This is a genomic window from Streptomyces sindenensis (genome assembly GCF_014649035.1).
In the GTDB taxonomy this organism is placed as follows: domain Bacteria; phylum Actinomycetota; class Actinomycetes; order Streptomycetales; family Streptomycetaceae; genus Streptomyces; species Streptomyces sindenensis.
This window is the reverse complement of the sequence record NZ_BMSG01000004.1, coordinates 57282-284536: the sequence shown is the minus strand read 5'-3', so window position 1 is coordinate 284536 and position 227255 is coordinate 57282. Positions and strand designations below refer to the sequence as shown.

193 protein-coding genes and 7 pseudogenes (2 of these 200 cut by a window edge) are annotated in these 227255 nt (G+C 72.3%); 74 read left to right on the top strand and 126 right to left on the bottom strand.

From position 1 onward, the window contains the following. The 3 genes from IE145_RS08055 to IE145_RS08045 all read right to left on the bottom strand — a co-directional run. On the bottom strand, window positions 1-176 hold the start of the coding sequence (locus IE145_RS08055; RefSeq protein ID WP_189520189.1) for a DUF6630 family protein. 364 nt of this gene lie to the left of the window's left edge; the window shows 176 of its 540 coding nt (coding positions 1-176); its start codon is at window positions 174-176; its stop codon lies off the left edge, out of view. 124 nt (window positions 177-300) lie between these two features. Further along, a complete protein-coding gene (locus IE145_RS08050) occupies window positions 301-483 on the bottom strand; it encodes a hypothetical protein (RefSeq protein ID WP_164200649.1) in 183 nt (60 codons plus the stop codon). Between the two features lie 2 nt (window positions 484-485). Then, on the bottom strand, window positions 486-1190 hold the full coding sequence (locus IE145_RS08045; protein ID WP_189520188.1) for an alpha/beta fold hydrolase: 705 nt from the start codon (window positions 1188-1190) through the stop codon (window positions 486-488). 273 nt (window positions 1191-1463) lie between these two features. Between IE145_RS08045 and IE145_RS08040 the strand changes: the two genes are divergently transcribed. The 3 genes from IE145_RS08040 (at window position 1464) to IE145_RS08030 (ending at window position 5581) form a co-directional block, all read left to right on the top strand. Then, entirely contained in the window at window positions 1464-3503 is a 2040-nt protein-coding gene (locus IE145_RS08040) for an ATP-binding protein (RefSeq protein ID WP_189520240.1), read from the top strand. 42 nt (window positions 3504-3545) lie between these two features. Beyond that, entirely contained in the window at window positions 3546-4049 is a 504-nt protein-coding gene (locus tag IE145_RS08035) for a GNAT family N-acetyltransferase (protein ID WP_189520187.1), read from the top strand. A gap of 218 nt (window positions 4050-4267) precedes the next feature. Continuing rightward, entirely contained in the window at window positions 4268-5581 is a 1314-nt protein-coding gene (locus tag IE145_RS08030) for a serine hydrolase domain-containing protein (protein WP_373296575.1), read from the top strand. A 72-nt stretch (window positions 5582-5653) separates the two neighbouring features. On the opposite strand, the gene IE145_RS08025 is transcribed toward IE145_RS08030, so the two are convergent. Further along, the gene (locus IE145_RS08025) at window positions 5654-6442 is read right to left on the bottom strand and encodes a PepSY domain-containing protein (protein WP_189520186.1); all 789 of its coding nucleotides are present in this window, start codon (window positions 6440-6442) and stop codon (window positions 5654-5656) included. 199 nt (window positions 6443-6641) lie between these two features. On the opposite strand from IE145_RS08025, the gene IE145_RS08020 reads away from it, so the two are divergent. The 6 genes from IE145_RS08020 (at window position 6642) to IE145_RS07995 (ending at window position 11819) form a co-directional block, all read left to right on the top strand. Beyond that, window positions 6642-6890, top strand: coding sequence for a DUF6296 family protein (locus IE145_RS08020; RefSeq protein ID WP_189520238.1), 249 nt, complete (start codon window positions 6642-6644; stop codon window positions 6888-6890). 227 nt (window positions 6891-7117) lie between these two features. Beyond that, entirely contained in the window at window positions 7118-7879 is a 762-nt protein-coding gene (locus IE145_RS08015; protein WP_189520237.1) for a DeoR/GlpR family DNA-binding transcription regulator, read from the top strand. Then, a complete protein-coding gene (gene pfkB / locus IE145_RS08010) occupies window positions 7876-8823 on the top strand; it encodes a 1-phosphofructokinase (RefSeq protein WP_189520185.1) in 948 nt (315 codons plus the stop codon). Before IE145_RS08015 ends, pfkB begins: the two co-directional genes overlap by 4 nt. Before the next feature lie 121 nt (window positions 8824-8944). Further along, the gene (locus IE145_RS08005; RefSeq protein WP_189520184.1) at window positions 8945-11032 is read left to right on the top strand and encodes a PTS fructose transporter subunit IIABC; all 2088 of its coding nucleotides are present in this window, start codon (window positions 8945-8947) and stop codon (window positions 11030-11032) included. A gap of 51 nt (window positions 11033-11083) precedes the next feature. After that, on the top strand, window positions 11084-11356 hold the full coding sequence (locus IE145_RS08000) for an HPr family phosphocarrier protein (RefSeq protein ID WP_189520183.1): 273 nt from the start codon (window positions 11084-11086) through the stop codon (window positions 11354-11356). A gap of 28 nt (window positions 11357-11384) precedes the next feature. Continuing rightward, complete coding sequence (locus IE145_RS07995) at window positions 11385-11819, top strand: protein-tyrosine phosphatase family protein (protein ID WP_189520182.1); 435 nt, start codon at window positions 11385-11387, stop codon at window positions 11817-11819. Between the two features lie 19 nt (window positions 11820-11838). Here IE145_RS07995 and lepB read toward each other — a convergent pair whose 3' ends face one another. The 9 genes from lepB to IE145_RS07950 all read right to left on the bottom strand — a co-directional run bounded on the left by lepB (window position 11839) and on the right by IE145_RS07950 (window position 18111). Then, on the bottom strand, window positions 11839-12540 hold the full coding sequence (gene lepB / locus IE145_RS07990; RefSeq protein ID WP_189520181.1) for a signal peptidase I: 702 nt from the start codon (window positions 12538-12540) through the stop codon (window positions 11839-11841). A gap of 95 nt (window positions 12541-12635) precedes the next feature. Next, window positions 12636-12926 carry a hypothetical protein gene (locus IE145_RS07985; protein ID WP_189520180.1) on the bottom strand — a complete coding sequence of 97 codons (291 nt, stop codon included), beginning with the start codon at window positions 12924-12926 and terminating at the stop codon, window positions 12636-12638. 113 nt (window positions 12927-13039) lie between these two features. Beyond that, complete coding sequence (locus tag IE145_RS07980) at window positions 13040-13549, bottom strand: mycothiol transferase (protein ID WP_189520179.1); 510 nt, start codon at window positions 13547-13549, stop codon at window positions 13040-13042. Between the two features lie 189 nt (window positions 13550-13738). Continuing rightward, on the bottom strand, window positions 13739-13972 hold the full coding sequence (locus tag IE145_RS07975; RefSeq protein WP_189520178.1) for a hypothetical protein: 234 nt from the start codon (window positions 13970-13972) through the stop codon (window positions 13739-13741). Window positions 13973-13978: 6 nt separating this feature from the next. Further along, on the bottom strand, window positions 13979-14653 hold the full coding sequence (locus tag IE145_RS07970) for a TNT domain-containing protein (protein WP_189520177.1): 675 nt from the start codon (window positions 14651-14653) through the stop codon (window positions 13979-13981). 185 nt (window positions 14654-14838) lie between these two features. Then, window positions 14839-15354 (bottom strand): lytic polysaccharide monooxygenase auxiliary activity family 9 protein, encoded by a 516-nt coding sequence (locus IE145_RS07965; RefSeq protein ID WP_189520176.1) that lies wholly within the window; start codon window positions 15352-15354, stop codon window positions 14839-14841. A 261-nt stretch (window positions 15355-15615) separates the two neighbouring features. Beyond that, the gene (locus tag IE145_RS07960; RefSeq protein ID WP_189520175.1) at window positions 15616-16320 is read right to left on the bottom strand and encodes a DUF4230 domain-containing protein; all 705 of its coding nucleotides are present in this window, start codon (window positions 16318-16320) and stop codon (window positions 15616-15618) included. 124 nt (window positions 16321-16444) lie between these two features. Further along, a complete protein-coding gene (locus IE145_RS07955) occupies window positions 16445-17545 on the bottom strand; it encodes a winged helix DNA-binding domain-containing protein (protein WP_189520174.1) in 1101 nt (366 codons plus the stop codon). Beyond that, a complete protein-coding gene (locus IE145_RS07950; RefSeq protein WP_189520173.1) occupies window positions 17542-18111 on the bottom strand; it encodes a DinB family protein in 570 nt (189 codons plus the stop codon). The genes IE145_RS07955 and IE145_RS07950 overlap by 4 nt, the downstream gene beginning before the upstream one ends. A gap of 98 nt (window positions 18112-18209) precedes the next feature. On the opposite strand from IE145_RS07950, the gene IE145_RS07945 reads away from it, so the two are divergent. Further along, window positions 18210-19229 (top strand): helix-turn-helix transcriptional regulator, encoded by a 1020-nt coding sequence (locus IE145_RS07945; RefSeq protein ID WP_189520172.1) that lies wholly within the window; start codon window positions 18210-18212, stop codon window positions 19227-19229. Here IE145_RS07945 and IE145_RS07940 read toward each other — a convergent pair. Together IE145_RS07940 and IE145_RS07935 are read right to left on the bottom strand one after the other, a co-directional pair. Continuing rightward, complete coding sequence (locus tag IE145_RS07940) at window positions 19226-20017, bottom strand: DUF4389 domain-containing protein (RefSeq protein ID WP_189520171.1); 792 nt, start codon at window positions 20015-20017, stop codon at window positions 19226-19228. The genes IE145_RS07945 and IE145_RS07940 overlap by 4 nt on opposite strands. 112 nt (window positions 20018-20129) lie before the next feature. Beyond that, window positions 20130-20966, bottom strand: coding sequence for a VanZ family protein (locus IE145_RS07935; protein WP_189520170.1), 837 nt, complete (start codon window positions 20964-20966; stop codon window positions 20130-20132). Window positions 20967-21063: 97 nt separating this feature from the next. On the opposite strand from IE145_RS07935, the gene IE145_RS07930 reads away from it, so the two are divergent. Continuing rightward, complete coding sequence (locus IE145_RS07930; protein ID WP_189520169.1) at window positions 21064-21564, top strand: tetratricopeptide repeat protein; 501 nt, start codon at window positions 21064-21066, stop codon at window positions 21562-21564. Between the two features lie 191 nt (window positions 21565-21755). Next, window positions 21756-22415, top strand: coding sequence for a YoaK family protein (locus IE145_RS07925; protein WP_229825418.1), 660 nt, complete (start codon window positions 21756-21758; stop codon window positions 22413-22415). Window positions 22416-22624: 209 nt separating this feature from the next. Here IE145_RS07925 and IE145_RS07920 read toward each other — a convergent pair whose 3' ends face one another. Both IE145_RS07920 and rpmG read right to left on the bottom strand, forming a co-directional pair. Next, the gene (locus IE145_RS07920; protein ID WP_189520167.1) at window positions 22625-22900 is read right to left on the bottom strand and encodes a type B 50S ribosomal protein L31; all 276 of its coding nucleotides are present in this window, start codon (window positions 22898-22900) and stop codon (window positions 22625-22627) included. 65 nt (window positions 22901-22965) lie between these two features. Continuing rightward, window positions 22966-23130 (bottom strand): 50S ribosomal protein L33, encoded by a 165-nt coding sequence (gene rpmG, locus IE145_RS07915; protein WP_189520166.1) that lies wholly within the window; start codon window positions 23128-23130, stop codon window positions 22966-22968. 357 nt (window positions 23131-23487) lie between these two features. Between rpmG and IE145_RS07910 the strand changes: the two genes are divergently transcribed. Continuing rightward, window positions 23488-24918: a PP2C family protein-serine/threonine phosphatase gene (locus tag IE145_RS07910; RefSeq protein ID WP_189520165.1), complete on the top strand. Its 1431-nt coding sequence runs from the start codon at window positions 23488-23490 to the stop codon at window positions 24916-24918. An 85-nt stretch (window positions 24919-25003) separates the two neighbouring features. Here IE145_RS07910 and IE145_RS07905 read toward each other — a convergent pair whose 3' ends face one another. Beyond that, window positions 25004-26491: a DNA-binding protein NsdB gene (locus tag IE145_RS07905; RefSeq protein ID WP_189520164.1), complete on the bottom strand. Its 1488-nt coding sequence runs from the start codon at window positions 26489-26491 to the stop codon at window positions 25004-25006. Window positions 26492-26722: 231 nt separating this feature from the next. Between IE145_RS07905 and IE145_RS07900 the strand changes: the two genes are divergently transcribed. The 3 genes from IE145_RS07900 (at window position 26723) to IE145_RS07890 (ending at window position 31364) form a co-directional block, all read left to right on the top strand. Beyond that, the gene (locus tag IE145_RS07900) at window positions 26723-27859 is read left to right on the top strand and encodes an aminoglycoside phosphotransferase family protein (protein WP_118905031.1); all 1137 of its coding nucleotides are present in this window, start codon (window positions 26723-26725) and stop codon (window positions 27857-27859) included. A 476-nt stretch (window positions 27860-28335) separates the two neighbouring features. Beyond that, window positions 28336-29001 carry a transglycosylase SLT domain-containing protein gene (locus IE145_RS07895; protein ID WP_189520163.1) on the top strand — a complete coding sequence of 222 codons (666 nt, stop codon included), beginning with the start codon at window positions 28336-28338 and terminating at the stop codon, window positions 28999-29001. 149 nt (window positions 29002-29150) lie between these two features. Further along, complete coding sequence (locus IE145_RS07890) at window positions 29151-31364, top strand: terpene synthase family protein (RefSeq protein WP_189520162.1); 2214 nt, start codon at window positions 29151-29153, stop codon at window positions 31362-31364. Window positions 31365-31537: 173 nt separating this feature from the next. Here IE145_RS07890 and IE145_RS07885 read toward each other — a convergent pair whose 3' ends face one another. The 5 genes from IE145_RS07885 to IE145_RS07865 form a co-directional block, all read right to left on the bottom strand. Continuing rightward, window positions 31538-32038, bottom strand: a complete 501-nt coding sequence (locus IE145_RS07885; protein ID WP_003971159.1) for a hypothetical protein — start codon at window positions 32036-32038, stop codon at window positions 31538-31540. A 101-nt stretch (window positions 32039-32139) separates the two neighbouring features. Then, a complete protein-coding gene (locus IE145_RS07880; RefSeq protein WP_189520161.1) occupies window positions 32140-33306 on the bottom strand; it encodes a thiolase family protein in 1167 nt (388 codons plus the stop codon). Further along, on the bottom strand, window positions 33299-34351 hold the full coding sequence (locus tag IE145_RS07875) for a thiolase family protein (protein WP_189520160.1): 1053 nt from the start codon (window positions 34349-34351) through the stop codon (window positions 33299-33301). Before IE145_RS07875 ends, IE145_RS07880 begins: the two co-directional genes overlap by 8 nt. After that, on the bottom strand, window positions 34352-35299 hold the full coding sequence (locus IE145_RS07870; RefSeq protein WP_189520159.1) for a Zn-ribbon domain-containing OB-fold protein: 948 nt from the start codon (window positions 35297-35299) through the stop codon (window positions 34352-34354). Between the two features lie 15 nt (window positions 35300-35314). Continuing rightward, window positions 35315-36115 (bottom strand): crotonase/enoyl-CoA hydratase family protein, encoded by an 801-nt coding sequence (locus IE145_RS07865; protein WP_189520158.1) that lies wholly within the window; start codon window positions 36113-36115, stop codon window positions 35315-35317. 167 nt (window positions 36116-36282) lie between these two features. On the opposite strand from IE145_RS07865, the gene IE145_RS07860 reads away from it, so the two are divergent. Beyond that, window positions 36283-37914, top strand: coding sequence for an acyl-CoA synthetase (locus IE145_RS07860; protein ID WP_189520157.1), 1632 nt, complete (start codon window positions 36283-36285; stop codon window positions 37912-37914). 117 nt (window positions 37915-38031) lie between these two features. Here IE145_RS07860 and IE145_RS07855 read toward each other — a convergent pair whose 3' ends face one another. Then, on the bottom strand, window positions 38032-39555 hold the full coding sequence (locus tag IE145_RS07855) for an alpha/beta fold hydrolase (RefSeq protein WP_189520156.1): 1524 nt from the start codon (window positions 39553-39555) through the stop codon (window positions 38032-38034). A gap of 170 nt (window positions 39556-39725) precedes the next feature. Between IE145_RS07855 and paaK the strand changes: the two genes are divergently transcribed. Next, the gene (gene paaK, locus IE145_RS07850) at window positions 39726-41027 is read left to right on the top strand and encodes a phenylacetate--CoA ligase PaaK (RefSeq protein WP_189520155.1); all 1302 of its coding nucleotides are present in this window, start codon (window positions 39726-39728) and stop codon (window positions 41025-41027) included. A 196-nt stretch (window positions 41028-41223) separates the two neighbouring features. Here paaK and IE145_RS07845 read toward each other — a convergent pair whose 3' ends face one another. Continuing rightward, a complete protein-coding gene (locus IE145_RS07845) occupies window positions 41224-42729 on the bottom strand; it encodes an acyl-CoA synthetase (RefSeq protein WP_189520154.1) in 1506 nt (501 codons plus the stop codon). Window positions 42730-42883: 154 nt separating this feature from the next. On the opposite strand from IE145_RS07845, the gene IE145_RS07840 reads away from it, so the two are divergent. After that, window positions 42884-45298, top strand: coding sequence for an acylase (locus tag IE145_RS07840; RefSeq protein ID WP_189520153.1), 2415 nt, complete (start codon window positions 42884-42886; stop codon window positions 45296-45298). 59 nt (window positions 45299-45357) lie between these two features. Here the strand turns inward: IE145_RS07840 and IE145_RS07835 are convergent, their stop codons facing one another. Beyond that, window positions 45358-46908 (bottom strand): acyl-CoA synthetase, encoded by a 1551-nt coding sequence (locus IE145_RS07835; RefSeq protein WP_189520152.1) that lies wholly within the window; start codon window positions 46906-46908, stop codon window positions 45358-45360. After that, complete coding sequence (locus IE145_RS07830) at window positions 46905-48014, bottom strand: NAD(P)H-dependent flavin oxidoreductase (RefSeq protein WP_189520151.1); 1110 nt, start codon at window positions 48012-48014, stop codon at window positions 46905-46907. Before IE145_RS07830 ends, IE145_RS07835 begins: the two co-directional genes overlap by 4 nt. A gap of 224 nt (window positions 48015-48238) precedes the next feature. Between IE145_RS07830 and IE145_RS07825 the strand changes: the two genes are divergently transcribed. Beyond that, window positions 48239-50125, top strand: coding sequence for a serine hydrolase domain-containing protein (locus tag IE145_RS07825; RefSeq protein WP_189520150.1), 1887 nt, complete (start codon window positions 48239-48241; stop codon window positions 50123-50125). Window positions 50126-50355: 230 nt separating this feature from the next. After that, window positions 50356-51522, top strand: a complete 1167-nt coding sequence (locus tag IE145_RS07820; protein WP_189520149.1) for an SGNH/GDSL hydrolase family protein — start codon at window positions 50356-50358, stop codon at window positions 51520-51522. A gap of 67 nt (window positions 51523-51589) precedes the next feature. Here the strand turns inward: IE145_RS07820 and IE145_RS07815 are convergent, their stop codons facing one another. Continuing rightward, complete coding sequence (locus IE145_RS07815; protein WP_229825404.1) at window positions 51590-53209, bottom strand: phytoene desaturase family protein; 1620 nt, start codon at window positions 53207-53209, stop codon at window positions 51590-51592. A 65-nt stretch (window positions 53210-53274) separates the two neighbouring features. Next, complete coding sequence (locus IE145_RS07810) at window positions 53275-55452, bottom strand: serine/threonine-protein kinase (RefSeq protein ID WP_189520148.1); 2178 nt, start codon at window positions 55450-55452, stop codon at window positions 53275-53277. A gap of 223 nt (window positions 55453-55675) precedes the next feature. Here IE145_RS07810 and IE145_RS34095 point away from each other — a divergent pair. Then, window positions 55676-55851, top strand: a pseudogene (locus IE145_RS34095) (response regulator); the annotation flags it as partial. A 177-nt stretch (window positions 55852-56028) separates the two neighbouring features. Here IE145_RS34095 and IE145_RS07805 read toward each other — a convergent pair. Continuing rightward, window positions 56029-56706, bottom strand: coding sequence for a helix-turn-helix domain-containing protein (locus IE145_RS07805; protein ID WP_189520147.1), 678 nt, complete (start codon window positions 56704-56706; stop codon window positions 56029-56031). Window positions 56707-56830: 124 nt separating this feature from the next. On the opposite strand from IE145_RS07805, the gene IE145_RS07800 reads away from it, so the two are divergent. After that, complete coding sequence (locus IE145_RS07800) at window positions 56831-57955, top strand: hypothetical protein (RefSeq protein ID WP_189520146.1); 1125 nt, start codon at window positions 56831-56833, stop codon at window positions 57953-57955. 34 nt (window positions 57956-57989) lie between these two features. Here the strand turns inward: IE145_RS07800 and IE145_RS07795 are convergent, their stop codons facing one another. The 3 genes from IE145_RS07795 to IE145_RS07785 form a co-directional block, all read right to left on the bottom strand. Then, the gene (locus IE145_RS07795) at window positions 57990-59168 is read right to left on the bottom strand and encodes an acyl-CoA dehydrogenase family protein (protein ID WP_189520145.1); all 1179 of its coding nucleotides are present in this window, start codon (window positions 59166-59168) and stop codon (window positions 57990-57992) included. 101 nt (window positions 59169-59269) lie between these two features. Then, window positions 59270-60424 carry a methyltransferase gene (locus IE145_RS07790; RefSeq protein WP_189520144.1) on the bottom strand — a complete coding sequence of 385 codons (1155 nt, stop codon included), beginning with the start codon at window positions 60422-60424 and terminating at the stop codon, window positions 59270-59272. Between the two features lie 136 nt (window positions 60425-60560). After that, entirely contained in the window at window positions 60561-60773 is a 213-nt protein-coding gene (locus IE145_RS07785) for a hypothetical protein (RefSeq protein ID WP_032788903.1), read from the bottom strand. A gap of 159 nt (window positions 60774-60932) precedes the next feature. Here IE145_RS07785 and IE145_RS07780 point away from each other — a divergent pair, with 159 nt between their 5' ends. Both IE145_RS07780 and IE145_RS07775 read left to right on the top strand, forming a co-directional pair. Continuing rightward, window positions 60933-61484 carry a GH25 family lysozyme gene (locus IE145_RS07780; protein WP_189520143.1) on the top strand — a complete coding sequence of 184 codons (552 nt, stop codon included), beginning with the start codon at window positions 60933-60935 and terminating at the stop codon, window positions 61482-61484. Between the two features lie 209 nt (window positions 61485-61693). Then, window positions 61694-62509 carry an endonuclease I family protein gene (locus IE145_RS07775; protein WP_189520142.1) on the top strand — a complete coding sequence of 272 codons (816 nt, stop codon included), beginning with the start codon at window positions 61694-61696 and terminating at the stop codon, window positions 62507-62509. Window positions 62510-62516: 7 nt separating this feature from the next. On the opposite strand, the gene glsA is transcribed toward IE145_RS07775, so the two are convergent. The 3 genes from glsA to IE145_RS07760 are packed head-to-tail and all read right to left on the bottom strand — an operon-like array spanning window position 62517 to window position 64964. After that, the gene (glsA, locus tag IE145_RS07770; RefSeq protein WP_189520141.1) at window positions 62517-63866 is read right to left on the bottom strand and encodes a glutaminase A; all 1350 of its coding nucleotides are present in this window, start codon (window positions 63864-63866) and stop codon (window positions 62517-62519) included. A 13-nt stretch (window positions 63867-63879) separates the two neighbouring features. Further along, window positions 63880-64434 carry a hypothetical protein gene (locus IE145_RS07765; RefSeq protein WP_189520140.1) on the bottom strand — a complete coding sequence of 185 codons (555 nt, stop codon included), beginning with the start codon at window positions 64432-64434 and terminating at the stop codon, window positions 63880-63882. A 35-nt stretch (window positions 64435-64469) separates the two neighbouring features. Further along, window positions 64470-64964 (bottom strand): DUF1269 domain-containing protein, encoded by a 495-nt coding sequence (locus IE145_RS07760; RefSeq protein WP_189520139.1) that lies wholly within the window; start codon window positions 64962-64964, stop codon window positions 64470-64472. Window positions 64965-65095: 131 nt separating this feature from the next. Between IE145_RS07760 and IE145_RS07755 the strand changes: the two genes are divergently transcribed. After that, window positions 65096-66211: a baeRF3 domain-containing protein gene (locus IE145_RS07755; RefSeq protein ID WP_189520138.1), complete on the top strand. Its 1116-nt coding sequence runs from the start codon at window positions 65096-65098 to the stop codon at window positions 66209-66211. 28 nt (window positions 66212-66239) lie between these two features. On the opposite strand, the gene IE145_RS07750 is transcribed toward IE145_RS07755, so the two are convergent. From IE145_RS07750 to IE145_RS07715, 8 genes are all read right to left on the bottom strand, one after another. Next, window positions 66240-67199 carry a D-2-hydroxyacid dehydrogenase family protein gene (locus tag IE145_RS07750; RefSeq protein ID WP_189520137.1) on the bottom strand — a complete coding sequence of 320 codons (960 nt, stop codon included), beginning with the start codon at window positions 67197-67199 and terminating at the stop codon, window positions 66240-66242. A gap of 86 nt (window positions 67200-67285) precedes the next feature. Continuing rightward, window positions 67286-69664 (bottom strand): phosphoketolase family protein, encoded by a 2379-nt coding sequence (locus tag IE145_RS07745; RefSeq protein WP_189520136.1) that lies wholly within the window; start codon window positions 69662-69664, stop codon window positions 67286-67288. Between the two features lie 50 nt (window positions 69665-69714). Beyond that, entirely contained in the window at window positions 69715-71127 is a 1413-nt protein-coding gene (locus IE145_RS07740) for an NADP-dependent succinic semialdehyde dehydrogenase (RefSeq protein ID WP_189520135.1), read from the bottom strand. Window positions 71128-71289: 162 nt separating this feature from the next. Continuing rightward, window positions 71290-71745 carry an ATP-binding protein gene (locus tag IE145_RS07735; protein ID WP_189520134.1) on the bottom strand — a complete coding sequence of 152 codons (456 nt, stop codon included), beginning with the start codon at window positions 71743-71745 and terminating at the stop codon, window positions 71290-71292. Window positions 71746-71927: 182 nt separating this feature from the next. Then, window positions 71928-74027 carry a xanthine dehydrogenase family protein molybdopterin-binding subunit gene (locus tag IE145_RS07730; RefSeq protein WP_189520133.1) on the bottom strand — a complete coding sequence of 700 codons (2100 nt, stop codon included), beginning with the start codon at window positions 74025-74027 and terminating at the stop codon, window positions 71928-71930. A 57-nt stretch (window positions 74028-74084) separates the two neighbouring features. After that, window positions 74085-75086, bottom strand: coding sequence for an FAD binding domain-containing protein (locus IE145_RS07725; protein ID WP_189520132.1), 1002 nt, complete (start codon window positions 75084-75086; stop codon window positions 74085-74087). Beyond that, a complete protein-coding gene (locus IE145_RS07720) occupies window positions 75083-75643 on the bottom strand; it encodes a 2Fe-2S iron-sulfur cluster-binding protein (RefSeq protein ID WP_189520131.1) in 561 nt (186 codons plus the stop codon). Before IE145_RS07720 ends, IE145_RS07725 begins: the two co-directional genes overlap by 4 nt. A 120-nt stretch (window positions 75644-75763) precedes the next feature. Next, entirely contained in the window at window positions 75764-76153 is a 390-nt protein-coding gene (locus IE145_RS07715; protein ID WP_189520130.1) for a hypothetical protein, read from the bottom strand. Window positions 76154-76307: 154 nt separating this feature from the next. Between IE145_RS07715 and IE145_RS07710 the strand changes: the two genes are divergently transcribed. The 3 genes from IE145_RS07710 to IE145_RS07700 all read left to right on the top strand — a co-directional run bounded on the left by IE145_RS07710 (window position 76308) and on the right by IE145_RS07700 (window position 78548). After that, window positions 76308-76649, top strand: coding sequence for a DUF6479 family protein (locus IE145_RS07710; RefSeq protein WP_069735101.1), 342 nt, complete (start codon window positions 76308-76310; stop codon window positions 76647-76649). Window positions 76650-76711: 62 nt separating this feature from the next. After that, on the top strand, window positions 76712-77626 hold the full coding sequence (locus IE145_RS07705) for a cation diffusion facilitator family transporter (protein ID WP_189520129.1): 915 nt from the start codon (window positions 76712-76714) through the stop codon (window positions 77624-77626). Window positions 77627-77735: 109 nt separating this feature from the next. Continuing rightward, window positions 77736-78548, top strand: a complete 813-nt coding sequence (locus IE145_RS07700; protein WP_189520128.1) for a VOC family protein — start codon at window positions 77736-77738, stop codon at window positions 78546-78548. Between the two features lie 4 nt (window positions 78549-78552). Here the strand turns inward: IE145_RS07700 and IE145_RS07695 are convergent, their stop codons facing one another. Further along, window positions 78553-79092 (bottom strand): DUF6328 family protein, encoded by a 540-nt coding sequence (locus tag IE145_RS07695; protein WP_189520127.1) that lies wholly within the window; start codon window positions 79090-79092, stop codon window positions 78553-78555. A gap of 211 nt (window positions 79093-79303) precedes the next feature. Here IE145_RS07695 and IE145_RS07690 point away from each other — a divergent pair, with 211 nt between their 5' ends. Then, window positions 79304-79684, top strand: coding sequence for a VOC family protein (locus IE145_RS07690; RefSeq protein ID WP_189520126.1), 381 nt, complete (start codon window positions 79304-79306; stop codon window positions 79682-79684). Here IE145_RS07690 and IE145_RS07685 read toward each other — a convergent pair. Further along, the gene (locus IE145_RS07685; protein WP_189520125.1) at window positions 79662-80180 is read right to left on the bottom strand and encodes a GNAT family N-acetyltransferase; all 519 of its coding nucleotides are present in this window, start codon (window positions 80178-80180) and stop codon (window positions 79662-79664) included. The two genes, IE145_RS07690 and IE145_RS07685, sit on opposite strands and share 23 nt — an antisense overlap. Before the next feature lie 182 nt (window positions 80181-80362). Between IE145_RS07685 and IE145_RS07680 the strand changes: the two genes are divergently transcribed. Both IE145_RS07680 and IE145_RS07675 read left to right on the top strand, forming a co-directional pair. Further along, window positions 80363-80941: a hypothetical protein gene (locus tag IE145_RS07680; RefSeq protein ID WP_189520124.1), complete on the top strand. Its 579-nt coding sequence runs from the start codon at window positions 80363-80365 to the stop codon at window positions 80939-80941. Continuing rightward, on the top strand, window positions 80938-81462 hold the full coding sequence (locus IE145_RS07675; RefSeq protein WP_189520123.1) for a hypothetical protein: 525 nt from the start codon (window positions 80938-80940) through the stop codon (window positions 81460-81462). Before IE145_RS07680 ends, IE145_RS07675 begins: the two co-directional genes overlap by 4 nt. Before the next feature lie 108 nt (window positions 81463-81570). Here the strand turns inward: IE145_RS07675 and IE145_RS07670 are convergent, their stop codons facing one another. Together IE145_RS07670 and IE145_RS07665 are read right to left on the bottom strand one after the other, a co-directional pair. Then, the gene (locus tag IE145_RS07670) at window positions 81571-82368 is read right to left on the bottom strand and encodes a tyrosine-protein phosphatase (protein ID WP_189520122.1); all 798 of its coding nucleotides are present in this window, start codon (window positions 82366-82368) and stop codon (window positions 81571-81573) included. A 66-nt stretch (window positions 82369-82434) separates the two neighbouring features. Further along, window positions 82435-82953, bottom strand: coding sequence for a DUF6325 family protein (locus IE145_RS07665; RefSeq protein WP_189520121.1), 519 nt, complete (start codon window positions 82951-82953; stop codon window positions 82435-82437). A gap of 266 nt (window positions 82954-83219) precedes the next feature. Here IE145_RS07665 and IE145_RS07660 point away from each other — a divergent pair, with 266 nt between their 5' ends. From IE145_RS07660 to IE145_RS07645, 5 genes and pseudogenes are all read left to right on the top strand, one after another. Then, window positions 83220-85082: a methylmalonyl-CoA mutase family protein gene (locus IE145_RS07660; RefSeq protein ID WP_189520120.1), complete on the top strand. Its 1863-nt coding sequence runs from the start codon at window positions 83220-83222 to the stop codon at window positions 85080-85082. Next, window positions 85082-87322, top strand: coding sequence for a methylmalonyl-CoA mutase (gene scpA / locus IE145_RS07655; protein ID WP_189520119.1), 2241 nt, complete (start codon window positions 85082-85084; stop codon window positions 87320-87322). Before IE145_RS07660 ends, scpA begins: the two co-directional genes overlap by 1 nt. 12 nt (window positions 87323-87334) lie before the next feature. Further along, complete coding sequence (gene meaB / locus IE145_RS07650) at window positions 87335-88339, top strand: methylmalonyl Co-A mutase-associated GTPase MeaB (RefSeq protein ID WP_189520118.1); 1005 nt, start codon at window positions 87335-87337, stop codon at window positions 88337-88339. After that, window positions 88336-88578 (top strand): annotated as a pseudogene (locus IE145_RS33345) (AMP-binding protein); the annotation flags it as partial. The gene meaB and the pseudogene IE145_RS33345, both read left to right, overlap by 4 nt. A gap of 1 nt (window position 88579) precedes the next feature. Continuing rightward, window positions 88580-88687, top strand: a pseudogene (locus IE145_RS07645) (isochorismatase family protein); the annotation flags it as partial. A 98-nt stretch (window positions 88688-88785) separates the two neighbouring features. On the opposite strand, the gene pgm reads toward IE145_RS07645, so the two are convergent. Together pgm and IE145_RS07635 are read right to left on the bottom strand one after the other, a co-directional pair. Continuing rightward, window positions 88786-90441 carry a phosphoglucomutase (alpha-D-glucose-1,6-bisphosphate-dependent) gene (pgm, locus tag IE145_RS07640; protein WP_189520117.1) on the bottom strand — a complete coding sequence of 552 codons (1656 nt, stop codon included), beginning with the start codon at window positions 90439-90441 and terminating at the stop codon, window positions 88786-88788. A 214-nt stretch (window positions 90442-90655) separates the two neighbouring features. Beyond that, entirely contained in the window at window positions 90656-91723 is a 1068-nt protein-coding gene (locus IE145_RS07635; RefSeq protein WP_189520116.1) for a chitinase, read from the bottom strand. A 208-nt stretch (window positions 91724-91931) separates the two neighbouring features. On the opposite strand from IE145_RS07635, the pseudogene IE145_RS33340 reads away from it, so the two are divergent. Then, a pseudogene (locus tag IE145_RS33340) lies at window positions 91932-92111 on the top strand (ECF transporter S component); the annotation flags it as partial. A gap of 189 nt (window positions 92112-92300) precedes the next feature. Here the strand turns inward: IE145_RS33340 and IE145_RS07630 are convergent. Beyond that, window positions 92301-92744: a hypothetical protein gene (locus IE145_RS07630; protein ID WP_189520115.1), complete on the bottom strand. Its 444-nt coding sequence runs from the start codon at window positions 92742-92744 to the stop codon at window positions 92301-92303. A 282-nt stretch (window positions 92745-93026) separates the two neighbouring features. Between IE145_RS07630 and IE145_RS07625 the strand changes: the two genes are divergently transcribed. Then, window positions 93027-93989 carry a DUF3048 domain-containing protein gene (locus tag IE145_RS07625; protein ID WP_189520114.1) on the top strand — a complete coding sequence of 321 codons (963 nt, stop codon included), beginning with the start codon at window positions 93027-93029 and terminating at the stop codon, window positions 93987-93989. A gap of 67 nt (window positions 93990-94056) precedes the next feature. On the opposite strand, the gene IE145_RS07620 is transcribed toward IE145_RS07625, so the two are convergent. Next, on the bottom strand, window positions 94057-95790 hold the full coding sequence (locus tag IE145_RS07620; protein WP_189520113.1) for a discoidin domain-containing protein: 1734 nt from the start codon (window positions 95788-95790) through the stop codon (window positions 94057-94059). A 344-nt stretch (window positions 95791-96134) separates the two neighbouring features. Here IE145_RS07620 and IE145_RS07615 point away from each other — a divergent pair, with 344 nt between their 5' ends. Beyond that, window positions 96135-98327, top strand: a complete 2193-nt coding sequence (locus tag IE145_RS07615) for a discoidin domain-containing protein (RefSeq protein ID WP_189520111.1) — start codon at window positions 96135-96137, stop codon at window positions 98325-98327. A 262-nt stretch (window positions 98328-98589) separates the two neighbouring features. On the opposite strand, the gene eno is transcribed toward IE145_RS07615, so the two are convergent. Beyond that, window positions 98590-99891 (bottom strand): phosphopyruvate hydratase, encoded by a 1302-nt coding sequence (eno, locus tag IE145_RS07610; RefSeq protein ID WP_189520109.1) that lies wholly within the window; start codon window positions 99889-99891, stop codon window positions 98590-98592. Window positions 99892-100090: 199 nt separating this feature from the next. On the opposite strand from eno, the gene IE145_RS07605 reads away from it, so the two are divergent. Beyond that, window positions 100091-100513, top strand: coding sequence for a MarR family winged helix-turn-helix transcriptional regulator (locus IE145_RS07605; protein WP_069735121.1), 423 nt, complete (start codon window positions 100091-100093; stop codon window positions 100511-100513). A gap of 123 nt (window positions 100514-100636) precedes the next feature. Then, the gene (locus IE145_RS07600) at window positions 100637-101728 is read left to right on the top strand and encodes an alpha/beta hydrolase-fold protein (protein ID WP_189520107.1); all 1092 of its coding nucleotides are present in this window, start codon (window positions 100637-100639) and stop codon (window positions 101726-101728) included. 119 nt (window positions 101729-101847) lie between these two features. On the opposite strand, the gene IE145_RS07595 is transcribed toward IE145_RS07600, so the two are convergent. The 8 genes from IE145_RS07595 to IE145_RS07560 form a co-directional block, all read right to left on the bottom strand. After that, entirely contained in the window at window positions 101848-103548 is a 1701-nt protein-coding gene (locus IE145_RS07595) for an ABC transporter ATP-binding protein (protein WP_189520105.1), read from the bottom strand. Window positions 103549-103553: 5 nt separating this feature from the next. After that, a complete protein-coding gene (locus IE145_RS07590; RefSeq protein WP_189520103.1) occupies window positions 103554-114533 on the bottom strand; it encodes a non-ribosomal peptide synthetase in 10980 nt (3659 codons plus the stop codon). A gap of 57 nt (window positions 114534-114590) precedes the next feature. Continuing rightward, a complete protein-coding gene (locus IE145_RS07585; RefSeq protein ID WP_189520100.1) occupies window positions 114591-116378 on the bottom strand; it encodes an ABC transporter ATP-binding protein in 1788 nt (595 codons plus the stop codon). A gap of 46 nt (window positions 116379-116424) precedes the next feature. Next, window positions 116425-117477, bottom strand: coding sequence for an iron-siderophore ABC transporter substrate-binding protein (locus IE145_RS07580; protein WP_189520099.1), 1053 nt, complete (start codon window positions 117475-117477; stop codon window positions 116425-116427). Window positions 117478-117639: 162 nt separating this feature from the next. Further along, entirely contained in the window at window positions 117640-118494 is an 855-nt protein-coding gene (locus IE145_RS07575; RefSeq protein WP_189520097.1) for an ABC transporter ATP-binding protein, read from the bottom strand. A gap of 37 nt (window positions 118495-118531) precedes the next feature. After that, window positions 118532-119629: a FecCD family ABC transporter permease gene (locus tag IE145_RS07570; RefSeq protein WP_229825402.1), complete on the bottom strand. Its 1098-nt coding sequence runs from the start codon at window positions 119627-119629 to the stop codon at window positions 118532-118534. A 17-nt stretch (window positions 119630-119646) separates the two neighbouring features. Continuing rightward, window positions 119647-120705, bottom strand: a complete 1059-nt coding sequence (locus IE145_RS07565; protein WP_189520093.1) for a FecCD family ABC transporter permease — start codon at window positions 120703-120705, stop codon at window positions 119647-119649. A gap of 89 nt (window positions 120706-120794) precedes the next feature. Next, window positions 120795-122171, bottom strand: a complete 1377-nt coding sequence (locus IE145_RS07560; RefSeq protein WP_189520091.1) for a lysine N(6)-hydroxylase/L-ornithine N(5)-oxygenase family protein — start codon at window positions 122169-122171, stop codon at window positions 120795-120797. 383 nt (window positions 122172-122554) lie between these two features. Here IE145_RS07560 and IE145_RS07555 point away from each other — a divergent pair, with 383 nt between their 5' ends. Further along, window positions 122555-123673 carry an NAD-dependent epimerase/dehydratase family protein gene (locus IE145_RS07555; RefSeq protein WP_189520089.1) on the top strand — a complete coding sequence of 373 codons (1119 nt, stop codon included), beginning with the start codon at window positions 122555-122557 and terminating at the stop codon, window positions 123671-123673. Here the strand turns inward: IE145_RS07555 and IE145_RS07550 are convergent. Together IE145_RS07550 and IE145_RS07545 are read right to left on the bottom strand one after the other, a co-directional pair. Further along, window positions 123654-124760: a sensor histidine kinase gene (locus IE145_RS07550; protein ID WP_189520087.1), complete on the bottom strand. Its 1107-nt coding sequence runs from the start codon at window positions 124758-124760 to the stop codon at window positions 123654-123656. The two genes, IE145_RS07555 and IE145_RS07550, sit on opposite strands and share 20 nt — an antisense overlap. Further along, complete coding sequence (locus IE145_RS07545; RefSeq protein ID WP_189520085.1) at window positions 124757-125557, bottom strand: response regulator transcription factor; 801 nt, start codon at window positions 125555-125557, stop codon at window positions 124757-124759. The genes IE145_RS07550 and IE145_RS07545 overlap by 4 nt, the downstream gene beginning before the upstream one ends. A gap of 123 nt (window positions 125558-125680) precedes the next feature. On the opposite strand from IE145_RS07545, the gene IE145_RS07540 reads away from it, so the two are divergent. The 3 genes from IE145_RS07540 to IE145_RS07530 are packed head-to-tail and all read left to right on the top strand — an operon-like array spanning window position 125681 to window position 127937. Further along, the gene (locus tag IE145_RS07540; protein WP_189520083.1) at window positions 125681-126442 is read left to right on the top strand and encodes a glycosyltransferase family 2 protein; all 762 of its coding nucleotides are present in this window, start codon (window positions 125681-125683) and stop codon (window positions 126440-126442) included. A 14-nt stretch (window positions 126443-126456) separates the two neighbouring features. After that, window positions 126457-127101, top strand: coding sequence for a TIGR04282 family arsenosugar biosynthesis glycosyltransferase (locus IE145_RS07535; protein WP_373296576.1), 645 nt, complete (start codon window positions 126457-126459; stop codon window positions 127099-127101). Continuing rightward, window positions 127098-127937 (top strand): class I SAM-dependent methyltransferase, encoded by an 840-nt coding sequence (locus tag IE145_RS07530; protein ID WP_189520079.1) that lies wholly within the window; start codon window positions 127098-127100, stop codon window positions 127935-127937. The genes IE145_RS07535 and IE145_RS07530 overlap by 4 nt, the downstream gene beginning before the upstream one ends. 394 nt (window positions 127938-128331) lie before the next feature. On the opposite strand, the gene IE145_RS07525 is transcribed toward IE145_RS07530, so the two are convergent. Beyond that, on the bottom strand, window positions 128332-129603 hold the full coding sequence (locus IE145_RS07525) for a molybdopterin-dependent oxidoreductase (RefSeq protein WP_189520077.1): 1272 nt from the start codon (window positions 129601-129603) through the stop codon (window positions 128332-128334). 259 nt (window positions 129604-129862) lie between these two features. Between IE145_RS07525 and IE145_RS07520 the strand changes: the two genes are divergently transcribed. After that, the gene (locus tag IE145_RS07520) at window positions 129863-131302 is read left to right on the top strand and encodes a hypothetical protein (protein WP_189520075.1); all 1440 of its coding nucleotides are present in this window, start codon (window positions 129863-129865) and stop codon (window positions 131300-131302) included. 24 nt (window positions 131303-131326) lie between these two features. Here IE145_RS07520 and IE145_RS07515 read toward each other — a convergent pair whose 3' ends face one another. Both IE145_RS07515 and IE145_RS07510 read right to left on the bottom strand, forming a co-directional pair. Continuing rightward, a complete protein-coding gene (locus IE145_RS07515; protein WP_189520072.1) occupies window positions 131327-132988 on the bottom strand; it encodes an ABC transporter permease in 1662 nt (553 codons plus the stop codon). After that, window positions 132985-133914, bottom strand: coding sequence for an ABC transporter ATP-binding protein (locus tag IE145_RS07510; protein ID WP_189520070.1), 930 nt, complete (start codon window positions 133912-133914; stop codon window positions 132985-132987). Before IE145_RS07510 ends, IE145_RS07515 begins: the two co-directional genes overlap by 4 nt. Window positions 133915-134037: 123 nt before the next feature. Here IE145_RS07510 and IE145_RS07505 point away from each other — a divergent pair, with 123 nt between their 5' ends. Further along, window positions 134038-134547 carry a GbsR/MarR family transcriptional regulator gene (locus IE145_RS07505; RefSeq protein WP_189520068.1) on the top strand — a complete coding sequence of 170 codons (510 nt, stop codon included), beginning with the start codon at window positions 134038-134040 and terminating at the stop codon, window positions 134545-134547. Window positions 134548-134607: 60 nt separating this feature from the next. Here the strand turns inward: IE145_RS07505 and IE145_RS07500 are convergent, their stop codons facing one another. The 13 genes from IE145_RS07500 to IE145_RS07440 form a co-directional block, all read right to left on the bottom strand. Further along, window positions 134608-135591 (bottom strand): DNA polymerase Y family protein, encoded by a 984-nt coding sequence (locus tag IE145_RS07500; RefSeq protein WP_189520066.1) that lies wholly within the window; start codon window positions 135589-135591, stop codon window positions 134608-134610. A gap of 5 nt (window positions 135592-135596) precedes the next feature. Beyond that, window positions 135597-139097 carry a DNA polymerase III subunit alpha gene (gene dnaE / locus IE145_RS07495; RefSeq protein ID WP_189520064.1) on the bottom strand — a complete coding sequence of 1167 codons (3501 nt, stop codon included), beginning with the start codon at window positions 139095-139097 and terminating at the stop codon, window positions 135597-135599. A 236-nt stretch (window positions 139098-139333) separates the two neighbouring features. Beyond that, window positions 139334-139834, bottom strand: coding sequence for a hypothetical protein (locus IE145_RS07490; protein ID WP_189520063.1), 501 nt, complete (start codon window positions 139832-139834; stop codon window positions 139334-139336). Between the two features lie 49 nt (window positions 139835-139883). Next, window positions 139884-140294 (bottom strand): gas vesicle protein K, encoded by a 411-nt coding sequence (locus tag IE145_RS07485; RefSeq protein WP_189520061.1) that lies wholly within the window; start codon window positions 140292-140294, stop codon window positions 139884-139886. Window positions 140295-140350: 56 nt separating this feature from the next. After that, window positions 140351-140563, bottom strand: coding sequence for a gas vesicle protein (locus IE145_RS07480; RefSeq protein ID WP_030586915.1), 213 nt, complete (start codon window positions 140561-140563; stop codon window positions 140351-140353). Continuing rightward, window positions 140560-141408 (bottom strand): GvpL/GvpF family gas vesicle protein, encoded by an 849-nt coding sequence (locus IE145_RS07475; RefSeq protein WP_189520059.1) that lies wholly within the window; start codon window positions 141406-141408, stop codon window positions 140560-140562. Before IE145_RS07475 ends, IE145_RS07480 begins: the two co-directional genes overlap by 4 nt. Then, on the bottom strand, window positions 141405-141860 hold the full coding sequence (locus IE145_RS07470) for a gas vesicle protein (RefSeq protein WP_373296574.1): 456 nt from the start codon (window positions 141858-141860) through the stop codon (window positions 141405-141407). Before IE145_RS07470 ends, IE145_RS07475 begins: the two co-directional genes overlap by 4 nt. Before the next feature lie 53 nt (window positions 141861-141913). After that, complete coding sequence (locus tag IE145_RS07465; protein ID WP_189520057.1) at window positions 141914-143104, bottom strand: SRPBCC family protein; 1191 nt, start codon at window positions 143102-143104, stop codon at window positions 141914-141916. Further along, window positions 143097-143666 carry a hypothetical protein gene (locus tag IE145_RS07460; RefSeq protein ID WP_189520055.1) on the bottom strand — a complete coding sequence of 190 codons (570 nt, stop codon included), beginning with the start codon at window positions 143664-143666 and terminating at the stop codon, window positions 143097-143099. Before IE145_RS07460 ends, IE145_RS07465 begins: the two co-directional genes overlap by 8 nt. Window positions 143667-143717: 51 nt before the next feature. Further along, the gene (locus tag IE145_RS07455; RefSeq protein WP_069735143.1) at window positions 143718-143975 is read right to left on the bottom strand and encodes a gas vesicle protein GvpG; all 258 of its coding nucleotides are present in this window, start codon (window positions 143973-143975) and stop codon (window positions 143718-143720) included. 53 nt (window positions 143976-144028) lie between these two features. Then, window positions 144029-144739, bottom strand: a complete 711-nt coding sequence (locus IE145_RS07450) for a GvpL/GvpF family gas vesicle protein (protein ID WP_189520053.1) — start codon at window positions 144737-144739, stop codon at window positions 144029-144031. 2 nt (window positions 144740-144741) lie between these two features. After that, on the bottom strand, window positions 144742-145176 hold the full coding sequence (locus IE145_RS07445; RefSeq protein WP_189520051.1) for a gas vesicle structural protein GvpA: 435 nt from the start codon (window positions 145174-145176) through the stop codon (window positions 144742-144744). 114 nt (window positions 145177-145290) lie between these two features. Then, entirely contained in the window at window positions 145291-145590 is a 300-nt protein-coding gene (locus IE145_RS07440; RefSeq protein WP_189520049.1) for a gas vesicle protein GvpO, read from the bottom strand. 187 nt (window positions 145591-145777) lie between these two features. Here IE145_RS07440 and IE145_RS07435 point away from each other — a divergent pair, with 187 nt between their 5' ends. Then, on the top strand, window positions 145778-146068 hold the full coding sequence (locus IE145_RS07435; RefSeq protein ID WP_189520047.1) for a GlsB/YeaQ/YmgE family stress response membrane protein: 291 nt from the start codon (window positions 145778-145780) through the stop codon (window positions 146066-146068). A gap of 26 nt (window positions 146069-146094) precedes the next feature. Here the strand turns inward: IE145_RS07435 and IE145_RS07430 are convergent, their stop codons facing one another. Next, a complete protein-coding gene (locus IE145_RS07430; protein WP_189520045.1) occupies window positions 146095-147204 on the bottom strand; it encodes a YihY/virulence factor BrkB family protein in 1110 nt (369 codons plus the stop codon). Window positions 147205-147397: 193 nt separating this feature from the next. Here IE145_RS07430 and IE145_RS07425 point away from each other — a divergent pair, with 193 nt between their 5' ends. Together IE145_RS07425 and IE145_RS07420 are read left to right on the top strand one after the other, a co-directional pair. After that, window positions 147398-147880, top strand: a complete 483-nt coding sequence (locus IE145_RS07425) for an Asp23/Gls24 family envelope stress response protein (protein WP_189520043.1) — start codon at window positions 147398-147400, stop codon at window positions 147878-147880. 36 nt (window positions 147881-147916) lie between these two features. Then, window positions 147917-148852 carry an SDR family oxidoreductase gene (locus tag IE145_RS07420; protein WP_189520041.1) on the top strand — a complete coding sequence of 312 codons (936 nt, stop codon included), beginning with the start codon at window positions 147917-147919 and terminating at the stop codon, window positions 148850-148852. Window positions 148853-148899: 47 nt separating this feature from the next. Here IE145_RS07420 and IE145_RS07415 read toward each other — a convergent pair whose 3' ends face one another. The 4 genes from IE145_RS07415 to IE145_RS07400 all read right to left on the bottom strand — a co-directional run bounded on the left by IE145_RS07415 (window position 148900) and on the right by IE145_RS07400 (window position 153380). After that, window positions 148900-150546 carry a phytoene desaturase family protein gene (locus IE145_RS07415; RefSeq protein ID WP_189520039.1) on the bottom strand — a complete coding sequence of 549 codons (1647 nt, stop codon included), beginning with the start codon at window positions 150544-150546 and terminating at the stop codon, window positions 148900-148902. Between the two features lie 97 nt (window positions 150547-150643). Further along, complete coding sequence (locus tag IE145_RS07410) at window positions 150644-151108, bottom strand: SRPBCC family protein (protein ID WP_189520037.1); 465 nt, start codon at window positions 151106-151108, stop codon at window positions 150644-150646. A 58-nt stretch (window positions 151109-151166) separates the two neighbouring features. Then, window positions 151167-152141, bottom strand: coding sequence for a TIGR03557 family F420-dependent LLM class oxidoreductase (locus IE145_RS07405; protein WP_189520035.1), 975 nt, complete (start codon window positions 152139-152141; stop codon window positions 151167-151169). A gap of 282 nt (window positions 152142-152423) precedes the next feature. After that, window positions 152424-153380: an IS481 family transposase gene (locus tag IE145_RS07400; RefSeq protein WP_189520033.1), complete on the bottom strand. Its 957-nt coding sequence runs from the start codon at window positions 153378-153380 to the stop codon at window positions 152424-152426. 114 nt (window positions 153381-153494) lie between these two features. Between IE145_RS07400 and IE145_RS07395 the strand changes: the two genes are divergently transcribed. Together IE145_RS07395 and IE145_RS07390 are read left to right on the top strand one after the other, a co-directional pair. Then, the gene (locus IE145_RS07395) at window positions 153495-154232 is read left to right on the top strand and encodes a VOC family protein (RefSeq protein WP_189520031.1); all 738 of its coding nucleotides are present in this window, start codon (window positions 153495-153497) and stop codon (window positions 154230-154232) included. A gap of 226 nt (window positions 154233-154458) precedes the next feature. Continuing rightward, window positions 154459-154839 carry a DUF4267 domain-containing protein gene (locus IE145_RS07390; RefSeq protein ID WP_229825400.1) on the top strand — a complete coding sequence of 127 codons (381 nt, stop codon included), beginning with the start codon at window positions 154459-154461 and terminating at the stop codon, window positions 154837-154839. A gap of 226 nt (window positions 154840-155065) precedes the next feature. On the opposite strand, the gene IE145_RS07385 is transcribed toward IE145_RS07390, so the two are convergent. Beyond that, window positions 155066-155221: a DUF6131 family protein gene (locus IE145_RS07385; RefSeq protein WP_189520029.1), complete on the bottom strand. Its 156-nt coding sequence runs from the start codon at window positions 155219-155221 to the stop codon at window positions 155066-155068. 198 nt (window positions 155222-155419) lie between these two features. Here IE145_RS07385 and IE145_RS07380 point away from each other — a divergent pair, with 198 nt between their 5' ends. Next, window positions 155420-156409 (top strand): SDR family NAD(P)-dependent oxidoreductase, encoded by a 990-nt coding sequence (locus tag IE145_RS07380; RefSeq protein ID WP_189520027.1) that lies wholly within the window; start codon window positions 155420-155422, stop codon window positions 156407-156409. A gap of 401 nt (window positions 156410-156810) precedes the next feature. Here IE145_RS07380 and IE145_RS07375 read toward each other — a convergent pair whose 3' ends face one another. The 6 genes from IE145_RS07375 to IE145_RS07350 all read right to left on the bottom strand — a co-directional run bounded on the left by IE145_RS07375 (window position 156811) and on the right by IE145_RS07350 (window position 164046). Beyond that, window positions 156811-158376 (bottom strand): FAD-dependent oxidoreductase, encoded by a 1566-nt coding sequence (locus IE145_RS07375; protein ID WP_189520025.1) that lies wholly within the window; start codon window positions 158374-158376, stop codon window positions 156811-156813. Between the two features lie 532 nt (window positions 158377-158908). After that, on the bottom strand, window positions 158909-159718 hold the full coding sequence (locus IE145_RS07370; RefSeq protein ID WP_189520023.1) for an SDR family oxidoreductase: 810 nt from the start codon (window positions 159716-159718) through the stop codon (window positions 158909-158911). Window positions 159719-159793: 75 nt separating this feature from the next. Further along, entirely contained in the window at window positions 159794-160906 is a 1113-nt protein-coding gene (locus IE145_RS07365) for an FUSC family protein (RefSeq protein ID WP_189520021.1), read from the bottom strand. Between the two features lie 455 nt (window positions 160907-161361). Next, window positions 161362-162498 (bottom strand): amidinotransferase, encoded by a 1137-nt coding sequence (locus tag IE145_RS07360; RefSeq protein WP_229825399.1) that lies wholly within the window; start codon window positions 162496-162498, stop codon window positions 161362-161364. A gap of 221 nt (window positions 162499-162719) precedes the next feature. Further along, window positions 162720-163367: a class F sortase gene (locus tag IE145_RS07355; RefSeq protein ID WP_189520019.1), complete on the bottom strand. Its 648-nt coding sequence runs from the start codon at window positions 163365-163367 to the stop codon at window positions 162720-162722. Between the two features lie 52 nt (window positions 163368-163419). Beyond that, on the bottom strand, window positions 163420-164046 hold the full coding sequence (locus IE145_RS07350) for a hypothetical protein (protein ID WP_189520017.1): 627 nt from the start codon (window positions 164044-164046) through the stop codon (window positions 163420-163422). Between the two features lie 403 nt (window positions 164047-164449). On the opposite strand from IE145_RS07350, the gene IE145_RS33725 reads away from it, so the two are divergent. Next, on the top strand, window positions 164450-164584 hold the full coding sequence (locus IE145_RS33725; protein ID WP_268246807.1) for a hypothetical protein: 135 nt from the start codon (window positions 164450-164452) through the stop codon (window positions 164582-164584). A 645-nt stretch (window positions 164585-165229) separates the two neighbouring features. On the opposite strand, the gene IE145_RS07345 is transcribed toward IE145_RS33725, so the two are convergent. Then, window positions 165230-165847, bottom strand: a complete 618-nt coding sequence (locus tag IE145_RS07345; protein WP_229825398.1) for an ABATE domain-containing protein — start codon at window positions 165845-165847, stop codon at window positions 165230-165232. A gap of 86 nt (window positions 165848-165933) precedes the next feature. On the opposite strand from IE145_RS07345, the gene IE145_RS07340 reads away from it, so the two are divergent. Next, on the top strand, window positions 165934-166725 hold the full coding sequence (locus IE145_RS07340) for an MBL fold metallo-hydrolase (protein WP_189520008.1): 792 nt from the start codon (window positions 165934-165936) through the stop codon (window positions 166723-166725). 390 nt (window positions 166726-167115) lie between these two features. Here the strand turns inward: IE145_RS07340 and IE145_RS07335 are convergent, their stop codons facing one another. From IE145_RS07335 to IE145_RS07320, 4 genes are all read right to left on the bottom strand, one after another. After that, the gene (locus tag IE145_RS07335) at window positions 167116-167625 is read right to left on the bottom strand and encodes an SRPBCC family protein (protein ID WP_189520006.1); all 510 of its coding nucleotides are present in this window, start codon (window positions 167623-167625) and stop codon (window positions 167116-167118) included. Beyond that, entirely contained in the window at window positions 167622-167999 is a 378-nt protein-coding gene (locus IE145_RS07330; RefSeq protein ID WP_189520004.1) for an ArsR/SmtB family transcription factor, read from the bottom strand. The genes IE145_RS07335 and IE145_RS07330 overlap by 4 nt, the downstream gene beginning before the upstream one ends. 321 nt (window positions 168000-168320) lie before the next feature. Then, the gene (locus IE145_RS07325; RefSeq protein WP_189520001.1) at window positions 168321-169886 is read right to left on the bottom strand and encodes a serine/threonine-protein kinase; all 1566 of its coding nucleotides are present in this window, start codon (window positions 169884-169886) and stop codon (window positions 168321-168323) included. A gap of 77 nt (window positions 169887-169963) precedes the next feature. Further along, window positions 169964-170923 carry a zinc metalloprotease gene (locus IE145_RS07320; RefSeq protein WP_189519999.1) on the bottom strand — a complete coding sequence of 320 codons (960 nt, stop codon included), beginning with the start codon at window positions 170921-170923 and terminating at the stop codon, window positions 169964-169966. Between the two features lie 468 nt (window positions 170924-171391). On the opposite strand from IE145_RS07320, the gene IE145_RS07315 reads away from it, so the two are divergent. Then, a complete protein-coding gene (locus tag IE145_RS07315) occupies window positions 171392-171856 on the top strand; it encodes a hypothetical protein (RefSeq protein WP_229825396.1) in 465 nt (154 codons plus the stop codon). Here IE145_RS07315 and IE145_RS34090 read toward each other — a convergent pair. Both IE145_RS34090 and IE145_RS07305 read right to left on the bottom strand, forming a co-directional pair. Beyond that, a pseudogene (locus tag IE145_RS34090) lies at window positions 171856-172011 on the bottom strand (IS5/IS1182 family transposase); the annotation flags it as partial. The gene IE145_RS07315 and the pseudogene IE145_RS34090 overlap by 1 nt on opposite strands. A gap of 397 nt (window positions 172012-172408) precedes the next feature. Further along, window positions 172409-172912: a lamin tail domain-containing protein gene (locus tag IE145_RS07305; protein ID WP_189519997.1), complete on the bottom strand. Its 504-nt coding sequence runs from the start codon at window positions 172910-172912 to the stop codon at window positions 172409-172411. A gap of 674 nt (window positions 172913-173586) precedes the next feature. On the opposite strand from IE145_RS07305, the gene dhaK reads away from it, so the two are divergent. The 4 genes from dhaK to IE145_RS07285 all read left to right on the top strand — a co-directional run bounded on the left by dhaK (window position 173587) and on the right by IE145_RS07285 (window position 176228). Beyond that, window positions 173587-174579 (top strand): dihydroxyacetone kinase subunit DhaK, encoded by a 993-nt coding sequence (dhaK, locus tag IE145_RS07300; RefSeq protein ID WP_189519995.1) that lies wholly within the window; start codon window positions 173587-173589, stop codon window positions 174577-174579. Between the two features lie 43 nt (window positions 174580-174622). Continuing rightward, window positions 174623-175234, top strand: coding sequence for a dihydroxyacetone kinase subunit DhaL (dhaL, locus tag IE145_RS07295; protein WP_189519993.1), 612 nt, complete (start codon window positions 174623-174625; stop codon window positions 175232-175234). Continuing rightward, window positions 175231-175641: a PTS-dependent dihydroxyacetone kinase phosphotransferase subunit DhaM gene (locus IE145_RS07290; protein WP_189519991.1), complete on the top strand. Its 411-nt coding sequence runs from the start codon at window positions 175231-175233 to the stop codon at window positions 175639-175641. The genes dhaL and IE145_RS07290 overlap by 4 nt, the downstream gene beginning before the upstream one ends. Before the next feature lie 77 nt (window positions 175642-175718). Then, complete coding sequence (locus tag IE145_RS07285; protein ID WP_189519990.1) at window positions 175719-176228, top strand: NUDIX hydrolase; 510 nt, start codon at window positions 175719-175721, stop codon at window positions 176226-176228. Here the strand turns inward: IE145_RS07285 and abc-f are convergent. From abc-f to IE145_RS07265, 4 genes are all read right to left on the bottom strand, one after another. Further along, window positions 176192-177925 (bottom strand): ribosomal protection-like ABC-F family protein, encoded by a 1734-nt coding sequence (gene abc-f / locus IE145_RS07280; protein ID WP_189519987.1) that lies wholly within the window; start codon window positions 177923-177925, stop codon window positions 176192-176194. The genes IE145_RS07285 and abc-f overlap by 37 nt on opposite strands. Before the next feature lie 365 nt (window positions 177926-178290). Then, entirely contained in the window at window positions 178291-179331 is a 1041-nt protein-coding gene (locus tag IE145_RS07275; protein WP_189519985.1) for an NAD(P)-dependent alcohol dehydrogenase, read from the bottom strand. A 234-nt stretch (window positions 179332-179565) separates the two neighbouring features. Continuing rightward, on the bottom strand, window positions 179566-180735 hold the full coding sequence (locus tag IE145_RS07270) for a PP2C family protein-serine/threonine phosphatase (RefSeq protein ID WP_189519983.1): 1170 nt from the start codon (window positions 180733-180735) through the stop codon (window positions 179566-179568). 188 nt (window positions 180736-180923) lie between these two features. Next, entirely contained in the window at window positions 180924-181667 is a 744-nt protein-coding gene (locus IE145_RS07265) for a GNAT family N-acetyltransferase (protein ID WP_189519981.1), read from the bottom strand. Window positions 181668-182239: 572 nt separating this feature from the next. Here IE145_RS07265 and IE145_RS07260 point away from each other — a divergent pair. The 5 genes from IE145_RS07260 (at window position 182240) to IE145_RS07240 (ending at window position 186762) form a co-directional block, all read left to right on the top strand. Continuing rightward, window positions 182240-183112 carry an RNA polymerase sigma factor SigF gene (locus tag IE145_RS07260; RefSeq protein WP_189519979.1) on the top strand — a complete coding sequence of 291 codons (873 nt, stop codon included), beginning with the start codon at window positions 182240-182242 and terminating at the stop codon, window positions 183110-183112. 139 nt (window positions 183113-183251) lie between these two features. Further along, a complete protein-coding gene (locus tag IE145_RS07255) occupies window positions 183252-184133 on the top strand; it encodes a TetR/AcrR family transcriptional regulator (protein WP_189519977.1) in 882 nt (293 codons plus the stop codon). A gap of 62 nt (window positions 184134-184195) precedes the next feature. After that, window positions 184196-185089 carry a beta-keto acid cleavage family enzyme gene (locus IE145_RS07250; RefSeq protein WP_179887487.1) on the top strand — a complete coding sequence of 298 codons (894 nt, stop codon included), beginning with the start codon at window positions 184196-184198 and terminating at the stop codon, window positions 185087-185089. 54 nt (window positions 185090-185143) lie between these two features. Further along, complete coding sequence (locus IE145_RS07245; protein WP_189519975.1) at window positions 185144-186151, top strand: 3-hydroxyacyl-CoA dehydrogenase NAD-binding domain-containing protein; 1008 nt, start codon at window positions 185144-185146, stop codon at window positions 186149-186151. Between the two features lie 110 nt (window positions 186152-186261). Then, entirely contained in the window at window positions 186262-186762 is a 501-nt protein-coding gene (locus IE145_RS07240) for a thioesterase family protein (RefSeq protein WP_189520231.1), read from the top strand. Window positions 186763-186914: 152 nt separating this feature from the next. Here IE145_RS07240 and IE145_RS07235 read toward each other — a convergent pair whose 3' ends face one another. After that, window positions 186915-187577, bottom strand: a complete 663-nt coding sequence (locus tag IE145_RS07235; RefSeq protein ID WP_229825392.1) for an adenosylcobinamide amidohydrolase — start codon at window positions 187575-187577, stop codon at window positions 186915-186917. 380 nt (window positions 187578-187957) lie between these two features. Here IE145_RS07235 and IE145_RS07230 point away from each other — a divergent pair, with 380 nt between their 5' ends. After that, window positions 187958-189004 (top strand): PRC and DUF2382 domain-containing protein, encoded by a 1047-nt coding sequence (locus IE145_RS07230; RefSeq protein WP_189519973.1) that lies wholly within the window; start codon window positions 187958-187960, stop codon window positions 189002-189004. A gap of 304 nt (window positions 189005-189308) precedes the next feature. Here the strand turns inward: IE145_RS07230 and IE145_RS07225 are convergent, their stop codons facing one another. The 9 genes from IE145_RS07225 to IE145_RS07185 form a co-directional block, all read right to left on the bottom strand. Beyond that, window positions 189309-190538 carry a beta-ketoacyl-[acyl-carrier-protein] synthase family protein gene (locus IE145_RS07225; protein ID WP_189519971.1) on the bottom strand — a complete coding sequence of 410 codons (1230 nt, stop codon included), beginning with the start codon at window positions 190536-190538 and terminating at the stop codon, window positions 189309-189311. Continuing rightward, entirely contained in the window at window positions 190535-190810 is a 276-nt protein-coding gene (locus tag IE145_RS07220) for an acyl carrier protein (protein ID WP_069735184.1), read from the bottom strand. Before IE145_RS07220 ends, IE145_RS07225 begins: the two co-directional genes overlap by 4 nt. Window positions 190811-190905: 95 nt before the next feature. Then, complete coding sequence (locus tag IE145_RS07215; protein WP_189519969.1) at window positions 190906-192936, bottom strand: acyl-CoA dehydrogenase family protein; 2031 nt, start codon at window positions 192934-192936, stop codon at window positions 190906-190908. Window positions 192937-192991: 55 nt separating this feature from the next. Next, window positions 192992-194248 carry a beta-ketoacyl-[acyl-carrier-protein] synthase family protein gene (locus IE145_RS07210; RefSeq protein WP_189519967.1) on the bottom strand — a complete coding sequence of 419 codons (1257 nt, stop codon included), beginning with the start codon at window positions 194246-194248 and terminating at the stop codon, window positions 192992-192994. Beyond that, window positions 194232-195266, bottom strand: coding sequence for a beta-ketoacyl-ACP synthase 3 (locus tag IE145_RS07205; RefSeq protein ID WP_189519965.1), 1035 nt, complete (start codon window positions 195264-195266; stop codon window positions 194232-194234). Before IE145_RS07205 ends, IE145_RS07210 begins: the two co-directional genes overlap by 17 nt. A gap of 199 nt (window positions 195267-195465) precedes the next feature. Then, window positions 195466-196398, bottom strand: coding sequence for a carbohydrate kinase family protein (locus IE145_RS07200; RefSeq protein ID WP_189519963.1), 933 nt, complete (start codon window positions 196396-196398; stop codon window positions 195466-195468). Then, entirely contained in the window at window positions 196382-197812 is a 1431-nt protein-coding gene (locus tag IE145_RS07195) for an MFS transporter (RefSeq protein WP_189519961.1), read from the bottom strand. Before IE145_RS07195 ends, IE145_RS07200 begins: the two co-directional genes overlap by 17 nt. Continuing rightward, the gene (locus IE145_RS07190) at window positions 197809-198435 is read right to left on the bottom strand and encodes a helix-turn-helix domain-containing protein (protein ID WP_189519959.1); all 627 of its coding nucleotides are present in this window, start codon (window positions 198433-198435) and stop codon (window positions 197809-197811) included. Before IE145_RS07190 ends, IE145_RS07195 begins: the two co-directional genes overlap by 4 nt. An 88-nt stretch (window positions 198436-198523) precedes the next feature. Continuing rightward, window positions 198524-199099, bottom strand: coding sequence for a PadR family transcriptional regulator (locus IE145_RS07185; RefSeq protein ID WP_189519957.1), 576 nt, complete (start codon window positions 199097-199099; stop codon window positions 198524-198526). A gap of 140 nt (window positions 199100-199239) precedes the next feature. On the opposite strand from IE145_RS07185, the gene IE145_RS07180 reads away from it, so the two are divergent. Next, complete coding sequence (locus IE145_RS07180) at window positions 199240-199665, top strand: nuclear transport factor 2 family protein (protein ID WP_189519955.1); 426 nt, start codon at window positions 199240-199242, stop codon at window positions 199663-199665. Between the two features lie 37 nt (window positions 199666-199702). Here the strand turns inward: IE145_RS07180 and IE145_RS07175 are convergent, their stop codons facing one another. Next, complete coding sequence (locus IE145_RS07175; protein ID WP_189519953.1) at window positions 199703-200575, bottom strand: ABC transporter substrate-binding protein; 873 nt, start codon at window positions 200573-200575, stop codon at window positions 199703-199705. A 224-nt stretch (window positions 200576-200799) separates the two neighbouring features. On the opposite strand from IE145_RS07175, the gene IE145_RS07170 reads away from it, so the two are divergent. Further along, window positions 200800-201648: a M12 family metallo-peptidase gene (locus IE145_RS07170; RefSeq protein ID WP_189519951.1), complete on the top strand. Its 849-nt coding sequence runs from the start codon at window positions 200800-200802 to the stop codon at window positions 201646-201648. Between the two features lie 31 nt (window positions 201649-201679). Here IE145_RS07170 and IE145_RS07165 read toward each other — a convergent pair whose 3' ends face one another. From IE145_RS07165 to IE145_RS07135, 7 genes are all read right to left on the bottom strand, one after another. Continuing rightward, window positions 201680-202594 (bottom strand): YihY/virulence factor BrkB family protein, encoded by a 915-nt coding sequence (locus IE145_RS07165; protein WP_189519949.1) that lies wholly within the window; start codon window positions 202592-202594, stop codon window positions 201680-201682. 138 nt (window positions 202595-202732) lie between these two features. Next, the gene (locus IE145_RS07160) at window positions 202733-203050 is read right to left on the bottom strand and encodes a cupin domain-containing protein (protein WP_189519946.1); all 318 of its coding nucleotides are present in this window, start codon (window positions 203048-203050) and stop codon (window positions 202733-202735) included. A gap of 79 nt (window positions 203051-203129) precedes the next feature. After that, window positions 203130-204137 (bottom strand): LacI family DNA-binding transcriptional regulator, encoded by a 1008-nt coding sequence (locus IE145_RS07155; protein WP_189519944.1) that lies wholly within the window; start codon window positions 204135-204137, stop codon window positions 203130-203132. A 138-nt stretch (window positions 204138-204275) separates the two neighbouring features. Next, on the bottom strand, window positions 204276-208565 hold the full coding sequence (locus IE145_RS07150) for a discoidin domain-containing protein (RefSeq protein WP_189519942.1): 4290 nt from the start codon (window positions 208563-208565) through the stop codon (window positions 204276-204278). A gap of 215 nt (window positions 208566-208780) precedes the next feature. Further along, window positions 208781-209971: a S8 family peptidase gene (locus IE145_RS07145; RefSeq protein WP_189519940.1), complete on the bottom strand. Its 1191-nt coding sequence runs from the start codon at window positions 209969-209971 to the stop codon at window positions 208781-208783. Between the two features lie 99 nt (window positions 209972-210070). After that, entirely contained in the window at window positions 210071-211204 is a 1134-nt protein-coding gene (locus IE145_RS07140; protein ID WP_268246810.1) for a type III polyketide synthase, read from the bottom strand. Between the two features lie 39 nt (window positions 211205-211243). Then, on the bottom strand, window positions 211244-212479 hold the full coding sequence (locus IE145_RS07135) for a cytochrome P450 (protein ID WP_189519936.1): 1236 nt from the start codon (window positions 212477-212479) through the stop codon (window positions 211244-211246). A gap of 324 nt (window positions 212480-212803) precedes the next feature. On the opposite strand from IE145_RS07135, the gene IE145_RS07130 reads away from it, so the two are divergent. After that, the gene (locus IE145_RS07130) at window positions 212804-213949 is read left to right on the top strand and encodes a Dyp-type peroxidase (RefSeq protein ID WP_189520230.1); all 1146 of its coding nucleotides are present in this window, start codon (window positions 212804-212806) and stop codon (window positions 213947-213949) included. Window positions 213950-214249: 300 nt separating this feature from the next. Here the strand turns inward: IE145_RS07130 and IE145_RS07125 are convergent, their stop codons facing one another. Further along, the gene (locus tag IE145_RS07125) at window positions 214250-214666 is read right to left on the bottom strand and encodes an acyl-CoA thioesterase (RefSeq protein WP_189519934.1); all 417 of its coding nucleotides are present in this window, start codon (window positions 214664-214666) and stop codon (window positions 214250-214252) included. A 197-nt stretch (window positions 214667-214863) separates the two neighbouring features. Between IE145_RS07125 and IE145_RS07120 the strand changes: the two genes are divergently transcribed. After that, entirely contained in the window at window positions 214864-217893 is a 3030-nt protein-coding gene (locus tag IE145_RS07120; protein WP_189519932.1) for a carbohydrate binding domain-containing protein, read from the top strand. Between the two features lie 302 nt (window positions 217894-218195). Here the strand turns inward: IE145_RS07120 and IE145_RS07115 are convergent, their stop codons facing one another. The 5 genes and pseudogenes from IE145_RS07115 to IE145_RS07095 all read right to left on the bottom strand — a co-directional run. Further along, window positions 218196-219257 carry an aldose epimerase family protein gene (locus IE145_RS07115; protein WP_189519930.1) on the bottom strand — a complete coding sequence of 354 codons (1062 nt, stop codon included), beginning with the start codon at window positions 219255-219257 and terminating at the stop codon, window positions 218196-218198. Between the two features lie 44 nt (window positions 219258-219301). Continuing rightward, window positions 219302-220333 (bottom strand): LacI family DNA-binding transcriptional regulator, encoded by a 1032-nt coding sequence (locus IE145_RS07110; protein ID WP_189519928.1) that lies wholly within the window; start codon window positions 220331-220333, stop codon window positions 219302-219304. A gap of 46 nt (window positions 220334-220379) precedes the next feature. After that, window positions 220380-220734: pseudogene (locus IE145_RS07105) on the bottom strand (ABC transporter permease); the annotation flags it as partial. Window positions 220735-221434: 700 nt separating this feature from the next. After that, entirely contained in the window at window positions 221435-223063 is a 1629-nt protein-coding gene (locus tag IE145_RS07100; protein ID WP_229825415.1) for an alpha/beta hydrolase, read from the bottom strand. 276 nt (window positions 223064-223339) lie between these two features. Then, window positions 223340-223720, bottom strand: a pseudogene (locus IE145_RS07095) (LamG domain-containing protein); the annotation flags it as partial. Between the two features lie 161 nt (window positions 223721-223881). On the opposite strand from IE145_RS07095, the gene IE145_RS07090 reads away from it, so the two are divergent. The 3 genes from IE145_RS07090 to IE145_RS33330 form a co-directional block, all read left to right on the top strand. After that, complete coding sequence (locus IE145_RS07090) at window positions 223882-224298, top strand: ATP-binding protein (RefSeq protein ID WP_189519927.1); 417 nt, start codon at window positions 223882-223884, stop codon at window positions 224296-224298. Between the two features lie 88 nt (window positions 224299-224386). Next, window positions 224387-226750: an FHA domain-containing protein gene (locus IE145_RS07085; RefSeq protein ID WP_189519925.1), complete on the top strand. Its 2364-nt coding sequence runs from the start codon at window positions 224387-224389 to the stop codon at window positions 226748-226750. Window positions 226751-226759: 9 nt separating this feature from the next. After that, window positions 226760-227255, top strand: partial view of a hypothetical protein gene (locus IE145_RS33330; protein ID WP_229825390.1) — the 5' portion only. Its footprint extends 482 nt past the window's final position; the window shows 496 of its 978 coding nt (coding positions 1-496); it begins with the start codon at window positions 226760-226762; the stop codon falls past the right edge of the window.

Sequence of the window (227255 nt, the reverse complement as noted above, 5' to 3'; positions counted from 1 at the left end):
ACCGGCTCGTCGATGCCCCGGCCGTCCAGCCGGTCCGCGAAAGCGTTCACGTAGTCCTCCGGGCTGTCGTGGGCGCGGAGCACCTCCTCGGCCACGTCGGGGTGCGCCGGGGCGAGCAGGGAGGCGATCCCGGCCAGGGCGGCGCGGATCGGGTCGGTGTCGTGCGGGTCGGGCATGGCGGGGTCTCCTCCGCGGCCGGGGGGCCGCCGGGTCGTCGGCAGTGCGGCCACCCTGCCGTCGGCAAGCCGGTCGGGGTGGCGTCGATTCCGGCCGGGGTGCCGGCGGGCGGCCGGTCGTGGCTCAGCCGCGGCGGCGCCGGGCCTCGGGCAGGGGGCGGTGCCCCTCGGTCCACTCGTTGACCCAGCCGCAGCCCGAGCAGGCGTACCGCCCGTCGAGGCCCGCGATCAGGGTGCCGCACCGCGCGCAACCGATGTAAGTGATCTCCGGGTGCTCCGTGGCCGCCTCGTCCGGTGAGCTCGGCATCGTCACCCGTCCGTTTCCGCCGCGTCGAGCAGGATCCGGGCGAGCTCGCGCGGCTGCGAGAACATCGGCCAGTGGCCGGTGTCCATCGTGACCAGCCGCCAGCGCTCGCTCGTCAGCAGCTCGGCCACCTCGGGGCTCGGCTCGGGCCAGTCGAGCAGGCACTTGACGTACGTCGTGGGCAGCAGCCCCAGCGGGCGTGCCAGGACGGCGGGCTCGGTGAGGGTGGCGCCGGGGTGGGGTGTCGCGCCGTCGAGGAAACGGGCGATCTGCTCGTCGGTGAGGCCCTGGCCCGCGCAGTCGGCGGCGGTCGGCGGCGGCCAGAAGCCCTCGTTGGCGGCGATCGCCGCCTCCACCCCGGCCCGGCCGTCCGGCCAGCCGGAGACGAACGGCTCCCCGTCCGCCGGGACGTTGGAGTCGACGAAGACCGCGCGGGCCAGCCGGTCGCCGATCCGCTCGGCCGCCTGACCGACGGGGATACCCGCGTAGCTGTGACCGACGAGCACCACATCGCGCAGGCCAAGCCGCTCGACCTCGTCGACGATGTCCTGGACGTGCGTCCCCGGTCCTGCGGCCACCCCCCGCTTGTCGGCGAGCCCCGAAAGGGTCAGCGGGTGGACTGCGTGACCGGCCGCGCGCAGGTCGGGCGCCACGTCGCGCCACGCCCACGAACCGAGCCAAGCCCCTGCCACGAGTACGAAGTGCGTCATACCAGCAACGTAGCGCAGGGGTCCGACAGCACCTCTCCGCACATGTGTCCGTACGTGTATCCGTCCGCGTGACGGGCCCAGCGCCCGGGGCCCGGCGGGCCGTCCCCGCGCCCGAGGCACTGCTGAGGCACTGCCACGACCGCTTCCATGATCACCTCCCGCCTTTCGAACGACGCCGCTCACCGATCGAACGGGATGCATTGTCGGCCGTTTCTGACTGCTTTTCGCTATGAACGGAGGCGGTGGGCCCGGGCGAGGCAGGATGTCCCCGTGATGGGCAACCTTCCCGTCGTGACGACCAGTTTCGTGGGCCGCACCAGCGAACTGGTCAGCATCGAACGGGCACTTCGAGATCATCGACTGGTCACGCTGACCGGCAGCGGCGGGGTCGGCAAGAGCCGGCTGGCCCTGCGCACCGCCGAGCGTGCCCGGGACCGGTACGCCGACGGCGTCTGGTGGGCCGATCTGTCCCATCTCCACGACGACCAGTTGCTCGCCACGACGGTGTGCGACGGCGTCGGTCTCCTGGACCACAGCCCGCGCCGGCCGGTGGCGGCCCTCGGTGAATGGCTGTCCGGAAAGAGTCTGCTGCTCGTTCTCGACTGCTGCGAGCGGATCGTCGGCCCCTGCGGCCGGCTCGTCACCGAACTGCTCGCCGCGGCCCCGGGGCTGACGGTCCTGGCCACCAGCCGGAAGCCGCTGGGTTCGGCGGGTGAGTCGTGCGTCGAGGTGCCTCCGCTGTCCGCGGGCGAGGACGGCGGCGAGGCCGTCCGGCTCTTCCACGAGCGCGCGGCCGCCGTCGCCCCGGGCCGCTCGCTCGACGATCCAGCGAGCGCGGCCGCCGTCGCCGAGATCTGCCGCCGCCTCGACGGCATACCGCTCGCCGTCGAACTGGCCTGTGCCCAGCTCCGCGAGAGCAGCGCGCAGGAGATCACCGTGCGGCTGGCCTCCCGGACGGAGGACCTCACCGACGACACCGTCTGGCCGCGCCGCCACCGGGCCCTGCGCACCACCATCGGGTGGAGCCACGAGCTCTGCGCCCCGCTGGAGCGGCTGCTGTGGGCGCGGCTCTCCGTCTTCCGCGGCGTCATCGCGGTCCCGGACGCGGAGGCGGTGTGCGCGGGCGGGCCGCTGGACGCCGAGGCCGTCGCGCCCGCGCTGGAACGGCTGGCCGACCAGTCCGTGCTCCGGCGGACCGGGGACGGCTACCGGATGCTGGACACCCTGCGCGAGTACGGGGCGATGTGGCTGGCCGAGCTGTCGGAGGACGCGCTCCTCGCCGACCGGCACGCCCGGCACTTCGCCCATGTCGCCGTCCAGGCGTACGCGGGCTGGCTCGGTTCCTCGCAGGTCCTCTGGTACCACCGGATCGCCGACACCCACGCGGACCTGTGCGCGGCGCTGGACCATCTGCTGGCCGAGGACCCGGAGATGGCGATGGAGATGGCCGGGTGCGCCGGCCTCTTCTGGAGCTGCTGCGGATATCTGCACCAGGCCCGTTCGTACCTGGAACGGGTGCTCGGCCTGCCGCTCTCCGCCGGTCCGCACCGCACCCGGGCGCTCTGGGCCCTGGGGATCACCCTGACCCTCCAGGGCGACCACGAGGCGGCTCGCCGTGTCGGTGAGGAGTGCGAGCAGGCGGCCCGCCGCGACCGGGACGCGGAGGCGGTGCTCCTCGCGGCCCACTCCGTGAGCTTCACGTATCTGATGATGGGCCGGCCGCACACCGCGTACTCCGTCAGCGACCGCGCGCTGGCGGACCATCCGGGCGATCCGGCCGACGCGCCCTCGCAACTGCGCTGCCGGGTGATACGCCTGTTCGCCCTCTCGGCGCTCGGCCGGCTCGACGAGGCGTACGAGGAGGCCATGCGGCTCCAGCGGATCAGCCTGCGGTTCGGCGAACACTGGACACGGGCGTACGCCGATCATCAACTCGCCCTCATCCACCTGCTCCAGGGCCGTCCCCGTCATGCGGAGAGCCACGCGCGCGCGATGCTGGCGAGCAAGCACGAGCTCCACGACAGCCTCGGCATAGCGCTCGGCCTCGATCTGCTCGCCGGAGCCATCGCCGCCCAGGGGAACGGGGTGGCCGCGGCCCGCGCCTCCGGTACGGGGCAGGCCTACTGGCGCATGATCGGCCACCCGCACCGGGGCACCCCGGAGCTCGGGGCGATCCGCGAGCAGTGGGAACTGAGGGCCCGGCAGGCCGCGGGCGACTCGGCGTACGAGCGGGCCTACCGGCACGCGTCGGCCGACGACGCCGAACGCGGCCTGGCCCTCGCGCTGGAGCGCGGGAACCCCGGCCAGGGCTGATCGTCCGGGCGCCTGCGGGGAGCGTGGGCTTAGCATCCGGGTATGACGTCGATCAGCCGACTCCGTCCCGACCATGCCGCGGCTCTGCTCGCCTTCGAGCGGGAGAACCGGACCTACTTCGCCGCCTCCATCACCGACCGGGGCGACGACTATTTCGCCGAGTTCGCCGAACGCCATCGGGTCCTGCTCGCCGAGCAGGACGCGGGGCTGCACCACTTCCACCTCATCGAGGACGCCGACGGCGGCGTCCTCGGCCGGATCAACCTCGTCGAGGTGCGGGACGGTTCGGCCGAGCTGGGCTACCGGATAGCGGAGAAGGCCGCGGGGCAGGGGCTGGCCACCTGGGCGGTCCAGCAGATCTGTGTGCTGGCGGTCGAGGAGTACGGACTGACCTCCCTGCGTGCCGAGACGACGCTGGACAACACGGGCTCCCGCGCGGTGCTGGCGCGTACGGGGTTCGAGCCGCTGGAGGACGTCATGTTCGGCGACCGCCCCGGGCGGCGGTACGTCCTGGACCTGAGCGGGGGCGCTCCTCCCACCCCCTGACCGCCGCGCCCGGGAGAGCTGGCAAGGAGCGGTGAGAGGCCCCCGGGGGAAGAGCGGCGGGTGCCGGGCGCGCGGCCCGGCGCTGACGGTGTGGCCGTGGCTGTGGACGTGGTCGTGACCGTGGCTGTGGTCGACGTCGTGGTCGACGTCGTGGTCGTGGTCGTGGTCGTGGTCGCCCGGATGGTCCACCTCGGGGGCAAGCGCCGTCCGGCCGCCCGATGCTGGGGCTCGCGGGAGTGGGCCGTACATCGGCCGCCCGCCCTTCGCCCACCGCCTCAGGAGGCCCCGTGCCCGTACGTTTCCATCCGGACGCCCCGCTCCCCCGCCCTCGCCCCCGGCGGCGCAGATCCGTCGTCGCCGCCCTTGCCGTCGCCTCGCTCGCCGGGCTGATGAGCGGCCCGGCCCACGCGGGCGGTGACAACGGCCCGGACGGGGGCGGCAGCCCGCGCGGACCGGCCGACCCCGCGTTGCGGCGCGGGCTCCAGGCGCTCGTCGACACCCCGGGCGGGCCGCCCGGCGCCATCGCCGTCCTCACCGTCGACGGCCGGAGTGAGGTGTACCGGGCGGATACGTCGCAGCTCGGCACCGGACGTCCGCCCCGGACCACCGACCACATGCGGATCGCGAGCACCGCGAAGGCCTTCAGCGGCTCGGTCGCCCTGCAGCTGACCGAACGGGGTGCGCTCGGCCTCGACGACACCATCGGCCGGCGGCTGCCGGAGCTGCCCGCCGCCTGGCACCGGGTGACGCTCCGCCAGCTCCTGAACCACACCAGCGGGCTCCCCGACTACACCGAGGATCCGGTGTTCATCGCCGAGCTGACGGCCGATCCCCGCAGGCGCTTCGACTCCCGCCGACTGCTGGACTACGTCGCCGGGGACCCGCTGCGGTTCCGGCCGGGGTCCGCGTACCGCTACTCCAACTCCGACAACATCGCCGTGGCGCTGATGGCCGAGGCGGTGACGGGCCGTCGGTACGAGAAGCTCCTCGCCGAACTCGTCCACCGGCCGCTCGGTCTGCGCGACACCAGCCTCCCGCAGGGCTACCGGCTGCCCACGCCCTATCTGCACGGCTACGCGGTGGACCGGCCGGGAGCGCCGGAGGACGTCAGCACGGTGCTCAGCGCCTCGGGTGTGTGGGCGTCGGGCGGTATCGTCTCCACGCCCCGGGACCTGGGGGCCTTCATCCGCGGCTACGCCGGCGGGCTGGGTCTCGGCCCGGCAGTGCGCAGGCAGCAGCTGTCGTTCGTGGCGGGCAGCTCCGAACCCGCCGGTCCCGGGCGCAACGGGGCCGGTCTCGCCGTCTTCTCCTACGCGACGCGCTGCGGCACCGTGTACGGCCATACCGGCAACTTCCCCGGCTACACCCAGCTCGCCGCGGCGACCAAGGACGGCAAGCGGTCCCTGACCGTCTCCCTCACCTCCCAGGTGAACAGTGCGACGAACCCGCGGCTGCTGGCCACGCTCCGCGAGCTCCAGGAGGACTTCGTCTGCCGGCTGCTCAAGGGCCGGACGCCGGGCGGCGCGTACTAGAAGCGACGCGTACAGAAGAAGGGGTACGCCGGATGTTCGGCGTACCCCTTCGTGGGCCGGGCGGGAAGGCGGTCAGTCCTCGTCCGTCTCCTCGCGGACGATGGTGTCGTTCTTGGCGTCCACGTCGAAGGTGGTCTTCTTCCAGTCGGAACCGACTACGTCGACCTGCCAGATGGCGCCGTTGCCGTCGTTGTCCTCGAGGCTGACGGAGGTGACCGTCCCCTTCTTCTTCTCGGTGGCGACCTTGGCCGCCTGCTGCGGCGTCTGGGTGGCCTGGGCGAGCCGGTCGGCTGTCTGCTTCTTGTCGTCCGCGTCCTGGTCCGTGTCGACACGGGCCTCGATCACCTTGCCGTCGACCGCGTTGATGCGGACGGTGTGGATCGTGCCGTCCTTCTCCGCGACCTCCGCGGCCCAGACCGGGCCGTCGGCGCCGGGGCTCGCGCTCGGGCTGCCGGTTCCGGTGGGGCTGGGGGAGCCCGTCGGGCTGGGCGATCCCGTGGGGCTGCCGGTCGCGGTCGGGCTGGGGCTCTGGTTGTCGTCGTCGTCCACACCCTCCAGGTCGAGGTCGACGAGCTTGCCCCCGGCGACCTCGCCGGTGGCGGTGGTGGCCGCGTCGTCGAAGGTGACCTTCGTGGCGTCGAGCACCTTCTTGCGCTCCTGCTGGTCCTCGGTCAGCTTGGCGGAGGCCGAAGGCGATGTCGTCTGCTTCTGCGGGACGACCTTCGCCGCCTCGGAGGTGGCCGCGCTGCTCGCGCTGTCCGAGCTCTGACCGCATCCGGTCATCAGGAGGGCCGTGGCCGCGGCCAGCGAGAGGGCACCGACCGCCTGGAGAGTGCGGGAACGGGAGGAGGCACTGTTCATTCGTCGAGGCTGATGTCTCATGCTCGCATGCCTAGCCCTCCAGGACTTCCGTCATGTTGTCCTACCGGTCGGAGTCACCCGATCGACCGGGCGGCTCCGCCCGTTGGCCGTCGCTCCCCGGGCGGTCCACGCCGGGGTGCGAAACAATGGCGGCAGGGCCGTATTCTCCGCGCACGGCTGGGAGAACGTGATGAATCAGATGGTGCACACCGAGCGTTACGAGCTGATCTTCCAGATGTCCGGCGCCGCGGACGACGTGGTCTCCGTCCGGCTGACCGACCGGCTGGGGGCCGGCGGGTTCCCGGTGTACGAGGACGAGACGGGGATCGTCCGCGCCGAGATCAGCGACCGGGGCGAGGTCCGCATGCTCGCCAGCGGCGGCCACCAGGTCCCCGGTGCTCCCCTGCTGGCCCGCCCCCTGAGCGAGGGCGCGCCCGGCACACGCTGACCGGACCCGGCGGGCGGGGCGCACCGGTGCACGGTGCGCCCCGCCCGTTCGCGTGCCCACTCCCCCGCCAGGAGGCGGCCTCGCCCGTTCGCGTGCCCACTCCCCGCCAGGAGGCGGCCTCGTCCGTTCATGCCCACGCGTCGCCCGAATGTGTTTACATTCCCGCACCCTGACCGTAATCTGAGCGCGAAACCACAGGCTCAGGCATGAAACGGAAACAAAACCACATGTACGCACCGGAGCGTCAGCAGGAGATCCTTCGCCTCGCCCAGGAGAGCGGCCGGGTCGACGTGCTGTCCCTGGCCGAGGAGTTCCAGGTGACGGCCGAGACCGTCCGGCGGGACCTCAAGGCCCTGGACCGGGCGGGGCTGCTGCGCCGGGTGCACGGTGGGGCCATCCCGGTGGGCCGGCTGGACTTCGAGCCTGACCTCGCCGAGCGCGACGCCCTCTCCGCCGACGAGAAGGACCGCATCGCGCGGGCCGCCGTCGCCGAACTGCCCGCCGACGGCAACGTGATCGTCGACGCCGGGACCACCACCGCGCGGCTCGCCGCCGCCGTGCCGGTCGACGCGGCGCTGACCGTCGTGACGCACGCACTGCCGGTGGCCGCCCGGCTCGCCGACCATCCGGGCATCGCGCTGCATCTGGTGGGCGGCCGGGTCCGGCACCGTACGCGCGCGGCGGTCGACGCCTGGGCACTGAGTTCGTACGCCGAGATCAACGCCGACGTGGTCTTCCTCGCCACCAACGGCTTCTGCCCCGACCGCGGTCTGACCACGCCCGACCTCTCCGAGGCCGCGGTGAAGCGGGCCGTGATCAAGGCGGCCCGCCGGGTCGTCCTCCTCGCCGACTCCGGCAAGTTCGGGCAGGAGCACTTCGCCCGCTTCGGCGACCTCGCCGATGTGGACCTGCTCATCACCGACACGGGCCTCAGCCCCGACGACGCCCGCTCCATCGAGAGCCGGGGCACGGAAGTAGTACGCGCATGATCCTCACCGTCACCCCCAACCCCAGCCTGGACCGCACCTACGAGCTGCCCGGTCTGACCCGTGGCACCGTCCTGCGCGCCACGGCGGACCGCGTGGACCCGGGCGGCAAGGGCGTCAACGTCTCCCGCGCGGTCGCGGCGGCCGGGCACCGCACCGTCGCCGTCGCCCCGCTGGGCGGCCCGGAGGGTGCCCTGCTCGCCCGGCTCCTCGGCGACCTGGGCATCGAGGCGGCCGGGGTGCCGATCGCCGGGAACACCCGGATCAACATCACCCTCGTCGAACCCGACGGCACTCTGACCAAGATCAACGCGGCGGGCCCGGAACTGAGTCCCGCCGAGGCGGAGGACGTCCTGCGAGCGGTCCGGGTCCGCTCGTCCGCCGCCGACTGGATCGCCTGCTGCGGGAGCCTGCCGCGCGGACTGCCGCCGCGGTGGTACGCGGAGCTGGTCGAGCGGAGTCACCGGGCCGGGGCCCGGATCGCGCTGGACACCTCGGGTGCTGCCCTCACCGCCGCGCTCGCCGAAGGGCCCGATGTGATCAAGCCCAACGCCCAGGAGCTGGCCGAGGCCGTGGGCCGCCCGCTGGCCACGGTGGGCGACGCGCTGAAGGCCGCCGAGGAGCTGCGCCAGCGCGGCGCCCGGTCGGTGCTGGCGAGTCTGGGCGCGGACGGACAGCTGCTGGTCGAGGAGTCGGGCGCGTACTTCGCGACCGCCCCGGTGGCGGCCGTACGCAGCAATGTCGGCGCCGGGGACGCCTCGCTGGCCGGCTTCCTCACGGCGGGCGGGCGGGGCCCGGAAGCGCTCGCCTCGGCCGTCGCCCACGGGGCCGCCGCCGTGCAGCTGGCCGGGAGCCTCATGCCCACCCCGGCCGACCTCGACCTGCCGTCGGTCGCGACGACCTCCGACGTACCGCTGGACCGCGCGCTGAGCGAGCCGGCCCCATGACCCCCGCACCACCCGCCACCACCACGATCCCCGCACCTCCCGTACGGACCCCACCCGTACGCGAGCTCCGCCCCGTCCCCCCGACCCGCCGCCCCGGCGGTCCCGAGCAAGGAGCACCGCGTTGAGCGAGCTGATCACCGCGGAACTGGTCGACCTCGATCTGTCCGCCGCAACGAAGGACGCCGCCGCGAGGTCACTCGCCGAGCGGATGGTGGCCGCGCACCGCGTCACCGATCTCGACGGCTTTCTGGCCGACGTCGCCGCCCGCGAGGCGCAGATGCCGACCGGCCTCGACGGCGGCATCGGCATCCCGCACTGCCGCAGCCGGCATGTGAACGCCCCGACGCTCGCCTTCGGGCGCAGCGCAGCGGGCATCGACTTCGGTGCGGCCGACGGTCCCGCCGACCTGATCTTCCTCATCGCCGCCCCGGCCGGGGCGGACGACGACCACCTCACCATCCTGTCGGGGCTGGCCCGCAGGCTGATGGACCCGGAGTTCACCGCAGCGCTGCGCGCCGGAACGGACCCGGCGGCGGTAGCCGCGCTGATCCGGGGCGAGGAGCCGGCGGAGCGACCCGCCGTCGACGAGGAGCAGGCAGAGGACGAGGAGCAGGCGGAGTACCCGGGGGCCGGGACCGGGTCCGAGGCCGGGCCCGGGCCCGGGTCCGGGTCCGGGTCCGAGGATGCCGGAGCGGCTGGGAGCGTCCCCTTCCGGATCGTCGCCGTCACCTCCTGCCCGACCGGCATCGCCCACACCTACATGGCCGCCGAGTCCCTGGCGGCGGCGGGCCGCGCCGAGGGCGTCGAGGTGACGGTGGAGACCCAGGGCTCGGGCGGATTCAAGAAGCTGGACCCCGCCGTCATCAGCGCGGCGGACGCCGTGATCTGGGCGCATGACGTGGAGGTCCGGGAAAAGGCGCGTTTCCGCGGCAGGCCCCTGGTCGACGTCGGGGTGAAAGCGGGCATCAACCGGCCCGCCGAACTCATCGCCGAGGCCCGGCGCAAGGCGGCACGCGGGGAGATCGCCGCCGTGTCCGAGACCAACGGCGGCAAGGACTCCGGCGACGGCGGGGCGGACCGGTCCGACGCGCCCCACGCGCACTTCGGCGTCCGGCTCCGTACGTATCTGATGTCCGGCGTCAGTTACATGGTTCCGTTCGTCGCCGCGGGCGGTCTGCTCATCGCCCTGTCGTTCGCCATCGGCGGCTACGAGACAGCGAGCGCCAAGTCGGTCGCCGACCACTTCGTGTGGGGCGAGGCGGACAGCTGGGCGGCGCTCCTCAACCAGACCGGTTCGGCGGCCTTCGCGTTCCTGGTGCCGGTGCTCGCCGGGTACATCGCGTACGGGATGGCGGACCGGCCCGCGCTGGTGCCGGGCTTCGTCGGCGGGTCCATCGCGCTGACGGTGAACGCCGGGTTCCTCGGCGGTCTGGTCGCCGGTCTGCTGGCCGGGGCGGTGGTGATGGCGATCCAACGGGTCCCGGTCCACGCGACGTTGCGCGGCATCATGCCGGTGCTGGTGATCCCGTTGATCGCGTCGGCGGTCGTGGGCTTCCTGATGTTCATCGTGGTCGGCAAGCCGGTCGCCTCGCTGCAGAACGCCCTGACGGACCGGCTGAACGGCCTGTCGGGCTCCAACGCCGTGATCCTCGGCGTGGTCCTCGGACTGATGATGTGCTTCGACATGGGCGGCCCGCTGAACAAGGTGGCGTATGCCTTCGCGGTCGGTGGCCTGGCCGATCCGACCGACGGCAGCCTGAAGGTGATGGCCGCGGTCATGGCTGCCGGGATGGTCCCGCCGCTGGCGATGGCGCTCGCCACCACCGTACGCAGGAAGCTGTTCACGAAGACCGAGCGGGAGAACGGCCGGGCGGCCTGGGTGCTGGGCGCCTCGTTCATCACCGAGGGCGCGATCCCCTTCGCCGCCGCCGACCCGCTGCGGGTCATCCCGTCGGTGATGGCGGGCGGCGCGGTCACCGGCGCGCTGTCGATGGCCTTCGGTGCGACGCTGCGGGCTCCGCACGGCGGCGTCTTCGTCGTCCCGCTGATCGGTCAGCCGCTCCTCTACCTGCTCGCCGTCGCCGCCGGAACGCTGGTGGCGACCGCGCTCGTCGTCCTGCTCAAGGGCGCCCGCCGGGCGGCACCGGACACGGCCGGGGAGGCGGGAGCCGCGGGCTCCGGCGACTCCCGGGTCCCGGTCGCCGCCTGAACACCTCACCGCCCCGCACGCCTTCCGCAACCCCTCTCCCAGGAGTGATCCATGTATCAGCAGACCGTCGTCATAGGTTCCAGCAGCGGGCTTCATGCCCGTCCGGCGTCGCTGTTCGTCAAGGCCGCCGCCCGTCAGCCGGTCAAGGTGACGATCGCCCGTGAGGGCCGCGACCCGGTCGACGCCCGCAGCATGCTCGCTGTGCTGGCCCTGGCGGCGCCGTACGGGGAGGCCGTGGTCCTCAGTGCCGAGGGCGACGGTGCGCGGGCGGCGGTCGAGGAGCTGGCGGAGCTGCTGGCGCAGGATCTCGACTCCGCCGCCTGACCGGCAGGACGCCCCGTAGCTTGGGGGCGTGACCGGACACTGGAACGCCGCCGACCCCGCCGTCCTCGCCCTGCCATCCGGGCGGCTGGTGCGGGGCCGGGGACTGCGCAAGCCGCTGCCCCCGGGCCCCGAACCGGAGTTCGCCGTGTACCTGCTGGGCCGCACCCCGCCCTCGGTCCGCTGGGAGTCGCGGTGGCTGCGGTGGCCCGACTTCCGGCTCCCGGCGAACCGGGAGGAGGCGCGGGTCCTTCTCCGGGAGGTGTGGGAGCGGGCGGCCGACGAGCGGGTCGAAGTGGCGTGCGACGGCGGGATGGGCCGGACCGGGACGGCGCTGGCCGTTCTGGCCGTCCTGGACGGGGTGCCCGCCGCGGAGGCGGTGGCGTTCGTCCGCGCCGGCTACCACCCGCGGGCGGTGGAAACGCCCTGGCAGCGCCGGTACGTACGGGACTTCGCGCCACGCTGAGCAGCGGAGCAGCCGGGTGTCAGGGCCTGTCGGGCACGTTCTTGAACGTGTCGGGCACCGGCAGGGTGGCCCAGCGGCCGATCGGCCAGGCGACGACGACGGCCCGGCCGACGACCTCGTCGACCGGGACCATTCCCTTGTTGGGGTCGTCCTGGTGGTAGCGGGAGTCGGCGGATTCCTGGCGGTGGTCCCCCATGACCCAGACCTTGCCCTCGGGGACGGTGACCTTGAACCGGCCGCCCTCGTCGTTGCTGCACGGAGTGTTGCCGGGGAAGACGTACGGCTCGTCCAGGGCGGTGCCGTTGACCTTCACCGGCCCGTCGCCCGCGCACTCCACGGTGTCGCCGCCGACGCCGATGACCCGCTTGATGAGGTCCTTCTCCTCGGCGGAGGGCATGACACCGATGAAACTCAGCACCTTCTGCACGGTGTTGGGCTCGTCCACGGGCATGCCCGCGAGCCAGTCGGCGGGGTCGTGGAAGACGATCACCTCACCGCGCTCCGGCTCCGAGCCGAACCAGGGCGTCAGCTTGTCGACCAGCACCCGGTCGCCCCGCTGGAGGGTGTTCTGCATCGAGTCCGAGGGGATGGAGAAGGCCTGCACCAGAAACGTCTTGATGAGCAGGGCCAGCACCAGGGCCATGACGATCAGGAGCGGCAGCTCCACCCAGAACGGCCGCTTCTTGCGCGTACTCGACCGCCGCGCTCCCGCACGCCCCATGTCACCGCTCCTCGCCCCGTGAACCGCCTGTGCCCGTCCCTCGGGGGACGGGTCCGGTGATCCACTCTATGGGGCGCGGAGCGCGATGACTGTCGCTATGCGGGTTCCGCACCGACCGACGGGACTCTCGCGCCCTCTCCGGCGCGCACGGCTTCGACGACGCTCTGGTGGAACGTACGGCTCTCCTCCTCGGAGGGGCAGGGCACCGGGCTGCCCACGAGGGTGAACCAGTCGGAGGAGCCGCTGTACTGCACGGCCACCGACGCCTGTCCGTCGAACCACGTCGTGTGGACGGTGACGTCGCCGCTGAGGATGCCCGCTTCTTCGGTGCGCACTCCGCCGGAGCCCGTGTAGACCCCGCTGGTCGTCCAGGATGCCCAGCCCATGATGGTCACCTTTCGGACGCTGACACTGCCTGTCCGGCCGATTTCTTCCGAGTATGGCACCGCCGGTGGGACTGTGCACGGGTGTGTGCGGGCCGGCCGCCCGGGGTCTTCCGTCAGGCCCTCTCCAGCACTCCGCGGACGAACGCGGCCTGCCCCGCGTGCTGGAGGTCCTCGGCGACGACGCTGATCAGCCGGACACCCAGAGTCACCGGGGGCGACCACCCCTCGTCGACGATCCGGTCGAGGCCGTGGCCCTCCAGTCCCGCGACGAAGTCGAGGGTCCGCTCCTGTACGGCGTCGAAGTAGCCGAGGAGGGGTTCGGTGGAGTCCACACGTACGGCCGCGACCTCGTCGGCGCTGTGCCCGTAGCCGGTGTCCGTGGCGTCGAGGGGGAGCCCGAAGCGGTCGGCCCAGCCTTCGGTGAGCCAGATCTGCGCCGTGCCGGAGGCGTCCGCGATGTGGTCGTCCTGGACGCGGGTGAGATGCCAGACGAGCCAGGAGATGGAGTTGGCTCCCTCGTCGAGGCGGGCGTTGAGGTCGTCGGGCGCGAGCCCCTCGACGGCCGCGTGGACGGCCTCCCCGACCCGGTCGAACGCTTCGGCCAGCAATCCTGCGGTGTTCATCCGCCCACTGTCGCTCACCGGGCGCCGGGGGTCCGGGGTGCGACACACCGCCGTACGGTCGGGTCATGGTCCGGAGCCGCGCGCAGGACGTCGATCAGTATCTCGCCGAGGCCCCCGAGGCGGGGTTCCGCGAGGTGATGGCGTACGGCACGCCCTGCTGATAAGGGCGCGGAAGGTCCGGCGGACCTTTCAGACGAGCAGGCTCAGCAGGTGGGCGCAGGCGGTGGCCTCGTCCGGGTGGCGGGCGATGACCTCGTACGTTCCGCGCTCGAACGCCCCGGTCTCCCAGCCGCCGTCCCCGCTCCGCCGGACGAGGAGGAAGTCCGGTGGGGTGGGGACGGGCTCGTGGACGCCCTCGATCCGGTAGTAGCCGCCGGGGATCCGTGCCTCGACGAGTGCGGCGTGCAGGGCCCGGCGGTCCATACCGGGTTACGCGCCCGCGGGTGTCAGGTAGGCGTTGTCCAGCAGCCACTTCACATTGAGCCGCTGCCCCTCGCCCGGGTCGAGGAACACGGCGTCGAGCTTGATCTGCCGGCCGCCGCCGGGCTGCTCGAACCACGGGGCGATGGAGCCCTGCCAGACCCAGAAGGGCTTGGCGACCTTGTAGACGCGGTAGTCGCACGGGGTGTCCGCGTCGCGGGTGTTGAGGTTCTGCGGCGGCAGGGCGCGCTCGGCGTAGGCGTCCCCGGCGGGGGCGAGGTAGCCGCCGTACTCCGAGCCGAAGCGGTCCAGGCGCTGGCCGGTGCGGAGCTTGACGGGCTCCTTGTCGATCTCGCCGTTCACCTCGGCGAAGCCGTCGTTGGGCGGGTACTTCCAGCTGCCGGTGTCCGCGGGGCCTTCCCAGTACTTCTTCAGGAAGTCCTGCGGGGTGAGGTCTCCGGTGCGCTGGTAGCCGTTGAGGAGCGGGCCGACCGGGGCGAGCCGCTTGTTCGGCAGCCACTTGGGGCCGAGGCGGGGGTCGCCGCGGAACTCCCCGGTGCACTGTTCGTGGCGTTCGGCGGTGGGAGCGGGCCTCTCGGGCCCGGGTGCGGCGCTCGCCGTCGGGGCGGTGATCAGTCCGGCGGTGATGCCGAGCGCGGCGAGTACGGTACGCATACGGTTCATTCAGGAGTCCCCTTGAGCACTGATGATCCATCAGGACAGCTGACGTAGGGTAACCGCTCGACTACGGTGACGTATCGCACCATGCCGTTTTCCGGCCAGGTGGACAGCACCGCGCCCCGGTCGCGGCGGTGCGCGTCCGGGGCGTGGTGGCCGGCCGGGTGTGCGCCCCCGGCCGGGTGGGGCCGCTAGCCGACGTTGACGTCGATGCAGGCGTAGAAGGCGTTGGCGGTGTCCGCGATGTTCCAGACGGCCAGGACCTTCTGCCGACCGGTCTTGTTGCCGAAGTCGACCTGGTGGGTCACGGTGGCGTCGGGCTGCGCGCCGCCGTCGTCGAATTCGGCGATCTTCTCGCCGCCCACGAAGTACTGCCAGGTGCTGGTCGAGTGGCGTGCGGTGAGCTTCCACTCGAACTGCTGGGAACGGTTCACCGGAGTGACGGCCCACCCCTTGGAGTCGTCGTCCAGCTCGGCGAAGCCGCTGTTGCCGCCGCTGCAGCTGGTGAGCCCCTTGGGGCCCTCGACGCTCTGCGGTTCGTACTTGATCGCGCCGCAGCTGACCGTCCCGGCGGCGCACTGGGCCTGCCGGCTCGGCGGGTTGGAGATGTAGCCGTGGGCACTGGCGGAGCTTGCCGGGAGGCTGAGGGCGAGGACGGGGGCGAGCACGGCGCCGACGGCGAGTGCGGTCTTCCTTTTCGCGTGCATGCTTCTCCTTCACATGAGGCCGCACCGCGCGGTGGCGGACCGTGGGGGGTCCGGCTTCGGTGGCAAGGCCTCGCGAGTGTGGGGCCAAGAGGCGCGAAGGGCTGCAAGTCCCTTGCCGGACAAGCCTGATGACAGGTGACCGGAAAGGCCTTGCACTTGGACTAGACCATACCCAGCGACGCGTTCACGTCAAGAGTGTCCGGTGGGCGCTCCGCCCCCGCGGCCGCGCGCGGTGCGCGCGCGGCCGCCCGGGTGACACGGTCACTCCTGGTCGTCTCCGTAGCGGACCGTGACGCGTTCGAAGCCGAGGGAGCCGAGCAGCCCCTTGAGCATGTCGGCGGTGTTCTTCTCCGCCCGGGCCGTCAGTTCGCTCTCCTTCGCCGCCTCCGAGATGTGCTGGGCGGCGAGCTTGTTGACCGCCTGCTCGCTGCCGGGGTTGTCGGAGAAGAGGTCGCCGAGACGGTCGAGGAGACCACGCTGCTTGGACACCGCGTAGGAGCGGTCGGGGTCGAGGGCCGGTTTGCCCAGCACGGCCCGGGGCAGGCGCAGTTCGGCCACGGTGCGGTCCTCGTTGACCACGACGCCGCCCTCGGTGACCTGGCCCAGGTCGACGGAGGCGTCGACCGTGCCCGCCCCGACGAACAGGGTGCGGGTGCCGCGCAGCGCGTCGGGAACGAACTTCGCGTCCTTCTCCAGGTCGACGACGACCTGGAAGTTGCCCGAGGCGGCCTCGTACGAGCTCATGTCCTGGATGGACTTGAGCACGGCGGGGCCCGACCGGTCGCGGGTCTCCTCGCCGAAGAAGTCGCCGAGCCCCGGCAACAGGCTGAGCCGGCCGCCGGCGAACAGCAGGACCAGCACGGCCGCGACCGCGCCGAGGACTTTCAGCCATCCCCGCGAGGGGCGGGCGGTGCGCTGTCGGTCGCCGTGCGGCGCGGGCTCTGTGGTTACGTCGCTGGACGTCATGGTACGAGTGTGACCGCATCCGGTGCTTTCAGTCGGCCTCCTGCCGCCACTCGCTCGAACTCCCGCACAAAGTAGGCCTGTTCCGGTACCCACGGGCAGACGCCCGGACGCCTCCCAGGGGCGTTCAGCGCGGTGACGCCGCCACCCGTACGCGGTCGCTGTCACCGTCGGAGAGGAACGCCGCGAGCTCCCGCCCCTGGTCGGCGACGGCGGTCCGGTCGGCCCGGGAGAGGGTGCGCAGGGGGTCCACGGTGACGACGCCTTCGGTGACGGTCCACGTGGCGGCGACGCGGCCGTCGACCAGCACGACCCGCTCCCCCGCGACCGAGAGGCCGCGATGGGCGTCGTCGATGATCCGGCCGCGGTCCTGGTAGCCGAGGATCGCGTTGTCGAAGGCGGGCAGGAACCGTACCGGGGCGGGGGTGTCCGGGTCCGGGCGCGGCGCGTCGGGCAGGTCGAGCAGCTCCCGTCCCCGCTCGTCGCGGAAGCGGACCAGTTCGTCGCGTACGGCGGCCACGGCACCGGGTAGCCCGGCCAGGCCGGACCAGGCGCGCAGGTCGGCCGTGGCGGCGGGCCCGTACGCGGCCAGATAGCGCCTCACCAGTGCCTGGCCGACCGGGTCGGTGCCCTCGGGGGCGGGCGGATCGACCGGGCGGCCCAGCCAGGAGGACAGCGCGACGTTGCGCACCCCGCCCTTGGCGCGCCACAGCCCCCGGGGCGGCGCCTGCGCCATCGGGACGAGGCCCGCGACCACCATCTCGCCCAGGGGGCGCGGCCCGGGGCCGGGCCATCGCCCGGCGAGCGCCCGCACGATCTCGGCCGCGGTGCGGGGCTCGCCGTCGGACGTCAGTTCCCGGGCGTCCGCCGCGAGTTCTTCGAGGTCGGTCCCCGTGAGCTCGTCGCGGTAGACGCCGAGGACCCGTTGGCGCAGCATCGCGTCGTGGCGGGCCCGCCAGGCGAGGACGTCGTCGGCGGTGACGAGGTGGACCGTGCGGCGCATCAGATGGGTGCGCACCACGCTCCGCCGGGTCAGCAGGTCCGAGAGGACGGCCGGGTCGAAGGCGGCCAGCCGGGACCAGAGTCCGATGAAGGGTTCCTGCGGTTCCTGCGCCTGGAGGCCGCAGAGGTGGGCCACCGCGTCCACGACGGGCAGGCCGGCCCGCTCCAGCAGCAACTGGCGCGCGAGGGTCGCGCGGTTGAGCGCCCGGTGGTCGAGGACCGTCACGTCGCCTTCCGCCCGTCGAGCGTCTCGCGCAGGATGTCCGCGTGCCCGGCGTGCTGGGAGGTCTCGGCGATGACGTGGGCCAGCACCCGCCGGACGCTCCACGCGCCGCCGGGTTCGTTCCAGGGCGCCTCGGGGAGCGGGTGCGAGGCCGAGAGGTCGGTGACCGTGAGGATGATCTTCTCGGTGCGGGCGGCGACCTGCTCGTACGCCTGGAGGATGCCGGCCACCGTCTCCCCGGGCAGCATCCGGAACTCGTTCTCCCGGTCGGTCATCCACTGCGGGAACTCGCGTGCGGTCCCGGCCATGACGTCGTCCCAGGTGACACCGTGGGGCAGGTCGAACGACATCGCCGAGGGGCCCTCCGTCGCGAAGTTCAGCCAGCCCTCCTCCACGGCCGTGACGTGCTTGACGAGGCCGCCCAGGCACAGCGCGCTGACCGTCGGAGTCTGGCCGGCCTGCTCGTCGGTGAGGTCGCGCACCGAGGCGGTCAGGGCGGCCCGCGCCTCGGCGAGGGCGGCCAGCAGGTCGGTGCGCTCGGCGTCGCGGGACACGGAGGGTGTGGTCATGGTGATCGGTCCTTCCGGGGTTCCTGTCGTGCGGTACGGATCGACCTTCTCAGGGGAAGCGGTCAGCTTGTGTCCTCTTCTCCACCCATACTCGTGTCATGCCGAAGACTTCCGCCCGACTGCTGGCACTGCTCTCCCTGCTCCAGGCGCGCCGCGACTGGCCGGGGCAGCTGCTGGCCGAGCGGCTGGAGGTCAGCCCGCGCACGGTGCGGCGTGATGTCGACCGGCTGCGGGAGCTGGGCTACCCCATCGCGGCGTTCAAGGGGCCCGACGGTGGATACCGGCTGGACGCGGGTGCGCGGTTGCCGCCGTTGCTGTTCGACGACGACCAGGCCGTCGCCCTGGCCGTCGCGCTGCGGACCGCCACCGCGACCGGTGCCGGGATCGGGGAGGCCGCGGCCCGCGCGCTCACCACGGTCCGGCAGGTCATGCCCGCCCGGCTGCGCCATCGCGTCGACGCCCTGAACGTCACCGCCGTCGAACGGACGGGAGGCCCGCCGCGGCCCCAGGCCGATCCCCGGGTCCTCCTCGCGCTGAGCGACGCGGTGCGCGCCCAGGAGGTACTGCGTTTCGACCACTCCCCCGCCCACGCCCCGACGACCGCCGCCGACCCGCCGCCCGCGGTGCGACGGGTGGAGCCGCACCGTCTGGTCACCTGGGGCGGGCGCTGGTATCTCGTCGCCTGGGACCTGGACCGCGAGGACTGGCGCACCTTCCGCGCGGACCGGATCACGCCGCGCACACCCACGGGCCCCCGGTTCACCGCCCGCGAGGTGCCCGGGGGCGATGTGGCCGCGTTCGTGGCCGCCCGGTTCCAGGGCTCCGGCGGCCCCGGCGCGTGGCCCTGCCGCGGCGAGGTGATCCTCGACGCTCCGGCCTCCGCGGTGGCGGGCCACATCCGCGACGGAATCGTCGAGGAGCACGGGCCCGACCGCTGCCGGGTGGTCCTGGGGGCCTGGTCGTGGCCCGGCCTGGCCGCCGGGCTCGGCAGGTTCGACGTGGACATCGAGGTGGTGGGGCCCGACGAGCTCAGGGACGCCTTCGCCGATCTGGCCCGCCGCTTCGCCGCCGCGGCGGGCCAGGGGCACGGCGGATTCCCGGAGCCCGGCGCCCCTTAGATCCTGTCGGTGAGCCGGGTGTCGGTCGTGTCGTCGGTCGTCGAGGCGGTCAGGGACGAGGTGATGTGTCCGGCGAGGCCGAGCACCAGGAAGAGGACCACGAGCCACTTGGCGGCGCTGCTCAGGATCAGCGGGCGCGTCGCCGACCGCGCCTGCTCCGGGGGAACGGCGAGGTCGTCGTCGCCGAACAGCGCCTTGGGGTAGGCGGGGGTGAGCATCATGACGTACGCGGAGAAGCGCATCCGGTAGCGCAGGGTGGCCGCCGTCGCCTCGAACAGCGGCCGGGGCATCCGGCCGAGGCAGAGCGTGATCAGCCACCAGACGAAGGCCAGCGCCCACCACCCGTAGACGGCGAGGCTCTGCACGATCGCGGCCGGGATCATCAGGAAGACGCGGAAGAGCACCGCCAGCCGGTTGAGCGGGGTGGGCCGCACCTCGATCTGCACCGGGTAGTCGGCCGGCGGGGTGAGGGCGAACGGCGGGTAGCGGTCGATGAGCAGCATGTCGCTCGCCGAGACGCGCATGTCGTAGCCGAGGACGCCGGCCAGGAAGCGGAAGACGGGGTCGGGCAGCCGCCCCAGCACCAGGGCCGCGAACCATCCCACGACGACGGTGAAGAACGCCGCGATGTGCAGGAAGAACAGCACGATGAAGTGCGGGAGCAGCAGCAGGAGTCGCAGGAGGACGGTCAGCCGCCGCTGGCGCGCCGGTTCGACGATGTCCAGGACGGGCCGGAACTCGTCGGAGTCCGCCTCCTTGCGGCCCGGGCTCCACTGGCCTTCGGCCATGTCGCTCCTCCTCGGCAGGGGATCCGTGCGGCATCCGCGCGCAGGACGTGTCCCCACCGTGCGTTCGGGCCGGGCCGCCCGCAAACGGCCCGGCCCGAACGGGTGCCCCGGCTCAGCGCCTGCGGAGGCGGTCGAGGAGGGGGCGGGGGGCCCTGGCGCCGACGGACTTCGTGCCGGTGCCCTTCGTACCGGTGCCCTTCGTACCGGTGCCCTTCGTACCGGTGCCCTTCGTACCGGTGCCCTTCGTACCGGTGCCCTTCGTACCGGTGCCCTTCGTACCGGTGCCCTTCGTACCGGTGGTCTTCTTGGCGGTGGCCCTGGTGCCTGTGCCCTTCGTACCGGTGGTCTTCTCGGCGGCCCCGGTGCCCGTGCGCTTGGCGCCTGTGCCTTTGGCACCCGTCCGCTTCGGCCTGGGTGCGGGCTCGGGCTTGGGGTCGATCCGCGGTTCCGATGAGCCGGGGACCTCGGCGTACGTGTAATAGCGGTGGCTGATCCGGCGGCCGAGCACGAAGTACCCCAGCAGTGCACCCGTCGTGTTGAGGATGACGTCGTCGATGTCGAAGGCGCGCCCCTGGACCAGGGCTCCCTGGATCAGCTCGACGACGGCCATCGCGACGGCCGTCAGCAGCGTGGTCCGGATCATCCGCAGGCGCCGTGGCACGAAGAACGGCAGCAGGAGTCCGAACGGCACGCCGAGCAGCAGGTTTCCGCCCGCCTGCTTGCACGCGGCGAGGAAGGTGTAGTCCTCGGCGTACTGGCGCAGCGAGCGCCCGGGGCGGAGGTTGGCGGTGACGATGTCCTCGGAGGCCGGCGAGGGGGTCAGCGTCACCTTGGCCAGCAGTACGGAGAACGCCACCAGTCCCAGCAGCACCACCGTCAGGACCGCTCCGCGCACCAGTACCCGTACCCATGTCCTCTGGCGTGCGGGGGGATTCGCCTCTGCTGTCATGGCCGACGGATGCCCCCGCCCGGCCGGAACACACCCGAGCGGGGCGGCGGAGCGACATCTAGTCCGGCCGTCCGCTACCGCCTGCGACGATGTGCGCATGAGCGCAGAGAAGAAGAAGGACCTGCTTGACGAGGCCGACCGGTTGCGTGAGGGGGGCCGGCCCGAGGAGGCGCGCGAACGGCTGCTCGCCCTGACGGCCGAGTATCCGGACGACGCCGAGGTGGCCTACCGGACGGCGTGGATCCACGACGTGCTGGGCCTGGAGTCGGAGGCGGTGCCGTACTACGAGCGCGCTCTGGCCAACCCTGAGCTCCCGGCGGAGGACCGGCGCGGGGCGCTGCTGGGGCTGGGCAGTACGTATCGGGTCCTCGGCCGCTACGGGCAGGGGGTGGAGACGCTGCGCCGGGGTGTGGAGGAGTTCTCGGACGACGGTGCGATGCGGGCGTTCCTGGCGATGGCGCTGTTCAACACCGGCGAGCACGACGAGGCGATGCGGCTGTTGCTGGAGCTGACGGCCGCGACCAGCCAGGACCCGTACGTCCAGCAGTACCGGCGGGCGATCGAGCACTACGCCAAGGACCTCCACGAGACCGTGTGACCCGTGTGGCGGACGGGGCGGTGGTGCGCGGCGCGCCGCGCGGCGGGCGCAGCTCCGGTCGGGGCGCGGCACGTGCCGAGAATGCTCGGGTGCCCTCCGCTCCCCCGGCGCTTCCGCCGTCCCCGCCTTCCGGCTCCTCCTCCTGCGGCGCGTCCCGGACCGGTGACGCGCCGCGGGGCGGCGAGGCGGCGCTGCTACTGCTGTCCGCGGCTTCCGGGGCGGCGGACGCGTTCGTCTTCCTGTGCGTGGGGCAGGTCTTCGCCGGGGTGATGACCGGGAACCTGGTGCTGCTCGGGGCTTCGGCCGCCGGTGCGGGCGAGGACGGTGTGGCGCTGAAGGTCGTCGTCGCCCTGGGGACGTACTTCTGCGGGGTGGCGGCGGGCGCGCTGATGTCCGGGCGGCGGGGTTGCCGGGTCCCGGCGCTGCTGGGGGCGGAGGTGATCCTGCTGGGGGCGGCCGCCGTGCTGTGGGGGCTGGAGCTGGTCACGTCGTACGGGGAACGGCTCGGGCTGCTGTCGCTGGTGGCGGTGGCGATGGGCGTCCAGGGGCGGGTCCGGGTGACGCCGACGAACTACTTCACCGGGACGCTGACCTCGCTCGCCGGTCGTGTGGCGTTGCGCGAACTGCGGCGCGGGGACGGCTGGGTGCTGGGGCGGCTGGCCGCGGTGGTGGCGGGGGCGGCGGTCGCGGCGCTGGCCGAGCGGTGGTGGAGCCCCGGGGCCGCGCTGGGGGCGGTGGTGGCGGCTGCCGGTGCGCTGGCTCTGGAGACGGTTCGGGGGCGGGGCGGCCGCTTGCGGCCGGACAGGAGGAAGCCCCGGCCGGATCGGGGGAATCCAGCCGGGGCGGCTTGAGTGCGGGCGTGAAGGGCGGTCGCCTCTCGGCGGGGTGCTCCATGGGGCTTCGGCGGTGCCGATCGTCCCCATGGGCTACAGGTGAGGCCCGGGGACACTGTCCCCCTCACACCCACGTATAGATGAACGATAAACCATCCCGGGGTGTTCCCGGGAACCCGCCCCCGCAGATGTGATCCACGGCACGGAATTCCCGGCTCTTCCCCTGGTCAGGCCGCGTTCGGCCGGCCCCCGGGCGCCTCGCCGGTGCCGTAGCGGCGCCGGAACCGCTCGACACGGCCCGCCGTGTCGAGCACCCGGGTGCCACCGGTGTAGAACGGGTGGCTCGCCGACGAGGTCTCCACGTCGATGACGGGGTAGGTGTTGCCGTCCTCCCACACCACGTGCTCGCCGGAGTCGGCGGTCGAACGGGTCAGGAAGGCGACGTCGGCCGCGCGGTCACGGAAGACCACGGGGCGGGAGACGGGGTGGATACGGGACTTCATCGATGCGTTCCTTCCTCACCGCGCGCGGCGGTGGCGTACAGAGTGTTCGGACCATCTCCGCGCGGTCAGCGGACCTCGCGGAACAGGACGTGGCGACCGACGGCCGAGTCGAACTTGCGGAGCTCCAGCCGGTCGGGGTCGTTGCGGCGGTTCTTGCGTGTCGCATAGCTGCGACCCGTTCCGGCGGTGGACCGGAGAGTGACGACGGGCCTGGACTCACTGCGCGCCACGGGCGCCTCCTTCGCTGCCTCCGACGACCCCCAGTCCCCCTGTCGGGAATGGGATTCGTTTTCGTTCTGATGGGGTAACGCGGGTCGATCGCGCGGCATTCCCGCCCGCTCCCCACCCTTCACCTGGCACCCGAGCGCCACTCCCGCACCATCGGCCCCCCCTGGGGAGTCCGGTCAACTCGCCCCAAACGCAAGCCTGTTCGGACGGGCACCGCCTCGGACAGCCGCTGGCATATGCCAGAAGCAACTACGCATCGAGTGTTGCCAAATCCCTTACGACCCGCCGCGGCCTGTGCGACAGTCGGTAGCGGTCCCCCCTTCGGAACCGGCTAGGCCGCGCCTGCAACGGAGTACGAGATGCCGTCCCCCCTCTTCGCGGACCGCCCCGCACCACAGCTTCCCGCGCACGACGCCGTCGACGACCTGATCCACCGGACGCGCCGGCTGCGCGGAGATGTGGACGCCGTGCGGCGGGACGCCGTCATGTCCGACGAGGACGACCCGCAGCTGCGCTGGCAGCGCGCCCTGTGCGAGCTGGCCGTGCACCACCTGGACACCCTCGGCGAGCATCTGGGCCAGCTCAGGGCGGGTCTGCCGGGCCCGCGCGCCGAGGGCTCCGCCTCCGGGGACGAGGAGACGCCGAAGGGCCCGAAGGCCGGTTCCCTGCTGAGCCGGGTGGGCAGCGCCGAGTGGAACCTCCTCACCGACGAGTCCAGCTGGTCCGAGGAGCTGTACGAGATCTTCGGCAGGCCGCTCGACTCCGCCCCCCTCTCCCTGGACGACCTGCCGTCCGTGCTGCTGCCCGAGGACCAGCCGGTGCTGACCGCCATGGTGACGGGCTGCCTGGTCGACGGCCGGCCGATGGACGGCGAGTTCCGCATCCTGCGGCCCGACGGCGACACGCGCACACTGCACATGACGGGCGAGCCGGTCCTCGACGCCGAGGGCTGCACGGCCTCCATGTGGGCGGTCCTGCGGGACGTCAGCGAGCTGCGCCGCAGCGAACAGGCCGTGACCAGGAGCCGCGCGTCGGTCCAGCGCGAGGAGCACATCGAGCGCGCCGAGCACCGCATGGCCGTCGAGCTCCAGGAGACCGTCCTGCCCCCGTGGCGCGGATCACTGCGCCTCCCGCCGCAGGGCCCCGGCGCCCTGGACATCGCGGCGCACTACCTCCCCTCCGCGTCGAGCGGGCTCATCGGCGGGGACTGGTACGACGCGATGGAGCTGCCGGACGGACGCACCCTCCTCACCGTCGGCGACCTCACCGGGCACGGGATCCCCGCCACCTCGGCGATGGCGATGCTGCTGGGTGCGCTGCGGGGCATGGCCGTCGCCGGCATCGAGCCGGGCGCGCTGATGGGACACCTCAACCAGGTGCTGGAGACGTCGATACAGCCCGCGCTGGGCAGTGCCCTGTGCTGCCGTTTCGACCCCGGAACCTCCGTTCTCTCCTGGGCGCAGGCCGGTCATCCCGCGCCGCTGCTCTTCCGCGGCGGTTCGGGGCGGCCGCTGCCTCCGCCGGACGGGATACTGCTGGGTGCCGCGCCGCAGGCCGTGTTCGAGCAGGACGAGGTACGGCTGTTCCCCGGCGACGTGCTCGTTCTGCACACCGACGGGCTGACCCGACGCGGCGACCGGGGTGCGGGCCCGGAAGCACTGCTCGCCCTCGCCCCTCGGTTCGCAGAGGCCCGTACGGCACAGGAGTGCGTCCGGGGCGTCGTCGAGGAGTTCGGCGGGACCGAGCGCCTGGACGACGCGTGCGTACTGGTCGCCCGTATCGGGGCGTGAGGGAACGCGGACGGATCAGGGCATGCCGCGGAAGCGCGGACGCGTCAGGGCGTGAAGGAGCGCGGAGCGGCGCGGTGGGGGCGGTTCAGATCTGGGTGCCCCTGGCCTTCTTCTGGCTCGGCAGCGACAGTTCGATCTCCTCGCGCAGATCCTGGATGCCCGCGTATCCGGCGAACTGACCGGTGAGCCGGTACATCTCACGGAGCCGGTCCCAGGTGCGGTGCGAGGAGGTCTCCCCCATCGACACCAGTGCGAGCCGGGCGTAGCGGTCGGCCTGTTCCGGGTCGTTGGCGATGAAGCAGGCCGAGGCGAGCGAGATGTAGTCGAAGATCTTCGACCGCTGGCGCCCGTTGACCCGCATCTCCAGCGCCTGCTTGGCGTGGCGTTGGGCGATGATCGCCGCCCCCGGGTCGTGCTCGGCGAGCGTACGGAAGGCGAGCGCCTGCATACCGTGCATATCGGCCTCGTCGAACATCTGCATCCAACTGGGCGGCGGGACGTCGCTCTTGTCCGAGACGAAGAGCTCCTCGGCCTCGCCGAGGGTGCGCCGCATGGCCTGACCGCGTCCCATGGACGCCTGTGCCCAGGCCTCGATGGTGCGCAGCATCGCCTGCGTACGGGGCAGGGTCTCGTCGCCGGAGCCGGATTTGGCGAGCTTCATCAGGTCGAGTGCGTCGTCGGGGCGGCCCAGGTGCACCATCTGGCGTGCCGCCCGGGAGAGTGCCTCGCCGGCGCGTGGCCGGTCGCCGCCCTCGCGGGCCGCGTGGGCGGCGATGACGAAGTACTTCTGGGCGGTGGGTTCGAGGCCGACGTCGTGGGACATCCAGCCCGCCAGAACGGCGAGGTTGGCGGCGACGCCCCACAGGCGGCGCTGGAGATGGTCGGGGTGGCGGTAGGCGAGCATGCCGCCCACCTCGTTGAGCTGGCCCACGACCGCCTTGCGCTGGAGTCCGCCGCCCCGGGACGCGTCCCAGGCACGGAAGACCTCCACCGAGTGCTCCAGGGCCTCGATCTCGTCGGAGCCGACCGGTGCGGCCTCGTACCGGTCGAAGCCGGCGGGGTCGGCGTGCAGGGGGTCGTTGGCCCGTGGCGCGTCGGCCGCCGGAGCAGGGTCGCTGTGCAGCCAGTCGTACATGGGGCCGGCGATGGTTGAGCCGGCGGCGAGCGCGGCGCCCGCACCCACCAAGCCGCGTCGGTTGAGCATGAGGTCCATTCCCGTGAATTCGGTGAGGACCGCTGCCGTCCGTTCGGGCGCCCACGGCAGTTGATCGGGATTGTTCTCCGTCCCGGAGTCACGCCGTTTCCCCACACGCCCGCGTCGGCCGAACCCGAGGTCCTCGATGGTCACGACACGGCCGAGCCGCTCGGTGAACAGAGCTGCCAGCACTTCGGGCACGGGATCACGGGGGGACTCCCCCATGTCGATCCAGCGCCTGACACGCGAGGTGTCGGTGGCCAGCTGCGGGTGGCCCATGGCCGCCGCCTGCCGGTTCACCATTCTCGCGAGTTCGCCCTTGGACCAGCCGGCCAGGCCGAACAGGTCGCTGAGACGGGTGTTGGGTTCTCCGGTCACTTCAAGCCCCCAGGTTCTCGGCTGACTTGACACTAACCCCCTGTCAGATGCGCTGTGACTATTCGCCAGGGTTCGCCAGGGTCCGCCAGATGGTCTGCCACCCGTGACCCGTTGTCAGGTAGGAGTGCGCCACCCCGCCCGGCAGCCCTAGGTACTCCCCAGGGTGCCGAACGGCCGTCGGCCGGGTTGGCGCACGTACCTTGTCGGCGCACGAAGGGATCTGTCTCGCCCATGTACACAGCATCGTCCTCCGTGTCCGCCCCGCCCCGTCCGCTCCGCCCGATGGGCGCGGGCGGCGGGCCCTATCTCGCTCCTCACGCCGGTGCGCCGGTGCAGGGTCCGGGCCGGGCCCGACGGGCCGCGGGACCGGGCGCCGGACCGCTCAGCGGAAGGATCGACCTGTCCGGGCCGCAGGGCGCGCAGGTGCGGATGGCCATCGCCTCCGTGCAGCGCATCTGCCCCGAGTTCAACCCGGTCCAGGTGCTGCGCCGCAGCGGACGTTCGGTCCTGATCGTGGGAACGACCGGGCGGGCGACGGCCGTGGCGAAGTGTTTACTGGACCACTCGCCAGCGTGGACCGAGCGGTTCCGGCACGAAATAGCGGCGTACCGCGCGTTCGTCCGGCATCGGCCCCCGGTTCGGGTGCCCCGGCTGATCGCGGCGGACCCGGAGAACTGCACGCTGGTGATCGAGCGGATGCCCGGACGGGTCGCCGCTCTCACCCGGCACCCGGCGGAGGCGCCGCCGCGGGCCGACATCCGCGCCGCTCTGGGCGCGATCGCCCGGGTGAACGCCTGGCGGCCGCCGCCCGGACTGTTCGAGGCGCCGCTCGACTACGCCTCGCGGATCGCCCGCTACCACGAGCTCGGTCTGTTCACCGACCGTGACCTCGGTGACCTGCAGAAGCTGCTGCACGGCCTGGCCCACGCGGGCGGGCGGCAGGGCATGGGGCAGTTCTGCCACGGGGACGCCCTGCTCTCCAACATCCTGCTGTCGCCGACCGGACCGGTGCTCGTCGACTGGGAGCACGCCGGCTGGTACCTCCCTGGGTACGACCTGGCGACGCTGTGGGCGGTGCTGGGGGACGCCCCGGTGGCCCGCCGCCAGATCAGCCAGCTGGCCCAGGCCAGGGGCCCGGCCGCGCGGGACGCGTTCCTGGTGAACCTGATGCTCGTGCTGACCCGCGAGATCCGCAACTACGAGACGGCGGTGCAGCGCACCATGCGGGAAGCGCCCTCGGTGGGTGCGGGGGCGGACCGCCCCGGTGCGCTCTCCTCCGGTGAGGAGCAGCGGCTGCTGCTGCGGAGGCTGCACGACGACTGCGCGATGGCGCGGAGGGCTGTGCGGGCGGCGGTCGGCACCCGCTGAGGCGGGACGACGCCGAACCGGACACCAGGGCGGGGCAGGGGCCCGCCCATGAAAGACCACAGTGACCAGACCACTGTGAAGAAGAAGCGCGCTGCGGGACCGGTGCCGACACACCGGTCCCGCGGCGCGCTGTTCTGCGTTCGGTGACCGTGTGCTGACCCTGTGCCGTTCCGGGGTCCCTCGCGGGTGAGGCCCGCCACGAGACCCACGTCACCTACGACGCCCGGTAGTAGGCCCGAGCCCTCCCGTCCGGCGTAACGAACCGCCCAAATGGCTCATAAATTGGCATCTCACGATGAAGCGTAGTAAAGGCGGTCATTGCTTCCTATGTCGGTGCCCGCTAACCATGGATCCCGGCAGGCACCGAGTTCGAGTCCGCGTCGATCGCCCACCGGCGACCGCGGCCCGGACGGTCCGGTACCCGCCGACGCGGCGCGAAGGCCGCGAAGCCCGTCCCCCATAGGAAGAGCTCACGCATGCCCCGCATCTCCACCCTGCGCATCACCCGCTCGCACAAGATCGCCACCGCCGTGCTCGTCGCGGCCGGTTCCGTCACCGCCATAACGGCCACCGGCGGTCCGAGCGAAGCGCAGACCACCGCGACCCGGTCCTCCGTCTCCGTGGAGCCGGTCGCCGCCGCGGGCATCCCCACAGCGAAGGACGCGGCCGAGAAGGCCGCGAAGGAGAAGGCCGCCAAGGAAGCCGCGGCGAAGAAGGCCGCCGCCAAGGCGACCGCGAAGAAGGCCGCCGAGAAGGAGCGCTCCGAGAAGCAGGCCGCCAACCGGTCCACCGAGCGCAAGGCCGTCACGCCGAAGAAGTACGCGAACAACCTCGACGGCTGGATCCGCGAGTCGCTCGACATCATGAAGAAGAAGAACATCCCCGGCTCCTACGAGGGGCTGCACCGCAACATCATGCGCGAGTCCAGCGGCAACCCGAACGCCGTCAACGACTGGGACATCAACGCGCGGAACGGGATCCCTTCCAAGGGGCTCCTCCAGGTGATCCAGCCCACCTTCGACGCGTACCACGTCAAGGGCACCCCGAAGAACCTCACCGACCCGGTCGCCAACATCACCGCCGCCGCCAACTACGCCGCGGACCGGTACGGCTCGATCGACAACGTCGACTCCGCCTACTGAGCCGGCCTGCCGAGCCGACACCCCCGACACGCCGATGATGTGACTAATGGCCATCGTGCGTGCCCCGGATGGCCGAAGGGTAGTGCTGCGCGGACACCACCGGTCCGCGCGATTCCCCGCGCGGAGGCTTCTGGAAAGGCCTGACGCACATGGCACAGCCCTTCTCACTGCCGGACTTCTATGTTCCGTATCCGGCCCGGCTCAACCCCCATGTGGAAGCGGCGCGCTCGCACACCCGGGAGTGGGCCCGTTCCATGGGGATGCTGGAGGGATCCGGCGTCTGGGAGGAGAAGGACCTGGAGGCGCACGACTACGCCCTCCTGTGCGCCTACACCCATCCCGACTGCTCGGCGGAGGCGCTCAGCCTCGTCACCGACTGGTACGTGTGGGTCTTCTTCTTCGACGACCACTTCCTGGAACTGTTCAAGCGCACCCCCGACCGGGCGGGCGGCAAGCGGTATCTGGACCGGCTGCCCGCCTTCATGCCGATGGAGCGCGGAGCCGCGACACCCGAGCCCGAGAACCCCGTCGAGGCGGGGCTCGCCGATCTGTGGGCCCGGACGGTGCCCGCGATGACGGACGACTGGCGGGCCCGGTTCGCGGAGTCGACGGAGAACCTCCTCAACGAGTCCCTGTGGGAGCTCGCCAACATCCACGAGGGCCGCATCGCCAACCCGGTGGAGTACATCGAGATGCGCCGCAAGGTGGGCGGCGCGCCCTGGTCCGCGGGCCTGGTCGAGTACGCGGCGAGCGCGGAGGTTCCGGCGTCGGTCGCCGGGTCCCGGCCGCTGCGGGTGCTGCGGGACGCCTTCTCCGACGCCGTACACCTGCGTAACGATCTCTTCTCCTACCAGCGTGAGGTGGAGGACGAGGGGGAGAACAGCAACGGCGTGCTGGTGCTGGAGAAGTTCCTGGGCTGCTCCACGCAGGAGGCGGCCGAGGCCGTCAACGATCTGCTGACCTCACGGCTCCAGCAGTTCGAGAACACCGCCCTCACCGAACTCGGCCCCCTCTGTGCCGAGAACGCCCTCGACCCGGCGCAGACCGCGGCCGTGCTGGCGTACGCCAAGGGGCTCCAGGACTGGCAGTCCGGCGGCCACGAATGGCACATGCGCTCCAGCCGCTACATGAACGGCGGAGGCGCCGGCGAGGCCGTGGCCGGCTGGGGCATGTCCGCGGCTTCCATCAGGTTCACCCTCCGCTCGGAGACCGCGCGGGCCCGCAGCCACAGCCATGTGCCGTACCAGCACGTGGGCCCCTCGCTGCTGCCCGACTTCGACCTGCCCTTCACGACCACGCTGAGCCCCCATCTGGAGGGGGCCAGGGGCCGGCTCGTCGAGTGGGCGCGGCGGATGGGCATCCTGGAGGCCCAGCCGGGGGTGCCGGGTTCGCACATCTGGGACGAGGTGCGGATCCGCGCGATCGACCTGCCCCTCTGCGCCGCCGGCATCCACCCGGACGCGAGCCCGGACGAGCTGGACCTCTCCTCGGGCTGGCTGGCCTGGGGGACGTACGGGGACGACTGGTTCCCGGTGGTGCACGGCCGGACCCGGGATCTGGCCGGTGCGCGGCTGGCGAACGACCGGCTGTCGCTGTTCATGCCGCTGGCCGACGAGGGGACGCCGGAGCCGGTGAACGCGCTGGAGCGGAGCCTGGGCGACCTGTGGCGCAGGACCGCCGGCCCGATGGACGCGGACGCGCGGCGCACTTTCCGCACCGCGATCGAGACGATGACCGAGAGCTGGCTGTGGGAGCTGGCGAACCAGGCGCAGAACCGCATCCCCGATCCGGTGGACTACGTGGAGATGCGGCGGGCGACGTTCGGTTCGGACCTGACGATGAGCCTGTGCCGGCTCGGCCATGGCCGGAAGGTTCCGGAGGAGGTCTACCGCAGTGGTCCGATGCGTTCCCTGGAGAACGCGGCGGCGGACTACGCGTGCCTGATGAACGACCTGTTCTCGTACCAGAAGGAGATCGAGTACGAGGGTGAGGTGCACAACGGCGCCCTGGTCGTGCAGAACTTCTTCGGCGTCGACTATCCGACGGGCGTGGCCATCGTGCACGACCTGATGAACTCGCGGCTGCGGCAGTTCCGGCATGTGGCCGAGGTGGAGCTCCCGGTGCTGTACGACGACTTCGGCCTGGACGCCGAGGCGCGGGAGATCCTGGCGGGCTATGTGCGGGAGCTGGAGCACTGGCTGGCGGGGATCCTGATCTGGCACCGGGGCTGCCGCCGCTACCGCGAGGAGGACCTGCGGAGCGGTCACGCCGCACCCTGGCATCTCGGCGGGCCCACGGGGCTCGGTACGTCGGCGGCGCAGGTGACCCGGATGCTGGCCGGGGCGGCGGGCGGCCGGGGCTAGCGGCCCGGGTCTTACGGTTGTGCGGATCAGGGCCCGCCGTGGCATTCCCATGGCGGGCCGGGCCGCACCTCCGGGCTCTTCGCCGGGTGCCCGCCGGGCGTCGCACGGACGGAGAAGGCCGCCCGAACGGATTCGGACGGCCTTGCGACCGGACGGTCTTGCGAAGGGACGTTTCAGCCTTGCTGGAACAGCTCCGCGGGCAGCGGCTTGAGCAGGGTGTAGAGGTCGTCGGTGATCGGCCGGTCCCAGCTGGCGATGGTCACGAGGACGCCGTCGCTGCGGTCGAACTGGACGCAGGCGATCCGGCTCTCGGAGAGCTTGACGCGGCGGACGATCAGCAGGTTGTCGCCCTGCATGACGGGGACGTCCTCGGAGCTGACGACCTCGATCGGCTCGTCGTTCTCCAGGGCGAGGAGCAGTTGGGCCACCTCGAAGGGGACCTGGCCCTCCTCGGTCTCGCGGGCGGGCGAGCCTTCCGGCAGATTGCCGATGATCATCGCCGGGCCCCGTCCGCCGTACAGGTCGTAGCGGAGGAAGACGCCCTGGCAGCTGCCGTCGGGGGCGGGGAGCAGACCGGCGCCGAGGTTGCCGGGCCAGTCCCCGGGGTCCATGGCCAGGACGTCGAAGTCCGGGCCCGCGGGTGTTGCGGCGCTACGGCGGCGGAGGAAGGACATGCCTGCCATGTTACGTGTCCCGGCTCACGGTGCGGAGCCGGGCCCGGGCCGCGCGGGGCCGGGCCCGCCGCGTCTTCCGGGCCGGGCCGGGGCTCGGCTTCTCAGCCGGGCGGGGGCTCCGCCCCCACCAGCCACATGGCGAAGAACTGGGACCCTCCGCCGTAGGCGTGGCCGAGCGCCCGGGTGGCCCCGTCGATCTGGTGCTCGCCTGCCCTCCCCCGGACCTGGAGGGCCGCCTCGGCGAAGCGGATCATGCCGGAGGCGCCGATGGGGTTGGCGGACAGCACGCCGCCCGAGGGGTTGACGGGAAGGTCGCCGTCGAGTTCGGTGACGCCCGCCTCGGTGAGTTTCCAGCCCTCGCCCTCGTCGGCGAAGCCGAGGTTCTCCAGCCACATCGGCTCGTACCAGGAGAACGGGACGTACATCTCGACGGCATCGATCTCACGGCGCGGGTCGGTGATGCGGGCCTGCCGGTAGACGTCGGCGGCGCAGTCCTTCCCGGCCCGCGGGGAGACGAAGTCCTTGCCCGCGAAGAGGGTCGGTTCGCTGCGCATCGCCCCGCCGTGGACCCAGGCGGGCGGGTGCGGGGAGCGGGCCGCGCCGTCCCGGCCGGTGAGGATCATGGCGCAGGCCCCGTCGGAGGAGGGGCAGGTCTCGGAGTAGCGGACCGGGTCCCAGAGCATGGGCGAGGACTGGACCTTCTCCAGGGTGAGGTCGTGGTCGTGGATGTGGGCGTAGGGGTTCTTCAGCGCGTTGCGGCGGTCCTTGTAGGCCACGAGCGAGCCGACCGTGCCGGGTGCTCCGGTGCGCCGCATGTACGCGCGCACGTGCGGGGCGAAGAAGCCGCCCGCACCGGCCAGCAGCGGCTGCTGGAAGGGGACGGGCAGGGAGAGCCCCCACATGGCGTTGGACTCGGACTGCTTCTCGAAGGCGAGGGTGAGGACGGTGCGGTGGACGCGGGCGGCGACGAGGTTCGCGGCGACCAGGGCCGTCGATCCGCCGACGGAGCCCGCCGTGTGGACGCGGAGCATGGGCTTGCCGACGGCGCCGAGCGCGTCGGCGAGGTAGAGCTCCGGCATCATGACGCCCTCGAAGAAGTCGGGCGCCTTGCCGATGACGACGGCGTCGATGCCGGCCCAGTCCAGCCCGGCGTCCTCCAGGGCGCGGACCGCCGCCTCGCGGACGAGTCCGGCGATGGAGACGTCGTGCCGGGCGGCGACGTGTTTGGTCTGGCCGATGCCGACGACGGCGACGGGCTCCTTACTCATGAGCGCTCTCCCCTTCCAGGACGGCGACCAGGTTCTGTTGCAGGCAGGGCCCGGAGGTGGCGTGGGCGAGCGCCCGGTCGGACTCGCCGCGGTGGATGCGGGCGGCGGCCTCGCCGAGCCGGATCAGCCCGGCGGCCATGATCGGGTTGGCGGCGAGCGCGCCGCCGGAGGGGTTGACACGGACCTCGTCGCCGAGGCCGAGCGCCTTGCGCAGGACGACTTCCTGCGAGGTGAACGGGGCGTGCAGCTCGGCGGTGTCGACGGGCCGTTCGAAGGCTCCGGCGTGTTCGGCGGCGAGCCGGGCGGAGGGGCTGTCGGTCAGGTCGCGCACGCCGAGGCTGTGGGCTTCGATCCGGTGGTCGATGCCCCGGATCCAGGCGGGCCGTTCGCACAGGGCGCGGGCGGTGTCCCCGGCGGCGAGGACCACGGCGGCGGCCCCGTCGCCGATGGGCGGGCAGTCGCCGGTGCGCAGCGGGTGCACGAGGTGGTCGCCCGCCGGGACGTCTCCGGTGAGCTGGGCGTACGGGTTGTCGACGGCGGCGGTGCGGCTGCGGGCGCCGATCTCGGCGAGGGTTCCTTCGTCGGTTTCGCCGGAGTCGATGAGGGCCTGGGCCTGGAGGGCGGCGAGGGCGACGGAGTCGGGCCAGAGGGGGGCGAGGTAGTAGGGGTCGAGCTGACGGGTGAGGACGTCGCGGACCCGGCCGGGCGAGGATTTGCCGTAGGCGTAGACGAGCGCGGTGTCCGCCTCGCCGGTCCGGATCTTCACCCAGGCCTCGTAGAGCGCCCAGGCCCCGTCCATCTCGACGTGGGACTCGGAGATGGGCGGGTGGGCGCCGACGCCGTCGAGCGCCATGGTGAAGGAGAAGGCCCGTCCGGCGAGGTAGTCGGCGGAGCCGGAGCAGGTGAACCCGATCGCGTTGGCCCTGAGGCCGGTCGCGCCCAGGACCTCGTGGAGGACGGGCATCACCAGGTCGAGCTCGGAGAGTTCGTCGGTGCGCCGCCGGTGCGCGCTCTGGGCGAAGGCGACGATGGCCACGTCCCGCATCTACACCAGCTCCTTGTACGTGTCGTAGTCGGCGTCGGGCTCGCCGGTGGGCCGGTAGTGGTCGACATGGCGGGCGCCCTCGGTCCAGACGGGCTCGACGCGCAGGCCCATGCGGACCTGGTCGTAGGGGAGGCCGGCGATGCGTCCGTGCAGGGCGAGGTCCGCGCCGTCGAGGGCGATGTGGGCGTATACGTACGGGACTTCGATGTCGAGATTCTTCGCTTTGATGTTGACGACGCAGAAGGTGGTGACCGTGCCGCGCGGTCCGACCTCGACCTGTTCGGCGGTGGCGACCCCGCAGGTGGGGCAGGCCCCGCGCGGCGGTACGTAGACCTTGCGGCAGGCGGGGCAGCGTTCGCCGACGGTGCGGCGTTCCTCCAGGGCCTTGATGTAGGCGCTCTGGGCGCGGCCGGGCGTGTGGACGTAGTCGAGGCGGGCCGGGGCGGCGATGCCGGTGACGGGGTCGGCGAACTCGCCTGTGCACGGTGCGGGTTCGGTGGGTCCGGGCTCGCCGTCGTACGGTTCGAAGCAGGCGATGTCGGTGATGGCGCCGGTGCGGGTCGCGGCCCAGCGGATACGGACGCGCATCCCGGTGCGGACGGCGTCGGGTCCGGGTGCGTCGAGTGCGTGCAGGAGTGCGGTGCCGGCCCCGTCGAGGCGGACGAGCACCCAGGCGAACGGGGTGTCCAGCGGCTGGTCCCGGCGCGGGGTCGGGTTCCAGGCCCAGGTGGTGACGGTGCCGGTGGGCGCGACCTCGACGAGGTCGCGGAGTTCGCCCGCGGTGACCGGGTCGTATTCGACGGGCGGCACGAGGACCGTGCCGGCGTCCGTGCGGACGCCGAGGACGGTGCGTTCGCGCAGTCCGGTGAGAAAGGCGCTCTGAACGGGGCCGAGGGATCGGGTGAAGGGGAACTCGACCACCAGCGGGGCGCTGAGGACGTCGGGCATGGCTCTCTCCTGGGGTCAGGCGCGCCGGTAGACGGGCGGGCGCTTCTCGGCGAAGGCGCGGGCGCCCTCCTTGGCGTCCTCGGTGGCGAACACGGGCCAGCCGCGCTTGAGTTCGGCGGCCAGCGCCTCGCTCTCGGTCAGCTCTGCGCCCTCGTAGACCGATGCCTTGACCGCCTCGACGGCGAGCGGCCCGCAGGCGTTGACCCGTTCGGCGACGGCGAGGGCCTCCTCCAGCGCGGTGCCGTCGGGCACGACCCTGCCGATGAGCCCGATGGCGGCGGCCTCGTCGGCGGTGTACGGGCGGCCGGTGAGGAGCATTTCGAGGGCGTGGGTGCGGGGGATCTGGCGGGGCAGCCGGGCGGTGGAGCCGCCGATCGGGAAGAGGCCCCGGCGGACCTCGAAGAGCCCGAAGGTGGCGCCCGCCCCGGCGATTCGGATATCCGTTCCCTGGAGGATCTCGGTGCCGCCGGCGACACAGGGGCCCTCCACGGCGGCGATCACCGGTGTGCGGGGGCGGTGGTGGCGCAGCATCGCCTTCCAGTGCAGATCCGGGTCGGCGGCCATGCGTTCGCGGTACTCCTCCCCCGCCATGCCGTCGCCCGCGAGCGCCTTGAGGTCCATGCCGGAGCAGAACGCGCCGCCCGCGCCGGTGAGGACGACGGAGCGGACCGTGTCGTCCGCGTCGGCCGCGAGCCAGCCGTCGTACAGGCCGACGAGCATCGGCAGCGAGAGAGCGTTCCTGGCCTGTGGTCTGTTCAGGGTGAGCACCAGCGTGGCGCCTTCGCGCCGCACGGCGAGGTGTTCCGTACCGCCCATGACGGACTCCTGTTCTCCGGATCTGGAACAGGTTGCAGGAGGAGGGGGCGCAGTTCAATAGTTTTCTGACAGCTCGTCAGATTGGTGCGGCGCCGCCCCTTCCCACTTGTGCCGACCGGCGCTCTAATGACGCCCGAGTCGCCAGTCATCCGGGGTCAGGAGGAACGGTGGAGTACAACCTTGCCGACCTGTTCGAGTCGGTCGTCGACGCGGTGCCCGGCCGCGAGGCGCTCCTGTACGTCGACCATCCCGGTACGGGCGCGGAGCGCCGGCTCACGTACGCGGAGCTGGACACCGCCGCCAACCGCATCGCCCACCACCTGATCGACGCCGGGATCCGGCCGGGCGAGCATCTGGGGCTGCACCTCTACAACGGGGTGGAGTACCTCCAGACGGTCCTGGGAGCGCTCAAGGCGCGGATCGTGCCGGTGAATGTCAATTACCGTTACGTCGAGGAGGAGTTGGTCTACCTCTACCGGGATGCCGATCTGGCGGCGCTGGTCTTCGACGGCGAGTTCGACGAGCGGGTGGCGGCGGCCGCCCCGCGCGCCCCGGGCCTGCGCCACCTGGTCCGGGTGGGGCCCGCTGCCACCACGGCCGCCCCCGGGCCGGTGGCCGTGCCCTTCACCGAGGCGGAGGCGTCCGGCTCCCCGGAGCGCGGATTCGCACCGCGCTCGGCCGACGACCAGTTCATCATCTACACGGGCGGCACGACCGGGATGCCCAAGGGGGTGATGTGGCGTCAGGAGGACCTGTTCTTCTCGGGCCTGGGGGGCGGAGCACCGACCGGCGAGCCGGTGAAGACCCCGCAGGAGCTGGCGGAACGGGTCGCGGCGGGCGGCGACGGCATCACCTTCTTCCCCACCCCGCCGCTGATGCACGGGACCTCCACCCTGACCGCCTTCATCGCTTTCAACTTCGGCCAACGCGTGGTCGTGCAACGCAAGTTCGTGCCGGAGGAGGTGCTGCGGACGATCGAGAGGGAGAAAGTCACGAGCGTGTCGCTGGTCGGCGACGCGATGCTGCGTCCGCTGATCGACTGCTTGAAGGGGCCGCTGCGCGGGACGGACTGTTCGTCGCTGTTCTCCGTCTCCAGCTCCGGGGCGATCATGTCGGACTCGGTACGCGCGGAGTTCCAGGCGCTCGTCCCGACGGCGCTGCTGCTGAACAACTTCGGCTCCTCCGAGTCCGGCTTCAACGGCACGGCCACCGCGGACTCGGGTCCCGAGAAGGGCTTCCGGGTCCAGGTCAACGCCCGTACGGCGGTGGTCGATCCGGTGACGTACGAGCCGGTGGCCCCCGGCGAGCCGGGCCGCATCGCCCAGCGCGGACATGTGCCGCTCGGCTACTACAACGACCCGGCCAAGACCGCCGACACCTTCTTCCGCCGGGGCGATGAGCGCTGGGTGCTGCTGGGCGACATGGCGACCGTGGACAAGGACGGCATCGTCACGGTGCTGGGGCGGGGCTCGCAGTGCATCAACACCGGTGGGGAGAAGGTGTATCCGGAGGAGGTCGAGCAGGCGCTCAAGTCGCATGCGGATGTGTACGACGCCCTCGTCGCGGGCGTCCCCGACGAGCGCTGGGGCAACCGGGTCGCCGCCGTGGTCCAACTGCGCGAGGGAGCTGACCCGTTGACCCTCCAGGCGGTCCAGTCCCACTGCCGGACCCGGCTGGCCGGCTACAAGATCCCCCGCGCGCTGGTGCTCGCCGACCGGATCCAGCGCTCGCCGAGCGGCAAGGCGGACTACCGGTGGGCGAAGGCGGTGGCGGCGGCCGGGACGAAGCGGGGCGACTGAGGCGGCCCGTGCGGAACGGTCCAGCGGCGGTGGACGGCGGGCGGCGCGACCCGGCGCGGGCCGCGACCCGACCACCGTGCCCGGCCGGCCCCGGCCCCGCCGAGGCGGCGCCGACGGTCAGCCCAGGCCGAACGACCGGAGCGCGGCGAGGAATTCCTCCGGCCGGTCCTCGTGGATGAGGTGTCCGGCGTCGATGGTGACCAGTTCGGCGTCCGGTATCGCGCGGACCATCTGCGCGAGCTGTTCCTGGTCGATGTGGCTGCCGGGCCCGCCACCGATGACGAGGGTGGGGACGGTGATCTCCGCGAAGCGGTCCCGGACGGCCGGGTCGGGGTTGTTCAGCTGGGCGTCGATGTCGGGAACGACGGGCCAGTCGAAGTCGAGGTCGCCGTCGGGGCGGACGGAGGGCGGCCGGGGCGGGTCGAGCGGGAGGAGGGGCGGCGCGTCCTCGATGATCAGCCGTCCGATCAGGCCCGGTTCCCGCTGGGCCAGCAGGTAGGCGGCGACCCCGCCCATGGAGTGCCCGACGACGGTCGCCCCGGCGAGGTTGCGGGCTTCCAGGAAGGCGTGCAGGTCGTCGCGGAACATCTCGAAGGAGTAGCGGCCGGGCCAGTCGCTCAGGCCGTGGCCGCGGAAGTCGGGGGCGTACACGCGGTGATCGGCGGCCAGGTCCCGCGCGATCCGGGACCAGGTCCCGCCGGAGCCCGCCCGGCCGTGCAGGAGGACGACGGGCGGGGCGTCGGGGGCGCCCCACACCCGGCAGGAGAGCCGGACCCCGCCCGCCTGGACGCTCAGGATCTCCGGGTCGAGGAAGGCCTCGACCGTACGGGCGAAGGCCCCCGGATCGTCCAGCCACGGGAAGTGCCCCGCGCCGCGCTGGACGACGAACTCGGCGCCCGGGAAGAGCGCGGCGAGCTCCGCGGCCCGGTCCGGGCCGGGGTGGCCGTCGTACTCCCCGGCGAGGACGAGGACCGGCACGGTCACCTCGCGCAGGGCGGCGGCGGTGGCGGCGGGGTCGAAGGCCCCTTCCTCCGGGTAGCGCCCGCGGGCTTCCACGTTGGTCTGGCCGGCGGATGCCTCGGCGTGGGCGCGTGCCGCCTCGTCCCAGCGGCCGTAGGTGAGGGGCCGGACGGCGGGCCACAGCTCGGCGAACGGCCCTCCGGCGAGCAGTGCCTCCTGGGCGGCCCGTGCCTCGGGGTACCAGGGCTCGTCGCGCCGCAGTTCGGCGGCCTCGCGCAGATCGTCGTCGGTCACTTCGATGCCGACGGCGCGGGTGCCGGGGGTGACGAGGGTCAGGGTGCGCAGCCGTTCCGGGTGGCGGGCGGCGTACAGGAGGGCGAGGTCGGCTCCGGCGGAGTGCGCCAGCAGGTCGACGCGCTCCAGGCCCAGGTGTTCGCGCAGGGCTTCCACGTCGTCGACGAGGCGGTCGCAGCGGTACGTCGAGGGGTCCTCGGGCACACCGGACGCGCCGGTGCCGCGCAGGTCCAGCAGGACGAGCCGGCGGCGCGCGGCGAGCCCTCCGAGGTCCCCGAGATACGCGCTCGCCCGCATCGGCCCGCCGGGCAGACAGATCAGCGGCTCGCCCTCCCCCACCGGGTGCCAGGCGAGCGGGGTCGTGTCGTACGCGGAGAAGATCGGCATACGCCCCATCCAAACAGGAAGCCGCGGGCAGGCACAGCGGACTTCGCGGGGAGCTGATCCCCAGCGATGCGTGCGCCCCTCTTGCCAGCGCCCCCGGCCTCCTGAATTACTGCTCCCAGGAAGATCGACCGAATGATCGGTCGCCCGCTCCGGGAGAGGTGAGGGTCCTTATGACGGCGATGCTGGACGCGGCGGAACGGCTCGGCCGGGGCGAGCTGGAGGCCCTGCAACTGGAGCGGCTGCGGACCACTCTGCGTCACGCGTACGACAACGTTCCCTTCTACCGGAACGCCTTCGACCGCGGAGGGCTGAAGCCCGAGGACTGCCGGACGCTCGCCGATCTGGCCCGTTTCCCGTTCACCGCGAAGACGGATCTGCGGGACAACTACCCCTTCGGGATGTTCGCCGTGCCAGAACACGAGGTGCGTAGGATCCACGCCTCCAGCGGCACGACGGGGCGGCCGACAGTCGTCGGGTACACCGAACGGGATCTGGACACCTGGGCGGACGTGGTGGCCCGGTCGATCCGGGCCGCGGGCGGCCGCCCCGGCCACAAGGTCCATGTGGCGTACGGTTACGGGCTGTTCACCGGTGGACTCGGGGCGCACTACGGGGCGGAGCGGCTCGGCTGCACAGTGATCCCGGCCTCCGGGGGGATGACCGCGCGCCAGGTGCGGCTGATCCAGGACTTCCGGCCCGAGATCATCATGATCACGCCGTCGTACATGCTGACGCTGCTGGACGAGTTCGAGCGGCAGGGCGTCGATCCGCGTTCGACGTCCCTGAAGGTGGGGATCTTCGGCGCGGAGCCGTGGACCGAGGGGATGCGCCGGGAGATCGAGGAAAGGTTCGCGATCGACGCGGTGGACATCTACGGGCTCTCGGAGGTGATGGGCCCGGGGGTGGCGCAGGAGTGCGTGGAGACGAAGGACGGGCTGCACATCTGGGAGGACCACTTCTATCCGGAGGTCGTGGACCCGTTCACCGGTGAGGTGCTTCCCGACGGTGAGGAGGGGGAGCTGGTCTTCACCTCGCTGACCAAGGAGGCGATGCCGGTGATCCGTTACCGGACCCGGGACCTGACGCGGCTGCTGCCGGGGACGGCGCGGACGTTCCGGCGGATGGAGAAGGTCACCGGCCGCAGCGACGACCTGGTGATCCTGCGCGGGGTGAACCTCTTCCCCACGCAGATCGAGGAGATCGTGCTCGGGACGCCGGGCGTCGCCCCGCACTTCCAGCTGCGGCTGACCCGGGAGGGGCGGCTGGACGCGCTGACGGTCCTCGCGGAGGCGCGGGCGGACGCGACGGCCGACGAGCGGGAGAAGGCGGCGCGGGGCATCGCGGCGGCGGTGAAGGACGGCGTCGGGGTGTCGGTGAACGTCGAGGTCGTGGATCCGGAGACGCTGGAGCGTTCGGTGGGCAAGATCCGGCGGATCGTCGACCTGCGGGAGAAGGAGTCCGGCACGGGGTGAACAGCGGCACCGACCGGGGCTGTTCACCTCGCCGCAACACCCGTTCCCACGATGCTTCCCCGAGGCCGGGGTGCGCTCCTCGCGCGGCGCGCGGCACGCCCGAGGAGGCGTTCGGCGCGCCGCGCGAGGAGCGCACCCAGCGGTTTCCGCGGCGGACCGTGGCGGCGGGGCGGCGGGGCGGCTGTAAGGGGCCGGATCAGGTCAGTTCGTCCCGCAGTTGCCGCTTGAGGATCTTTCCGCTGGCGTTGCGCGGCAGTCGGTCGACGAACACCACCCGCTTAGGTGCTTTGAAGGCGGTGAGCCTCTCGCGGGCGTGGGCGATGAGGTCCTCCTCGTCCACGGCCGCGTCGGGGCGCCGGACGACGACGGCGGTGACGGCCTCGATCCAGTGGTCGTCGGGGAGGCCGACGACTGCGGTCTCGGCGACGGCGGGGTGGGTGTAGAGCGCGTCCTCGACCTGGCGGGAGGCGACGAGCACGCCACCGGAGTTGATGACGTCCTTGACCCGGTCGACGACGGTGAGGAAGCCCTCGGCGTCACGGACGGCGAGGTCGCCGGAGCGGAACCAGCCGTCGCGGAACGCCTCTGCGGTCTCCTCGGGCTTCTCCCAGTAGCCGGTGCACAGCTGGGGCGACCGGTAGACGACCTCGCCGGGGGTTCCGTCGGGGACGTCCTCGCCCTTCTCGTCGACGACGCGGGCCTCCACGAAGAGGACCGGCCGGCCGCAGGAGTCCATGCGGCCCTCGTGCTCGTCGGGGCCCAGCACGGTGGCCAGCGGGCCGATCTCGCTCTGTCCGAAGCAGTTGTAGAACGCCAGGCGGGGCAGCCGTTCGCGCAGTCGCTCCAGGACGGGGACGGGCATGATCGAGGCCCCGTAGAAGGCCTTTCGCAGTCCGCCGAGGTCGCGGGTGGCGAAGTCCGGGTGGTTGGCGAGGCCGATCCAGACGGTGGGTGGCGCGAACAGGCTGTCGGCCAGGCCCTGTTCGACGAGGTCGAAGATCGAGGCGGCGTCCGGCGCGTCCAGGATCGTATTCTCCGCGCCCACCGCCAGATAGGGCAGCAGGAACACGTGCATCTGGGCCGAGTGGTAGAGCGGCAGGGAGTGCACGGGCCGGTCGGCGGCGGCGAGATCGAGCGCGGTGATCGCGCTGACGTACTCGTGGACCAGGGCCCCGTGCGTCATCATCGCGCCCTTGGGCAGGGCGGTGGTGCCGGAGGTGTACAGCAGCTGCACCAGGTCGTCGGAGGCGGGCGGGCGCCCCGGGGTGAAGGGCCGTTCCGTCCCCAGGGCGTCGAGCAGCGAACCGGGAGCGTCACGCAGCGCGCGTACGGTACGGCCGGCGGGAAGCCGCCCGGCGAGGTCCGGGTCGGTCAGCACGAGACAGGAGCCGGACTGGTCGAGGAGGTAGGCCAGGTCGTCACCGGTGAGGTTCTGATTGACCGGTACGTGGACGAGGCCGGCCCGGGCGCAGGCGAGGAAGCCGATCAGGTAGGCGTCCGAGTTGTGCGCGTAGGCGGCCACCCGGTCGCCGGGGGCGAGTCCGTGCTCCTCGGTGAGGACGGCGGCGGCCGTGGAGACGGCGGCGTCCAGGGAGCGGTAGGTCCAGGACCGGCCGGCGTACCGCACGGCGGTCCGTTCGGGGGTGCGCCGGGCGCTGCGGGTGAGGACACCGTCGACTGTGCTGATGCGTACACCTGTCATGGCGTGATCCTGTGCGGGCCGGGTCCCGGGGGTCAAGAGGCCGGATACCGACCAGACGGTTGACAGTTGCCGGGGCTCCCTGGCTGAGTGGCGCCTGGCTGTCCGGACGGTCCGGTCAACCGCCTGTGCCACCCGCACCGTTGGGAGGAACACCTTGAGATTGCGAAACCGTCTGAGACTGCTCGGGGTTGCCGGTCTCGCCCTGTTCACCGTGTCGGCGTCGCTGCCGCCGGCCACCGCCTCCGGGGCGGGGCGGGAGCGGCACCCGTCCGGCGGCGGGCTCTCCGCCGTCATCCGGTACACGGAGTACGGCATTCCGCACATCGTGGCCAAGGACTACGCGCGGCTCGGATTCGGCACCGGCTGGGCGCAGGCCGCCGACCAGGTGTGCACGCTGGCGGACGGCTTCCTCACGGTGCGCGGAGAGCGGTCGAGGTTCTTCGGGCCGGACGCGGCCACGGACTTCTCGCTGTCCTCGGCGGCGACGAACCTCTCCAGCGATCTGTACTTCCGGGGCGTCCGGGACAGCGGCACGGTGGAGAAGCTGTTGGAGGCGCCCGCGCCGGCCGGCCCGAGCCGGGACGTGAAGGAGACGATGCGCGGGTTCGCCGCCGGGTACAACGCCTGGATCGCGCAGAACCGGATCACCGATCCGGCCTGCCGGGGCGCCTCCTGGGTACGCCCGGTGACGGCGCTGGACGTGGCGGCGCGCGGATACGCGCTGGCGGTGCTCGGCGGCCAGGGGCGCGGGATCGACGGCATCACGGCCGCGCAGCCGCCGACCGTCGCTCCCCCGGCGGCCGGGGTCACCCCCGAGGAGGCGGCGTCGGCGGCCGAGCGGCTGCTGTCGGCGCAGAACGCGGACATGGGGTCCAACGCGGTGGCGTTCGACGGCTCCACCACGGTGAACGGGCGCGGGCTGCTGCTCGGCAACCCGCACTACCCGTGGCAGGGCGGACGCCGCTTCTGGCAGTCGCAGCAGACGATCCCCGGAGAGCTGAACGTGTCGGGCGCGTCGCTGCTGGGCGCGACGACGATCTCGATCGGGCACAACGCGGATGTGGCGTGGAGCCATACGGTGGCCACCGGGGTGACGCTGAATCTCCATCAGCTCACCCTCGACCCGGCCGATCCGACCGTCTACCTGGTGGACGGCAAGCGGGAACGGATGACGAAACGGACGGTGAGCGTCCCGGTCAAGGGCGCGGCCGATGTGACCCGCACCCAGTGGTGGACCCGCTACGGGCCGGTCGTCACGTCGATGGGGGCGGCGCTGCCGTTGCCGTGGACGGCGACGACGGCGTACGCGCTGAACGACCCCAACGCGACGAATCTGCGGATGGCCGACACGGGGCTGGGCTTCAGCAAGGCCCACAGCACGAAGGACGTCGAACGGTCGCTGCACCGGCATCAGGGCATGCCGTGGGTGAATACGATCGCGGCGGACCGGGCGGGGAACTCGTTCTTCGCCCAGTCGCAGGTGCTGCCGAGGATCACGGACGACCTGGCGGAGCGCTGCTCGACCCCGCTGGGCCGGGCCACCTACCCCGCCTCCGGCCTCGCGGTGCTCGACGGTTCGCGGAAGGACTGCGCCCTGGGCCGTGACCGGGACGCGGTGCAGCCGGGGATCTTCGGCCCGAGCCGGATGCCGGTGCTGAAGAACCAGCCGTACGTGGAGAACTCGAACGACAGTGCGTGGCTGACCAACGCGGACCGGCCGCTCACCGGGTACGAGCGGGTCTTCGGCACGATCGCGACGCCGCGGTCGATGCGGACGCGCGGCGCGATCGAGGACGTCGCGTCGATGGCGGACAAGGGCCGGCTCAGGGTCGCGGACCTTCAGCGGCAGCAGTTCGCCAACCGGGCGCCGGCCGGGGAGCTGGCCGCAGCGGAGGTGGCGAAGTGGTGCGCCGCGCTGCCGGGCGGTACGGCGGTGGGCACGGGTGGTGTGCCCGTCGACGTGTCGGCCGCCTGCACGGTGCTGCGGCGCTGGGACCGGAGCGTGGACAGCGACAGCCGGGGCGCGCTGCTCTTCGACCGCTTCTGGCGGAAGACGTCGGCGGTACCGGCGGCCGAGCTGTGGAGGACGCCGTTCGACCCGGCCGATCCGGTGCGCACCCCGCGCGACCTGGACACCGGGGCGCCCGGCGTGGGCAGGGCCCTGGCGGACGCGGTGACGGAGCTGCGGGCGGCGGGCATCGCGCTGGACGCGCCGCTGGGCAAGCACCAGTTCGTCGTGCGCAACGGCAAGCGGCTCCCGATCGGCGGCGGGACGGAGTCGCTGGGTATCTGGAACAAGACCGAGCCGGTGTGGAACGCGGCGGGCGGCGGCTATACGGAGGTGTCGTCGGGCTCCAGCTACATCCAGGCGGTCGGCTGGGACGACAGCCGCTGCCCGGTGGCGCGGACGCTGCTGACGTACTCCCAGTCGGAGAATCCGAAGTCCCCGCACTTCAGCGACCAGACCCGGCTGTACGCGGGTGAGCGCTGGGTGACGTCCCGGTTCTGCGAGAAGGACATCGCACGCTCGCCGGCCCTGCGGGTGGTTCGGGTGCACGAGCGGCGGTAGCGCACGTCCGGGAGGGGGCGCACGCCGCCCGCGCGCCCCCCTCCCGGAACCCGCTCCGGCTACAGCGGTCTGCCGAAGCCCTCCCAGTACGGTTCGCGCAGTCGCCGTTTGTAGAGCTTGCCGTTGGGGTCCCGGGGCATGGCGGTGATGAAGTCGAGGGAGCGGGGCCGTTTGTACCCGGCGAGCCGGGTCTCGCAGTGGGCGAGGATCTCGGCGGCGAGGGCGTCCGACGGTGCGTGGCCCTCGGCCGGCTCCACGACCGCCTTGACCTCCTCGCCCCGGTCGGCGTGCGGAATGCCGAAGGCGGCGGCGTCCGCGACGGCGGGGTGGGTGAGCAGAGCGGACTCGATCTCGGCGGGGTAGATGTTGACGCCCCCGGCGATGATCATGTCGATCTTGCGGTCGCGGAGGAAGAGATAGCCGTCCGCGTCCAGGACGCCGAGGTCGCCGACGGTGAAGAAGTCGCCGATGCGGTTCTTGCGGGTCTTGGTCTCGTCCTTGTGGTAGCTGAAGCCGCCGGTGCTCATCCTCATGTAGACGGTGCCCAGTTCGCCCGCCGGGAGCCGGTTGCCGTCGTCGTCGAACACGGCCAGCTCGCTGATCGGCCAGGCCTTTCCGACGGTCCCGGGCTTCTTCAGCCAGTCCTCGGCGGTGGCGAACGCGCCGCCGCCCTCGCTGGCCGCGTAGTACTCCTCGACGCAGCTGCCCCACCACTCGATCATGGCGCGTTTGACGTGGTCGGGGCAGGGGGCGGCCCCGTGGATGGCGTGCCGCATCGAGGAGACGTCGTAGCGGGTCCTCACCTCCTCGGGCAGGGCGAGCAGCCGGTGGAACTGGGTGGGGACCATATGGGTGTGGGTGCACCGGTGCGCGTCGATGAGGCGGAGCATCTCCTCGGGGGCCCAGCCGTCCATCAGGACCAGCGGGTGGCCGATGTGCAGGGCGGCGCCCGCGAACTGGAGCACGGCGGTGTGGTAGAGCGGCGAGCAGACGAGGTGGACGTTGTCGTCGAATGGCCGGATGCCGAAGATGCCGAGGAACCCGCCGAGGTAGGTCTCCTCGGGGCGTCTGCCGGGCAGGGGGCGGCGGATGCCGCGCGGGCGGCCGGTGGTGCCCGAGGTGTAGTTCATGACCCAGCCCAGGGTGCGGCCCTCGGGCGGGTCGGCGGGGTGGCCGTCGAGGAGGTCGGCGTACGGGCGGCTGCCGGGGACCGTGCCGACGCCGTAGCGGTGGCTCGTCGGCAGCCCGGCCTCGTCGGCGGCGGCCGTCGCGGCGGCCGCGAAGCGTTCGTGGGCGATCAGGACGCGGGCGCCCGAGTCGGCGACGATCCAGGCGATCTCGGGGCCGACGAGGTGGTGGTTGACGGGGACGAGGTAGAAGCCGGCCTGCGAGGCGGCGAGGTAGGCGGTGAGGAGTTCGACGCCGTTGGGCAGGACGACCGCGAACGCGTCGCCCTCGCGCAGGCCCGCCGCCCGTAACCCGTGGACCATGCGGTTGGCGTCGGCGTGCAGCCGGCCCGCGCTCCACTCCTCGCCGTCGGGGGCGATCAGGACGGTGCGGTCGGGGTCGGCGGCGGCCTGGGCCCAGAAGCCGCCCGGCGGCTGGTTCACGTGGCGCTCCTTCCGGCGATGCGGTTGATACGGGTGACGGCCCGTTCGAAGCCGCGGGTGAGGTCGTCGACGACGGCCCGGACGGTGCGTTCGCTGGTCATGCGGCCGACGATCTGCCCGACGGGGGTGCCGAGCAGTTCGCCGACCTCGTACTTCTGGATCCGGGAGACGGCGTCGGCGACCAGCAGCCCCTGGAGCGGCATGGGCAGGGTGCCGGGCCCTGCCGGGTCGTCCCAGGCGTCCGTCCACGCGGTACGGAGCTGGCGTGCGGGCTTGCCCGTCAGGGCGCGGGAGCGGACGGTGTCGCCGGAGCCGGCGGCGAGCAGTTTGGCGGTCAGGGCCTCGGAGTGCAGGTCGGCCTCCTCGGTGGTGAGCCAGAGGGAGCCGAGCCAGACGCCCTGGGCGCCGAGGGCGAGTCCGGCGGCGGCCTGTTCGCCGCTGCCGATGCCTCCGGCGGCGAGCACGGGCAGCGGGGCGACGGCCTCGACGACTTCGGGGACCAGCACCATGGAGCCGATCTCGCCGGTGTGGCCGCCCGCCTCGTACCCCTGGGCGACGACGACGTCGATGCCCGCCTCCGCGTGGCGCCGGGCGTGCCGGGCGCTGCCGGCCAGGGCGGCGACGAGCACGCCGTGGCCGTGGGCGCGGGCGATGACGTCGGCGGGCGGGGAGCCGAGGGCGTTGGCGAGGAGTCTGATCGGGTAGTCGAAGGCCACGTCGAGCTGGCTCCGGGCGACCTCCTCCATCCAGCCGGTGATGCGCCAGCCGGACGCCTCCCCCTCGGCCAGTTCGGGCACACCGTGGCGGGCCAGGAGTTCCTGGACGAATCCGCGGTGCTCGTCGGGGATCATCGCCTCGACGTCCGCCTCGGTGACGCCCTCGACCTTCTTGGCGGGCATGACGACGTCGAGGCCGTAGGGCTTGCCGTCGGCATGCCGGTGCAGGCGGTCGAGGTCGCGTGCGAGGTCGTCGGGGGCGGTGTAGCGGACGGCTCCGAGCACGCCGAAGCCACCGGCTCTGGTGATGGCCGCGGCGACTTCGGGGAACGGCGTGAAGCCGAAGATGGCGTGCTCGATCCCCAGTCGGCGGCTCAGTTCCGTCTCCATGGGCGGCAGGATGCCGCAGCGGCGCACCCGAGGGAAGAGCTTTTCTGATGCAGTGTCAGATTCTTTGCGGACCTGGACCCGTCCGGAATCGGGGAGGTGACAGTAATCTCTGCGGCGGCAGGAATTTTCACTGACCGGCGAGATTTCGGAAGTTACTTTCGCGTGGGCTCCGGCGTACGGGCACGGCCCGGTGACCGGACGTCAGGCGCGGGAAGGAGTTGCGGATGACCGGGGACACACAGGGGTACGGGCGGACCTCCGAGAACACCCCACGCACCGCCCGGAGCGGCATCGCCCGGCGGCGGCTGGGCGGCGGGATACTGGCGCTGGGCGGGGCGCTCGCGCTGACGCCGATCCCCCTCGCGGGCGCGGCCGCCCGCAGCGATTCCGGCACGGGCGTGCCGGGCAGTGCGGCGGACACGGGAGCGGGCATGGAGGCAGGGGCGCACCGGCCCACACTGCGGCGCGGCAGCGCGGCCCGCGCCGGGCTGCTCCAGGAGCCGCTGGACCAGCTCGTCCGGGACGCCGAGGCCTACCTCGCCGACTCCCCCGAGCACCCCTGGTACGCGGGCGCGGTGCTGCTCGCCGGGCGGGGCGGCACCGTGGCGCTGCACCGGCCGATCGGCAAGGCGGTGCGCTACGCGGCGTACGACGAGAAGACCGACACCGGGGTGGAGTTCCCGGCGGACCAGCAGATCGCGATGGCCGAGGACACCGTCTTCGACCTCGCCTCGATCTCCAAACTCTTCACCTCGCTCCTGGCGGTCCAGCAGATCGAACGCGGCGGGCTGGAGCTGGAAGCGGCGGTCGCGTCATATCTTCCGGACTTCGCGGGCGGCGGCAAGCAGGACATCACGGTCCGTCAACTACTCACTCACACCTCGGGTTTCCGCCCATGGATCCCGCTGTACAAGGAGCCGACCCGGGAGGGCAAGCTCCGCATGCTGTGGGACGAGGTCCCGGCGAGCACCCCGGGCAGCGCCTACCTGTACTCCGACCTCAACCTGATCTCGCTGCAACTGATCCTGGAACGGATCACCGGCCGCACCCTGGACGTCCTGCTCCGCGAGGAGATCACCGCCCCGCTCGGGATGCACCGCACCCGCTACAACCCGCCCGCGTCCTGGAAGCCGAAGATCGCGGCGACCGAGGACGCCCGGCTGCCCTGGTCCGGTCTGGAGCGCGGCCTCGTCTGGGGCGAGGTGCACGACGAGAACGCCTTCGGCTTCGGCGGGGTGGCGGGCCACGCCGGGGTGTTCTCCTGCGCCTGGGATCTCGCGGTGCTCGCCCGGACGCTGCTCAACGGCGGGGTGTACGGCCGCTCCCGCATCCTGTCCGAGGAGTCGGTGGACCTGCTGTTCACCGACTTCAACACCGCGTTCCCGGGAGATGAGCACGGCCTCGGCTTCGAGCTCTACCAGCACTGGTACATGGGCGCGATGGCGACCCCGCGCAGCGCGGGGCACACCGGATTCACCGGGACCAGCCTGGTGCTCGACCCGACGACCGACACCTTCCTCATCGTGCTGGGCAACTCGGTTCATCCGGTGCGGAGTTGGCGTTCGGGCAGCGCGCCCCGGGTGGCGGCCGCCAACCAGCTCGCCCGGGCCGTTCCGGTGCGGCCCGAGCGGGGGCGCACAGCCTGGTTCTCCGGGACGGCGAGCGCCTCCACGGCCACACTCACGCTGCCCGCCCTGCGCCTGGGCTCCGCACGGGCCCGGCTGGAGTGCGCGCTGTGGTGGGACACCGAACCGGCCTCCGACGGTCTCTTCCTGGAGGCGTCGGCGGGCGGGGAGGACTGGCAGCCGGTGCCGTTCACCACCGTGCGCCCGGGGCCCGGCCACCGCCCGGACCCGCTGCCGCACCCGGCCGGCTCGGTGACCGGCTTCTCGGGGCGGGTGTGGCACCACCTGGAGGCGGACCTGTCGGCCTGGCGCGGCACGGGCCTCCGGCTGCGGTGGCGGTATGCCACGGACCGGCTGTACGTGGGGCGCGGCGCGTACGTGGACGCCCTGCGCGTACGGGACGGGCGCCGCACGGTCTTCGACTCCGAGCGGCCCCGGGACGCGGGGCGGATCGAAGCGGCGGGCTGGGTGCTGTCGGCCGACTGAGCGGCGGGGCGGGGCGCCGTGCGCGGTGCGGCGGCGCCCCGCCCGAGGCCCCCGCCACAATGGCGTCGCGTCCGGTGCGTGCCGACGTCACCATCGGTTCATCCGAGGACCGTTGGATGTCACGAGGCGCATGCAAGCCGCTCGGCCCACCCACTCCCCGTGGTCGATTCCAGGAGGCACCCCATGAGCAGCGTTCGGCACCCCGCCCCCTCCTCCCCGGTGCTCTCCCGGTGACCGGCCAGGTCCCCGCGCCGGCCAGACGAAGTCTGCTGTACGCGGCGGCGACCGGGGTCGCGGCGGCCTTCACCGCCGCGCCGCACGCGTCGGCCGCCCCGAACACCGCGCCCGGCCTCCCCCGGGCGGGCACGCCCTGGACCACTTCCTGGGCCACCGCGCAGACCGCGCCCACCGCGGACGATCCGCTCGCGTCGGCCGGGCTCACGGACGGGCTCTGCACGACGCGGCTGCGGCTCTCGGCGGGCGGGCAGGTCCGCCTGCGGTACGCGCACGCGTTCGGCACCGCGCAGGTGCTGGTGGGTCCGGTGACCGCCGGGGGGCGGCCGGTCACCTTCGGCGGGCGGGCCCGGGCGTGGCTGGCGGCGGGCGCCTCCCTCACCAGCGACCCGGTGGCGGGACTCCGGGTGGCGGACGGCTCCCTGCTGACCGTCGAGACGCGACTCCCGGGCCCCACCGGCCCCTTGTCCTTCCACCGCAACACGCATGCCTGGCACACCGTCGACGGGGTCCGGACCCGGTCCGTGTTCCTCCTGACCGGGGTGGAGACGACCGGGGCGCGCGGCCCGGTCCTCGCCGTGCTGGGCGACTCCATCGCGGAGGGCTCCGGCACGCCCGACGACGCGGACCTCCGCTGGCCCGACCAGCTGGCCCGCAGACTGTCCGGCTCCGCCGTCGCCAACCTCGGCATCAGCGGCAACCGGCTGCTGCTCGACAGCGACCGCTTCGGGCCGAGCGCCCAGGCCCGCTTCGACCGGGACGTACTGTCGCTGCCGGGGCTGCGGACGGTCCTGGTGCACCTGGGCGTCAACGACCTCCACCATCTGCCGGTCGAGCGCGACCCGGCCCGGATGGTGGCCGGGTACCGCCAACTCGCCCTGCGCGCCCGGTCCGCCGGGCTGCGGGTGGTGGGCGCCACCATCACCCCGTTCGAGGGCTGGACGCGCTGGACCCCGGAGGCGGACGCGGTGCGCCGGGAGGTCAACGAGGCCCTGCGCACCGGGCGGGTCTTCGACGCCGTCGCCGACTTCGACGCGGCGCTGCGCGACCCGGACCGCCCCTCCCGGCTGCTGCCCGCGTACGACAGCGGCGACGGACTGCACCCGGGCACCGAGGGCCACACGGCGATCGCCGCCGCCGTGGACCCCCGGCACCTGCGTTAGATCCTGCCGTCACCCTGCCGTCAGCCGTGCGACGGCAGGGTGGCGACAGGGCCTGGGGGGGTGCCCTTCACTCCCCGAGGGCGGCCATCGCCGCGTTGTGGCCGGGGACCCCGCTGACCCCGCCGCCGCGCACCGCGCCCGCCCCGCAGAGCAGCACATTGGCGTGCGCGGTCTCCACTCCCCAGCGCCCGGTGCCCTCGTCCGCGTACGGGAAGGAGAGGTCGCGGTGGAAGATGTGGCCGCCGGGCAGCCGCAGATCGCGCTCCAGGTCGAGCGGGGTCTTGGCCTCGATGCACGGTTCGCCGTCGGCGTCGAGGGCGAGGCAGTCGGTGATCGGCTCCGCCAGGTGTGCGTCCAGTTCGGCGAGGGTCGCCTTGAGGAGGGCGGCGCGGGCGGCGTCGTTGTCGGCGGCGAACAGCCGGGCCGGGGCGTGCAGGCCGAAGAGGGTGAGGGTCTGGTAGCCGCGCGCGGCGAGTTCGGGGCCGAGGATCGTGGGATCGGTCAGCGAGTGGCAGTAGATCTCGGAGGGCGGGGCGGTGGGCAGCCGGCCGGCCGCCGCGTCCCGGTAGGCGTCGGCGAGCTGCCCGTACCCCTCGGCGATGTGGAACGTGCCCGCGAAGGCCCGGCGGGGGTCGACGGACCGGTCGCGGAGCCGCGGCAACCGGGTGAGCAGCATGTTCACCTTGAGCTGGGCGCCCTCGGCCGGCGGGAGCGGGGCGTCGCCGAGCAGGCCGGCGAGGGCCTGCGGGGAGGCGTTGACGAGGACGCGGCCCGCGGCGACGACGTGCTCGCCGTCCGGGGTGCGGACGGTGACCTCGGCGGCGTTCCCGTCGGTCTCGATTCGGGTCGCCTCGTGCCGCACGCGGATCTCGGCGCCCGCCGCCCGGGCGGCCCCGGCCAGGGCGTCGGTGAGTGCGCCCATGCCGCCGACGGGGACGTCCCAGTCGCCGGTCCCGCCGCCGATCACGTGGTAGAGGAAGCACCTGTTCTGGAGGAGCGAGGCGTCATGGGCGTCGGCGAAGGTGCCGATCAGGGCGTCGGTGAGGACGACGCCGCGCACCAGGTCGTCGGTGAAGCTCTCCTCGACGGCCACGCCGAGCGGTTCCTCGAAGAGCATCCGCCAGGCGTCCGCGTCGTCGATCCGCTCGCGCAGCGCGTCGCGGCCGGGCAGCGGTTCGGTCAGCGTGGGGAAGACGCGCTCGGCGACCCGTTGCGTCATCCCGTAGAAGCGCTGCCAGGCCGCGTACTCGCGTTCGCCGCCGGTGAGCGCGGCGAACGACTCCCGGGTGCCCTCGCCCGCGACGAGCAGCCCGGTGGGGCGGCCGTCGCGCACGGCGGGGGTGTAGGAGGACACGGTCCGCTTGCGCACCGCGAAGTCGAGGCCGAGGTCGCGGACGATCTTGTCGGGCAGCAGGGAGACCAGGTACGAGTAGCGCGAGAGCCGGGCATCGACCCCGGCGAAGGGGCGGGTCGAGATCGCCGCTCCCCCGGTGGTGCCGAGCCGTTCCAGGACGAGGACGGACTGTCCGGCGCGCGCGAGGTAGGCGGCGGCGACCAGGCCGTTGTGGCCCCCGCCGACGATCACGGCGTCGTAGCGGTCCCGGGCCGGCGCGCCGGGCCCGGAGGCCTGCTGGGGTCCGGGCTGACCTGCGGATGTTCGGAGTGCGGGGCTCTGAGGTGCGGGCATGCACCTTCGTAACACGCCGCCCGCCGGCCGCACCAGAGGCGGCGGTGGACGGCTCCGGACACGGTCTAAGCCTGGGCGAGCCGCTCCAGGCAGTGCGCCTCGTCGTCGCGGGCCGCGAGCGTCTGGGGGTGGTCGGCGCCCAGGGTCCGGGTGCGCGCCTCGGCGACCTGGCGGTACGCCACGAGGGCCTCGCTCCACCGGCCGAGCCAGCCGAGCCCGGCGGCGACCTCCCGGCGGCTGATGACCGTGTCGGGGTGGTCGGGGCCCAGGGCGCGTTCCCGGAGTGCGCAGACGTCGCGCGCCTCCGCGAGCGCCTCCTCCCAGCGGCCCAGCCGCCCCAGGTTGACCCCGAGGCCGTGGCGGGCGCGCAGTGTCTCGGGGTCGGCCGCTCCTGCGGTCCGGGTGCGGTCGGCGACCAGGGAGCGGTACAGCTCCAGGGCCTCCGTGTCGCGGCCGAGCCGACCGAGGCTGATGCCGGCCTCGTAGCGGGCGGCGAAGGTGTCGGGGTGGTCGGCGCCGAGGACGTCGGTGCGGGCCCGGGCGACGTCCTGGTAGGTGGCCAGGGCCTCCGTCCAGCGGCCCAGCCTGCCCAGGGTGTACGCCACTTCGTAGCGGGTGGCGAGGGTGTCGGGGTGCGTCGGGCCGAGCACGCGGGCGCGGGCGTCGGCGACCTCCCGGGTCAGCCGCCAGGATTCCTCGGGACGGCCCAGCCGGCAGAGGGTGAAGGCCAGGTTGTGACGGCAGCGCAGGGTGTCGGGGTGGTCGGGGCCCATGACGCGTTCGCGGACGGCGAGGACCCTCTCGTACAGCTGATGGGCCTCGGCGTGCCGGCCGAGGCGGCCCAGGGCGTGGGCGGTCGCCTGGCGGGCGGCGAGCGTCTGCGGATGCTCGGTGCCCAAAGCGCGTTCGCGGCCGTCGGCCACCCGGGTGAACTCGCGCAGCGCCTCCTCCGCCCGGCCCGTACGGCTGAGGGTGAGGCCGATCTCGTAGTGGCTGGCGAGGGTGTCGAGGTGGTCCGGGCCGAGGACGCGACCGCGCTGGGCGGCGACCTCGCGGTGCACCTCCCCCGCCTCCTCCCAGCGGCCCAGGCGGCCGAGGTCGATGCCCGCGCTGTGGCGGCCCTCGAGACCGGCGAGGAGGTCCGGGGCGGGTGGCCCGGCCGAGACGGAGACGAAGGAGCCGGTGTGCGGGGCGGTGGCCCGCGCGGTGGTCCACTGCCCTGTCAGACCGGCGGCCGGGTCGGGCCGTTCGGGGTGCGGGCCGATCGCCCCGGTCGCCCGGTGACCGGCGGTCATCGACCGGGTCCAGGCGGGCAGCGCACTTTCGCGCGGGGCCGGCGGCAGCCCGGCGGCGGAGTACGCGAGGGGGCCCGGTCCGAGCGCGGGCTGTTCGCCGGTCCGGCCGAGGACGATGCGGCGGCGCAGGTCGCCCGCGTCCACGGGCCGCTCCTCCGGGGCCTTGGCGAGCAGGTCGAGGACCACGCGGTCGAAAAAGCCGGGCAGTTCGGCGCGGTGGGTGCGCAGCGGCTCCGGCGGGGTGTCGCGGTGTCCGACGAGCACGGCCCAGGCGTCCTCCTGGTCGAACGGCGGTACACCGGTGGCGATTTCGTACAGGACGCAGCCCAGCGAGTAGAGGTCGCTGCGGTGGTCGACCTCCTCGCCGCTGATCTGCTCCGGCGACATGTAGTGCGGGGTGCCCATGGCGAGGCCGGTGGTGGTGAGCCGTGAGGTCATGCTGATGTCGTGGCCGAGGCGCGCTATGCCGAAGTCGCAGATCTTCACCGTGCCGTCGGTCAGCCGCATGATGTTGGCGGGCTTGAGGTCGCGGTGGACGATGCCCTGCCGGTGGGTGTACCCGAGGGCGTCGGCGACCTGTTCCGCGATGTCGACGACATGCTCGACCGGCAGCGGATGCTGCTCGTTCTCCTCCAGCAGCTGGCTCAGGTTCTGCCCGTCGAGCAGTTCCATGACGAGGTAGAGCACGCCCTCGTACTCACCGAAGTCGTGGACGACGGTGACGCCCCGGTGCTGGAGGGAGGCGGCCACCCGGGCCTCGCGCCGGAAGCGTTCGCGCAGGACACGGGTGAACGCCTGGTCGTGCTGGGGCCCCATGGGCTTGAGGCATTTCACGGCGACCTGACGGCCCAGCGACTCGTCGAGGGCGCGCCACACCTCGCCCATACCGCCGCGTCCGATCAGTTCGAGCAGCCGGTAGCGGCTCTGGATCAGCCTGGTGTCCGCCATCTGCCGTTTCCCGCCCCCGTTGTTCCCTGTTCCCCGTGTTCCCGACTGCTGGTGCTGTCGCCCTCCCCGGCTCGTCCAGTATGGCTGCCGGTCCGCGGAGTGTGTACGCGGCGGGGCGGTTACCGGTTCCCCGGCGGTCCACCGCCTGCGCGCCCCGGCGCTCCTGGGACAAGGGCCGCGAGGGCGGTCGGGAGACCGGCGCCGACGCCGGGGAGCGCAGTAGGGCGAGGCGTCGACGGCCGCCCAGGCACTGGCCCGTGGTCCGGCGCTGGAGCCGGACGGGACGGTGCCGGGCATCAGGCCGGCCGACGGGACGGCAGCACCGTGTGCCGGGAGTCGCGCTCCCGGATGCCCGAGCTGGCTTGCCTGATCCTCACCTCGTGCGACGGCCCGGAGGCTCGGTCTGTCGGAGAAGGCCGTGAAGAACAGGCCGGGGTGGTGTCGGCCGACCGCGTCCGCCGCTTCGGCCAGCAGGTCGCCCCCCTCACGGACCGGCTGGATGGTGTCCGCCCGGACGTGGGGGGGGAGCGAGCGAGTGACGCCGGGGGCCCCGCGGATCGAAGGTGCCCCGCGCCTTCAGCCGGCCTCGCCCGGGGCGTCCGGGACGACGATCTTGCGCCCGGTGATCCGCCGGGGCGCGAGCACCATGACGTGTTCGCGCTCGGGACCGGCCCACGGGGTCGAGTACGCAGCCTCCCTGTGCTGCCGCGCGGCCTCCTCGTCGGTGACGGCGTGCACGGTTCCCACGAGCAGGACGCTCCAGCCCTTGCTGAAGGCGTCGTCGATGTGGTCGGCCTCGAAGGCGATCTCGGTGTCGTCGGCGGTGGCCAGCGGAGAGTCCTCCGCCGTGCTGAACACCACCTCGCCGTCGCTCACCTGGTAGTTCACCGGCAGGACGACCGGCCCGTCCGCGAGGGCCAGGGCCACCCGCCCCACCCCGTGGTCGCCCAGCAGCGTCCAGCACATCTCTTCGTCGAGTTCAGCCATTCGGGCGCGTCGGGCGCCCCGGCCCGCGCCGCGCGGCAGATCGACCGCTCCCCCCGTCAGCTCCTGCACCGTGGTCTCCAGCGCGTCGGCCAGCCGGAGCAGGAAGCCGACACCCGGGGTGGCGGACTGCTCCTCCACGTACTCGATGTAGCCGGGCGCTGCGCCCGCCCGCAGTGCTACGTCCTGCCGGGACAGACCGAGCTGCATACGGCGTGCCACGATGCGCCGGCCCAGGTCGCCGCCGGCCGGATGCGGTGCTGAAGGCATCGCGGGGCTCCTTCACTGTCGACGTACGGCCCCCTCTCGGCTCACGCTAACCAGGACGGGGGGCGGGCGCAGCGCGGAAGCCCGTCGTACTCTTCCCCGAGTTCGCCTGCTCAGGGAGATTCGCTTGTCCGTCCACGCTCGGCTCCGTACCACCGTTCCCGCCCTCCTGCCCCCGTCCCAGGCCGGTCCCCCCGAGATCACGGGGCCGCCGGGGCGCAGGCTGCTCGTCCAGCGGAGCGACGACGAGATCGTGGCCCAGCCCCTGGACGACACCTTCGCTCCCCGCGCCGGGGCGTGCGTCCGGTTCCCCGCGCCGTGGCCGCGCCGCCGAGGCACGTCGGAGGTGGCGCCGGACGCGACCCTGGCGGTCTTCGCCGGGGTCCACGCCGTGCGCGCGGTGGCCCCGTCGGGGGCGACGCTCTGGGAGGTACGCCACGGGTGCTGGAACGGCGGCTGCGAGGAGTTCCACGACAGGTACGACGCCTATGCGGACCGGCGGGACCATCGGTACCCCGAGAGCGGTTCGGTCGGCTTCTCGGCGGACGGCAGCCTCGTCTGGGCGCATGTACGCGGACCGTTGCCCGCAGGTGAGCTGAGCCCTGACACGGTGGACGAGTGGCTGGTCATCGACGCCGGGGACGGTCGCGTGCTCGCGCGGGCCGACGCCGAGGCCGCGTCGGCCGGCAGCGTCCACCTGCCCCATCCGACCGATCCCCGCCAGATGGGGCTGAGCATCGGCGAGGGCCAGGACGGGGCGCCGCTGCGATGGGGCCGGTGGGACGGAAGGGGACTGACCGTGGGCTGCCTGGAGGGCGATCTCTGCCTCCTGAGCCTGAGCCCGTCGGGCGACCTGCTCATGACCGTCTCGCACGATCAGGACTCCCTGGCCGTACGGGACTCCCGTGGCGTCGTCGTGGGGGCGCTGGACTGGAATGCCGACGCGGCGATACCCCGGCACCCGGAGGCCCCCGCCGAAACCGACGAGGACGAGATGCCCGTCTTCTGGGACTGGGCCGGCGGCTTCGTCGACGGGACGACCCTGATCGCCTCGACCACCGAGAGCGACGAGGACTGCGGGCAGTACCGGCACTGGCTGGTCGACACCACGGAGGCACACGGCTTCGTGGCGGTCGACTACCCCTCACCGGTCTCCTGCGAGCCGACCGCGCTGGGCGGCGGTTTCTGGTCGACGTTGTCTCCGTCCCGTGACGCCGTCCACGTCTGGAGCCCCGACGAGCCGGAAGGCTGAACCCGCCGTGCCGGCGAGGCCGTGTGACGGGCCGTCACCGCCGGACGCGCGGCATCCCCAGCCCGATCCACGAGATGATCTCGCGCTGGATCTCGTTGTTGCCGCCGCCGAAGGTGAAGATCACGGCCGAGCGGTAGCCGCGTTCCAGTTCGCCGTGGAGCACCGCGCCGGCCGAGCCCTCCTTCAGGGCGCCCGCGGAGCCGGCGATCTCCATCAGCCAGGCGTACGCGTCCCGGCGGGCCTCGGAGCCGTAGACCTTGACCGCCGAGGCGTCCTGCGGGGTGAGGGTGCCGTCCTGGAGGGCGGCGACCATCTGCCAGTTGAGGAGTTTCATCGCGTCGAGGCGGGCGTGGGTGCGGGCGAGCAGGGCGCGCACCCAGCCGAGGTCGATGACCCGGCGGCCGTCGGCGAGCTTGGTGTCGGCGGCCCAGCGCTGGACGTCGTGCAGGGCGCGGACCGCCATCGTGCCGTGGGCGGCGAGGGTGACGCGTTCGTGGTTGAGCTGGTTGGTGATGAGCCGCCAGCCCTTGTTCTCCTCGCCCACGCGGCGCGAGACGGGGACCCGGATGTCCTCGTAGTAGCTGGCGGTCGTGTCGTGCGAGGCGAGGGTGTTGATCAGGGTGCAGGAGTAGCCGGGGTCGCTCGTGGGGACGAGGAGCATGGTGATGCCCTTGTGCGGCGGGGCGTCGGGGTCGGTGCGCACGGCGAGCCAGACCCAGTCGGCGGTGTCGCCGTTGGTGGTCCAGATCTTCTGGCCGTTGACGACGTAGGTGTCGCCCTCGCGGACCGCGCGGGTCTTGAGGGCGGCGAGGTCGGTGCCCGCGTCCGGTTCGCTGTAGCCGATCGCGAAGTCGATCTCCCCCGCCAGGATTCCGGGGAGGAAGTGTGCCTTCTGCTCGTCGGTGCCGTACTGCATGATCGTCGGGCCGACGGTGTTCAGCGCCATCAAGGGCAGCGGTACGCCGGCCTGGGCGGCCTCGTCGAAGAAGATGAACTGTTCCATCGGGGTCAGCCCCCGGCCGCCGTACTCCTTCGGCCAGCCGACCCCCAGCCAGCCGTCGGCGCCGAGCCTGCGGACCGTGTCGCGGTAGAAGCGCTTCCGGGCGGCGGGCTCCGCGTAGCGCGCGTAGGCGTTGTCGGGCACCAGGGCCGCGAAGTACGTACGCAGTTCGGTACGCAACCGCTGCTGCTCAGGCGTGTATTCGAGGTGCACGGCCCCTCCAGAGTCTCGCGTCGGCGTCGTCCGTGTGCGGCGGCGCACACAGTAGAACCTGTTGCAAGAATCTGGAAGGGCCAGGGGCGCGGGGTTCGTCGTCAGCGCTTGACGGCGCGCAGGACGACGAACTTCGGATCGCCGGCGACCGTGGTGCAGTTGCCGAAGATCCGGCGCAGGTGGGTGTGGTACGAGAGGTGCCGGTTGCCGACGACCCACAGCTCGCCGCCCTGCCGCAGGGCGGTCCGCGCGTCGGTGAACATCGCGCGGGCCGTGGCGTCGGTGGTCGCCAGGTGGGAGTGGAACGGCGGGTTGTTCAGCACCAGGTCGACGCTGCCCGGATCGAGGTCGGCGAGTCCGTCGCCGACCAGGAAGTCGGCGTTCGCGCCGTCCGGTGCTCCGGCCCGGAAGGTCTCCTCGGCGGAGGCGACCGCCCCGTAGGACTCGTCGACGAAGGTGACGTGCGCCTGGGGGTTGGCGACGGCGGCGGAGAGTCCGAGGACGCCGTTGCCGCAGCCCAGGTCGACGACGCGGACGGCCCCACCGCGGGTGGGCAGGTGCTTCAGGAAGAAGCGGGTGCCGATGTCGAGGCGGTCGGCGCAGAAGATCCCGGCGTGGTTGACGGCGGTCAGGCCCGAGACCGGGCCCACGTCGGCGGGCAGCTCGTAGCGGCAGGGCCACGGGCTCGGCGTACGGGGCAGCTCGGGGTCGGGGGTGCAGAAGATCAGCCGCGCCTTGCGGACGGCGAGGGAGGTGCGGGTCGGGCCGATGATCCGCTCGAAGAGCTTCAGCGTGGAGGTGTGGATCTCCTTGACCATGCCGGTGCCGATGATCACGGTGCCGGCGTGGACGGCGGGGGCGAGCCGGTGGAGCTGGTCCTCCAGGAACGCCAGGGACTTGGGCACCCGGACGATGAGGACGTCGATCCGGTCCGGCGGGGTGTCGCGCGAGGACAGCAGCCGTACCGCGTCCTGGTCGATGCCGTTGCGGGCCAGGTTGGCGAGGGTGGCACGCCGGGCCAGGTAGGAGTCGCTGATCTGGACGGGCCGGTGCTCGGCCAGCGCGGTGGCGAGGGCTCCCCAGCGGTCCCCCACGACGGCGACCGTCCCCGAGAGGTCGACCGGCCCCGTCTCGGGGTCCGTCAGCTGCTGGAGCAGGTATGCGTCGGCGGCGTCCCACGCCCGGAAGGGGTCGCGCGGGTGCTCGGGGAAGCGGGCGAGTTCGAACGTGCCCTGGGGGATCGTCAAGCGGTTCATAGGTGACTCAGGCTAGCCGAGGGGCCGGGGGCGCCCCACACGCTCCCCGGCCCCTCGGCCGCGTTCACCTCGGTGTACGGAGCGGGGTACGGCTCCGGGCACCCGCCCGCCGGGGCCCCAGCGGGCCCGGGAGGTGTCAGGGCAGTTGTTTGTCGATGGCCGACCGCCCCTCGGCGGCCAGCTTGCGCCGGGCCCACTCCAGGGTTTCCGGAGTCAGGTCCCGCCCGGAGGCCAGCACCAGGTCCTCCGGGCTCGGCCGGTCGCTCGCGCCCGTGTGCAGGAGCCGGTCGGGCGTGACGCCCCCCGGCCCGGCCAGGGCCTCGGATACGGATTCGGACTCTTCGCTCATGCCGCCTCCTCGTCCTTGCGGCAATTCTCACCCTCCGGCGACCCGGCCGCATCCGATGCGCGCCGCCCCGTGACCCGGGAGGGTGAATCAGCCCATGGCGGGACCGGGGAGTGGGCAGGACTCGGAGGTCGTTGCCCCACATTCCCGAGGCGGGTGCCCATGCTCCACGGTGTCGACGTCAGCGCCTATCAGCCCTCCTACGACACGGACGGTCTCGACTTCGTCCTCATCAAGTCCACCGAAGGCCGCTCCTACGTCAATCCACGTCTGGACGCGCAGGTGAAACGGGCCAGGGACGCCGAGTGCGTCGTCGGCTTCTACCACTTCCTCTGGCCGGGGAACATGGCGGACCAGGTCGACTACTTCCTCAGCAAGACCCCCGAGAAGGCGGGCGATCTGCTCGCGGTCGACTGGGAACAGACCGGCGGCGGGACGCGGGCGAGCGACGCGGAGAAGGACCGGTTCATCCGCGCGGTGAAGAAGGAGCGGCCCGGTCACCGGGTCCTGCTGTACTGCAACCGTTCGTTCTGGCTCAACCACGACACCACGGGCTACGCGGGCGACGGGCTGTGGATCGCCGACTACGTCGCCGCGGGCAAGCCCCGTATCGAGGCGGACTGGCGCATCCACCAGTACACCGACGATCCGCTCGACAGGAACGTGGCCGACTTCCCCTCGGCCCGGGCCCTGCGCGACTGGGCGGCCGGATAGCACCGAGCCGTCGCCTCTCGCGGACGGCCGTCCGCGAGAGGCGACGACAGATCGACTCTTGACCTGCACATGATATGTGCGGAGTGTTCACACCTGGGTCACGGTGCGTGTGGAAGGCTCCCGGCTGACCACCCACCGAACGGCCGCCGCGCGAGCGCCTCCACCCAGGGTCCCGCCGCGGCGCCCGCGTTCCGGAGAGGACACCCCACATGTCCCGTCGCCACTCGTTCTACGCGCGTCCACTACTGGCCGCGGTGGCCACCGTCACCGTGCTCGCCGGCACCGCCGCCGCGGCCCCCTCGGACTCCTCCCCCGGCCGGTACACCACCGCCGCCGCCCTCGACGACACCTACTATCAGGACGCCCTCGGCAAGACCGGCGCCGAGCTCAAGGCCGCCCTGCACACGATCATCAGCGACCAGACCAAGCTCTCCTACAGCCAGGTGTGGGACGCCCTCAAGGCGACCGACGAGGATCCCGCCAACTCCTCCAACGTCGTCCTGCTGTACACCGGGCGCTCCCAGTCCAAGAACGACAACGGTGGCAACTCGGGCCAGTGGAACCGGGAGCACGTCTGGGCCAAGTCGCACGGCGACTTCGGTACGGCGACGGGCCCGGGCACCGACGTCCACCACCTGCGCCCCACGGACGTCCAGGTCAACTCCATTCGCGGCAACAAGGACTTCGACAACGGTGGCGGCGAACTCGGCTCCGCGCCCGGCAACTTCACCGACAGCGATTCCTTCGAGCCGCGCGACCAGGTCAAGGGCGACGTCGCCCGGATGATCCTCTACATGGCCGTGCGCTACGAGGGCAACGACTCCTTCGCCGACCTCGAACCCAACGACCAGGTGAACAACGGGTCCGCGCCGAAGATGGGCAAACTGTCCGTTCTGAAGGCGTGGAGCCAGGAGGACCCGCCCGACACCTTCGAGAAGCGCCGCAACGACGTCATATTCGAGCGGTTCCAGCACAACCGGAACCCGTTCATCGACCACCCCGAGTGGGTCGACGCCATCTGGTAGACCCCGCTCAGTCCTCCCCGGCCAGGGCCTGCGCGCAGCCTTCGACGGCATCCTCACGGGTGGCGTAGCGCGGCAGGTCCTGGCCGGCCCCTTCCCTGAGGACGTCGGGCGGCCCCAGCAGACCGCGCGGGTCGACGACGGCCGCGCGCCGCCCGTCGGACAGGAGCCGCGCGAGTCCGGTGTGCAGCATGGCCAGGGCCACGGAGTCGACGGCGGTGACGTCGTGCAGGTCGAGCACCACGGAGCCGCCGTTCGGCCCCGACTCGTCCAGGGCGTACAGCACGCGTTCGGCGGCCGTGAAGTCGATGGACCCCTGGGCGACGACGACGCCGACCTGTTCGTGGAGGGCCCGTTCGTGCTCGGCCAAGGGCGCCGACGGCAGATCGTCCGCGGTCGTGACGAGGGTGACGGTGGAGCCCGGCAGCGCGGGGTTGAGCATGAGGTGGAGCCCGTAGCGCCGCGACATCGTCTCCAGCGCGGCATGGCCGCGTACCGAGCCGCCGGTGGCGTCCAGCGGCGGGCTGTACGTGGCGACCCCGAAGCGGGCGGGCCCCACCGCGATGAGACCGCCGGACACGCCGCTCTTGGCGGGCAGCCCGACGCGCAGCAGCCAGTCGCCGGAGCCGTCGTACATGCCGCAGGTCGCCATGACGGCAAGGACCCGGGCGGCGACCTCGGCGGAGACGACCTGCTCGCCGGTGACCGGGTTGACGCCGCCGTAGGCGAGCGTCGCGGCCATCGTGGCCAGGTCGATGGTGGTGACGCGGATGGCGCACTGGCGGAAGTAGCGGTCGACGGCGAGGACCGGGTCGACGGGCATGGTGCCGGTGGAACGGATCAGGTAGGCCAGCGCCCGGTTGCGGTCTCCGGTCACCGACTCGGAGCTGAACACCTCTTCGTCGACGTCCAGTTCCCGGCCGGCGAACCGGCCGAGGCAGCTCAGGATCCGGTCGAAGGCGGGCTCGTCGGGGGTGTCGGGGATCAGGGCGGTGGTGACGATCGCACCGGCGTTGACCATGGCGTTGGCGGGCCGCCCGGTGTCGGGTTCGAGGCTGATGGCGTTGAACGCCTCGCCGCTCGGCTCGGGGCCCACCCAGCGGCTCACCTCGTCGAGGCCGAGCAGGGAGAGCGCGAGGGCGTAGATGAACGGTTTGGAGACGGACTGGAGGGTGAAAGGGATGTCGGCCTCGCCCGCACTGTAGCGGTGTCCGTCCATGCTGACCAGCGCGAGACCGAAGGCGTCCGGATCGGCGAGGGCCAGCTGGGGGATGTAGTCGGCCGGCTTCCCGTCCCGTACGCCGATGAACCGGGCGCGCAGGTTCTCCAGCGAGTCGGTCACCGCGTCGGCGGCGCTCATGACGCGCGCCCCCTCAGCCGCGCTCGGTCTGAGCGACCCGGGGGAAGGTCTTCACCCCGGCGGCCTTGCGGCTGTTGGCCTGGGCGTCGACCGTACGGTCCGGCGGCGCGTCCTCGATGCCGACGACGACGGTGTCCAGGACCTTGTCCTCGGCGTCGACGAACTCCACCTTCACGGCGTAGAACGCGGCCTCGTCGGTGGGGTTGGTGACCCGGACCCGCGCGCTGCGGACCTCCTCGGAGCCGCTGAGCGGCAGCCCGGTGACCGAGACGTCGGCGATGGCGTTGCCCCGGCCCTCCACCTCGTCGAGGCGTTTCGTCGCCTCCTGCCGTACGCGTTCGGACTCGGCGGACACCGAGGCGGCGAAGCTCTCCTGGGTGCGCGGGCTCGGGGACTCGCTCGGCGACTCCTCCGGTTCGGGCGTGAGGGTGTGGACGCCCCGGTCGATGCCTTCGCTGGTGGTGTCGGAGTCGCAGGCCGCCGTACCGGCGAAAAGCAGGGCCGCGACCGCGACGGGGGCCAGGGCGCGCGCGGCGCGGGCCCGGCGGGCGGGGGGATTCACATTCACGGACGGTCCAATCCAGGTGTGGGGGTGCGCGGGGGTCAGGCCGGGTCATCGCCGAAGATGTCGCGGAGCTTCGCCTCGCGCTCGGTGTCGAGATTGCTGTGGAGGAGTTCCGCGCCGTCACCGGGCAGTCGCGCGCCGATCCGCTGGGGCACCTCGTTCATGGTCAGCAGGAACAGCGCCGAGGTTCCGGGGGTCACCTTCTCCTTGACCTCGGCGATGAAGTCGTCGTCGATGCCGACGTCCGCGAGCTTCCCGCCCAGCGCCCCGGCGGCCGCTCCGATGGCCGCACCCAGCAGCGGCATGAGGAAGATCAGCCCGAAGAGCATGCCCCAGAAGGTGCCGCTGAGGGCTGCGGCGCCGACGAGGTTGTTCAGCTGTCTGGTGCGCGGCTTGGCCCGCTCGGCGGGCCAGCTCACCACGGCCGCGTCGAGGATCTTGATCAGCCCTTCCCTCTGAAGGGCTTTCAGGGCCTCCTCGACGCTCTCCGCGCCGTCGGCCGTCCGGAACTTCCACACCGTGAGGGTGGACATCGCGCGCCCTCCTGCACTCCCGCTCCCGCACCTCCGTGCAATAACTCGCCCATATTAGGATCAAAAGGTATGAATTGACTCGTCGAAGCATCCGCTTCATACGGGAGCGGGTCGAGCCCTGGGAGGGAACGATGGATACGGACGCCCTGACCGCCGACCTGTTGCGGGAGCTGCGGGCGACCCGGCCCTATCCGGCGCTGTCCCTGACCATGCCGACCCACCGCAAGGCCCCGGACAACGCCCAGGACCCGGTCCGGCTGCGGAACCTGGTGACGGAGGCCGGGCACCGGCTGGACGCCGATCCGGAGGTCAGCCGCGAGGTCGCGGCCGCCCTGCGGGCCCAGTTGGAGCGGGCTGCGGAGGAGGTGGACCCGCGCGGGGCGCTGGACTCCCTGGTGCTCCTGGTCACCACGGACGACTACCGGATCTGGCAGCTGCCGCGCACCGCACCCGAACGGGTGGTGCTCAGCGACACGTTCCTCACGCGCAACCTCGTCGCGGCCAAGGCGCAGACACGGCCGTTCCGGGCGCTGACCGTCGCCGCCGACCACGCCACGCTGTGGATCGGGACCGGCGACGGCGTCCGGCCGGAGCGGACCGGCGGCTTCCCGCTGACCGCGCCGAAGGAGCCGCCGAACCCGCAGCGCGAGGAGCGGATCGGGGACACTCCGAGCACGTTCACCGACGAGGAGACCCGGAACTTCTTCCGCGATGTCGACGAGAAGCTGCGCGCGGTGCTCGCCGACGATCCGCGTCCGCTGTACCTGATGGGTCTGGCCCCCGCTCTCGCCCTGCTGGACGAGGTCGGGGAGAGCTCGCGGTCCGCGGTCGGCCGGGTCGCCAAGGGGGCGCCGGCCGATCTGCCGCCCGCCGAGGTCCTCCGGGAGCTGCGCCCCGCCCTGGAGGAGGGGGCGCACCAGGCGGCGGCCGAGGTGGAGACCCGGCTCGACAACGCCCGCAGCGCCCACGCCTTCGCCGGCGGGCTCGACGAGGTGTGGGCCGCCGTACGGGAGGGCCGGGCGGGTCTGGTCGCGGTCGAGGAACACTTCCAGGCGACCGTCCGGGTGGCCGACGAGCATCTGGAGCCGGTGCCCGAGGGGACGGCTCAGAGCGCGGACGGCGCGGTCCGCGAGGACATCGTGGACGAACTGGTCGAAGCGGCGCTGGACAGCGGCGCCGACGTCGTGTTCGTCGAGGACGACTCGCTGGCGGAGCACGGCCGGATCGCGGCGGCCCTGCGCTACTGAACGGCCCCCGGGCGGGGTCGGTCCGCCGTCAGCTCAGACGGCGGACCGGCGCTCCGTCGAGGAACGCCCTGATGTCCTCCACCGCGTGGCCGTAGTACGTCTCGTAGTTGGCGCGTGACACATAGCCCAGGTGCGGTGTGGCCAGCAGGCGCGGGGCCGTCCGCACCGGGTCGCCGGCCGGCAGCGGCTCGACGTCGAACACGTCGGTGGCGGCCCCGGCGATCTCGCCGTCGCGCAGGGCGGCGAGCAGGGCGTCCGTGTCGACGATGGCCGCCCGGGAGGTGTTGATCAGATACGCGGTCGGGCGCATCAGGGCGAGTTCGGCCGCACCGATCAGCCCCCGGGTCCGCTCGCCGAGCGCCAGGTGCACGGAGACGAAGTCGCTCTCGGCCAGCAGCTCTTCCTTGGAGGCGGCCAGGGTCACCCCGGCCTCGTCGGTGCGTTCCTTCGTGAGGTTCCGGCTCCAGGCGACCACGTCCATCCCGAAGGCCAGTCCCACCTGCGCCACCCGGGCGCCGATCTTCCCGAGCCCCAGCAGACCGAGCGTCCGCCCGTGCAGATCGGCCCCGAGGGTGGACTGCCAGGGCCCGCCCGTGCGCAGGGCCGTCGCCTCGGGAACGATGCCGCGCGCCAGGCCCAGCAGCAGGGCCCAGGTGAGCTCGACGGGCGGGGTGGAGGAGCTGGCGGTGCCGCAGACTTCGACGCCGTGCCGCCGCGCGGCGTCGAAGTCGATGACGGAGTTGCGCATGCCGGAGGCGACGAGCAGCCGCAGCCGGGGCAGCCGGGCGAACAGCTCCGCCGGGAAGGGCACCCGCTCGCGCAGGGTGACCACGATGTCGAAGCCTTCGAGGGCGGCGGCCGCCTCGTCCACGGTCGCGAGGTGCTCGGTGAACGTCACGATCTCGACGTCGTCGGTGACGGGCGACCAGTCGACGACAGTGGTGGCCACGGACTGGAAGTCCTCGATGACGGCACAGCGCAGTTTCATGGCAGCCTCTCTCCGGCCGGGCAGGGTCGCCGTCCATGATCGCTCACCGCATCGGCCGGGCCGCACGGGCCCGGTGAACGGACCGGTCAGCCGCCCCACTTCCAGTCGACGACCTCCGGCAGATCCCTGCCGTGCTCGCGGATCCAGTCGTGGTGGCGGCTGCGGATGTCCGCCATCTGCTGGCGAACCGCGACGGCGCGGACGCCAAGGCCGGGGACCCGGTCGATGACGTCCATGACCAGCCGGTAGCGGTCGAGGTCGTTGCGGACGACCATGTCGAACGGTGTGGTCGTGGTGCCTTCCTCCTTGTAGCCGCGCACATGGAGGTTGGCGTGGCCGGTGCGGCGGTAGGCGAGCCGGTGGATCAGCCACGGATAGCCGTGGTAGGCGAAGATCACCGGCTTGTCGCGGGTGAACAGGGCGTCGAACTCGGAGTCCGGCATGCCGTGCGGGTGCTCCGACTCGGGCATCAGCCGGGCGATGTCGACGACGTTGACCACGCGCACGGCCAGCTCCGGCAGGTGGCGGCGGATCAGGTCGGCGGCGGCCAGGATCTCCTGGGTGGGTACGTCCCCGGCGCAGCCGAGGACCACGTCGGGTTCCCGGCCGCCGTCCTCGGTCCCGGCCCACTCCCAGACCCCGGCCCCGCGCGCGCAGTGGGCGCGGGCCTCGTCCAGGGTGAGCCAGTCGAAGGTCGGCTGCTTCCCGGCGACGACGACGTTGACGTAGTCCCGGCTGCGCAGCGCGTGGTCGGCGACCGAGAGCAGGGTGTTGGCGTCGGGCGGGAGGTAGACGCGGACGACCTCGGGGCTCTTGTTGAGGATGTGGTCGACGAAGCCGGGGTCCTGGTGGGAGAAGCCGTTGTGGTCCTGGCGCCAGACGTGCGAGGTCAGCAGGTAGTTGAGCGAGGCGATGGGCCGCCGCCAGGGCAGCCGGCGCGAGGTGCGCAGCCACTTGATGTGCTGGTTGACCATGGAGTCGACGATGTGGGCGAACGCCTCGTAACTGGAGAAGAGTCCGTGCCGCCCGGTGAGGAGATAGCCCTCCAGCCAGCCCTGGCAGAGGTGTTCGGAGAGCACCTCCATCACCCGGCCGTCGTGGGCGAGGTGTTCGTCCGTGGCGAGGGTCCCGGCCTGCCAGGCCTTGCCGGTGGCCCGGTAGAGGGCGTCCAGCCGGTTCGACGCGGTCTCGTCGGGGCCGACCACCCGGAAGTCCCTGCGGTCGGCGGTGGCGGCCATGACGCTTTCCAGGAGGCCACCGAGCACCTTGGTCGGCTCGTGGAGGGAGGTGCCGGGCTTGTCGACCCGTACGGCGTGGTCCGCGAGGTCGGGCAGCGGCAGCGCGCGCAGGAGCAGCCCCCCGTTGGCGTACGGGGTGGAGCCGAGGCGGGCCTCCCCCTCGGGCACACAGGCGAGAACCTGTTCGGTGGGGCGGCCGTCGCTGTCGAAGAGTTCGGCGGGCCGGTAGGAGCGCAGCCAGTCCTCCAACTGCCGCAGATGCTCGGGGTTGTCCCGGACGCCGGAGAGCGGGACCTGGTGGGAGCGCCAGGTGTTCTCCACGGGCAGCCCGTCGACCTCGTCGGGCCCGGTCCAGCCCTTGGGGGTCCGCAGCACGATCATGGGCCAGCGGGGGCGTTCGGTGACGCCGTCCTCGCGGGCCGCCCGCTGGTGGGCGGCGATGCGGTCGAGTGCGGTGTCCATGGCCGCGGCCAGGGCCCGGTGGACGGCGGCCGGGTCGTCGCCGCCGACGAACAGCGGGTCGTGGCCGTAGCCGCGCAGCAGTTGGTCCAGTTCCTCCTCGGGGACGCGGGCCAGGACCGTCGGGTTGGCGATCTTGTAGCCGTTGAGGTGGAGGACGGGCAGGACGGCCCCGTCGTGGACCGGGTCGAGGAACTTGTCGGCGTGCCAGGACGCGGCGAGCGGCCCCGTCTCGGCCTCCCCGTCGCCGACCACGCAGGCGACGAGGAGATCCGGGTGGTCGAAGGCGGCCCCGTAGGCGTGGCTGAGGGCGTAGCCGAGTTCGCCGCCCTCGTGGATGGAGCCGGGGGTCTCGGGCGCGACATGGCTGGGCACGCCTCCCGGGAACGAGAACTGCTTGAACAGCGCGCCCATGCCCTCGGCGTCCCGCCCGACGTCGGGGTAGGTGTCGGAGTAGCTGCCCTCCAGCCAGGCGTTGGCGAGGACGGCGGGTCCGCCGTGGCCGGGCCCCCAGACGCACAGGGCGCTCAGGTCCCGGGCCTTGATCACCCGGTTGAGGTGGGTGTGGACGAGGTTGAGCCCCGGCGAGGTGCCCCAGTGTCCGAGAAGCCGGGGCTTGATGTCCTCGGGGACGAGCGGCCGGGTCGGGAGGGGGTTGGCCAGCAGATAGATCTGGCCGACGGCGAGGTAGTTGGCCGCGCGCCAGTGCGCGTCGAGCGCGGCGAGTTCGTCGTCGGTGAGGGCGGCGGGGGTACGGGTGTCGCTCACGGAGCGGGTCTCCTCGTCGGGTGACGGCACACGGGCGATGGGCAGGCGCCTCAGGAAGCCTCGGGCCCGTACCAGAGCGTGGTGGCGTTGCAGAACTCGCGGATGCCGTGTCCGGCCAGCTCACGGCCGTAACCGGAGCGCTTGATCCCGCCGAAGGGCAGGGCGGGGTGCGAGGCGGTCATGCCGTTGAAGAAGACGCCGCCGGCCTCCAGATCGCGGGCGCAGCGCTCCTGTTCGCCCTGGTCGCGGGTCCAGACGTTGGAGCTGAGGCCGAAGGGGGTGTCGTTGGCCAGGTGGATCGCCTCGTCGAGGTCGGCCACCCGGTAGAGGGTGGCGACCGGGCCGAAGGTCTCCTCGCGGTGGATGCGCATGGCGGTGGTGATGCCGGCGAGCACGGTGGGCTCGTAGAACCAGCCGTTCTCCAGGCCGCCGCCGAGCTTGTCGGGGCGGCGGCCGCCGCACAGCGCCTCCGCCCCGCGTTCGACGGCGTCGTCGACGAGTTCCTCCAGGTCGGTGCGGCCCTGTTCGGTGGAGAGCGGCCCGATGTCGGTGGCTTCCTCCAGCGGGTCGCCGACGGTCAGGGCGCGCATGCCGGCGGTGAAGCGTTCGGCGAACGCGTCGTACACGTCGGCGTGGACGATGAAGCGCTTGGCGGCGATGCAGGACTGGCCGTTGTTCTGGACGCGTGCGGTGACGGCGGTGGCGGCGGCCTTCTCCACGTCCGCCGAGGGCAGGACGAGGTAGGGGTCGCTGCCGCCGAGTTCCAGCACGGTCTTCTTGACCTCGTCACCGGCGGTGGCGGCGACCGAGCGCCCGGCCGGTTCGCTGCCGGTGAGCGTGGCGGCGGCGACCCGCGGGTCGCGCAGGACGTCCTCGACCGCGCCCGAGCCGATCAGCAGCGTACGGAAGCAGCCCGCCGGGAATCCGGCCCGGTGGAAGAGGTCCTCCAGGTAGAGGGCGGTCTGCGGGACGTTCGAGGCGTGCTTGAGGAGCCCGACGTTGCCCGCCATCAGGGCGGGGGCGGCGAAGCGCACCACCTGCCAGAGCGGGAAGTTCCACGGCATCACGGCGAGGACCACCCCGAGCGGGCGGTAGCGGACCAGCGCGCGGGAGGCGCCGGAGTCCGTCACGTCGGCGGGGTCCGGATGTTCGTCGGCGAGGAGCCCTTCGGCACGGTCGGCGTACCAGCGCATCGCCTTCGCGCACTTGGCGGCTTCGGCGCGGGCCGCGGTGACGGGCTTGCCCATCTCCAGGGTCATCGTGCGGGCGATGGTCTCGCGGTCCTCGTCGAGGAGGTCGGCGGCCCGGTTCAGCCAGGCCGCGCGCTGGGGGAAGGGGGTGGTGCGGTACTGGCGGAAGGTCTCCGCGGCGGCGGTGATCCGGCGTTCGGTCTCCTCCTCGCCGAGGGCGTCGAATGACCTGATCAGTTCGCCGTTCGCGGGGTTGACCGTCGCGATGGGCATGGCAGTGGCCTCCTTGCATCGGTAGTCCGACCGTGCCGCGCCGCACCGGTCCGCGCAACGCGGCCCTCCCCTCCCCCGCACGTACCCGGCCGACGCGGATCATGCGTGCCCGGGGGGCACGATCCGCGTCGGCCGGGGTGCGGGCCGCCCTGCTCGGGACGGTCACACGAGCGCCGCCGGGATGTCGCGGGCGGTGCGGACGCCGGGCAGTGGGGCGTACGGGAGGAGTCCCGCGGCCTTCGGCGCCTCGGCGTAGCGGGTGAACCAGACCACTTTGCCGTCCGTGGTCCGGCAGGTGCCCCAGCTGTCGCTGAGGGCCATGACCCGGCTCAGCCCGCCGCCGGCCGGCAGGAGCCGGGGCATCCGGGCGCTGTTGTCGGCGACGGACACGGTCACGTGCCGTCCGGTCCAGCGGAGTTCGAGGACGCAGGTGTTGCCGTCGCCGACATGCCGGTGGACGTTGGTCAGGAGTTCGTCCAGGGCCCGGCAGACCGGCCGGACGTGCAGATCGAGACTCCAGTGACGGAGGTGTGCGGCGACGATCCGCCGCAGCTGGGAAACGCGCTCTGCCGACACCTGCAGTTCGACCGCATAGCACCGGTCGAGTGGAACGGTCATCGTCGAGGCTCCTCACCACGAGGCCCACGCGCTTCACCCCGTCGTACTTCACCCCGTCGTACGAACGACCCCCGAACACGAAGCGTGAGCACTTATCACTTCTGGGTCACTCCTCAGGGTGAGGCCGGTACGCCGGACGCGCAACAGCTGGGCCGTCCGTGCTGGTGGGGGCGGGTGCCCGGTCACAGCAGGTAGGGCAGCACGGTGTCCGGGGTGAGGGGCAGTTCGCGCAGCCGGGCGCCGGTGGCGTGGCGGACCGCGTTGCCGATGGCGGCGGCGGTGCCGACGATCCCGATCTCGCCGATGCCCTTGCTGCCCATGGGGTTGAGGTGGCGGTCGTCCTCCTCGATCCAGTGGGCCTGGATGTCGGCGGTGTCGGCGCAGACGGGCACGTGGTAGGAGGCGAGGTCCTTGGCGGTGAAGTCGCCGAAGACCGGGTCGATGCCGCAGCCCTCGGTGAGGGCCATGCCGATGCCCATCACCATGCCGCCGGTGAACTGGGAGCGGGCGGTGCGCGCGTTGAGGATCCGTCCGGCGGCGTACACCCCGAGGAGCCTGCGGACGCGCACCTCGCCGGTGACGGCGTCGACGGCCGTCTCGGCGAAGTGGGCGCCGAAGGCGTGCCGGGCGTACGGGGACTCCTCGGCGGTCTCCTGCTCGGTGTCGGCGGTGGTGGTGATCCCCTCGGCGGGCAGCGGCCCGGAGTGTGCGGCGAGGCGGACGGCGAGGTCCGCGGCGGCCTTGTGCACGGCCCAGCCCCAGGAGGCGGTGCCGGAGGAGCCGCCGGCCAGCGGGGCGGTGGGCAGTTCGGTGGAGCCGATACCGACGTGGACGGCCGCGGGGTCGGTGCCGAGCGCGTCGGCGGCGATCTGGGCCAGGACGGTGCGGGCCCCGGTGCCGATGTCGGTGGCGTTGACCCGGATGGTCAGGGAGCCGTCCGGCGCGGCGTGGGCGCTCGCGGTGGACCGGGAGACGAGGACGGGGTACGTCGCGGAGGCCACGCCCGTACCGATGAGCCAGCGGCCTTCCTGCCGGGCGGCGGGGCGGGGGTCGCGGTCGTGCCAGCCGAACCGCGCCGCGCCGTCGCGCAGGCAGGCGGCGAGGCCGCGGCTGCTGAAGGGGCGGCCGCTGTCCGGTTCGGTCGCGGGTTCGTTGCGCAGCCGCAGTTCCACGGGGTCGAGGCCGAGCGCGGAGGCCAGTTCGTCCATGGCGGACTCCAGGGCGTACATCCCCGAGGCCTCCCCCGGGGCGCGCATCCAGGAGGGGCTGGGCACGTCGAGGGCGACCACCCGGTGCCCGGTGCGGCTGTTCGGCGAGGCGTACATGACGCGGGCGGGCACGGCGGCCTGCTCGACGAACTCCTTCACCGTGGAGGTCTGGGTGACCACCTCGTGGCTGACGGCGGTGAGCACGCCGTCGAAGTCCGCGCCGAGCCGGACCCGCTGGATCGTGGGGGCCCGGTGTCCGACGACCTCGGCGAGCTGGGCCCGGGGAAAGGCGAGTTTGACGGGGTGTCCGGTGTACTGGGCGGCCATGGCGGCCAGGACCCCCTGGGGGCGGGTGGTGCCCTTCGAACCGAAGCCGCCGCCGACGTGCTCGGAGACCACGGTGATCCGTTCCGGGTCAAGGCCGAACGCCTGGGCGAGACTGCCGCGCACCTTGTCGGATCCCTGGCTGGAGTCGTGGACGGTGAGGTGCCCTTCGGCCCATACGGCGGTGGCGGCGTGCGGTTCCATGGGGTGGTTGTGCAGCGCGTCCATCCGGTACGTCGCGTCGACCTGGACGGGCGAGCCGGCCAGGGCGCGTTCCACGTCGCCCCGGCTCCGGACGGCGGGGAACCCGCCGTTGGCCTCCTCGGGCGTGTAGAGGCCGGGGTGGTCCTCGGTGAGGGTGACGTCGTGCGGATCGCGTTCGTACTCGATGTGGAGTTCCCCGGCTCCGGTACGGGCGGCCTCCGGGGAATCCGCGATCACGAGGGCGACCGGCATGCCGTGGTGCGGGACCCGGTCGTCCTGGAGCACGGCGAGGATCGGGTCGTCGGGCTCCTGGAGCCGGGGCGCGTTGTCGTGGGTGAGGACGCAGTGGACGCCGGGCACGGCGAGGGCGTCGACGGCCCGTACGGCGGTGACGCGTCCGGCCGCGATCGTGGCCGGAACGGTCCAGGCGTACAGACAGCCGGCGTGTGCGCGGTCGGCCGCGTAGCGGGCGGTGCCGGTGACCTTGTCCCGGGCCTCTCGGCGGACGACGGGCGCACCGGGGAACTGCGGGGCTTGCGTGGTCATGGCGGGGATCCTCGGGGGTCGGTGGTGCGGGGGAGCGGGCTCGTCCGGGACCCGGGATCAGCCGGCCCTGCTCGGCTGCCGCTCGGTGAGTTCGCCGAGTACGTCCAGGGCGAGGCGGCGGGCGAGATCCACCTTGAACGCGTTGTCGCGCAGCGGCCGCGCCTCGGCCAGTTCGGCGATCAGGGCGTGCTGGAAGGCGGCGGGGGTGGCCGGGGCGCCGCGCAGTTCGGCCTCGGCCCTGCGGGCCCGCCACGGCCGGTGGGCGACACCGCCGAACGCGAGCGTGGCGTGTTCCACGCGGCCCGCCGCCACCCGGAGCGTCGCGGCGACGGAGACCAGCGCGAAGGCGAAGCTCGCCCGGTCGCGGGCCTTGCGGTAGCGGGAGGCCGCCCCGGGCACCGGCGGCGGGAGCACCACCTCGGTGATCAGTTCGCCGGGCCTGATCACGGTGTCCTGGTCGGGGTTCTCGCCCGGCAGGCGGTGGAATTCGGTGAGCGGCACGGCCCGCTCGCCCTCGGGCCCGATGAGGCGCACGGTCGCGTCCAGCGCGGCGAGCGCCACGGCCATGTCGGAGGGGTTGGTGGCCACGCACTCCGGGGAGTGCCCGAGGATCGCCAGATCCCGATGGGTTCCCTCGCGCGCGGGGCAGCCGGAGCCGGGGAGCCGTTTGTTGCAGGGCTTGGAGACGTCCTGGAAGTAGCGGCACCGGGTGCGCTGGAGCAGGTTGCCGCCGGTGGTGGCCGCGTTGCGGAGCTGGCCGGAGGCCCCGGCCAGCAGCGCCTGGGACAGGGCCGGGTAGTCCTCCGTCACGTCCGGGTGGGCGGCGAGGTCGCTGTTGCGCACGGTGGCGCCGATGCTCAGGCCGCCTTCCGCCGTCCGGGTCACCCGGTGCAGGGGCAGGCCCGAGACGTCGACGAGGAACCGGGGCGTCTCCACGCCGAGCTTCATCAGGTCCACCAGATTGGTGCCGCCGCCCAGGAAGCGGGCGCCGGGACCGGCCGCGCAGAGCCGGACGGCCTCGTCGGTGGAGGCGGGGCGCGCATAGCCGAACGGTTTCACTCGATCACGTCCTCGATGGCTTCGACGATCCGGGGGTAGGCCCCGCACCGGCACAGGTTGCCGCTCATGCGTTCCCGGATCTCGTCGGCGTCGAGCGCGACCGGCCCACTCGTGTCATCCGGCTCGGTGACGTGTGAGGGGTGCCCGTCGGCGGCCTCCCGGAGCATGCCCACGGCGGAGCAGATCTGGCCCGGCGTGCAGAAGCCGCACTGGAGGGCGTCCCGCTCGACGAACGCCCGCTGCACCGGGTGCAGGCTCTCGCCGTCGGCGAGCCCTTCCACCGTGGTGATCGTGGCGCCGTCCTGGGTGACGGCGAGCAGCAGGCAGCTGTTGACCCGCCTCCCGTCGACGAGGACCGTGCAGGCTCCGCACTGGCCGTGGTCGCAGCCCTTCTTGGCTCCGGTGAGGCCGAAGCTCTCGCGGAGCGTCTCCAGGACCGTGGCGCGGTGGTCGACGGTCAGCGTCGTCTCCTCGCCGTTGACGAACAGGGTCACGGGTGAGTGTTCGTCGACGACCGGTTCCGGTTCGAGGTCCGCTCCGAGAGCGAGGGAATCCATGCGCGCGCCTTTCGCTTCGCCGCGGGGCTGGTCCCGCCGCGGTCGGTGTCCGGTCGTTCGCCGGGGGTGTGCGTTTCCGGTTGTCCGCCGGAAGAGTTCCGGGGGGCGTCGTCCGGCCGGTCAGCGGCTCTGGAGCCGCAGCCGGACCTCCTGCTCCTGGTCCCCGGCGGCCGTGCCGACGACGCTCACCGCGAACGCCCCGGTGAGGTGGGTGCGCAGCCGGTCGACAGCCCAGTAGCCGCCCTGGGCGTCCACCGTGACCGGTGCGGTGAGGTGGGCGGGGGTGGCGTCGGCCTTCGGCTCGGACACGTCGACGGTGGTGACCCAGACGGTCGGGCGGGGGCCGGAGGCCTCCTCGGGGGTCTCCCCCATCGGGTGGTCGGAGGCGAAACCGGCGGCGAGCACGTCGAACACGGTCCGGGCGTCCTCCGTGTCGCAGCGGCTGAGCGAGACCACCACCTCCCGGCCCGCCGGATGGTCCTCGCCGCTCTGTTCGGGGGTGCTGTTCACCGTGGTTCCTTCCGGAGGGTCTGAACTTCCTGAGGGCGGGCAGGAGGGCTGTCCTGGCTCGCGGTCTTGAAACGCGTTTCCCCTGAGATACCCATAAAACATGAATTGCTGTGAATAGCTGACTGATGCCCCTCTCCCGGGGTATGCGAATGACATGGATGTTCTGAAGGCAGTCAATGCGGTCGATGCGCCCGCCGAGGTCACGCTCGCGGACGGGACAGGGGCCCTCGGGGTCTTCCTGGGCGTCGTGGCGCTGGCCGTCGTGGCTCTGCTGATCGGCGGCTTCCTCCTCAGCAAGCGCAAGCACGACGCCGAGCCGCCGCCGCCCCAGCCCCATGAGCAGCCGCCGAAGCCCGAGCGGCGTACGCACATCGAGCAGACCGACCCGCATTCCTCCGACCGCTTCCCCGAGGACGGCCACGCCCTGTCGCCGTACGAGCTCAAGGACCACGGCAACGGCCCGCTGCCGCCCGACGAGGAGCAGCCCCGCGGCTGACCCGCCCGTCCCCCGGGGGCGTCACGTCGGCCCCCTCTGTCCAGGAGGTCCAGGAGGTTGTGATGGCCGGCGCGGCCGCCGACCGACGTACGCGTCTGACGGTCCTGGTCGCGCTCGCGGCCAACCTCGTGATCGCGGCGGCCAAGACCGTGGGCGGACTGGCCTCCGGCTCCCCCGCCCTGCTGTCGGAGGCCGCCCACTCGGTCGCCGACAGCCTCAACGAGGTCTTCCTCCTCGCCGCGCTCCGGCTCAGCCGCCGTCCCGCCGACGCCCGTCATCCGTTCGGATACGGCAAGGAGCGCTTCTTCTGGGCGCTGCTGGCCGCTGTCGGGATCTTCGTGACGGGCGGTTGTTTCTCGTTCTACCAAGGGCTCTCCGCGCTGCGCCGGGACGAGCAGGAGTCGCCCGAGGGCTACACGGCGGGGCTGATCGTCCTCGGCGTCGCCTTCGTCGCCGAGGCCACCTCCCTCGCGCGGGCGCTGCACCAGGCGCGCGGCGAGAAGCGCGGCTCGCTGGACCCGGCGCTGCGCACCGTCATCGCGGAGGACAGCACGGCGGTGCTCGGTGTGACCCTGGCGATGGCGGGCATGGGCCTGCATCTGGCCACCGGCAGCGTGGTGTGGGAGGCGGCGGCCTCGCTGGGGATCGGGCTGCTCCTCGTGTACGTGGCCTTCCGGCTCGGACGGGACGCCCGCGACCAGCTGATCGGCGAGGCCGTCGATCCGGAGCTGCGCCGCGATCTCGTGGGCTTCCTGATGCGCCAGAGCGAGATCGACAACGTCGCCGAGCTGCTCACGATGCGCCTCGGCATGGACTCGGTCCTGGTGGCCGCCCGCATCGACCTCGCCCCCGGCATCGACAGCGAGCGCGTCGAGGAGGTCTCGATGCGCATCAGGGAGGCGATGGCCGACCGGTGGCCGCAGGCCGACCAGGTCTTCCTCGACGTCACGAACGCCCCGCCGCGCGCCGGGCTGTGACCGGGGCCGACGCGCGGCCCGCGTTGCGGGACCGGGCGGGCCGGTCAAGGCTGGTTGCTGGACCGCAGCGGCGGGGCAGGACGCCGCTCCCCGACGAAGGCAGTGGACCATGACCGGAAGCGATCCCCGTACGGCCTCCCCGGCAGCGCCCCTGACGGGGCCGGCCGCACCGTGCTGGGTCACCCTCATGACGCGGCACCGGGAGACCGCCGAGCGGTTCTACTCCCAGGTTCTCGGCTGGTCGTTCCGCCCCGGGCGGCTCGGGTCCGACTTCTCGGTCGCCTACCGCGGTCAGGTCCCGGTGGCCGGCCTCTTCGCCGTCTCCTCGGCCTTCCAGGTCGCGGTGGCCTGGACGCCGTACTTCTCGGTCGAGGACGCGAACGTGGCCGCCGCCCGGATCCGCGAGCGCAGCGGGACCGTGGCGGTGGGCCCGCTGACGCTCGGCAAGGGGCGCGGGGTGCTGGCCTCGGACCGGGACGGGGCGGCCTTCGGCCTGTGGGAGCGCACCGAACCCTCCACCTCGCCGCCGGCCCCCGCCGACCACGCGCACTCCTGGCTGCGGCTGCGGACCCGGAACGCCTTCGACGCGGCGATCTTCTACGGCGAGGTACTCGACTGGGCGAGCGGGCGGCCCGGGGGCTGCGATGTCGCGTACGAGGGCGAGGAGGTCATCGTGCGGTGCGAGGGCCATCCGCTGGCCCGGATCAGCTCCGGGGCCGTGGAGGCCGCGGCCGACCCGCTGGTGCGCCCGCACTGGCAGGTCCAGTTCCCCGTGACGGACCTCGCGGAGACGGTCTCGGCGGCCGAGCGGCACGGCGGCACCCTCGTCGAGGACCGCACCGGTTTCGAGGGCACCGAGGTCACACTGCGCGATCCGGACGGCGCGCTGTTCGCGGTCACGGATGTGCGCAGCCCCGCCTGACAGCCTATGCCTCGCGCCCCCGGTCTCCCCTGCCGTCCCCGCCGTCCGTATCGGTCTCGCGCGGGCCGGAGCGGCCCTTGGCGATGGCCCACAGCGGGAAGACGAACCAGCAGGCCAGGAACCACAGGGCCATCCCGCCGACCAGCCACAGGGCCGTCTCGTTGTGCAGGGCCACGCGCAGGATCAGCAGGAGCGCCGAGCACATGGTGCAGAAGAGGAGCACCAGGCCGAGGACGGTCATCCGCGAGGCCCAGATCACCGTCTCGGGCTTCATCCGGCGGCCGGTGAGCAGCCGGTGGTACGCGACGGGGCCGATGAGCGCCGCGGCGGTCGCGCAGCCCACCATCACCGTCACCACGTAGATGTTCCGGTCGGTGACCCCCAGGTCCTCGAACCGTGACTGGAAGACCACCGCGAGCAGGAAGCCGAACAGGATCTGCACCCCGGTCTGCGCGACGCGCAGTTCCTGGAGGAGTTCGGACCACTGCCGGTCCGCTCGCTCCTCCTGGGTCTCCTCCCGGCCTCTGCCGTTGGTCTCCGACATCGGTGTTCTCCTCATCTCGACACGACCGCGACGTCTGCGCACACGTTCGACGCGGGACTACAGGTGCCCCGGCGGCGCGGGGCCAATCCCCCAACACCCTCGACCCGGGCGGGGTGGCGCGTCTAAGATCGCCACACGGCATCGCGCGTCGGTCACCGGTCGGGTGAGGCGTGGAGGTAGCCCGTGAGATGCCCGTTGGAGGCATTCCACCATGTCAGTCGAGTTGAACCACACCATCGTTCACTGCAGGAACAACCGCGAGTCCGCCGAATTCTTCGCGGATCTGCTGGACCTGACGGTCGGCGAGGAGTGGGGTCCGTTCATTCCGGTCGTTCTCGCGAACAGCGTCACGCTGGATTTCGCGACGATTCCCGCCGCTTCGATCACCCCGCAGCACTACGCCTTCCTCATTTCGGAGGCGGAGTTCGACTCCGCGTTCGCGAAGATTCAGGCGCGGGGAATCGAGTTCTACGCCGATCCCCACAAGAAGCACCCCGGCGAGATCAACCGCAATGACGGCGGGCGGGGCGTTTATTTCCCCGATCCCGGCGGTCATTGGCTGGAGCTGATCACTCGCCCGTACGGCGGCTGACCAGAACCGGGAGCAGGAGTTCGGGCCGGTCCCACATCACCGCCGGCGGATTGGCCCGGACCGTGCCGACGTGTTCGGCGCCGATGCTCCGGTAGAAGCCCTCGGCGGGCGGGTGGGCGACGATCCGGACGCCCGTCAGCCCGGCGCTCCGGGCCTCCTCGCACAGATGGGCGGCGAGCAGCCGGCCGATGCCGAGCCCCTGCGCGGCGTCGGCGACGAACATCAGGTCCAGTTCGGGCGGGTCGAGGAGCAGCGCGTAGAAGCCGAGGATCTGGCCCGTTGTGTCGTCCACGGCGACGAAGACCCGGTGCGCCTCGATGTAGTCGGGTCCGACCCGGTAGCCCGCGACCATCGGGGCGTACGGGCCCTCGTAGGCGCGTGACGTGCGGACCAGCCGGGTCAGCCGGTCGGCGTCGCGCGCCACGGCCCGGCGGATCACCACGTCGGCACGGCGTGGGGTGCGCCCGCTCCGCCGTCGTGAGTTGCCCCGTTCCATAGGACGATTATCCGGCACCGCGCGGCGTCTTCCTCACGGTGGGCCGCCTCGAACGGGGATCGGGGGGTACACGAACTCCTGCACACCGTCCGGCGATTGCCGTCGGGCCCGGACCGAAAGGGGTTGACCACTGTGCGACAGCAGAGCTACGTACCGGCCGATGAACGTTGGGGGCGGTAGCCGTGACGACAGCGATCATCATCATCGCCGTGGTCGCCGTGGCGGCCATCGCCGCGTTCTTCCTGCTCCGTGGGCGTCTCACCGGCGGCCGGGGGCTGCGCGGCCGCTTCGGGCCGGAGTACGACCGGGTGGTCGCCCGGCACGGCGGCGACACCGAGGCGGCCGAGCGGGAGCTCGGTGACCGGGTGAAGCGCCACGGGGCGATCGAGGAGCGCCCGCTGACCGAGGAGGCCCGTGCGCGCTACGCCGCCCGCTGGGCGGGCGCCCAGGAACTGTTCGTCGAGTCGCCGGAGCGCTCGCTCGCCGAGGCCGACGGGCTGCTGGCCGAGCTGTCGCGCGAGCGCGGCTTCCCGGACGGCGACGACTTCGAGGACCGTACGGACGCGATCTCCGTCCACCACGCCGCGCACGTCGACGGCTACCGCCGGGTGCACGGCGCGCGACGCGGCGACGCGGGCACCGAGGAGATGCGTGAGGCCCTCATCGAGGCCCGCAAGCTCTTCGACGCCCTGCTCGCCGGCGGCGGAACGGGGCGTGAGCACGGCAACCGGCATCTGGTGAAGGGACGTGGCACATCATGACGCGGACACCGGACGACAGGACGAGCCCGCCCGCCGCCTCCCGGCTGCCGGAGGGCGCCGGCCCCATCGACACGGGTACCCCCTTCCGCCGCCCGGGCGCGCCCGCCCCGGCCCCGAGGACGGTCACGGGCAAGGAGACGGCCCCGGTCGCGCCTGACCCGGTCGCGCCTGACCCGGTCGCGCCTCATCCGGTCGCGCCTCATCCGGTCGCATCCGCCCCGGGCGAGGGCGGTCCGCATCCCGGGAGGCCGCTGTTCGCCCCCGCGGAGCGGGATGCCTTCGCCGCCCGGATCCAGCAGGCGGTGACCGGGTTCGTGGAGGACCCGCACCGGGCGGTGCGGGACGCCGACGCCACCTTCGAGGAGGTCGTCGCCGACCTCGGCACAGCCCTGGCGGAACGCGGGCGGCGCCTGCGGTCCGGAAAGGACGGGAGCGGTGCGGACTCGGGGGCGGACACGGAGGAACTGCGGATCGCCCTTCAGCACTACCGCGACCTGACGGAGCGCCTCGTACGCCTCTGACAGAGCCTTCGCACCACCGTTGCACCATCGGGTGAGGGGGCCGGTCCGGCCGAGGGATTCTCGGCCGGACCGGCCCCCTCACCCGTGGCGACGCCTCGGTCGTCCGCCTCAGCCGCGGATCACCAGCCCTTCACGCAGCCGGTCCATGACGGCGTCGGGCACGCGCAGGCCGTTGCGGACGTAGCCGTCGAGGCCGCCCCACCGCTCGTCCATGGCGTCGAACGCCACGTCGAGATAGCGCGGGCGGACCTCGATGATCGCCGCGGCGACGGCGGGGTCGCCGCCGCCGTCCAGGAACTTCGTCACCTGCGGGGCGAAGGCGGCCCGCAGGGCGGGGTTGACCGCGAGGAAGTCGGCGCGCACCGTCGCACGGGGCGCTCCCAGGATCATGAGCAGGACGGCCGCCGCCCAGCCGGTACGGTCCTTGCCCGCCGTGCAGTGGAAGAGCAGAGGGCGGGCGGCGGGGTCGGCCGCCGTCTCCAGGAAGGCCCGGTGGGCGGCCGCGGCTCCCGGCGAGAGGACCGCCTTGCGGTAGGTCTCGGCGAAGAGCTCCTCGGCCCGGCCGCCCCCGAGGGTCCGCTCGGCCTCGACCGGGTCGGCGAGCAGGGAGCGCAGCCGGGCGGGCGCCACGCCCGGGTGGTCGCCCAGCACGTCGGCGACGAAGAGCCGGGCCCGGTCCGGCAGCCGGTCCGGGGCCCACTGGCGCTCGTCGGCGGTGCGCAGGTCCACGACGGTGCGGATGCCGAGCGCGGCCACCGCGCGGTCGCGTGCCGGGTCGAGTTCGCTCAGTTGCCCCGAGCGGAACAGGACGCCCTGCCGCACCCGGCGGTCACGCCCGAGGGCGATGCCTCCCAGGTCGCGCAGATTGACGACGGTGGCGGCCGGAACGGTCCGGGCGGTCTGCACGATGCACTGCCTCTTTCCCCGATGAATTCCAGGAATTCCCCATGACCAGGATCAACGCCGTGTGCGTCAGTCGGACAGAAGCCTGGTCTTCTGTTCCACGAACTCGGCGTCCGTGAGGATCTCGCGCTTCCACAGTCCGGTGAGCCGCTCCAGCCGGTCGATGATGTCGTCGCCCGCGGCCTCGTCCGTCTCCGCCGCGCGGGTCCCGAGGCGTTCGTGCGCCACGAACGCGCCACCCGCCTCGCGGGCCGTCCTGGCGAGTTCCGTGGTCCACAGGTCCTCCCGGACGACGAGGGCGACGACATCGCCCGCCGGTACGCCCCGGTCGAGCCGGTCGAGGTCCTCCGCGCTCAGCACCGCCGCCGCCCCGCCCTCGGCCGTATCGGCGGGAATCACCCCCTCGGGGTCCAGTTCCCGCAGGTCCACGGGGGCCGGTGCGCCGCTCCCGGTCCGCCGGACGAAAGCCAGGTCACCGGCGCGTACGGCGCCGGACGACACGGCTTCGGCGAGAGCGGGGGCGACCGTCCCGGAGAAGCGGCTGCCGGGGAAGGCGATGACGAGGTGTTCCACAGGTCCGACGGCCACGGTCGCGTCCTCTCCGTGTCCCGGCGGCCGCGGGGGCACCGGGGTGGATACGGCATTCCAGGGATGGCATAAGAAATCAGGAAACTTCGCACATAATATGCATCAATGCCCTGATTCATCCGATGTCGAGAATCGCCGTGTTGCCCTCGTCCGTCTGCCGATCCGGTTACGCGACCGTATGTAAAGGATCAAGTACATGCCTGAGAGGGCAAGGTCACAGCACGTGCCCCTGCTGCTCCTTCGGCGCACTGGCCTAGCATCTGAGCATGACGGTCCAGCCTGCTGACGGGCTCTCTCCAACCGCCGCGTTCCCCGACCCTTCCCATGACCAGTGGCAGAGCCTCGTCGAAGGCGTACTGCGCAAGTCGGGCAAGGAAGTCGCGGGCTCGGCCGCCGAGGAAGCGCTGTCCACCACACTGGAGGACGGGCTCACCACCCGCCCCCTCTACACCGCGAGCGACGAGTCGCCGGCCACCGGCTTCCCCGGCTTCGCCCCCTTCACCCGGGGCAGCAGGCCCGAGGGGAACGCGGCGGGCGGCTGGGACGTGCGCCAGCGCCATGCCCTCACCGACCCGGCCCGGCTCAACGAGGCACTGCTCGGCGATCTGGAGAACGGGGTCACCTCACTCTGGCTCACGGTGGGCGGCCCGGCGGGCGTCCCCGTCGACGGGCTCGCGCGGGCGCTGGAGGGTGTGTACCTCGATCTCGCGCCCCTCGCGCTCGACGCCCCGGCCGACCTGGACGCCGCCGCCACGGAGTTGCTGCGCCTGTACGAGGAGCGCGGCGTCGCCGGGAGCGAGGCGCGCGGCACGCTGGGCGCCGACCCGCTCGGCCATGAGGCCCGGACGGGCGTGGAGGCGGACTTCGCCCCCGCCGTGCGCTGGGCACAGCGGTGCGACGCGGAGTACCCGGGGCTGCGGGCGATCTCCGTGGACGGGTTGCCGTACCACGAGGCGGGCGGTTCGGCCGGCGAGGAGCTGGGGCTCTCCCTGGCCACCGGCGTCGCCTGTCTGCGGGCCCTGACCGCTGCCGGGATGAGCGTGGAGGCGGCCTGCGGGCAGCTGGAGTTCCGGTACGCGGCCACCGCCGACCAGTTCCTGACCATCGCCAAGCTGCGCGCGGCGCGCCGACTGTGGGCGCGGGTCGCCGAGGCCTCGGGCGCTCCCGCCGCCGGGGCGCAGCGGCAGCACGCCGTCACCTCGCCGGTGATGATGACGCGCCGCGACCCCTGGGTGAACATGCTGCGCACCACGCTCGCCACGCTGGGCGCGGGGGTGGGCGGCGCGGACTCCGTGACCGTGCTGCCGTTCGATCACGCGCTGGGCCTGCCGGACGTGTTCGCGCGCCGGATCGCCCGTAACACCTCGACGATCCTGATGGAGGAGTCGCATCTGGCGCGGGTCATCGACCCGGCGGGCGGCTCCTGGTACGTGGAGCGGCTCACCGACGAACTGGCCGTGGCCGCCTGGGCCTTCTTCCAGGAGATCGAGCGGGCGGGTGGCCTGCCCGCCGCCCTGCGCTCGGGAATGGTCGCGGAGCGGCTGGCCGCCACCTGGGCGGCGCGGAGCGCGAAGCTGGCGCGTCGCAAGGAGCCGATCACCGGGGTCAGCGAGTTCCCGATGCCCGGTGAGCGCCCGGTGGAGCGCGAGCCCGCCCCCGACGCGTACGCCGGTGCTCCGGGCGGTCTGCCCCGGGTCCGGCGGGACGAGGCGTTCGAGGCGCTGCGCGCCCGGTCGGACGCGCACCTCGCGGCGACGGGAAGCCGCCCGAAGGTGTTCGTCGCGGCGCTCGGCCCGGCCGCCGCGCACACGGCCCGGGTCTCCTTCGCCGTCAACCTCTTCGGGGCGGGTGGCATCGAGGCGGTGCACGATCCGGTCTCGGTGGACGCGGACACGGCCGCCGGTGCGCTGGCCGCCTCCGGGGCGTCGGTCGCGGTGCTCTGCTCGTCGGACGCGCTCTACGCCGAGCAGGCGGAGCAGGTGGCCGGGGCGCTGAAGTCGGCCGGCGCCTCGCGGGTGTTCCTGGCGGGGCGCCCCGGCGAGTACGCCGATGTCGACGCCTATGTCTTCGCGGGCTGCGACGCGGTCGCCGTTCTCACCTCCGTTCTCGATCGCATGGGAGTGGCGTGATGCCGACCTCGCCCACGGACCGTAACTCCTCCGTTCCCGACTTCTCCGACGTGCCGCTCACGCCTCCCGCGTCCGCCGGCTCGCCCGCTTCCGCCGTTTCGGCCGGGGAGTGGCAGGCGGCGGTGACCAAGGCGGCCGACGGCGCCGAGGCCCCGCTCTGGGAGACGCCCGAGGGGATCACGGTCAAGCCGCTCTACACCGGTGAGGACCTGGAGGGCCTAGACGCGCTGCACAGCTACCCGGGCATCGCCCCGTATCTGCGCGGCCCCTACCCGACGATGTACGTCAACCAGCCCTGGACGATCCGGCAGTACGCCGGTTTCTCCACGGCCGAGGAGTCCAACGCCTTCTACCGGCGCAACCTCGCGGCCGGGCAGAAGGGTCTGTCGGTCGCCTTCGACCTGCCGACCCACCGCGGCTACGACAGCGACCACCCGCGCGTGACCGGTGACGTCGGTATGGCCGGTGTGGCCATCGACTCGATCTACGACATGCGCCAGTTGTTCGACGGTATTCCGCTGGACCGGATGTCCGTGTCGATGACGATGAACGGCGCGGTGCTTCCCGTACTGGCGCTGTACATCGTGGCCGCCGAGGAGCAGGGCGTACCGCCCGAGAAGTTGGCCGGGACCATTCAGAACGACATTCTGAAGGAGTTCATGGTCCGCAACACCTATATCTATCCGCCGTCGCCCTCGATGCGGATCATCTCCGACATCTTCGCGTTCACCTCGCAGAAGATGCCGCGCTACAACTCCATCTCGATCTCCGGCTATCACATCCAGGAGGCCGGGGCGACGGCCGATCTGGAGCTGGCGTACACGCTCGCCGACGGTGTGGAGTATCTGCGCGCCGGGCAGGAAGCGGGCCTGGACGTCGACGCGTTCGCGCCGCGTCTGTCGTTCTTCTGGGCGATCGGGATGAACTTCTTCATGGAGGTCGCCAAGCTGCGGGCGGCCCGGCTCCTGTGGGCGCGCCTGGTCAAGCAGTTCGACCCGAAGAACCCCAAGTCGCTTTCCCTGCGCACGCATTCGCAGACCTCGGGCTGGTCGCTCACCGCGCAGGACGTGTTCAACAACGTGACGCGTACGTGTGTGGAGGCGATGGCCGCGACGCAGGGCCACACCCAGTCGCTGCACACCAACGCGCTGGACGAGGCGCTGGCGCTGCCCACCGACTTCTCGGCGCGGATCGCCCGCAACACCCAGCTCCTGCTCCAGCAGGAGTCGGGCACCTGCCGGGTCATCGACCCGTGGGGCGGCAGCGCGTACGTGGAGAAGCTGACGCGGGACCTCGCGGACCGGGCCTGGCAGCACATCGAGGAGGTCGAGGCCGCCGGCGGGATGGCGAAGGCCATCGACGCGGGCATCCCGAAGCTCCGCGTGGAGGAAGCCGCGGCGCGCACGCAGGCGCGGATCGACTCCGGGCGGCAGCCGGTGATCGGCGTGAACAAGTACCGGGTGGAGACCGACGAGCAGATCGACGTGCTCAAGGTCGACAACTCCTCGGTGCGCACCCAGCAGATCGAGAAGCTGCGCCGGCTGCGCGAGGAGCGCGACGAGGCGAGGTGCCAGGAGGCGCTGCGGGCGCTGACGGCGGCCGCCGAGCGCGACCCGGGCCCGGGCCTGGAGGGCAACCTGCTGGCGCTGGCGGTCGACGCGGCGCGCGCGATGGCCACGGTCGGGGAGATCTCGGACGCGCTGGAGAAGGTGTACGGCAGGCACGCGGGGCAGATCCGTACGATCTCCGGTGTGTACCGCAAAGAGGCAGGAGAGTCCCCTTCCGTGGACCGGACCCGTGCGCTGGTCGACGCGTTCGAGGAGGCGGAGGGCCGCCGGCCGCGCATCCTGGTCGCCAAGATGGGCCAGGACGGCCACGACCGGGGCCAGAAGGTGATCGCCACGGCCTTCGCCGACCTGGGCTTCGACGTGGACGTCGGCCCGCTGTTCCAGACGCCGGGCGAGGTGGCGCGGCAGGCCGTCGAGGCCGACGTGCACATCGTGGGCGTCTCCTCGCTGGCGGCGGGTCATCTGACGCTGGTGCCCGCGCTGCGCGAGGAGCTGGCCGCCGAGGGCCGCGAGGACATCATGATCGTGGTGGGCGGTGTCATTCCGCCGCAGGACATCGAGGCCCTGCACGAGGCGGGCGCCGCCTCGGTCTTCCCGCCGGGGACGGTGATCCCGGACGCGGCCCACGACCTGGTGACGCGGCTCGGCGCCGCGCTCGGCCACGAGCTGTGAGCCGCTGACCGGATGGCTGCGAAGATCGACATCGACGCTTATGTGCAGGGAGTGCTCGACGGGAAGCGGGCGTTCGTGGCGCGCGCGATCACGCTCGTCGAGTCGACGAAGGCCGAACACCGGGTGCTGGCACAGCAGTTGCTGAGCCGACTGCTGCCGCACGCGGGGGCGGCCCGGCGGATCGGGATCAGCGGGGTGCCGGGCGTGGGCAAGTCCACGTTCATCGACGCGCTCGGCACGATGCTCACCGGGCTCGGCCACCGGGTGGCGGTGCTGGCGGTCGACCCGTCCTCCAGCCGTACCGGCGGTTCCATCCTGGGCGACAAGACCCGGATGGAGCGGCTCGCGGTGGACCCGGCCGCCTTCGTCCGCCCCTCCCCCACGGCGGGCACGCTGGGCGGGGTGGCCAAGGCGACCCGGGAGTCCATCGTGGTGATGGAGGCGGCGGGGTACGACGTGGTGCTGGTGGAGACGGTGGGCGTCGGGCAGTCGGAGACGGCGGTGGCCAACATGGTCGACACGTTTCTCCTGCTGACCCTGGCCCGTACCGGCGACCAGTTGCAGGGCATCAAGAAGGGCGTCCTGGAGCTGGCCGACGCCATCGCGGTGAACAAGGCCGACGGCCCGCACGAACGTGACGCCCGCTCGGCGGCCCGCGAACTGGCGGGCGCGCTGCGGCTGATGCATCCGGCGGACGCGGCCTGGACTCCCCCGGTGCTCACGTGCAGCGCGCGCGAGTCGACCGGGCTCGACACGCTGTGGGACCGCCTGGAGCAGCACCGTACGGTCCTGGAGTCCACCGGGCGGCTGGCGGCCAAGCGCCGTGACCAGCAGGTGGACTGGACCTGGGCCATGGTCCGGGACGAGCTGCTGGACAGCCTGTACGGCCACCCGGCGGTGCGCGAGCTCGCACCGGAGCTCGAACAGCGGGTCCGGGAGGGGACGTTGACGGCGACGCTGGCCGCCGAGGAGATCCTCGGCGCGTTCCGGGGCGGCGGGTCGGGCACGTCCGCCTGAAGGCGTCCGCCACCTGGCCCGCCGAGTTCGCCGAGAGGTAACGGGCGGCGGGCCGGTGGCGCGGGGGGACCTCGGCAAGATGCCGCGGCAGCGCGCCGAGGAACATCCGGACCGGGTCGCGGTCGTCGACCCGGTGGCGGGCAGCCGGTGGACGTACGCCGATCTCGACCCGCCGCCGACCGGCCGGCGGCGGGCTTCCTCTCCTGGGCATCGTCAAGGCCGACAAGGTGGTGGTGCGTCCACATCGGCGTGCTGATGACCGCGTGCGACGCCTGGAGCCGGGACATCCAGGCGTTCGTGGTGGCCGACGCGGTGGCGGACTTCTCGGCCGAGGATCATGCGACGGCGCAAGATCCGGCGTACGCCCGCCCACGCGGCCTTCCTGCGCCAGGTGCGGCCGACGGGGCCGGGCGCCCGAGTCCCGCCCCCCGCCTCCGGTCGACCACTCAGGTCGATTCCTGGGAGCCGCCCAGCGCTTCGGTGACCAGTGCCCGGGCCTCCTCCTGGACCTGGGCGAGGTGGCCGGGGCCGTGGAAGCTCTCCGCGTACACCTTGTAGACGTCCTCGGTGCCCGAGGGGCGGGCGGCGAACCAGGCGCTGTCGGTGCAGACCTTGAGGCCGCCGATCGGGGCTCCGTTGCCGGGGGCCTCGGTGAGGACCGCGGTGACGGGTTCCCCGGCCAGGGTGTCGGCCTTGACCTGCTGCGGGGAGAGCTTCGCCAGGACGGCCTTCTCCTCGCGGGTGGCGGGGGCGTCGATACGGGCGTACGCCGGGTCGCCGAACCGGTCGGTGAGGCGGGCGTAGTGCTCGGAGGGGGAGGCGCCGGTGACAGCGGTGATCTCGGAGGCGAGGAGGGCCAGCAGGATGCCGTCCTTGTCCGTGGTCCAGACCCGGCCGTCGCGGCGCAGGAAGGAGGCCCCGGCGGACTCCTCGCCGCCGAAGCCGAGGCTGCCGTCGTAGAGGCCGTCGACGAACCACTTGAAGCCGACCGGGACCTCCACCAGGGTCCGGCCGAGGTCGTGGGCGACCCGGTCGATCATGGACGAGGAGACCAGGGTCTTGCCGATGCCGGTCCCGGCGGCCCACGCGTCGCGGTGGGTGCCGAGGTAGTCGATGGCGACGGCGAGGTAGTGGTTGGGGTTCATCAGCCCGCCGTCGGGGGTGACGATGCCGTGCCGGTCGGCGTCCGCGTCGTTGCCGGTGGCGATGGCGTACGCGTCGCGCCGCTCGATGAGCGAGGCCATGGCGTGCGGCGACGAGCAGTCCATGCGGATCTTGCCGTCCCAGTCCAGCGTCATGAACCGCCAGGTGGGATCGGCGAGGGGGTTGACGACGGTGAGGTCGATCCCGTGGCGTTCGGCGATCCGCCCCCAGTAAGCCACGGACGCGCCGCCGAGCGGGTCGGCCCCGATGCGGATGCCCGCGTCCCGTACGGCGTCGAGGTCGAGGACGGACGGCAGGTCGTCGACGTACGCGGTCAAAAAGTCGTACCGACGGGTGGTGTCGGCCGCCAGGGCACGGGCGTACGGGATCCGGCGGACCTCCCCGAGTCCGGCCTCGATGAGGGTGTTCGCCCGGTCCTGGATCCAGGAGGTGGCGTCGGAGGCCGCCGGTCCCCCGTTCGGCGGGTTGTACTTGAAGCCGCCGTCGGCGGGCGGGTTGTGCGACGGGGTGACCACGATGCCGTCGGCCAGGTGCTCGGTGCGCCCCTGGTTGTAGGTGAGGATGGCGTGCGAGACGGCGGGGGTGGGCGTGTAGCCGTCCTCGCTGTCGATGAGGACGGTGGCCCCGTTGGCGGCGAGCACCTCCAGGGCGGTGACCCGGGCGGGTTCGGAGAGCGCGTGGGTGTCCGCGCCGAGGAACAGGGGCCCGTCGGTGCCCTGGCGGGCGCGGTAGTCGCAGATCGCCTGGGTGGTGGCGGCGATGTGGTCCTCGTTGAACGCGGCGGCGAACGCGGAACCCCGGTGGCCGGAGGTGCCGAAGGCGACGCGCTGGGCGGGGTCGGCCGGGTCGGGGTGGAGGGCGTAGTAGGCCGTCACCAGCCGTGCCACGTCGACCAGGTCTGCGGACTGTGCCGGGTGACCGGCCCGTTCGTGCACCATCGGGGCTCCTCGTACGTCTGCGTCGTCGGCCGGCCCGCGGGGAGACGGGCCCGTCGCACCGGGAAACGATCACCCCGGTCCGTACCCGATTCTGCTCTCTCGACCGCCCCGGCGTGCGACCGGTTCACGCCTTCCTCGTGTCGCCCCCGGCCGGAACGGTGCCGCGCCCCCGGTCATCGGCGGACCGGGGGCGCGGAGAACGCGTGGGCAGGGGTCAACGGCCCTGGAGGGCCTTCACGTTGTCGCCGAAGGTCCAGCCCTTGGAGCCGTCCCAGTTCAGCGACCAGGTCATCAGCCCCTTGAGTGAACCGTTGTAGTGGTTCCAGGCCTGCGCGACGAGTCCGGTTGACATGTGGCCGCCGCCGGCGCCCGGCTGGGCGGGCAGGCCCGGGACCTGCTTGTCGTAGGGCACCTTGATCGTGGTGCCCTGGATGACGAGTCCGTTGTTCAGGCAGTCGGTCTGGGCGGTGAAGCCCGCGACGGTGCCGGCGGAGTAGGAGTCGCCGGCGCAGCCGTACATGCTGCCGTTGTAGTACTGCATGTTCAGCCACCACAGGCGGCCGTTGTCGGCGTACTTCTTGATGACCGGGAGGTACGCGCCCCAGATCGATCCGTAGACGACACTGCCGCCGGTGACGTACGCCGTCTCGGGGGCCATGGTGAGGCCGAAGTTCGACGGCATGGCGGCGAGGACGCCGTCGATGATGCGTATGAGGTTGGACTGCGAGGGCGACAGCTGGTTGATGTTGCCGCTGCCGACGAGCCCGGTCTCGATGTCGATGTCGATGCCGTCGAAGTTGTACTTCTTCAGGATCGGGACGATCGTCTCGACGAACCTGTCGGCCACCGCGCTGGAACTGAGGTCGATCCCGGCCGTGGCTCCGCCGATCGACATGAGGAGGGTCAGGCCGGAAGCCTTGGCCTGGCACATCTCGGCGGGGGTGGCGACTTTGACGGTGCGGTCCATGCCGTCCTCCCAGAGGACGGTGCCGTCGGAGCGGATGACGGGGAAGGCCGCGTTGACGACGTTGTAGCCGTGCCGGGTGATGCGGGAGTCGGTGATCGGGATCCAGCCGAGCGGCGGGTGCACGCCGTTGGCCGCACCGTCCCAGTTCTCCCAGTACCCCTGGAGCACCTTGCCGGTGGGCTTCGACTGGACCGCGCAGGTCTCGGCGGCGGTCCCGGTCCTCTCCGCGGCCTTCGGCGGTGCGGCCGCGACCAGCATCGGCGCGACGAGCGCCGCGGCCAGGCCGAGGCCCAGCAGTCGTGATGTACGCCCCATGATCCGGTTGTCCTTCCTGCCCGGGTCCGCCGCCGCCGTGCGAAAGGTTCGCCCGACCCGCCCTATGTCGTGACCCCGTCAAAACGTAGAATGGTCCAGACCTTCGGTCAAGAGGTCTGGACCAGATGGCCCGTCAGGAGCCCTCCACCGGGTGCCTCCCGACCGACACCGTGGCGGGGTGGGCGGCGGCGCAGTCGACCGCTTTGGGCAGCGCTACCCGGCGTTCGGCGTGGCGATGCCCCTCGACCGGGACACCGGACGGGCCGTCACGGACTTCGTCCGCGTGAGGACGGCGGGTCCCGCCGTCCTCACGACGTTCCGCCGCGCCGCACGCAAGGCGCTCTGCCGGGCGCTGGTGCGGTTCGCGGGGCGGGGGTCGGGGGCTGACGTGCCCACCGCACGGTCAGGGGCGGGATCTCGTCGGGCGCGATCCACTCCCCCACGGGCTCGGCCGGCTGCACGTGGAAGGTGGTGCCGCCGTGGATCGCGGCCGCCTGCACGAGCGGGCCGTGGCTCGTGCCCGAGACGTCGTTGCGCGACTCGGTGTGCCGGGGGCCGTCGCCGGGACTCGGGCTCGTCACGCGGTGCCCGGACCCCGCCGGGGCGTGGAGGATACGCCGTCGTTGACCCACTGCGCCATGATCACCGGGGCGTTGTAGTGACCGCCGCTGATCGTGTTGTGGTTGATCGCCACGGTGGGACCGGCGGCCTGCTGGGGCGCCAGGTCGTCGAGGATGGCGCGCAGCTCCTGCTCGGCCTCGGGGTTGTCGCGCAGAGCCCGCCGGATCCTGATCCGCCACTCGGCCGCGACATCCCGGGCCCCGTCCTCGTCGCCGTCCCGGTGGGCGGCGATCAGCGCCTCGCGGGACTCCTCCAGCTCGGCGTCGATCACGTCGTCCCTCTCGCCCCGGCCCAGGAACCGGGCCAGCCGCCCGCGCGCCTGTGTCCAGGCCTCCGTCGCCATCAGCCCCACGAACGTCGTCGCACCCGATGCCGCCAGTGCCGTCAACTCGGCTTCCACCGATCCCCCTCCGCCTCGCCTGTTCACCTCGTGCGGGTATGCGAACCCGTCACTGGTGCAACCGTAGAGAGCGAAGAGCGCCTTCGGAAGGCGCATCGGGGGCGCGGCGCAGAGCAGTTCCAGCCATGTCAGAACCGCCCGTGTCAGGGCCGTCCGGGTCCGGCGCGGCCTCCCGCGCGAGCACGGGCGCACCCGACCCGTGATGGTGGATGATGGACGAGGGGCCGCGACACGGCGATGTTCCGCCGAACCGCCGGCCGGCGCCCCGGAAGGGCGGCCGCCATGTCCGCAGCCGGAGTGACGCGCGGAGTGAGGAACCGGGTCGCGGCGCTGTTCGCCGTGCTGGTGCTGGCCGTGACCTCCGCGTGCACGGGCGGGGACGGTTCGTCGCCCTCCTCCACGAGCCCGTCCCCCCGTACCGGCGGAGCCACCCACGTACTCGCCGTGAAGATCGACAACGTGGCGCCCGCACGCCCCCACACCGGGCTGGAGGAGGCCGACATCGTCTACGTCGAGCAGGTGGAGGCGGGGCTCAGCCGGATTCTCGCCGTGTACTCCTCCGACCTGCCGCCGGTCATCGGCCCGGTGCGCAGCGCGCGGGAGACCGATCTGGAGCTGCTGCGGCAGTTCGACCGGCCGACGCTCGCCTTCTCGGGGGCGCAGGGCCGGCTGCTGCCGGTCATCGAGCGCGCACCGGTCGATGCCGTACCGCCCTCGAAGGCGCCCGGGGCGTACTTCCGGGGTCCGGACCGGCCCGCGCCGCACAACCTGTATCTGCGGCCCGAGCGGATCCCGTTCACGGCCTCCGGGGTGGATGCGGTGGCGGAGCTCGGGCTCCGGGTCGGTGCGGCGCCGCCCGGTGGGGAGCCGGAGGACAGCCGCACGGTCCGCTATCCGTCCGCGTCGGTGACGTTCGCCTGGTCAGCCGAGGGCGGGCGGTGGCTCGTCTCGCTGGACGGCGCCCCTGCCCGGACGGCTGAGGGCGAACGGGTCGGGGCCGGTACGGTCGTCGTCCAGGACGTGGACGTACGGGAGTCGGATTTCCGCGACCGGTCGGGGAACAACACGCCGTTCACCGAGACCGTGGGGTCGGGGGACGCGGTCGTCCTGCGGGACGGCCGGGCGTACGAGGCGCGGTGGGCCCGGAGCTCCGCGGATGCGGACACGGTGTTCAGCACCCCCGACGGGCGGCGCGTCGACCTCGCCGAGGGACCGCTGTGGATCCTGTACACGCCGCGCGGCTGAAGCACGTGAGAGGGCGTCCGGACGGTCGGAGAACCGCACCGTCCGGACGCCGGGGCCCGCGGGGTTCCTACTGCCAGACCTTGACGTAGTCGATGCTCATCTTCTGCGGGAAGCGGGTGGTGGCGTCGGGCGGGCCCGGCCAGTCGCCGCCGACCGCGTTGTTGAGGATGAGGAAGAAGTCGTGGTCGAACACCCAGGGTCCGCGGGTGCTCTCCAGCTCCTCCCTGTCCACCGTGTGCGTGACGTTGCCGTCGACCCGGAACGTCATGCCCTCGCTGTTCCAGTCCACCGCGAAGGTGTGGAAGTCGTCGGCGAAGTTCGCGCCGCCCGGCAGGGAGTACGGGGCTCCGTAGCCGGCCGCACCGTTGTACGCGGGTGCGTGCAGGGTGGAGTACGTGGTGTTCGGCTCCTTGCCGACGTGCTCCATGATGTCGATCTCACCGGTGTACGGCCACGGGCGCCCCTGGTCGAAGTAGTCCGCGCCCAGCATCCAGAACGCGGGCCAGAGCCCCTGCGTGCCGGAGACCTTGATGCGGGCCTCGACCCGGCCGTAGGTGAACTGGAACTTTCCGTAGGTGTTGAGCCGCGCCGAGGTGTACTGGCACGTGGTGCTGCCGCTCAGCGGGTCGGGCGGGCAGGCCGAACCGGGGGTCTCCTCGCGGCGGGCCTCCAGGACGAGGCTGCCGTTGCCGTCCTGCGCGGCGTTCTTGTTGTTCGTGTAGTACTCCAGCTCGTTGTTGGGACCGGTGCCCGTCTCCGGAACCCACTTGGCCGGGTCGGGCGCCGTTCCGGCGGGGCCGTTGAACTCGTCGCTGAACACCAGCCGGTCGTACGTGGGATCGGCGGGCAGCGGCGGTGCGGGGACCGGGGCCCCGCCGGTGCCCCAGACCTGGAACTCCCAGAGCGAGTAACCGTACTCACCGCTGCGCTGGGTGGCGTACAGGCGTACGTGCCGGCCGGTGCCGCTGACGTTCAGCGTCTCCTTGAAGCCGGTGCCGGTGGTGGTCTCGTGGATCACCGTCCAGTCGGTCCCGTTGTCGGAGACCTCGATGCGGTAGGCCCTGGCGTACGCCGGGTCCCACTGGAGGACCACCCGGTCGATCTCCGCGCGAGCGCCGAGATCGACGGCGATCCAGCCCGGGTCGGTCCAGCCGCCCTCGGGGCTGGTGGCCCAGCGGCTGGCGGGGTCGCGGTCGAACGCCTTCTCCGGGGAGCACTCCCAGCAGGTGCCGTCGTGCTGGGAGGTTGAGGCGGAACCGGTCTTGCCGTAGGAGAGGAGGACGTCGTCGCCGGGGGCGGTGCCGCCCGTGGTGGTGTAGATCTGGAACTCGTGGAGGGAGTAGCCCCAGGGGGTGGCGCGCTCCGTGCCGTGCATCCGGACGTAGCGGCCGGTCCCGGAGACCGTCAGGGTCTCGACGCCTCCGGGGCCGGTGGTGGTGGAGTGGATGGTCCGCCAGTCGGTCCCGTTGTCCGAGACCTCCAGGCGGTACCCCTTCGCGTACGCGGCCTCCCAGTTGAGGACGACCTGTCCGATCGACGTGCTCGCGCCGAGGTCGACCCGGATCCACTCGTCGTCGGTGAAGGCGCTGGACCAGCGGGTGGAGGTGTCGCCGTCGACGGCGGACGGGGCCGTGAAGAGGGCTTCCGTGCTGGAGGCGGTGGCCGGCTTTCCCTGGGAGACGAGACGGGCCGCGGCGGCCGCACGTTCCGGGGCGAGGGCCACCGAGAGGGTGAACAGGAGGGCCACGGCGGCCATGACCGCCAGGGCACCGCGCAACCGTGGTGTTCCACGGGCTTCCATGCGAACTCCTTGCTCTGTGAGGGGATGAAGCCGAGAGAGCGCTCCCCTGAACGGGGAGCGTGGCCGCAGCAGAGTGAACCGTCAAGAGTTCTGGCCGAGTTGATTCCAGGCGCGCCGGAGATGACGCCCGGCCAGGCGCACTGATGGCCGGTCAACCGCCGCCGAGCATTCAGGAGATGAAGCATCTGCCCCACCGGAGGAGCCGGGCGCCAACTCTGTGCACAACTCTTGACGTGACGGAAACACGGGAGAATCATTCGGCACCGAGAGAGCGCTCTCTCCCTGGGGAGCATGCGCCCGCAGCCGAACCGCCCTCGCCCACCTGACGTCTCAGGAGATCAAACATGTCCGTTGCCTTCGTCAGACCCTCGCGGCCTCCCGAGGCCGCATCGCGTCGACGGCGCACGCCGGCCCTCGTGGTCATCACCACCCTGGTCGCGACGCTGCTCGCGGCCGTGCAGGCGGCTCCGGCACAGGCCGCTCCGGTCCTGCTCTCCCAGGGCAGCGCGGTGACCGCCTCCAGCCAGGAGAACGGTGGCACCGCGGCGGGCAACGCCGTCGACGGGGACGGCGGTACCCGCTGGTCCAGCGCGTTCGCCGACCCCCAGTGGCTCCGGATCGACCTCGGTTCCCCGGCCGCTCTGAGCCGGGTCGAACTCGCCTGGGAGACCGCGCACGCCAAGAGCTACCGCATCGAGCTCTCGACCGACGGGAACGACTGGACGACCGCCTACAGCACCACCACGTCGGCGGGCGGCAACGAGACTCTGAACATCTCCGGGGACGCCCGTTACGTGCGGCTGACCGGCACCGAGCGTGCGACCGGATACGGCTACTCGCTCTGGGAGTTCAAGGTCTTCGGTACGCGGGACGGCGGCGGCGGTCCGGAGATTCCGGGCGGTGGCGACCTCGGTCCGAACGTCCATGTCTTCGACCCGTCGACGCCCGACATCCAGGGCAAGGTCGACGAGATCTTCAAGAAGCAGGAGTCCGCGCAGTTCGGCCTGGACCGCCACGCGCTGATGTTCAAGCCGGGCACGTACGACAACATCAAGGCGCAGATCGGCTTCTACACCCAGATCGCGGGTCTCGGCCTCAACCCGGACGACACCACGTTCAACGGTGATGTGACGGTCGACGCGGGCTGGTTCGACGGCAACGCGACGCAGAACTTCTGGCGTTCGGCGGAGAACCTGACCCTGAACCCGGTCTCCGGCACCAACCGCTGGGCGGTCTCCCAGGCGGCGCCGTTCCGCCGGATGCACGTCAAGGGAGGGCTCAACCTCGCGCCCGACGGCTACGGCTGGGCCAGCGGCGGCTACATCGCCGACTCCAAGATCGACGGCACGGTCGGCCCCTACTCCCAGCAGCAGTGGTACACCCGCGACAGCTCCGTCGGCGGCTGGACCAACGCCGTGTGGAACATGACGTTCTCCGGCGTCCAGGGCGCACCGGCGGCGAGCTACCCGACCCCGCCGTACACGACGCTCGACACCACTCCGATCTCGCGCGAGAAGCCGTTCCTCTACCTCGACGGCAACGACTACAAGGTCTTCGTCCCCGCGAAGCGCGTCAACGCGCGCGGTGTCTCGTGGGACGGCGGGACCCAGCCGGGCGAGTCGATCCCGCTGGAGCGCTTCTACGTCGTCAAGCAGGGCGCCACGGCCGCGACGATCAACGCCGCGCTGGCGCAGGGCCTCAACCTGCTGTTCACGCCCGGGGTTTACCACATCGACCGGACCATTGAAGTGAACCGGGCGAACACCGTCGTCCTCGGCCTCGGTCTGGCCACGATCATCCCGGACAACGGGGTGACCGCGATGAAGGTCGCCGATGTCGACGGGGTGAAGCTGGCGGGCTTCCTCATCGACGCGGGCCCCGTCAACTCCGAGACGCTGCTGGAGGTGGGGCCGCAGGGCGCGTCCGCCGACCACGCGGCGAACCCGACCTCGCTCCAGGACGTGTTCGTGCGGATCGGCGGGGCCGGTCCCGGCAAGGCGACCACCAGCATCGTCGTCAACAGCGACGACACGATCATCGACCACACCTGGGTGTGGCGCGCCGACCACGGTGAGGGCTGGGGCTGGGAGACCAACCGGGCCGACTACGGGGTCCGGGTGAACGGTGACGACGTCCTGGCGACCGGGCTGTTCGTGGAGCACTTCAACAAGTACGACGTGGAGTGGTACGGCGAGCGCGGCCGCACGATCTTCTTCCAGAACGAGAAGGCGTACGACGCCCCGAACCAGGAGGCGATCCAGAACGGCGACACGAAGGGCTACGCCGCCTACCGGGTCGACGATTCGGTCGAGCAGCACGAGGGCTGGGGCATGGGCAGCTACTGCTACTACAACGTCGACCCGACCATCGTGCAGCAACACGGCTTCAAGGCCCCGGTGAAGCCCGGCGTGAAGTTCCACAACCTGCTGGTCGTCTCGCTCGGGGGCAACGGCCAGTACCAGCACGTCATCAACAACGTCGGCTCGCCGACATCGGGAACGTCGACGATCCCGTCGACCGTCACCAACTTCCCCTAGGTCCTGTCGTCGGACTGCCGTCGTCACCCGTAGGGCGTCGCACGGCAGACGGCAGTTTGACGACAGGACCCGGGAGCGGGCCTGACAGGCCCGGACCCGGTGACCCGGGAGCGGTGGGCCGGTCCGGTGTCCGGCGGCCCGGACCGGCCCGCCGCGAACGGAGGGCGGCCTCCGGTGGACGTCACCGTCCGCCGGGGGCCGCCCGTCTGGCGTGGTCGGCCGGGCGGCACCCGGTGGTGCGCCCGGCCGGCCCGGGGACCCGTCAGGAACGGGACAGCAGCGCCCCGCCCGCGTACTGCGCGGAAGCGCCCAGCTCCTCCTCGATCCGGATCAGCTGGTTGTACTTGGCCGTGCGGTCGGAGCGGGACAGCGAGCCCGTCTTGATCTGGCCGCAGCCCGTCGCCACCGCCAGATCCGCGATGGTGGTGTCCTCCGTCTCGCCGGAGCGGTGGGACATCACGGCGCTCCAGCCCGCACGCCGGGCGGTGGCGACCGTGGCGAGCGCCTCGGTCAGGGTGCCGATCTGGTTGACCTTGACCAGGACCGAGTTGCCGACGCCGGTACGGATGCCCTCACGAACCTGCGCCTCGTCGGTGCAGAAGACGTCGTCGCCGGTGAGCTGGCAGCGGTGGCCGACGCGGGCGGTCAGCTCGCGCCAGCCGTCCAGGTCGTCCTCGGCCATCGGGTCCTCGATGGAGACGATCGGGTAGGCGTCGATCAGCTTGGCCAGGTAGTCCGCCTGTTCGGAGGGGGTACGGCGGACGCCCTCGCCCGTGTAGACGTACGCGCCGTCGCGGAAGAACTCCGACGACGCCGGGTCCATGATGAGGCCGATGTCCTCGCCGGGACGGTACCCGGTGCGTTCGACGGCGCTCAGGACGAAGTCGAGGGCCTCCTCGGCGGTGCGCAGCGCGGGGGCGAACCCGCCCTCGTCGCCGACGCCGGTGGCGTGACCGGCGGCGAGCAGGTCGCGGCGCAGGGTGTGGAAGATCTCCGAGCCCATCCTGACGGCTTCCGCGAAGGTCTTCGCCCCCACCGGCGCGATCATGAACTCCTGGAAGTCCAGCGGATTGTCGGCGTGGGCCCCGCCGTTGATGATGTTCATCATCGGCAGCGGCAGCAGACGGGCGTCGGCGCCACCGAGGTAGCGGTAGAGCGGCTGGCGGTGGGCCGCCGCGGCGGCCTTCGCGGCGGCGAGCGAAACCCCGAGGACGGCGTTCGCACCGAGCCGGGACTTGCCGGGTGTGCCGTCGAGCGCGACGAGCGCGGCGTCCAGGCCCGCCTGGTCGTCCGCGTCACGGCCCACGACGGCGTCCGCGATCTCCCCGTTGACGTGGCCGACCGCACGGTCGACCCCCTTGCCGTGCCACTGCCCCGCGTCCCCGTCGCGCAGTTCCACGGCTTCCCGGGCACCGGTGGAGGCACCGGAGGGGACGGCCGCGCGCCCGAGGGATCCGTCGGCGAGGCGGACGTCGACCTCGACGGTGGGATTGCCCCGGCTGTCGATGATCCGGCGGGCGGTGACGGACTGGATGGCGGTGGGCTCAGCTGTCGTGCGGGACATGCGAGGTCCTTCCGTAGTCACATGTCGCGGCACTGGTGCGACAGCGCCGGCGCGAGCCGCGACACAAAAAACTCTACAGCAATGCTGTTCAGATTGGCTGTTTAGCTTGGCTGTGCAGTTGTGCTGTCGAGTTTCACCGGACGCCTTCCGGGCCGACCACCTGGGCGGACGTGCCCGCGACCGCGGGTTAAAGTGCCCTATGCCCACCCCGGAACCCGCCACCGTCGCCGCCGACCTGCGCACCGCCATGGGCAAACTCGCGCGGCGGGTGAAGCAGGAGGACCGGATTCCGCACGGCCAGGTCGCGGTACTGGGTGTCCTCGACCGGGACGGGGCGATGACCACCAGCGACCTGGCCGCGGACCAGCGTGTACGGCCCCAGTCGATGGCCCGCGCGGTCGGCCTGCTGATGGAGCAGGGCCTCGTGGTCCGCCGGGCGCACCCGACGGACGGCCGCAAGTCGCTCGTCGACCTCTCCGAGGTGGGCCGGGCGGCGCTGAAGGCGGAGCGCGACCGGCGCGCGGACTGGCTGGCCCGGGCCATCGATCTCGAACTCAGCGCGGAGGAGCAGCGGCAGCTCGCGCACACCGTGGCCCTGATGGAGCGGCTCGCCGCGTACTGAGTCCGCCGCATTCCGCGTCAGATCCCCAACAGCGGTCCAGCGGCCTTGGGTTAGGCTCGCCTTACACAGGTGGAGCCCACCCTCGGCCTGCCCCTGCCCCTGCCTTCTCACAAGGAGACGTTCATGCCTCCCGTGGACGCCGAGAGCCCCTTCGCCGCCTTCGGTCTGCCGGGCCGCCCCGGCACCGACGCGTTCTGGGCGGCAGCGCGCACACCCGCCTCGGTGCCCGCCGAGGACGGCTGGCGGACCCTCTTCCTGTGGCGCGGCTCCGAGACCGTCCTCGACTTCGAGAGCTGGTCGCCGCCCGTGCCGCTGCGGCGCTGGGAGGACACCGACTGCTGGTACGCGGAGGTGTCCATGCCCGAGCGGCTGCGGGTGACCTACCGCGTCCTGGTGGCGGGCGAGGCCCATGCCGATCCGTTCAATCCGGTCGGTGCGGGGGCCGACCGTTCCGTCGCCGCGACGCCGGACGCCCCGCCCCAGCCGCACTGGCCCGCCCTCGGCCCGGACGATGTGCCGCCCCTCCCCCGGACCCGGATCCGCTGGAACAGCGAACGGCTCGGCGGGCGGCGTACCGTGCGGGTCCACCCGGTGGGCGGGGGCGGTCCGGTGGTGCTGCTGCTCGACGGGGACGACTGGCTGTTTCTGCACCCGGCCGCGACCGCCTTCGACGCGGCTTTCGAGGCGGGCGACCTGCCTCCGGTGACCCTGGTGTTCCTGCCGGCCAAGGACCGGGAGGCCGACTTCCTCTGCCGCCCGGAGCTGTGGGAGGCGGTCCGGGACGAGCTGCTGCCGCTGGTGGGCGACTGCGGTGTGCCGGCCGAGCCGGACCGGCTGGTGGTGGCCGGGCAGAGCCTGGGCGGGCTGAGCGCGCTGTACGCGGCACTGGAGTTCCCCGAGCTGGTCTCGCGGGTCGCCTGCCAGTCGGGGTCCTTCTGGTGGGCGCCCGGAGCCGTGGACCTGACGGATCCGCTGGGCGGGGCCCTCGGCGGCGCCGTCGCCGAGCGGCTGCGCCGGGGGGCCGACCTGTCGCGGCTGCGGTGCGCGTTCGACGTCGGCGAGCACGAGACGCGGATGCTGCCGCACTGCGAGCTGACCGAGACGCTGACCGAACAGGCAGGTGCGACCGTGCGGGTCTCGCGGTCCGCCTCGGACCACGACCGGGCGGGCTGGCGCCACGCCCTGCTCAGGGATGTCGCCTGGGCCCTGGGCTGAACCACGGGCAGGGACGGGCGGTGGCCGAGGCCCCGCCCTCACCCGTGGCTCAGCCCTACCGGCGGCCCCGCCCCCGCCCGTGGCTCAGCCCTACCGATGGCCCCGCCCCCGCCCATGGCTCACCGGGCCACCGCCAGGCAGTACGCCTCGTCCCCGGCGAGAAGGTTGCGGTGGGTGTCCTCAGCGGTGATGACGCCCCCGTCCAGGACGAGCACCCGGTCCGCCGCGTCCAGGAGCGCCGGACTGCTGGTCAGCACGAGCGTGGTGCGGCCCCGGCGCAGCTTGGCGACATTGCGCGCGATGAGCTGTTCGGTGACCGCGTCCACGGCCGTCGTGGGGTCGTGCAGGACGAGGATCTCGGTGTCGGCGGCCAACGCGCGTGCCAGGGAGAGCCGTTGGCGCTGACCGCCCGAGAGGTTCGCCCCCCGGTCGCGTACCACGTGGTCGAGCCCCTCGCGGTGGAGGGCGACGACGTCGGTGAGCATGGACGCCTCGACGGCCTCCGCGATCTCCCGCCCGCTGCCCGACGGGTCGATGTTCGTCCGGAGGGTGCCGGCGAAGATCTCCCCGTCGTACGGGTTCACCAGCAGGTGTTCGCGGACCGCCTCGACCGAAAGGCCGCCGATCTCCCGGCCGCCGACCCGGACCACTCCCCCGTACGCCTGCGGGGCGACGTTCACCGCGAGGACGGCGGCGAGCTCGGCCGCCGCACGCGGCTGGTAGGCGGCGATCGCCACGAACTCCCCCGCCGCGACGGTGAACTTGACCCCTTGGAGCGTGCCGTGGTGCACGCCGTCGACCTCCAGGGCCCCGCCCGGCTCGGGGCGTTCGGGCCCCGGCGTCGTCACCGGGGGCGCGTTCAGGACGAGGGCCATGCGCTCGGCCGAGGCGCGGGCCATCATCACGTACTTGGGCATCTCCGAGAACATCTTCAGCGGTTCCATGATGAACTGCGCGAGCCCCACGGCCATGACGAGTTCGCCGATGGTGATCCGGCCCTCGAACGCGAGCCAGCCGGCGGTCAGCGAGACGGCCGTGGCGAGGGCCGCGTTGAGCGCCAGCGCGGTGCCGGCGTAGGTGCCGTTCACCCGGGCGACGGTGATCGCCTGGCGTTTCGCGTCCGTGCTGACCTTGCGGTAGGCCCCGAAGGCGGCGTGGTTGCCGCCGAAGCCGTGCAGTGGGCGCAGCCCGATGATCAAGTCGGCGACCTTGGCGCCCGCCCGGGCCACCCGGGCCTGCTGTTCCTGCGTACTGGCCCCGATCCGCTTGGACATCACGGCGAGGACCGACAGGATCGCGGCGGTCCCCGCCATCACCAGCAGGCCGAGACGGAGGTCGGCGAGGCTCAGCGCGACAGCCGCGACCACGATGGCGACCAGGGAACTGATCAGCAGCGGCACCACCTCGATGATGTCGGCGGTCTGGTCGGCGTCCTCGGTGGCGATGGTCAGGATCTCGCCGGACTTGAGGTCCACGTCCCTGGCGACCGGCTGGAGTCCGCAGGCGGCCACCCGTACCCGCCAGCGGTGCGCCTCGGTCGTGTTGGCCTTCTGCAGCACGCGCATGCCGAACCGCCACGACAGGGACACCGTCGTGATGATCACGGCCAGCGAGCCGATCGAGACGCCGAGGGAGCCGAGGCTGCGGTCCTGCATCGTGTGCTCGACGATGAGGCCGAGCGCGATGGGGAACGCGGTCTCCGCCGCCTGGTACAGGCCCATCAGGACGGTGCCCGCGATCATGGCGCCGACGTTGCGGCGCAGTGCCGTCCGCAGGATCGCGGCCCCCGGGCGGGGCCGCGCGGTCTCAGGAGTCTTCATCAGGGTCAGGAGTTCTCGTCGAGGTGGTGGGCGATCGCTTCGGGGGTGCGCAGGGTGAACAGATCGCGGACGGTGATGACAGGACCGTACTCGCGGCGGAGCAGTCCGATCAGCCGCACCGCCAGCATGGAGTGCCCGCCGAGGGCCACGAAGTCGCTGACCGCGCTGACCTCGTCGTCGTCGAGGTCGAGTGCCTCGGCGTAGAACTCGCAGACGACACGCTCCGTCCCGGTCTCCGGGCCGCGCTCCCCCGCCGTGGTCAGGGCCCCCAGCGGCCTTGCCTCCGGCAGCGCCTTGGTGTCGGCCTTCCCGTTCACGGTGAGCGGGATGGCGTCGACCCGGGCGTAGTGCGTCGGGCGCAGGAAGTCCGGCAGCCCGGCGCCCACCTCGTGCGCGACCTGTGCGAGGTCGGCGGTGCCGGTGAGGACGAGATAGGCGGCCAGCCGGTACGCGCCGTCGACCCCCGGGTCGGGCTGGGCGACGGCGGCGACGAAGCGCACCGCCGGGTGTGCGGCGAACACCGCTTCGACCTCGCCGAGTTCGACCCGGTGGCCGCGGATCTTGACCTGCTGGTCGGTGCGGCCGAGGTAGGCGATGTTCCCGTCGGGCCGGCGGATCACCAGGTCCCCGGTGCGGTACATGCGCTCCCCGGGTGCGCCGAACGGGCAGGCGACGAAGCGGTGCGCGGTCTGGGCGCTGCGGCCCAGGTAGCCGCGGGCGATGCCGATGCCGGACACGTACAGCTCGCCGGGGACGCCGTCGGGCAGCGGTCGCAGCCAGGGGTCCAGGACGTACACCTCGGTGTTGTCGATGGCGACGCCGACGACCGGGTCCTGGCACTCGAAGGTGCCGACGCCGAGGGTGTTGATGGTGTACTCGGTGGGCCCGTAGAGGTTGTAGCCGACGGTGCCCTCGGTCTCGGCGAGGCGCTGCCACAGCGTCGGGGTGACGGCCTCGCCGCCCAGCAGAACGAGTGCGGGGCGCCGTTCGGGGTCCTCCAGCAGCCCTTCGGCCACCAACTGCTGGGCGTAGGTGGGCGTCACGTTGACGACGTCGATCCCGTGCCGCAGGCAGTAGTCGACGAGACGAGGTGCGTCGCGGCGCAACTCCTCGTCGCAGATGTGGACTTCGTGGCCGTCGGCGAGCCACAGCAGCTCCTCCCACGACATGTCGAAGGCGAACGACACGGTGTGCGCGATGCGGAAGGTGCGGTGGCCGTGCTCGGCGAGGACCGGCTCGAAGATGCGGCGCTGATGGTTGATCAGCATGTTCGTCAGACCCGCGTATTCGGTCACCACGCCCTTGGGCTTCCCGGTCGATCCTGAGGTGTAGATGGTGTACGCGGGGTGGCGCAGCCGGTCCGGGTCGTCCGGCGCGAACGTCGTGTACGGCTCGGCCTCCGGCAACGGGCGGTCCAGTTCGATGAGTTCGCCGGAGAGCCGGGGTGACACCGCGCTCACGGTGAGGATCACCTCGGGCCGGGCGTCCTCGACGATCGCGGCGATCCGCTCGTCGGGGTGGTCCAGCTCCAGCGGTACGTACGCGGCCCCGACCCGCAACACCGCGAACAGGGCGGCGATCCAGTCGAGGGAGCGCGGGATCGCCAGGCCGACCGTCGTCTCGGGCCCGATGCCCCGCGCGGCCAGGACGCCCGCCACGGCACGGCTGCGCTCCTGGAGTTCGGCGAAGGTCAGGGTCGCGCCGCCGGAGACGAGGGCGGTCCGGTCCGGGGCGCGGTCGGCCGCCAGGTCGAAGCGGTCGACGACGGTGTCGGTGCCGACCTCGGTGCGCGCGGCGGGTACGGGGTCCGGGCCGAGTCCGGGCAGCGCGCCCACCGGGCCGTCGGTGGCCCCGGCCAGGTCCTCCAGGACGCGCAGGTAGTCGTCGAGGAGGCGGCGGGCGTCGTGGGCGTCGCCGTGGCGGTGCTCCAGCTTGACCGTGAGCCGGTCGCCGGGCGTCACGACCCAGGTGTAGGGGTAGTGGGTGGAGTCGTCGGCCTGGACCTCGGTGATGCCGTGGCGGGCGTTCATCTCGGCGAACGCGTCCAGGTCCAGGAAGTTCTGGAGCACGAACAGGTTGTCGAACAGGGTGTCGTGCCCGGCGGCCCGCTGGATCTCGCCGAGGCCGAGGTGCTCGTGGTCCATCGCCGCGACGCGCGCCGCCTGGACGGAGGACAGGTAGGCGTCGACCGAGTCCTCGGGCCTGGCCCGCGTCCAGAGGGGGACGGTGTTGAGGAGTACGCCGACGATGTCGCCGTGCCCTTCGCCCTCGCGTCCCGAGACGGTGACGCCGAACACGGCGTCGCTGCGGCCGGTACGGGCTCCGAGGAGAAGGCCGAAGGCCCCGGTCAGCACCGAGTTGAGCGTGACGCCCCGGGCGCGGGCCGCCTCGCGCAACGATGTGGACAACGCGGCGGAGAGGGTGTGCACGAGCGGTTGCGGCAGCGCGTCGGCCAGGTCCGGGGCCGGTCCGGCGAGGAGCGTCGGCCCCGGCAGACCTGCCAGGTGCTCCGCCCAGAAGCGCTCCGCCACGGCCGGGTCCTTGGCGGCCAGCTCCCGGGCGTACTCCTCGAAGCCGGGTACGGCGGGCGTCGCGTCCCACGGTTCGCCGGCGACGACGGCCTCGTACGCCTCGAACAGGTCGCGCAGCAGGATCTCGCGGGACCAGCCGTCCCAGAGCAGCAGGTGGTAGCTGAGCAGCAGGCCGTCGTGGCCGCCGGGCAGCCGGACCACGGTCATCCGGACGAGCGGCGGCTCCGCCGGGTCGAAGCCCTGTTCGCGGTCCCGGGTGCGCAGCGCCGCCACCTCGGCGTCGTTGGCCAGGTCCAGTGTGCGGACGGGGACGCGGCGGCCCGCCTTCAGGACCTGGACCGGGTTTCCGTCCGGGTCGGTGGTGAAGCCCGCTCCGACGACGGGGTGGCGGCCGATGACGTACGCCATCGCCTCGGCCAGCGCGTCGGGGTCCAGGCGGCGGTCGAAGGCGAACCAGCTCTGGGCGACATAGTGCCCGGCCGTGCCCCCCGCTCCGGTGCCCGCCGTCTCCGCGCCTGTACCCGGGTCCGCGCCCGCCAGCTGGGCCTGGAAGTACAGGCCGCGCTGGAGCGGGGTGACGGGCGCGGTGCGCTCGGCCGTCGCGGACGCCTCCGCGATCCGTTCCAGAGCCGTCAGCCAGTGGTCGGTGATCGCGTCGGGGACGGCGTCGGCGAGGGTGAAGGCGGCGTGGAGGGAGCCGGTGGTCTCGTCGGTCCAGGCGTTGACCTCGACCGCGTAGGGGCTGTCGCCCCGGTCGGCGCCGGTGATGCGCAGGGCCTCGGATTCGCCGCCCCGGCCCAGGTAGTTGAACAGCACCTGCGGCCGGGCGGTCAGCAGCGGGGCCGTCTGCGGGTTGAGGTAGCGGAGCCGGCCATAGGCCATGTGCCCGTCCTCGTCCGGCTGGCGTTCGTCGAGTTCGCGGGCCGCGGCGACGGGGTCGGTGTGGGCGCTCAGGCGTACGGGGGCGATGGAGGTGAACCAGCCGACGGTGCGGGAGTAGTCGTGGTCGTCCCGGGCCGGAACGCGGCCGTGCCGCTCCAGGTCCAGGGCGAGGTCGGTGGGCTCGGTCTGGATCCGGGTCAGCGCGGTGCGCAGGGCACCGCAGAGCAGCTCGGTGAGGCCGAGGCCGAGCGCGCCGGGCGCGTCGCGGGTCACCCGGTAGCTCAGGCCGGGCGGCAGGACGACGGTGGTCTCGCGGGCGCCTCGGACCGTGGGCACGAGTGCCGGGGCCCCCAGGGTGGTGAGCCAGTGGCCGAGGCCGTCGGTCTCCTCGGCGGACCGCAGGGCCAGCGCCTCGGCGTACGCGGCGTAGGAGGTGGTCGGCGGCAGGGCGGGGCGGTCGCTCAGGGCGGTGGTCAGGTCGTCGAGGAGGACGAGCCAGGACACCGCGTCCACGGCGATGTGGTGGACGGTGACGACCAGGGTGCGGCTTGCCGGGAGCCAGGAGAACGCGATGACGTCCCCGGTGGAGGGGTCGAGCCGCCCGGCCGCCTCGTTGGCGGCGGCGGTCGCGTCGGCGGTGTGCTCGGTGACGACGGAGGCCGCGCGGGCGGGTTCGGTGCGCAGGGACCAGACGCCGTGCTCGATGTGGAGGCGCAGCCTCAGGGCCGGGTGTACGGCCACCACGGCGTCGGCGGCGCGCCGGATGTCCGCGGGGCCGGTGGCGGCGGGGACGGTGACAGCCCTGGCTTGCGCGAACCGGGTGAGCGAGCCGCCGAGTTCGCGCTGGCGCAGGATGATCGGAGTGAGGGGCAGGGGGCCGTCCTCGCGGTGGGAGGGTGTCGACGGCTCGGGGGCCGGGGCGCGCGTCGCGAGGTGGCCCGCGAGGGCGCGCGGCGTCTTGAACAGGAACACGTCCCGGGGTGCGATCGGCAGGCCGAGTGCCCGGGCGCGGTTGATCACGGCGATGGCGACGATGCTGTCGCCTCCCGCGCCGAAGAAGTCGGTGTCGGCGTCGACGGTGGCGCCGGGCAGGGTCTCGGCGAAGATGCCGGTCAGTGCAGCAACCGCGGAGTCACCGGTGCGTGCGGAGTCGTCCGGGCGCCGCGAGGTCGCGTGCGGGGTGTCGTCCTGCTGTGCCGCCCGCTCGGTCAGCGCCTTGCGGTCCAGCTTGCCGTTGACGGTCAGCGGCAGTGCGTCGATCGTCAGGATCCGGCCCGGCACCATGTGCGCGGGGAGCTTGGCGGCGAGCAGGGCGGAGAGGTCGGCGGGCGGCTTCCCGACGACATGGGCGACGAGGTGGTCGCCGCGCTCCGCCACGGTGACGGCCACGTCGACGACACCGGCCACCTCCCGTGCCACGCGCTCGACTTCGCCCAGTTCGATACGGAAGCCCTTCACCTGCACCTGGTCGTCGGCGCGGCCCGCGAACTCCAGCTCGCCGTCGAGCGTCCGGCGGGCGAGGTCGCCCGTGTGGTACATCCGGGAGCCGTCGGCGGCGAACGGGTTCGCCACGAAGCGCGCTGCGGTGAGCTCGGGACGGCCCAGATAGCCGAGGGACACCTGGTCGCCCGCGACGTAGATCGCGCCCACCCGGCCCGGCGGCACCGGCCGCAGCCGGTCGTCGAGCAGATGGACGGTCAGGCCCGGGATCGGCCCGCCGATGGGGCTGGTGTCGCCGTCGCGGCCGAAGTCCTCGTCCGTCAGCACCCGGTGGGTCACATGGACGGTGGTCTCGGTGATGCCGTACATGTTGACCAGCTCGGGCGCACGGGTGCCGTGCCGCTCGACCCAGCCGCGCAGCCGCCCGAGGTCGAGTGCCTCGCCGCCGAAGACGATGCGGCGCAGCGCCGTGACCGGTTCGCCGGCGTGCAGGTCGGCCTCGATGAACTGGTGGAAGGCGGACGGGGTCTGGTTGAGCACGGTCACGCGGCGTTCGCGGACGAGCCGGTGGAAGTCGACCGGTGAGCGGGTCAAGGCGTACTCGGGGACGAGCAGTTCGCCTCCGTGGACCAGGGCGCCCCACAGCTCCCAGACGGCGAAGTCGAAAGAGAAGGAGTGGAACTGGACCCAGACGTCGTCGGGCCCGAAGTCCATGTCCGGCCGGGTGTTGGCGAGAAGGGTCGCCACCGCGGAGTGCGGGACGACGACGCCCTTGGGCCGTCCGGTCGAACCCGAGGTGTAGATGACGTACACCGGGTCCCCCGGGCGGACGTCGGGCGCGGCGGGTCCGGCGGCCCGCGGAAGGTCCTCGCCCTGGACGAGCACGCGGGCCGCCACTGCGGCCTTCTCCAGCAGCCGGGTGAACCGGCCCCGCTGTTCCCGGTCCACGAGGACGACCTGCGGGGCGGCGTCGGCGAGGATGTACTCCAGCCGCTCGTCCGGATAGGCCAGGTCCAGCGGTACGTACGCGCCTCCGGCGGTGACGACGGCGACCAGGGCGACGACCTGTTCCAGGGAGCGGGGGACGGCGACGGCGACCCGTAGTCCGGGGCGGACCCCGGCCGCGCGCAGGGCGGATGCCAACGCCTCTTTCTCCGAGGCCAGTTCGCCGTAGGAGAGGGAGCGGGTGGTGCCGTCCAGTGCGCACTGGGTGACGGCGGTGGCCGCCGGGTCGCGACGCGCGGCGGCGTCGAACAACTCGCCCAGGGTGGCCGGGGCCTCCCGCACCGGAGCCCCGTCCGGCGCGGGGAGCAACGCGTCGACCGGTGCGTCCGGGCGGTCGAGCAGTTCGGTGAGGGTCCGGGTGAACGTGGCGAGGATCGCCTCGGCGCTCGCAGCGCGCAGGAGTTCGCCGTCGTAGATCAGGTTGAAGCGCGGCCGGCCGTCCTGTGCGCGCTCGACGACGAGCGTCAACGGGTAGTGCGGTGCGCCCTCGTTGACGATGCCGGTGATGACGAGGGTGTCGTCGGGTCCGCGCAGGGCGGCCACATCGGTGGCGACGTCGAAGACGACGAGGGTGTCGAAGAGGGTGCCCGTGCCGCTCTGCCGGCCGGTCCGGGCCAGTGAGACGTGCTGGTGCGGCAGGACCGCTCCCTGGTGCCGCTTCACGGCGTCCAGCAGGTCGTACGCCGTGTCGGTTGCGGTCCAACGGGCGCGCACGGGGATGGTGTTGATGAAGAGACCCACCATGTCGCGGATGCCGGGGACGTCGGCGTCGCGTCCGGAGACGGTGGAGCCGAAGACGACGTCCCTGCTGTGCAGCAGCCCGCCCAGGGTCGCCGCCCACGCGCTGTGCACGGCCACGCTCAGGGAGACCCCGGCGGTGCGGGCGGCCACGTCGACGTCCTCGGCGGGCTCCGCCGTGACGTCGGCGAACCGCCCGGAGGGGATGTGGCCCTCGGCGACCAGGGAGGGGCCGGGCAGTCCGGCGAGCTCCTCGCGCCACACCCGGTCGCTCTCGTCCTGGTCGCGCGCGGCGAGCCACTCCACGTAGTCGCGGTAGCCGCCGAGCGCGTACACCGAACCCGGTGCGTGGTACTCGGCCAGCAGGGTGCGCAGCATCGGCGGCACCGACCAGCCGTCCGCGATGATGTGGTGCACGGTCTGGACGAGGACCCGGCGGCCCGTGGCGGCGGGGATCAGCGTGTAGCGCATCAGGGGCCCGGTGGCGAGGTCGAACCCGGCCCGGCGGTCCCGCTCGGCGAGTTCGCGGATCTCCTCGTCGGTGCGGCCGGGGCCGTCCAGGGTGGTGAAGGGCGCACTCCTGCCGTTCTCGACGACGGAGACGACCCGGCCGTCCGCGAGGGCCGTGAAGCGGGCGGCCAGGTTGGGGTAGAGGGTGAGCAGCCGGGTGGCCGCCGCCGCCAGCCGGTCGGCGTCCACGTCGCCGTCCAGCGTCATCACCTGCTGCTCGACATAGCTGCCCGTGGCGTCGTCGTCGAAGACGGAGTGGAAGTAGAGGCCCTCCTGAAGCGGGGTCAGCGGCAGGATGTCGCGCAGCGCCGGGCCGTCCAGCGCGTCCACGTCGGCCTGCGTCAGCGACACGAGCGGGAAGTCGCTGGGCGTGTGGCCACCGTCCTCGATCGCGGCGAGTGCGGTGAGGGCCGAGCGGAAGTGGTCGCCGAGAGTGGTGATGTCGTCCTCGGTGAACACGCCTTCCGGCCAGGAGATGGTGGTGACCAGCTCATACGCGCCGCTCGCGTCGGGTTCGGCGATCGCGTTGAACTCCAGGGCGCGCGGCAGCCGCATGCGGGGATCACGCCTCTCGCCCAACTGCCCGGTGGTCCCCGCGAGCTGCCATTCGCCCGGGCCGCCCGCGTCGAAGCGGCCCAGGTAGTTGAAGAGCACCTGGGGTGCGGGGGCGCCGGCCGGTCCGTCGCCGGTCAGGTAGCGCAGGGCCCCGTAGGAGAGGCCGCCTGCCGGTACGCGGGCGAGGTCTTCCTTGACCGCCTTGAGAGCGGCCACGAGGTAGTCGGGCGCGGTGAGGTCGCTCGCCGTTCCGGGGTCCACGGTGACCGGGAAGAGAGTGGTGAACCAGCCGACGGTGCGCGACAGTTCGGGTTCGAATCCGGCCGCGGGCGCGACGAACCGGCTCTCGCGGCCGTGCCCTTCCAGTTCGATGTGGGCGACGGTTTGGTCCTGGCCCCGGTCGCGTCGCCATCGGGCGAGGGCGACGGCGAGGGCGGTCAGCAGGACGTCGTTGACACCCGCGTGGAACTTGGCGGGGATCTCCCCGAGCAGCGCCGCCGTGGTGACGGGGTCGACCGCGACGCTCCGGGTCCGTTCGCGGGCCACGGTGTCGTCCGCGGTGAGGGCCCGCCTGCCGATCGGCGCGTCGGCGGCGGGGATCGCGGTGGCGTGGTACGTACGGTCCGCGTCGAAGGGCGTACGGCCCAGGAGCTGGGTCCAGCGCCTGAACGACGTTCCCACCGGAGGCAGTTCGATGGCTTCGTTCGCCGAGTGCTGTCGCCAGGCGGTGGCCAGGTCGTCCATCAAGATGCGCCAGGACACACCGTCGACGACCACGTGGTGGGCGACCAGGACGAGTTGGTGTGCCGCGCGGCGCCAGACGGCGCGCAGCATGATGCCGTGGTCCGGGTCGAGCGCGGCGGTCGCGAGGGCGACGCACTCCTCGACCGGGGCGTCGCTCTGCTCCCAGCAGCGGGCGGTCGCACCGGCCTCGGGGATGTCGAAGCCCCAGCGCTCGCCGCGCACCAGCCGGGCCCGGAGCATGTCGTGCCGGGTGAGCACGGCGGCGAGGATGCCGTCGAGGGCGTCGGGGGTCAGCTCGGCCGGGGCCGTGAGGACGACCGACTGCACGAAGCCGTCGATGGCGTCGGTGGTCTCGCCGAGCCACTGCACGATGGGGGAACCGACGACGGTGCCGGTGGCGACGTCTCCGTGGTCCACGGCGGCGACGGACTCCCGGCTCGCCACCGCCGCCAGTGCCCCGACGACGGTGTGGGCGAAGATCTGGCGTGCGGTGACATGGAGGTCCGCCTCGCGCAGGGCGCTGAGCAGGGAGATCGCCAGGATGCTGTCGCCGCCGAGCTGGAAGAAGTCCTGGTCCGTGCCGACGGCGTCCAGGCGCAGCACTGCGGCGACGGCCTCGCACACCAGCCGTTCGTTCTCGGTGGTGGGCGCTTGGAGGCCGCCGGTGTCCGTGGTGGGCTCGGGCAGCGCGTTCCGGTCGACCTTGCCGTTGGCGGTGAGCGGGAACTCCGGCAGGACGACGACATGGGCCGGCACCATGTACTCGACCATGTTCGCCCCGGCCCACGCCCTGACGTCGTCGGCGCTCAGGTCCTCGTGTCCGCCCGCCGGGATGACGTAGCCGGCCAGGTAGGTGCCGCCCGCCGTGTTCTTCCTCGCGACGACACAGGTGTGCCGTACGGCGGGGTGCTCGGCGAGGCCCGCCTCGACGTCCTCCAGCTCCAGCCGCATGCCCCGGATCTTGATCTGGTTGTCGGCCCGGCCGAGGAAGTCCAGCGATCCGTCCGGGGCGTACCGGGCCAGGTCGCCGGTGCGGTAGAGCCGGGAGCCGTCGGCGGCGAAGGGGTTGGCGACGAAGCGGGAGGCGGTGAGGCCGGGCGCGCCCACGTAACCGCGCCCCAGCAGGAGTCCTCCGACGTACAGTTCGCCGCCGACGCCGACCGGGACGGGGCGCAGTTCGTCGTCGAGGACGTAGAGCTGGGTGTTGGGGTTGGCCTTGCCGATCGATGTCGACAGACGTGTCGCGGCTCCCCGGTAGATGACGTGGGAGACGCCGATGGTCGTCTCGGCGGGGCCGTAGCCGTGGTAGAGCGGGATGTCGAGGCGGGTGCGGAAGCGTTCGTACAGCTCCGGGGTGAGGACCTCGCCGCCGCACCAGACGTGTCGGAGGCTGTCGAGGCGGCCGGAGTCGCCCACGATCTCCAGGAGGACGTCCAGCATGGAGGAGACCAGGTAGGTGAAGGTGACGCGCTGTTCGGCGATGACGCCGAGGAGGTGGTGCGGGTCGCGTTCGCCGCCGGGCCGCAGGACGACGAGCCGGCCGCCGGTGGTGAGCGGCAGGAGGATCTCGTTGACGGAGATGTCGAAGGAGAGCGGGGCCTTGAAGAGCGAGGCGTCGTCGTGGCCGAAACGGAGGATCTCGCGGGACTGCCAGAGCAGGCGCTCGCTGATCGCCTCGTGCCGGATCATGGCGCCCTTGGGACGCCCGGTCGAACCGGACGTGAAGATGACGTAGGCCAGTGAGTCGCCGGGGACGGTTACGTCGGGCGCGTCCGTCGGGCGGTCGCCGTACTTCCAGTCGCCGAGGTCGACGGCGACTGCGTCCGGTTCTGCGGCGTCGGCCTTGCCCGTGGCGTTGAGCTGGAGGACGATCCGGGCGTCCTCGGCGACGACGGACCGGCGGGCGGCGGGCCATCGGGGGTCGAGGGGGACGAAGGCGCCCCCGGCCCGGAGCACGGCGAGGAGGCCGACGACCATCTCGGCGGAGCGGTCGAGCGAGATGCCGACGACCTGTTCGGGGCCGAGGCCGCGCTCGATCAGGTGGTGGGCCAACTGGGCGGAGAGCCGGGATGTTTCGCGGTACGTCAGTGAGCGGTGCTCGTCGACGATCGCGACGGCGTCCGGCCGCAGGCGGGCCTGCTCGGCGAACTGTTCCATGACGGTCGGGCGGGGCCGGTCGGCCCGGGTGTCGTTCCACCGGGCCAGCTGCTCGGCCCGGTGGACCGGGTCGGACGGGCCGATGGTGCCGAGGGTCCGGTCCGGGAAGTCGGCCAGGTCGTCCAGGGTCCGCCGGGCCTCGGCACGGTCGACGCCGGGCGGCACGGTCATGTCAAGGGTCCGGGTGTCGGTCTCCCGGCCCCGGGTGCCGCCGGTGCCGTTGTCGAGCCTGCCCAGGAGGTCGGGGAAGGGGGTGGCGGGGGTGAGGTCCATGCCGTCCGGGCTCTTGCCGGTCGCCCAGTACGCGAGGGCGACGGCGCACGCCTCGACGACGGCCCGTTCGCTGTGGTCGCCGATCCGCCGGCGTACGGCGGCCAGTTGAGTGGGGGAAAGCCGTATGCGAGAAGCGCCCGGTTCCGACATCGAGTCTCAGCGTCCTTTCACGACGTGCGAGTTGAACGGCGGTGGCCTGGTCTGCCACTAACTTCCCTCGCGCCAGGCGCGCCACAGCCGGGCGTACTGTCCTCCCCGTTCGACCAGTTCGCCGTGGGTTCCCTCCTCCACCACACGTCCGGCGTCGAGCACGGCGATCCGGTCCGCGGCCATCGCCTGGGTCAGCCGGTGGGCCACGAACAGGGTGGTCCGGCCGGAGCAGGCGGCCAGCACGGCGCGTTCCAGTTCGGCGGCGCCCTCGCTGCCCGCCTCGGCGGTCGACTCGTCGAGCACGACCACCGGCGACCGGCCGAGTACCAGCCTGGCCAGGGCCAGTTGGGCGACCTTGGTGACGTCCAGGCGTTCGCCGCCCTCGCCGACCGGGGTGTCGAGACCGTCGGGGAGGGACGCGGCCCATTCCCCGGCGCCGACCGTGCGCAGGGCGTCCATCAGGTCGTCGTCGCTCGCGAGAGGCGCGGCCAGCCGCAGGTCGTCGGCGAGCGGGCCGGAGAACACGTGGGTCTCCTGGGTCAGGATGCTCACCAGGGCGCGGGCCCCGGCCTCGTCCAGGTCCGCGAGGTCGTGGCTCCCGATGCGCACCGATCCGGCCTGTGGTCTGCCGATGCCGGCGATGAGTGCGGCCAGGGTCGACTTGCCCGCGCCGGTCGCCCCGACGAGGGCGAGCGAGCCGCCGGCCGGGATGGACAGGGACACGCCCCGCAGCACGGGGTCCTCGGCACCGGGGTAGGTGAACGTCAGGTCCCTGACCGCGACCGGATAGGGCGCGACGGCGGCGGTGGCGACCGAGGCGTCGCCGACCAGGCGCTCCTCGGAGGGCTCCGAGAAGACGCCGACCAGGCGGGTGAGGCTCGCGCCGGACTTCTGCGCCTCGTCGAAGGTGAACATGATGGCGCCCAGCGGGGTGAACAGACGGTGGAACATGAGCGGGGCCGCCGACACCTCGCCGAGGGTGGCGGCGTCCGCCTCCAGCAGGGCGTATCCGACGACCAGGATCAGCACGAGGCCGATGAACTCGGCCCGGTTCTCGCGGCCGACAAAACGGCCGAAGAAGCGGAACACCTCGATGCCGAGGTTGCGCACCCGCCAGGACTCGTCCGTGACCTTCTCGCGTACGGCGTCCTCCAGGCGGTAGGCCCGCACCGTGTCGATTCCGTTGAGTCCGCTGATCAGGGCCTGGGCGCGGTCGGCCTGGGCCGCCCGCTGCTTGCGGTAGAGGGGGGCGGAGCGGGGCAGGTACCAGCGCAGTGCCAGCGCGTACGCGGGCAGGGCGCAGGCTCCGGCCAGGCCGAGCCGCCAGTCGAGGCCGAACATGCCGATCGTGGCGATGACGACCAGGACGCCCGCCGAGAACACGGTGGGGACGGCCGTCCGGATGCCCTTGGAGATGACGGCCACGTCGTCGCCGACGCGGGAGAGCACATCCCCCCGGCCGACCTCCTCGACGCGTGCGCTGGGCATGCCGAGCACGGCGCGTACGGCTTCCTCGCGGAGCCGGGCGAGCAGTTCGGCCCCGAGCTTGCCGATCAGGAAGGTGGAGGCCGCGGTGGCCGCCGCGCCGAACAGGGCGGCGGCCCCCATCAGGATGCCGACGGTGAGGAGTATCGAGCGTGACTCGCCCCCGACGACCCCGTCGACGACCTGGCCGAGCAGCAGCACGGGGAGCACCTGGAGCGCCGCCCCGGCCACCGTGGTGAGGACGGTGGAGGTCGTCAGCCAGGGGGCCCGCCGGCAGTGCCGGGCCACCCAGCGGAAGGCTTCTCCTCCCGTCGCGGTGCGCAGGGTCGTGGGGGCGACGGGGGTGTCGGTGACAGTCACGCGGAGACCGATTCTCGCCGGGGGACGGGCCGTCGGGTCGTCATCGCTACTTGGCCGACTCGACGAGCTGGTCGATCGCGTACGGCAGGGAGAGCAGGGTGCCCTGGGACATCGCGGCGCCGACCGCGGGGCCTTCGCTGTCCAGGAGGTAGGAGACCTTGTCGTTCTTGACGGCCGGCAGGTTGGCGAACAGCTCGAACTGCTTGACCGCTTCCGTGTCGGCCTTGTCGTTGACGACGAAGATGCGGTCGACGTCGATCAGGTCGATGCGCTCGGGCGAGAGCTCGGTGGAGAAGCCGCCGTCGGCGATCTTGTCGATCTCGGTCTGGTAGGTGAACCCGGTGCCCGTGACGAGCCGTCCGCGTACGTCGGTGGAGGTGAAGGCCGAGATGGAGTCCTTGTACCAGGACAGGGCGACGGCCTTCTGCCCGCCGAAGCCGGGGTTGGCCTTCTTGGCGGCGTCCAGCTGGGTCTGGATGCCCTTGATCAGTTCGGCGCCCTCCTGCTCCTTGCCGAGCGCCTTGGCGATGTGCGCCGCGTTGTCCTGCCAGGGGGCGCTGAAGAGTTCCTTCTCGCCCTTGGTGCGGCCGACGGTCGGGGCGATCTTGGAGAGCTTCTCGTAGGCCGCCTTGTCGACCTCGGAGTAGACCGCGATGATCAGGTCGGGGCGCAGCGAGGCGATCTTCTCGAAGTTGGGGCCGGCGTCCCCGTTCTTCATGACGACCTCGGGGCGGGCGTCGCCCCACTTGTCCTTCACCCAGGGCCACTGGGTGTTGATGTCGGGGGTCTGACCGGCCGGGTTCGGGTACTGGTCGACCATGCCGACCGGCTTGATGCCGAACGCCAGGACGGCCTGGTCGTCGGTGTAGCCGACGGTGACGACCCGCTGGGGGGCCTTCTTGACCTCGGTGGACCCGAAGGCGTGCTCCACGGTGACCGGGAACGTGCCTTCGGCCGCCGCCGGGGCGTCGTCGCTCTTCTTCTCGTCCGTCGAGTCGTTGCCGCATCCCGCGAGGAGACCGACGCCGAGGGTGGCAGCGGACACCGCCGCGGCCAGCCTCTGCCACGGCTTGCGGGGCGTCGTTCGATGGAGAAGCATCGTCAAATCCCTTGCTTTCGCGCTGTCCACTGCGCCCCGTCATGAGGCAGCCAGACTGTACCCCGATCAAGTGAGGCCAGCCTAGCCTAACCAACCAACTTTCACCTGATCAGGACGAGTTGAACTTGTCATACCGTCAAGATCCGTCGGTGAAGCTGTTGTTCACACCCCGGACCAGGGTTCGGTACGCACATGGGCGCGGCCGATCGGAACGATCAGCGGCCGGTCGCCCACCGGGTCGTCGATCACCTTGGCCCGCAGCCCGAAGGCCTCGTGCAGCAGCTCCGCGGTGATCACGTCCCGGGGGTGCCCCTGGGCCAGGACGGCTCCCGCGCGCATGACGACGAGGTTGTCGCTGTAGCGCGTGGCCAGGTTGAGATCGTGCAGCACCATGACGACGGTGCAGCCCGACTCGTGCAGATCGTCGACCAGGTCGAGTACGTCGATGGCGTGGGCCAGGTCCAGATAGGTGGTCGGTTCGTCCAGCAGCAGCAGATCGGTGCCCTGGGCGAGGGTCATCGATATCCATACGCGCTGGCGCTGGCCGCCGGACAGGGAGTCGACGGTGCGGTCGGCGAGGTCCGCCACCCCGGTCATGGCCAGGGCGCGCCGCACCACGTCGGCGTCGTCCGAGGACCACTGCCGCAGCCAGCTCTGGTGCGGGTGGCGTCCCCGGGCGACGAGGTCGGCGACGGTGAGCCCTTCCGGGGCGACCGGTGCCTGCGGCAGCAGTCCGAGTTTCTTCGCCACGTCCTTGGTCCGGAGCGTGCCGATGTCCTCGCCGTCCAGGACGACGGTGCCGCCGGACGGCTTGAGCAGCCGGGTCAGGGTGCGCAACAGGGTGGACTTGCCGCAGCCGTTGGGGCCGATGATCGTGGTGATCACCCCGGGCGGGATGGCCACGTCGAGCTGGTCGATGACCGTCCGGTCGCCGTATCCGACGGTGACGCCCCGGGCTGCCAGCCGTGGGACGTCCTTGACGCCGGTATCGGTCCGCGCGGTGAACTGAGCGGCCACGAGCCCCCCTTGTTGAGGTCAGCCTTACTTCTACCATCTACCGGAGGTTCGCCCGTACCAACAGGTAGACGAGGAACGGGCCCCCGATCACCGCGGTGACCACGCCCACCGGCAGACCGATCGGCAGCGCCGCGCGGGCGATCAGATCGGAGCCGATCAGCAGCAGCGCGCCCACGAGACCGGAGGCGATCAACGGCGGCGTGGGCCACCGGGCCAGACGCATCGCCACCTGCGGGGCCACCAGCGCGACGAACGGGACCGGCCCCGCGGCGCTGACCCCCACGGCGGCCAGCAGAACCGCGCAGAGCAGCAGGACGGCCCGCACCCGGCCGAACCGGACGCCCAGCCCGGCGGCGACGTCGTCGCCCAGGTGCATCGGTTTGAACGGGAAGGCCACGGAGGTGACGACGGCCAGCAGGACGAGCGTGGCCCAGAACGCGACCTTGACCTCGTCCCAGGACCGGTTGTCCAGCGAGCCGACCAGCCATACCTGGGCGCGCGCCACGTCCCGGATGTCGGCCGAGACCAGCAGCCAGGTCGTGATCGCCTGCATCACGGCGGTCACCGAGATACCGATGAGGATGAGCCGGAAGCCGTCGACGCCACGCCGCCAGGCGAGGAAGTAGACCAGCAGCCCCGTGCCGAGACCGCCCAGCAGGGCGGCGGCGGGCAGCCCGACCGAGCCGGTGATCGCCGCGGCGGTGCCGCCCGTCGCCGTCACCAGGAACACGGCGACGGCGCCGGCTCCGGCGGTGATCCCGAGGATGTCCGGGCTGGCGAGCGGGTTGCGCGCCACGGACTGGGTGATCGCCCCGGAGACGCCCAGGGCGATGCCCACGACGAGGCCGGCCAGGGCCCGGGGCATGCGGAGGTCCATCACGACGAACTCGTCGACCTGTTCGCCCCGGCCGAGGACGGTGGCGATCACCCGGGAGAGGCCGATGGGGAAGTCGCCGACGCTGATGGAGAAGCAGAAGACCAGGAAGGCCGCCGCCGCGAGGACCAGGGTGACCAGCACCAGCCAGGGCCGCCAGACGAACGACATCCGGCCGAGCCGCACTCCGGGCGGCATCGCCGCCTTCACCTCGGTCCCACCGATGCCGGCGGTCGCACCGGCCGCTTCGGTCCCGTTCATGCGCTCCTGAACTCTTCTCATGCGCTCTTGAACTTCCCTCGCCACACCAGGACCGCGAAGAAGGGGGCCCCGAGGAGGGCGACCACGACGCCCGCCTCCAGTTCGCCCGGCCGTACGACCACCCGGCCCACGATGTCGCAGACCAGCAGGACACCGGCCCCGAGGAGACCGGCGTACGGCACCAGCCAGCGGTAGTCGGGGCCGGTCAGATAGCGGGCCACGTGGGCCACCATGAGCCCGAGGAAGGCGATGGGGCCGCAGGCGGCGGTGGCGGCCCCGGCCAGCAGGGTGACGGCCACGATGCCGAGGGTCCGGCTCGCCGCGATGTTCACCCCCAGCGCCCGCGCCACGTCGTCGCCCAGGTTGAGCAGGTTGAGGGCGGGCAGGGTGATCAGCGCCAGGACCAGCCCGAGGGCGATGAACCCGGTCACCGGCCAGATGACGTCGAACCGGACCCCGGCGACGGAACCCGCGTTCCAGAACCGCAGCGCGTTCAGCGACTCCTTGTCGGCGAGCGCCACCGCCGTGGTCATCGCCGCGAGGAACACAGTGACGCCCTGGCCGGCCAGGGCGAGGGTCAGCGGGTTGCCCGCGCCCCTGCCGATGCTGGCCAGCCCGAAGACGACGACACCGGCGAGCCCCGCCCCGACGAACGCGAACCAGACGTACTGGAACGGGTCGGTGAACCCGAACACGGCGATGACCGACACCACGGCGAAGGAGGCCCCGGCGTTCACCCCCAGCAGTCCGGTGTCGGCGATGGGGTTGCGGGTGTACCCCTGGATCAGCGCTCCACCGACCCCCAGGGCCAGGCCCGCCACGATCGCGAGGACCGTCCGGGGCACGCGGACGGTCTGGACGATGAGCCGGATCTCGGTGAGCTTCTGGTCGGGCTCGGGCTCGGCGAACAGGGCGTGCCAGACCTCGGCGGGACTCAACGCGCGCGCCCCGACGGCCAGCGACACGGTCGCCGCGACCAGCAGGGTCACCGTGAGGACCACCAGCCCCGTGACCCGGCGCCGGCGGGTGTCCGTCGCCCCCTCCGGCACGGGGCGCTCCACTGCGGTGGTGAACATGACGAGGAACGATATCCCTTTGATCGGACCGGCCACGCCCGGTCCGCCCGAGGGCCACCGGGCGGGCCGGGCGTCGGACCAGCGGTGCTTCAGAGGTTGCTGGGAGCCGCCTGGCTCCGCGCCCCCTCCGCTGCCTCGGCCGTCGGCCGGGACTCGTCACAGGCGGCTCCGCCCCGCCGGGCGAGCAGCGAGTCCAGGATCTCGCCGACCCGTATCGCGGTGTTGGAGAGCAGCGAGGTGGTGATGCCGTGCGTGTGCTCCGTACCGCCCTGGAGGTAGATGCCGCAGCGCAGGGCGGGACCGGTCGAGATCCGGTAGTCGCGCCGCACGCGTACGCGGCCGGCGTCGTCGCGCAGGCAGTGCTCACCGACCTCGCCGAGGAGGCCGAGCGGGTTGGCGGGGCTGTAGCCGGTGGCGAACACCACGACGTCGGCGTCGAGTTCCAGCTCCTCGTCGGTCACCAGGGATCTCACGGTGGCGCGGACGCTCTCGGGCTTCTCGACCACCCCGGTGACCCGGGAGACGTTGAGGAAGCGCAGCCGTTCGGTGCCGAGGACCTTCTCCCGGTACATCTGCCGGTAGAGGTCGTCGATCAGGTCGATGTCCACCACGGAGTAGTTGGTGTTGCCGTGGTAGGCCATCAGCCGGTCCTTGACCTCCTCGGGGGCGGCGAAGAAGTCGTCGACCGCGCCGGGGTCGAAGATCCGGTTGGCGAAGCTGCTGTCGTCGGCGGGGCTGTAGCCGTAGCGGGAGAAGACCGCGCAGACCTCGGCGTCGGGGAACCTGCGGTGCAGGTAGGCGACGTTCTCGGCGGCGCTCTGACCGGCGCCGACGACGACGAACCGGGAGGGCGCCTCGCCTTCCAGCCCTTCGACCTTGCGCAGCAGATCGGAGTTGTGCCAGACCCGGTCGCCGCGTTCCACCCCTTCCGGCATGAGGGGGCGCAGGCCGGTCCCGATGACGAGGTTGCGGGCCCGGTGGACCGAGAGCCCTTCGGCGGACCGGACGGTCACGTCCAGGTACTCCACGGTCCCGTCGTGGAGGTACGGCGTGACCGCGACGACCTCGTGCCCGTAGGAGACCAGGTCGTCGACCTTGGCCGCGGCCCACTCGAAGTAGTCGTGGAACTCCACCCGCAGCGGGAAGAGGTTCTTGTGGTTGATGAAGTCGATCAGCCGACCCTGGCTCTGCAGATAGCACAGGAAGCTGAATTCGCTGGCCGGGTTCCGGAGCGTCACCAGATCCTTGAGGAAGGAGACCTGCATGGTGGCGTCGTCGATGAGCATGCCGCGGTGCCAGCCGAAGCTCGACTGCTGCTCGAAGAAGTGGGCGGTGACCGAATCCTGCCTGCCGACTTTGCTGTTGTGCTCGCTGAGCGCGATCGCCATGGCCACATTGGACGGGCCGAAGCCGATACCGATGAGGTCGTGGACCAGTGGTGTGTCGCCAGGAAGACCCTGAGACATGTCACTCCCATCATTCGGGAAAGCCGCCTGTCAGGCGCGAGGGGAAGGGTTGGGCACGTGGGCACGCCGACGAGGCCGCCCATATGAACTTAGGCGAGCCTAAGCTCAGTAACCCGCCTTGTCGATAGGGAACATGGGTCGACATCAGGCTGATGATCTATCAAGTCTGGCTCAAAATAAGCGGTGTTACCGAGCCATGCGCGGCATGTCGCCGCCCCGGCCCCGCGGCACCCGGGCACAGCCGGGACCGGCCACCGCCGGAGTACGGCCGGATTTCACGCCACGGATCCGGACGCCGGCGGTCCGCGCGACGTCCTTACGGTCCCGTGACGTGTGCGCGCCGCACCCCGGCCGTCGCCGCGCCGGGACCTAGCGTGGTGGTCATGCGCGTACTGGTCACCGGCGGAGCCGGGTTCATCGGGTCACATGTCGTCGCCGCCCTCGCCGCGGCCGGGCACGAGAGCGTGGTGCTGGACGCCCTGCTGCCCTCGGCCCACCCCGGGGGCACACCGCCCGAGCTGCCGGGCGGCCGGGTGGTCGTCGGGGACGTCCGGGACCGGGAGGCGGTGGCGGAGGCGTTGGCCGGGGTGGACGCCGTGTGCCACCAGGCGGCCATGGTCGGCCTGGGCAAGGACTTCGCCGACGCACCGCTGTACGTGGGGTGCAACGACCTCGGTACGGCGGTGCTGCTGGCGGAGATGGCGGCGGCCGGGATCCGTGACCTGGTGCTGGCCGGCTCCATGGTGGTCTACGGCGAGGGGCGCTACGACTGCCCCCGGCACGGCACGGTCAGCCCCGGCCCGCGCGCGGAGGCCGACCTGCGGGCGAGGAGCTTCGAGCCGCGCTGCCCGGACTGCGGGGCGGAACTGACGCCCGGTCTGGTGGCCGAGGACGCACCGGCCGATCCCCGCAACGTGTACGCGTCGACCAAACTGGCCCAGGAGCACCTGGCCGCCGCCTGGGCGCGGGCGACCGGCGGCCGGGCGGTCTCCCTGCGCTACCACAACGTGTACGGGCCGGGCATGCCGCGCGACACCCCGTACGCCGGCGTCGCCTCGTTCTTCCGCTCGGCCCTGGCGCGCGGGGAGGCCCCCCGGGTCTACGAGGACGGCGGCCAGCGGCGCGACTTCGTCCACGTCCACGATGTGGCGGCGGCGAACGCGACGGCCCTGGAGGCGGTGCGGGAGCGGCGGCCCGCGTCCTTCGCCGCGTACAACACCGGAAGCGGTGAGCCGCACACCATCGGCGAGATGGCCACCGTCCTGGCCGGCGCGCACGGCGGGCCGGACCCGGTGGTGACCGGGGAGTACCGCCTCGGCGACGTTCGCCATGTCACGGCGGACTCGCGGGCGCTGCGCGAGGAGCTGGGGTGGCGGCCGCGGGTCTCCTTCGCCGAGGGCATGAAGGACTTCGCGGCGGCCCCGCTGCGCGATGCGCGGGGCCGCCGTCGGGAGAGCCGGGGCCGCCGGGAGGAGGGCACCGTCACGCTGTCGGGAGCGTGACCGAGAAGCAGCAGCCGCCCCGGACGTTGCGGACCTCGGCCCGTCCGGCGTGGGCCTCGACGATGCCGCGCACGATGGCGAGGCCGAGGCCCGCCCCGGCCGGCGGGGTACGGGCGTGGCTGCCGCGCCAGCCCGTGTCGAAGACCCGGGGCAGATCCTCCTCCGGAATACCGCCGCACCCGTCGGTGACCGACAGCACGACACCCCCGTCCGAGCGGTGCGCGGCGACGGCCACGGTGCCGTCGGGCGGGGTGCGGCGGATGGCGTTGACGAGGAGGTTGCCCAGGACCCTGCTCATCTCCTTGCCGTCGACCTCCACCGGCACCTCGTCGATCCGGTCGCCGACCAACCGCACCCCGTGCTCCCGGGCGAGCGGGTCGGCCCCGGCCAGGGCGTCGCCGACCAGTTCGTCGAGGGAGATGCGGGCCGGCTCCAGGGTCAGCGAACCGGCCTGGATCCGGGAGAGTTCGAAGAGGTCGCCGACCATGCCGTTCATTCGCTCGACCTCGGTCCGTATCTGCCGCAGATAGCGCCCGGAGTCGACCGCCATGCCGTCCTCCAGCGCCTCGGCCATCGCCCGGAGCCCGGCGAGCGGGGTGCGCAGATCGTGCGAGATCCACGCGACGAGTTCGCGCCGCGAGGTCTCCAGCGCCCGCTCCCGCTCCCGCGAGCTGTCCAGCTTCGCGCTGGTGGCGGCGAGTTCACGGGCGAGGGCGGCCAGCTCGGCGGTGGGCTGTCCGGTGGGTGCGGCGAAGGTGCCGCCGTCGCCGAACGACCGGGTGGCCAGTGTCAGTTCGCGGCTCCGCGCGGCCACCCAGCGGCCCAGCAGGATCGCGGTGGCCAGGGAGATGAGGGCGGCCATCGCGACGACGGTCGTGACGACGTAGAGGTCGTGGGGCGAGAGGAACATCGCCCAGCAGACCGTCAGCGTCCCGGCGAGCATCGCCGCCACGGCCACTCCGGCGACGACGCTCAGCGACACCACCAGGGAACGGTGCCGCAGGAGGCGCAGGACCCCTGCCCCGAGAAGCCCCGCGGCAGCCGCCCCCAGGAAGGCGAAAAGCGCGATGAGCAGGACGTCGGTCACCGTGCCCGGCCCCTCTCCCGGCGCTCGCCAGGGCCGGCCTCCGCGTCGGCGTCCGGGCCCTGCGCGTCCAGGTCCAGGCGGTACCCGACGCCCCACACGGTGCGGATCAGCCGGGGGCGAGCCGGGTCCTGCTCGACCTTGCCGCGCAGCCTGCGGATATGGACGGTGACCGTGGAGAGGTCGCCGAAGTCCCACCCCCAGACCTCCCGCATCAGCTCCTCCCTCCCGAATGCCTTTCCGGGGTGCCGGAGCAGGAAGGCGAGCAGGTCGAACTCCCTCAGCGTCAGGGCGAGTGCGTTGCCGTTGCGGTAGGCCCGCCGGGCCGCAGGGTCGAGGCGCAGCCCGCCGCCCGACAGCGCGCCGGCCCCTTCCGCCGGTACGGCCGCCCGGGCGCGGCGCAGCACGGAATCGACCCGCAGGACCAGTTCGCGCGGGCTGAACGGCTTGGTGACGTAGTCGTCGGCACCGGTCTCCAGGCCGAGGATGCGGTCCTCCTCGTCCCCCCGGGCGGTGAGCATGATGACGGGGACCGGGCCGTGCTCCCGCATGCGGCGGCAGACCTCGAACCCGTCCATGGCGGGGAGCATGAGGTCCAGGACGACGAGGTCGGGCCGGCAGGCCGCGAACCGTCCCAGTGCGGCGGGTCCGTCGTCGGCCTGCTCGACGGCGTAACCGGCGCGGTGCAGATATCCGACGACCACTTCGGCGACGGTCGGGTCGTCGTCCACGACGAGAACCCGGCCGCGCGTCCCCTCGGGGGCGGGCGTCACAGGGTGGGCGGACGGGGTGTTCTCCATGGCCCCACTGTGGCACCCCGCTCCCGGCGCGCCGACAGCCGCTCACCCCCATCCGGCCGATGTCCAAGTTTCGTAAGAACCTGATGCCTTAAATGCCCGACTTGTCTCCGTAGGGTGAGGCGGGTGACTGATTCTTCTGCCGCCCCTCCCTGTCCGCCCGCCCCGCACACCGGTCCCCCGAAGGCCGACATCGTTCTGCCCTGCCTCGACGAGGCCGCCGCTCTGCCCTGGGTGCTCGACCGCATCCCCGACGGCTGGCGCGCGATCGTGGTCGACAACGGCTCGACCGACGGCTCGGCCGAGCTCGCCCGGTCCCTCGGCGCGAAGGTCGTCACGGAGGACCGGCGGGGGTTCGGCGCGGCCGCTCACGCCGGGCTGCTCGCCGCCGAGGCCGACTTCGTCTGCTTCTGCGACTGCGACGGCTCGCTGGATCCCGCCCTCCTGACCGGCTTCGTGCGGCGGATCGCGGACGGCGAGTGCGATCTGCTGCTCGGCCGCCGCCGTCCCGAGGGCCGTGGCGCCTGGCCTCCGCACGCGCGGGCCGGCAATCTGGCGGTGGCCCGGATGCTGCGCCGCCGTACCGGCCTGCGCCTGCACGACCTCGGCCCGCTCCGCGCGGCCCGCCGCGCCGATCTGCTGGCCCTGGATCTCACCGACCGGCGCAGCGGCTACCCGCTCCAGATGGTGGTCCGGGCCTCGGACGCCGGGCTGCGGGTCGCCGAGAGCGACGTCCCCTACCGGCCGCGGACCGGGAAGTCGAAGGTCACCGGCACCTGGCGCGGGACCTGGCACGCCGTGCGCGACATGCGGAGCGTCCTGCGCGAACCACCGGCGGACCCCGCGCCCGTTCGGTCCGCCCACGCGGGGGCGGGGGCCGGGCGATGAGCGCGTACGGGCCGATGCCGATGGGGCCGACGGAACTGCTGGTCATCGCGAAGGAGCCGGTGGCCGGACGGGTCAAGACCCGGCTCTGCCCGCCCTTCTCCCCCGTCGAGGCCGCCGAGCTGGCGGCCGCGGCCCTCACGGACACCCTGGAGACCCTGCTCACCCTTCCCGCCCGGCGGCGGGTCCTGGTCCTCGACGGGCGGCCCGGCCCCTGGGCGCCCCCGGGGTTCGAGGTGGTGCCGCAGAGCGGGGGCGGTCTGGACGAACGTCTCGCGGCGGCCTTCGGCGGGTGCACCGGGCCGGCCCTCCTGGTCGGCATGGACACCCCGCAGCTGACGGCCGGGCTGCTCGCCCCCGCTCTCGCCCCGGACGCCTGGGACGGCTGCGGGGCCTGGTTCGGTCCGGCCGAGGACGGCGGATTCTGGGCCCTGGGCCTGGCGGAACCCGATCCGGCTCTGCTGCGCGGGGTGCCGATGTCCCTCCCGGAGACCGGCGCGGTGCAGCGGCGCAGGCTGGTGGAGGCGGGGCTCGTCGTGCGCGATCTGCCGGTACTGACCGATGTGGACACCGCGGCCGACGCCCACCGGGTCGCGTCGGCCGCGCCACGCGGCCGGTTCGCCGCGGTCCTGGACCGGCTGACCGGAGCGGGGGTGCGATGAGCACGACCGTGCCCTCGTCCGAACTCGCGGCGGCGGCCCCCGCCGCATCCGCCGGGACCGGTACGGCTCCGGCGGCACCCCGCACCGCCCCTTGGGGCGCCGACCCGTACGCGAACGCCCTGCGCACCGGCCGTGGCCCGCTGTTCCTGCGCCGCACCGACGGCTGGCTGCTGCCCCTGGACGTGGAGCGCTGGTGCTCCGCCGCCGGCTCCGCCGACCTGTCCGCGCTGCACCGGTGCGAGGGGCCGGTGCTGGACATCGGCTGCGGGCCGGGGCGGCTGGTCGCCGAGCTGGCCTCGCTCGGGCACCGGGCCCTGGGCATCGACGTCAGCGAGACGGCGGTGGCCCGTACGCGCGGTCTCGGTGGTGCGGCCCTGCTCCGCAGCGTCTTCGACCCACTGCCCGGTGAGGGCCGTTGGGGCACCCTTCTGCTCCTCGACGGCAACATCGGCATCGGCGGGGACCCGGCCGCGCTGCTGGACCGGGCGGCCGATCTCCTCGGCGCGGGCGGGCTGCTGATCGCCGAGACCGCCCCCGTCGACGTGGACGAACGGGTCCGGGTCCGGCTCGACGACGGCCGGGGCGGACCCGGACCGGGCGCCGCCCCCGCCGCCCGCGAGGCCGCCGAGCCGTTTCCCTGGGCGCGGATCGGGACACCGGCCCTGCTGCGGCACGCCGGCGCGGGCGGCTGGCGTACGGCCGATCAGTGGGGCGCGGAGGGCCGGACGTTCGTGTCGCTGCGCCGCCCCGTACGGGAGCGGAGCGCCCGGACCAGCAGCCAGAGCGCGGAGAGCGCGAACAGCGCGCCGGTGATCAGCAGCCAGTTGCCGAAGTAGACGTCCGGGGTGGTGCCGGCGGCGGCCTCGTACCGCCGCTCGGTCCGCCGGGCGATCAGCGGGAACCAGATCAGCAGGAGCAGCCCGGAGAGGAACGCCGGCACCCGGACGAAGTTCACCAGGACCGTCCGGGGGCCGAGCGCCGCCCGCAGCGCCCGGTCGGCCCCGGCGTACACCGGCAGCAGCACCAGATCGTGCAGGACGGCCGCCCCGGCGAACCAGAGCAGCACGCCGACGGTGTCCCCGTCCAGCAGCCGTACGCCCGCGTAGCCGGCCAGGCAGAAGGCGGCGGCGAGCAGGATCAGGTGGAGCGGGCCCTCGCCGTACAGGCGGCGGGGTGAGAACCGCGAGCGGCGGGGTGCGGCGGAGGGCGGGGGCACGGCTCGGGTGGACATCACAGCTCTCCGAACGTCAGGGTCTCGACCCACTTGGTGTTCAGCACCCCGGGCGCGGCGGGGACGATGATCCGGGCCGGGTAGCCGTGGTCGGGCGACAGCGGGGCGCCGTTCACCTCCAGCGCGAGCAGCGAGCGGCCGTCACGGACCTGGTTGTCGCGCAGCGCGGCCTTGCGGAAGGAACCGCTGCGCTGGAGCGACTCGACGAAGACCCCCGGCGGCCGGTCCGGGTACCCGGCGAGCGCCGCCAGATCGGCGAGCCGCACTCCGCGCCACTGCTGGTCGGAGGTGGACCAGCCCTCCACGCAGGCGATCGGGAGCGCCGCGGTGTGCTGCTCCATGGCCAGCAGCTCGGCCCGGGAGAAGCGGAACTCCCCGGACGGCCCCCGTACCGTCAGCCGCCAGTTCTCACCGGTGTCGGCGGGTGTGATCCGTACGGCGGCGGCGGTCTTGTTGACCTGGAAGGCGTTCGGTCCCGGCCCCGGGTCGGTGCCGCCGCGCGGGGTGAGGAGCGCAATGCGGCGCGGCGGCCCGTCGAAACTGCGGCCGGCGGAGGTGACCAGGAGAAGCAGGGAACCGGCTCCCACCATGGCCAGCGCACCGCGCCGGGACAGGGTGGCGGGCATCGGGTCGGGGGCGGCGAGGGTGTCCGCCTCGCCGCGCGGGATGCCGTTGCGCAACACCCGAACGGCCTGCGGCGCCTTGAGGGCCGTATGGGTGACGAACCCGGCCAGGAAGACCCAGGCGCCGTAGAAGTGCAGGGTGTAGAAGGACCCGGGGAAGATGTAGTCCAGCTGGATGTTGAGCAGTCCGGTGATGAACTGGAACAACGCCCCGCCCACGAGCAGCAGCAGGGAGAGCCGCTCCAGGGCGCGGCCCACGGACCGGGCGGGCGGCAGGGCGAAGAGCCGGGGGATCACCGACCAGAGCTTCGCGAGCAGGACGGGCACGAGCACGATGCCGACCGTGACGTGCAGCCCCTGGGTCAGCCGGTAGAGCCAGTGCGGACCGGTCGGCCAGGGGAACAGGTAGAAGCCCAGCAGGCCTTTGCCCGGGGTCTTGTCGTTGACCCGGTTCAGGTCCGGGTTGTAGGCCGCGTACGAGAGCAGGCCGGTGACGGACAGCAGGGTGAGGCCGACGAGCAGGACGACGCCGAGTACGGCGGTGAAACGCGCCCCGCGCACGGGGCTGCGCCAGAATCCCGGGTCGGCGGGCGTACGCGGGGTGCGGAGGGCACCGGAGAGGGAGCGGGTGGGGCGGCGTTCGGGCATGGACCGACGCTAAGCGCGGAACACCGTCCACGGGCGGGTACGACTCCTGACGGAATTCTGACGTCGGGGCCGGACGGGCCGGACCAGGCGACGGGGCGACGGGGCGACGGGGCGACGGGGCGACGGGGCGACGGGGCGACGGGGCGACGGGGCGACGGGCGCAACGTCCGGGAGCGGCGGGGAGGAGCGAATCTGACGGTTCGGTGACGCGGCCCCGCCGGACCGCCCGATCGCCGCCCGAAGTGCATAGCGTGCCAGCGTGAAGACCGAGGACGTCACCCCCACGGAGACCGCCGACGGCACCGGACACGGCCCGCCCGGACCGCCGGACCGCATCGCCGGACGCACCCGGCGCGCCCGGCGGGCGGACCTGATCGCCGCCGCCGCGGGCGTGCTGCTGGTCGCCGCCGCCGTGCTCATCGGCCGGGTCATCCAGGACCGGGACCAGACGCTGTTCGCCCAGTGGCCGCCCTTCCTGGCCTCCTGGGACCCCCATCTGGGCCCCGGCACCCCCGCCGCGCTGACCCTGGCCGTGCTGGTCGTCGCGTACGGCCCGTCGCTCGCCGCCCGGATGCCCTGGCGCGGGCTCCTCGCGGCGGCCTGGGCCGGGTCCACGGCCTGGGTGTTCTCGATGGCGCTGATCGACGGCTGGTACCGGGGCGTCGAGCGGCGGCTCACCACCAAGCACGAATATCTGCAGGTCATCGACCGCTTCGCGGACATCCCCACCACGCTGCGCGGCTTCACCGACCACATCCTGCTCGACGCGCCCGGCAACTGGCCCGCCCATGTCGCCGGACACCCGCCGGGGGCGACGCTGACCTTCGTGTGGCTGGACCGCGTCGGGCTCGGCGGCGGCGCCTGGGCGGCCGTCTGGTGTGTCGTGGTGGGCAGTTCGGCTGTGCTGGCCGCCCTGATCACCGTCCGGGTGCTGGCCGACGAGCGCCTGGCGCGGCGGGCGGCGCCCTTCCTCGTCCTCGCCCCGGCCGCCGTCTGGGCGGGGGTCTCCGCCGACGGCTACTTCACGGCCGTCGCCGCCTGGTCGGTGGCGCTGCTCGCCCTGGCCGCCACCCGCCGGGTCCGCTTCCCCGCCCTCGCGGCGGCAGGCGGGGGTCTGCTGTTCGGGTGGACCTGCTACCTGAGTTACGGGCTGGGGCTGATGGCGGCCGTCCTGCTCGCGGTACTGGTGCTCGCCCGGACCGCGCGCCCGGTGCCGGTGTTCCTGCTCGGCGCACTCGTGGTCCCGGTGGCCTTCACCCTCGTCGGGTTCAACTGGTGGACCGCCTATCACCTGTTGGTCGAGCGCTACTACCAGGGCGCGGGCGGCGTCCGCCCGTACGGCTACTGGGTCTGGGCCAACCTGGCCTGCGCCACGGTCGCGGCCGGGCTCGCCGCCGTCGCGGGGCTGCGCCGGAGCGCGGCGGCCGCGCCCGGTGCCGTACGGGCCCTGCGGGGCGGGCCCCGGGCGGCGGCACCGGAAGGGCGGCTGGCGTTGCTCGTGCTGGCGGCGCTGGCGGCACTGCTCGCCGCCGACCTCTCCGGTATGAGCAAGGCGGAGACGGAGCGCATCTGGCAGCCGTTCCTGCTGTGGCTGCTGCCCGCGGCGGCGCTGCTGCCCCGCCGGGGTGCGCGGTGGTGGCTGGTCGCTTCGGCGGTTCCGGCCCTGCTCGTCAACCACCTGCTGTGGACGGGGTGGTGACGGCCGCCCCGGTGCGAGCGGCCCTCACTTCATGTCCAGGTCCCGGCGACGGAAGCCCGCCAGTCCCAGCCCGATCAGTCCGGCCGCGACGGCGGTCAGGGCGAGCAGCGGGGTCCAGGCCATGGGGGCGGCCGGCAGCCGGGGCACATGGCCGAAGGGCGACAGGTTCGTCAGCCAGTCCGGGAACTGGAGGATGGGCCCCAGATATCCGACGAGGAACGCGTACACGGGCACGATCCAGGCCACCGTTCCCGCCCGCGGGAACCAGCCGAAGAGCAGCACGGCCACGCCGACGGTGACCCAGAGGGCCGGGGCGTACGCGGCGGCCGCCAGGGTCAGTTCGAGGACCAGGCTCCCGTCGCCCGCCGACGCCGCACCCGAGACGCCGAAGCACAGCCCGGCCAGGAGCAGCAGCGCCGTACCGCCGGTCAGGGCGACGGCGATGTGGCTGCCGAGCCAGCGGTTGCGGGAGAGGCCGGTGGCCAGGAGCGGTTCGGCGCGGCCGGCGTTCTCCTCGGCACGTGGCCGCAACGCGGCCATCACCACGTACACGGCGGCGACGACCGCGACGACGACCATCACCATGGACGCGAACGACTCGGCCACGGTGGCGCCGCCGATCTCCTTCAGCGCCTCCTGGAGCTGCTCGACGTTCTCCACCATGCCGGCGGCCTCGCCGAGGATCGAGCCGTACATGAGGCCCATCAGGCACAACCCGGCGGCGAAGCCGAGCAGCGTCGCCCGGTGCAGCCGCAGGGCGAAGCCGAAGGGCCGGGTGAGGGCATCGGACGCCGTGCGCCGGCCGAGCCGCGCGGGGCGCAGGCCCGCGCCGACATCGCGCCGGGTGCTCAGCACGAAACCGTAGGAGGCGGTCGCGGCGGCGAGGAGGAGGCAGAGGGCGAGCGGCCACCACCGGTCGTCGACGAAGACGTACGTGCGCTGGATCCAACCGATCGGGCTCAGCCAGGACAGGGCGTCGTTGCCCACGTCGCCGGAGGCCCGCAGCACGTAGGCCGCGCCGATCACCGCGAGCGCCAGGCCCGACGCGCCCCGGGTGTGCGCCGTGATCTGCGCGGTGATCGCGGCGACACCGGCGAGGACGAGCCCGATCGCGGCGTGTGCGAGGCCGTACAGCAGTGCCCCGCCCGGACCGACTCCGTCGAGGTCCGTCGCGGTGAGGCCCAGGGCCAGCAGCAGGGCGAGGCCGAGGTTGGCGACGACGGCGACCGCCAGGGCGGCGGCGAGGTGGGCGTGGTGGCCGACGACGGTGGAGCGGACCAGTTCGGCGCGGCCGGTCTCCTCCTCGTCGCGGGTGTGCCGGGTGACGATCAGGACGCTCATCAGGCCGACCAGGACGGCCATGAAGCCGAGCATCTGGTGGCCGAGCACCGCGCCCGCGGTGTAGTCGGCGAGATAGTGGCGGGGGCCGGTCATGGCGAGCGCGGCCGGGCTGTCCATGGAGCTGACGGCCGCGGCGCGGTCCTCCGGGGTGGAGTACAGCGTCTTGTACTCGGCCGCCGTGGCGAGGGTGCCCAGAGTGAGGGCGAGCAGCCACAGGGACATGCGGACGCGGTCGCGCCGCAGGTTGAACCGGAGAAGGGTCCCGGTGCCGGTGAAGGCGGCGGGCTGGATCCTGGCGGGCGTGGGCCTGCCGGGGGCGTCGAGAGGGGTGGCGACACCGGTCATCGGGCAACGCTCCCCGGGTCGGACGAGGAGGCGGAGGAGGCGAGTTCGTCGCCGTAATGACGCAGCATCAGCTCTTCGAGCGTCGGCGGGTGGCTGGTCAGACTCCGGATGCCGAACTCGCCGAGCCTGCGGATCGCCGCGTCGAGGTGGACTCCGTCCACGGCGAAGTGCACCCTCCCGTCGGTCGCCCTCAGCGCGTGGACACCGGGCAGGGTGTCGAGTCCGGTGACCGGGCGTTCGGTCTCGGCCTCGACGGTCGTCCGCGTGAGGTGGCGCATCTCGCCGAGCGTGCCCGACTGCACGGTGCGGCCCTGGCGGACGATGCTGACGCGGTCGCAGAGCTTTTCGACCTGGGCCAGGATGTGACTGGAGAGCAGCACGGTCTTCCCCGCCGCTTTCGCCTGGAGGATGACGTCCTGGAAGACGACCTCCATCAAGGGGTCGAGGCCCGCCGTGGGCTCGTCGAGGAGGAGCAGTTCGGCGTCGGAGGCGAGCGCGGCGACGATGGCGACCTTCTGCCGGTTGCCCTTGGAGTAGGCACGGCCCTTCTTGAGCGGGTCGAGGTCGAACCGGTCGATGAGGTCGTCGCGCCGCCGCCGGTCGAGGCCGCCGCGCAGCTTCGCCAGCAGGTCGATGGCCTCCCCTCCGGTCAGGCCCGGCCAGAGCTCGACGTCCCCGGGGACGTAGGCGAGCCGCCGGTGCAGCTCGACCGCGTCTCTCCACGGGTCCTTGCCGAGGAGCTGGACGTCTCCGGAGTCGGCGCGCAGCAGACCCAGCAGAACACGGATCGTCGTGGACTTGCCGGCCCCGTTGGGTCCGAGGAAGCCGTGGACCTCGCCGGCCTCCACGTCGAGATCGAGGCCGGTGAGGGCGTGTGTCGGGCCGAACGACTTGTGCAGCTGGGAGACGGTGATGGCCTTCTTCATATTTCGAAGCTACGCTTCTTTCAGAAATGTGTGAAGTTAAGGAAGCGTATGAATCGCTCGTAGACTGGCCTCGGACGCGGTCGGCACACGAGCGCCGGGAACCACGGAGACCGGGGTCAGACGATGGATGAGCGGCGGACGGACAACCGCACGCACGACGACGAGGCGGCGGCGGCCGTCTCCCGATTCGTGGAGCGGTTCGCCGCCCAACTGGTCCAGGCGGGCATGCCCCGCATGCCGGCCCGGGTCTTCGCGGCCCTGCTCTCCTCGGAACAGGGCGCACTCACTTCCGCCGAGCTGAGCGGGCAGCTGAAGGTCAGCCCGGCGGCCGTGTCGGGAGCCGTACGCTATCTCGCCCAGGTCAACCTGGTCAGCCGCGAGCGGGAGCCGGGGTCCCGGCGCGAGCGCTATCGCGTCCAGGGCGACCAGTGGCACAACGCACTGCTCGAACGGGACACCTCTCTGAGAAACTGGCAGACCACGATGCGGGAGGGCGTGGAGCAGTTCGGACTCGACACCCCGCAGGGCCGCCGGATCAACGAGACCCTGGAGTTCTTCCTGTTCCTGGACAAGGAGCTCGGCTCGCTGATGGAGCGGTGGGCGGCACACCGGGCGGAACACCTCGGCGACTGAGGGGCACGGGCGCGTGATGGCCGCGCGCCACGGTCGCGGGACCCGGTACCCCAGGGACGCTCACCGCATCCCCGCCGTACTGGCGGGCCGTACCGCGCCCGCCCCGAAGCGGGCCCGGGCGCGGTCGGCCGCGGCTTCGATGCGGCGGGCCCGGTCGTCGTCGGGGCCGAAGGTCAGCTGCCGGGAGGCGGAGGCCGCGTCGCCGAGGTCGCCCGCGCGCAGGGCCAGCGAGCGGACCCGGGCCCGCTGGAGTCCCAGAGCGCCGTGCAGCGTGTGGGCCGCGGCGCGGAGTCGGGGGGTGTGTGCGGTGGCCTCGGAGAGGGTGCGGCTGCGGGTGATCGACGTGTGCCCCGTACGGTCGGCGTACTGGACGGTCAGGGTCAGCACCCGGCAGGTCTGCCGCTCGTCGCGGAGGCGGGCGCCGAGCTGTTCGGTCAGGTGGGTCAGGGCGGCCTGTCGGCGGGCGGCGTCGGACTCGTCGCGTTCGAAGCGGTGTTCGGCGTCGACCGTTCGGGGCGGGGCGCCGGAGCGGACGCGGGTGGGGTCGATGCCGGCCGCGCGGTCGCGCAGTTCCCGCCCGGAGGCCGCGCCCAGGATGCGCTGGAGGGTGAGCAGCGGGGTGGCCGCGATCCGGTCGGCGGTGCGCAGGCCGTACGAGGCCAGGGTGCGCGCGGTGGCCGGGCCGACGCCGGGCAGCGCGGAGGCGGGGAGCCCGGCGAGGAACCGGGTGACGGCCTCGGGGTCGTCCGGGACCGTGCGGATGGCGCCGGGCTCCCCGCGGTGGGCGGCGAGCCGGGCGAGCAGCGGGTTGGGGCCGATGCCGACCGTCACGTCGAGGCCGTGGAGCGCGGCCGCGCGCATCCGGATCAGGGCCGCGAGCCCGGCGGCGTCGCGGTCGAAGTAGCGGGTGCTCCCGGACACGTCGGCGAGGGCCGCGTCCGGCGGCAGGGCCTGGGCGACGGGGGTGAACTCGCCGACCATGTCGAGGAGTCGGCGGTATACGGGGTCCGGCTGCGGGTCGCCGAAGTGGAGGTAGAGGATCATCCCGGTCACCCCGCGCTTCCGGGGCTCGCGTGGTGGAAGGACCGTCCGTCCAGCGCGTCGAGGGCGGGCAGGGTCGCGGAGGCGGGTGCGCCGGGCGGCTGGAGGTCGGCCCAGGGGTGCAGGGCGTACCCGTTGGGCTGGGTGAGGGTGCGGCGCGGCACGGCCCGGCGCGGGGTGGACTCGGCGCGGGTGAGCCGGTCGGCCACGGCGGCGGGGCCGCCCTCGCGGTACAGGTCGATCAGCTCGGCCAGGTTCCAGGCGGCCGTGCCGGTGATGCTGAAGGCGCGCGGCGGACGGCGGGCGAGGGTGCCGCGGACGAGCAGCAGGCTGCTGTGGAACACCGTATGGGCGCACCGCCCGTGGCTGTCCTCGAAGAACGCCAGGTCGGACAGGCCGGTGGGGTCGTCCAGGGTGGCGAAGATGACGCGCTTGCCGGAGCGGATCGGCGGGGTCTGGGTAGCGACCTTGACGCCGGCGACGAGCACGGTGGAGCCGTGCCGCAGGCCCGCCAGCTCGGCGGCGGGGGTCGCCCCGATGGCGGCGAGCAGGGAGCGGTGCTCGTCGAGGAGGTGGTGGGAGATGTCCATGCCGAGTACGTCGAGTTCGGCGGCGAGCTGTTCGGACGCGTCCATGGCCGGCAGGCCCGTGACGGCGTCGGCCGCGCTGTCGTCCTCCACCCCGGGTGCGTTCTCCGCACCGCCCGCGTCCTGTGCACTCCCCACCTCCGCCATGGGGAGCTGGCCGGCGGCGGATCCGCCCGCTCCGCGCCCCGCGCGGTGCAGCTCGGCGATCTTCAGCAGCAGCTCGCGGCGGGCCCCGAACGCGCTCAACGCGCCTACCCGGGCGAGGCGTTCGGCCAGCGGGCGGCTGGGCCGGGCGCGCTGCCAGAAGTCCTCGACCGAGGCGTACGGCTGCCCGGCCGCGATGCGTCCGCTCTCGGCCTCGGTGATGCCGCGCACCTGCGCGAGACCGATCCGCACCCCCCATTTACCAGACACCAGTTCGATTATGTGTGCGACCTGGGACCGGTTGACGTCGGGCAGCAGCAGCGGCACCCCGTGGCGCCGGGCGTCCGCGGCCAGGACCCGCTTGTGGTACATCCCCGGGTCGTGCGTGAGCAGCCCGGCGAGCAGGGCCGCCATCCGGTGGGCCTTGAGCCAGCTCGACTGGTAGGCGGGCTGCGCGAAGGCCGCGGCGTGCGCCTTGGCGAAGCCGAAGCTGCCGAAGTTCTCCAGGGTCTTCCACACGTCCCGCACGACCTGGACCGGGTAACCGCGCCCGCGGGCCTGATCGGCGAACCATGCGCGGACCCGGCCCTGCCGCTCGGGGACGGACAGGGCGCGGCGGGCCTCGTCCGCCATGCCCCGGTCGCAGCCGGTCATCGTCGCCATGATCTGGATCACCTGCTCGTGGTAGACCACCTGCCCCTCGGTCTCCGCCAGGATCGGCCTCAGGTCACGGTGCGCGTAACGGGTTCCGCCCCCGCTCTCCCTGGCCTTGAGCAACGGTTCCACCATGGCGGCCGCGACCGGTCCGGGCCGGAACAGGCTGATGTCGAGCGCCAGGTCGCCGAACGACCGCGGCCGCAGGTTCCGCACCAGCTCCCGCTGTCCGGGACTCTCCAGCTGGAAGGTGCCCAGCGTGTCCCCGGAGGAGATCAGGTCGTACGTCGCCGGGTCGTCCGGCGGCACCTGTGCGGGATCGTCCAGGTCGACGGGTTCGCCGGTGACGCGTTCGATCTCGGCGGCCGCGTGGGCGAGCGCCGACTGCATCCGTACACCGATGACGTCGATCTTCGGGTGTCCGGTGTCCTCGATGTCCTCCTTGTCGAACTGGGACATGGCGATGTTCTCCACGGTGGTCGGCGCCATCGGGGTACGCCGTCCCAGCGCCGCGTCGGAGACGAGCAGCCCGCACGGGTGCATCGCCGCCTCGAACGGCAGCTCGTCGAGCGCCTCCACCAGCTCCCAGAGCCGCCCGTGGTCCTCGGCGGCGACCTCGCGCAGCTCCGGCAGCTCGGCGAGGGCGGCCCGCACGTCCTTGGCCCGGATGTGCGGGAACGCCTTGCCCAGCCGGGCCGCCCGGTCCGGGGCCATGCCGCGGGCGCGGGCCACGACCTCGATCGCCCCGCGCGCCCGGTAGGTCTTGTAGACGGCGAGCGTCGCCACCCGGTCGGCCCCGAACCGCTCCCGTACCGCTTGGTAGACCTCCAGGCGGCGGGCGGACTCGACGTCCAGGTCGATGTCGGGCAGGGCCGAGCGGTGCTCGGACAGGAAGCGCTCCATCACCAGGCCGTGCGCCACCGGGTCGACCGGGCTGATCCCCAGCAGATGCGTGACCAGCGAGCCCACTCCCGAGCCGCGCGCGGCGACCCGGACGCCGAGCCGCCGGGCCTGTGCCGCGACCTCGGCGACGGTCAGGAAGTATCCGGCGAAGCCGTGTCCGGCGATGATCCGCAACTCGTCCTCCAGCCGGTCCCAGCGCTCTCCCTCCCGGTGGTAGCCGCGGCCGAGCATGCCCGCCGCGCACCGGTCCGCGAGCGCCCGGTCCGCCGTATCGGCGCTCGCGCCGACGAGCTCGGGCTCGGGAAGGTTCAGCCGGCCGAGTCCGAACGCGCCGCCCGGATCGACCACGCAGGCCTCGGCCGTCTCCTCGGTGGCCGCGAGCAGCCGCCGCGCGTCCTCGCCCCGGCCGCCCGCGGCCTCCACGATCCGTCCGGCGATCCGTTCCATCTCCCCGGTGTCCTTCAGCCACCGCTGCCCGGTGTCGAGCCGGGACGCGTCACGGGCGTCGATCGGCACCAGGAGGCGGGCGGAGTCCAGGATGTCGGCGACCTCGCCCCGGTCCGGGTCGGCGTAGCGCACGGCGTTGGTGAGCACCGGGGTCACCTGCTGTTCGGTGGCGAAGCCCAGCATGCGGGCGGCCAGCCGCAGCGATCCCGGGCCGGTGCCGGACCGCCCGTGCCAGGACGTCGCGATCCGCAACGACCCGCCGAACCGGGTCCGCCAAGGGCCCAGCAGGGTCGCGGCCCGGTCCGGCCGCCCCGAGGCCAGCGCCTGCCCCACCTCGGAGTCCGCCCCGAGGAGGACGAACAGCTCGTCGTCCGGACAGGACAGGTCCTCCCAGGTGACGCCCTGGTCCGACGCCGCCGTCACCAGTCGGCACAGCTCGGCCCAGCCGCGTTCGGTGCGGGCCAGGAACACCGCGCGCTGCGGTGCCTCGGCGACGAACGCACCGCCCCGGGAGGGAGCGGTCCGCTGCCGTTTCACCGGCCCGGGGCCGGACGCCGGCATGCCGGGCACCGCCAGATCGACGCCGAACAGCGGCCGGATCCCGGCCTCCGCACACGCCTTGGCGAAGCGCACCGCGCCCGCCAGGGAGTCCCGGTCGGTCAGCGCCAGGGCGTCGAGGCCCCGCTCGGCGGCCCGCTCGGCCAGCGCGGACGGGTGACTGGCCCCGTAGCGCAGCGAGTAGCCGCTCGCGGCATGGAGGTGCGTAAACGACATACACACCTCCTGTTGCTCATGACCCCTCTTTTCGGATCTTTGCCCTCTCATCCCGATTCATCGGGATGAGGAAGAAGCACTCTAACCCCATGTTCGCATATTCGTTCGAATCCAGGGTCGGGAGACAGGCCGGACGGGAAAGAGGCAGGGGCCTGGACGTGGGGCGGGGCCGGAGAAGATCTCTCCGGCCCCGCCCCACGTCCAGGCCCCTGCCCGGCGTTCTTCCGTTCTCGCTGTCAGATCCGGCCGCGCGCCAGTCGGGTCAGCGGGCCCGTCGGAGGCTTCGCGGTCGAACGGCCGATGGCGAACGCCGCTCCGGCCACTCCGGCCACACCCGCCGCGGCTCCGGCGGCGACCGCCTTCCGGTGCTTGACGACCGCCCACGCCGTGGTGGCCGCGCTCGCGGCCTTGGCCGCGTTGGCGGTCACGGCCTGCTGCCCGCTCTGGAAACCGGCGGCAGCGGCACGGCCGACACGCCGAGTGGTCTCACCGGCCGCCGACGCGCTGTCCGAAGCCGCGCCCTTGGCACTCCCGGCCGCGCCCTTGGCGCCCTCGGCCGCGGACCGCGCCTCTCCGGCCTTCGCGTCGGCCTGCTCGCCGGCCTTCTCCGCGGTGGCGTCGGCCGTCTCGCGGGCCGAGGCGGCCGACTTACGGGCAGTCGCGGCCGACTTGCGGGCGGTGGCGGTCCTCCCCTTGCTCGGGGTGGAGTTCTTTGCGTCCTTGTCGTCAGTGGTCATGGCCTCCTCCTTGCCTTGCGTCGTGTGATGAAACCTGGGTCCGAGCCGTTCAGGCACCGTTGTGCGGCAGCAGTGAGCCGAGCGGCCCGAGGTCGAGATTGAGGTCGTCCATCGTCAGGTCGTAGCGGTCGCACAGCTCCGTCATGCGTTCGTGCAGGATCATCAGCGTCATCCCGATCCGCTCTTCCTGGAGTTCGCTCAGGTCGCCCTGGTCGACGCGGTGGATCGCGGTGCGCTCCATGAGCTGGCGAAGCAGTTCGACGATGGTGAGCACCAGCTTGACGAGGTCCCGTTCCACGGTCTCCGGATCGGTGTGCAGGCGCTGGGCCGCCGCCGAGGCGTGGTGGTCGTCCGGTTGCGCGGGGCTGAGCCCGAACGCCTGCGCCGCCGCTCGTGCCACCTCCTCGGCCGCAAGGGCAGACGCGCCCGCCGGGCCTCGTGCTCGGTCGTCCTCGGTCATCGGGTCCCCCTCCTTCCCGGGGTGGGCCGGGCGGGGTGTGTCACCGGTCAACGGCCTCACCACGGCCCCGGCTCCTCACCGGTGATCGACCGGATCACCGCTCGCAGGTTGATGTGGACGAGGTCCACGTCGGCGATGGACAGGACGAGGTCCCCGGTGAGCACGGCCCCGCCGTTCAGCAGGCGGTCCAGGAGGTCGATCAGGGCGACGGGCGGGCCGCCCCGGGGCTCGCTCTCACCGAGAACGCCGCCGATGACGTCCGTGCTCACCGTGGGCCACCGCCGTCCGCGCCCTCCGCCGTGACCGCGGTCGCGAAGGAGTAGGGCGCCCACGGTCCCGTCACCTCGACCGCCACCCCGGGTACGTCCTCGGCCAGTGCGGAGAGCTCCCGGCGGAGCCGCTCCGTGTGCTCCCGGGGGACGAGATAGGCCTCGTTGACGACGTTCACCCCGGGCCGGGAGGCCAGCTGCCCCTGCTGCGGGCGGTGCACCGCCCGTGAGGCGGCCACTCCCTCCGCCAGTCGCGCGGCACGGGCGGCCAGTTCGGACGCCGTCCGGTAGGCGTCCTGGCTGTCGCGCTGCTGTGCCTGCCGCTGCCGGAGATAGGCGCGGCCCGCCCCGGCACCCGACGGCGTCACGGTGGCCGGGGCCGGCGCGGCGGCCGTACGGGGATCGGCGTAGACCTTCACCCCCAGCTCCACATGGCCCTCCAGACGGACCAACAGCTCCCGGAATTCACTGCGCTGCCTGACCAGCATGTCGGCCACCCGGGCATCGTCCAGATAGACCGTGGCCAGCCGCATCGGCAGCACCGAGGTCTCCGCGAACGCGGCGTCCACCACCGCGTGGTGAGCCCGGGCCACGGCTTCGAGCCGGTCCAGATCCTCCATCTGCGCGGTCAGGCCCTGCTCGCTGAACGTGTCCGACGGCACGCCGGAGACGAGTGCGCACAGCCCGCCCCCTTCCACGGGGCGCAGGGGCCGGCCGTCCACGCCCGGCAGCCGGGCGGCAAGGCCGTCCAGGGCGGGACCCGCGCGGCCGACCGCGTAGACGTAGCTCATCTCCCCGATGCCCCCGCCCGGGGCGCCGACGGATGCGTGCGGTCCGGTGTTCATCGTCGCTCCTCCTCTTCGGCGGGGGCCGCCTGGGCGTCGGCCGCAGCGGAGCCCGGGAGCCCGGCGACCGCCCGTAGACGGGCCAGTTCGGCACGCAGCTGCTCGTTCTCCTCGGCCAGCGCGTTCCTCCCGGTGCCGGCCTCGGCCTCCCGTGCGGGGTGGTTCCCGGTCTCCTGCGCGGGGCGGGCCCGTGAGGAGAGCGAGGGGTCGTGCTCCCACCAGTCGATGCCCATCTCCTTGGCCTTGTCGACGGAGGCGACGAGCAGGCGGAGCTTGATGGTGAGCAGTTCGATGTCGAGCAGATTGATCTGGATGTCACCGGCGATGACGATGCCCTTGTCCAGCACCCTTTCCAGGATGTCGGCGAGGTTGGCCGACGAGCCCTGCTGCCCGTATGCCGGGCCGGCCCCCCGGGGCGGGGCCGGCATACGGCCGGCGAGTGATTCGGACACGGTGTCTCACGCCTTTCCGTGGGGTGTCGGTGCGGGTCTGTGCGCGAGCCCGGTCACCGGTCGGCGGTGGCCGTACGGCGTCGGGAGCGGCGGGCCGGCCGAGGCTCCTCCTCCGTCTCGTCGTCTGCCGCTCCGTCGTCGTACTGTTCCTCGGCGTCCTCGTCCGCGGACTCCTCCGCCGGCTCCTCCAGCTCGTCCACCGGCTTGTCGTCCTCAAGGACCTCGGCGTCCTCGGCGTCCTCGTCGACGAACTCCTCGTCCTGCGGCTCTTCGTCCTCGTACGCGAGGTCGTCGTCCTCGAAGCCGTCGTCCTCGGGGGCGTCGTCCTCGTCGCGGGGCTGCCCGTCCTCGTACGCGTCGTCGGGCGAGTCCCCATCGGGCTCGATGCCCTCGTCGTCCGGGGCCTCCTCCTCTTCGAGCGCCTCGTCGTGCCCGACGACGACCTCTCCGTCACGGATCTCGCCGCGCCAGCTGTCGGTCGCCTCACCGCGCATCATGATGAACTTGCGGTAGAGCTTGAGGTCGAGCCGGGCGCGGCGGCCCTGGGCCCGCCAAATGTTGCCGGTCTTCTCGAACAGCCCCTTGGGGAAGTATTCGAGAACCAGCAGGACGCGGGTCAGGTCGTCGGTGATCGCGTGGAAGGTGACCACGCCCTTGACGGTGCCCTTGGCGCCTTCGGTGGTCCAGGTGATGCGTTCGTCGGGCACCTGCTCGGTGACGTTCGCCTTCCAGCTGCGGGTCGACTTGGCGACCTTCACCTTCCAGTTGCTGGTGGTGTCGTCGGCCTTCTCCACGCTCACGACACCCTTGGCGAACGAGCTGAACTCCTGGAACTGGCTCCACTGGTCGTACGCCTCGCGGACCGGTACACCGACGTCGATGTCCTCCACGATGGTGACGCTCTTGGACGTGCCCCCGCCGGACTTGCGCCCCTTGCCGAACCATCCCTTGACCTTGTCCTTGACGGTGTCCTTGAGGTGGGAGGCGCCCGCGCTCAGGGCGGCCTGTCCGGGGGATTTGCCTTCGCCGAGAGCCTGGCCGCCCTTGGCCAGGCCCTTGAGGGCGCCGCCCCCGCCGCCCGGCTCCGCGAGCTTGGACACCGAGTCGCCGAGACGGTGCCCCAGTTGGGTCACCGCGTGCTCGGCACGGGCCCGCACGTAGTTCTGCAGTTCTTCCTTGAGGCGGTCGGTGGCCGGGTTCTTGACCACGTCGTCCTTGAGGCTGCCGAGGGTGGATTCAGGCATCGTCGCCTCCCCGGGCCTTGCGGCCGCCGGACGCGGCGGTCTTGCGTGCGGCACCGGTGCTCCTGCGCGCGGAGGCGGAGGTCCTGCCCGCTCCCCCGGACCGGCCGCCGCCCGACGAGGACCGGCTCTTCGAAGCGGGCTTGGAGCCGGACGCAGCGGTCTTGCGCGGGGCCCGCTTGCGCTTCTCACTCCGGCCCGGAGCCCCTTCGTCCCGGTCCGCTCCGGCTCCGTCGTCGTCGTCCGGTTCCTCTTCGTCGGCCTCGGGGCCCGACTCAAGGGCCCGGGTGCGCTGCTGGAGCGAGTCGGCCAGGCTGCCGGCCCGCTGCGTGACGGCCTTGGTGGCCGCGGTCCTGGTGGCGTCCACCAGTTCCTTGCGCACCTGGTCGTTCAGGGACCCCAGGACCGGAGAGTTGGCCAGCGTCCTGCCGAGCTGCCGCGGGTCCAGGTCGAACTTCTTGCCGACGAGGAACATCCCGAACCCCAGGGCGAGTTTGGCCTTCTTCGTGCGGCCCAGCAGGTATCCCCCCACCAGGGCGGCGCCTATCTTGGCGTTCTTCGTCATGTGCGATGCACCTCTGATCTTCCCCCGGACACGTGTGGTTGCGGCTGATGGTCACGGCGCCTGCCGTGCGTTCTGTCGGTACTCCTCGATCTCGTCGAGCCGGTCGAGCAACTCGTCCTCGCGGCGGTCGAACTCCTCGGCGTCGATGAGGCCGTTGTTCAGGTCCTGCTCCAGCTGCGCGAGCCGGGCTCGTACCGGCTCGGGGTCGTAGTACTCCTCCTCGGCGGCGTGGACGACCTGTTCAAGGACCCAGACCGTTCCCCGTACGGGGGCCAGGGGCAAGGTCAGAAGGTCGCTGATGAGACCCATGGCCGGGTCACCTCCGCTCCGTGAGTCCTCGGCGTGAGTCCTCGGCCCGGCGGTCAGACGAAGCTGTACGGGGGCAGCGGCCCCGTCAGGGTGAAGGAGTACGCGTCGCCGCGCTCCTCCGCCTCGCGCCGGACCGCGGCCACGAAGGCGTCGGTCTCCGCCCGAGGCACGAGAAAGGACAGGTTGAGGAACTGCTGCGGGGCCGGCTCGGCGTGCGAGCTGTGGGTGGCGGCGTCTGCCAGGCGGGCGGCGACATCCTCCGCCTCGCGCTGACCGCGGGCGGTCACCTCGCGCGCCACCAGCTCCCCCAGGGCGACCCGGTCGTCGTGGCTGCCCCGGGCGCGCGTCCGTTCGTTGAGCTGCCGGATCTCGTCGGACTCGGTCATGATCTCCCGGAGGAGGTCGTCCTCGTCGCGGCCGGCCTTGAGGTTGTACTCCACCCGGCCGTCCAGTTGTGCGAGCCGCTCCCGGTACGCGTCCGCCTCCCGGTCCAGGGCTGCGACGACCTCGTCGTCACCGGGGCCCACCAGACCGAACCTCATGGGCAGGGTCGCACCGCCCGCCATCAGCGCCTCCAGGACGTTCTGATGGGCCATGACATCGCGTCGCTTGGCACGGAGCCCGTCAGGCGCCTCGCTGACCACCGCGGCCAGCAGGTCGGTGCGCAGGGTGCGCAGCTCCGAGGGCGGGTCTCCCACGCCGTGCAGTCCGCCGAGGGGCAGCGGGTGGTCGGCGCCGGTGATGGCGTAGATGTAGGTGGGCACCGTTACTCCTCGCCTCGCTGGGACTGCCGGCCGGCCGTCGACTTACGGGCCGGGCGCTTACGGGGCTCCTCCTCGGGCTCCTCGCGCTTGCCCTGCAACGACTCGCTGAAAGCCTCGACGGCACCGGTGAGCGCGCCCTTGGACTTGCCCTTGGCACCGTTCTCCGTCATGTCACCGACCAGATCGGTGAGCTGACTCGGCGCCTTGCGGCCGGACTCCAGATCGAGCCGGTTGCAGGCCTCGGCGAATCGCAGATAGGTGTCGACACTGGCGACGACCACTCGCACATCGATTTTGAGAATTTCAATACCGACCAGGGAGACGCGAACGAACGCGTCGATGACGAGCCCTCGGTCGAGTATGAGTTCAAGAACGTCGTAGAGATTTCCCGAGCCGCTCCCACCGGACGTCGCATTGCTCTGCTGGACGAGTGTCATGGGGAACTCCTTTCGGTGATCTTCGTTACGTCTGACGAGTTACGTCGGACCAGTCGCATCGGACCAGTCGCGTCGGACCAGTTACATCGGACCAGTTGCGTCCGACGACGGAATTCAGCGACGGTCGATCTGGCCCCTGGCATAGCGGCGCAGTCGCTCGTAGGACAACAGCGCTCCCTGCGGGTCGAGTTGAACTCGGTAGGAGGCCATCACGCTCATGCTGTCCGGCACCCTCTCCAGCTCGACCACTTCCACGTCCGCCGACCATCCGTCGTCGGTGGCCTTCACCGCGGAAACAGATCCCGGCTCGCACTGGAGCAATTCCGTGAGCTGCGCGGAAGCCTGCCGCATGGCGGTAGGAACGTCGACGCGCTTTCCGTCGTGCCCTTCATCGGTCTTCTTCTCTGTGCTCATCCTTCACCTGTCACCGGGGAAAACCGCTTGCCGATCGGTCTCCGTCGTCCATGGCTGCCATTCGCCTGCCCCTGCGATCCGGACGTATGCGCGAACGGAGCATTCAATGGGGCAACGCGCACGTCGGGCACCGCATTTCGGGGTACGCGGAGCGGACACGTCCGCCACGAACACGAAGGAGTCGGCCATGGAAATATCCGGACTCGTCAGCGCCCTGGTCATCGGGTCGGCGGTCGGCCTGCTGGGGCGCCTGGTCCTGCCCGGCCGGCAGCACATCGGCGTCCTGTGGACGCTCGTCGTCGGCATGGCCGCGGCGCTTCTGGGATCGCTGCTGGCATCCGTACTGGGGGTGGGCGCCACGGGCGGCGTCGACTGGATCGAGTGGCTCATCCAGATCGTCCTGGCCTGCCTGGGCGTGACCGCCCTGGACCGCGCTCTGGCCGGGACCGAACGCCGTCCGTGGAGGCGCGGCGCCTGACGCCCACGGGCGCGTCGCGCGTCCGTTCAGTCGGTCGGCAGGTCGCTGGTGGGGCCTGTCCCACCCATGGCCCTACGGTCCTCGTCGGTCCATGCACGGGTGTCGCGAGGTTCGACGTAGGGCTCCTCGAACGGCGGATGGCCGCCCAGGATGGCGCGCTCGCGGGCCATCTCCGCGTCGAACTCCAGCCCCAGCAGGATCGCCAGGTTGGTGATCCACAGCCAGACCAGGAAGACGATGACGCCGGCCAGTGCTCCGTACGTCTTGTTGTACGAGCCGAAGTTGGCGACGTAGAACGCGAACCCGGCGGAGGCGGTCATCCAGATCAGCAGCGCCAGGACACTGCCCAGGGAGCCGAAGGCGAAGCCACGCCCCTTGGCGTTCGGGGCCGCCCAGTACAGGACCGCCAGTATGACGGCCACGCAGACGACGAGGGCGGGCCACTTGGCGATCGACCAGACCAGGAGCGCCGTGTCGCCGATGCCCAGCAGGGCGCCGAGCTCACGGGCGATTCCCCCGGTCAGCACCACCATCAGAGCGCAGGCGCAGGCAAGGATCATGAGCACCAGGGTGAGTCCGACGCGTACCGGCAACACCTTCCACAGCGGACGGCCCTCGGGCAGGTCGTAGACCGAGTTCGCCGCACGCATGAACGCCGCCACATAGCCCGAGGCGACCCACAGCGCCCCCAGCAGGCCGGCGATCGCCAGCACCGAGCCGGTGCCGCCGCTGCCCTCCAACTGGGTGATGGCGCTCGTCATCACCTCCTTGGCGGCTCCGGGCGCCAGCTTCTCGACGTTGTCCAGCGCCTTCCGCGTGGTCGACTCCCCCGCGATCCCGAGGAGCGAGACCAGCACCAGGAGAGCCGGGAAGAGCGACAGGATCCCGTAGTACGTGAGCCCTGCGGCCCGGTCGGTCAGCTCGTCGCGCTGGAACTCCTTCACCGTCCGTTTGAGGACCGCCCACCACGACGCCCGGCCCAGCTCGGTCGGCGCGTCCGGCGCGTCGCGCTCCACCTGGGCCTCGGGCCCGTTCGGCCCACTCCTGTCCCCTTCCTCCGTCCGCTCCGTCCCCCCGCTGCCGCCCGGGGCCGGCCTGTGCGGGGAACCCTGCTCACTGCGCTGTTCGTCGGCCATGGACGGCGGCTACCCCCGACAGCGTCGATATGCAGGCTCGCCCGGCCTTCTGAAGCAAGCGTCGCAGCACAGGTCGCACCTCTCCGCCCACTCAAATGGCGTACGCGGTCGAGCAGGCGCAGAGTGAATGAGGGGGCCGCACGGGCCGGGAGGGGGACAGGCTCGTGGCAATGACTCTCTCTGTGAGGCAGATATGGCCGACACCGAAACGCTGGGCACAGGAACCGCCACCGACCGCCGCTCGGAGGGATCCCGCGGCCGGGGCAGAACGACGATCGCCGACAACGTCGTCGCCGCCATCGCCGGCATCGCGATACGGGAGACCGACGGCGTCCACTCGATAGGCCGAGGAGCGTCGAAGGCGCTGGGGGCCGTCACCGGGCGTATGTCCGGCTCGTCCGGCTCCTCCGCCGCGGGGCGCGCCGTCAAGGTCGAAGTGGGCGAGAAGCAGGCCGCGGTCGACGTCGACGTCAAGGTGGAGTACGGCACGACGATCCACGAGCTCGCCGACCGGATCCGGTCCCATGTCACCGACGCCGTGGAGTCGATGACGGGCCTGGAGGTCGTCGAGATCAACATCGTCGTCTTCGACGTCCACATACCCGGGGACGATGACGACGATTCCGACGATCAGGGCGGGTCCCGCTCGGGCGGAAGCTCTCCTCGCGTCCAGTGAGGGGCGTTCACGGTTGACCGAAGGCAAGGAGAGAGCATGCCCGACCGTCCGGACGGGCGCCGGAGCCGCCGCGCTCCCGCCCGCCCCCTGCACGGGCGGACCGCCGTCGTCACCGGCGCCGCTCGCGGCATCGGCGAAGCGCTCGCCCACAGCCTCTCCCATGCCGGGATGCGCGTCGCCCTGCTGGGGCGGGAAAGGACGGCCCTGGAGAGGACGGCCGAGTCCCTTCCCGGCCCGAGCATCTGTGTCGAGTGCGACATCACCGACCGTACGGCGCTCACCGACGCAGCACGCCGCGTGGCGGCCGAACTCGGGCCCGCCGACGTGGTCGTGGCCAACGCCGGCATCGCGGTGAGCGGCCCGTTCGACCGGACCTCCGGTGAACTCTGGCAACGCGTCATCGACGTCAACCTCATCGGCTCCGCCAACACGGCCCGCGCCTTCCTGCCCCAGCTCACCGCCACCCGCGGATACTTCCTCCAGATCGCCTCGACCGCCGCGTTCGGCGCGGCACCCATGATGAGCGCCTACTGCGCCTCCAAGGCCGGAGCGGAGTCGTTCGCCCTCGCCCTGCGCGGCGAGGTCGAACCGGACGGCGTCCAGGTCGGCATCGCCTATCTGCACTGGACCGGCACCGACATGCTCACCGGTATCGACGACCACCCCGTCCTGGCAGCGCTGCGCCGCAACCAGCCCCGCCCCGCGCGCCGGGTCCACTCCCCCGCGCAGGTCGCCCGTTGGCTCACCCGGGGCGTCACCCACCGCACCCCGAACATCTACGCCCCGCCCTGGCTCCGCTGGTGCCAGCCTCTGCGCCCCCTGTTCCCCGCGCTCGTCGCACGGGCCACTCGCCGCGAACTACGGGACCTTCCCCGGGAGGAGTCCTCCCCCGCCGAGGTCCTGGGTGCCGGAGGCCGTGCCGACTGGAACGCCTCCCGGGTCTCGCGCCCCGCTGCCCGACGCGACCGGTAGACCGGACCGCCGCGTTCCGGCGGAGTGGCGGAGGGCCGGACCGACGATCACGGCCCTTCCCCCCGTACGCGGGTGGCCTCGCCGGTCCGGCCCCGGTGGGCCAACAGTCGCTGGACGGCGGAGAGCGCGGCCGTGGTGGCGCTGGTGGAGCGGAGGGCGGCGCGGGCGGCATTGGCACCCGGCGCCCCATGCACCCCGCCGCCGGGGTGTGCGGACGCGGAAGCCAGGTAGAGCCCCTTCACGGGCGTCTCGGGGCGGCCCGTTCCCGGCACGGGCCGGAAGATCAGCTGCTGGTGCATCGAGGCCGTGCCCCCGTTGATGGCGCCGTTGTGCAGGTTGGCGTCCGCCGCCTGCAGGGACGCCGGGGCGAGAATCCGCCGGGCCCGGATCCGGCTGCGGAAGCCGGGGGCGTACCGCTCGACCCGCGCCTCCATCCGGTCGGCCATCCGCTGCTGTTCCCCGGCCCCCCACCGGCCGGTCAGCCCGTCCGGGCCCGCGTCCGCCTTCACCGTGTGGGGCACATGGGTGTAGGCCCAGGCCGACTGGGTGTCCAGCGGGGACCGGGTGGGGTCGGCGGTGGTCATCTGTCCCATCAGGAGGAACGGGCGGTCCGGCACCAGGCCGCGGGCGATCTGGGACGCGCACCGGGTCAGCTCGTCGACGCCTTCCGCCAGGTGCACGGTCCCGGCGCGGGCGGCGGGCGCACTGCTCCACGGGACGGGGCCGCTGAGCGCCCAGTCCACCTTGAAGGTCGCGAAGTCCCACTGGAACCGGCGCATGTCCTCCAGGAGCCGGCCCGGCAGGTGCTCGGCGGCGACCAGCGATCCGTAGAGGCTCGGGGCGGAGACGTCGGCCAGTACGGCCCTGCGGGCGGGTACCGCTCCCCCGGTCTCCGTACGGACGCCCACGGCACGCCCTTGGCGCACGACGACCTCGGTCACCCGCTGCCCGCACCGCACACGTCCCCCACGGCTCCGCAACCGCCCGACCAGTGCGGCGGTGAGGGCCCCGGCGCCGCCGACGGGAACGGGGAAGCCGTGGAACTGCCCCAGCATGGACATCAGCCAGCCGAAGCCGCCGCTGCCCGCCGCCTCGGGGGCCAGATCGGCGTGCAGGGCGTTCCCGGCCAGCAACAGCCGCCCGCCCTCCCCGGCGAACTCCTCCTCGCCCAGTCTGCGGACGGGGAGGATCAGGCTGCGGGCCAGCCGCAGCCCGCCCCCCGCCCTGAGGCGCGCCGCCAGCACGGTGCCGGCCCGGACGGGAGGGAAGGGCGAGAAGAGGGCGTCGACGATGCCGTCGCCCACGCGGTCCCAGATGTCGCAGAGGCCGAGCCAGCCGTCTCCGTCGCCGGGTGCGAACCGGTCGAGGCCCACAGCGGTCGCCGAGCGGTCGCGGTCCAGTACGGCGCACCGGCCGTCGAGCAGCGGATGGGCGAGCACCTGGGGTGCGTGGCTCCAGCGGAGCCCATGCCGGTGCAGCTCCAGCCGGGCCAGCACCGGGGAGGCCCCGGCCAGCGGATAGAACGAGCTGAACAGGTCGTTGACGTACTCGGGATGGACGCCGCGGTCGCTGCGGACCGCGCCGCCCGGCTCGTCCTGTGCCTCCAGCACCTCCACCGACCAGCCCGCGTCGGCGAGCAGATTGGCGGCGACCAGGCCGTTCGGTCCACTGCCGATCACCACTGCGTCGACCATGGGAGTGCCACCCTCCGTTTCAGCGGCCGATCCCCCTGCTCGGCTGTACTCGATGTCGGCTCGGCTGTACTCGATGTCGGCCGGTCGCCCGGCGCGCCTATGCGTGCGAGCCCTCGCCCGTCCGCGCGGGCGTCCGGCTTTCGGTGAGCCGGGCGAGGCGCGCCAGCATGGTGCGGTGGCGGATCTGGATCAGCGAGTCCAGCAGAACGTTGTGGAGCGTGCCGCCCACGCCGCGCAGCGGGTGTTCGTCGACGGTCACGAGGGTCTTGTCGCCCCAGGGCCGGATGTCCAGGGCGATCCGTGCCGACCCCAGCGGACCGGCCTCGGCCTCCAGCTCCAGCGTCCGGGGCCTCTCGATGCGCCGCACCACCGTGCGGCCGGTGAACTCCTTGGGCCCCAGCCGCACGCTGTAGGCGATCGAGGAGCCCAGCTCGGGCCAGTCACCCTGCTCGCGGCGGGACTCGGAGGTCCCCACCACCCAGGTGCCGTACAGCCGTTCGTCCTCCAGGACCGCCCACACGGCGGACGGAGCGCGGTCGATGAGGTGGTGCCGGGCGGCCATGTTCTTCCTCGGTTCGTCGGTTCGTCGCTCGGGCGTCCCGGACACCCGAGCCTTCAGGTCACGGACGGTTCGGTTCGAGCTGTCGGACACGTCCGTCGAGTTCGCGGCGGTAGAAATCGATGAAGCCGTCGGGATCGGGGCCCGCGTTCTGCATGACCAGCCGGTCGAACCCCGCGTCGACGAACCCCTGGGCCACCTCGATGTACCGTCCGGGGTCCGCTCCGCAGGCGAACTTCTCCAGGATGTCCTCTTCGCGGACCGTGGCGGTCGCCGCGTCGAAGTTGACCGGGTTGGGCAGCTCGCTCATCACCTTCCAGCCGGTCAGCGCCCACCGCGAGGTCTTGAGCGCGGCGCGCGCGGCGGTGTGCGCGTCGGGGGCCCAGGCCATCGGGACCTCCCCGTAGCACGGGCCGGTGCCGCCGGCGTCGCGGTAGTGCCGGACGATGCCCGGCTTGTCCTCCGTGGCGAACAGGCCGTCGCCCAGCTCGGCGGCGATCCGGGTCGATTCCGGGCCGCTGGCGGCCACCGCGATCAGCGGCGGATCGTCGGGCAGGTCGAAGACCCGGGCGTCCTGGAGTCGCAGATGCTTGCCCTCGTAGGACTGGTAGCCCCCGCTCCACAGCAGCCGGATGATCTCCAGCGCCTCCCGCAGCAGGTCGTGCCGGGGCTTGACCGCGTCGGGGAAACCCGGGCCGACGACGTGTTCGTTGAGCCGCTCCCCCGAGCCGACGCCCAGGACGAAGCGGCCTTCCGAGAGCAGGGCGAGGGTCGCGGCCGCCTGGGCGATGACGGCGGGGTGGTAGCGCACGGTGGGGCATGTCACCCCGGTCGCCAGACCGATGCGCGACGTCCGGGCCGCGATGGTCCCCAGCACCGTCCAGGCGAACGGCGAGTGCCCCTGGTTGTCGAGCCACGGGTGGTAGTGGTCGCTGATCTCCACGAAGTCGAATCCCGCCTCCTCGGCGAGCACGGCCTGCCTGACCAGCTCCGCCGGGCCGAACGCCTCCGCCGCCAGCTTGTATCCCACCTGCATGTGATCCTCGTTCCGTGTGCGTCGCGGCCGTTTTGTCCGCCGTTGCGTCCTTCTCGTCGTTTCGTACGCACAGGGGTACCCCTTGTCGCAGACGCGTAACGTCCGGCTGCCCCGCCCGGTGTGGAGCTGGTTGTCATGCGCTTCGCAGAGGCCGGGTACTTCGGCGAGACCGTCCGGCACCGGGCAGTCCGGCATCCTGCGCGAGGGGCTCGACGGCCGGACCAAGCTGCGCACCGTACCGAAAGCGAGATCGCACGGCAGACGGCAGTTCGACGACAGGACCTAGGTGTATTGACCCGGAGGGTTGTTGACGCGGCTGATGGGCGGGTGTCCGTTGAGTGCGGTGTGGCAGCGGTGGTGGTTGTAGGTGTGGAGGAAGTCTGCCAGGGCTTCGGCTCGCTCGGTGTTCGAGGTGTAGGGCCGGATGTAGGCCCATTCGTCGAGCAGGGTTCGGTTGAAGCGTTCGACCTTGCCGTTGGTCTGGGGCCGGTAGGCCCGGGTCAATTTGCCGGTGGCGCCGAGGCCGGCGAGGGCGTTCTTCCAGGCCAGGCCTTTGCGGTAGGCCCAGGCGTTGTCCGTCAGGACCCGCTCGACGCGGGGTATGCCCTGGGCGTGGAAGAAGGCTGCTGCGCGGGTGAGGAAGCCCGCGCAGGTCGCGGCTTTCTCGTCGGGGTGGATCTCGCTGTAGGCGAGGCGGGAATGGTCGTCGACGGCGGAGTGGATGTAGTCGAAGCCCATGTTGCCGCGGGTGGCGCGGCCGGCCTGGCGGCCCAGGGTCCTGTGACCGCCGCCGTCGGGGATCCGGCCGAGTTTCTTCACGTCGATGTGGATCAGCTCGCCGGGCCGGTCGCGTTCGTAGCGGCGGATCGGGGTGCCGGTGGGACGGTCGATCCAGGACAGCCGGTTCAGCCGGTGGCGGGTCAGGATCCGGTGCACGGTCGAGGCGGGCAGGCCCAGGACCGGGCCGATGCGGGCGGGGCCGAGCTTGCGGGTCCTGCGGAGGTCGCAGACCCGGGCCTCGACGGCCCGTGGGGTGCGGTGCGGTGTGTGACGGGGCCTGCTGGAGCGGTCGGCCAGGCCCGTTTCGCCCTCCGCGCGCCAACGCCGGACCCACTTATGGGCGGTAGGCCTCGATACGCCCATTTCGGCTGCCACATGAGCGACTGGCCGCCCGCCGAGGACGCGATCGACCAGGATTCGCCTGCCATGAACGGTCAGCCGGGCATTACGGTGGGACACGAAGACCTCCGTGCGGTGAAGACTCGACACCTCCACCACACCGGAGGTCTTCGCCATGATCAAGCCCGGCCGGCGTTAACAACGCTCGTGATCAATACACCTAGGATCTGCGGCATGGCGACACGACTCGTGCAGATCAACATGAAGGCCCATGACGACGCCGCGCTCGGGCGGTTCTGGGCGGAGGCGCTCGGCTGGGGTATCGACAGCGAGGGGCCCGGGGTGACCAACCTCGAACCCGTGGGCTTCACCTACCCCGGCCCCGAGGCCGTCTGCGTCGACATCATCGCCCGCCCGGAACCCAAGACGGTCAAGAACCGCGTGCACCTCGACCTGGCCACCACCTCGACCGCCCATCAGGAGGAGCTGGTCGCCCGTCTGAAGAGCCTCGGCGCGACGCCCGTCGACGTGGGACAGGGCGACGTCCCCTGGACGGTGATGGCCGACCCGGAGGGCAACGAGTTCTGCGTCCTGGAGCCCCGCCCGGTCTACCGGGACACTGGGCCGATCGCCGCGGTCGTGGTCGACTGCACCGCTCCTCGGGAAATGGCCCGGTTCTGGGGCGAGGCGATGGACTGGACGCTGCACGAGGTCACCGACGACTGCGCGACCATGCGCTCCGCCAAGGGCGTCGGACCCTACTTGGAGTTCATCCGCACCCCCGACACCAAGAGCGGGTGGAACCGCGTCCACCTCGACGTCCGCCCCTACCCGGGTGACGACCCCGCAGCCGAGGCGGCCCGACTGTGCTCCCTGGGCGCCACCGACCCCGGCATCGACCAGTCCGCGATCCACTGGACCGTCCTGGCCGACCCGGAAGGCAATGAGTTCTGCCTCCTCGCACCTGCCTGACCTGGAGGAACGGCCCAGGGCAACGGCCCGGGCGGGTGCCGAATGGCGGGGCGCGGTCAGTCCGGCCTCACTCGTCAGAACCCGTCCGTTCAGGGCAGCCTGCGGTGCCGGTGCGTGGAGACCGGCCGCCGAGTCCGCCACATGCGCGTACCGAGGTGTCGGATGAGGGGCCGCCGGGAACCCGTGGTCCATCGAACGCGGGTAGTCCGAATCCAAGGAGGATGCCGTGGAAGCCGGCCTGGTGCGATGGGTGGGCGCGGCGACCGCTGCCTACGGTGTGGGGGTTCTCGTGCGTCCGGCCTTGATGGCCCGTCCGTGCGGCCTGGGCGATGAGGACGGGTCCGTCCCGGCCCCTGCCGCCCTGTTGATCCGGGCCATGGGTGTTCGGGATGCCGCGATCGGCCTCACCATGATGGCCGCGAAGGACCGCTCCGTTCGGCAAGCGGCGACCGCCTGCCGGGTCGTGGCCGATCTCGGCGACGCGGTGCTCTTCGGCACGCAACTCCCCGATCCGGCCGCCCGCCGCAAAGCCGCGGCGGTCGCGGGAGGCTGGGGAGCGCTCTGCGCGGTGGTCGGCCTGGCGTCGGATCGAGCTCGGGTTCGCTGAGACGGCCCCGTTCACATGAAGCAGCGGGGATCGCGGTGTGCAACCGTCCGGTGGACATGCCTGACGAGCAGGCCCGTCGCGTGAAGGCCGGCGTTGCGCGAGGTGGGTTCGGCGGTGAGGCGCCAGGGGCCCGAGTCGCACAGCCCGGGGGCCGGGGTCGCCGCACGGAGCCGGTCGGCGAACGCGGCGGGGATCGAACGCGACCTTCCCTCCTGGCGGAACGTGGTCACCAGTAGTGGCGACGTCCTCCTACCGCGTGCCCCACAGCTCCTAGAACCCAGAGCACCGCACCGACAGCGACCAGGATGATGCCGATGGTCCACAGAACGCCGATACCGGCGATCAAGCCGATGATGAGAAGTATGAGGCCGAGGATGATCATGATGCCTCCGATCAGACACACCCCCCGCGTCTAACAGTCTGACCTCGAAGGGACCAGCCCACAACAGGGGCGGTGCGATCACCCCACAGCCTTGGTTCGCGGCGGGGCGTTACGGGCGGCGGGGCGTGGGCACTCGAGGCACATCCGCTCCACGGCGTCGGCCCTCACCCGCCGAGCGCACGGCAGAAGGGCAATGAGATGACCATCCGCACCCGCCTTCCTCAGCGGACCAAGGGCCCGGGGGCCCTGGTCACCGGCGGTTCCCGGGGCCTCGGGCTGTTCCTGGCCCGGCAACTGGCGGAGCGGGGGTGCGTCGTGACCATCGCCGCCCGGGACGCCGGCGAACTGGAGCGGGCGGCGGCTCAGCTGCGCGAGGAGACCGGGGCTGCCGTGCGTACCGCCGTGTGCGACGTACGTGACCGTGTGGCCGTACGTGACCTGGTGCGGGAGGTCCATCAGCGGGACGGCCTCGACCTCGTGATCGCCAACGCCGGGGTCATCCAGGTCGCGCCCGTGGAGGCGGTGGGCGCGGCGGAGTTCGGTGACGCCATGGACACCATGTTCTACGGCGCTCTGCACACCTCACTGGAAGCGCTGCCGTACCTCAAGGAGACCCGGGGCCGTCTCGGCCTCGTCGGGTCGGTCGGCGGTCTGCTCGGCGTTCCGCATCTGCTGCCCTACTCGTGCGCCAAGGCAGCGGTCGGGGCGCTCGCCGAGGGGTTGCACGCCGAGGCGGCCGCCTCCGGTGTGAGCGTCACCGCCGTCCATCCGGGACTGATGCGGACCGGATCGCACCGGCAGGCCGAGTTCGGCGGAGACACGGCTGCCGAGTTCGGCTGGTTCAGCACGGCGGCGGGCGCTCCGCTGCTGTCGATGGACGCCGAGCGGGCCGCCCGCAGGATCGTCGACGCGGTCATCCAGCGGCGTGCCCGGCTGGTACTCACCGCGCCCGCCAAGGCAGCCCAGCTCGCGCACGGCGTGGCGCCGGCCCTGACGACCCGGCTCAGCGGCGTCGCGGCCCGGCTCCTGCCGTCCGCGTCGGGTCCGGGCCCCCTGCGCCAGGGCGCCGAGGCCGGAGAGCCGCGCAACCCGATCGCGAAGATCGTCCGCGCCTGGGGCAGCGCGCGCAACGACCGGGCGGTGCGCCAGGCCAATCAGCACGAGCCCGGGCCGCGCACCAGCTCGTAGGGGAACTTCCGTTCACCCACGGGGAGTTCTGACTGCCCATGCGGCGGTCCTTCGGCTTTCGCCGGCCCGCCTCACGACTGCCTGCCCGGCATTCCCGCACCCACTTCGGCCGCGGGGATTCCACCGCCGGCAGCTCCCGCCGCCGGATGGGGTGCCCCGGCCGACCACACTGCCCGCAAGAGTTCAGCCGTCGTCCGACGCGTCGAGGTCGAACACCGTCCGGTCGGGGTAGGTGCGGCCGGTCCGCCCGGGAGCGCAAGCGGTACGGGGCGTCGCACGCCTCTCCGGCGGGGCGGCGGGAGTCCGCCGGGGCCGACGTGGTGACCCCGTCGGTCGTCAACACCACCTTGTCGGGGCGGGGGACGAGAACCGTGCGACGGTCCTCACGGAGACGCTCGCACTCAGGCGGTCTCCTCCCCCGATTCACCGGTGACGTCCAGCTGCTCCAGGGGCCGTGTCGCCGGCCCCTGGAGCACCGCACCGTCAGTGGCGAACCGGGATCCGTGGCACGGGCACTCCCAGGTCGTTTCCGCGTCGTTGAAGGAGAGCAGGCAGCCGAGATGAGTGCATCGCGCGGATACCGCCCGCAGCGTCCCGTCCTCGCCACGGTGAACGGCGCAGCGCCGCCCCTTAACCCGTACGACCGCACCTGTACCCGGGGGGATCTCGTCGACCGAGTCGACGTGCGTCACTCGCATCCGGTCGCCCACGAAGTGCTTGGCCACGTCGGTCTGCTGCCGCAGGAGCGCGGGGGCCTCGCGGAGCACGTCCGCGAGGCGCCGCGGGTCGTACAGCTCCGCCCAGGCAGCAGAATCGCCGGAACCGGTGATCAGGGACGTGAGCAATCGGCCGGCGAGGATGCCGCCGGTCATGCCCCAGCCTCCGAACCCGGTCGCCACGTACGTATGCCGGGCCCCGGCGTGGAAGGGGCCCACGAGGGGCACCGTATCGCTGGGGTCGTTGTCCTGGGCAGCCCACCGGTATGCCGTGGGGCCCACCGGAAAGCGTTCCCGCATCCAGGCGTCGAGACGCTCGAAGCCTTCCCGCGGATCGCCCGTTCCCGGCGTGAAGCTCTCCCCGGTGACGATCAGCAAGCGACGGCCCTCGTCGAGCGGTGCCGTACGCACCGAACGCTTTCCCTCGTCCTCGGTGATGTACATGCCTCGCGGGGCCTCGTCGGCAGCGACCGGGGCGGCCACCACCAGCTCCCGCCGGGGCGAGAGCCGCGCGAAGAGCAGGGCACGGTCGAAGACCGGGTAGTGCGTGGCGATGACCACGTCGCGGGCGACCACCTGCCGCCCCTCCTCCGTCGTCAGCCGGCACGGCTGCCCCTCGGAAAGGCCGGTGACCCGGGTGCGTTCGTGGATGAGGCCGCCCCGTTCCCCCAGGTCCTCGGCCAGTGCGGCAAGGTATTTACGTGGGTGGAACTGGGCCTGTCCGTCGAGCCGGACCGCGCCCGCGACCGGGAAGGGAAGCTCCGTCCGGGTGACGAACGAAACGTCCAGGCCCGCATCGGCGGCGGCCCGGGCCTCCGCCTCCACGGCATCGCGCGAGTCGGGCCCGGCCGCGTAGGAATAGGCGCTCACCCGTTCCAGATCGCAGTCGACGTCCAACTCGTCGGCGATCGCCACCAGTCGCTCCACCGCGTCCAACTGCGACCTCGCGTAGAGCCGTGCCGCCTCGGCGCCCCGGGTCCGCCGCAGGCGGTCGTACACGAGCGAGTGCAGCGCCGACACCTTCGCCGTGGTGTAGCCGGTGACCCCGGAAGCGATGCGGTCGGCCTCCAGCACGGCGACGCTCCGCCCTGCCCGGGCCAGCTCCCAAGCCGTGCTGAGGCCCGCGATGCCGCCGCCCACCACGGCGACGTCCACTTCGATGTCCTCGGTGAGGCGCGGGTGGTCGGGGAGAGGCGCGGTCTCCATCCAGTAGGACTCCTCGAGCCCCGAGAAGGAACGGGGGACGGCCATGGTGTGTTCTCCCCACCTAGGGTGCGCGAGCTGTTCTGGTGCCGCCGGGTACCACGGCTGCCGAACGCCAAACGCCCCGCCGACAGGCAGGCGGGCGGGTGGGCGGGTGGTTGGTGGTTGGCGAAGGGGTCGCGGCAGAACAGTGGTGTTTGGCGCAGCGCCTCCCGGGGACCCGGAGGGTGCAGCGAACCACCGGTAGGGAGTGATCACGATGTCGAACCCGCAACAGCCGGAACAGCGGCGCAGTGACAAGGGCGGGGCAACACCGCAGGACAGCGCCGAGATGAAGGCACGACAGCCGGAGACCCGCAGCGGGCCCGGAGCACGCGCGCACGGGACGGACAAGGATGGCAGCAAGGGCGGGGGCCCCGGGGGCGGAGTTCCGCCGGAGGAGCGTCCGGACCACCCGTAGCGGCTCAGGCGTGGTGCTGGTTCTCGGCGCGGCGGTCGGCCGGGGGCGCGGCGAAGCCCCCTGGGGCGGCGCCCGGCGTCGGTGGGTACGGGAACGGAAGCGGGCCGTCCGGTCGCGCGGTCAGGGACGACGCCACGCGTCGGAGCGCAGGTGGGACCCTGCCTGAGGGCCCATCCGCAGCATTCCGCCGTCCACCGTCCAGGAGGCGCCGGTGGTGTACGAGGAGTCGGGTCCGGCGAGAAAGGCGACCACGGAGGCGACCTCGCGGGCGTCGCCGGGGCGGCCGAGCGGGATGCCCGGCCGGTCCACGCTCCCCACGTCCGTGTCCTCCTGGCCCGTCATGGGCGTGGCGATCTCACCGGGAGCGACGGCGTTCACCGTGATGCCGTACTCGGCCAGTTCCAGGGCCATCACCTGCGTCAACAGGCCGAGGCCGCCCTTCGCGGCGCAGTAGGGGGCGGCGCCCACGCGCGGTTGGTGCTCGTGCACCGAGGTGATGTTCACGATCCGCCCCCCGTCTCCCTGGGCGATCATGCGGCGGGCCGCACGCTGCGAGCAGAGGAACGGGCCGATGAGGTCCACGTCGATCACTCGCTGGACCGTGGCGTGGTCCAGGTCGAGGAACCGGGTGGACGTGCCGGTGCCCGCACAGTTGACGAGGACGTCGAGCCTGCCCAGTTCGTCCGCCAGGGCGTCCACCACCTCGGCGGCGCCCGGCAGCTCGGTGAGGTCCAGCCGGGCGACGGCGGCACGCCGGCCGGCGCCGCGGACTTCGGCGGCGGTGTCCTCGCCGCCCTGCCGGTCGCGGTGGTAGGTGATGCCCACGTCCATGCCCTGCCGCGCGAGCTTCACGGCGACCGCTCTGCCGATGCCCGAGTCCGCCCCGGTGACCAGGGCGACGGGGGTGCTCAGCCCGGTGGCGTCGGACATTTCTCCTCCAAAGGCGGTACGGGGAAGGGGGCGGGGCCGGACCGGCCGTGCTGGGAGTACCGCGCATACCCGGTGTCAAACGTGCTGTTCACCGGCTTCGGCGTCTCCCCCGTCGGGCGTGAGGTCGTCCAGCAGGGCGTGGCAGTCGGCGATCAGGCTGCCGAGTGCGGCTCCGGCGTCGGGGCTCTGGCCGTGCAGGTGCCTCTTCACGGCGACCAGGGCCTGCCGGGCGTCGGCCAGTGCGGAGTCCCGCCGGTCGCGCTGCTCCTGGTCCGTACCGTCGGCCATGAGGGACTCGTACGCTTCGCACGCCTCCGCCGCTGCCGACAGGAGCCGCCCGATCTCGTCCCGGGCGCGGCCCAGGGGGCGGGGCAGTCCGCGGTCCTCGGAGGCGGTCTCCCAGAGCGTGAGGGTGAGGGCGAGCAGCCGGTTCGCCACCTGGGCCCAGAGGATGTCCCAGTCGGAGGACGGAGCGGGGGTCCAGCGACGGAGGCGGCGGCCGGGGTTGAGCCGGAAGCTCTCGGAGTCCCACCCTCGTCCGACGTACAGCTCCGACAGCGCGGCGAGCAGGTCCCGGGCGCTGCGGTGCCACTGTTCGGCCCGCGGTGCGTCGTAGTCCACCATGCCGTCGGCCATGTCCCGCAGCAGGTGTGCGCTGTCGCGCGGGAGGGCGGACGCCAGTCCGCGGACGTGTTGGGCGTGGACCGGCGGCAGCACGAGGGCGTTCACGGCGATGCCCACGGCGGCCCCCACCAGGGTCTCCAGCAGCCGGTGCCCGACGGCCGGCCAGGAGTAGGAGCCGTACGCGAGGACGAAGAGAGCGGTGGTCGGGGCGTACAGGCCCTGCCCGCCGACGGGGGTCAGATTGCCGAGCAACGTCGCCAGCGGGAGAGCGACGATCACGGCGAGCATCGTGTCCCCGGTGAACGCCGCGGCACCGGCGGCGAGCAGCGTGCCGGCCGTGATCATGAGAATGATCTGGACGGCGGTGCGCAGGGACCGGTAAACGGTCCCCTGGACCAGCGCGACAGCCGCCCAGGGAGCCATCAGGGCCATGGGCGCCTGCAGCCACCATCCGGTCAGGGCCCAGGCGATGATGGCCGCGGCTGCCGCCTTCAAGGACTGCACCACCTGATAGCGGTCGGGCCGGTGCAGACGAGGCGCGAGGCGGGCGAGCGCGGCCCTCATGACCGAGGGACGGGTGGTGACGGGTGCGGCACGCTGAACTTCCCTCCGCCGGTCGGACGATGTGGTCGGCGACGTGGCATTCACGCCGCTCGGATCAGATCGCATCGGGTCGTCCGTACCGGGTTGCGCAGATCGTGCATGCGGCGCGGTATGTGTACGTGCCAGGTGTGATCCCGCACGTGCCGCTTCAGGTCGCGGGCTTCCCGTTCGCGGCCGGGAGGCGGTTCCCGCAGCTGTCGGAATCCTTGCTGCGGGGGCGATGGGGCCACGCCCGTGCGCCGTTCATGGCCGGATGCGGCCTGCATACGCGTTCACTCCTCATCGGCGATGCGCGGGACCGCCGTCGGAGTCCCGGGCGGCGGTCGGACAGGGCCGCCCGGGACTCCCACGGGCGCGCCTCCTGTCCGAGCACATCGCCCGGCTACCCGTGCCCATGGTGCGTAAACGAGGGTGTCTCACTCGACATAGGACTCCAATCCGCCCCGCCGCCGGATATCGAGGGTCGCGCAGTGGAAAGAGCCTCCGAAGGGCGCGTAGTGCAGCAGATCGCAGGGGACCGGGTCGAACCCCCATTTCTCCAGTGCACGCAGCATGGCGGTGTGGTGGCGCTCCGCGATGACGCGCTTCTCGTCGATCATGAGGACGTTCATGCTGAGCCACTTTCCGCACAGGGAAGTGACGCGCAACAGGGGATCGCGGATGGGATCCGGCGGGGGCGCGACAAGAATGTCCCATGTTCTCAGAATGTCGGGCAGACGGTCCACGTCGATGTATTCGGGGTTGACGAGAACCTTCCCCGGGGCGAGCAGCATGAAAGTGGTGTCGATGTGCATGGGTGTGCGACATCGGCTCTCGATCTCATGAACGCGGTATCCCGGACCGAGATGACGTCTTACCCACTCGATGCCCAGCCGATTGGTGACATTGCTGCGCGTGACGAACAGATCGCGGCCCGCCCGGACGAAGTCAGCGGCGTCGAAGACGGGTTCGAACTCGGTCAGGATGTAGCGCACCGGTTCACCGGGGCCGGGGGGCCGGTAGCCGGGGTCGTACAGCTCATCGGTGAGCTGCGGCTTCGGCGCGGCGGTCCAGCGGGCGCCCCGGCGAAAGTAGTCCTTGAGCAGTGCCCGGTAGGAATGGGTCTCGAAATATCTGGACGGCCAGGCCATCGGCGTTTCGATGATCTCGTCGCCGATCACCAGCATGCTGTCCCTGGGGCAGGTGTTGCAGAATCCGCGTGACGACCAGTCGGGGGTGGAAAAGCGCCGCCGATGATCGACGGGATCGGGCCGGGTGACCGAGATGCCGAGGGACTGGAGCAGGGTGACGAATTGTTCGAGTTCCTCCTGGGCTGGCCCGATCATGGCTCGCGGATATCTCAGTCCTGCGGCAAGCCGCTGAACCCGGGCGGCCCACGGCGGTACGTTGCAGGAGACCACCGGGTGCCGTGAGGGAGTCGTAGCGCCGTCGAGACGCCCGACGAGAACTTCCTCCAGCGGGTCCCACTCGTTGTGCGAACTGACGGGTGAATGAGGAATTTCCGCGTCCTCACCCGCTCTGTCCTCGTTCGCCGCTGTGACCGGATCGCTCATGTGTACACCTCGCGTATCCCCGGCCGGACCGAGGGGGGAAAGCGCCCTGCAGTGGGCACGGGAACCCGGGGTGCCCAGAACCGGCCACATCTAACACCGCGCCGCACCGGGTTCCTCCGGTGCGATTCGGAACCGCACCGGCCCGGGCCTCCCACCCGCAGAGAGCATGAGGCCGGCCGGCGCCTTGCCCCCGAGGCACCGGCCGGCCCTGCGCGCGACGGTCAGGCCGCCTTCTTCAGGGAGGTGAGGTGGGCGAAGACCACCACGTTCGCGGAGTATCCGGCCTTCTCGTCAAAGCGGCCGCCGCAGGTCAGCAGCCGGAGTTCGGGCCGCCCGGTCTCCCCGTAGACCTTGCCGTCGGGGAACTTGTCCTTCGTGTACGTCTTCACCGCGTCCACCGTGAACACCGCGGTCTTGCGGTCCGCGCGCACCACGTTGACCTTGTCCCCCCGGCGCAGTGCGTTGAGATTCAGGAAGATGGCAGGGCCTGTCTTGGTGTCGCGGTGGCCCACGAGCAGGGCCGTTCCGTCCTCACCGGGTGACGGCCCCTCCTTGTACCAGCCCGTCAGCTTGGGCTTGCTCAGCGGCGGGGCTCCGAGCCTGCCTTTGGCGTCCAGGCCGAGACCGGTGACCGCAGCCTCGATGTAGATGGCGGGAATGGCAACCTTCAGTGGTCGCGAGGGCGCCAGCGGAGCGTGCGAGGCGGGCACATGACGATCCGGTTTGTGCGGTGCCCGTCGGAACGGCTCCCGCCCGCCGCCCGCGGAGTCACCGCCGCGGGCGGCTGTGGCCGACATCGTGTCCTCGGAAGCGTCCGAGGACACCCAGACGATGCCGGCCACCAGAGAGAACGTCACGCTCAGCGTCATCGTGAGACGACACGCGCGCGTCGGCCCTCGTCGTCGCCCTCGGCAGCGAGAGTTACGCCTCGCCACGGGCACGGCGCCGTGCGGACCGGCGCATCATGATCAGGCCTGCGGCGCCCGCAGCCCCGGCAGCCAGCACCGCGCCGGCGGTTCCGGCGTTCGAGTCGCTCTCGGAGCCGACAGGCTCCATGCCCGGGACGCCGCCGCCGCCCGCGGGGACACCGCCGATGGGCTGCTGCGGCTTGTGCGGCTTGCTGCCGTGGTTGCCGCGGTCGCACTCGACCTTGAAGCTCCGCTGCTTCGGACCTGCGGGAACGACCCACACGAGCTGGTAGGTGCCTTCCGGGAGCAGGTACGCCTCGCTGCGCGCACTGCCGTTGATGAGCGGAAGCCTGTCCATCAGGGTGGTCCCCGGCGGCACGGTCGGAGGCTGCTCGGTGATGGTCCAGGGGACCGAGGGGAACGACTCGAAGTTGCTCGCCGACAGCACGAACTTGCAGACCTCGACCCCGCCGCGGCTCGAGTGCCAGCTGACCGAGCGGACGTCGATGTTGCCGCTGTCGCCGGGTGCGGCGTACGCGGCGGGCGCTCCGGCCAGGGAGGCGCCCGCGACCGCGACCGCGACGGCCACCTTGGCCCCGGTGCGAACGCTGCGGGGACGGACGGAACTGGAGATGCGCATGGAGGCTCCTTCAAGTCGAGATGATTGTCGTACTGATCACCTGATCACCTAAGAAATGCCATGAAAAATATTAAAAGTCCGATAAGACACGAACATATGCCAAAAGTTCCCTGATCGGCCGATAGCCCGCGAGGGGAGCCGATGCACGGAGCGGCCCACCCAGCCCTCGACCACGACCGGCGCCGCAACAAGGCCGACCGGATCATCAGCCGACTCGAAGACTGCCGCGCGGTCGCGGCCCGTCGTGACGAACGGGCCTGCGTCTTCCGCGGCAACGCCATCACCGCGGCGATGCGGTTCTGGCTTCGCCGGCGACACGCCTTCCTGCACACCGCAATCTCCGGCCAACCGCCCGCCAGCCGCGTCCGGCCCGAACCACACTCCACACCTCGACTCGCTGTCGGTGAAAGGGAACGCCGTGGTCGGCACGGCCTCCCGCGCCTTCGACGGCGGCGAGTTGACCAACGGACGCAAGCGGCACCTGGTCGTGGGCCGCCTCGGCCTCGGCCTGGCCGCACTGGTCCCCCCGCGTCGGTGACGGACCGCAAGGCCGCCTGCGGGATGCTGCCCGCGCTGCGGGAATACCCCGTCGGCTCCGCCCGATCCGGGCGGCCGGCGCCTGCACCGGCGACGACTCCCCGAAGCCGCCCACCGGCCCGGCCTGCGCCTGGACACCGTCCAACGCCGTGACGACAGCCGCGGGTTCACCGCCCTGCCCCGCAGACGGGTCGTCGAGGGTGACCGAGGGAAGGGGCTCGATGGCACGATCAAGGGCACTCGACACCCGAGGAAGCGGGAAGCCCTGGCCAGCGTCGGGAACTCGCGGCGGACCGCGTCCTCGAAGAGGCGCGCGGGACGGCAGATCCGGTCCGCCTCGTTCGGCTCTCCGGCATCCATCCGAACATCGCGGTGAAGTATGTGCGCGTCGCGCACCCCGACAAGACGCTGCCGCGATCACTGAACAGGTGGTCGCCATCTTGGCGTCCCGAACGCGAGCAGCAGTTTCCCGGGCCCGGTGGGGTCGTGGATGCCGGGCAGGGGTTCGGCGAGCATCTCCAGGACCGGGCCGTGGGCGGCGAGGTGGATCAAGTGCCCGGCCATCGGCCCACAACCGGAAGCAGTCCGCTGGAGGTGTTTCGCGTGGACACCGGGCGGTCCACGGAAAGGGCCTGGAGGTGGCGCGTCAGTCCGAGGTGCCGCTGCGGCGGGCGTAGGCGCGGGCGGCACGGACACGGTCGCCGCAGCGTGTGGAGCACCAGTGACGCCGGCCGTGGGTGCGCAGGAGGAATCGGTCGCAGGGGGCGGAGCCGCAGGCGGCGAGGATGGCGGCGTCGGGACCGGTGAGCAGGTCGGCGGCGTCGGCGGCGAGGGTCGCCAGTGCGTGGCTGACGGCCTGGTCGGTGGGGTGCGCTTGCACGCGGCGCAGCCCTTGGGCCCCGTCCCAGGCGAGGAGGGGGGCGGTGGGCACGGCCGTGAGGGCCTCGTTCACCGCGCGCAGGGATTCCTCGGGCGGGGGCGCGCCGTCCACGCGCGCGGTGAATAGGGCCCGGACGTGTCCGCGCAGGGTGCGCATCCGCTGGGCGCAGACCTCGTACAGCTGCACCTCCGGGGCGGTCAGGCCGTGCGCGGCGAGCCAGCGCATGGCCGACTGGGGGACGGCGAGCAGGTCGTAGCCCTGGCCCGCGGGAAGGGTCGCCGTGGTGTCGGCGAAGTCCAACGACCGGTACCGGTCGGCTCCCGGAGCTGGAGGCAGGACGGTCTTCGCGATGTCGGCGGCCAGGGCCTCATTCATGTACCTCATGGTAGCACTTGCTTTTTTCCGTGAGATCCACCTACCGTGCAATCACGGAAAACGCGTAGAGTTTTCGTGAGAAACAAGGAGATGGCATGTCCCAGCTCACCGCCGGTCAGTTCCCAGTCCGCACGTTCGGCGGTCCGACCGCCCTGTTCGAGTACGGCGGCCTGCGCTTCCTGACCGACCCGACCTTCGACGGCCCCGGCGACTACCCCACGCCCGGTGGCCCGACCCTGACCAAGACGGCGCCCTCCACCGCTACGCCCGCCGATGTCGGCCCCGTCGACGTGGTCCTGCTCTCCCACGACGAGCACGCCGACAACCTCGACACCTCCGGCCGGGCCCTGCTCGCCGATGTCCCCCTCACCCTCACCACCCCCGGCGGCGGCGAGCGCCTCGGCGCGAAGGCCAAGGGCCTGGCCGACTGGGAGTCGACCGAGCTGGAGCGCCCGGGCGGCGGCACCATCACGGTGACCGCAGTCCCCGCCATCCACGGCCCCGGGCCGCGTGAGGAGATCGAGCCCTTCACCGGCCAGGTCGTCGGCTTCGTCCTGACGGGCGAGGGCCTGCCAACGGTCTACGTCAGCGGCGACAACGCCTCGCTCGACGCGGTCAGGGAGATCGCCGACCGCTTCGCCCCGATCGACACCGCCCTCCTGTTCGCCGGAGCGCCCCGGTTCCCCATGCTCTTCGACGGCCGACCGGTCGTCCTGGACAGCGCCCAGGCCGCCGAGGCCACCCGGATTCTTGACGCCCGCCGTGTCGTCCCGGTCCACCACGACAGCTGGGCCCACTTCACCGAGGGACGCGACGAACTGGAGGCCGCCTTCGCCGCCGCGGGTCTGACCGACCGTCTGGACCAGGACTGGGCGCAGCGCGCCTGAGCCCGGACCGCCACTCAGGAACGGAGACCTCACGCCGGGCCGGGGCTCCCCACAACCGAGCCCCGACCCCGGGAGCAGCCCCTCGCGGCGCCCTCTGCGCCGCGCCAGAACGACAGAAGGACCCGATCACTCGTCCACCGGGACCAACGCCGGCTCCGCCGCTTGACGACACAGACCTCGACAGGGCCAGGCCCTACGCCCCTCCACCGCCACCCACCGACGGCGGCGCCCTCGTGAACTCCCGGATTGCACGGGCTCATTTGGCACCTGGACCTCCTGAGAGTGCGTCGGGCGGGCGTTCCGGGCGGGCGGAAGCAGCAGGACGCGCTGTGCTCCCTCCTGCACGACCGCCTGGCCACCCGGCCGAGGTCCGGCTGGTACTCGTCGGGCTCAGGTGAACATGTCGAGGTAGTGCTGTTGGTGGACCGGGTGGTAGTCGCCGAAGTCGACGGATGCCGGGTCACCGCCGGTCTCCGCGGCGACGAGTCGGTCGAGGTAGTAGTCCCAGCCGGGGCCCACTCCGCCTGCCATCGCCGGGTCGTCGCCGACGGACTGGGTGAAGGTGAGGGTCGTGGCGCCCTCGTGCTCGACGAGCGTGAGCGTCATGTGCCAGACGAGTTCCTGGCCGGGCACCCGCGAGATGAGGACCAGACGGCGGGGGGCCTGGCACTCCTGGATGGTGAAGACCTCGGCCTGGTGCTCGTCGCCCTCGTAGAGCATCCGGAAGTCGACCGAGCCGGTCGACGGGTCGCCGGTCCATTCGCCGATCCATCGGGCCAGCCGGTCCGACTCGGTGACCGCCGCCCACACGTCCTCGATGCCGGCCCGGAAGGTGCGGTCGAAGGCGATGCTGTCCAGGCCGTCGACGGTCACGCGACGCCCGGTGGGGGTGCTGGTCATGCGGATTCCTCCTGAGGTCTTCCGGTACCGGGAGCGGCGTCGGTGCCGGCCCGGCGATCGTGGACGGTTCTGCGGACCTCCAGGTCGAGGGCGTCGAAGGCGCTCTCGGGGATCGGGGGCCGGTGCCCGGCGAGTTCGTCGAGCAGGGCGCGGACCGGGGCGAGACCCGGGCGGGCGAGCATGTAGTGGCGCTCACGCCCCCGGTCCTCGGCCGTGACCAGCCCTGCCTCGGTGAGCACGCGCAGATGCTTGCTCACCGCGGGCCGGCTGATCGGATGCCGCGCCGCGAGGTCGACCACTCGGGCCGGGCCGGAGGCGAGTGCGCGCAGCAGGTCACGGCGTACGGGATCGGCCAGGGCGACGAAGGGGTCCACCCCATATTGGTAACCCACAGGTTACCAATATGCAAGTCCTCGGCCCTCGACCCCGGTCCCGAAGCGGGAGGAGCGGGAGCCCCCGAGGGTCGCCCGCTTCGAGCGCTCACCGGCCAACCGTCGGCGTCCCCTCCTCCGAGGCGCGGTTGCACTTCGGGACGGAACTGCGGGAACTCGGCGGCGGGCCGCGTCGCCGCTTGCTCATGGTCGACAACGCGCCCGCCTTCGAGCTCAGCTTCTTCTGCGGCACCTGCCCGCTCCTCTTTCGCAGACTGGAGACCGCGAACGAGAAGCTGTTCCTGGAGGACATGAGCTCAGGCGCTATGTACGGGTGCAGCCCCTGGCTACCGGGGATGCGGGGTCGCAGACGTACTGGCGGTCGACGGCGCTGTGGCTGACGTACCGGCCGACGCACTGGTTGTTGGTGGCGAGGCCCTGGCCTCGGCACCAGTCGATCGCGGCGTTCCCATCGTGGAAACCGGGGCGGTAGATCATCCAGTAGCCCGGCCGCAGTGAGGCGTAGTCGCCGCTGTCGATATACCGCACGTCGTTGATGCCCTTGGCCCGCAGTGCCGTGATGGCCTTTTCGCGGGCGCCGGGGCCCTTGCTCTGGTCAACCGAGGCGAGTTGGGCGACCCAGGTGTCGGCCACCTCGTCGGCGGGTGGGGGTGCTTGGGTGGTCGGGTCTGGGTCCGGGGCCTCGGTGGCTTCCGGGGTGGGCTCCTGCGTGGCCGTCGGTGTGGGGGTGGCGGGTTCCCTGGCCGGGGTCGTGGGTGAGCTGGTCCGGTCGCCGCCCTTGTCGCGCCCCGCCTGGTCACCGGTGTCCCCGCGCAGTGCGAACACCGCCGCCGTGGCGGCCACCACGGCGACGGCCACCGCGATCACCGAGACGATCACGGGCGTACGGCTACGGCTACCGGTCCCGGGGTGTGGGCTGGGCGCGGTCGGCCCGGGCGCCGGGGCCCCGGAGGCGGTGGGGCGCGGGCTGTCCAGCTGGGTCGGGGGCGGTGGCAGCGGGGGAACGTACGCGGTCTGGGTCGGCTGCGCCCACGGCGCCTGCCCGCCCGACTCGACCTCCGCCAGCATCGCGTCCAGACGCTCGGCGCCGGGCCGCGCCGCCGGGTCCCGTACCAGCAGGGCACTCAGCACGGGGGCCAGCGGCCCGGAACGTACCGGCGGCGGCACCGGGTCATCCAGGACCGCCGCGAGCGTGGCGAGCGTGGTGGCGCGGCGCAGCGGGCTGACGCCCTCCACGGCCACGTACAGCACGAGGCCGAGCGACCAGAGGTCGGAGGCCGGGTCGGTGTCGACGCCGCGGATGCGCTCAGGGGCGATGTACTCGGGCGAGCCGATCAGATCGCCGGTCGCGGTGAGCGAGGTGGCGCCCTGGAGGGCAGCGATGCCGAAGTCGGTGAGGACGGCCGAACCGTCCTCGCGGAGCATGATGTTGGCGGGCTTGACGTCGCGGTGGTGGATGCCCGCCGCGTGCGCGGCGCGGAGCGCGGCCAGCACCTGGCGGCCCATTCTGGCCGCCTCCGCTGGAGGCAGCGGGCCTTGGCCGAGCCGGTCCTGGAGGTTGTGGCCGGGCAGGAGCTCCATCACCAGCCACGGGTGCTCAGCCCTCTCGCCCGCTTCGACGATGTGATGGATCGTCACCACATGGGGATGGTTCAGTCGGGCCAGCGATCTGGCCTCGCGCAGCACCCGCTCCCCGAGTTGGGCGCGCGCGTCGGCCGTCAGCACCGGGTCAGGGGGTCGGACTTCCTTCAGGGCCACCTCGCGGTGCAGCACGGTGTCGCGAGCCTGCCACACCGTGCCCATGCCACCGCTGCCGAGCCGCCGCAGCAACTCGAACCGTCCGTCGACGATCTCGCCGGGTGTGCTCACGCTCCCCGATCCCCCGAATCCCTCTACCCCGCCGTGTACTCCAGGCAGGGTAGAGGGTCATGGCCGGGGGCCGCGCGTCAGCTCGCGCGGTACGCCGTCCAGTGGTCCTGCATCCGCTGGGCCTGGCCCCCGGTGAACTGGTACATGCAGGCGTCGTACGTGTAGTCCATGAAGTTGTGGATCGGGTCCACGCCCGCCTGGCGCCTGCAACTGTCCTGGCCCTCGGGGCACTCGTACGCGGGGCTCTTCTCGGCCGCCGTGTCGTCGACGTAGTCGCCCTTGCCGTTACAGCCGCCCTGGAAGGTGTGGTAGAGGCCCATCCAGTGGCCCACCTCGTGGGTCGCGGTGTCGCCCTCGTTGTAGTTGCCCGCGGTGCCGCCGGGCAACGAGGTGTCCAGGACGACCACGCCGTCCATCTCCGGGCTGGACTTGTACGAGGTGGGGAAGGTGGCCCAGCCGAGCAGGCCGCCTCCGAGGTCGGCGGTGTAGAAGTTGAGCGCGTCCGGGCCGCCCTGGCGGAGCGTGGACTTCATCTGCTGCTCGGCGGTGGAGCCGTGCGAGAGGCCGTTGTACCAGGCGGCGTTGTCGGTGTAGGTGGTGGCCTTCAGCGAGAACTGGAAGCCGGAGTCGGCGTTGCCGTCGCCCTGGCCGCCGAAGCCCGCGTTCAGAACGGCTATCTGCTTGCTGATGTCGGTCGCGGTGAGCTTGCCCTTGGTGCCGTCGTGGATCACATGGAAGTAGACCGGGATCGTGACGGTCGTCGCGGCGGAGCCATCGAACCCTCGGTTGCTCGAACGCGCCTTGTCGAGCTTCTTCTTGAGATCGGCGTTCATCGCCTCGGCCCTGGCCGCGGTGATGTCGTTGGGCTCGTTCGCGTGGTCAACGTGGTCGTCGTGACCGGGCCCGGCCTTACGGGCGGAGGAGACACCCTCGTCGTCACACTCGCCATCGGCGTGGACGGCGCTGCTGGCGGATGCGGCGCTCGCGTATCCCGTGGGGGCGGACAGCGGGGCGGCAAGTGCCAGGGTTCCAGCCATGATTGCCGTGCCGAACAAGCGTCTACCCAGACGTGGAGATATACGGGCAAGGTGGCGCATGGTGACTCCTCGCAGATGCGGTCGGGGAGGGATTTCCTCACCGCCGGCGGCGAGATTACGTGGCCATGTCAGATGTGAGGGAGAAACGATCAAGCCCAATCAAACGTGAGGTAAATCGGGCCAACAAGGAGAAAATTTGAGGCACCAGTCAGTGTTTGAAAGATGGCTGAAACACATGAGGCAGCCAGGGCGGGCGGTGTGTCCGCATTAGCGCCACGAACGGACACTGCTCGCCCCGGTGGCGTGATCTCTCGGTAACAGGCGCGATCATGGCCAAAATTGATTGGTGGATCTGCCAGTTGGCCGGGGCGCGGCGAGGGCGCGCACCTGGTGGTGATCAGCAGGTGGTCCGGGTGAGGTGCTTGAGACGGATAGGGTGCCCCCGAAGTCAGCCATGGGGGGATCTCGTTGGAGCGACGGAAGCTGATCGGGATCGGGGCAGGACTGGCGGCCCTGCCCGCCTGGTGGGCCCTGCGTCAGGCAGCGGACGGGGCCAAGGGCGACTGGCGCACCGACACCACACCGCTGCAGCAGGCGTTCCCGCTGCTGGGCCCGCTCACCGACGCCAAATGGGTGAGCAGCCGGGACAACAATCGGGACATACCGTCGCCGGAGCTGGTGATCTCGGGCTTCGCCCGGCTGACACCGGGAAAGCTTGCCGAACTGACGGCGGCCCACACCTTCGTCTCCGAGGGTCCGGCCGATGACTTCTCCTCGTGGTTCGAGGAGCCACTCAAGGGCGAGGGGCCGGAGAACCCCCAGTGGGTCCGGTCGCACGAGCTCGAGCGCGACGGCAGCGGCTACTCCACCAAGCTGTGGTTTGACCGTCGCAGCGACACTGTCCGCTTCTGGGCGCTCAACCCGCACGGCTAGACGGTGTCCCGCTCCTTGTAGAGGCCGGCGTCGCGGCCGACGGGCCGGCCGCCTCTGGAGCCCTTCTTCTTCCGGCGGGCGGCCTGGTCCTTCTTCTCCGGGATGACCGCCTTGATGCGGCGTTTGCGCAGGTGGGCACGGTTGCCGCGGGACCGCCGACCGCGTCGTGGCGGGCTCGCGCGGTGGTGGAGTCGGTGCCGACCAGGGACAGGTCCACCTCGCCGCGCTTCGCGGCCTGTGCGATCAGGCCCTCCATCAGAGCTTCGAAGACTCCGGCGTCATGCCACTGCCGGAAGCGGTTACAGCGGGGCGCTGGGCGGAGCCGTCGGCGTCCGCCCTCGGCCTGCTTCTTCAGGCCGAGGGCGGTGAATCCGGCGTACGGGGCGAGGCCGTTTATGCTCGCGCGCAGAACGGTGGCCATCTCGCCGAGCCCGACCGCGGTCGGGCCGGGGCCGTCGGCACCGTCTCCGGGGCGGTACTCCCGCTCCCGGCTCCCCTGAGACCGAAATCGTCTACGGAACAGCTCTTAAGTCGGCCGCGCCGGTGATGGCACTATCCGTGGTAGGTGATGTAGCCGTTGCCGTCACGGTCGTGGGACTTCTTGGTGTACGAGTGCACGTCCGCACGGGCGCCGGAGGGCTTGTACAGGTAGATCGTGTCCTTGTCGTTGTTCCAGATGAAGTTGCAGTTCTGCCGGTAGACCACGTTCTTGGCATCGGAATCGGTGCCGTAGTTGCCGCGCAGCTTGATGTAGTCGCCGGGCTGCAGCTTGTGGGTCGCCGGGAAGGTGAACCTGTTGCCGGCGGCGTCCTTGACGACGTAGCCCTTGAGGTTCACGGTCGCGGTGCGCGAGTAGTTCTTGATCGTCAGGTACTCGTGCTTCGTGTTGCCACCGGAGCACTTGTTGGAGTCCGAGCCGGGGGCGTCGTACTGGACACCCTTGATCTTCAAGGCCGAGGAGTACTCGGCGGCCTGCGCCGGAGCGGCGGCCGCGAGGCCCAGGGCGAGAACCGAAGCGGCGGTAGCAGCGGCGGTCAGGGCACGACGGACATGCATGAGGAGTCCCCCCTCAATGGAGCGAATGTAGCGTCCAGGAGACTATCGAGACTTGTGACCGTCCGGTGAAGGAATGGGGAAGAAAATCTGCACGACCTGAGGCGCCGAAAGACAACTCACAGACCTCAGTCGGCAATGCGCCCGTGCGGTGCCAGATGGGCGCGACCTCCGGACAGCACTGCCGCTCGGGATGCCCAGTCCAACCCTGGTCACCGTCGATGTCGGCTCACCTCCGCTCGCGCGGAGAGCATGGGGCACGGGGGCACGGCGGCACGGCGGCACGGAGCACGGGGCTGAAGCAGCAGGCTCCGGGCGGCGATCTCACCCCCCCACCCAGCGCGTCCACGATCACCCACCCCCACCCGGCTCCAGACCAACGGTTTCAAGCTCCGCCGCTTCGAGTCCGGGACTTCGCAGGCCGCCTTTGCGGTGGCATCGGACACGCCGCGTTGGCATCATCACGGTGGAGCACCCGGAAGCCGTTCCTCAAGATCAAAGCACCGCGCCAACAAACTGACGCCCGGTCACAGAACTCAGCAAGCAGTCAGCGGCAGTACCACCGGAAGGCGTGGCGAGCCGCCACGAACCGCCAAGATCCACAACTGGCTGCACCCTTGCTGACCTGGAAAGACACAGGTCAGCAAGCCCTCTGCCACGCACACCAGGAGATCGGCATGAAAATGCTCATCAACGTTCCCGAGACCGTGGTCGCCGATGCTCTGCGGGGCATCGCAGCGGCGCACCCCGAGCTCACCGTCGATGTGGAGAACCGGGTCGTCGCCCGGCGGGACGCTCCCGTGGCGGGGAAGGTGGGGCTTGTCTCCGGGGGTGGTTCCGGGCATGAGCCGCTGCATGCCGGGTTCGTCGGGCCCGGGATGCTGTCGGCCGCCTGTCCCGGGGAGGTGTTCACCTCCCCCGTGCCGGACCAGATGGTGCGGGCGGCCGCGGCCGTCGACAGCGGGGCGGGGGTGCTGTTCGTCGTCAAGAACTACACGGGCGACGTGCTGAACTTCGAGATGGCCGCCGACCTCGCCGAGGACGAGGGGGTCCAGGTCGCCCAGGTGGTGGTGGACGACGACGTGGCCGTCAGCGACAGTACGTTCACCGCCGGGCGGCGCGGCACGGGAGCGACGCTGTTCGTCGAGAAGATCGCCGGAGCGCTGGCGGACGAGGGCGCGCCGCTGGATCGGGTGGCGGCGGTCGCTCGGCAGGTGAACGGGGCCTCGCGCAGTTTCGGGGTGGCGCTCGGTGCCGTCACCACTCCGGCGAAGGGCAGCCCCACCTTCGACCTGCCTTCCGGGGAGCTGGAGTTGGGCATCGGCATCCACGGTGAGCCGGGGCGTGAGCGGCGCCCGATGATGACGTCCGGGGAGATCGCCGACTTCGCCGTGAACGCGATCCTGGAGGACCTGCGCCCCACCGGCCCGGTGCTGGCGCTGGTGAACGGCATGGGGGCGACACCGCTGCTGGAGCTGTACGGCTTCAACGCGGAGGTCCACCGGGTGCTGTCCGAGCGGGGCGTCCCCGTGGCCCGTACGCTCGTGGGGAACTACGTGACATCGCTCGACATGGCAGGCTGCTCGGTGACGCTGTGCCAGGTCGACGAGGAGCTGCTGCGGCTGTGGGACGCGCCCGTGCGGACGGCCGCGCTCCGCTGGGGCCGCTGAACCGCCGACGGGGCCCGTGACCGGTTGAGGAACAGGAGATCATGTGCTCGACACCGACTTCTTCCGCCGCTGGATGACCGCTGTCGCGGCGTCCGTGGAGCGTGAGGCGAACCATCTGACCGAGCTGGACTCGGCGATCGGGGACGCCGATCACGGCAGCAACCTCCAGCGCGGGTTCGCAGCGGTGACGGAGGTGCTGGAGAAGGACGCCCCCGCCACCCCCGGTGCGGTGCTCACCCTGGCCGGACGGCAGCTCATCTCCACCGTGGGCGGGGCCTCCGGCCCGCTCTACGGGACGCTGCTGCGCCGTACGGGCAAGGCGCTCGGCGACGACGACGCAGTGACGGGGACCCAGTTCGCCCAGGCGTTCGCGGCCGGGGTGGCCGCGGTGGGCCAGCTGGGCGGGGCCCAGGCCGGGGACAAGACGATGCTCGACGCGCTGCTGCCCGCGGCGGAAGCCCTCGCCACCTCGTTCGACGGCGCCGCCGAAGCGGCCCGTGCCGGTGCCGTGGCGACGGTGCCGATGCAGGCGCGCAAGGGCCGGGCCAGTTACCTCGGGGAGCGCAGCATCGGGCACCAGGACCCGGGCGCGACTTCGTCGGCCCTGCTGATGGAGGCCCTCGCGGCTACGGCGACGGACGGAGTGGGCGCGTGAGCGACGAGCAGCAGGTGGGCATCGTGCTGGTCTCCCACAGCGGTCCGGTCGCCGAGTCCGTCGTCGAACTGGCCCGGGGGCTCGCCGCCGGAGGGGTCACCGCACCCGTCGCCCCGGCCGGTGGGCTGCCCAACGGCGGGCTCGGGACGAGCGCGGAGCTGATCGGGCGGGCCGCCGCGTCGGTGGACCGGGGCGCAGGCGTCGCGGTCCTGGTGGACCTGGGGAGCGCGGTCCTCACGGTGAAGTCCATGCTGGCCGACGGCGACGAGCTGCCCGAGAACACCCGGCTCGTGGACGCGCCGTTCGTGGAGGGCGCGGTGGCCGCCGTGGTGACGGCCTCGGCGGGTGGTGACCTCGCGGCCGTGGAGGCGGCGGCTTCGGAGGCGTACGGCTACCGCAAGACGTGACCCCCGCACGGCGCCTCGTCCCCCGGCGGAACGCCCCCGCGTGGCGCCCCGCACTCCGTCGCCGCAGACTTGACGCCATGTCGACAGGCAGACGCAGTGCGGGGCTCCTTCTCTTCCGGGTCACGGCGGGCGAGGATGCCGGCGAGCGGGATGTCGAGGTGCTGATCGGGCATATGGGCGGGCCGTTCTGGGCGGGGCGGGAGGCGGCCGCGTGGTCGGTGCCGAAGGGCGAGTACGGGCCGGACGAGGGTCCGGAGGCGGCCGCCCGACGCGAGTTCACGGAAGAGCTGGGGGTGCCCGTCCCGCCGGGTGAGTGGATCGCGCTGGGCGAGTCACGGCAGCGCAGCGGCAAGACGGTGGCCGTGTGGGCCCTGGAGGCCGAACTGGACCTCGCGTCCGTCGTGCCCGGGACGTTCACGATGGAGTGGCCGCGCGGGTCCGGCGTGCAGCAGGAGTTCCCGGAGATGGACCGGTTCGCCTGGTGCACGCCGGAGCAGGCCGCCGAGCGGCTCGTCGCCGGACAGCGGGTGTTCGTCGACCGGCTGCGCGCTCAGGTGCGCGGGGCTGCCGCCTCCCCCGGCGCGTAGGCGGAGGCCCGGGCCGGATCCGTGCGCACCTCGCGGCCTGCCCGCAGTTCCAGGACCTCGCCGGTGAAGCGGGCCCGGAAGCTGCGGTCGTGCGAGACGACGACGACCGCGCCCCGGTACTGGTCGAGGGCCCGCTCCAGCTCCTCGACCAGGCTCAGCGCGATGTGGTTCGTCGGCTCGTCCAGCACCAGCAGATCCGCCGGCCGGGTCACCAGACGGGCCAGGGCCAGCCTGCGCTGCTGGCCGACCGAGAGGGACGCGACGGGCACGTCGAGGTCCTCGGGGCGGAGGAGGCCGAGGGCCAGGAGGTCGTCGGCGTACTCGTCGGGGAAGCCGGGCAGGCCCGCCGCGAAGGTGGCGAGCAGGGTACGCCGGGTCGGACGAGCGGGCAGTTCCTGCGGCAGGTAGCCGATGCGGGCGTGGCGGGTGACCGTTCCCGTGTCGGGGGTCAGGTCGCCCGCGAGGACCCGCAGCAGGGTGGTCTTCCCGGCCCCGTTCTCACCGGTCACCAGAAGCCGGGCTCCCGGGGTCACGCGCAGGGAGGAGAGGTGGAGCCGGTTGCCGACGGAGACGGAGTCCAGCTCCACGAGGGCCCCCGGGCCACCCGCCGGGCCGGTGGAGTGGGTCGCCGAGCCCGTCTCCGTACCGGCCGACGGGCGGCCGGTGAAGGCGAGCGGGCGGGGCGGGGGTGGCACGGGTGACCTGCGCAGGGCGTCCAGTCGGGTCCGCGCCGCCCGGACCCGGCCGGACAGCTTGGCCTCGTGCGAACGGCGGTGCTTGCCGAAGCCCTCTTTCGGGTCGCCCCCGGTGGCCGCGAGCCGTGCTCCCGCCGCCTCGACGAGCGCCTCGGTGCGGGCCAGGTCCGCCAGGTACTCCTCGTGCTCCTGGGCCCAGCGGCGGCGGGCGGCGGCCTTGGCGGTGCGGTAGCCGTCCCAGCCGTCCCCGTACCGGGTGACCGTACGCAGGTCCCGGTCGACCTCCAGGATCACCGAGGTGACCCGTTCCAGGAACGCCCGGTCGTGGGTGATCGCCACGACGGTGCCCCGGTGGGCGCGCAGGTGGTCCTCCAGCCAGCCGACGGCGCGGGCGTCGAGGTGGTTGGTCGGTTCGTCGAGCAGCAGCAGTTCGGGAGCGGCGGCCAGCACGCAGGCGAGGGCGAGCCGGGACTGCTCGCCGCCGGACAGCGTGCCGAGCGGGCGGTCGCGGGTGAGGTGGGCGAGGCCGAGACCGTGCAGGGCCGCTTCGGTACGGGCCTCGGCCCGGTAGCCGTCGCGGTCCTCGTAGGCGGTGAGGAGGTCCCCGTACGCGGTGAGTTCCGCGTCGGTGGGTTCCGGGTCGCCGGGCTTCCGCTCCGAGAGGCCGGCCTCCGCCTCGCGGATGCGGTGTTCGAGGGCGCGCAGTTCGGCGAGGGCCGCGTCGACGGCGTCCTGCACGGTGGCGGCCGGGTCGAGGTCGAGCGTCTGGGCGAGGTAGCCGGTGCCGCCGGGGAACCGGACGGTGATCTCACCGGTGTCCGGGGCCTCGGCTCCGGCCAGCAGGCGGAGCAGGGTGGACTTTCCGGAGCCGTTCTCACCGATGACGGCGGTCTTCTCACCGGGCCGGACGGTGAGGGTCACCTGGTCGAGTACGGAGCGGTCCCCGTACGCCTTGGAGACGTCCTTCATGGCCAGTTGAGCGCGCTCGCGCTGGGGGTGCATGGGTGCCTTTTCCCTGGGTGACGGCCCGCGACGGCGCGCACGGAAGCGCGGCGGGAGCGGGGCGTGGATGCCGGACGGCGGAGGGACGGCGGCGGGCGCGCGGGGTGACGTCGACGTCACCAGAACATCGTGACAGCGAACGTCGTGACTGCGAACATCGTGACAGAGAACGTCGTCACGAGGGCCTTGGCACCGGGGCGTCTCAGAAGGACGCGTGGTGCGGCGCGCTGCGGCCGTCCGGGCCGGGAATCAGCGGAAGAAGTAGTAGAAGCGGTACGAACCCATGTCGGCCAGTCTAGCGGCGGGCGGCCTCCCCCTGCCGGGGTTTTCCCCCGCCGGGGTTCTCGGCCGCCCCCGCTCGTTGGTCAGCCGTTGGGCAGGATGACGGCCCGGCCGTTGATCCTGCCGTCGTGGAGGCGCTCGTACGCGAGCGGAGCCTCGTCGAGGGAGTACGTCTCCACGTGTACGTCCACCGCTCCGGCGTGGGCCAGGTCGAGGACCTCGGCCAGCTCCTTGCGCGAGCCCCAGTAGGGTGCGCAGACAGTGGCCCCGTACGGGATCGTCCCGAAGCCGACCGGGAGCGCGCCGCCGCCGATGCCCACGAGGGTGACGTCGCCGTCCACGCGGGCGACGGCTCCGGCGGTCTGCACGGTGGGCGGCGCTCCGACGAAGTCGAGGACCACGTGGGCGCCGAGGCCGTCGGTCAGTTCCCTCACCCGGGCGGCCGCCTTCTCGTCGGAGAGGACCGCTTCGTGCGCGCCGACGGTCCTGGCCAGCGCGAGCTTGTCCTCGGTGACGTCGAGGGCGATCACCCGGGCGGCCGTCATGGCGCGCAGCAGCTGGATCGCGACGTGGCCGAGGCCGCCGGTGCCGATGACGACGGCTGTGGAGCCGGGCACGAGCTTCGCCAGGGAACGCACGATCGCGTGGTACGGGGTGAGCCCGGCGTCGGTGAGGGGCACCGTCTTCACCGGGTCCAGGTCGCCGATCGGGACGAGGTGGCGAGGGTTGTCGACGATCATGTACTCGGCCATCGCGCCCGGGGCGCCGAGGCCGGGCGGCATGATGCCGAGCTCCCCGGCACGCAGGCAGTAGTTCTCCTTGCCCTCCGCGCAGTTCACGCAGGTGCCGCAGCCCCAGGGGCCGTACACCGCGACGGAGTCGCCGACCGCGAAGCCGTCGACACCGTCACCGAGGGCGGCGACCGTGCCGACACCCTCGTGGCCCAGGGTGAGGGGCAGGGGGAAGGGGATCTGCTCGGCGGGCCAGCTCATCACGGCGATGTCGGAGTGGCAGACGCCGGCGGCGGTGACCTTCAGCAGGACCTGGCCGGGGCCGGGCTCGGGATCCGGGACCGTGACCACCTCGGGGGCGGCGCCGACGGTGCGGTACTGAACGGCTCTCATGGGTCTCCTCGCTTCTTCCTTGCTTCTTGCCCGGTCTCGCCGCCCCCCCCGTATTTCTCCGTGTTCTGTGTTCTCTGTTCTCTTTGTCGCCCTCGTGTTCCCTGGTTCTCATTGTCGCCCCCATGTCCGTTGCCCGCCGGTAGGCGAGGAGCGGAGGCCCCGGGGCCTCCGGCGGGCGCGCAGGGCCGATGTCCCCACGCGACATTCGTCCCGTGGGGACACCAGGAGGACGCGTCAACGGGGGGCCGCGGGGGCGCGGCGCAGCGCCAGCGCGGCGACGTCGTCGCGCCGGACGCCGCCGGAGAACTCCTCCAGGTCGACATGGAGCGCGTCGAGCAGCTCGCGCGGACCGTGCCCGGCCCAGGCCGCGACGCGCTCGTCCAGCGGGTAGAAGGCACCCGTGGCATCGCGGGCCTCGGTCACCCCGTCGGTGACGACGAGGAGCGTCGCGTCCGGCGGGAAGTCGAAGGACTCCGCCCCACGGGCCTCCCGGCTGAGTCCGGCGAGGCCGAGGGGGACGGAGGTCCGGTGGAGGGTGACGGCCGAGGTCCGGCCGTCGTGCAGCAGGCGGGGCGGCAGATGGCCGCAGTTCACGGCCTCCACCCGGCCGCTCTCGTCGAACCCGAGCACGAGCGCGGTCACGAAGCGTTCGGCCTCGCCGGTCTGGACGGAGAACTCGTTGTGCCGGACGACCGCGTCCTCCAGCGCCTGGACCACTCCGGTGAGCGTGGGTTCACGGATGGCGGCCTCGCGGAACGCGGCGATGGCCGCGAATCCGGCGCCGATGGCCGCGAGCCCTTTGCCCTGGACGTCCCCGATGATCACCCGGGTCCCGTGGGGCGACTCGACGACCTCGTAGATGTCTCCGCCGACGAAGCGGTCCTCCTCGATCGGCTCGTAGAGCCCGTACGCGAAGACGTGGTCGGTCACGACGGGCAGCGGCCGCAGGATCTGGCGTTGCAGGGTGACGGCGGCGGACCGCAGCCGCGCCATCTCGGTGGCGTGCCGGATGCGCGCCGCGCAGGCGGCGACCCCGAGGGCGCAGGCGAGGACGGCGAAGCCGATGCCGAAGACGAAGTCCCAGAAGGTGCCGTCCGCGCCGGCCCGGAAGCCGACGACGATCGTGGTGATCCACACCGCGACCCAGATGGTCTGGCGGAGGCTGCAGTAGACGGAGGCCAGCGCCGGGACGACCACGAGCAACGGCACGACCCGCAGGTCGTTGCCCGCCCTGACGTCGAGGAAGACGACCAGCAGGGTAAGCAGGGCGAGACCGCCGACCAGCGCCCCGTTGCCGATGCGGCCCTGGGACACCGCCGCGATGCTCGCGTCCGGGCTCTGTACGGCACCGTCCCGGTGCCGTACACCGCTCTGCCTCTTCTGCGTCTGTGGCTTGTGTGCCATGTCCAGCAACCTCATGGGCACGGCCTGTCCTCCCGCTGGTGCCTCGGCGCCGCCCGCAGTTTCGGCCGGTCCCTTCCAGTTGACCGGGAGGCGGGCGTCCGCACAGGAGGCATTGGGACCCCGAGGGGGTGCCGAAGGTCCCGCCCGGGACTTATGGCCCGGGGCTTCGGGCCCGGGCCGGGGGTGCCTCAGGTCCCGTGGGCAGCGGGGAACGTGGCGGGGACGAGCGCCGAGATGAATTCCGTACGCCGGCGAAGCCGGAAGCCGAGGGACTCGTAGAGCCGGATGGCGCCCGTGTTGGAGGCGGACGCATGCAGGAACGGCGTCTCGCCGCGCTCTCGGATCCCGTGCGCGACCGCCAGGACCAGCCGGCTCGCCAGTCCCTGCCCCCGTACGGACTCGTCCGTGCAGACGCCGCTGATCTCGGTCCAGCCGGGCGGGTGCAGCCGCTCCCCCGCCATCGCCACCAGGGCGCCGCCCCGCCGGATACCCAGATACGTGCCCAGCTCGACCGTGCGCGGCAGGAAGGGGCCGGGGCGGGCGCGCGCCACCAGGTCCAGTATGTCCGGCACGTCCCGCGGGCCGAGCAGGGCCGCCTCCGGGTCGGGCGCGGCGTTTGACGACTCGTCGACCAGCTGGACCCCGCCACCCCGGAAGACGATCTCCCAGTCGCGCGGTGGCGGCGCCCGGAACGCGGCCAGGTCGACGGAGCTGCCCGGCCCCGCGAGCGCCGCGAGATCGGCCCAGTCCTGGGCGTCCGGGTCGTCGGGGAGCGCGATCCAGGGGGAGACGTCGACGGGATAGCGCAGAATCCGGCCACGGCTCTCGGCGAAGTGGGCGTGCGGACCGGTGAGCGACGACCGGGCGGGATTGTCCAGCGGGTGGAGCCGGGAAGGCGTATCGGTCCGGGGCCGGATGTCGTTCTGGGTCATGGTCTCCTCGGTCTTGTTCCGTTCGACGCTCGGTTGCTCGGCCGCGGGTTCCCCGCTTCCGGAGCAGGGCACCCGTCGGGGAGGAAAGGCCAGTGGACACGGCGTGCAGTCCGCGAGTCGAATCCGTTCATGGCACCGCGATCATCGGCCGTCATGCGACAACCGTCGGGGGCCTCCGGGGACCGACGGGAGCCGTCACGGCGTGCGCACGCCCGCGGCCGAGCGGCGAAAACGACTCATCCGTAGGCCAATACGTGCCAGTGCGGTCCCAACGGCCGCCCGCCTGTGGCACTCTGGTGGCGACCGCCCCACCGGGCTCCCCCGTACCGGTGGGGCGGTTCTTCGTGCCTCCACGGCTCACGCTCCTCACACGCACTCCGCTGACGCGCCTGTCACTCGCGCCGCTCGGACAGCCGCAGATGACGGCTCCTCAGAACCGAACCAGGCTTGTTTCCGGCCACCTCGATCCGTAAGGCCAGATCAACTCCCTTCGTCACGCATGAGAGCCGTGGCCCCGGGCAGGCGACAGGCCTCAGGGCCTACGAACCAGGAACCAGGGAGCGTGAAGCGACATGACCGTGCAGACCGTGCAGACCGCCGGTACGGAGCGGACGGGCACCAGCGAAGAGCTTCCGTGGATCGAGGACGCCGGGAAGATCGCCCCACTGGACGCGCGCCGCCTCTCACGCCTCTTCTTCGACCGCCTCCAGGTCCTGGAGGAGGGCACGCACGAGTACCAGTACGCGCGCAACACCCTCATCGAGATGAATCTGTCCCTCGTCCGCTTCGCCGCCAACCGCTTCCGCAACCGGGGCAGCGGCGACATGGAGGACATCGTCCAGGTCGGCACCATCGGACTGATCAAGGCGATCGACCGCTTCGACCTCTCCCGGGAGGTCGAGTTCACCTCGTTCGCGGTGCCGTACATCGTCGGGGAGATCAAGCGGTTCTTCCGCGACACGAGCTGGGCGGTACACGTGCCGCGACGCCTCCAGGAGCTGCGGGTCGATCTCGCCAAGGCGAAGGAGGCCCTGGCCGGTGAACTCGACCGGGACCCCACACCCAAGGAACTGGCGGAGTACCTGGGGATCGAGGAGTCCGAGGTCACGGAGGGGATCGTCGCCTCCAACGGCTATACGGCGGGCTCCCTGGACATGCCGACCGATACCGCGGAGGCCGGCCCCGGCCAGGCCGCCGGACGGACCTTCGCCGACGTGCTGGGCGATGCGGACCCCGCCATGGAGACCGTGGAGAACCTGCACGCCCTCGCGCCCCTGCTGGACGAACTGGACGAGCGGGAGCGCCGGATCATCGACATGCGCTTCGGCCAGGAGATGACCCAGGCGCAGATCGGCGCGGAGCTCGGAATATCGCAGATGCACGTGTCGCGGCTGCTCAGCCGGATGCTGGGCAAGCTGCGGAGCGGGATGCTCGTCCAGGAGTGACCGCCGGGCGAACAGCCCGGACGAGGGGTGTTGCGGTTCTGACTGATGCATCAGTCAGAACCGCAACACCCCTCCTCTTTCATGGTACGCACCCTCCTTGTGTTGAGGTTTTCTCAACACATCGTTACGGTGGCTGACCATGCAGCAGCAGGACGAGGTGGCCGCACGGGTCCGGCAGGTGATCGACGCGGCGGGTGTGAGCGCGCGCGAGTTCGCCCGGCGGATCGTCATCGATCCGTCGAAGCTGTCCCGGTCCCTCAACGGCACTCGCCGCTTCACCGCCGCCGAGCTGGCCCGGATCGCGGACATCGGCGGCGTGGACGTGGGCCGGCTGCTCGGGTCGGCGGCGACGCCGTCGCCCGTACGTCCTGTGTCGGGCCCCCGCCCGTCGCCGCCCCCGCCGGAGGGCGGCAGGCCTCTCCAGATCGTGCGCGAAACCGTCCGGCTCATCGCCGAGCGCGGATTCCATGCCGTCCGGGTCGCGGACATCGCCGCGGCCTGCCACACCAGCACGGCGGCGATCCACTACCACTTCCCCGGCCGTGACGAACTGCTCGAAGCCGCGGTCCGCTGGTGCATGGACGAGGACACCCGTCGCCGCGCCGACGCCACGGCCGGTACGCGGCACGCCGGGGACGAACTGCGCCTGCTGATCGAACTCCAGACGCCCCGCACCGAGCAGCAACGGCGGCAGTGGTGCGTCTGGCTCGACCTGTGGGCCGAGGCCGCCCGGTCCACCACGGTCGGGCGACTCCACGTCGAGTACTACCGCCAGTGGCGGGAAACGGTCGCCGAGGTGATCCGGCGCGGCGTCGCGCAGGGAGTGTTCCGCCCGGTCGACGCGGACGGCGCGGCCCTCGCCCTCACCGCCCTCATCGACGGCCTGGCCTCCCAGGTCCTGGCCACCGAACCCGGCGGCCCGCACGACACGGTCCCGTACACCGGCGCCCAGGCCATGCACGACACGCTGATCGCCCATGTGGATGCCTGCCTGACAGCGGCTCCCACGGCCGCCGACTGATCCCCGTACGACGACAAGCCCCCCACACCACCCCCCAGCTCCCCCGGAGGAGATGTTTCCGCATGCCCGTCAACCAAGACGTCATCATCACCTGTGCCCTCACCGGAGCCGGCGACACCGTCGGCCGCAGCCCCCATGTCCCGGTGACCCCCGAGCAGATCGCCGCCTCCGCCGTCGAGGCCGCCGGGGCGGGCGCGGCCGTGGTCCACATCCACGTCCGCGAGCCGGAGACCGGCGCACCCTCCCGCGACCCCCGGCTCTACCGGGAGGTCGTCGAGCGGATCCGGGAGACCGGCACCGACGTCGTCATCAACCTGACCGCCGGTATGGGCGGGGACCTGGTCATCGACCCGGAGGCCCCCCTCCGCCAGCTCCCGGGCACCGACCTGGTCAGCGGGCTGGACCGGCTGCCGCACGTGGAGGAGCTGCTGCCGGACATCTGCACGCTCGACTGCGGTTCGCTCAACTTCGGCGACGGCAGCAACCTCTACGTCTCCACCCCCGACATGCTGCGCACCGGTGCGAAGCGCATCCAGGAACTCGGCGTCAGGCCCGAGCTGGAGATCTTCGACACCGGGCAGCTGTGGTTCGCCAAGCAGCTCCTCGCCGAGGGGCTGCTCGACGACCCCACGGTCTTCCAGCTCTGCATGGGCATCCCGTGGGGCGCGCCCGCCGACCCGGGGGTCCTCCAGTCGATGGTCAACATGCTTCCCCGGGGCGCCCAGTGGGCGAGCTTCGCGCTCGGCCGGATGCAGATGCCCTGGGTCGCCCAGTCGATCCTGCTCGGCGGACACGTACGGGTCGGCCTGGAGGACAACCTCTATCTGGGCAAGGGCGTCAAGGCGACCAACGGCCAGCTGGTGGAGCGCGCCGTGCGGATCACCGAGTCCCTGGGCTCCCGGGTCGCCACACCCGACGAGGCCCGCGAGAAGCTCGGCCTGCGCCCCCGCACCTGATCCCCCCGATCTCCCGACTCCTCTTCCCCTCACCGTCTTTCCGGAGTGCCGCCCATGACCGTCATCCCCTCCCCCGCCCCGCCCCCCGGTCCCTTCTCCTCCTGCGCCCCCGAGGACGTACGCCGTGTGGCGTGCGTCGGGGCCGGGGTGATCGGCGGTGGCTGGGCCGCCCACTTCCTCGCCCGCGGTTACGACGTCACCGCCTGGGACCCCTCCCCCGACGCGGCCGTCCGGCTGCACCGGCTCATCGCCGCCGCCTGGCCCGCGCTGGAACAGCTCGGGCTGGCCGACGGGGCCTCGCAGGACCGGCTGACCGTCACCGCGACCCTCGAAGAGGCCGTGGCCGAGGCCCAGTTCGTCCAGGAGAGCGCCCCCGAGAAGCTCGGCCTCAAGCGCGATCTGCTGGCCCGGCTGGACGCCGCCGCCCCCGCCGGTACGGTGATCGCCTCCTCGACCTCCGGCTATCCGATGACGGACATGCAGACGCAGGCCGCCGACCCCGGGCGGCTCGTCGTCGGGCACCCCTTCAACCCGCCCTACCTCATCCCCCTGGTGGAGGTCGTCGGCGGTGAACGCACCGACCCCGCCGCGGTGGAGTGGGCCTCGCGTTTCTACGAGGTCGCGGGCAAGTCCGTGATCACCATGGACCGCGAGGTGCCCGGCTTCATAGCCAACCGGCTCCAGGAGGCCCTGTGGCGCGAGGCGCTGCACATGGTCGCCAACGGCGAGGCGACGGTCGCGGAGATCGACGCGTCGATCACCGAGGGGCCGGGGCTCCGCTGGGCGGTGATGGGGCCGATGCTCACGTTCGCGCTCGCGGGCGGCGAGGGCGGGATGGCCCACATGCTCGACCACTTCGGCCCCTCGCTGAAGTCGCCCTGGACCCGGCTCGAAGCACCCGAGCTGGACCGGGCCCTGTACGAGGCGGTGGTGGCCGGCTGCGACGAGGCCGCGAACGGCCGGAGCATCGCCGACCTGGTCGCCGAACGCGACCGGGGCGTCATCGACATCCTGCGGGCGACCGGCCGCCTGCCCCGTACCGCCGAGGAGGCGACCCGATGACCGAGCAGCACACCCACGAACAGACCGCCGTGGCCGAGCAGACCGCTGTGGCCGAGCAGAAGGCCGTGGCCGAGCAGACCGACGTGGCTGACGTGGCCGACGTGGCCGACGTGGCCGACTACGTCACCTCGCTCCCGCTGTTCCACCGGACCGTCCGGCCCGAATGGATCGACTACAACGGCCATATGAGCGAGGCGTTCTACGTCCTGGTCTTCGGATACGCCACCGACGCGATGATGATCGAGACCGGGCTGCACGCCGGATACCGGGAGAGCACCGGCTGCTCGCTCTACACCGCCGAGTCGCATGTCCGCTATCTCCGTGAAGTGGCCGAGGGGGCTCATCTCGCCGTCCGTACCCGGCTGTTGGGCGTGGACACGAAGAAGGCGCGCTTCTGCCACGAGTTGTACGTGGTCGACGCCCCCGACGACGTACCAGCGCCGGAGGCCGCGCCTGTGGCGACGACCGAACTGCTGGCGCTCCATGTGGACCAACGAGCCGGCCGCACCGCTCCGTTCCCGGATGCCGTACGGGAACGGCTGGCCTCGCTCGTCGAGCCCGCGCCCGCGTGGGCGGGTCGTTCGATCGCCGAGGTTCCAGCCGCCCGCTGAAGGACCTCTTTCCCGCCTGCCACGCCCCCGAGAACCAGCACCGGCAGGACCCCGCAGCGGCGCACCCCAACGCGCTGGAGCCCGCCCGCCGGCTGGAGCGGCGCGACGGGGTGGCGGACGCGGCCGATGGCCACCGCGGACAACACCCAGGGCTATCCGTTCGACGCGGGGGTTCGGCACCCGGTGACGGTGGTCCGAACCCCGGTACCCGGCGACGGCGGGCCGGCCGGTTGAGCCGCCGGGCGGGCCCCGGCCCGTACGGCGCTGTGCACCGCGCGGGCGATCCGCGCGCCCCAGGTGGAGCGGGGTCCGGCGAAGGGTTCTCCGCCGTCGGGCCCCGGTTCGGGGGCGGCGACGCACACGGCGTCGGTCGGGGTGCCCGAGCAGTCGAGCCCCGCGTCCAGGAGCGCCTGGACCTTGGCCTCGGTGGCGGTGGCGACGGCGTTGACGAGGGCGGCGTCGGAGAACGCCACGGGAAGGCTGACGACGATGTTGACCGTCCCGGGCCGGAACGAGGGCGGCCGGTCGTCGTCGGGGGCCGCCGCCCAGCCCCGCACACCGAGGCCCGTGGTGACGGTCGCCGTGACGCCGCCGTCCTCGGCGGTCGTGTACGCGGCGACGTCGGCGGCGGTCATCAGCCCGGCCCCCGGCCCGGAGAGCCCTTCCGCTGCCGCGATCTCGGCAAGGTGGCGGTCCGGGTCGAGACGCGGGTAGCCACCGGGGACCTGGGCGTTGAGGATCCAGGCCCGGGAGCCGATGCCACCGCCGAGCACCGCGCTGCTGCACACCCGCACGCCCGGCCCCAGCCGCCACACGAGGTGGTGGAGGTGCTGTCCGCCCTCGTGCCGGTCGCGAAGGTCCGCGCGCGGTTCGCCGCGTTGCGCGGGCAGCCCGGGACGTACGGAAGAGATGGCGCACCCCTGGTGGTTCGGCGGGTCGGCGGTGGTCCGTCCTGCGGCCGCCGTGGTCCGCCGATCCTATGCGAGCGCGGGCGGTTCACCCGATTGGCGTAACGCGTCCCGGAGTGGCCCGGCGCCGCCGCACGGGGCCCGGGGGCCCCGCAACGGGCCTCCGGGAGCCGCGATCGGGGCGGACGGGCGGTTGCAGCGTCCATGTGGGTGAGGCGCGATGGAAGCCGGACGCGCCACCTCCGGTGGAGCCAGCCACAGGGCGTGCCCGAGAGGAGGAATCGGTTATGGGAGCCGCTGACGGTTTCACGGATTCCGGAGAACTCGACGGTCTGACCGTGTACGACAACGACGGCGAGAAGGTCGGCAGCGTGGGCCGGGTGTACGTCGACGACGACACCGGCAAGCCCGACTGGGTCACGGTCAAGACCGGCCTGTTCGGTATGAAGGAGAGCTTCGTCCCGCTCGCCGGAGCCCGTCGAGTGGGTTCCGACCTGCACGTCGCCCATCCGAAGGAGAGCGTCAAGGACGCGCCCCGGGTGGACGCGGACGCGCACCTCTCCGTGGCCGAGGAGGAGGAGCTGTACCGGCACTACGGCCTGAGCAGGAAGTCGGGCAACCTCGGTGGGAACCGGTCGCCCGGCATGGACGCGCCGACCGTCGCCGGGACCGGGGCGATGGGCGCGGCGGGTGCCGCGGGCACGGCGCGGGGCACCGGAACGCCCCCCGGCGCCAAGGCGACCGGGCAGGGGACCACCGCCGGGACGAGCGCCGGAATGGCCGGCGCGGGAACGACAGGAGCTGCGGGCATGGCAGGAGCAGGCAGCGGCACGGGCAGGCACCGCGACACGGACGCGTCCGCCACGGCACGTCCGCTGGCGGGCGCCGGTGCGGGCACGTCCCGGGCGGCCGACATGAGCGGCAAGGAGGAGATGATCCGCTCCGAGGAGCAGCTGCACGTCGGCAAGGAAGAGTACGAGAGCGGCAAGGCACGGCTGCACAAGTACGTGGTGACCGAGGAGGTCACCCGGACGGTGCCGGTCTCCCACGAAGAGGTGCGGGTGGTCCGCGAACCGCTCCAGCCCGGCGAGAAGACCGCCGGGACCACGGACTTCGCCGAGCAGGACGTCGAGGTCACGCTGCACGCGGAACGCGCCACCGTACGCAAGGAGGCCGTGCCGGTGGAGCGGGTCCGGCTGGAGACCAACCGGGTCACCGAGCAGAAGGAAGTCTCCGCCGAGATCCGCAAGGAGAAGATCGACTACGCGGACGGCAAGGACATGGGCACCGGCAAGGACGCCGGGGGCGAGTTCGGCCAGGGGCGACGCCGCTGACCCGTACGTCTCCCAGGTGGCCACACGGCCGCTCCCAGTCCTCGGCCGCCGGGCGGGCTCGCAGCTTCGAGTCCGCCCGGCGGGCTGTCCGGGGGCGTTGGGGCCGGGAGGGGCGGGTCCGGGGCGCGGGCGGTCCGCCGGGTCCGGATTCGCACCGGATTCCCCGGCCCCGCCGCTGGGGTCCGGCCGGCCCGGGCAAGGAGTCGCGCGTGTTCTCGCAGTCCGGGTGCGGTGCGGTGGGCCACGGCCCGCGGGGCCGGTGCGGCGCGGGATCGGCCCGCCGTACCGGCCGCGCGGATTCCGTTCAGACCTGGGGAGCCTGGAGGGCGATCACCGCGTTCTGGCCGCCGAAGCCGAAGGAGTGGCTGACGGCCCGGCGTACGGGGACCTCGCGCGGGGTCTTGGTGACGCAGTCGATGGCGAACCCGGGCTCGGGGGCGTCCAGATTCGCGATCGGCGGGATCACCCCGTGCTGGAGCGTGAGGATCGTCAGGCCCGCCTCGATGGCTCCGGCCGCCCCCATGCAGTGGCCCAGGACGCCCTTGGGGGCGGTGACGGGCGGCCGGTGCGGGTAGGCCCGGCCGATGAGGGCGGCTTCGGTGGCGTCGCCCTGCGGGGTCGCCGTGCCGTGCGCGTTGACGTGGTCGACGTCCTCGGCCCGCCAGCCCGCGTCGCGCAGCGCGGCGCCGACGGCCGCCCGCGCGACCTCCCCGGCCGGGTGCGGGCTGGTGGGGTGGTGGGCGTCGGTGGTGGCCCCGGTCCCCGCGATCAGCGCTCGGGGGGAGGCTCCTCGGGCGCGGGCCTCCTCGGCCCGCTCCAGGACCATGATCGCCGCGCCCTCGCCCATGACGATCCCGGCCCGGTCGGCGGCGAAGGGGCGGCAGAGCCGGGCGGGGTCGCCGTCCCGCCGTGCCGCCGCGCCGGAGCGGGCGAAACCGGTCATGGCGACGGGGAAGACGATCGACTCGGTGGCCCCGGCGATGACGATGTCGCACTGGCCCAGGGTCAGCATGTCCCGGGCCACCGACAGCGCGGTCACCCCGGACGAGCAGGCCGTGCACGGGGCCAGGCTGGGTCCGGTGGCCTTCATCGCGATGGCGATCTCGGCCGCGGGCATGTTCGGGATGGTCAGCAGGATGCCCGAGGGTGAGGTGGCCTCGGGGCCGCGTCGCTCCAGGGCGACGGCCTGTTCGGTGAGTCCGGCGGAGCCTCCGCTGCTGGTGCCGACGACGACGGCGACCCGGGCGCCGTCCCAGTGCGCCGGGTCGAGCCCGGCGTCGGCGACCGCCTCCCGGGCGGCCAGGAGGGCGAACTTGACGTACCGGCCCATCCGGAAGGCGGACCGGCCGCCGACCGCCTCGTCGAGGTCGATGCCGGCGACCGTACAGGCGAAGTCGACGGCGCAGCCCTGCAGTTCGGGGACGGTGCGGGCGGGCGAGAGCCCGGCGCGGACCCCGTCCCAGGTGGTGTCGGTGGTGTGGCCGACCGGGGTGATCATCCCCAGTCCTGTCACGGCGATGGCGGGTCGCTTCATCGGGTGTTGCTCACCGGCACCGTCGCCTCGGCCGCCGCGCTGCCGACGGCCGCGTCGATGTACGCGGAGATGTCGGCGAGCGTGGCGTCCTTGTAAAGCTTCTCGGAGTCGGCGTCGACGCCCAGGGTCTCCTTGATGATGACGGCGAACTCGGCGACCGCGAGGGAGTCCATCTCCAGGCTGTCCATCGTGGACTCCGGCAGGACCTCGTGGGCGGGCACCTTGAACGTCCCGGTCAGTACCTCGGTGATCTTGGGGTGAATGGTCTTCATGGTCGTTCCTCTCATCGGGGTCATCGAGTTCGTCCGAGCGGCGGGGGTGAAGGGAGTTGCCCACCGACCGAAATAACTGGATGACAATCTTCCGGTTACGCCTTCCGGTGAACCGATTCGTCTACGCTCACCTGCGGCTTCTCGAACCATCGGGAGAGCACTGAGGTGGTTCCCCAGTACGCCAGAAGGACCCCGCGGGTGCCGAGCGCCGCGAACTTCTCGCGCAGCGGGCGCCTCCGGCTGCCGCAGACGGGACGCCGGAATTCCGCCGCGCGGCCCCGGATCCCCGCCCTGCGCCTCCGGTGCCAGGCCCCCTCGGGGTCGTCGTAGACGTCCGCGTACCGGGGTCCGGCGATCGGCCAGTCCGACATCAGGCGCTCGGGGAGGGCGAAGGTCTCCACCAGGGCGGGGGTGTGCTCGGCCATGGCCACGGTCGCCTCCTCCACCGCGTCGGGCAGAAGGGCGACCTGATCGGCGGTCAGCCGTCCGGAGGCGAGCAGGTCGCCGCTGTTGCGGTCGATCCACCGGAGCGCGAAGAGCCGGCGCAGCTCGGTGAGCCGGTCGCGCGCCTCCCCTTCGGGCAGGGTCGCGACGGCCTCGGCGTACGCTTCGTCCGCCTGCCGGTAGGCGTAGGCCTCGACGCCGCGCAGTGCGGCCGACGACGCGGCGTTCCAGCGGCCGAGCGGGTCGCCGGGCGGGGCGGCGCTCATCCGTTCGCGGGCGCGGGCGAACCAGAGGTCCTCGACGTCCCCGAAGAGCCGCCCGAGGAAGGCGGGGTCGTTCGGGTCGCCGGGGCCCTCGTCCTCGGCCGGGTCCCGGTCGGTGACGCCGAAGAGCATCTCGGCGGCGGCCTTGGCGTGGACGGCGAGGTTGTCGCCCTCGGCGGTGATCGCGCCCTCGATGCCGGTGACCAGCTCGGTCATCCCGTTGTTCTCCAAGAGCCCCTGGGCCCCGCACCGTTCGCGGCATTCGACGATGACGTCGCGGGCCTGCCAGGTGATCCACCCCTTGGCGACGGCGACCAGGCGTTCGGCCTCGTCCCGGTCGGCCCCGGAGGCCGACTCCCAGCCGTCCAGGGCTTTGCGGTGCAGCAGGCTCATCGCGTAGACGGTCGCCATCGCCGCGGCCAGCGGGCCGTGGTGGGTGCGGTGCGCGTACACCGGGATCCGCCGGGCGGCGCGCGATCCGGAGATCATCCGGTGGCCGGCGTAGCGGACGGCGATGGCCAGCGTGACCCGGGCGGAGCCGACCGCACAGGCGCTCATGGAGAGCTTGCCGGGGGTGACCCGGCCGATGGAGGCGAGGAACCGCCTTCTGCGGTTGGGGACTTCGCTGTGGAACCGGCCGTCGTCTCCGATCCGTCCGTGCTGTCCGGCGAGCAGCGCGTCGCGCGGGACCAAGCAGCGGTCGAAGGAGGTGAGGCAGTGGTCGACCGGGGAGCCCATCCGGGCGGGCAGCCGCCGCACCCGGACACCGGGCAGGGCACGGTGGGCGTCGGTGAGCGGGGCGAGGAAGAGGAAGACCCCGTGGTCGGTGCCGTCGGCGAGCAACCGGGCCGCCACCACACCGGACTTGGGACCGCCGGCGGGGCTGGTGTTGGGCATGAACTTCTGCGCCCCGGCGTGCGGGGTGTGCAGGACGAAGCCGTCACGTTCGCGGTCGTACGTCGCGGTCGTCTCGATGGCCGCCGCGTCATTGCCGTGCGCCACCTCCGTACAGAGGAAGGTGCCCACACGGCGCAGGGCGAGGAAGTCCGACAGGTCGCGCCGGGTGTCGGCGTCGTGGTCGAGGAGGCTGCCGAGGAAGAGGTTGTAGTGGATGCCCGCCACGGTGGTCAGCGCCGGGTCGACGGGGCCGAGCCATTCGTGGAGGGCGGCCAGCGCCCGGGGGTCGGCGGCCAGGCGGGCGCCGCTGTCGAGGGCGTTGTTGAGGATGCGCAGCCGGTGGTAGGAGAGGGCGAGTCGTTCGTCGGGGGTGCCGCCACCGGGTCGGCGAAACAGTTCTGTTGTCAGCAGGCGACGCCAGAATCCGTGCTCCTGGCGGAAGTTCGGCCCGAAGAGCACTGCGGTCAGCAAATCGTTCGTGGACGGCGAGGTCGCGTCGCTCGTGGTTACGGTCACAACCATGTAACGATCAAGGAACGGCGAGGACACCCCCGCCGTCCCGAAATGCCCGTGTCTGTCAGGCGCGTTGGAAAGCGAGCGCGACGTTGTGGCCGCCGAAGCCGAAGGAGTGGCTCAGGGCCGTCTCGACCCGCTGGTGACGGGGCTCCTTCGTCACGCAGTCGAGGCGGAAGGCGTCGGGGAGCGCGTCCAGGTTGGCGATCGGCGGCACGGCGGAACGTTCCAGCGTCAGGACGGTGGCCACGGCCTCGATCGCACCCGCGGCAGCCAGGGTGTGTCCGGTGACGCCCTTGGGGGCGGTGACCGGCGGGCGGTGCGGGAAGAGCCGGGAGATCAGGGTGGTCTCCATGGCGTCGTTGAGGGGAGTGGAGGTGCCGTGGGCGTTGATGTGGTCGACGTCGCCCGGTGCCCAGCCCGCCTGGTCGAGCGCCGCCCGCACCGCACGCTGGGCGCCGTGTCCGTCGGGGGCCGGAGCGGTGGGGTGGTGGGCGTCGGTGCTGGAACCGGCCCCGGTGAGCAGGGCGCGGGTCCGGCCGCCCCTGGCCCGTACTCCCTCCTCGCGCTCCAGGACGAGCATGGCGGCGCCCTCGCCGATGACGAAGCCGTCCCGGTCGGCGGCGAACGGGCGTGAGGCGGCGGCCGGTTCACCGGTGCGGGTGGACAGCGCGCCCATCCGGGCGAACGCGGTGACCACCAGCGGGGTGAGCACCGACTCCGCGCCGCCCGCGACCACCACGTCGCAGCTGCCGCCGAGCAGCAGATCGCGGGCGACGGCGACGGCGGTGGCCCCGGAGGCGCAGGCGGTGGCGGGGGCGAGGCTCGGGCCGCCCGCCTTCAGCGCGATGGCGACCTCGCCCGCCGCCGCGTTGGGGATCATCATCGGGACGAGGAGCGGGGAGACCGCGTCGGGGCCCGAGGCGGCCAGCTTGGCCGCGTTGTCGACGAGCACGGAGACGCCGCCGACGCCCACGCCGAGCACGACGCCGACCCGGGCGCCGTCCCACCGGGCGGGGTCGAGACCGGCGTCGGCGACGGCCTGCCGGGCGGCCACCAGCGCCAGCTTCACGAACCGGGCCATCCGCCACACCGACCGGCCGCCCACCGCCGCGTCCAGGTCGATGCCGTCGACCGGACAGGCGAAGTCGACCGGCAGGCCCGCGAGTTCCTCGATCCGCCGGGCGGTGGACCGCCCGGAGCACAGCCCCTCCCAGAAGCTGTGCTCGTCCGCCCCTGCGGGTGTCACCAGGCCGACGCCCGTCACCGCCACGGCGGTGCCGGCTCGGGCCTCGGTGCCCTGATCAGCGGGGAGCGACATGCTGTGTTCCTTCCATAGAGTCCATGCACATGGTCTGCGGGGTCCCGGGCCAGCGAAGTGCCGCCGAACCCCAGGTCAGTCCGCCCCCGAAGGCGGTGAGCAGCACCCGGTCGCCGGGACGCAGACGTCCCCCGTCCGCCGCGTCGGCCAGGGCCAGCGGGATGGAGGCCGCGCCGGTGTTGCCGACCCGCTCCAGATGGGTCACGCAGCGCTGCGGCGCGATGCCGACCCGCTCGGCGACGGCGCGCAGGATCCGGGCGTTGGCCTGGTGCGGTACGAAGCGGTCGACGTCGGCCGGGTCCCAGCCGACCCGGTCCAGGAGCATCCGGCAGGAGCCGGTCATCCGCTCCACGGCATGCTGGTAGACGGTGCCGCCCTGCATCCGGAAGAAGCCGTCGGTCAGGCCCGGCGGCTTCCCGTTCGCCCGCGCGCGGGCCCCGCCGCCGGGGACGGTGATCAGGTCGTAGCCCGTACCGTCGCTGCCCAGGTCGAACGCGAGCAGCTCCCCCGGATCGCCCCGGCGCCCGGCCGCCACCAGGGCGGCGCCCGCCCCGTCGCCGAAGACGACGCCCGCCGAACGGTCGGCGGGGTCGAGCCAGGTCGAGTAGACGTCGGCCCCGACGAGCAGGATCCGCCCGTAGAGGCCCGAGGTGACGAGACCGTGGCAGACGGCGAGGCCGTAGACGAAGCCGCTGCACACGGCGGCGATGTCCAGCGCCGGTACGGTGCCGAGCCCCAGCCGGGCCGCGAGCGCGGGGGCGGTCCCGGGGCAGAGGTGGTCGGGGGTGGCGGTGGCCAGGACCACCGCGTCCACCCCGCCCGCCGCCGGGACGCCGGCCAGCAGCCGGGAGGCCGCCTCGAACGCGAGGTCGCCGGTGGCCACGCCCGGTCCGGCCCGGTGCCGGCTGCCGATGCCGGTGCGGCGGCGCACCCAGGCGTCGTCCACGTCCCAGTCGGCGGGCAGCCGTTCGTTGCCGACCGGCTCCCCCGGCACCCAGCCCGCCACGCCCTGGAGCACCGCCGTGCGCGTCCCGGCCGCTAAGACGCCCGCCCGCGTCCCCGGCTCCGCACCCCTGTCGGCCGCCCGTCTCCGTGCCACCCGTCGCCCCGCTGCCACCCGTCGCCCCGATCCCGTTGTCGTACTGCATCAGGTTGACGAACGGTGGAACGTCTCACGGGGATGCGTTCGACTGCGCCGAACGGGTCATGACGCGGCGTCAGTTGACGCCGAGCGCCGCACGGAGCTCGTCGGGGCCGGGCGGACTGGCCCCGGCCCGGGCGACGGTCACGGCCGCGGAGGCGACCGCGTGGCGCAGGACGTCGGCGACGGTGTCCCGGTCCACCGCGCACAGCCGGTCCCGGCCGTCCGGGCCCAGGAGCCCGTGCGCGGCGAGGGCGTGCAGGGCCCCCGACATGAACGCGTCGCCCGCGCCCACGGTGTCGGCGACCTCGACCGCCGGGGCCTCGACCGTGACGCGGCCGCCGGGGAACAGGGCGAACGCGCCCGCCTCGCCCCGGGTGACGAGGACGAGCGCGGGTCCGGCGGCGAGCCATCGCCCGGCGATCCGCTCCGGCTCCTCGTCCGGGTGCAGCCACCGCAGGTCCTCGTCGCTGGCCTTGACCACGTCGCTCAGCTCGACGCAGCGCTCGACGCGGTCCACGGCCCGGGCGTGCTCACCCATCAACTCGGGCCGCACGTTGGGGTCGTAGCTGACGGTGGCGGCGGCCCGCAGCGCCTCCAGGGCGGCCAGGACCGTCGTCGCCCCGGGCTCGACGACGGCCGCGATGGAGCCGGTGTGCACATGCCCCGGCGTCCGGTCGAGCGGGACCGGGCCCAGGGTCCAGCCGACGTCGAAGGCGTACGTCGCGTGCCCCTGGGCGTCCAGGGTGACCACGGCCGAGGGGGTGGGCCCGGTGGCGTCGTCGGTGTGGGTCTCGACCCCGGCGGCGGTCAGATGGTCCCGGATGAGCCGCCCGTGGGCGTCGGCGCCCAACTGGGTGAGCAGGGTGGGGTGATGGCCGAGCCGGGCCAGTCCGTACGCGACGTTCGCGGGGCTGCCGCCGGGGTGGACCCGGTCGGCCCGGTCCGGCTGCCGGACGATGTCGGCGACGCATTCGCCGATGACCAGCGGATCAAATCGGTCGGGCATGGGGGCGGATCTCCTCGGGCGCGGTGTCGTGGAGCGGTCCGGCGGGGACGGCGGCGGCGTCCGGGTGGCCGGGCGCGGCGTCCGGGCCGGCCGGTCCCTTCGCGGGGGCGGCCCTGCGGACCCAGAGCAGCGCGCCGGCCAGCACGGCCGTGGCGGCCAGCAGCCAGGGCAGCGGTCCGGGGGGCAGGGCGCCCGCGCCCAGTCCGGCGCCGGCGGCGACCAGTTGCAGGGAGAGCGACTGGACGGAGAGGGCGGTGGCGCGGCCGGAGGCGTCGACCCGGCGGTGCAGCAGTTCGTTCTCGTTGGGGCCCGCGGCTCCGAGACCCAGGTAGACGAGTGCGTAGCCGGTGACGGCGACCGTCGTGGCGAGCGGGCTCATCGAGTGCGTGGTGAGGCCGAGCAGCGTCAGCCCCAGCGTCACCAGCCCGAGGCTCGTGAGCACCGCGCGCTCGCTGCCGCCGGTGAACCGGGCTACGAGCGGGGCGAGTTGGCTACCGAGAGCGGAGCACAGGAAACCGGCGCAGGCGAGCCCGGCGAAGACCAGGGCCCCGGATTCGGCGGTGCCCATGAGGGCGGCTGCCCGGCCGGGGGTGAGCAGTTCGACGGCCGCGAGCGCGGCCCCCGCGGCGCTCGCGGTCAGCAGAACGCGCCGGATCAGGGTGTCCCGGGCACCGAGCCGGAGTCCGGCGGCGATGGCCGCGGGCACACCGCCCACGACGCGGCGCAGGGTGGTGCGGGGCCGGGTCGGTTCGGGCAGGGCGCTCAGCACGTAGAGCACGAAGACGCCTTCGACCAGGGCGCCGAGCAGGGCGGGCACGGAGAGCAGGATGACCAGGCCGCCGGTCGTGCCGGCCAGCCACTCCCCCACGCCGGGGGCGAGGCCGAGCACCCAGGGCAGCCCGCCGCCGAGCAGGGTGCCGAACGCGAGGGCGGCCGAGGTGGCGGAGCTGCCGCGCGCCAGGCCCGTACGCAGATCGGCGTCGGGGCCCTCGTGGGCGTGGACGGTGTCGACGTACCAGGCCTCGGCGGGTCCGCTGGACAGGGCGCGGGCGAGGCCCATCAGCCCCATGCCGAGGGCGATCGCCCAGCCCGCCGCGCCGAGGCCGATGAGAGTGAAGGCGGTGAGGTTGAGCAGTCCGGCGATGGCCAGGACGGGTCGCCGCCCGATGACGTCGGAGAGGCCGCCGGTGGGCAGCTCCATCGCGGCGGCCGTGAGGGAGTGCACGGCGTAGCAGCCGGCGATGGCTGCGAGACCCATACCGCGTTCGGTGAAGAGGAGCACGCCCGTCGCGATGGACATGCCGATGGGGAGCCAGAAGAGGAAGGAGACCGTGACGTAGCGGCGGCGCGCGGTAGCGCCGTCCAGGCCGGCGTAACCCGGGGAGACGGCGGCGGGCACCGGCCGGCCGGTCATGAGCCGTCTCCGGCAGCCGAGGCGTCCGTACCGTCCACCGGGTCCGGGGCCAGCGGGAGTCCGGCGGTGAACAGCACGACCTGCTCGGCACGGGGGTCCTCGGCGTCACGGGCGGCCAGCTCGGCCGTCTTCGCGCGGAACACCTCCCACAGCTCGGCGAGGGCCTCCGGGGTCAGCCGGGGCATGAGGTCGCTGAGACCCGAGGGTTCCTGCCACTCCTCACCGAGACGGCCGCTGTCCAGGTCCGCCTCGTGGCGGTCCAGGGACTGCTGGAGGTGCTCGATCTGGCGGCGGCGCAGGACGCTGAGGATCACGGTGCCGCCAGGGCTGGCGTGCATCGCCTCGTTGCTCCACGAGGTGACGTCGTGCACGGACTTCCAGCGGCGTTCCCGGCTGTCCCGGTGGTCGGCCTCGGCGACGAACGCGTACTTCGCGAGCACCCGCAGGTGGTAGCTGGTGGAGGCCGAGGACTCCCCCGTCCTCACCGCGAGCTCACTGGCGGTGGCCGGGCCGTGCTGCCGCAGCAGCCCGAGCAGGGTGAGGCGCAGGGGGTGGGTGAGGGCCTTGAGGGCGGCCCCGTCCTGCGTCGGATCGAGTACGCGACCTCTGTCTTCGCTGTCCATGGCAGCAGCGTAGAACGGCGGGAACACTTTCCCAAATAGTTTTTGCAGAATTTTTTTGGGGAAGCTGGGAGCCACGGAGAGCCGGGCGTCAGGCGCCTCCCCGGCCCTCCGCCCCGCGCGCCCGCAGCACCTCCATCACCTCCCGGCACCAGTCACGGTTGGCGCGTTCGAAGTCCCGGCCCCTACGGCAGGTGAGATACGGGCCGACGCGCGACGCACCGCGGAGCAGGAAGTCCGCCTCGTCCAGCCCTCCGCGCATCCTGTGCAACTGCTCCTCGAACAGCGCGGCCTTGGCCTCGGCGAACGCGTACCGCTCGGTGAGCCGCTCGATCAGCACGCCGGCGTCGAGATGGTCGGCCGCCTGGACCTGGACCAGCAGGTCCTCCCGGAGGAACGACGGCTTGGCGGCGGCGGACGCGAAGCTCTCCAGCTCGGCCAGCCCTTCCCCGGTGACGCGGAACACCCGCTTGTTGGGACGGCCCTCCTGGACGACCTCACGCCCGGCGACCAGGCCCTCCTTCTCCAGCTTCGCCAGCTCCGCGTAGACCTGCTGCGGCAGGGCGTGCCAGAAGTTCGCGACGCCCGCCGCGAACGCCTTCGTCACCTGATAGCCGCTCAGCTCCTCGTCGAGCAGCGCCGCCAGCACCGCATGGCGCAACGCCATCGGACCGCCTCCCTCTCCGTCGCGCCGGACCCCGAGCCCAGCCGGACCGAGGCGGACCCCGGTCCACCCCTGTCCGGAACACCGGCCCTCATGATAGTCATGAAACTGACTAGTCACTTTCTTGACTATGAGGAGGGCACATGACCACCGCAGTGGAACGCTTCCGCGCCGCCGTCGACAACCGCGACCTCGGCGCCCTGGACGATCTGTTCACCGAGGACATCCGGCTCTACAGCCCGGTGAAGTTCACTCCGTTCGAGGGCCGGCCGGCGGTGCTGGGGCTGTTCGGCGTCCTGCTGCGCACCTTCGAGGACTTCCGGTACGTCGGCGAGTTCGCGGGCACCTCGCAGACGAGCGCCGACGGGACCGAGGCCCCGTCGGCGGTCCTGCTCTTCCGGGCGAAGGCCGGCGGCAAGGAGATCCACGGCATCGACCTGGTGCACCTGGACGAGGACGGACGCATCAAGGAGTTCACCGTGATGGTCCGTCCGGCGTCCGCCGTGCAGGCGCTGGGCGAGGCGGTGCTCGCCGGACTCGTCGCCGACGGCCTCGCCCCCGCCCCGTAGAAGCCGGGAACGCCCCGAAGAACCCGGGGTCCGGGACTCAGCTCGCCCGCGCCGCCTCCAGGGCGTCCGCGACAAGGCCCAGGAAACGGGCGTGGTCGCGGGGCCCGTAGAGGGGTTCGGGGTTCCACGGGACGACGGGCGCCGGCGTGCCCTCACTCCCCCGCAGCTCCTCCAGGGGCGCGGCATGGGCGCGGATGTCGGTCAGGATCACCTCGGGGCGCAGCGCGAAGGTGTCGGCGCGACTCCGCGTGGACCAGTTGGCCCCCGGACCTTCGGCGGGCTCCACCAGCCGGACGCCGAGTTCGGCGAGGACGCGCAGTTCGGGCCACATCCTGGGGCGTGCGACATGGGCCTGGTCCGGGCCGGCCGGGGAGAGGGCGAGCACCCGGGGCGCGTCGGCGGAGGTGGCGGCGACGACCGCGCGCAGCCGCTCCCGGGCGGCGTCGAGGTCCTGGTCCGCGTCCGGCCGCGGCGCGGCGCCGAGCGAGCGGGCGAGTTCGGCGAACCGGTCGCCGATCTCGCCGAACGTACGGGCCTGGCTGACGTCGAGCACGACCACCGGAACCCGCTCCTCCAGGGGCTTGGCCGTCTCGGGGGCCAGTCCGTAGACATGGCCGCCGCCGTAGCTGACGGCCACCACGAGGTCCGGCTCGGCGCTCAGGAGCCGCTCGACGTCCAGGGCACCGCCCGCACCCACGTACTCGACATCGGCGAGCGGCAGAGTCCCCGTCTTCGCCGTGTCGGGGTCGGGGCCGTCATGGTCGGAGCCGAAGATCCCCACCGGCCGGATTCCGAGGTCCCACAGGGTCGCCCCGGCCTGGACATAGGCCAGCACCCGCCCGGGCGGCCGGGGCGCCGCCGACTGCTGACCCCGGTCGTCGGAGAACCGCCATTCGCTCTGTTCCGTCACGTCACACACGCCCCTCTGCCGCCGACTGCCGTTCCATTCGCGCGAGTTCGCACACGTGTACCTGCCCACCTCCTCACCGCCACACCCCTGTGACCGGCGAGTAGACGGCCGCCGGGCCGGTGCGTACGCAAGAGGCGCCATACGTCACTCAATGTTAGATATTGATCACTCACAGTCATGGGTTGGTCTCGTAGCCTGCCCCTTCCGGACGGAGTCGGCTCCCCATGCGCGCGAACCTGCTCAAAGCAGCACTGGCCGTGGCGGTGGCCGGTGCGTCGCTCTGCGCGGCCTCGGCCGACGCCCCGGCCACCGCCACGGCACACCCTGCGGCGAAGGCAACGAGGCCGGCCCGGTGTCCCCAGGTCGACGTGCTGGTTCTCTACACACCGAAGGCCGCGCGGCGGGTCGGCGGCGAACACCGGGTGCCCGCCTCGGCCCAGCGGATCGCGACCCGGATGAACCGGTCCCTGGCGGGCGGCGGGCTCTGCGGCATCATCCGCGTCGTCCACCCGCACACGGTGACCGGATACGAGGGGCCGGAGGAGTTCCGTGCCGCGCACGCCCTCCTCAAGGACCACGCGTCGGCGGGGATCGGACGCGAGGCGCACGAACAGCGGACGCGGTACGGCGCCGATCTGGTCACGCTCATCGTGGACCGGCCGGAGCGGGGCGGCGGCACGGCGGACTACACGCCCGTCCTCGACAGCTCCACGGACGCGTACGCCTATGCGGTCGTCGACGTCGACGGGATCGATCTGGATTCGGCGAGCCACGAGATCGGCCACAACCTGGGCCTCGCCCACGACCGTACGACGCTGGCGGGCAACCCGGGCGGCTCGATGAGCGTGAGCCGGAACCGCCCGTACAACACCGGCTGGGTCACCGAGGACGGCACGCGCTACACGATCATGGCGTACCGCTCGGCGTGCGGGGACCACTGCCGCCGCATCAGCCGGTTCTCCAGCGCGACGGGGACGTGGGAGGGCCACCGGCTGGGCGACCCGGAGAACGACGGCGTACGGGTGCTGCGCGAGACCATGCCGATCGTCGCCGGCTACCGCACCAAGGGCTGAGCCGAGGAAGACCCCTGGCTCCCGGCCCGGCTCAGTCCACGCCCGTACCGGTTTCCCCTCCCGGTTCGGGCCGCCGCAGTTCGACGTTGAACTGGGCTCCGGCCAGCAGCGAGAGGTTGGCGAACCAGACCCAGATCAGGAAGACGACGAGCCCGGCGAGCGATCCGTACAGCCTGCTGTAGCTGCCGACCTGGGTCGCGTAGAGGGCGAACAGCGCCGATGCGGCGAGCCAGCAGATCGCGGCGAGTATCCCACCGGGCAGGCCCCGGCGGACGCCCCGCGCGGAGCGGGGGCCGGTGCTGAAGAGGACCATGATCAGGCAGGCGACGAGGAACACCAGCAGCGGCCACTTCAGCGCCGCCCACAGCGTCTCGCCCTCGTGCGGCAGACCGATGCGACGACCGAGCCAGCGGGCCAGCGGGCCGGTCATGACGAGGGCGAAGGCGCTGGTCATCAGGAGGAGGAGCAGGCCGATCGCCGAGACGACGATGATGTGCGCCTGGCGCAGGGGCGGGCGGTGGTCCCGGACTCCGTGCATCGCGTGCATCGCCCGGCGGAAGACCGCGAGGTAGCTGCACGCGGACCAGACGGCGCTCACGGACCCGGTCACGACGAGCAGCCAGACGGCGGAGCGTTCCTCGGTCGCCGCCTCCAACGGTCTGCGCAGCGCCTCCCCGGACTCGGCGGGCGCGAACGCCGTGATGTCGGAGATCAGGGCGCTGGTCGCGTCCGGGTTGGCCAGGCCGATCACGGAGACGGTGACCAGGAGCGCCGGGAGCAGGGCGAGGATGGCGTAGTACGTCAGAGCCGCGGCCCAGTCGGTGATGTCGTCGTTCCACAGCGAGACCGGGGTACGGCGCAGAGCGGTGAGCCAGGGGCGGTGCGGTGCGGCGGGTCCGTCGGCGGGGGCGGTGCTGTCCGCGGCGGAGGCGGTCTGGGTGGGCAAGCTGGTACTCCGGGGACGTGGGTGGCTGCGGCGACCGGGGTGACCTGCCCGTTCCCGGACGTGCCGACCCCCGCTCGATCCTCTCCTGCCACGTCGCGGCCGGGGCACACCCGGGGTGCCCCGGCGACCGTCGGCCGGTCAGTCGTTGACGGCGGTGAGCAGGACCACGGCGTCGCTGAGCGCCAGCAGCCCGTGCCGTTCCTGCGGGATCGGGTGCAGGGTTCCGGCGGACAGGTCCGCGTCGCCGGACGCGGCGGTGAGGCGGACGCCGCCGCGCAGGACGAGGAGCGAGGCGGCGGGCGGCGCGTTGTGCTCGTCGAGCGCGGTCCCTTCGGTGAGGGCGATCACCGTCTGGCGCAAGGGAGGCTGCTGGAGCACCAGGTGGGCGCTGCGGCCGTGTGCGGAGGCGCGGGCGGCGGTCAGGTGTTCCTCGGCCGTTACGTTGAGGTCGTCCATGTGCCCCACTGTGCCGCAGCCGCACGCGCCCCGCGAACCCGGCGTGCCCGGACGGCGGGGGAAGGACCGGCGCCCGGAGTCAACGGGGCGCCTTCGCGGTGGAGCCCCGGACCACGAGCTCCGGCTCGAAGAGCAGTTCGTCCGGCGGGAGCGATCCGCCCTGGATGCCCGCGCAGAGCAGTTCGACGGCGGCCCGGCCCATGGCCTCGATGGGCTGGCGGATGGTGGTGAGCGGGGGGTCGGTGCAGTTCATGAACGCCGAGTCGTCGTAGCCGACGACCGAGATGTCGCAGGGCACCCCGAGGCCGCGTCTGCGGGCCGCGCGGACGGCGCCGAGCGCCAGGGGGTCGCTGGCGCAGATGATGCCGGTGACCCCTCGCTCCAGCAGCCGGGCGGCCGCCGCCTGGCCGCCCTCCAGGGAGAACATCGAGCGTTCCACGTGCGCCTCGGTCAGCTCCCCGCCGCTGGCCGACGCGACGGACCGGGCCGCGGCGAGCTTGCGGCGGGAGGGCACATGGTCGGAGGGGCCCATCACGACCCCGATGCGCTCGTGGCCGAGGGAGGCCAGATGGCGCCAGGCGCGCTCGATGGCGACGGCGTCGTCGCAGGAGACGCAGGGGAAGTCGAGCCCTTCTATGGGGGCGTTGACCAGCACGACGGGGATCCGGCGCTCGGCGAGCCGGTGGTAGTGCTCGTGGGCCTCGTCGGCCTGGGCGAACAGGCCGCCGGCGAAGACCACACCGGAGACCTGCTGCTGGAGCAGGAGGTCCACGTAGTCCGCCTCGGAGACCCCGCCCTTGGTCTGGGTGCACAGGACGGGGGTGAGCCCCTGCTGGGCGAGGGCGCCGCCGATCACCTCGGCGAAGGCGGGGAAGATCGGGTTCTGCAGTTCGGGCAGGACGAGGCCGACGAGCCTGGCGCGCTCGCCCCGCAGTTGGGTGGGGCGCTCGTAGCCGAGGACGTCCAGGGCCGTCAGCACGGACTGCCGGGTGACCCGGGACACCCCGGGTTTGCCGTTCAGCACTCGGCTCACCGTGGCCTCGCTGACCCCAACCTTCTTGGCAACCTGAGCAAGTCGTCGCGTCATGCCGCAAGGCTAGCGCAAGCAATGCAAACAATTGACTTATGAATGCAAAGAACGCACACAACGGGGGTGCTTCCCGGCCGCCGGGAAGCACCCCCGTGCGCTCACCCCTTCGCGATCACTTCGACGTCCTCTCCCGGCCTACGGATTGACGGTGATCGTGAAGTCGGGCGTCGTGTTCTTGATGTCCTGCGCGTTGTCGCTGAACTTCAGCCCGTTGAAGGTGACTTCACCGACGGCCGGCCCCTGCCCCGCCTCCGGCAGCTCGTTGGCCCACAGCCCGAAGCCCGACTTGGCGTCGAACGCGTCGCCGCTCTTGCGCGCCCCCGAGATGGAGATGTCGCTCAGCACGGTGTCCTTGATCGGGAACTGGGGCTGTCCGCCGACGTAGTTCGTCTGGAACATGATCCCGCTGTAGGTGGGGTCGACGATGTCCACGTGGTTGATGCGGATGCCCTGGAACACCTTCGACGCAGAGAACAGCCAGATTCCGGGGAAGGTCTGCGACCCCCAGAAGTGACCGCCCGCGCGCACGATCGAGACGTTCTCGATCGTCGTCGGTCCGGTCCCGAACCCGTTCATCGGGTAGCCGAAGTCCAGCGAGCTGACCGTGATCCCGGAGTACACCAGGGTGTCGGCGATGTGGATGTTGCGGAAGGTGTTGTCGTACCCGCCGTAGACGGCGATGCCCGCCGCGCGCCAGGTGAGGATCGAGGTCAGGTTCTCGTAGACGTTGTTCTTCATGTCCGCTCCCCCGGCGTCGATCGCCGAGAAGAGCGCGAAGCTGTCGTCACCGGTGGCCCGCGCCTCGTTGTTGGTCACGAGGTTGCCGGTGGACCCGTTGGTCATGTTGACGCCGTCGGCGAACATGTTGCGGATCCGGGAGTTCTTGATGGTGATGTCGTCGGTGTTGGCGCCCCAGTAGAGGCAGACCATGTGCTCGTTCCAGATGTTGTCGATCACGATGTCCGACACGTTCGAGAAGTCGAAGACCTTGCCGGGTCCGTCGATCCGTGACGTGTAGTTGCCGAAGTACGCGAAGTTCGCGAACGACGACCCCTTCGCGTCGGCCGCGGCCCGGAAGCCGACGTCGGTGTTGTCCTGCGCGGCCGGGGCGTTGAAGCGGGTGTACCAGGGCCCGGCCCCCACGACCTTCACGGCCCTGCCGTACACCTGGAACTTGCTCGCCGTGCTGTACTCCCCCGGCGGGAGGTAGACGCCCACCAGCGTGCCGGTGGTGTCCATGCGGACCTTGTCCAGGGCGTTCTGGACGTCCTGGTGGGTGAAGCCGGCCGGCACGGTGTACGCGGCGGGGTCCGGGTTGGCGACCGGGGCGACCTGCTCCAGATTGATGAAGTCGATCGCGTACGTAGAGGTGTTGGCGCTGTCCTTCTGGAGCCGGATCTTCGATCCCGCCGGGACGGTCCTGCCCAGCATCACGTTCGCCTCGTCGTAGATGTGACGGGGCGCCCCGGCGCCCGGGGAGTTGCCGGGAGCGGTCTCGTTCCCGTACAGCCAGGCGTACCGGGAGGTGAGGTCGATCGCCTTGAGGAAGGCGCCGTCGACGTAGACGTTCAGCGTGGAGTCGATACCGCCGCCGCCCGGGGCGTCGGGCACGGAGAACCGGGTGACCAGGGTGTTGGTCGAGGCCCGGGTGGTGAACTCCACGTAATTGCCGGTGCTGTTGAGCGTGACCGCCTTGCGTCCCGAGGCCTCGCCCGCGATGTCGCCGACGGTCCGGTTCGGGCCGACGACCTGGGCGCCGCCGCCGGTCGTGCCGTCCTCCGCCTCGTACATGGCGTACGGCATGCCGGCGCCGCGTCCGACAAAGAGCGCCTGGGTGGCGGTGTTGTTCTCGCGCTTGACCGGGAGTTCGTTGGCGTCGGCCGCGATCACGGTCCGTACGGTGTACGAGCCGTTGGCGGCGGTCCAGGTGCCCAGGGAGACCGGTGCGGTGGTGGCGCCCGCCGCGATGGCCCCGTTGTGGGCGCCGGTGAGGGTCTTCACCGTGGCACCCTTGCTGTCCACGAGGGTCAGCGTGACGCCGTGCGCTCCGCCCGCCGAGGCCACCGTGCCCTGGTTCTTGAGGGCGGCTGAGAAGGTGACCGTGTCGCCGGCGGAGGCGGCCGACGGCGAGGTGGTGACCGCGGCGGCCACCAGATCGGAGCTGGAGACCGGTTTCACGATCAGCGGGGAGGCGCTGGTGCGGGTGTTGTTGGTCTCGTTCTCCTCGATGATCTCGTCCGCCGCGTCGGCGGCCGCGCTCAGTTCGTAACTGCCCGCGTTCCGCGCCCCGATGGCGGCGCTGACCTCGGTGGAGGCGCCCGGCGCCAGGGCGCCGACCGAGGCGGTGGCCACCTTGGTGGAGCCGAGCCGCAGCTCGACCTTGCTCGCCGGGGCGGCGAGCGCTCCGGCGTTGCGGACGGTCGCGGTCAGAGTGATCTCGTCCGTCTCGACCGGGGCGGCGGGCGCGGCGGTGATGCCGGTGACCTGGAGGTCGGGGTTGGCCGCCGGGGCGCCCAGGACCTGGAACTCGGCGACCTGGCCGGCGCCGGAGCCGCTGTTGGCGGTGAACTTCAGCCGGACGTCCGCGACGCGGGCGGAGACCGGGATGGCCACCGTGTTGCCGGACGCCGGACTGAAGGCGTAATCCTTCGCGGCAGCCAGAGAGTTGAAGGAGGAGGAGCTCTGCTCCCGGCCGAGCACCTCGATGCGCTGGGTGCGGGGCCCCCAGCTGCTGTCGGGGTTGAGCTTGACGACGACGTTCTCCGTGTCGGCGTTGGAGCCGAGCTGCACGGTGAGCGTGTTGGGGTAACTGCCGCCCGCGCCCTCCCAGTAGGTCGAGGTGCTGTTGTCGTTGGCGTTCGCCGCGACGTAGGTGTGGACCACGGAGGAGGCCGTGATCGGCTTGTTCACGGCGAGGTTGGAGGCGGAGCCGCTCTGCCCGTTGCGGGTGACGGTGTTGCTGTCACCGGAGACGTTGCCAGCCGCGTCCCTCGCGCGCACGAAGTAGCTGACCGTGGTGGACGCCGAGCGGGTGTCGGTATAGGTCAGGACGTCGCCCGCGACGCTGCCGCGCAGCACATTGTCGGCGTAGATGTCGTAGCCGATGACGCCCTTGTCGTCGGTGGACGCCTGCCAGGTCAGCTTGACCGAACCGCTGGAGGGTTCGGTGAACGCCAGGGCGGAGGGCGCCGTGGGTGCCTGGGTGTCGCCGGTGTCGCCCTCCCGGGTGACAGTGTCGCTGTCGGCGGAGACGTTGCCCGCCGCGTCCTTGGCGCGGACGAAGTAGCTGACCTTCTGCCCGGCCGGGCGGGTGTCGGTGTACGTGGTGACGTCGCCTCCCACGCTGGTGAGCAGGTCGTCGTTCGCGTAGATGTCGTAGCCCGTGACACCCTTGTCGTCCGTCGACGCCTTCCAGGTCAGCCGGATCTGGCCGGTGGCGGGCTCGGTGAGGGCGAGGTTCGTCGGCACGGTCGGAGCCCGGGTGTCGCCGGTGGCGGGCCCGTAGATCTCCAGTTCGGCCAGCTGGGCGGCCTCTGCTCCGGTGTTGGCGCTGAACAGGACACGGACGTACCGCGCGGTCGTGGCGTCGAAGCTGATGGTCGCCGACTGTCCGCCCGCCGCGTCGAAACGGTGGGCCTTGGACGCGGTGAGGTCGGTGAATTCCGTGCCGTTGGCGCTGCTCTGAAGCTTCAGGGTCTGGCTGCGGGCCGCCCAGCCGTCAGGGAGTCGCAGCACGACCCGGTCCACGCCCAAGGACGCGCCCAGGTCCGCCTGGATCCACTGGGGGAACTGGTCGTTCCGGCTCGCCCAGTGGCTGTCGCGGTTGCCGTCGTTGGCGTTGGCCGGGATCTGTGAGCCGTTGCTGCTGCTGGCGGTGAGGGTCTTGCCCGCGGCGAGGTCGGCCGAGGAGTCGTTGGCGCCCCGGACCTCCAGTTCGGAGAGCTGGGCGGCCGGCCAGCCGGTGTTGGCGGTGATGTTGACGCGGACGAAGCGGGTCAGGGTGGCCGGGAACGCGATGGTGACCTCGTTCGCGGCTCCCGGGGCGAAGGTGTACGTCGCGGAGTTCTTCAGGGTCGCGAAGCTGGTGCCGTCCGCGCTGCCCTGGAGGGACAGCGTCTGGGTGCGGGTCTCCCAGCCCGCCGGAAGGGTCAGCCGCACCTCGTCGACGCGGGTCCCCGCGCCCAGGTCGGTCTGGACCCACTGGGGCAGTCCGCCCCCGGCGCTCTCCCAGTACGTCGACCGGTTGCCGTCGGTGATGTTGGCCGCGCCGTACTCGGCGTGGGCGCTGCTCGCGGCCGCGGCCCGGCCGACGGCGAGGTTGGGTCCGTCGGCCGCCGCGGCGGCGAGCGACGGTATGCCGATCATCAGAAGACTGGTCGTGACGACGGCGGACAGCGCCCGCCAGCTCCAGCGTTGGGCTCTCATAGCTCCCCGATCTTCGGCCTCGGCGCGGGGCGCGCCGAGGGCGCGGCTCTGTCACCGCAGCCAGGGGACATGCATTTCTGCGTTTGCTGCGGCTCATTTTGCGCTGTGCCGTCAGAGAGTTGCAGAGAAATGCGAGACCGTCCACCGTTCCGGCAACAGGCGGACGGCCTGTCCGGCCCCGCCGCAGGGAACCGGACAGACCGTCCGATGGGCCGTCAGAGGCCGCCGGTGTACAGCAGCCGGTCGGGCGAGCCCTGGCCGAGGCCGACGAGCACGTCGGGGGTGGCCGTGTCGGTGAGCCACCGCGCGACGGCGGCGGGCGAGGCCGAGGGGTTCTCCTGCTTGTAGAGCGCGGCGACGCCCGCGACGTGCGGGCTGGCCATGGAGGTGCCGTTCAGCGAGACGGTGCCGCCGCCGAGCCGGGCGGAGACGATGTCGGCCCCGGGGGCGTACAGCGCGAGGCAGGAACCCCAGTTGCTGAAGGAGGTCTCCCGGTCCTGCCGGTCGCTCGCGCCGACCGTGACCACGCCGTCGGCGGCCGCCGGGGAGACGTCGCAGGCGTCCCGGTCGTCGTTCCCGGCGGCCACGACGGGCAGCACGCCCGCGTCGGCGACGGCCTCGACCGCCGCGTCGACGGCGCTGGAGCGGGCCCCGCCCAGCGAGGCGTTCAGCACGCCGGGGGTCTTGGTGCGCTCGGCGTCCTTGGCGACCCAGTCGAACCCGGCGAGGATGCCGGCCCAGGTGCCCCGGCCCTCGCAGTTCAGGACGCGGACGTTCACCAGCGAGGCGTCCTCGGCGACGCCCGAGGTCGCGCCGCCCGCGGTGCCGGCGACATGGGTGCCGTGCCCGTTGCAGTCCATGCCGCCGCGGCCGTCCCCCACGGCGTCGTAGCCGTTGACGACCCGGCCGCCGAACTCGCTGTGCGCGGCGTCGATCCCGGTGTCGACGACGTACACCTTCACGCCGTCGCCGGTGGCCGTGGTGGTGAAGGTGTCGTCCAACGGCAGGGTGCGCTGGTCGATGCGGTCGGTGCCCCAGCCGGCCGCGGGGGCCCGGAAGAGGCTTCCCGCCCGGGGCGCCTCCACCGCCACTTCGGCGTTCTCCTCGACGGCGAGGACGCCGGGCACGGTGCGTACCGCTTCGAGTTCGGAGGCGGTGAGCGTGGCGGCGAAGCCGTGCAGGACGTTCCCGTAACGGAACATCGGGCTGAGCCCGAGCTCCCGCAGGACGGTGTCCGGCGAGAGTTCGGGCTCCAGGGTGACGATGTACTGCCCGGGTACGGCCCGGGCGGACTGCTCCACCGCGACCCCTTCCGGCCCGCTGTCGGCGGAGGCCGGGGCGGGGATGGCGATCAGCGGGGCGATCAGCGGCAGGGCGGCCGTAGCCCATCGGGCGGGCAGGCGCATGCATTCTCCTCGGGATGGGGATCCGTTCGCGGAGCCAGTGCATCCGCGAAGCGCGAACACCCGTTCCTTCGTCCCCGTCCGCCGGTCGCCTTAGCCGGTTCAGCCGGACAGCGCAACGCCGGCGGTCAGCTCCAGCTCGTCGAGGCCGGCCTCGACGGACGGGCGGAGGTCGTCCGTGGTCCAGGTGCCCACGGCCGTCTCGGCGGTGATGCCGGGTCCGAAACCGGCGATGAGGCCCTGCGCGGACTCGGCTGCTCCGCCGTCGTCGAAGAGCCTGGCCAGCGCGTCGAAGACGACGGAGCTGGCGATGTTGCCGCGTTCGGTGAGGGTGGCCCGGCTGTAGCGGAACATCTCCGGCGGCAGCTTCAGGAAGTGGCAGAGGTCGTCCAGGATGCGCGGCCCGCCCGCGTGGACGATGAAGAAGTCCATGTCCGGGACGGACCAGCCGTGCAGGTCGACCAGGTCCTTCAGGACCGGGGCGAGCATCTCCATGGTGCCGGGGACCCGCTTGTCCAGCAGGAAGTGGAATCCGGTGTCGCGGACCGCGTAGGAGATCCAGTCCTCGGTGTCGGGCACCAGGTGCGAACCGTTGCGCTCCAGCCGCATCCCGGTGCCGCCCTTCCCCCGGACGACGGCGGCGGAGAGGGCGTCCCCGAAGAGCCCGTTGGAGAGCAGCGAACCGACGCCGATGTCGGTGGGCTGGTAGCACAGCGAGCAGAACTCGCAGGAGACGATGAGGACGTTGGCCTCGGGGTAGGCCACGCAGAAGTCGTGCGCGCGGTTGATGGCCGCGCCGCCCGCCGCGCAGCCGAGCTGGGCGATGGGCAGTTGGCGGGTCTCGGCCCTGAAGCCCATGGTGTTGATGAGCCACGCGGTCAGCGAGGGCATCATGAAGCCGGTGCAGGAGACGTAGACGATCAGGTCGATCTCGGACGGGTCGGTCTCGGCGTGGGCGAGGGCCTGCCGGACGACCTCGGGCACCCGCCTCTTGGCCTCGGCCTCGTACACCCGGTTGCGGAGCTCGAATCCGGGGTGCTTCAGGGTCTCCTCGATGGGCTGCACGAGGTGCCGGGTCTGGACGCCGGTGTTCTGGATGAGCCGCAGGACGAGATCGCGCTGCGGGTGCCCGGCGTGGGTCTCGCGGGCCAGGTCCAGGGTCTGCTGCATGGTGATGACGTGCTCGGGCACAGCGATGGCGGGTCTGCACAGGGTCGCCATGGATTCTCCTCGTATCTCGGAGCGGAGGCTCTTGTCTGGGAGCGGAGGCTCTCGTCACCAGGTGACGGGCAGGGCGAGCGGGTAGCGCCAGATGGACGTCGTGTTCCACGCGATGTCCTCGGGCGCTGCGTCCAGACGCAGGGCCGGAAAGCGGGTCAGCAGGGTGGAGAAGGCGACTTCCAGCTCCATGGTGGCCAGCGGCGCGCCCAGGCAGTGGTGGGCGCCCCAGCCGAACGTCATGTGGGGGATGGACGGCCGGTCGGGGTCCAGCTCGTCGGGGCGGTCGAACTTCGCGGCGTCCCGGTTGGCCGTCAGATAGGACACGTGGACCACGTCGCCGGCCTTGATGAGGACGCCGCCGAGCTCCACGTCCTCCAGGGCGATGCGCGGGATGCCGACGCCCTTGCGGAAGGGGATGTGGCGCAGCAGCTCCTCCAGGGTGCGCGGCAGCCGCGCCGGTTCGGCCTGGAGGGAGTGGAGGAGTTCGGGGCGGGTGAGCAGGGTGTAGGCGATGTTGCCCAGCTGGTAGGTGGTGGTGTCCTGGCCCGTGATGAGCAGGACCATCGCCATGACGGCCAGTTCGTCGTCGTCCAGCAGTTCGGCGCCGTCCCGGGCGGTGGCCAGGGTGCTGATGAGGTCCTCGCCCGGGGAGCGGCGGCGGTCGGCGGTCAGTTCCTGGAAGTACCCGCGCAGCTCCGCCTTGGCGCGTACGGCGTCCTGCTTGCCGGCGGCCCCGACGTTCATCATGGTCATGGCGTGGGCGCGGAGCCAGGGGCGGTCGGCCTCGGGGATGTCGAGCGCCTCGCAGATGGTGATGAGCGGCAGCGGCGAGGAGACCCGGGCGACGAAGTCGGCCGGTGCGCCCTCCCCGGCCATCTCGTCCAGCAGCCGGTCGACGACGCGCTGGGTCCCGCCGCGCATCTGCTCGACGCGGCGCGGGGTGAGGCTCTTGGCGACCAGGCTGCGGAGCCGGCTGCTGGCGGGCGGATCCATGAGGTTGATGGCCCCTGCCTGGACGATCGGCTCCGGGGTCATCCGGGGGAAGTCGCGGCCGAGGACGGCGCTGCGGCTGAACCGACGGTCGGTGGTGACCGTGCGGACGTCCTCGTAGCGGGTGACGAGCCAGGCTTCGCCCTCGCCGTACGCCATCCGGATACGGGAGACCGGCTCCTCGGTCAGCAATTGCCGGAGCTGGGGGTCGAACTCGAGCTGCTGCGCGTAGTCGAACGGGCAGTTCCGTACGGATTCCTTGTTCTGCACCGAGGTGTTCTCCACCGAGGTTCTCCCCATGGCCGGTTCGGGGTGTTCAGGACATCCCGGTGCCAGGTCCGGGAACAGACCTCCCCTGTGTGCCCCGCCGCGCCGCGAAACATGTCACTCACTGTTCGCAGTCAGCCGATCAGGGGGCGTACGCCCCGGCGCTCGGCCTCCCGGCCCAGCCGAACCGCCCCGCACGGAGGAAGCGGCGCTGAGCTGGTGCTCCGCGCGGTAGAGGTGAGAAAGACAGAGCGGCCCGTCCGCATCGCGAAAAGGGGAACGGCCATGACGGAAAGTGACCAACACCGGGACGCCCGTCTCGGGCGGCGGACCTTCGTACGGGGTGCCGCGAGTGTCGTGGGAGGCGCGGGACTGATCGGTACGGTGTCGGCGGGCGCGGCTTCCGGCGCCCCCGCGGCAGCCCCGGACGAGGGCCGGGTGCCGTTCCACGGCGCGCACCAGGCGGGGATCCTGACCCCGCAGCAGCGGTTCGGCGGTTTCGTCGCCTTCGACGTGCTCGCACGGGACCGGGCGGAGCTGGCGGCGCTCTTCCGGAAGCTGACCGTGCGGTCCCGTGTCCTCACTGCCGGGGTCACCCCGAAGGATCCGGACGTGGCGGCGGTGCGGGGGCCGGAGGACCGGCTGACGATCACCGTCGGGGTGGGCGCCTCGCTGTTCGACGGGCGTTTCGGGCTGGCGGGTGCGCGGCCGCCCGGCCTCACCCGGATGCCGCGCTTCCCCGGGGACCGGCTCGAACCAGGCGGCTGCCACGGGGATCTCTTGGTCCAGGTCTGCGCGCAGCACCCGGACGCCGTCCTCCATGTCGTACGGGATCTGGCGCGGGAGACCGCGGGGCTGCTGCGGGCCCGGTGGCGGGCCGACGGGTTCGTGAACCCGCCGCGCCCCGAGGGCAGCCCCCGGTCCTTCACCGGCTTCAAGGACGGGACCGCGCACCCGGACACCGCGTCGGCGCGGGAGATGGACCGGCTGGTCTGGGTCGGGCCGGAGGGGCCGGGCTGGGCACGGGGCGGGAGCTACCAGGTGCTGCGCACGATCCGGTTGAGGGCCGAGGCGTGGGACCGGGTGCCGTTGGGCGAGCAGGAGCGGATCTTCGGCCGGCGCAAGTCGACCGGTGCGCCGCTCGACGGGAAGAAGGAGAGCGACACGCCGGACTACGGGCGGGACCCGCAGGGCCGGGTGACACCGCTGGACTCCCACATCCGCCGTGCCAACCCCCGTACGCCCGGGAGCGAGGACTCGGTCCTGCTGCGCCGCAGCTACAACGTGGACCGGGGCCTCGCTCCCGACGGGACGCTCGATGTGGGGCTGGTCTTCTGCTGCTACCAGCGGGATGTCGACCGGCAGTTCGCTACGGTGCAGAGGCGGCTGGAGGGCGAGCGGTTCGCGGACTTCAGCACCACGACGGGCGGCGGCTACTTCCTGGCGCTGCCGGGGGTGGCCGACGCCTCGGACTGGTACGGCTCGGCACTGCTCGGGCCCTGAGGCACGGTGTCGCTCCGTCGAGCATGGGGTGGCGGCCGCTCGGGAGCATCGGGGGCCGCCGCGGGGCGGGGTCCCCGATGACGCGGCCGTCGAGGTCGAACGCCGCCGGGCGGCGACCGGAGTGCCGGAGATCGTCTCCACCGGGCCGGGCGCGAGCGCGGCGCCGCGCGCGTGCTCCTGGACCCGACGCGCGCCCCCGCGCCGCACCTCGGCCGTCAGGCGGATCGGCAGGACGCGGGCGGCTTCGTACGCGCCGGCTCCCTCCGTCGCGCTCCCCCTCCCCGGGTGCCCGACACGGCATCAGCCCGTCAGCAGGCCGGGGTTGCCCGCCAGTGCCGCCAAGCGCCCCTGCGGGTCCGGGACCAGGCGGCGTTCGGTCAGGTCGAGGACGCCGGCGACTCCGGTGATCTCCGCGGCCACCGTGCCGTCCTCCTTGATGATCTGCTGCTCCAGGGTGAACGTCTTGCCCGTGCCGTAGTCGAACCGGCAGGTGACCCGTACGCGCTCGCCGCCGCGCAGCTCGCGGCGGTACTTGACCGTCACCTCCAGCTGCACCGGGCCGATTCCGTCGGCCAGCAGCTTCTCCTGGGGCAGTCCGGCGGCGCGCAGCAGCTCCCAGCGGGCGTGCTCCGCGTACTGGAGGTAGACGGCCTGGTTCAGGTGGCCCTGGGTGTCGAGCTCGTAGCCGCGCACGGTCACGTCAACGGAGAAGGTCATGACCGTGCGAACAACCGGACCCGGCCGTCCATTCCGGGTGGACGGGGGTGCCGGATCCCTTTACGCACCTGTCATGCACCGGTAACTTCCTTCCCGCAAGGAATTGCGGCAAGATTCCGGCAGAGCTTGCCGTCGGATCGTGTTCACTCACCGAACCCCGAGGCGCGTCAGGGTTCTCCCCTCACCTGGAGACACGCATGAGACGCACTCCTCACCGGCTGCTGCGCCGACCGCTCGCGGCGGCCGTGGCAGCGGCCGGGCTGCTGGGACTCCTTACCGCCGTACCGCAGACGCGTCCCGCCCCGGCGGGCGAACCCGTCGCCTCCTCCTCCGCCGCCGGGGGCACGGCGACCGTCTTCTACTCCACGAAGACCCGCGCCTGGTCGGCCTACTACCTGCATTACTCCCCCGACGGCGGTTCCTGGACCACCGTCCCCGGCACCCGGATGCAGGCCGCCTGCGCCGACTGGGTCAAGCTGACGGTCCCGCTCGGGGGTGCGGCCGGACTGAAGGCGACCTTCACCGACGGCTCGGGCACCTGGGACAACAACGCGGGCCGGAACTACGACCTGGGCACCGGGAACATCACGGTCCAGGACGGGACCGTGGCGCACAGCGACCCGTGCGCGGGTACGGGCCCCGACGAGCCGGAGGAGCCCGGCGGGCCGAACACGGCCTCCGTCTACTACGCCACCTCCACCGTCGGCTGGTCCACCGTCAATCTCCACTACCGCCCGCACGGCGGAGCGTGGACGGCCGTCCCCGGCATCGGCATGGAAGCCGCCTGTACGGGCTGGATGAAGCGCACGGTGGACCTCGGGGCGGCCACCGGCCTCCAGGCCGCGTTCAACAACGGCAACGGCGTCTGGGACAACAACAACGGCGGCGACTACACCCTGTCGACCGGGCTCACCACGGTGAAGGACCGTACGGTGACGGCCTCGGCGAAGGACCCGTGCGCCGCCGAGGAACCGGACACCGAGGCACCGTCCGCCCCCACCGCGGTGAAGGCTGCCGCCGACGGGGTGGCGGTCGTGCTGACGTGGGAACCCGCCACGGACGACCGGGGCGTGACGGCGTATCAGGTCACCAGGACCGGCGGGACGAAGGGCACGGTGGTCGTCGACACCACCTCGACCGTCTTCTCCGACACGGGGCTCGACGCCCACACCGCCTACCGCTACACCGTCCGGGCCGTCGACGCCGCCGGGAACGTCTCGGCCGACTCCGCACCGGCCACCGTCACCACCGGCGAGAAGCCCACCACCCCGGCCACCGGCACACCCCTGGGCACCGATCCCCGCAAGGACCCGATCTACTTCGTGCTCACGGCCCGCTTCAACGACGGCGACGCCACGAACAACCGGGGTGGCAGTCAGCACGAGAAGTCCGGCAACGCCGCCAACGACGACCCCATGTTCCGGGGGGACTTCAAGGGGCTGGTGCAGAAGCTCGACTACATCAAGGGGCTCGGCTTCTCCGCGGTCTGGATCACCCCGGTCGTGCTCAACCGCTCGGACTACGACTACCACGGGTACCACGGCTACGACTTCTACAAGGTCGACCCACGGCTGGAGTCCGCCGGGGCCTCCTACCAGGACCTCATCGACGCGGCCCACGCCAAGGGCATGAAGATCTACCAGGACGTCGTCCACAACCACTCCTCGCGATGGGGCGCCAAGGGCCTGTTCACCCCGAAGGCGTACGGCGTGCGCGACGCGCAGTGGAGCTGGTACTACGACGAGAAGAACGACGGGTTCACCTACGACGGCCTCACCGTCGAGCCCAAGTCCGGGAAGTCGTACTACAACGGCGACCTGTGGTCCACGGCGGAGCCGACGGGCAACACCTGCGTGGGCTGGGGCACCCCCACCGGGCACACCTCGCCGGAGGGCTACCGCATCTACAACTGCCAGTGGCCGAGCCCCACTTCGGGCATGTTCCCGAAGGCGCTCTACCACACCTGCTGGATCGGCAACTGGGAGGGCGAGGACTCCCGCTCCTGCTGGCTGCACGACGACCTCGCCGACTTCAACACCGAGAACGCCCAGGTCCAGAACTATCTGATCGGCGCCTACAACAAGTACATCGACATGGGGGTCGACGGCTTCCGGCTGGACACGGCGGTGCACATCCCCCGCACCACCTGGAACCGCCGTTTCCTGCCCGCGATCCAGGAGCGCGTGACGCAGCGGTTCGGCGCGGAGGCGGCGGAGAACTTCTTCGTCTTCGGTGAGGTCGCGGCCTTCGTGAACGACAAGTGGAACCGCGGCTCGGTCAACCACTCGGCGCAGTTCTTCACGTGGAAGGAGCGAGGGGAGTACAGCGCGGACGACGAGAAGGCCGCCCTGGAGATGTACGACTACGAGCAGCAGCGGGGCACGGCGGCTCAGCCCGTCTCGGACAACGCCTTCCTCAAGGGCAACGCCTACCACGCGCCCGACCGCAGCCGGTTCTCCGGGATGAACATCATCGACATGCGGATGCACATGAACTTCGGTGACGCGGCCAACGCGTTCCACAACGGCAAGGACTCCGACGACGCGGTGAACGACGCCACGTACAACGTCGTCTACGTCGACAGCCACGACTACGGCCCCAACAAGAGCAGCGAGCGCTACACCGGCGGTACGGACGCCTGGGCCGAGAACATGTCGCTGATGTGGACCTTCCGGGGCATCCCGACGCTCTACTACGGCTCCGAGATCGAATTCCAGAAGGGGAAGAAGATCGACTGCGGCCCGACGTGCCCGCTGGCGACCACTGGGCGGGCCTATTTCGGGGACCACCTGGCCGGTGAGGTCACCGCCTCGGACTTCGGCAAGGTCTCCTCGGCCACCGGCAAGGTCGCCGACACCCTGGCCGCCCCGCTCGCCCGCCACCTCCAGCGGCTCAACGAGATCCGCCGGGCCGTGCCCGCGCTCCAGATGGGCCAGTACTCGACGGAGGGCATCAGCGGCTCCATGGCGTACAAGCGCCGCTACACCGACGCGGCGACCGGCACGGACAGCTTCGCCCTGGTGACGGTCTCCGGGAGCGCCACGTACACGGGCATCCCGAACGGCACGTACAAGGACGCCGTCACGGGCGACACCAAGCAGGTCACCGGCGGCACCCTCACGGTCCCGGCCCCCGGGAAGGGCAACCTGCGCGTGTACGTCCTGGACCTCGGCGGGAAGAACGCCGCGCCGGGGAAGATCGGCGCGGCGGGGCCGTATCTCAAGTAGCGGCCCGGCCTTCCGTCACGACCCGTCGCACCGTGCGCAGCAGGTACTCCTCGCGGTGCGGCGGGTCGTCACCGCCCTCAGACGCCCTGGGCTTCGGTGACGTTCTCGACGAGCCTGGCGATGACCCCTTCGTCGGGACCCGGCTCCGGCTTGAACGTGGCGAGCTTCTCGGGGGGCAGGGGTCCGGTGACCTCCTGGACGAATCCGACGACCTGGCCCGCGGTGAGCAGCGCGGACTTGAGCTCGGCGGCGGTCAGTGGTTCGGCGAACGATACGCACAGCCCGGCCGCCCGGATGCGCGCCTACTCCGCCAGGTGCGGAAAGCGCCATTCGGTGCGGCTGTGCAGGACGGCTCCGGGGCGCAGCACCGTGCTCGGGTGACCGGGGCGGTTGGGTGAGTCCGGGAGGTGCTGGGTCTCCAGGCAGAGCGAGCCGTGGCGCTGGTGGCGGCGGCCGGTGCCGTCGGTGAACGCGCCGTCGAGCTGGTTGGCGGTGTAGATCTGGAGGCCCGGTTCGGTGGTCCACAGCTCCAGGGTGCGCCGGTCGCCGGGGGCGGTGAGGCGGGCGGCGCGGCGCAGGGTGCCGGGGGTGGCGGGGCGCAGGATCCAGCAGTGGTCGTAGCCGCCGGCCTGCTCCAGTTGGGCGTCGGGGTGCGCGAGGCGTTCGCCGATGCGGTGGGGGGTCGTGAGGTCGAAGGGGGTGCCGGTCACCGGGACGGGCGGGCCTTCGGGGATGGAGCCGGCGTCTACGGGGAGATAGGTGTCGGCGTCGGCCTGGAGGGTGTGGCCGAGGATGTCGTCGTCGCCGAGGTTGAGGTAGGCGTGGTGGGTGAGGTTGACGACGGTGGGCCGGTCGGTGGTGGCCGTGTAGTCGACGGCGAGGGTTCCGGCGGTGTCCAGGGTGTAGGTGGCGGTGACGTCGAGCGCTCCGGGGAAGCCCATGTCGCCGTCGGGGCTGTGCAGGGTGAGCCGGAGGACGGCGGCGGTGTCCGTGCGGTGTCCGGTGGCCTGCCAGATCCTGGTGTGGAAGCCGTCCGGGCCGCCGTGCAGGGTATGGCCGCGGTCGTTGGCGGGGAGGTGGTGCGTGGTGCCGTCGAGGGTGAAGCGGCCGTGGGCGATGCGGTTGGCGTACCGGCCGACGATCGCCCCGAAGTACGGGTTCTTGTCGGTGTAGTCGTCGAGCGCGGGCAGCGAGCGGACGACCGGGCCGGGTTCGCCGGAGGTGTCCGGCACGGTGAGGCTGTGCAGGACACCGCCGTAGGTGAGGATCTCGGCTCGGACGCCGGTGCCGGAGTCGAGGGTCCAGAGGTCGATCTCGCTCTGGCCGTGGGCGCGGCCGAACGGTTTGCGGTGCACGGTGGGCATGAAGAGTTCCTTGGGGGGTGCGGAAGGGGCCTCGCGGGGGTGCGTCAGCTGGGCGGTCCGGGGGCCTCGCGGGGTGTGGTGGATTCGCGGACGACGAGGCGGTAGCCGGGGCGGGGCCGCCGGGGTTCGGCGACCGGGGTGCCGGCGAGGCGTTCGACGAGGCTGTCGACGGCGAGCCGGGCGATGGCGGCCTTGTCCGGCGCGATGGTGGTGAGGGTGGTGGCCCCGTACCGGCTCTCCTCGATGTCGTCGAAGCCGACGACGGCGATGTCGCCCGGGACGGTGAGGCCGTGTTCGGTGAGGGTGCGCATGGCCCCGATCGCGATCAGGTCGTTGTAGGCGAACACGGCGTCGGGCCGCTCGCCCCGGTCGAGGAGGGAGGCCATCGCGGCGGCCCCGTCCTCGCGGCCGTAGCCGTCGGTGACGACGACCAGGGACTCGTCGGGGGTGATGCCGGAGGCGGCCAGCTCCTCGCGCCAGCCGCGCAGCCGGAGATGGGCGGGCTGGCGTTCCCGCCCGGTGCGGGAGCCGAGGAAGGCGATACGGCGGTGGCCCAGCGCGATGAGGTGGGCGACGGCCGCGCGGGCGGCGGCCACGTTGTCGATGGCGATGTGGTCGTACGGGGCCTCGTACTCGCGTTCGCCGAGCAGCACCAGCGGCGCGGTCTCGGTGCGGGCCATCAGGTCCTCGGTCTCCAGGTGGATGGGGCTGAGGATCAGGCCGTCGATGACGTGGGAGCGGAACCCCTGGCAGACCAGCAGTTCCTTCTCGCGCTGGCCCGCCGTGTGGTCGACCAGGACGGTGTAGTCGTGCCGGGCGGCCGCGTCGACGACCTCGCCGGCCAGCTCGGCGAAGTACGGGTTGCCGAACTCGGGGACGGCCAGCGCGATGATGCCGGTGCGGCCCTTGCGCAGATGGCGGGCGGTGAGGTTCGGCCGGTAGCCGAGCTCGTCGATCGCCTGCTGCACCTTGGCCCGCATCTTCGGGGTGACGTGCTGGTAGTTGTTGACCACGTTCGACACGGTCTTGATGGACACGCCCGCCCGTTGAGCTACGTCCTTGAGGCTGACGCCCACGGCACTCCTTGTTTCTCTTGGTTCGACTCGACCCGGCCCGTGCGGTTCAGGTCGCTCTCCGGCTGCGCGCGAGGTAACGCTGCGCCACCACGACAACGATAAGGAAGCCGCCGCTGACCACCGACTGGTACGAGGAGTTGAGCGAGCCGATCTGGTTGATCAGGTTCTGGATCACGGCCAGCAGCAGGACGCCCCAGAGGGTGCCGCTGAACGAGCCCGCTCCGCCGATGAGGAGCGTGCCGCCGATGACGACGGCGGAGATCGCGTCCAGTTCCATGCCGACGCCGACGATGGTGACACCGGAGGAGAGGCGGGGCGGCGTTCAGCGCCCCGGCGAGTCCGGCGCGCAGTCCGGTGAGGGTGTGGACGAGGATCTTCGTCCGGGCGACGGGCAGCCCCAGAGGTCTCCGACTTGGCGCGGCCGGCGGCGGCCAGCGTCGTGGCGGCCAGGACGCAGGCCACGGCGAGGGTACGGGATCGACGCTGGATCACCATGCGCGGAACGCTCCTTGACGGGTTGACGGCACGCTGATCGGCGTGGGGTCGGGCATGCGGGACGAGGCATCGGCCACGGGGCAGCCGATGCCACTGCATTCCTCAGGCCCCTGCTCCGGACTGCGGGAACAGCGGTCGTGAGAGCCTGCGCGGCCTGTCGGCGGCTCGGTTTACAACGTTATATAGGCGGTGCGGCACGGGCGGCAAGGGCGTGGTCGGTGCGTTTCCAAAAAGTGTCGGCGAGTCGCCGGGGCGCTTCCGCGACCGGCGGCTCGCCGCACGGAACCGGCTCTGCGCGGGGCCTGGACACCCGTCCGGCACCGTGCTGTCGTACCGCCTCCCGAAGCTGCCTCCGGGCGAAGTGAGGGCACATGGCGCGAGGTGTGGCTCGCCACGCCGGGCGGCGGGCAGCCCTTCGACAGCCCGGCGCTGCTCACCGAGGACACGACGTGGGGGGACACGCCGTGGGCGCCGTGACCCGACCCGACTGGGGGCACGGGCAGGGGCCCGGCGGCGACGGAGAAGGTTCCCTCCGTCGCCGCCGGGCCCCTGTGGGTTCTCACCGGGAGGAGCCGGCCGGGTGGGCGCCCGGCCGGGCTCAGCGAGTCAGAAGCGGTTCGGGGCGCGTTCCGGGACCGGGGACCCGGGGAGCTCGTCCGGCTTCTCGTTCTGGCGGGCCTGCGCGTTCGACGCCGCGGTCGCCCTGCAGGTCACGTCCTTCGCGGGCAGTTTGCCGGTGGCCAGGTAGCGGTTGACCGCGCCGTCCGTGCAGGAGTTGCCGCTCGGGTAGACACCGTGGCCCTCGCCGCCGAGGACGGTGACCATCTTCGAGCCCTTCAGCTGGGCGTGCAGGGCCTGGCCGCTGGGCAGCGGGGTCTGCGAGTCCCACTCGTTCTGGACGACCAGGGAGCCGACCTTGTTCTTGACCACGGTCACCGGCTCGGCGGACTTCCCCCAGAAGGCACAGGGCTTGATGCTGGAGGCGAAATCCCCGAAGAGCGGGTAGCGGCCCTTGTCCTCGATGGCGTCCCGCCGGTACGTCTCCGGATCGCGCGACCAGACGGCCGAGTTGTCGCCGCACACCACGGCCCAGAAGCTGGCCGTCATGTTGTCGGCGGGGGGCTCCGCGGCGAGCGGGGCCTTTTTGGCCCACTCGGGCGCCGGGGCCCCGCCGCCCTCGGTGATCCTGGCGAGCTTCTTCGCGGAGGCGGGCCTGCCCTTCGCGGCCTTCTTCAGTTCCACGACCGCCTCGGAGGCGGACTGCGGGGTGAAGGCCAACGCGCGCATCCCCTGGCGGATGTCGTCGCCGCTGGTGGGCTGCCCGTCCACCTCGATCGGGTCCGCGTCGGCCCGCGCGACGAGATCCCAGAAGGTCCGGTCGACCTTCTTCGGGGTGTTGCCGAGGCCGTACGTCTTCGAGCGCGCGGAGGCCCACTCGGTCCACCGGTCGAACGCGGGTTCCGCGCCCTCGGCCCACCACTGGATCATCCCGCGCCAGGCGCGCTGCGGGTCGACCGCGCTGTCCAGGACGAACCGGTCGGCGCGCTTCGGGAAGAGCTGGGCGTAGACGGCCCCCAGATAGGTGCCGTAGGAGTAGCCGACGTAGGAGATCTTCTTCTCGCCGAGGATCGCCCGCACCAGATCCATGTCGCGCGCGGTGTTGCGGGTCGTGATGTGCGGGAGCCGGTCCCCCATCTTCTTGCGGCACTTGTCCGCCACCGTCCGCGCCCAGGCGACGTCCTTGGCGTACGTCTGCGCCTTGTAGGGCCGCAGCCAGTTCTCCTGTTCCGGCGTGAGGTTGCAGGAGACCGGGCTGGAGCGGCCGACTCCGCGCGGGTCGAGGCCGACCAGGTCGTAGCTCTTGAGCACGGACTTGGGCAGCTCCTCCTTCATCATCAGCGGCATCCACAGGCCCTCGCCGCCGGGGCCGCCGGGGTTGGAGAGCAGGATGCCGCGCCGCTTGCCGGGGTCGGCGGTCCTGATCCGGGATATCGCCAGGTCGATCCGCTTGCCTCCGGGCTTCCGATAGTCCAGCGGGACCTTGACGGTGGCGCACCGGTACGCCGCCGAGATGTCGGGGTCGCACCGCTTCCACGCGGGCTTCTGTTTCGCGTACCGGTCGAGCACACTTTTGACGGCGGGCGAGGAGGCGGCCGAGGCGGTCCCGGCCGAGGGGGCGGCAGCCGGGGCCGCGGTGGCCGTCGAGGCGGCGAGCGCCGGGGCCAGCGTCACCATGGCGGTCACGGCCACCAGGGGCGCGAGACGTCGTCTGCGCACGATATCGATCCTTCCGGTCACATGTTCGGACAGGAGGATCTTGTCGGACCTGTGTACGTCTGCGTATCCCTCCCGGGGCCTTAACTCCTCTACGTCTCGGGAATGACAGCAACAGACGTGAATGGTCCGCGAGTTGGAGAACCATGCACCCGGCTGCGAGGTCCGCTCCCCTTCCGGCGCGCCCAGAGGTTCCGGATGCGGCGGAAGGAGGCCCCGGCCCTTGCGGCTTACGGCTTACGGCTTTTGACGGCCGTGCAGCACGGACACCTCCTCGACCGTCAGGGCCCTGTCGCAAACCTCGACCTGATCGACGGAGCCGTTCCAGAAGTCGACCTTGGCGCCGTCGTACTGGGCCCGCCCGACGGAGAGCGGACCGGTGCTCACGTCGGCCGGGCCGGCCTCGGTGGTCGCGGCGGCCTTCCCGTCGACGTACAGCGTGATCTCGTCACCCTTGCGGACTCCGACCAGGTGGTACCACTTCCCGGTCTCCGGGACGGTCTCCAGGCGCGCGCGCTTGCCGCCCGGGGTGGAGAAGGCGAACGCCCCCTGACCGTACTGGAGGTAGAAGGGATTCTCGGTGCGCCGGCCGTCCTGGCTGACGACGGTGGCGTAGGAACGATGCGACCGTCACCACGAAGCGGCCGGCGTCGTCGCCCCACGGGCAGTGCCCCGCTCCGGGCTGCTCGACGAAAGCACCACGCCACCGTTCTCCATGAAACGCCGTTTCGGGGGTATCCGAACTCCAGCCAGACAGCTCAAGCGACGGGGTGGACGCTATGAACGACCGCATTCTGATGACGTTTTCACCGGACGGCGAAACCCGTACCGATTTCGTCTGCCGGCCGGAGAAGGCCGCCGACGCACGGGACGCCGTCAGCGCCTTCGTCGCCCGGCTGCATCCCGCGCCGAACTCGCACATGGTCCAGAACCTCCTGCTCCTCGTGTCGGAGCTGGTCACCAATGCGGTCCGGCACGCGGGGGCCGTCACCGCGCTGTGGCTGACCGCTGATCGCAGGGGCGTCCACATCCGGGTCACCGACCCCAGCCCGGCGCTCCCGCAGGACCGGACGCCCGACCTGACCGGCCGGACCGGTGGGTTCGGCTGGCCGATGGTCCAGCGGCTGGCCCAGGAGGTGGGGGTCCGCGCGACGGTGGACGGCGGGAAGGTCATCCTGGCCACCGTGGAGCGCTGAGGTCGAGACGGTCCGAGTGCACAGCAGGCCGAGGCGGCGAAACTCTCGACGGCGGGCGCCGATCGGTACGTATCGATAGAATTCAGACATGGGAGAGCGGCCCGCGACGCCGACTGCGCCCGAACTCGTTCTGGAGACCGATCTGGGCTCCACGGTGATGAGTCCGAGCCGGGACTACCATGTCGGGCGCGATCCCGAGAGCGACATCGTCATCGACGACGACCGGGTCTCCTGGCACCACGCGATCCTGCATCCCGAGGACGGTCACTGGACGATCGAGGACGAGGACAGCACCAACGGCACGTACACCGCCGGCCGGCGCATCCACGCCTCGGACGTCGGTGCGGGCAGCGAGATCCGCTTCGGCAATCCGAGCGACGGACCGCGCGCCGTCCTGCTGGGCCGGGAACCCCCCGCGCCCTCCGCCGCGACCGACCGCCCCTCCTCCGTTTCGATGCCCCGGGCGACCGGTACGTTCCGGCAGCCGACGACGGTACGGCCGCTGCCCGCCAGGACCGTACGGATCGGCCGCGACGCCGGCAACGACCTCGTCATCGACGATCTGGTCGTCTCGCGCCACCACGCCGAACTGCGGGCCCTGGCCGACGGGACGTACGAGATCGTCGACCTCGGCAGCCACAACGGCACCTTCCTCAACGGCCAGCCGGTCGCCCGCGGCCCGGTCGGCCCCGGCGACATCGTCGGTATCGGCCACTCGGCGTTCTGCCTGGTCGGCGACTCCCTCCAGGAGTTCGTGGACACCGGTGAGGTGTCGCTGGACGTCCAGGACCTGGAGGTGACGGTCGGCCGCGCGGGCAAGGGCGGCAAGACCCTGCTGGACAAGGTCTCCTTCCCCGTGGGCGAGAAGTGCCTGCTCGGCGTGGTGGGCCCCAGCGGCGCGGGCAAGTCCACGCTGCTCAACGCGCTCACCGGCCAGCGCCCGGCCGACCGGGGCACGGTGCTCTACGACGGCCGTGATCTCTACCGGGACTTCGCCGAGCTGCGCCAGCGCATCGGCCTCGTACCGCAGGACGACATCCTGCACGCGCAGCTGACCGTGCGCAAAGCCCTCGGTTACGCCGCCGAGCTCCGCTTCCCGCAGGACACCGCGAAGGCGGAGCGGCAGGCACGGGTCACCGAGGTGATCCAGGAACTCGGCCTCGAACAGCGCGCCGACCAGCCGATCCACTCGCTCTCGGGCGGCCAGCGCAAGCGGGTGAGCGTAGCCCTGGAGCTGCTGACGAAGCCCTCGCTGCTCTTCCTCGACGAGCCGACGTCGGGGCTCGACCCCGGCATGGACCGCTCGGTCATGCACATGTTGCGCGGCCTGGCCGACGACGGCCGCACCGTCATCGTGGTGACGCACAGCGTGCTGAGTCTGGAGGTCTGCGACCGGCTGCTCGTCCTCGCGCCCGGCGGGCGCATCGCCTACTACGGTCCGCCCGAGGACGCCCTCGCCTTCTTCGGTTTCGAGGAGTGGCCGGAGGCGTTCGAGGCGTTCGAGAACAACCGCGACCGCGACTGGGCGGCCACCTACTCCGCCTCGCCCTTCCGCCGGCAGTACATCGACAACGCCACGGCCCAACCGCATCTGCCGCCCGCCGCGCCCGGTGCGATGGTCGCACCACCGCCCAAGACCCGTAGCTGGGGTGCGCAGCTGAACACCCTGGTACGCCGGTACGCTTCCGCGCTGAGCGCGGACCGGACGTTCCTGATCATCATGATCGCGCTGCCCTTCGTCATGGGCGCCATGGCCCGCGCGCTGGCGGGCAGTCGGCTCACGCAGGAGACGGCGATGAACGCCCTGCTGATCCTGTGCGTGGGCGGAGTGCTGACCGGGGCGGCCAACGCGGTACGGGAGCTGGTCAAGGAACGGGTGATCTATCAGCGCGAGAGAGCCGTCGGCCTGTCCAGATCCGCGTACCTGATGTCGAAGATCGTGGTGCTCGGAACCATCACCGTCCTCCAGGCCGTGGTGCTGACCCTGGTGGGCCTGGTGGGCGTCGATCTCGGCGCGCCGGGCGGCGAAGGGGTGTTCCTGCCGCCCCTCGTGGAGATCACACTGGCCGTGGCACTGCTGTCCTTCACCGCGATGATGCTCGGCCTGCTGGTCTCCGCGCTGGTGCGCAAGGAGGAGGTGACGATGCCGTTGCTCGTCCTCCTCGCCATCGTCCAGGTCGTCTTCTGCGGCGCGCTGCTCAAGTTGCACGGTGTCCCCGGTGTGGAGCAGCTGTCCTGGCTGGTGCCGTCGCGGTGGGCGCTCGGCGCGATGGCCGGGACGATCGATCTGGCGCGGATCGTGCCGGGCGAGCTGACCTCCGATCCGCTCTTCGACCACTCGGCGGGGATCTGGCTGCTCAACATGGGCATGATGGTCGTCCTCTCGGTCGTCTTCGGATACGTAGTCGCGAGACTGCTGAGGCGGCACGAGCCCGCGGTCATGCGGAAGTGAGCTGGTTCGATGGCGACCCCGACCCCGGAATTCCGCCCCACGCACGTCGTCCCGCCGGACGGGCTGCCCGCGTGGGAGTCCCCCGACGTCGCCCGGCCCACCGATCCGCTGGACGCGCTGCTTCCCGTGCAGGTGCAGGACCGGCGCGGGGACTGGGCGTACGTCGCCTGTTCCAACGGCTGGTCGGCCTGGGTCGACGGCCGCCGCCTCGTCTCCGTACCGCGGACGCCCCCCGCCCCCGGGGCGCCGCTCGCCCGCACCGCGGACCCGCGACCGCTGCTGGCCAGGGCTGAGGAGTCACTGAGCCGGTACCGCCGGGCCGCCCAGGACCTGGCCGAGGGCCGCAGCGACGGGGAGGGTTTCCGGCAGCGGACGCGGGGGCTGCGGGTCGGGATGGTGGTGGACGGGGAGTCGGTGTGGCTGTACGACGCCGAGCACGAGCGGTGGGTCTTCTGCGACGGGACCCGGCTGAGCACGTACGCGGCGGAGGCGGGCCCGGGGGCGG

What these genes read in the sequence shown, in the direction of transcription:
- IE145_RS07690 (WP_189520126.1), top strand. Translation starts at nt 79,304, where the DNA reads ATGTCAGTCGAGTTGAACCACACCATCGTTCACTGCAGGAACAACCGC.
- IE145_RS07730 (WP_189520133.1), bottom strand. Translation starts at nt 74,027, where the DNA reads ATGACCACGCAAGCCCCGCAGTTCCCCGGTGCGCCCGTCGTCCGCCGA.
- IE145_RS07570 (WP_229825402.1), bottom strand. Translation starts at nt 119,629, where the DNA reads ATGAACGGGACCGAAGCGGCCGGTGCGACCGCCGGCATCGGTGGGACC.
- IE145_RS07465 (WP_189520057.1), bottom strand. Translation starts at nt 143,104, where the DNA reads ATGCCTGAATCCACCCTCGGCAGCCTCAAGGACGACGTGGTCAAGAAC.
- IE145_RS07145 (WP_189519940.1), bottom strand. Translation starts at nt 209,971, where the DNA reads ATGCGCCTGCCCGCCCGATGGGCTACGGCCGCCCTGCCGCTGATCGCC.
- IE145_RS07975 (WP_189520178.1), bottom strand. Translation starts at nt 13,972, where the DNA reads ATGGACCGCCGGGCCCTGCACGCCGCACTCGTCGAGGCACGGATCCCC.
- IE145_RS07790 (WP_189520144.1), bottom strand. Translation starts at nt 60,424, where the DNA reads ATGAACCGCTTGACGATCCCCCAGGGCACGTTCGAACTCGCCCGCTTC.
- IE145_RS07705 (WP_189520129.1), top strand. Translation starts at nt 76,712, where the DNA reads ATGGCCGGCGCGGCCGCCGACCGACGTACGCGTCTGACGGTCCTGGTC.
- IE145_RS07345 (WP_229825398.1), bottom strand. Translation starts at nt 165,847, where the DNA reads ATGAGGTACATGAATGAGGCCCTGGCCGCCGACATCGCGAAGACCGTC.
- IE145_RS07090 (WP_189519927.1), top strand. Translation starts at nt 223,882, where the DNA reads ATGAACGACCGCATTCTGATGACGTTTTCACCGGACGGCGAAACCCGT.
- IE145_RS07870 (WP_189520159.1), bottom strand. Translation starts at nt 35,299, where the DNA reads ATGCCCGACGTCCTCAGCGCCCCGCTGGTGGTCGAGTTCCCCTTCACC.
- IE145_RS07250 (WP_179887487.1), top strand. Translation starts at nt 184,196, where the DNA reads ATGCCCGTCAACCAAGACGTCATCATCACCTGTGCCCTCACCGGAGCC.
- IE145_RS07485 (WP_189520061.1), bottom strand. Translation starts at nt 140,294, where the DNA reads ATGACCGAGGACGACCGAGCACGAGGCCCGGCGGGCGCGTCTGCCCTT.
- IE145_RS07805 (WP_189520147.1), bottom strand. Translation starts at nt 56,706, where the DNA reads ATGCCTTCAGCACCGCATCCGGCCGGCGGCGACCTGGGCCGGCGCATC.
- IE145_RS07530 (WP_189520079.1), top strand. Translation starts at nt 127,098, where the DNA reads ATGAGCACGACCGTGCCCTCGTCCGAACTCGCGGCGGCGGCCCCCGCC.
- IE145_RS07320 (WP_189519999.1), bottom strand. Translation starts at nt 170,923, where the DNA reads ATGGCTGGAACCCTGGCACTTGCCGCCCCGCTGTCCGCCCCCACGGGA.
- IE145_RS07595 (WP_189520105.1), bottom strand. Translation starts at nt 103,548, where the DNA reads ATGAAGACTCCTGAGACCGCGCGGCCCCGCCCGGGGGCCGCGATCCTG.
- IE145_RS07375 (WP_189520025.1), bottom strand. Translation starts at nt 158,376, where the DNA reads ATGGCCGTCCCCCGTTCCTTCTCGGGGCTCGAGGAGTCCTACTGGATG.
- dnaE (WP_189520064.1), bottom strand. Translation starts at nt 139,097, where the DNA reads ATGTCGTTTACGCACCTCCATGCCGCGAGCGGCTACTCGCTGCGCTAC.
- IE145_RS07845 (WP_189520154.1), bottom strand. Translation starts at nt 42,729, where the DNA reads ATGACAGGTGTACGCATCAGCACAGTCGACGGTGTCCTCACCCGCAGC.
- IE145_RS07605 (WP_069735121.1), top strand. Translation starts at nt 100,091, where the DNA reads ATGCCCACCCCGGAACCCGCCACCGTCGCCGCCGACCTGCGCACCGCC.
- IE145_RS07085 (WP_189519925.1), top strand. Translation starts at nt 224,387, where the DNA reads ATGGGAGAGCGGCCCGCGACGCCGACTGCGCCCGAACTCGTTCTGGAG.
- IE145_RS07895 (WP_189520163.1), top strand. Translation starts at nt 28,336, where the DNA reads ATGCCCCGCATCTCCACCCTGCGCATCACCCGCTCGCACAAGATCGCC.
- IE145_RS07830 (WP_189520151.1), bottom strand. Translation starts at nt 48,014, where the DNA reads ATGGAGACGGAACTGAGCCGCCGACTGGGGATCGAGCACGCCATCTTC.
- IE145_RS07930 (WP_189520169.1), top strand. Translation starts at nt 21,064, where the DNA reads ATGAGCGCAGAGAAGAAGAAGGACCTGCTTGACGAGGCCGACCGGTTG.
- IE145_RS08050 (WP_164200649.1), bottom strand. Translation starts at nt 483, where the DNA reads ATGCCGAGCTCACCGGACGAGGCGGCCACGGAGCACCCGGAGATCACT.
- IE145_RS07515 (WP_189520072.1), bottom strand. Translation starts at nt 132,988, where the DNA reads ATGACCGGTGTCGCCACCCCTCTCGACGCCCCCGGCAGGCCCACGCCC.
- IE145_RS07380 (WP_189520027.1), top strand. Translation starts at nt 155,420, where the DNA reads ATGACCATCCGCACCCGCCTTCCTCAGCGGACCAAGGGCCCGGGGGCC.
- IE145_RS07200 (WP_189519963.1), bottom strand. Translation starts at nt 196,398, where the DNA reads ATGCCCGACCGATTTGATCCGCTGGTCATCGGCGAATGCGTCGCCGAC.
- IE145_RS07415 (WP_189520039.1), bottom strand. Translation starts at nt 150,546, where the DNA reads ATGGTCGACGCAGTGGTGATCGGCAGTGGACCGAACGGCCTGGTCGCC.
- IE145_RS07420 (WP_189520041.1), top strand. Translation starts at nt 147,917, where the DNA reads ATGCCCGACCGTCCGGACGGGCGCCGGAGCCGCCGCGCTCCCGCCCGC.
- IE145_RS07735 (WP_189520134.1), bottom strand. Translation starts at nt 71,745, where the DNA reads ATGACCGTTCCACTCGACCGGTGCTATGCGGTCGAACTGCAGGTGTCG.
- IE145_RS07425 (WP_189520043.1), top strand. Translation starts at nt 147,398, where the DNA reads ATGGCCGACACCGAAACGCTGGGCACAGGAACCGCCACCGACCGCCGC.
- IE145_RS07220 (WP_069735184.1), bottom strand. Translation starts at nt 190,810, where the DNA reads ATGAAGACCATTCACCCCAAGATCACCGAGGTACTGACCGGGACGTTC.
- IE145_RS07270 (WP_189519983.1), bottom strand. Translation starts at nt 180,735, where the DNA reads ATGGCACACAAGCCACAGACGCAGAAGAGGCAGAGCGGTGTACGGCAC.
- glsA (WP_189520141.1), bottom strand. Translation starts at nt 63,866, where the DNA reads ATGAGCGCCGCCGACGCGGTGACCGACTCGCTGGAGAACCTGCGCGCC.
- IE145_RS07340 (WP_189520008.1), top strand. Translation starts at nt 165,934, where the DNA reads ATGTCCCAGCTCACCGCCGGTCAGTTCCCAGTCCGCACGTTCGGCGGT.
- IE145_RS07395 (WP_189520031.1), top strand. Translation starts at nt 153,495, where the DNA reads ATGGCGACACGACTCGTGCAGATCAACATGAAGGCCCATGACGACGCC.
- IE145_RS07195 (WP_189519961.1), bottom strand. Translation starts at nt 197,812, where the DNA reads ATGACCGGCCGGCCGGTGCCCGCCGCCGTCTCCCCGGGTTACGCCGGC.
- IE145_RS07740 (WP_189520135.1), bottom strand. Translation starts at nt 71,127, where the DNA reads ATGCCCATCGCGACGGTCAACCCCGCGAACGGCGAACTGATCAGGTCA.
- IE145_RS07125 (WP_189519934.1), bottom strand. Translation starts at nt 214,666, where the DNA reads ATGACCTTCTCCGTTGACGTGACCGTGCGCGGCTACGAGCTCGACACC.
- IE145_RS08040 (WP_189520240.1), top strand. Translation starts at nt 1,464, where the DNA reads ATGGGCAACCTTCCCGTCGTGACGACCAGTTTCGTGGGCCGCACCAGC.
- IE145_RS07590 (WP_189520103.1), bottom strand. Translation starts at nt 114,533, where the DNA reads ATGTCGGAACCGGGCGCTTCTCGCATACGGCTTTCCCCCACTCAACTG.
- IE145_RS07460 (WP_189520055.1), bottom strand. Translation starts at nt 143,666, where the DNA reads ATGACGAAGAACGCCAAGATAGGCGCCGCCCTGGTGGGGGGATACCTG.
- IE145_RS07500 (WP_189520066.1), bottom strand. Translation starts at nt 135,591, where the DNA reads ATGATCCTCTACCTCCACTTCGGCGACCCGCAGCCGGACCCCGTATAC.
- IE145_RS07920 (WP_189520167.1), bottom strand. Translation starts at nt 22,900, where the DNA reads ATGAAGTCCCGTATCCACCCCGTCTCCCGCCCCGTGGTCTTCCGTGAC.
- IE145_RS07855 (WP_189520156.1), bottom strand. Translation starts at nt 39,555, where the DNA reads ATGCCGATCTTCTCCGCGTACGACACGACCCCGCTCGCCTGGCACCCG.
- IE145_RS07600 (WP_189520107.1), top strand. Translation starts at nt 100,637, where the DNA reads ATGCCTCCCGTGGACGCCGAGAGCCCCTTCGCCGCCTTCGGTCTGCCG.
- IE145_RS07155 (WP_189519944.1), bottom strand. Translation starts at nt 204,137, where the DNA reads ATGACGCGACGACTTGCTCAGGTTGCCAAGAAGGTTGGGGTCAGCGAG.
- IE145_RS08025 (WP_189520186.1), bottom strand. Translation starts at nt 6,442, where the DNA reads ATGAACAGTGCCTCCTCCCGTTCCCGCACTCTCCAGGCGGTCGGTGCC.
- IE145_RS07265 (WP_189519981.1), bottom strand. Translation starts at nt 181,667, where the DNA reads ATGACCCAGAACGACATCCGGCCCCGGACCGATACGCCTTCCCGGCTC.
- IE145_RS08020 (WP_189520238.1), top strand. Translation starts at nt 6,642, where the DNA reads ATGGTGCACACCGAGCGTTACGAGCTGATCTTCCAGATGTCCGGCGCC.
- IE145_RS07190 (WP_189519959.1), bottom strand. Translation starts at nt 198,435, where the DNA reads ATGGACAGCGAAGACAGAGGTCGCGTACTCGATCCGACGCAGGACGGG.
- IE145_RS07685 (WP_189520125.1), bottom strand. Translation starts at nt 80,180, where the DNA reads ATGGAACGGGGCAACTCACGACGGCGGAGCGGGCGCACCCCACGCCGT.
- IE145_RS07405 (WP_189520035.1), bottom strand. Translation starts at nt 152,141, where the DNA reads ATGCAGGTGGGATACAAGCTGGCGGCGGAGGCGTTCGGCCCGGCGGAG.
- IE145_RS07215 (WP_189519969.1), bottom strand. Translation starts at nt 192,936, where the DNA reads ATGGTTGTGACCGTAACCACGAGCGACGCGACCTCGCCGTCCACGAAC.
- pgm (WP_189520117.1), bottom strand. Translation starts at nt 90,441, where the DNA reads ATGGTGCACGAACGGGCCGGTCACCCGGCACAGTCCGCAGACCTGGTC.
- IE145_RS07120 (WP_189519932.1), top strand. Translation starts at nt 214,864, where the DNA reads ATGAGACGCACTCCTCACCGGCTGCTGCGCCGACCGCTCGCGGCGGCC.
- IE145_RS07160 (WP_189519946.1), bottom strand. Translation starts at nt 203,050, where the DNA reads ATGGACGACCTCAACGTAACGGCCGAGGAACACCTGACCGCCGCCCGC.
- IE145_RS07785 (WP_032788903.1), bottom strand. Translation starts at nt 60,773, where the DNA reads ATGAGCGAAGAGTCCGAATCCGTATCCGAGGCCCTGGCCGGGCCGGGG.
- IE145_RS07625 (WP_189520114.1), top strand. Translation starts at nt 93,027, where the DNA reads ATGTCCGCAGCCGGAGTGACGCGCGGAGTGAGGAACCGGGTCGCGGCG.
- IE145_RS07245 (WP_189519975.1), top strand. Translation starts at nt 185,144, where the DNA reads ATGACCGTCATCCCCTCCCCCGCCCCGCCCCCCGGTCCCTTCTCCTCC.
- IE145_RS07385 (WP_189520029.1), bottom strand. Translation starts at nt 155,221, where the DNA reads ATGATCATCCTCGGCCTCATACTTCTCATCATCGGCTTGATCGCCGGT.
- IE145_RS08035 (WP_189520187.1), top strand. Translation starts at nt 3,546, where the DNA reads ATGACGTCGATCAGCCGACTCCGTCCCGACCATGCCGCGGCTCTGCTC.
- IE145_RS07225 (WP_189519971.1), bottom strand. Translation starts at nt 190,538, where the DNA reads ATGAAGCGACCCGCCATCGCCGTGACAGGACTGGGGATGATCACCCCG.
- IE145_RS07275 (WP_189519985.1), bottom strand. Translation starts at nt 179,331, where the DNA reads ATGAGAGCCGTTCAGTACCGCACCGTCGGCGCCGCCCCCGAGGTGGTC.
- IE145_RS07865 (WP_189520158.1), bottom strand. Translation starts at nt 36,115, where the DNA reads ATGGGCGGTACGGAACACCTCGCCGTGCGGCGCGAAGGCGCCACGCTG.
- IE145_RS07370 (WP_189520023.1), bottom strand. Translation starts at nt 159,718, where the DNA reads ATGTCCGACGCCACCGGGCTGAGCACCCCCGTCGCCCTGGTCACCGGG.
- IE145_RS07935 (WP_189520170.1), bottom strand. Translation starts at nt 20,966, where the DNA reads ATGACAGCAGAGGCGAATCCCCCCGCACGCCAGAGGACATGGGTACGG.
- meaB (WP_189520118.1), top strand. Translation starts at nt 87,335, where the DNA reads ATGGCTGCGAAGATCGACATCGACGCTTATGTGCAGGGAGTGCTCGAC.
- scpA (WP_189520119.1), top strand. Translation starts at nt 85,082, where the DNA reads ATGCCGACCTCGCCCACGGACCGTAACTCCTCCGTTCCCGACTTCTCC.
- IE145_RS07880 (WP_189520161.1), bottom strand. Translation starts at nt 33,306, where the DNA reads ATGAGTAAGGAGCCCGTCGCCGTCGTCGGCATCGGCCAGACCAAACAC.
- IE145_RS08045 (WP_189520188.1), bottom strand. Translation starts at nt 1,190, where the DNA reads ATGACGCACTTCGTACTCGTGGCAGGGGCTTGGCTCGGTTCGTGGGCG.
- IE145_RS07710 (WP_069735101.1), top strand. Translation starts at nt 76,308, where the DNA reads ATGGATGTTCTGAAGGCAGTCAATGCGGTCGATGCGCCCGCCGAGGTC.
- IE145_RS07360 (WP_229825399.1), bottom strand. Translation starts at nt 162,498, where the DNA reads ATGAGCGATCCGGTCACAGCGGCGAACGAGGACAGAGCGGGTGAGGAC.
- IE145_RS07875 (WP_189520160.1), bottom strand. Translation starts at nt 34,351, where the DNA reads ATGCGGGACGTGGCCATCGTCGCCTTCGCCCAGAGCGCGCACCGGCGG.
- IE145_RS07180 (WP_189519955.1), top strand. Translation starts at nt 199,240, where the DNA reads ATGACCACCGCAGTGGAACGCTTCCGCGCCGCCGTCGACAACCGCGAC.
- IE145_RS07950 (WP_189520173.1), bottom strand. Translation starts at nt 18,111, where the DNA reads ATGACCACACCCTCCGTGTCCCGCGACGCCGAGCGCACCGACCTGCTG.
- IE145_RS08000 (WP_189520183.1), top strand. Translation starts at nt 11,084, where the DNA reads ATGTATCAGCAGACCGTCGTCATAGGTTCCAGCAGCGGGCTTCATGCC.
- IE145_RS07815 (WP_229825404.1), bottom strand. Translation starts at nt 53,209, where the DNA reads ATGCCCGCACCTCAGAGCCCCGCACTCCGAACATCCGCAGGTCAGCCC.
- IE145_RS07170 (WP_189519951.1), top strand. Translation starts at nt 200,800, where the DNA reads ATGCGCGCGAACCTGCTCAAAGCAGCACTGGCCGTGGCGGTGGCCGGT.
- IE145_RS07440 (WP_189520049.1), bottom strand. Translation starts at nt 145,590, where the DNA reads ATGAGCACAGAGAAGAAGACCGATGAAGGGCACGACGGAAAGCGCGTC.
- IE145_RS07580 (WP_189520099.1), bottom strand. Translation starts at nt 117,477, where the DNA reads ATGCTTCTCCATCGAACGACGCCCCGCAAGCCGTGGCAGAGGCTGGCC.
- IE145_RS07135 (WP_189519936.1), bottom strand. Translation starts at nt 212,479, where the DNA reads ATGGGGAGAACCTCGGTGGAGAACACCTCGGTGCAGAACAAGGAATCC.
- IE145_RS07910 (WP_189520165.1), top strand. Translation starts at nt 23,488, where the DNA reads ATGCCGTCCCCCCTCTTCGCGGACCGCCCCGCACCACAGCTTCCCGCG.
- abc-f (WP_189519987.1), bottom strand. Translation starts at nt 177,925, where the DNA reads ATGCACCCCCAGCGCGAGCGCGCTCAACTGGCCATGAAGGACGTCTCC.
- IE145_RS07525 (WP_189520077.1), bottom strand. Translation starts at nt 129,603, where the DNA reads ATGCCCGAACGCCGCCCCACCCGCTCCCTCTCCGGTGCCCTCCGCACC.
- IE145_RS07980 (WP_189520179.1), bottom strand. Translation starts at nt 13,549, where the DNA reads ATGAACACCGCAGGATTGCTGGCCGAAGCGTTCGACCGGGTCGGGGAG.
- IE145_RS07490 (WP_189520063.1), bottom strand. Translation starts at nt 139,834, where the DNA reads ATGACCACTGACGACAAGGACGCAAAGAACTCCACCCCGAGCAAGGGG.
- IE145_RS07475 (WP_189520059.1), bottom strand. Translation starts at nt 141,408, where the DNA reads ATGAACACCGGACCGCACGCATCCGTCGGCGCCCCGGGCGGGGGCATC.
- IE145_RS07660 (WP_189520120.1), top strand. Translation starts at nt 83,220, where the DNA reads ATGACGGTCCAGCCTGCTGACGGGCTCTCTCCAACCGCCGCGTTCCCC.
- IE145_RS07700 (WP_189520128.1), top strand. Translation starts at nt 77,736, where the DNA reads ATGACCGGAAGCGATCCCCGTACGGCCTCCCCGGCAGCGCCCCTGACG.
- IE145_RS07350 (WP_189520017.1), bottom strand. Translation starts at nt 164,046, where the DNA reads ATGCGCATCTCCAGTTCCGTCCGTCCCCGCAGCGTTCGCACCGGGGCC.
- IE145_RS07825 (WP_189520150.1), top strand. Translation starts at nt 48,239, where the DNA reads ATGACCGGGGACACACAGGGGTACGGGCGGACCTCCGAGAACACCCCA.
- IE145_RS07620 (WP_189520113.1), bottom strand. Translation starts at nt 95,790, where the DNA reads ATGGAAGCCCGTGGAACACCACGGTTGCGCGGTGCCCTGGCGGTCATG.
- IE145_RS07455 (WP_069735143.1), bottom strand. Translation starts at nt 143,975, where the DNA reads ATGGGTCTCATCAGCGACCTTCTGACCTTGCCCCTGGCCCCCGTACGG.
- IE145_RS07775 (WP_189520142.1), top strand. Translation starts at nt 61,694, where the DNA reads ATGTCCCGTCGCCACTCGTTCTACGCGCGTCCACTACTGGCCGCGGTG.
- IE145_RS07335 (WP_189520006.1), bottom strand. Translation starts at nt 167,625, where the DNA reads ATGACCAGCACCCCCACCGGGCGTCGCGTGACCGTCGACGGCCTGGAC.
- IE145_RS07555 (WP_189520089.1), top strand. Translation starts at nt 122,555, where the DNA reads ATGCGCGTACTGGTCACCGGCGGAGCCGGGTTCATCGGGTCACATGTC.
- IE145_RS08015 (WP_189520237.1), top strand. Translation starts at nt 7,118, where the DNA reads ATGTACGCACCGGAGCGTCAGCAGGAGATCCTTCGCCTCGCCCAGGAG.
- IE145_RS07750 (WP_189520137.1), bottom strand. Translation starts at nt 67,199, where the DNA reads ATGAAACTGCGCTGTGCCGTCATCGAGGACTTCCAGTCCGTGGCCACC.
- IE145_RS07260 (WP_189519979.1), top strand. Translation starts at nt 182,240, where the DNA reads ATGACCGTGCAGACCGTGCAGACCGCCGGTACGGAGCGGACGGGCACC.
- IE145_RS07230 (WP_189519973.1), top strand. Translation starts at nt 187,958, where the DNA reads ATGGGAGCCGCTGACGGTTTCACGGATTCCGGAGAACTCGACGGTCTG.
- IE145_RS07810 (WP_189520148.1), bottom strand. Translation starts at nt 55,452, where the DNA reads ATGGCGGACACCAGGCTGATCCAGAGCCGCTACCGGCTGCTCGAACTG.
- IE145_RS07365 (WP_189520021.1), bottom strand. Translation starts at nt 160,906, where the DNA reads ATGAGGGCCGCGCTCGCCCGCCTCGCGCCTCGTCTGCACCGGCCCGAC.
- IE145_RS07635 (WP_189520116.1), bottom strand. Translation starts at nt 91,723, where the DNA reads ATGGGGCGTACATCACGACTGCTGGGCCTCGGCCTGGCCGCGGCGCTC.
- IE145_RS07755 (WP_189520138.1), top strand. Translation starts at nt 65,096, where the DNA reads ATGGATACGGACGCCCTGACCGCCGACCTGTTGCGGGAGCTGCGGGCG.
- IE145_RS07255 (WP_189519977.1), top strand. Translation starts at nt 183,252, where the DNA reads ATGCAGCAGCAGGACGAGGTGGCCGCACGGGTCCGGCAGGTGATCGAC.
- lepB (WP_189520181.1), bottom strand. Translation starts at nt 12,540, where the DNA reads ATGGGGCGTGCGGGAGCGCGGCGGTCGAGTACGCGCAAGAAGCGGCCG.
- IE145_RS07545 (WP_189520085.1), bottom strand. Translation starts at nt 125,557, where the DNA reads ATGGAGAACACCCCGTCCGCCCACCCTGTGACGCCCGCCCCCGAGGGG.
- IE145_RS07675 (WP_189520123.1), top strand. Translation starts at nt 80,938, where the DNA reads ATGACGCGGACACCGGACGACAGGACGAGCCCGCCCGCCGCCTCCCGG.
- IE145_RS07970 (WP_189520177.1), bottom strand. Translation starts at nt 14,653, where the DNA reads ATGAACCGTATGCGTACCGTACTCGCCGCGCTCGGCATCACCGCCGGA.
- IE145_RS07285 (WP_189519990.1), top strand. Translation starts at nt 175,719, where the DNA reads ATGTCGACAGGCAGACGCAGTGCGGGGCTCCTTCTCTTCCGGGTCACG.
- IE145_RS07100 (WP_229825415.1), bottom strand. Translation starts at nt 223,063, where the DNA reads ATGGTGACGCTGGCCCCGGCGCTCGCCGCCTCGACGGCCACCGCGGCC.
- IE145_RS07615 (WP_189520111.1), top strand. Translation starts at nt 96,135, where the DNA reads ATGTCCGTTGCCTTCGTCAGACCCTCGCGGCCTCCCGAGGCCGCATCG.
- IE145_RS07210 (WP_189519967.1), bottom strand. Translation starts at nt 194,248, where the DNA reads ATGTCGCTCCCCGCTGATCAGGGCACCGAGGCCCGAGCCGGCACCGCC.
- dhaK (WP_189519995.1), top strand. Translation starts at nt 173,587, where the DNA reads ATGAAAATGCTCATCAACGTTCCCGAGACCGTGGTCGCCGATGCTCTG.
- IE145_RS07985 (WP_189520180.1), bottom strand. Translation starts at nt 12,926, where the DNA reads ATGGGCTGGGCATCCTGGACGACCAGCGGGGTCTACACGGGCTCCGGC.
- IE145_RS07565 (WP_189520093.1), bottom strand. Translation starts at nt 120,705, where the DNA reads ATGTTCACCACCGCAGTGGAGCGCCCCGTGCCGGAGGGGGCGACGGAC.
- IE145_RS07185 (WP_189519957.1), bottom strand. Translation starts at nt 199,099, where the DNA reads ATGGCGTTGCGCCATGCGGTGCTGGCGGCGCTGCTCGACGAGGAGCTG.
- IE145_RS07965 (WP_189520176.1), bottom strand. Translation starts at nt 15,354, where the DNA reads ATGCACGCGAAAAGGAAGACCGCACTCGCCGTCGGCGCCGTGCTCGCC.
- IE145_RS07695 (WP_189520127.1), bottom strand. Translation starts at nt 79,092, where the DNA reads ATGTCGGAGACCAACGGCAGAGGCCGGGAGGAGACCCAGGAGGAGCGA.
- IE145_RS07940 (WP_189520171.1), bottom strand. Translation starts at nt 20,017, where the DNA reads ATGGCCGAAGGCCAGTGGAGCCCGGGCCGCAAGGAGGCGGACTCCGAC.
- paaK (WP_189520155.1), top strand. Translation starts at nt 39,726, where the DNA reads ATGACGGCGATGCTGGACGCGGCGGAACGGCTCGGCCGGGGCGAGCTG.
- IE145_RS07780 (WP_189520143.1), top strand. Translation starts at nt 60,933, where the DNA reads ATGCTCCACGGTGTCGACGTCAGCGCCTATCAGCCCTCCTACGACACG.
- IE145_RS07305 (WP_189519997.1), bottom strand. Translation starts at nt 172,912, where the DNA reads ATGCATGTCCGTCGTGCCCTGACCGCCGCTGCTACCGCCGCTTCGGTT.
- IE145_RS07760 (WP_189520139.1), bottom strand. Translation starts at nt 64,964, where the DNA reads ATGTCCACCCTCACGGTGTGGAAGTTCCGGACGGCCGACGGCGCGGAG.
- IE145_RS07410 (WP_189520037.1), bottom strand. Translation starts at nt 151,108, where the DNA reads ATGGCCGCCCGGCACCACCTCATCGACCGCGCTCCGTCCGCCGTGTGG.
- IE145_RS07510 (WP_189520070.1), bottom strand. Translation starts at nt 133,914, where the DNA reads ATGAAGAAGGCCATCACCGTCTCCCAGCTGCACAAGTCGTTCGGCCCG.
- IE145_RS07960 (WP_189520175.1), bottom strand. Translation starts at nt 16,320, where the DNA reads ATGACGTCCAGCGACGTAACCACAGAGCCCGCGCCGCACGGCGACCGA.
- IE145_RS07430 (WP_189520045.1), bottom strand. Translation starts at nt 147,204, where the DNA reads ATGGCCGACGAACAGCGCAGTGAGCAGGGTTCCCCGCACAGGCCGGCC.
- eno (WP_189520109.1), bottom strand. Translation starts at nt 99,891, where the DNA reads ATGTCCCGCACGACAGCTGAGCCCACCGCCATCCAGTCCGTCACCGCC.
- IE145_RS07900 (WP_118905031.1), top strand. Translation starts at nt 26,723, where the DNA reads ATGTACACAGCATCGTCCTCCGTGTCCGCCCCGCCCCGTCCGCTCCGC.
- IE145_RS07505 (WP_189520068.1), top strand. Translation starts at nt 134,038, where the DNA reads ATGGATGAGCGGCGGACGGACAACCGCACGCACGACGACGAGGCGGCG.
- IE145_RS07445 (WP_189520051.1), bottom strand. Translation starts at nt 145,176, where the DNA reads ATGACACTCGTCCAGCAGAGCAATGCGACGTCCGGTGGGAGCGGCTCG.
- IE145_RS07720 (WP_189520131.1), bottom strand. Translation starts at nt 75,643, where the DNA reads ATGGATTCCCTCGCTCTCGGAGCGGACCTCGAACCGGAACCGGTCGTC.
- IE145_RS07560 (WP_189520091.1), bottom strand. Translation starts at nt 122,171, where the DNA reads ATGTCTCAGGGTCTTCCTGGCGACACACCACTGGTCCACGACCTCATC.
- IE145_RS07150 (WP_189519942.1), bottom strand. Translation starts at nt 208,565, where the DNA reads ATGAGAGCCCAACGCTGGAGCTGGCGGGCGCTGTCCGCCGTCGTCACG.
- IE145_RS07435 (WP_189520047.1), top strand. Translation starts at nt 145,778, where the DNA reads ATGGAAATATCCGGACTCGTCAGCGCCCTGGTCATCGGGTCGGCGGTC.
- IE145_RS07115 (WP_189519930.1), bottom strand. Translation starts at nt 219,257, where the DNA reads ATGCCCACCGTGCACCGCAAACCGTTCGGCCGCGCCCACGGCCAGAGC.
- IE145_RS07355 (WP_189520019.1), bottom strand. Translation starts at nt 163,367, where the DNA reads ATGACGCTGAGCGTGACGTTCTCTCTGGTGGCCGGCATCGTCTGGGTG.
- IE145_RS07535 (WP_373296576.1), top strand. Translation starts at nt 126,457, where the DNA reads ATGCCGATGGGGCCGACGGAACTGCTGGTCATCGCGAAGGAGCCGGTG.
- IE145_RS08030 (WP_373296575.1), top strand. Translation starts at nt 4,268, where the DNA reads ATGCTGGGGCTCGCGGGAGTGGGCCGTACATCGGCCGCCCGCCCTTCG.
- IE145_RS07945 (WP_189520172.1), top strand. Translation starts at nt 18,210, where the DNA reads ATGCCGAAGACTTCCGCCCGACTGCTGGCACTGCTCTCCCTGCTCCAG.
- pfkB (WP_189520185.1), top strand. Translation starts at nt 7,876, where the DNA reads ATGATCCTCACCGTCACCCCCAACCCCAGCCTGGACCGCACCTACGAG.
- IE145_RS07885 (WP_003971159.1), bottom strand. Translation starts at nt 32,038, where the DNA reads ATGTCCTTCCTCCGCCGCCGTAGCGCCGCAACACCCGCGGGCCCGGAC.
- IE145_RS07890 (WP_189520162.1), top strand. Translation starts at nt 29,151, where the DNA reads ATGGCACAGCCCTTCTCACTGCCGGACTTCTATGTTCCGTATCCGGCC.